The following is a 228,994-nucleotide window of genomic DNA, read 5'->3' as shown; positions in this document are numbered from 1 at the left end:
TGGTGCCCATTCGTAAAGGATTCCTCTAGAAATCCGCGAAATGGATCATTCCGGCTTTACGGGGACATGACTGATCCGAAAGGGTGACCCCGGGGCCCTACCAGCCCCCGTGGCGTGTCAACTGCGTCATGCAGCAAGGCGGTTGGTGACTCCTGCCGTCTTCGCACGAAGGAACTTTGATCAGATTGCGTAGACCGCACATACGCTCCCTGGCGATCGCCGTCACCGTCGCGACGGCCGCCACGGGACTGGCCGGCACGGCCTTCGCGGGCCCCTCCACGACGGGGGTGGAGCGGACCGCAGCGTCCTCCGCCACGAACGCCACCGCGGTGGTGGAGGCGGCGCGCAGCGCGGCCTTCGCCCACGCCTCGGCGACCGGTGTCTCCAAGGGCGACGCGCTGCACGCGCAGGACGTCATGGTCGACCCCGAGGGTGCCCGGCACGTCCGCTTCGTCCGGACGCACGGGAACCTGCCGGTGCTCGGCGGTGACCTCATCGTCCACCTCGACCACAAGCTGGCCTACACGGGCGTGACCCGCGCGGCCGACCACGCGGTCAAGCCGGCGGCCACGTCGCAGGCGAAGCTGACCGCGGCGCAGGCCGCGGCCAAGGCCGCCAAGGCCGCCAAGGGTGACGCGAGCAGCGCTCAGCTCGTCGTCGACGCCCGTGGTGGCGCCTCCGCCCTCGCCTACCAGGTGACGGTGGCCACGCAGGGCAGCTCGCACACCGTCGTCGTCGACGCCGTCAGCGGCAAGGTGCGCAGCAACACCCCCGACAGCGACGAGTTCCTGTCGCCGAAGCTGCTCGACACCCTGCGCAAGCGCGGCGAGACGGCCGACCCGGCCACCGGTGTCGGCTCCTCCGCCCCGTCGGGCCTGCTCGGCTCGGGCTCGTCCGCCGCGGCGGCGTACCCGTCGGCCGCCAAGGGCACCGGCAAGACCCTCTTCGTCGGCAACGTCGGCCTCACGACCACGCAGACCTCGCGCGGTCACTACCAGCTCAAGGACCCGAGCCGGTACGGCACCGAGACGCGTGACGCCAAGGGCACGATGACGGAGAAGTTCAGCTCCGGCTCGAAGTTCACCAACACGTCCAACGTGTGGGGCAACAACAAGACCACCAGCCGGGTCAGCGCCGCTGCCGACGCCCAGTACGGCATCACCAAGACGCTGGACTTCTACAAGTCCACGTTCAAGCGCAAGGGCATCGCCAACAACAGCAAGCCCGCCCGGGCGATGGTCCACTGGGGCAAGAAGGTCGCCAACGCCTTCTGGGACCCGACCTGCAACTGCATGCTGTACGGCGACGGCGACGGCGAGATGTTCAAGAAGCCGCTCGTCGTCCTCGACGTCACCGGTCACGAGCTGACCCACGGCGTGGTGGAGGCGACCGCCAACCTGCAGCCGACCTTCGTCGACGAGTACGGCAACCAGTACGGTGAGCCGGGCTCGCTGAACGAGTCGCTGGCGGACATCTTCGGCTCCAACGTCGAGTTCTACGCCAAGAACGCGAAGGACACGCCGGACTACCTGGTCGGCGAGAAGCTGGGCCTCGCCCAGAAGTTCCTGCGCCGTCTCGACCACCCGTCGCTGGACAAGCTCGAGGGCACCATCGACTACTGGTCCTCGGACGTGTACTACACCGAGGTGCACGCCGGTTCGGGTGTCTCCTCGCACGCCTACTACCTCCTCGCCGAGGGCAGCGGCAAGAAGAAGATCGGCACGGTCACCTACAACTCGCCGACCTACCACAACATCGCGGTCAAGGGCATCGGCCGGACCAAGGCCACCGCCATCTACTACCGCGCGCTCACCCGCTACATGGTCTCCACGACCGACTTCCACCAGGCTCGCGTCGCGACCCTGAAGGCGGCCAAGGACCTGTACGGCGCCAACAGCACCGAGTACAAGACGGTGGACAAGTCGTGGTCCGCGGTGAACGTCACCGCCGCGAACACGCCGCGCGCCCACCGCTGACGCCCGGCAGCACAGTTCGGCACAGCACCGCACAGCACGACCGGATGCCCCGCCCCGCGCGGGGCATCCGCATGTCCGGCCCCGCCCTGAAGAACGCCGACCACGCCCGTCAGCTCATGGGCTCATCGGCACCGACCCGCGCCCGCCGACCGGCGTCGGGGCCCGCGGCGGCTTCCTCGTCGACCCGAACCGGCGGAACGGGAGACCCGCCGAGGTGCGGATCCGTGGTGGCGGCGGCACCATGACCTCCGTGGGATACGCAGGGACGTCCCGGACGGCCCGGATGCGGCCGGTCGGGTCCGTCACGGTCCGGGACCTCGCCCGGTGAGCGGCCGTCTCGCCCGCGGAGGCCGCGTCGTCGCGGCGCTGCTGGCCGCCGTCGCCTGCCAGACCGCGCCCGCCCGGGCGGCCGGCCCGCTGCCCGACCCGGCCGCGCGCCACCGGCGTCGTCACCTGGGCGGCGAGCGCCGACCTCATGGGGAGGGCACCGCCGGCCAGGGCTACCGGATGATCGTCCACACCAGCGTCGGCGGCAGCGACCTGCGCGTCCGCTTCACGAACGCCTTCGGCGACCGCCCGCTGACCCTGGCCGGCGTCCACGCCGGACTGCGGGAGGCGGGAGCCGAGCTGCGGCCGGGCGGCAACCGGCCGGTGACCTTCGGCGGAGCCCCCACGGTCACCGTGCCCGCCGGCGAGGTGGCCTGGAGCGATCCGCTGCCCGGCAGCTGGCCCGCCGGGGCGGACCTCGTCGTCAGCCTCCGCACCCCGGACGCGGCGGGACCCGCCTCGGGCCACTGGATGGCCATGCAGACGTCGTACACCGGCCAGGGCGACCACACCGCCGAGGAGAGCGGAGCCCACTGGACGCGCACCACCGGTTCCTGGTGGTACCTGGACGCCGTCTCGGTACGGCCGGCCGACCGGGCCACCGGGGCCGTCGTCGTGCTCGGTGACTCCATCACCGACGGCCGGCTGTCCACCACCGACCTCAACCGCCGCTGGCCCGACTATCTGGCCCGCCGCCTCGGCACCCTCGGCACGACCGTCAAAGGGGTGGCCAACGAGGGCATATCCGGGAACAGGATCCTCGCCGACGGCGCCGGGCAGAGCGCCCTGCACCGGCTGGACCGGGACGTCCTCTCCCAGCCCGGCGTGCGCACCCTGTTCCTGTTCGAGAGCGTCAACGACATCAAGGCGCACACCGGCGTCACCGCGGCCGACCTGGCCGCCGGCTACCGGGAGATCGCACGGCGGGCCCACGCGGCCGGCGTGTGCGTGGTCGCCGCGACCATCGGCCCGTTCAAGGGCTGGCCCGAGTGGGATCCGGCCGCCGAGGCCGTGCGAAAGGACGTCAACCGCTTCCTGCGCGGCAGCCGCGACTTCGACGCCGTCACCGACTTCGACCGGATCCTGCGCAGCCCGAACGACCCCACGCGGATCCTGCCGTTCTTCGACGGCGGCGACCACCTGCACCCCGACGACAAGGGCATGCGGGCCCTGGCCGAAGCCGTCGGCACCGGCAGCCTGGAGTGCGGACGCTGAACCGGCCGGCCCGGTCACCCGACCCGGCCGGCGCGGACGCGTGCGCAGGCCGCCTCAGCGCAGCGTCTGCGCCCAGTTGGCGGGCACCCGACCCACCGGGCCGGGGGCCGGCTGCTCGGCGGGATGGCTGCCCGGGGGCGCCAGATCGGGCCCGGAGCTGTACAGCTCGTCCGTGGCGAAGTTCCAGAACCAGCTCTCGCCCGGCTCGTAGCTCTGGATGACCGGGTGCCCCGTCTCCCGGAAGTGGGCCGTGGCGTGCTTGGCGGGAGAGTCGTCGCAGCAGCCGACGTGCCCGCACTGCGCGCAGCGGCGCAGGTGGAACCACCAGCCGCCCGCCGCGTCGCACTCCACGCAGCCGGTGCCGCTCGGCGGGACGCTCGGGTCGATTCCCTCGACGGTGCTCATGCGTTGTCCTCCGCTTCCTCGGCGGGCGCCTCGGCGGTCAGGGGGAGCAGCACCTGGAAGCGGGTGTCGCCGGGCACCGACTCGACCCGCAGGGTGCCGTGGTGCTTGTTGACGACGATCCGCCAGGAGATGTCCAGGCCGAGCCCCGTGCCCTCGCCGACGGGCTTGGTGGTGAAGAACGGGTCGAAGATCCGGTCCTTGATCTCCGGCGGGACTCCGGGCCCGGTGTCCCGGAACTCCACCAGCACCCGCTCGTGGTCGAGGGCGGTCCGCACGGTCAGCGTGCCCTCGCCGCCCGCGCCGTTGATGGCCGAGACGGCGTTGTCGATGAGGTTGGTCCACACCTGGTTCAGCTCCGCCGGGTAGGCGGGAACCGGCGGGAGCGTGCGGTCGTACTCCTTGACGACCTTGATTCCCGGGCCCCTCTTGCCCGACAGCATCAGCAGCGTGCTGTCGAGGAGTTCGTGCACGTCCACCACCCGGTACGGCGCCCGGTCCAGCTGCGAGTACTGCTTGGCCGCGTCGACGAGGTGCGAGATCCGGGTGGTGGAGTCCTCGATCTCGTTCATCAACAGCTCGGTCTCGACGGTGTAGTTGAGCCAGCCGACCGCGTTGGGCAGGATGTCCGTGTGCACGGCCGCCGCGACCTGCTCCAGCCAGTCGACGTCGAGCCCGGCCTGCACGAAGGTCGGGGAGACCTGCCAGCCGTAGTCGATGCCGTGGTCCTCCAGCCAGTCGGTGAGCATGTCCTCGCGGTCGGACGCCTCCAGCGGACTGAGCGCCGGTGCCTTCGCGACCCGCTCGGCGGTGCGCTCCTGGATCTCTATCAGGCCGGCCATCACCTCGCGGGTGAACGGCGCCTCGGCGATCAGGGCGAGCTTGTGCCGCATCTTCGCGACGCGTTCCCGCAGCGTGGCGGTGGCCCGCACCGCCGCGGCCGCCGGGTTGTTCAGCTCGTGGGTGAGCCCTGCCGACAGCGAGCCGAGGGCGAGCAGCCGCTCCCGCTGCCCGATCGCGGCCTGGGTGTTCTTCGAACCGAAGAACAGGCCCTCCAGCAGGTGCACGGCCATCGGGAACCACTCGCTCATGACGTCCGCGAAGATGTCCGCGGGCAGCACGAAGAACCGGGTCGGTTCGGTGACCCGCATCGAGTTGTTGTACACCTGCCGCACCCGGTCGCCGAGGTACGCCTGCATCGCGCCCGCGTACACCCCGCGCTGCGAGGTGCGGCTGACCTCCACGTCGTCGCCGCCGACCCGGCGGGAGAGCACGACCGTGCCCTCGATCATCACGAAGAAGCAGGTGGCGGGGTCGCCCTCGGTGTACACCGGGCCGGCCTCGAACAGCTCCACCCGTCCCTCGCTGCACAGCCGCCCCAGCTGCTCGGGGCTCAGCTTCTCGAAGAGGAACAGGGAGCTGATCTCCCGCGGGCTGCACGGCATGAGCTGCCCGCTCACGACTGCTCCAGATACCGGTGGACGAGCATCACTGCCATGGCTCCCTCTCCGACGGCGGACGCGACGCGCTTCGCGGACTCGGCGCGCGCGTCGCCCGCCACGAACACGCCGGGAATGCTGGTCTCCAGGTGGTACGGCGGCCGGTCCAGCTCCCAGCCCGCCGGCGGCCGCCCGTCGGCGGTCAGGTCGGGCCCGGCCAGGATGAACCCGCGCCCGTCACGCAGCACCGTGTCGCCCAGCCAGTCGGTGAGCGGGGCCGCGCCGATGAACACGAACACCCACTGGGCGTCGACCTGTTCGAGCTCGCCGGTCACCGTGTGACGCAGCGTCAGGCTCTCCAGGCGGTCCCCGCCGTGGGCCGCGTCCACGACCGTGTGGGAGCGCACCGAGATGTTCGGCGCCTCACCGATCTGCTGGATCAGGTAGTACGACATGGACGCCGACAGGTCCGCGCCGCGTACCAGCAGCGTCACCGACTTCGCGCCCCGGGACAGGTACATCGCGGCCTGGCCCGCCGAGTTGGCGCCGCCGACGATGTAGACGTCCTGCCCCTGGCAGGAGCTGGCCTCCGTCAGTGCCGAACCGTAGAACACCCCGCACCCGGTCAGGTCGGTGCAGCCCTCGGCCTCCAGCTGCCGGTACTGCACGCCCGTCGCCAGGATGATGCTGTGCGCCGCGATCGCCGAGCCGTCCGCGAACCGCACGACCCGCGCGGCGCCGTTGACCTCCAGCGCGGTCACCTCGCGCGCGGTCAGGATCTCGGCGCCGAACTTGGCGGCCTGCCGCCGCGCGCGGTCGGTGAGCTGGGCGCCGGAGACGCCGTCGGGGAAGCCCAGGTAGTTCTCGATCCGAGAGCTCTGCCCCGCCTGCCCGCCGGTGGCCGACCGCTCCACCAGCACGGTCCGCAGTCCCTCCGAGGCCCCGTACACGGCGGCACCCAGCCCGGCCGGACCGCCGCCGATCACGATGAGGTCGTAGAAGTCGGCCGTCGGCGTCGTCGCCAGTCCCACCCGCGCAGCCAGCTCGGGCGCCTCCGGCTCCACCAGGACCGTGCAGTCCGGGGTGATCACCAGCGGCAGGCGCTGCCCGTCCTGCCCGGCGGCCGCCAGCAGCCGCTGCCCCTCCGGCTCCTCCACCGAGTACCAGCGGTACGGCACCTGGTTGCGGGCCAGGAACTCCCGCACGTCCGAGGAGCGCGCCGACCAGCGGTGCCCGACGACCTTGGTGCTGGGCACCGGCTTGTAGGCGCTGGTCCGCCAGGCGTCCAGCAGGTCGTCCAGGACCGGGTAGAGCTTCTCCTCCGGCGGGTCCCAGGGCTTGAGCAGGTAGTGGTCCAGGTCGACCACGTTGATCGCGTCGATGGCCGCGTTGGTGTCGGCGTACGCGGTCAGCAGCACCCGCCGCGCGCCCGGGTACACGTCGAGCGCCTGCTCCAGGAACTCGATGCCGTTCATCTGCGGCATGCGGTAGTCGGCCAGGATCACGGCCACCAGGTCGCCGCGCAGTTTCAGCTCCCGCAGCGCGTCCAGCGCGGACTCGCCGGACTCCGCGCGCACGACGCGGTACGACTCGCCGTAGCGCCGCCGCAGGTCGCGGGCGACGGCGCGGGAGACCCCCGGGTCGTCGTCCACGGTCAGGATGACGGTCCGCGCTGCCTCGGCGGCCTGTGCCATACGTCTCCCACCCCGAGAGTCGGATCACACGGCCCGGTGTCGTGGGGACCACCGCACCGGCTCGAAGCCCATCGTATGTTCGATCGCCCGGGTTCGCCCCGGGTATCCGGCAGCGGCCCCGACCGGCCACGGGGGTCAGCCGCGGCGCTCCCCGAGCACGCAGAACTCGTTGCCCTCGGGGTCCGCGAGCACCACCCAGGGCTGCTCGCCCTGCCCGACGTCCGCGTGCCGGGCGCCGAGCGCCAGGAGCCGGGCCACCTCGGCGGACCGGTCCGTCGGGCGGAAGTCCAGGTGCAGCCGGTTCTTGACGGTCTTCCCCTCGGGCACGGGGACGAACAGCAGCCCGGGCAGCCGGTCCGGGGCGGCCCGGATCTCGAACTCGTCCGCCGCGTCGGCCACCACGACCCAGCCGAGCGCCTCGGCCCACCAGCGTCCGAGCGCCACCGGGTCCGCCGCGTCCACGATGACCTGCTCCCATTCCAGCGCCATGACGGCAGGGTAGCGGCGGACCGGCCACGGACACCCCGGCCGCACGGCATGATCGTGCCCGTGCGCGTCCCCGCCCGAGCGGAGGGCATGAGCACCACGAGGACACCACGACGAGGAGGCCCACGCATGACACGCCCGATCACGGCAGGGGTGGACGGTACGGCGGAGAGCCTGGCCGCACTGGACTGGGCGGCCCGGGAGGCCGTACGCCGGGACCTGCCCCTGCGGGTGGTGCACGCGTGGCGCTACGCCGAGGCGCTCGCCACCGCCGACCGCGACACCCAGCACGGATGGGCCTCGGAAGGGGTCTCGGCCGCCGTGCGCGGTGTCCGGGAGCGGCATCCGGAGCTGCGGGTGAGCGTCGACGTGGTCGAGGGCGGCGCCGCGGACGCGCTGGCGGCCGCGGCGGCGGAGGCCGAGATGCTGGTGCTCGGCTCGCGCGGGCACGGCCCCGTCGTCGGGTTCCTGCTGGGCTCCGTCGGTCAGCAGGTGATCGCCGAGGCGGCCCGGCCCGTCGTCCTGGTGCGCGCCGGAGACCGGCCGACGGCGGAGGCGGCCGGCCGGGACGTCGTGGTCGGCCAGCACGGCGGCGCCGAGGACAGCGCGGGGGCGCTGCGGTTCGCGTTCGAGACGGCGGCGGCGCGCGGCGCCACCGTCCGCGCCGTCCGGGCGTGGACCCTGCCGCCCGTCTTCGCCTACAGCCCGGGCTCGATGAAGCTGCTGGACGACGCGGGCGGTCTGGAACCGTACGAGAGGCAGGCGCTGGCCGACGCGCTCCGGCCGTGGCGGGAGCGGTTCCCGGGCGTGCCCGTGGCCGAGCACGTCGAGATGGGCAGCGCCGGTGAGGTGCTGCTGTCGGTGGCCGGCCGGGCCCAGCTGGTGGTCGTCGGCCGCCGGGCGCACCGCACTGCCGTCGGCGCCCGTATCGGCTCGGTCGCGCACGGGGTGCTGCACCACGCGGACTGCCCGGTGGCCGTGGTCCCGCACGAGTGAGCTACTCCGGGGTGGTCGGCTCCAGCGGTTCCAGCGTGCCCCGGGCCCGTGGCAGCACCTTCTCGACGTAGTCCTTGACGGCCATGTCGAGCCCCATGTCCCGTTGCGCACGCTCGGACAGGTACCAGCGGTGTTCGAGCAGCTCGTGGTAGATCTCGGCGGGGTCCATGGAACCGCGCAGTTCCGGCGGCACCGCCCGTACGGTGGGCCGGAACACGTCCCGCACCCAGCGGTGGGCGAGCACCTCGGGGCGGGCGGCGAGGGGATCGCCCGGGGCGTGGTCGTCCTGGGTGGCCATCCAGCCCTCCAGGTCGTTCAGCAGCCGCCGTGCCTGGTTCTCCTCGGCGTCCAGGCCGGTCAGCCGCAGCAGCTGCCGCTGGTGGTGGCCGGCGTCGACGACCTTCGGCACGAAGGTGACGGTGTCGCCGCCGGCGGAGTGCTCGATCTGCATCTCGGCCACGTCGAAGCCGAGTTCGCCCAGGCGGCGGATCCGGCGCTCGATGTAGTGGTACTCGCCCGCCGGATAGACCGACGTGCGGGTCAGTTCCCGCCACAGCCCCTGGTAGCGGGTGGAGATCTCGTGGCCGAACGCGATCGGGTCGACGGACGGGTGCAGCGCGCCCGAGGCCTCCAGGTCGAGCAGTTCGCCGCTGATGTTCACGCGGGCCAGGTCGAGGTCGTACTCCCGCTGCCCCGGGCTCAGCCGGGGGTGCAGGTCGCCGGTCTCGGCGTCGACCAGGTAGGCGGCGTAGGCGCCCGCGTCCCGCCGGAACAGGGTGTTGGACAGCGAGCAGTCGCCCCAGGCGAATCCGGACAGGTGGAGCCGGACCAGCAGGACGGCCAGGGCGTCCATCAGCCGGTGCATGGTGGCGGGCCGCATGGTCGTCTCGAACATGGACCGGTACGGCATCGAGCCGCGCAGGTGCCGGGTGACCAGCACCGGCTCCAGCGGGGCGCCCGAGCCGTCGGCGCGCCCGGTGACCACGGCGAGGGGGTCGACGGCCGGGATGCCGAGCCGGTCGAGGTCGCGCAGCAGCTGGTACTCGCGCAGCGCGGGCCGTTCGGCGAGTTCCTTGACGGCGATCACCTCGTCGCCGGCCCGCGCGTAGCGGACGACGTGCCGGGAGATGCCGCGGGGGAGCGGCACGAGGTGTTCCTCGGGCCACTCCTCCAGGGGTACGTCCCAGGGCAGGGCGAGCAGGAGCGCGGGGTGCTCCGGGTTCGTGGCGCTGATCTGCAAGGCCATGGCACGCACCCTACGGCCCCGCGCGGGTGTTCTAGGAGGCCCGTTCCCTGGCCTGTTCCGCCGCGGCGCGCACCGGGCCGCGGTGGACGGGCCCGTGCCCGGGCAGCAGGGTGTCGGCGTCGAGCGCGCCGATGACGTCGAGGGAGGCGAGCGCCCGCGCCCGCTCGTGGTGGAAGAAGTCGTGGAGCAGCTGCGGGCCCTTGATCCGCGAGGTCGCGTGCCCGCTGACCAGGGCGTCCCCGGAGATCACGAGGCCGGCCCCGGGCAGGTGGTAGACGCAGTGGCCGTCCGTGTGGCCGGGGGTGTGCACGGGCACCGGGCGGCCGGGCAGGTCCAGCGGGCCCTCGGCCGGGAACGGCTCGGGGGCGGTGACGGGGTTGTGGTCGGTGCCGCCGACCTTGAGGACGTGCACGGCCCAGGGCAGGACACCCGGCCGCCAGGCGTTGCGGACCACGTCGCCGATGGTCGCCTGCTGCAGGAAGTCCCGGCGGGCGTGCGGTACTTCGGCCGGGTGCAGATACACCGGCGTGCCGTGGCCGGCCCGCAGGTACTCGGCCGAGCCCAGGTGGTCGTTGTGCGCGTGGGTGATCAGCACGGCGGCGACCGCCTCCGGTGAACTGCCCACCTCGGCGAGGGAGCCGAGGAGCCCCTCGCGGTCGCCCGGATAGCCGGTGTCGACCAGCGTGACCGCGTCACCGTCCTTCAGGATGACCCAGTTGACGTGGTGGCCGTGCACCAGATAGGTGCCGTCGGCCACTTGTTGTACCTCTGCCCGCATGATCTCTCCGAGCCCGTGTCCGGCTGATCGTCGGGGGACAGCCAACCAGATCCGGCGGCGCCGTGCGCGGGGGGCCGGGCGGTCAGCCCACGCCGTCCGGCCGGAACTGGACGCTGATGCGCGGACCCGCGGCCCGCGCGGTCTTCGGCACGCAGTGCTCCCAGGTGCGCTGGCAGGAGCCGCCCATCACGATCAGGTCGCCGTGGCCGAGCGGCCGCCGCACGGTCCGGCCGCCGCCGCCCGCCGGGCGCAGCAGCAGGTCCCGGGGTTCGCCCACGGACAGGATCGCGACCATGGTGTCCTCGCGAGCGCCCCGCCCGATGCGGTCGCCGTGCCAGGCCACGCTGTCCCGGCCGTCGCGGTAGAAGCACAGCCCGGCGGTGGTGAACGGCTCGCCCAGCTCCTCGGCGTAGTGCCGGGACAGCGCGGTACGGGCCTCGTCCAGCACGGGGTGGGGCAGCGGTTCGCCCGCCCTGTAGTGGGCCAGCAGGCGGGGTACGGCCACGACGTTGTCGTACATCTTCCGCTGCTCGGCCCGCCACGGGACCTCGGCGGCGAGCTGTTCGAACAGGGCGTCGGCGCCGCTCAGCCAGCCGGGCAGGACGTCGATCCAGGCACCGGCGCCCAGCTCGGTCCGGCTCAGTCCGTCGAGCCGGCCGAGCCGCAGCTCGTCGGTCTGGTCGAACAAAGAGGCCTGGAGATGCGTGGACATGGCCCCAGCGTACTCCTTAATCGAAAGTACGTTCCCATGTGATCAATGAGGCCGGGGCGGGAGAGCCGCCCGGCCCCTTTCGATACATCGATGTATCCGATACGTTCGTGCATCGAACGGAGGGCGAGGCGGATGGAAGAGACGGCGAAACGGGTCACCCGGCGGCGGGTCCGCACCCGGGCCAGACTGCTGGACGCCGCCTTCGAGGTGTTCGCGGTCAAGGGCTTCGGGCGGGTCTCCATCGAGGAGATCTGCGAGGCCGCCGGGTACAGCAGGGGCGCCTTCTACTCGAACTTCGCCACCCTCGACGAGCTGTTCTTCGCGCTCTACCGGGAGCGCGCCGACCTCATCGCCTCCCAGGTGGCCGAGGCCCTCGCCCAGGACGGCCCCGACCTCGACGTGCCCGCCTCCGTGGACCGGGTCACCGAGGTGCTGCTGCTCGACGTGGACTGGCTGCTGGTGAAGACCGACTTCCTGGTGCACGCCGCCCGCGATGCGGAGGTCGCCCGGGCCCTCCTCGACCACCGCACCCGGCTCCGGGAGGCGATCGCCGACCGGCTCCGCCGGGCCCGGGGCCACACCGCCCTGCCCGCCGTGCTCGGCGGTGTCGACGGAGCCGCACACGCCGTGGTCGCCGCGTACGACGGGGTCACCACCCAGCTGCTGCTCGACAAGGACGTCGAGACCGCACGCGGCTGGCTCAAGCGGCTGCTCACCGCGCTGCTCACGGACGGCGGCGGCACCCCCGGCTGACCGGCACCGCCCGCCCGGGCCCGCGCCCCCGCGGACCCCGCGCGCGGACTCCTCTCCCCAAGCCCCCACTCCGAACCCCCACTCCGAACCCCCTCGCTCCGAGCCCCTCTCTCCGAGCACCGTCAGGAAGGACACAGACGCCATGGACGCGGACGTCATCGTCGTCGGAGCGGGCCTCGCCGGCCTCGTCGCGGCGCACGAACTCACCAGCCGGGGCCGCCGGGTGGCCCTGGTCGACCAGGAGAACGCCGCCAACCTCGGCGGCCAGGCGTTCTGGTCCTTCGGCGGGCTCTTCCTCGTCGACTCCCCGGAGCAGCGCCGCCTCGGCATCAAGGACTCCTTCGACCTGGCCTGGAACGACTGGCGTGGCAGCGCGGGATTCGACCGGCTGGAGGACGAGGACTCCTGGGCCGTGCGCTGGGCGCGCGCCTACGTCCAGTTCGCGGCCGGCGAGAAGCGGACCTGGCTCCAGGGCCACGGCATCGAGCTGCTACCCACCGTCGGCTGGGCCGAGCGCGGCGACCTGCGCGCGGACGGGCACGGCAACTCCGTACCCCGCTTCCACGTCGCCTGGGGCACCGGCACCGGGGTCGTCGAACCCTTCGTCGCCCACGCCCGGCAGGCCGCCCGGGACGGGCTGCTGACCTTCTACCACCGCCACCGGGTGGACCAGCTCGTCATCGAGGACGGTGCCGCCCGCGGAGTGCGCGGCACGCTCCTCGCCGACGACGACGCACCCCGCGGCGTCGCCTCCAACCGCGACCGGATCGGCGACTTCGCCCTCACCGCCCAGGCCGTGATCGTCACGACCGGCGGCATCGGCGCCGACCACGACATCGTCCGCCGCTACTGGCCCGAACGGCTCGGCACGCCCCCCGCCGAGATGGTCACGGGCGTCCCCGCCTACGTCGACGGCCGCATGCTCGACATCAGCGCCGAGGCCGGCGTACGGCTGGTCAACCGGGACCGGATGTGGCACTACACCGAGGGCCTGCAGAACTGGAACCCCGTCTGGCCCGGCCACGGCATCCGCATCCTGCCCGGCCCGTCCTCCGTCTGGCTGGACGCGCTCGGCCGCCGGCTGCCCGACCCCTGCCTGCCGGGCTACGACACCCTGAACACCCTCAAGTACCTGCGCACCACCGAGGACATCGCCGCGTACGACCACTCGTGGTTCGTCCTCACCCGGAAGATCATCGAGAAGGAGTTCGCGCTCTCCGGCTCCGAGCAGAACCCGGACATCACCGCCAAGGACCGCAAGGCCGTGCTGCGCGACCGGCTCCTCGGCAAGGGCGCCCCCGGCCCGGTGCAGGCCTTCCTCGACAAGGGCGCGGACTTCGTCACCGCGGACACCCTGGAGGAGCTGGTGCGGAGGATGAACGGCCTGACCGGCGAGCCGCTGCTGGACGCGGCCGAGGTCCGCCGCCAGATCGAGGCCCGCGACCTCCAGATGGCCAACCCCTACAGCAAGGACTCGCAGGTCCAGGGCATCCGCAACGCCCGCCGCTACATCGGCGACCGGCTCGGCCGGGTGGCCGCGCCCCACCGCATCCTGGACCCGGCGGCCGGCCCGCTGATCGGCGTGCGGATGCACGTGCTCACCCGCAAGACCCTCGGCGGCATCCAGACCGACCTCGACTCCCGGGCCCTCGGCACCGACGGCACCGCCATCGACGGCCTGTACGCGGCGGGTGAGGTGGCCGGCTTCGGCGGCGGCGGCGTCCACGGCTACAACGCCCTGGAGGGCACCTTCCTCGGCGGCTGTCTCTTCTCGGGACGCGCGGCGGGCCGGCACGCGGCCCGCCTGACGGGCTGACCCTGACGAGCTGACCCTGACGGGCTGCCGGGGGGCCTCAGCCCCCCAGCAGCTCCGCCAGCACGTGCGCGTGGCTCCCGTCCGGGTTCTTCGACGCCGTCAGCAGGGTCACGTGCCCCTCGCGCGCCGACTTCCTGAGGCCGTCGAGCAGTTCGGCGGCCTCGGGGGCGTCGAGCTCCGCCTCGTAGCGGCGGCGGAACTCGTCGTACGAGCCCTCGCCCGCGTGGTACCACTGGCGCAGCCCGGTCGAGGGGGTGAGTCCCTTCGGCCACTCGTCCACGTGGGCCGCCTCCTTGGCGAGGCCGCGCGGCCACAGCCGGTCGACCAGGACCCGCAGTCCGTCGTCCGGCTCGGGCGGTTCGTAGATCCGGCGCACGCTCACGCTCACGGTCGGGCCCTTCCTCGGCTCGCGGACGGTCCCGCGAGCCTACTGCGCACAGCCCGGCCCACCGGGCGGCGACGCGGCGTGACTTGACCTGAACAAGGGGGAAACCAGGCCCCCGGCACGCCTAGTCTGGCGGCCGGTCGATCATCAGCCACCCCCCTATTCAGGAGCGCCCGTGACGCCACCGAGCAGACAGCCCGCCCGACGCCGGACCGCCGTGCTCCGCCGTGAGGCGGTCCTCGCCACCGTTCCCGTCGCGATAGCGGCACTCCTCTCCGCGGCCGGGCCCGCCGCGGCGAGCACCACCGGAACGTCCGGCGCCGGCGACCCGTACTTCCCGCTCGCCGGCAACGGCGGCTACCACGTCGGCCACTACGACCTGACGCTCCGTTACGACACCCGGGGCCGCCGGCTCGACGGCAAGGCCGTGCTCACCGCCCGCGCCACCCAGCGGCTCACCCGCTTCGACCTCGACCTCAAGGGTCTGAAGGTCACCTCGGTCACCGTCGGGCGCACCGCGGCATCCTTCCGCCGCTCCGGTCAGGAACTCGTCGTCACCCCGCGCCACGCACTGCCCGCGGGCCGGTCCTTCCGCGTCACCGTCGCCTACCACGGCACCCCGAAGCCGGTCACCGACCCGGACGACTCGGCGGACGGCTGGATCCCCACCGACGACGGCGCGTTCGTCGCGGGCGAGCCGCAGGGCGCGATGACCTGGTTCCCGGCGAACAACCACCCCAAGGACAAGTCGTCGTACGACTTCACGATCACCGTGCCGAAGGGACGCACCGCCGTCGCCAACGGCCGTCTGCTCGGACAGAGCACCGCGCACGGACGCACCACCTTCCGCTGGCGCGAGACCCGCCCCATGGCGGCCTACCTGGCGACCGCCACCGTCGGCACGTTCAAGGTCGAGAAGTACACCACCCCCGACGGCGTCCAGGTCTACAACGCCGTCGACCCGCGCGAGGCCCGGGCGGCCGCACCGGTGCTGAAGAAGCTGCCGTCCGTCCTCGCCTGGGAGAGCAAGCTGTTCGGGCCGTATCCCTTCCGGTCCGCCGGATCGATCGTCGACCACGCCCCGGACGTCGGCTACGCCCTGGAGACCCAGACCCGGCCCCTCTACGACTCCGCGCCCGACCTGAGCACCCTCGTGCACGAGAGCGCCCACCAGTGGTTCGGGGACTCGGTGTCCCTGACCGCCTGGAAGGACATCTGGCTCAACGAGGGCTTCGCCACCTACGCCGAGTGGCTCTACGCCGAGCAACACGGCGGCCCCAGTGCCCAGAAGACGTTCGACGCCCTCTACGCCCGCCCCGCGGGCGACGACCTGTGGGCCTACCCGCCCGGGAACCCGGGCAACGGCGGGAACCTCTTCGGCAGCCCCGTCTACGCCCGTGGCGCGATGACCCTGCACGAACTGCGGCGCGCAGTAGGCGACCGGACGTTCTTCCGGATCCTGCGCGCCTGGACGGCCGCGCACGACGGCGGACACGGCACGACCGCACAGTTCGTGAGGCTTGCCGAGGACAAGTCGGGGAAGCCGTTGGACGGTCTGTTCCACACCTGGCTCTATACGAAGGGCAAGCCGACCGGCGCCTGAAACCTGACCGGTTCCACACAACTGTCGGCCAAGGTCGACTCGTGATCCAACGCAGAACCGCCGTCGCACTCCTCGCCTCCCCGCTGCTGCTCACCGGCTGCGGCGCCGGAGCCGAGGCGACCGAGCGCCGGACGCCGGGCGGGCGTCCGGCGCCCACGGCCACCCCGTCCCCGAGATCACGGCGGAGCGGGCCCCGCAGGGCATACCCGGCCTCGGCCCCGAGCGGTCGGCGGCGCTGCCGGACCGCTGCGAGCAGGCCGTCGTAGTCACCGGACGCGGCCGGAACTCCCCGCTGTGCACGGTCGTCCTGCACCAGCGCTCCGCCACCGGCTGGCAGGCGGGCCCCCGTTGGCCGGGCCACAACGCGCTGCGCGGCTGGAGCGCCCACCACCTCTCCGGCGACCTGCGCTCCCCGCTCGGCGTCTACACCCTCTCCGACGCCGGCGGCCTGCTCGCGGACCCCGGCAGCAGGCTGCCGTACCACCACTCCGGCGGATTCCACTCGCCCGGCACCGGATTCGAGGGCGAACCGCTCGACGGGTCCTTCGACTACGTCGTCGCCATCGACTACAACCGCAGGCGCGGCACCTCGCCCCTCGACTGGACCCGCCCCCTCGGCCCGGCCCGCGGCGGCGGCGTCTGGCTGCACGTCGACCACGGCGGGCCCACGCACGGCTGCGTCAGCGTCGCCAAGGCGCACATGAAGGAACTCCTGCGCACCCTCGACCCGCACCGGCACCCGGTCGTCGTCATGGGGCACGCCGACTGGCTCGCCGGCTGAGCGGCCTAGGATCCGAACTCGTGTGCGCACATGTACTGGTCGCCGAGGACGACGAGAAGCAGGCCGAACTGATCCGCCGCTCCCTGCTGGCCGAGGGACACACCGCCACGGTGGTGCACGACGGCGCGGCGGCGCTCGACGCCGTCCGCCGCCTCAGACCCGACCTGGTCGTCCTCGATCTGATGCTGCCGGTCGTCGACGGCTTCGCCGTCTGCCGGGTGCTGCGCGGCGGCGAGGACCCGGACGTCCCGGTGGTGATGCTCACCGCCCGCTCGGCGGAGGACGACGTGCTGCTCGGCCTCGAACTGGGCGCCGACGACTACATGACCAAGCCGTACAGCCCGCGCGAGCTGATGGCCCGCATCCGCACGGTCCTCAGGCGCGGCGGGCGGGGCGGCTCCACCCGCGACGAGGACCCCGTGGTCCAGGCCGCCGGGATCAGCGTCGACCCGGTACGGCACGAGGTGCGGCGCGACGGCGTAGCGGTGGAGTGCACACCGGCCGAGTTCCAGATCCTGCTGGCCATGGCCGGGGAACCGGACCGGGTGTTCACCCGGCGGCAGTTGCTGCAGTGCACGCGCGGCCTCGACCGGGCCTCCACCGAACGGGCCGTCGACGTGCACATCATGAACCTGCGCCGGAAGATCGAGGCCGACCCGCGCAGACCCTCCCGGCTGCTGACCGTGTTCGGCGTCGGCTACAAGCTGAGCGGCACCCGGCCGTGAGGCGCCGGGCACCGGACGGCCGGCGCGGACGCCGGATCCCGCTGCGCAAACGGCTCCTCGTACGCCTGCTGTTCGTCTCCGCCCTGATCGCGGTCTGCTCGGTGGCCGCCACCGCCTGGCTCGCGGTGACCACCACCACCAGCGCGCTGAAGGAGGAGCAGGGCCAGGACCTCGCCGCCGACAACAGCATCCTCGCGCAGCTCAGCGGGTACGCCGCCACCCACGCGGACTGGGCGGGCGTGCGGCACACCGTGCGGGACCTGGCCGCCAGGACCGGACGCCGGATCGCCCTCACCACCGCGGACCGGACCCTCGTCGCCGACTCCGCGCCGCGCGGCACCCCGCTGCCGCCCCGGCCCGCCGCCACCGTCGACCCGCTGCGCACCGACACCTACACCGAGTCCGGCGCCCAGCTCAGCGGCATCGACCCCCGGGTGGTGGGCCCCTACCGGCTGCCGGCGAAGGAACGCCGGAAGCTGGAGGCACTGGCCGCCCGGCGCGAGCGGTGCTTCGCACGCCACGGACTCCAGCCCACCGTCGAACGCATGACGAACGGGCGGCCGGTGGTCATCCTCGGCGACGGCACCCACCCGGCCGACTACGGCGCGACGGAGTGCGAGGACGGGGAGCTGAACATCCCCACCCCGACCGAGGAGAAGGCCCTCGGCACCCTCTCGGAGCTCGCCCGGCCCTGTCTGCGACAGGCCGGGCTGGACTTCGGCGGACGCCTCTTCCTCACCTTCGACCCCGGCGGGAAGGACCCCTACGGCGGCGGATACCTGCTCGCCAAGTACGCCGCCCTGAAGAAGGGCGAGGTCGCGAGGACGGCCCAGCACTGCATCCTGGCCGCCCGCCGCACCCAGCTGGAGCCGTACGTGGCCTCGGTGACCGAGCTGTTCCTCGGCATCGGCGACCAGACGCCCTCCCGGTTCGACATGTCCCCGGCCAACAAGGCCAAGGTGGTCGGCGCCGCCGGTCTGGTCCTCGCCGTGACCGTCGCCGTGACGGCCGTCGTCGCCGTACGGCTGGTACGGCCCCTGCGCGCACTGACCGAGGCCGCCGGAGCCCCGCCCGAACTGCACGTGCGGGTACCGGTCACCACCCGGGACGAGACCGGCATCCTCGCCGAGGCCTTCAACGACCTGACCGAGCGCCGCGCCCGCCTGGAAGCCCAGCGCAAGGCGATGGTCAGCGACATCGCGCACGAGTTGCGCAGCCCCCTCACCAACATCCGCGGGTGGCTGGAGGTCGTCCGCGACGGAGTCGTCGAGCCCGAACCCGCCCTGCTGGACTCGCTGCACGAGGAGGCGCTGGTCCTCCAGCGGATCATCGACGACCTGCAGGACCTCGCCGCGGCCGACGCCGGCACCCTGCGCCTGCACCGCGAACCGCTGCGCGCCGGGGACCTGTTCGACCAGGTCGCCGCCGTCCACCGGGTCGCCTTCGACGCGGCCGGGGTCACCCTGCGCACCGAGGCCGACCCCGCCGCCTGGCTGGACGCCGACCCGGTGCGGATGCGCCAGGCCCTCGGCAACCTGGTCTCCAACGCGCTGCGCCACACCCCTGCCGACGGCACCGTCGCACTGGCCGCGCGCCGGGACGGGGACGAGGTCGTCCTCACCGTCACCGACACCGGCCCCGGCATCGCCGCCGAGGATCTGCCGCACGTCTTCGAACGGTTCTGGCGGGCGGAGAAGTCCCGCAGCCGCCGCACCGGCGGCAGCGGCCTCGGCCTGCCTATCGTCCGTCACCTGGTGGCGGCCCACGGCGGTACGGCCGAGGCGGGGGGCGAACCCGGCGAGGGCGCGGTCCTCACCCTGCGGCTGCCGGCCACGAGGCCGCCGCGGGAGGAGTCCTGACAGGGGCTCGCCGGATCGGCACAACAGCGGAAGGGGGGCCCGGCACCCACGGGCGTGCCGACCCCCCACCGCGGTGCGGGTTCACCCGGAACGGGGCCGCGAGCGGGCGCGGCGGCGCAGCGCACGGCGTTCCAGCTCGGTCGTGCCGCCCCAGATGCCGATGCTCTGGCCCGTGTCCAGCGCCCAGTCCAGGCACTGCTCCCGGACGGGGCAGTGCCCGCACACCGCCTTCGCCTGCTGGGCCTGCACCTGAGCGGGTCCGGTGGTGCCGATGGGGAAGAACAGATCGGGGTCCTCGTAACGGCACGCGGCGTCGGTGCGCCAGTTCTCCATCGAAGTCTCCTGGATTCGCATCGAGGTGGTTCGTGGTCCGGTTGTGTGTACTCGGGTTCGGGTGACCGGTCGGGGCGGTGTGAAACGACGCGACCGGCAGGGAATCGGGCGCGGACCGCGATCCGGTCACCCGCGCACCTCACGACATCCGGGGGAGCCGGCCGCGATCGGCGGGCCGGGGAAGGGCCGGAGCGTCAAGGCTTCGGGGCCGCCGGAGCCGTTGCCCGGCGGGGCAACGGGGCAGCGATGCGGGGCGGATGCCGCCGTCCGGCCGCCGCGCGACCACCGTACTCCGCGGCGCGCCCGAGGGAGCCCGGTCGGACGGAGGTCAGCGTCGCAGCGCCCGCGCCGCCGTCTCCGCCACCGCGTCCGCGAGCGCCGCGAGCGCGGGGGAGTCGAGCCGCCACTGCTGCCAGTTCAGCGTGACGTCCACCCACTCCCGCGGATCGAGCAGGACCAGCCGCCCCTCGTCGAGCAGCGGGCCGGCCTGGGCCTCGGGGACCATGCCCCAGCCGAGTCCCGCGGCGACCGCGGCCACGAAGCCCTCGGAGGTGGGCACCAGATGCCGTGACGACCCCGCGGACACCCCGCCGAGCCGGCGTACGAAGCCGTCCTGGAAGTCGTCCTTGCGGTCGAAGGCCACGACGGGAGCCTCGGACAGGGCGTCCCGCAGCGGCCGGCCGTCGAGCCGGTCGCGGGTGAACTCCGGTGCCGCTACCGGCAGATAGCGCATCCGGCCGAGCGGCCGCACCGTGCAGCCGGGGACCGGCTCGGCCGACGAGGTCACCGCCGCCATCACCAGCCCCTCCCGCAGCAGGGCCGCCGTGTGGTCCTCGTCCTCCCGGTGCAGTTCGAAGCAGATCCCCGCGAGCCGGGGCAGCGCCGGCAGGAACCAGGTCGCCAGGGAGTCGGCGTTCACCGCGACGGACACCCGGGTCGGCTCCCCGGCGCCGCTCAGCCCCAGCTCGCCCCGGGCGTCCCGCTCCAGCCGGGCGAGCTGCCGGGCGAACCGCACCAGCACCGCGCCCGACTCCGTGGGGCGCACCGGTTTCGTGCGCTGGAGCAGGACCCGGCCGGTCCGCTGCTCCAGGGCCTTGACCCGCTGGCTGACGGCGGACGGCGTCACGTGCAGGGCCGCGGCCGCCGCGTCGAAGGTGCCCTCGTCGACCACGGCGAGCAGGGTCCGCACCTGCTCCAGGGGAAGCTCCGTCATCACACCGGCTAAGGATACGTAAAAATCTTTAGCTGTACTTGCCGAGTCGCGGTCCGTAGCGTCGGGCGCATGAGCAACGCCCTGACCGCCGCGGTCGCCGGATTCGGCACCGGCCTCTCCCTGATCGTCGCCATCGGCGCCCAGAACGCCTTCGTCCTGCGCCAGGGGGTGCGCCGTGACGCCGTCCTCGCCGTGGTCGGCATCTGCGCGCTGTCCGACGCGCTGCTCATCGCGCTCGGCGTCGGCGGTGTCGGGGCGGTCGTGGTGGCCTGGCCCGGGGCGCTCAAGGCGGTCGGCGTCGTCGGCGGTGTCTTCCTGCTCTGCTACGGCGCCCTCGCCGCCCGTCGGGTGCTCAGGCCCGGTACCGGGCTGCGGACCGATGGGGAGGCCGCCGGTTCCCGCCGGCGGGCGGTGCTCACCTGCCTCGCGATGACCTGGCTCAACCCGCACGTCTACCTGGACACCGTGTTCCTGCTCGGCTCCCTCGCCGCCGACCGGGGCCCGCTGCGCTGGACCTTCGGGCTCGGGGCCGCGGCCGCCAGCCTGTGCTGGTTCGCCGCGCTCGGTTTCGGGGCCCGGCTGCTCGGCCGGTTCCTGGCGCGGCCCGGAGCCTGGCGGGTGCTGGACGGCCTCGTCGCGGTGACCATGCTGGCGCTGGGAGCCATGCTCGTCCTCGGATCCTGAGACGACGGGGTCGATGTGCACGGAGGTTCCTGAGATGGTTAGGCTCGCGAAGAGAAAAGGTGTAACGAGCAACCAGGACATCAGTGGACACGAGCGAGAGCAGTACCGGCACCGACACCGGCGCGTCGGCGAGCGAGGCCCCGCCGGGGCGCGGCTGGCGCCGCTGGGCGATGGACACCCGCCCCCTGCGCATCCCCGCCTTCCGGCGCCTGTGGTCGTCGACGATCGTCACCGCCGTGGGCAGCCAGCTCACCGCCGTGGCCGTGCCCAAGCAGATCTACGACATCACGCACTCCTCGGCCTGGGTCGGCTACGCGAGCCTCGCGGGCCTCGTCCCCATGGTGGCGTTCGCGCTGTGGGGCGGAGCCGTCGCGGACGCCGTGGACCGCCGCAAGCTGCTGCTGGTCACCAACGGCGGTATCGCGGTGACCTCCCTGCTGTTCTGGGCGCAGGCCCTCACGGGGCTGGACTCGGTCGTCGTCCTGATGGTGCTCCTGGCCGTGCAGCAGGCGTTCTTCGGTCTCAACTCCCCGGCCCGCAGCGCCTCTGTCGCCCGTCTCGTCCCGCCGGCGCACCTGCCCGCCGCCAACGCCCTCGGCTCCACGGTGATGCAGACCGGTCTGGTGGCGGGCCCGCTGCTGGCCGGCGCCCTCATACCCGTCATCGGGCTGCCCGAGCTGTACCTGATCGACGCCCTGGCGCTCTGCGCGACGCTGTGGGCCGTGTACCGGCTGCCCGCGCTGCCGCCGCTCGGCGGTCCCGCCGCGCGCCGGGCCGGGCTGCGCGAGATCGGGGAGGGGTTCCGCTACCTCCTCCTGCGCAAGGTGCTGCTGCTCTCCTTCCTCGCCGACATCGTCGCCATGGTCTTCGGCATGCCCAGGGCGCTGTTCCCGGAGCTCGCCGCGCAGACGTACGGCTCCTACGGCGAAGGTCTGGCGCTCGGTGTGCTGTTCGCGGGCATCCCGGTGGGCGCGGTGCTCGGCGGTCTGTTCTCGGGGGTGTTCTCGCGGGCCCGCCGCCACGGCTGGATGGTCATCGGGGCGGTGGTCGGCTGGGGCGTGGCCATCGCCGGGTTCGGTCTGAGCGGCGATCTGTGGCTCGCCCTGGCCTTCCTCGCCGCCGCGGGTGTCGCCGACATGGTCTCGATGGTGTTCCGCGGGGCGATCCTGCTGTCCGCCGCGACCGACGAGATGCGCGGCCGGATGCAGGGCGTGTTCACGGTCGTCGTCGCGGGCGGTCCGCGCCTGGCCGACGTGCTGCACGGCACCGCGGGTTCCGTCTTCGGCCCCCGCGCCGCCGTGGCGGGCGGCGGCGCCCTGGTCGTCGCCGCCATGCTGGCGCTGGCCTTCGCCATGCCCGCACTGCGCCGCTACCGGATCTGACGGGGCGGAACCGGCGAGAACCCCGGAAGTCCCGGGGCGGCCGGTCCCGCGGATGTCACCAGGAGGACGGCGGACCCCGCTCAGAGGGGTCCGCTGCGGCGGCGTGAGGTGTACTGGTCCATCAGCTTGCCGCGGGTGGTCTCCAGGCGGTGGGCGAGGATCTCGGCCACCGTGCGCACCACGGAGAGGCCGAGCAGCGGGTCCTCCACGCACAGCGCCAGCACCGAGGGGCCGTCGAACTCGTAGGCCCGCACGTTGCTGAAGGCGACCGCGCCGAAGTCCCACTCGTACGGCGGGAACAGCCAGGACCAGCCGAGCATGTCGCCGGCGCCGAGCGAGGCCACCGTCACCCGCTGCCGGGAGGTGACCTGCTGGTCCAGGTGGACCGCGCCCGAGCGGATCACCCAGAACCGGTCGGCCGTACCGCCCGCCTCGAAGATGCGGCTGTCCTCCGCGAAGGACACCTCCTTGGCCAGCTCCATCAGGCGCTCGCGCTGGGGCTGGGGCAGGGCCGTGAGCAGTTTGATCGCTTTGGTCATGGCGCGGGGCTCCTCGCCGGCGGCGGATGGGGTGCGGTCCTCAAGCCCATTTCAGCCGCTGCGGCCGCCCCGGGCACCTCGAAGGACGCCCGCCCCGGTCCGTCCGCCCCGCCGTGGACAGCAGAAAGCCCTGGCTGGACGGGGGAGACCAGCCAGGGCCGTATGCGGTGACGCGCGAGGAGGGAGGAAGGACGGTTCCGGTCCGCTCCGGCATCACGTATGTATGAACGATAAACCATCTGGCGTACTTTCCGGTAATCGGACACGCCTCATGTGACCTGCCTCACCCCATCCATCGTCGGCGGGGCCGCTCCCGGGTTCACGATCTCCGCCAGAACCAGCTGCACCGCCTCGTACGCCCGGGCCCGGTCCGCCGCCTCCCGGGCGCCGTCCGGATCGGTGGCCGTCAGGCTCTGCGCGCGCTCCCGCCAGGCACGTTCCTCATCGGCGGCACGCTCGCGGCCTCGCTGGATACGCCGCAACAATTCGTCCGCGTCCACGACATCGGTCATGACCACCGCCTACCCGGCCCGGCCCGGGTGATGACAACCGCACCGACCGTGTTTGACCGCGCCCGCAGAGGTCAGCCGACAGGGGAGGGACCACGCCATTCACGGGAGCGTCCGAGGAGGAAGGGATGCGCGACAACCACCGGGCCGGCTCCATCACCGTACCCAGGGAACCGCGGCCGCTGCCGTGCCGGCCGGCGGACGCCCGCAGCACGGTACGGCGGGCGGTCACCGAAGGGTGCCGGGCCCGGTCCGTGCGATGCGCCCCGGAGGCCATGGAGGACGCCCTGCTGGTCACCTCGGAGCTCGCCACCAACGCCATCCTGCACGGCGGCGGCATCACCGGTTTCGACGTGGACGTCGACTCGCACGGCGTACGGGTCTCGGTGAGCGACGGCAGCGACGAGGTCCCCGTGGCGCTCGCGACCGCCGACGAGCACAGCCGGTCCCTGCCGCACGGCCGCGGCTGGCCCATCGTCTGCCGGCTGGCCAGGGACATCAGGGTGGCCGAGCTGCCCTTCGGCGGCAAGCGCATCACCGCCGTCGTACCGCTCGGCTGAAGCGGTCGGCGAAGTTCCGCTCACCGGCGTTTGCCGCCAGGGCCGGGGGGCAGACGGAATCTCGTGCTTCGGACCGGAGGCGCGCGCCCAGCGGGAGCAGTACGACCGCCTGGGCCCCCTACCGGCGGGCCAGGTGGTTGTCACCCGGGGCGAACCCTGACACCACCGTTCGGGCCGAGACCCGGAACTCGTGTTCCGTCCGTGCCCTGAAACCCGTTCAGGAGCGATCCGCATGCTGACCGACCTGTCGACGAGCCTTTCCGGCACGCCCGCCACCACCGCCGCGGCCCCCGCCCGGCGGAGCCACGACGACGCCCCCGACACCGCGGAGCTGTTCGCCCGGCTCGCGGAGCTGGAGGAGGGCCCCGAGCGGGACGCGGCGCGCGACGAACTCGTCACCGCCTGGCTCCCCATGGCCCACCGGATCGCCGGCCGCTTCCGCGACCGCGGCGAGTCCGTCGAGGACCTGCGCCAGGTGGCGGCGCTCGGGCTGGTGAAGGCGATCGATCGGTTCGACCCGTCCCGGGGAGCCTTCGAGAGTTACGCCGTGCCGACCATCACCGGAGAGGTCAAGCGGCACTTCCGCGACCGGATGTGGGCCCTGCGGGTGCCGCGCCGCGTACAGGAGCTGCGCAACCGGGTGCGCGTCGCCCGCCGGGAACTGACGCAGCACCCGGGCAGCCCCGAACCCACGACCGCCGCCGTCGCCGCGCACACCGGACTCACGGAGGAGGAGGTGGCCGCGGGCATGGAGGCGCTGGAGAGCTTCAGCACCCTCTCCCTGGACGCCGAACTCTCCTCGGGGGACGACGGCTACAGCCTCGCCGACACCCTGGGCGCGTCCGACACCTCCTTCGACGTCGTGGTCGACCGCGAGGCCGCCAAGGAGGGGCTGCGCCGGCTGCCCGAACGCGAGCGGGCGATCCTCTACATGCGCTTCTTCGAGGACATGACGCAGAGCCGGATCGCCGACCAGCTGGGCATCTCCCAGATGCACGTCTCCCGGCTCATCAGCCGCAGCTGCGCACGCGTCCGCGACGAGGCGATGGGCCGCCGCGGGGGCGGCGACGGACCCGCATGAAGCCCGTCGCCCGCCGTCGCGGTGTCACGTCGCCGGCTGCGCCGCCGTGCTGACGCCCAGCGGCCTGCCCAGACCGGACACCGCCTCGTCCAGCCGCTGCAGATGGCGCAGCACCCGGTCGGTCACCCGCCCGTAGCGAGGGGTGCGCAGGGTTCCCGGCTCCAGCATCGACGCGATGCTGGGGCCGGTCCGCGTCCGGGCCCCGGACCGCGGATCCGCCACGTGTCCGGCGATCGCCTCGATGTTGTGCATGATCCGCCCGCAGGCCTGGCGCAGCCGGGGGTCAGCCGCGATCGTCGGATGCGTCGGCAGCAGCTCCGCCGTGGCCGCGAGCGAACGCGCGTGGTAGGCGCACGTCTCCAGCAGGGCCACCACGTACCGTGCGGTGGCCCGGCGGGCACGCATCGGCGTGATCGGATGCGTCAGCGGCTGAGTGGCCGCGCGCAGGTCCGCCAGCGCCTGGTCCAGCTCCCTGGCCCGCTCCACCAGATCGGCGCCGGTGCCGCCGCTCAACTGTTCCACGGCGCCCCGGGTGACGTCGCCGAGCCGCTCCAGAACCGTCACGAGGAGCTCGTTGGTCCGGCGGTCGGTGTGGATCGGCAGCACCAGGGCCGCCGCGAACACCCCGCAGGCCGCGCCCAGCGCCGTCTCCTCCACCCGTAGCACCAGCACCGCCGTGGTGTACGTGTTCAGCAGGGTGTACAGCAGTCCCAGCATCGCCGTGACGAAGAACGACATCAGCGTGTACGACAACGGTGCGGTGTAGAACATCGCGAAGACGAACAGCAGTACCAGCCCGAACGCCGTCCAGGTGTGGTGCCCCACCAGCCCGGCCAGCAGGATGCCGGCCACCACGCCGAGCATCGTGCCCAGCAGCCGCCGGTAGCCCTTCACCAGGATCTCCCCGGTGGAGGCGGTGTTGATGAACACGATCCAGCAGGTCAGCACGGCCCAGTACCAGCGCTGGCTGGACAGCAGTTCACCGCCCGCGATGGCCAGGGCCGAACCGATCGCCACCTGCACGGCGGCCCGGGTGGTGGGCCGGCCGAGCCCGGCCGGCTCCGGCTCCTTCGGCTCCTCCTCCTCGCTGCTCTCGATCGCGGCGTCCTCGGCCTCCAGCTCCTCCCGGGAGCGGGCCGTCGCCGGCGTGTCGTCCGACTCGTCCTGCGGCCCCTCCAGCGCCGTCCGCAGGCCGAGCACGGCACGCGCCGCCTCACCGAGGCCCCGGAAGACGTCCTGCACGGCCGGGGCGGCCTTCGGCAGGTTCTCCTCCTCGCGATAGCCCAGCAGCCGGTTGCGCACCTGCGCCAGCGCCGTCCCCGACGCCTCGCCCAGCGGCCGCAGCACCAGCAGCCGCAGCGCCTCCAGGTCCCGGCGCAGCACGGCGGTCGCCTCGTCCCGTACCGGCAGCTCACCGCCCGTCGGCAGGGGAGCGCCGGGCAGGTGCAGGGTCAGGGTGTTTGTCCGCTCGGCACTGCGCGCGGTGAGCAGCAGCAGCCCCATCCGCTCGGCGGCGATCTCCGCGTCCGCGATCCGGCGCTGCAGCAGCCGTGCCGTCGCCTCGTCGGCGGTGCCGTCCTCCAGCCGGCCCTGGATCATCAGCGCCGTCTCGTGCAGCCGGGCCGTGCGGGTGCGCAGGTCCTCCAGGACCTTCTCCACGTCGCCGGGTCCCGCGTCCAGCAGCTCGACCTGACTGGCGATCAGCTGGCCGAGCCGGGCGCGGAAGGCGCGCCGCAGCCGGTCCAGGGTGCCCGTCGGGGTCTCCGGCAGCAGGACGAAGCGGACGACGGCACTGCACACGAACGCCACCGTGAGCACGCCGTAGAGCGCGGGCAGCGTGGCCGGGGCGGCACCCACGAACAGGGAGAGGAAGTAGACCTGGAAGCCGATCAGACCCAGCGCCGTACCGCGGTCGCCGAAACGGCGGCTGTAGACGGCGCAGAAGATGAGGGCGACGAAGAACAGGTCGCCCGCGACGACCCGTTGGCTCAGCAGCGCGCCGAGCGACACCGAGGCGAGCGCCACGGGCAGGCCGAGCGCGAGGGTGACCGCCTGGCCCGAGCGCTGCTTCTCCCGGATGGCGAAGGTCGAGACCATCGCCGCGATCGCGCCCGCGACCAACTGGGCCGTCGGCACCCGCAGCAGCCCGAGCACGGCCAGTGTGAGGGCGATGGCGGCGACCGTGCGCAGCCCCGCGGTGAGTCTGAGCAGCCCCGGATCGGACGCGGCGAGCCGGTCCCATGTACGTGCCCACCCGGACCGAACCGCTTGCCTCACGCCGCCGTGCTCTTTCCCGTGCCGAAGATCGAACCACGACCCAGCATGTCACGAACGCCCGGCCCGCCCGCCGTCGGCCGGGGTCACGGCGGGCGGCGCGTTACCGTGATCCGTGGGACGACGGCACGGCAGAGGACCGCCGACCCGGTGGAAGGGGTCGGCGGCCTCGGAACCGGTCAGCGCCGGCTCACGACTGCTCGAGCTCCTTGCCCTCCACGCGTGCCCGCACCTGCTCCGGCGTGAGGTACGAGTCGGTGAACTCGAAGTCCTTCAGCCGGGCCGGCTTGCGGGCCTGGAAGCCGGTGCGGACGAAATCGTCACCCGCCACGGCGTTCAGCAGCCAGTTGGTCATCACGCGGGCCTTGGCGACATTGGTGCGCAGCGCCGCCCAGTGGTAGCCGCGGGCCACCACCTGGGCGGGCAGACCCCGCAGTTCGATGCCGAGCGGCTTGGACACCGCGTCCTTGCCGCCGAGGTCGACGACGAGGCCCAGGTCCTTGTGCACGTAGGGCGCCATCGGCTGGTTGCGCAGGGTCGCGATGACGTTGTCGGCGACCTTCCGGCCCTGCCGCATGGCGTGCTGCGCGGTGGGCGGGCAGACCGCGCCCGGCACACCCTTGGCCTCGTCGGGCACGGCGGCCGCGTCCCCGAGCGCGAACACCCCGTCGTAACCCGGCAGGCACATCTCGGCGGTCACCGCCAGCCGGCCCTTGATCGTCTCAGCGCCGAGCGTGGCGATCAGCGGGCTCGCGACCACGCCCGCCGTCCAGATGAGCGTGTGCGTCGGCACCACCCGGCCGTCGGTGAACGTGACCTCCTCGGCGGCCGCCTTGTCGATCGACACGCCGAGCGAGATGTCGATGCCGCGCCGCCCGAGGATCTCCTGCGCGCTGCGGCCGAGCTTGTCGCCCAGCTCCGGCATGAGCTTGGGCGCGATGTCGATCAGGTGCCACTTGATCAGGCCGGGATCCAGCCGCGGGTAGCGCTGCACGGCGGCGTGCGTCAGCCGTTGCAGACAGGCCGCGGTCTCCGTGCCGGCGTAGCCGCCGCCGACGACCACGAACTGCAGGCGGGCCGCCCGCTCGGCCGGGTCGTCGCTGGCGTCGGCGAGGTCGAGCTGCGAGATGACGTGGTCACGGACGTACGCGGCCTCGGCGAGGGTCTTCATCCCGAAGGCGTGCTCGGTCAGCCCGGGGATGTCGAAGGTGCGGGTCACACTGCCCGGCGCCAGCACGATGTAGTCGTACGGCTCGTTGACGATCTTGTCGGTGATCGTGCGGATGACGCACACCTTGGCCTTCAGGTCCACACCGATGGCGCCGCCCGGGATGATCCGGGTGCGGTACTTCTTGCTGCGGCGCAACGAGAGGGCGATCGACTGCGGTGTCAGCACGCCGGAGGCGACCTGGGGCAGCAGCGGCAGATAGAGCTGGTAGGCGTAGGGCGTCACCAGGGTGACGTCGGCCTCGTCCGGGGACAGCTTCCGCTCCAGGCGGCGGACGCAGTCGACTCCGGCGAAGCCTGCGCCAACCACCAGGATCCTGGGTCGTGTCACGGTGTTCATCCCTTTCTGCGGCTCCAGGCGGTCCGACTTGACGCCGTTCGCGTGCCCCGGATCGCTGCGCACCAACGTCGATCCCACCGTGACCCCGGCCGTTTTGCCAGCGGGGCGCGGCAAGCAGACGAACGCGTGGGCACCAGCATGCCCCCACTCGGCACGGAGTAACCGGTTGTCGCACGGATACACGTCGCACACGCGTCGGATCCGCCGGGGCGCCGCGCCGTCACCAGGGCAGGAAGACGTGAATGTCCTTGCCGTGGTCGTGCACGACGACGCTGACCTGGGTGCACAGCGTGTGCACCAGATGCCAGCCGATGCCGCCGCCGCCCGTGCGGGGGTGGAAGGGGCGCGGCTCCGGCTTGGTCGTGCTCGTGTCGCGCATCGTGACGTGCACCCCGTCGAAGGTGCGGCGCATCCGCAGGGCGAACGGCCCGGGCGCGTACTGGATCACGTTGGCGGCCAGCTCGGTGACGACCAGCAGGATGTCGTCCCAGTACTCGTGCGCGCCCGGCGGGGCGTTGCCGGCCAGGACGCAGAGGAAGTCCTCCGCGGCGCACCGCGCCTCCGTGACGTTGCGCAGCTCACCCTCGAAGGAGAACGTACGCTCGTACGTCTCCTCCGCGGGCGGTGTGTCGTCCCAACGCGGCTCCGTCGCCATCTCGCATTCTCCGGTCCCGGCGGCAAGGGCTTTCGGACCCTTCCGACCAGGACGGTCGTCGTCGCTGATCTCTCCTCGTGGGTGGCGGGTTCCCACAGCGGCACAGGCTATCCGTTCACCCCTGCACGGTGTTCGACGGGACCGCACCCCATCAGCGGAAGACGTCGTCCGGCTCGTCCCAGTCGGCCTGCTCCCGCGGCCCCCTGCGGGCCTGTGACCGGGCCTCGTACATCGCCTCGATCTCCGCCGCGCAGTACCGCACGATCGCGTCCCGGCGCAGTTTCATCGACGGGGTGAGCAGTCCGTTGTCCGGGGCGAACGGTTCCGGCAGAACCCGGTAGACCCGGATGGACTCCGCCCGGGACACCGCGCTGTTCGCCGAGGCCACGGCCCGCGCGAGCTCCTCCCGCAGCGCGTTCTCCTCCCGCGCCTCGCGGCCCGGCAGATCCCCCGGCAACGCCAGCACGGCCCGCCAGTGCGCCAGGAACTCCGGGTCCAGGGTGATCAGCGCGCCCACACAGGGCCGGTCGTCGCCGATCACCACCGCCTGGTGGACCAGTGGATGCATGCGCAACCGCTGCTCCAGCGGGGCCGGGGCCACGCTCTTTCCGCCGCTGGTGACGATGATGTCCTTCTTGCGCCCGGTGATCGTCAGATAGCCCTCGGAGTCCAGCCGCCCGATGTCACCGGTGGCAAGCCAGCCACCGCGCAGCGCGAAACGGGTGGCCCCCTCGTCGCTGACGTAGCCCTGGAACACCGACGGCCCGCGCACCAGGATCTCCCCGTCGTCGGCCACGTGGACGTCGGTGCCCGGCAGCGGCCGGCCCACGGTCCCCGACTTCTCCCGGCCCAGCGGCTGCATGGTGATCCCGCCGGAGGACTCGGTGAGTCCGTAGCCGTCGTGGACGTACACGCCGATGCCCTCGTAGAACAGGGACAGTTCGCGGCTGAGGGAGGAGCCCCCGGAGGTGCCGCGCAGTACCCGGCCGCCGAGGGCCGCGCGCAGCCTGCGGTACACCGTCCGCTCGTACAGGGCGTGTTGCAGCCGCAGATCGAACCCGGGACCGGCGCCGCCGCCCAGCCGACGGCGTTCCTCGGCCGCGGCGAAGTCCCGCGCCGTCTGCGCGGCCCGCTCGAACAGGGCGCCCCGGCCAGCCTGTCCGGCGGCGCGCAGGAAGTTCTTGTACAGCTTCTCGAACACCGACGGCACCCCGTACAGGTACGTCGGCCGGAACGTGGTCAGCGCCGACGACAGGGCCGCCTCGGTCATCTCCGGCTCGTGCGCCATCAGGACCCCGCCGCGCACACACGTCAGCATGATCATGATGCCGTAGACGTGGGAGAACGGCAGGAAGGCCAGCACCGACGGCTGTTCGCCCGGCGGGGCCGCGGTGTGCAGCCACCCGGCCAGCAGGACGTCACAGGGGTAGGCGAGCCCGCGGTGGCTCAGCGCGCAGCCCAGCGGGCGTCCCGAGGTGCCGGAGGTGTACACGATGGCCGCCGTGGAGTCCGGCAGCACGATCCGGCGCAGCGACTCCACGGTCGTGTACGGCACGACCGCGCCCCGCTCGGTGAGTTCCCGCAGCGCGCCCGCGTCGAGCTGCCAGACGTGCCGCAGCCGCGGCAGCCGGGTGCACACGGACCCCACCGTCATCACGCCCTGCTCGTCCTCGACGACCACGGCCACGCAGCCGGCGTCCCGCAGGATCCACTCGACCTGCTCCCGCGCCGACGTCGGATGGATCGGCACGACCTCGGCGCCGACGGCCCACAGCGCGTGGCAGAGCACCGTCCACTCGTAGCGGGTACGGGCCATCAGGGCCACCCGGTGCCCGGGCGAGATCCCGGCGGCCACCAGCCCCTTGGCCAGGTCGGTCACCTCGTCCCGCACCTCGACCGCCGTCACCTCCTCCCACACGGTGGCCGCGGGGTCCGCGCGGCGCGCGAGGAGGGGCAGGGTCGGATCGCGGTCCGCGAGGTCGAAGACGCCGTCGGCGAGGCCGCCGGTGATCGGCGAGGTGACGTCTGGAGCGAGGGCGACGTCCCGCATGCGCTGCTCCCGGGTGTACGGAGGGTCACGCCGCCGAACGGCTCGGTGTCGGCGGTGCTCGAATGTAGCCCAGGTGACCGCGTTCGGTGACGGGAACGCCGAAGTCGTGATCGGCTGATGATGTGGGCGTGTCCTGGGGACTCGGCAGGCATGAGCCATGTGAACCCCGATCCGGAACCCGAACGCACCACGGGGCTGGAGCCCGGAGGAGGCGTCCCGCCGGGCGAGACCCCACCCGCGGAGAGCAGCATGCCCGAGGCCGGGCCCAGGGAGCCGCAGGCGCGGAGCCGGGGCTGGGCCAAGGTGCCGATGACGCTGATCCTCGTCCTCGTCGCCCTGATCGCGGCCTTCTTCCTGGTGTACGCCCTGGTGCTGATCCTGTGAACGCGCCGTTCAGGCCTGGGTGAGCCGTACGCACCCGGTGACGACGTCCCGCAGGCTGTCGGTGCGCGCCAGCAGCCGGCGCTGCTCACGGGCGCCGTTGCCGTTGCGCAGCAGGTCCCGGACGGCCCCGTCGGCGCGGTCCGCGTCGCCGCTGCCTGCGAGCGCGTCCCCGCAGTGCTCCAGCAGGGAGCGCACGACCTGCTCGGCGGGCTTCGGCAGCAGCGTCACCGGATCCAGCAGGTCGCCCTCCAGACCGAACCGGGCGGCGTACCAGTCCGCCAGCCTGAGCAGACTCACGCTGGGGTCCGGCGCCGGCCGCCCCGCCCGCCAGTCACGCGCGGCGGTCTCCACCAGGGCGCGACTGAGGGTGGCGATCAGCACGGCGGTGTTCGCGCACAGGCACACGTCGGCCACCCGGATCTCCACCGTGGGGTAGTGGGCCGACAGCCGGGCGTCGAAGTAGACCATGCCCTCGTCCAGGATGGCCCCCGTGGCGACCATGTCGGCCACCCGCCGGTGATAGCGCTCGGCCGTCTCGAACGGCTCCGTGGGACCGGCCGACGGCCAGCGGTTCCACACCCGGCTGCGGTAGCTGCCGTAGCCGGTGTCCTGGCCCTGCCAGAACGGGGAGTTGGCGCTGATCGCGCGGAGCACCGCCAGCCACGGGCGGATCCGGTCCAGGACCGCGACGCCCTCCTCGTCGGACTCCACCGACACATGGACGTGGCAGCCGCACACGAGCTGCTCCCACGTGGGTATTCCGTACCGCTCGGCCAGCCACCGGTACCGCTCGTTCATGCTGAGGGAGGGGCTGACGGGCAGGGGGGACGAGGCCAGCGCGGCGACCGCGCACCCGATCTCGCCCGCGTGCCGGGCCGCCTCCTTGCGGCAGCGGACGATCTCTTCGCCCAGGTCCGCCATGTCCGCCTGCGGATGCGTGGCGAACTCCAGCATCTGCCCGAACAGCTCCTTCTCGAAGACGTCCTGGCCAGGATCGTCCTGGGCCGCCCGGGCGAGGACGGGCGCGGCAAGCGCCCTCGGATCGCCGGTGTCCGGATCGACCAGGAGGAGTTCCTCCTCCACTCCGACGGTGCGCACGTGGTGCCGCCCTTCTGCCAGTGCCACGAGGGGCAGTCGCGGGTCGTTACGACCCCCGAATGCCCCTGGCGCGGCAGCCGACACCTGTGGCCGTCAGTGCTCCGGTGCCAGCCATACGGTCGCGAGCGGCGGGAGAGTGAGCTCCAGGAACCCGTCCTCGGGCTTGAGCGGTCCGACGGAACCGACCCCGCCGCCGCCGTAACGGACGTCGTCCGTGTTCAGCTCCTCCTGCCAGGCGGGCACCTCGTCGGGCACCCACACCCGGTAGCCGTGCCGGGGGACGGGGGAGAAGTTCGACACCGCCAGCAGCGGGCACCCCTCACGGTCGTAGCGCAGGAACGCGAACACGTTGTCGTCCGCGGCGTCGCACAGCACCCAGCGGAAGCCGGCCGGGTCGGTGTCCCGCTGCCACAGCGCGGGCGTCGCCCGGTACCGCTCGTTCAGGTCCCGCACCAGCTGCTGGACGCCGCGGTGGTCGCCGGCCGAGTGGTAGCCGTCGTCGAGCAGCCACCACTCGGGGCCGTGCGCTTCCGACCACTCCGCTCCCTGGGCGAACTCCTGCCCCATGAAGAGCAGCTGCTTGCCCGGGTGCGCCCACATGAAGCCGAGGTAGGCGCGGTGGTTGGCGCGCCGCTGCCACCAGTCGCCCGGCATCTTCGACACCAGGGCCTGCTTGCCGTGGACGACCTCGTCGTGGGAGATCGGCAGGACGTAGTTCTCGCTGTAGGCGTACACCATCGAGAACGTCATCTCGTTGTGGTGGTACTTGCGGTGCACCGGCTCCTTCTGGACGTACTCCAGGGAGTCGTGCATCCAGCCCATGTTCCACTTCAGCCCGAAGCCGAGCCCGCCGCCGTCCGTCGGCCGGGTCACGCCGTCCCAGGCGGTGGACTCCTCGGCGATGGTCACCACACCCGGGCAGCGCCGGTACACCGTGGCGTTCATCTCCTGGAGGAACGCCACCGCGTCGAGGTCCTCCCGCCCGCCGAAGACGTTGGGCTCCCACTGGCCGGAGTCCCGCGAGTAGTCGAGGTAGAGCATCGAGGCGACCGCGTCCACGCGCAGCCCGTCGATGTGGAACTCCTCGCACCAGTACACCGCGTTGGCGACGAGGAAGTTGCGCACCTCGGTCCGCCCGTAGTCGAACTCGTAGGTGCCCCAGTCGGGATGCTCGGCCCGCCGCCAGTCCCCGGGTTCGTACAGCGGGTCGCCGTCGAACCGGCCCAGCGCCCAGTCGTCCTTCGGGAAGTGCGCGGGCACCCAGTCCATGATCACGCCGACGCCGGCCCGGTGGAGCGCGTCCACCAGGTACCGGAAGTCGTCCGCGGAGCCCAGCCGGGGCGTCGGCGCGTAGTACGAGGTGACCTGGTAGCCCCAGGAGCCGCTGAACGGATGCCCGGCGACCGGCATCAGCTCGACGTGCGTGAAGCCCATCGCCCGGACGTAGGCGGGCAGTTCGTCCGCGAGCTGACGGTACGACAACCCCGGCCGCCAGGACGGCAGATGCACCTCGTACACCGAGAACGGCGCCTCGTGCACGGGCGTGTCCCCGCGGTGCGCCATCCACTCCGCGTCACCCCACTCGTAGCGCGAGCCGGCCGTCACGACCGACGCCGTGTCCGGCGGCACCTCCGTGCCCCGCGCCAAAGGGTCCGCCTTGAGGAAGCGGTGACCGTACCGGGAGGTGATCTCGAACTTGTACCGGGCGCCCTCGCCGATCCCCGGCAGGAACAGCTCCCACACCCCGGACGCGCCGAGCGAGCGCATCGGGTACTGCGTGCCGTCCCAGTACGTGAACTCCCCGGCCACCCGCACGCCCTGGGCGTTGGGCGCCCACACGGTGAAGCGGGTGCCCGCCACGCCCTGGTGGGTCATCGGCTCGGCGCCGAGCGCCCGCCACAGCTGCTCGTGCCGGCCCTCGCGGATCAGGTGCAGGTCCAGCTCGCCGAGGGCGGGCAGGAAGCGGTACGGGTCGTGCACCTCCTGCTCCGCGTCGTCGTACGCCACCAGCAGGGTGTACGACGGGACCTCCGGGTGCGGGAGCACGGCCGCGAACAGCCCGTCGCCCTCCGACTCCAGCGGAGTGCCCCTGCCGTCGACCACGACGCTCACCGCGCGGGCGTTCGGGCGCAGGGTGCGGAACAGGGTGCCGCCCGGGACCGGGTGGGCGCCCAGCAGGGCGTGCGGATCGTGGTGCGCACCGCCCAGCAGGCGGCCCCGGTCGGCGGGGTCCAGCGGGGCGGCCGGGGCCGCCTTGGGGCCGGCGGCCTCGGGCCGTGTGGTGTCGCGCAGTGCCATGACCTCAGCCTCCCCACACGGCGAGTCGCTTGATCGCCGCCATCGGTACCGGCAGCCAGTCGGGCCGGTGTCTCGCCTCGTACAGCACCTCGTAGACCGCCCTGTCCGTCTCGTGCGCGCGCAGCAGCGCGTGCTTCTTCCGTGGGTCCCAGCCGGCACGGGCCGCGTAGCCCGCGCAGAACGCCTCCCGGCAGCGGCGCGCCCATTCGGGTCGCCAGGGGCGGCGCTGCCGGGCCGCGTAGTCGAAGGAGCGGAGCATCCCCGCCACGTCCCGCACCGGGGACTGGGGGACCCGCCGCTCGGACAGCGGCCGGGACGGCTCGCCCTCGAAGTCGATGACGAACCAGTCCCGGCCGGCCCGGAGCACCTGCCCGAGGTGCAGGTCCCCGTGGATGCGCTGAGCGGCCGGGCCGGTGTCGCAGGTGGCCAGCGCCCCGAACGCGGTCCGCAGGCCCGGTACGAAGGGCCGCAGCCCGGGCACGGCGTGCGCTGCCGCGTCCAGCCGCGCGCACATCGCCTCGGCCGTCCGGCCGTTCTCGCCCGGCCCCGCGGGCGGGAAGGCCTCCGCCAGCGCCAGGTGCACCTCGGCCATGGCCCGGCCGAGCTCGCGGGCCTCTCCGGTGAAGTCGTCACCCGCGGCGAGCGCGCGCAGGGCCAGCGTCCAGCCGTCGGTGGCGTCCGGCAGGAAGGGCTGCAGCACGCCGAGCGTCGCGGGCTGCGGCTCGGTCGTGCCGAACCAGGCCACCGGCGCCGGCACCCGGGTGCATCCCTGGGCGGCCAGGGCGGCCGACACCTCGAGGTCCGGGTTGACGCCGGGCTGGATGCGGCGGAACAGCTTCAGGATGTACGCGTCGCCGTACACGATCGACGTGTTGGACTGCTCGGCGTCCAGCAGCCGCGGCGGCAGCCCCCGGGCAGGTGCGCGCCCGGATCCGCCTCGAAGCGCAGCGGGCCCGCCGCGCCGGGCTGCCGCAGCCGCTCCAGCAGCAGGTTCGCCGAGCGGGGGTCGTGCAGCGCGTCGTAGACCGCGAGCCCCGCGAGCGGGCCCTCCACCGCACGCCCGATGTACGCCCGTTCCAGCCGCGGCACCGGGTTCTCGCGCAGCCCCAGCAGCAGTTGGTAGCAGTCCCCGGGCGGGGGAGTGCCGCCGGGGGTGGGCACGGGCGCGTGGGAGGCGTGGACCAGCAGGTGCAGACAGCCGGGGAACAGCTCGGTCACGGACAGCACCGACAGCTCGGTGACCGGCCGGTCCTTGCCCGCGAACCAGCGTTGCCTCGGCAGCCACTCGCGCAGCAGCGCCCCGAGCGAGACCAGCGGGCCGTCGACGCCGACGGCGGTTCTCGGTCGGGGAGTGATGGTCTTCGGCATGGTGACGCGTCCTTTCCTCGGCGCCGGGGTTCAGCGGCGGCGGCCGATGCGGGATGCGACTCGGGTGAGCCGGAACCAGTAGAAGCCGTGGCCTTGCAGGGTGAGCAGGTAGGGCAGTTCACCGATCGCCGGGAAGCGCACACCGCCGATCAGTTCGACGGGGTGCCGTCCGTCGTAGGCCCGCAGGTCGAGCTCGGTGGGCTGGGCGAAGCGGGAGAAGTTGTTCACGCACAGCACGAGGTCGTCGCCGTACTCGCGCAGGAAGGCGAGCACCGCCGGGTTGGAGGACTGCAGCTCCGTGAATGACCCGAGTCCGAAGGCGGGGTTCTGCTTGCGGATCTCGATCATGCGGCGCGTCCAGTGGAGCAGGCTGGACGGGGAGGACATGGAGGCTTCGACGTTGGTGACCTGGTAGCCGTAGACGGGGTCCATGATGGTGGGCAGGAACAGGCGTCCGGGGTCGCTGGAGGAGAAGCCGGCGTTGCGGTCGGGTGTCCACTGCATGGGGGTGCGGACGGCGTCGCGGTCGCCGAGCCAGATGTTGTCGCCCATGCCGATCTCGTCGCCGTAGTAGAGGATCGGCGAGCCGGGCAGGGACAGCAGCAGGGCGGTGAACAGCTCGATCTGGTTGCGGTCGTTGTCGAGCAGTGGGGCGAGGCGGCGGCGGATGCCGATGTTGGCGCGCATCCGCGGGTCCTTGGCGTACTCGGCCCACATGTAGTCGCGTTCCTCGTCGGTGACCATTTCGAGGGTGAGCTCGTCGTGGTTGCGCAGGAAGATGCCCCACTGGCAGCCGGCCGGGATGGCCGGGGTCTTGGCCAGGATCTCCGAGACGGGGTAGCGGGACTCGCGGCGGACGGCCATGAAGATGCGCGGCATGACGGGGAAGTGGAACGCCATGTGGCATTCGTCGCCGCCGGAGGCGTAGTCGCCGAAGTAGTCGACGACGTCCTCCGGCCACTGGTTGGCCTCGGCCAGCAGCACGGTGTCGGGGTACTGCGCGTCGATCTCCTTGCGCACCCGCCTCAGGAACTCGTGGGTGGCGGGCAGGTTCTCGCAGTTGGTGCCCTCCTCCGCGTAGAGGTAGGGGACCGCGTCGAGACGGAATCCGTCGATGCCCAGGTCCAGCCAGAACTTCAGGGCCGCCAGGATCTCCTCCTGCACGGCCGGGTTCTCGTAGTTCAGGTCCGGCTGGTGCGAGAAGAACCGGTGGAAGTAGTACTGGCCGCGCACCGGGTCGAAGGTCCAGTTGGAGGCCTCGGTGTCGACGAAGATGATCCGGGCGTCCTGGTACTGCTTGTCGTCGTCGGCCCACATGTAGTAGTCGCCGTAGGGCCCGTCGGGGTTCTCGCGGGACTCCTGGAACCACGGGTGCTCGTCACTCGTGTGGTTCATGACGAAGTCGATGATGACGCGCATGCCGCGCTGGTGGGCGGCGTCCACGAACTCCACGAAGTCGGCGAGGTCGCCGAACTCGGGGAGCACCGCGGTGTAGTCGGAGACGTCGTAACCTCCGTCGCGCAGCGGCGACTTGAAGAACGGCGGCAGCCACAGGCAGTCCACGCCGAGCCATTGCAGGTAGTCGAGTTTGGCGGTCAGGCCCTTCAGGTCGCCGACACCGTCGCCGTTGCTGTCCTGGAAGGACCGGACGAGGACCTCGTAGAAGACGGCTCGCTTGAACCAGTCCGGGTCCCGGTCCTTCGCCGGAGTGTCCTCGAACGTGTCCAGTACCGGTTCGTTGACGGTCATGAGGCTGCGGGCCCTCCGTTCTGGGGCGTCGATCGCCCGACGTGGAGCACGTGCGCCGGCGCGCTGCCGGGCGTCAGACGCACGTAGTTGGTCCTGCCCCAGTGGTACGTACCGCCCGTCAGTTCGTCGTGCACCGACAGGGCGTCGTGCCAGTCCAGGCCGAGTTGCGGCATGTCCAACGAGACCGTGGCCTCCTGGGTGTGCTGCGGGTCGAGATTGACGACCACGATGACCGTGTCCGTGCCCGTGCTCTTGCTGTAGGCGAGCACGGCGTCGTTGTCGGTCCGATGGAAGCGGAGATTCCGCAGGCGCTGTAGCGCGGGGTGCCGGCGACGGATGTCGTTGAGCCGGGTGATGAGCGGGGCGATGGTCCGGCCCTCGCGTGCGGCGGCCTCCCAGTCGCGGGGTTTCAGCTGGTACTTCTCCGAGTCCAGGTACTCCTCACTGCCCGGCCGCAGCGGGGTGTTCTCGCACAGTTCGTAGCCGCTGTAGACACCCCAGGTGGGGGAGAGGGTGGCGGCGAGGACGGCGCGGGCCTCGAAGGCGGGCCGGCCGCCGTGCTGGAGGTGGGCGTGCAGGATGTCCGGGGTGCTGGGGAAGAGGTTGGGGCGCATGTAGGCCGCCGCCTCGCCGGACAGCTCCGTCAGGTACTCCGTCAGCTCCTGCTTGTCGTTGCGCCAGGTGAAGTACGTGTACGACTGCTGGAACCCGACCTGCGCGAGGGTGTGCATCATCGCGGGCCGGGTGAACGCCTCGGCCAGGAAGATCACGTCCGGGTCCCGGCCGTTGATCTCGCCGATGACCCGTTCCCAGAACACGACCGGCTTGGTGTGCGGGTTGTCCACCCGGAAGATCCGCACCCCGTGGTCCATCCAGTGCCGCAGGACCCTCACGGTCTCGGTGACGAGCCCGTCCATGTCCGCGTCGAAGGCGATCGGGTAGATGTCCTGGTACTTCTTCGGCGGGTTCTCGGCGTAGGCGATGGTGCCGTCCGGACGGTGGTGGAACCACTCCGGATGCTTCTCCACCCAGGGGTGGTCGGGGGAGCACTGCAGGGCGAAGTCCAGCGCGATCTCCAGGTTCAGCTTCCGCGCCTCGGCGACGAAGAAGTCGAAGTCCTCGATCGTGCCGAGGTCCGGGTGGACGGCGTCGTGCCCGCCCTCGGGAGAACCGATGGCCCAGGGCACGCCCACGTCGTCCGGGCCGGCGTTCAGCGTGTTGTTGCGGCCCTTGCGGAAGGTCGTGCCGATCGGGTGGATCGGCGGCAGGTAGACGACGTCGAAGCCCATGTCGGCGATCGCCGCCAGCCGTCGGGCCGCGGTGCGGAACGTGCCGTGCGGCCGCTCCGCCGTGCCCTCCGAGCGCGGGAAGAACTCGTACCACGAACCGAACAGCGCCCGCTCACGCTCCACCAGCAGCGGCATCGCGTCGGATGCCGTCACCAGGTCGCGCAGGGGGTACCGGGTGAGGAGTTCCTCCACCTCCGGGGCCAGGGCGGCCTTCAGGCGGTCGTGCACCGACAGCGAGTCGTCGCCGAGGGCGTGCGCGGCTGCCAACACCCGGTTCCGCTCGGGGCCTTTGGGGACGCCCGCCGCCGCACGCTCGTACAGCTCGGCGCCCTCCTCCAGCACCAGACCGGTGTCGATGCCGGCCGGCACCTTGATGGACGCGGTGTGCCGCCAGGTGGCCAGCGGATGACTCCACGCCTCCACCCGGAAGGTCCAGCGGCCGGTGGCGTCCGGAGTGATCTCGGCGCCCCAGCGGTCGCTGCCCGGGGACAGCTCCCGCATCGGAGTCCAGGGGCCTCGGCGGCCCTGGGGATCGCGCAGGACCACATTGGCACCCACGGCGTCGTGCCCTTCACGGAAGACGGTGGCCGTGACCTCGAAGGTCTCACCGATCACCGCCTTCGCCGGGCGCCTGCCGCACTCCACGGCCGGCCGGACGTCGCGTACCGGTACACGGCCGATGGCCGGGGTCCTGCGCATGTATCTCACCTCCGCCGTGCGCGAAGCCGGGCACGCGGCCCGGCTTCGCGATCCGAGACGGGCCGAATCGGATCGGTCCCGTGGGGGGAACGCCTTGTACGGTGCCAGGTCAGGGGCTTGGCGCCGTGGAACGCCGCTCCGGTGGCTGCGCTCTTCTGCCCGTCCGGCGCGACTGCGGCCGTCCGTCCTGCTCGCGCAGGTAGGTGACCAGGTTGGTGCGCAGATAGCGCTCGGCCGCGTCCGCGGCCTCGCGGGCGCACCGTTTGCCCATCAGAACGCACAGCGTGTAACCCGAGTCCTCGAAGGTGGCCCGGACCGTGCGGTCGTGGGGCGAGGCGAGCATCACGCGCTCCCACGCCCGGTAACGCCGCAACTGCCGGGCCACTTCGGCCTTGGCGGGTAGCAGCATCGCCCTCTTCACCCTCCACGCTCTCGACTGGGCGCGTTCCCGACGGTCGGGTGGTGTCCGCGCACGGGAAGGCGCGGCACCGTTACGGCGATCGAGGCTTTCACTTATGGTGCACGCACGATGACGCAGCGTCTTGTTGGAGCTTCAACCATTTGGTGTGTCGGGTGCTCGTGTTGCACGAATGGCGTAGTGCCCGCATCGTGAAGGTGACTCAGAAGCGATAACCGCTCACGCTATGTGTCCGGGATCCCTCCCGGACGGGGCAAGGGGAGCGAGAGCTTCGCCGGTGAGGAGCAAGCGACGATGAAGACCGCAGTGCCCTGCTACTACCACCTCGACGTGGAAGTCAGTCCGGAACGAGTGGTACAGGTCAGCCGCATCCTGGCCGCCCACCTCCGCTACTGGGACCTCGAGAACCTCGTGGCCCCGGTCTGCCTCGGCGCGGAACTGCTGCTGAGGGCGATCGACGAGCACGCGACCGACAAGCACACCTCGATCGAGATGTGGTGGAACGGTCAGCACCTGATCACCGCCTTCGGCGACGACGACCCCGATCTGCGCCCGGACCTGGACCTGCGGTCCTGCCTGGCGGACATCGCCGCGATGAGCGACGGCTGGGGGTGCTGTGCCTCCGACACCGGCAGCAAGATCATCTGGTTCTCGCAGCGCGCCCGTTCCGGCGAACGCGTCCCGCTGGTGCCCACCGCACCCGAACCCGCCCTGCGCACGGGCCTCCGCGTGCCGCGCGCCTTGCGGACGGCGGTGCTGGCCGCGCCCGCGCCGGCCGGTGACGGCGCCCTGGAGGGCAGCCGGTGACCGCCCGCAAGAAGCGTGCAGGGGTGCCCGTGTGGAGCGGGCACCCCTACCCGTTGGGCGCCTCCTTCGACGGACAGGGCACCAACTTCGCCCTGTTCAGCGAGGTCGCCGAGCGCGTCGAGCTGATCCTGGTCGCCGAGAACGGCAAGGAGACCCCGGTACGGCTGCACGAGGTCGACGGCTTCGTCTGGCATGCCTACCTGCCCGGCATCGGCCCCGGCCAGCGCTACGGCTTCCGCGTGCACGGCCCCTGGCAGCCCGCCCTCGGCAACCGCTGCAACCCGGCCAAGCTGCTGCTCGACCCGTACGCCCGTGCCGTGGACGGCCAGATCGACAACCACGCCTCCCTGTACGAGCGCGCCCCGGACGGTCCCGCCCCGGCCGACAGCGCGGGCCACTCCATGCTCGGCGTGGTCACCGACCCGTTCTTCGACTGGGGCGACGACCGCCCGCCGCGGACGCCGTACGCGGAATCGGTCATCTACGAGGCGCACGTGCGCGGCATGACCCGCACCCACCCGGACGTGCCCGAACGGCTGCGCGGCACCTACGCCGGACTCGCCCACCCCTCCGTCGTCGAGCACCTCACCTCGCTCGGTGTGACCGCGGTGGAGCTGATGCCTGTCCACCAGTTCGTGCAGGACGGTGTCCTCCAGGACCGGCGGCTGTCCAACTACTGGGGCTACAACACCATCGGCTTCTTCGCCCCGCACAACGCCTACGCCGCCTTCGGCAGCCTCGGCCAGCAGGTCAACGAGTTCAAGGCGATGGTGAAGGCGCTGCACGCGGCCGGCCTCGAAGTCATCCTCGACGTGGTCTACAACCACACCGCCGAGGGCAACGAGATGGGCCCCACGCTGTCCTTCCGGGGCATCGACAACGCCTCGTACTACCGCCTGGTCGACGGTGACTGGGCGCACTACTACGACACCACCGGCACCGGCAACAGCCTGCTGATGCGGCACCCCTACGTACTGCAGCTGATCATGGACTCGCTGCGGTACTGGGTCACCGAGATGCACGTCGACGGCTTCCGCTTCGACCTCGCGGCCACGCTGGCGCGGCAGTTCCACGAGGTGGACCGGCTCTCGGCGTTCTTCGACCTGATCCAGCAGGACCCGGTGATCAGCCGCGTCAAGCTGATCGCGGAGCCCTGGGACGTGGGCGAGGGCGGCTACCAGGTGGGCAACTTCCCGCCGCTGTGGTCGGAGTGGAACGGCAAGTACCGGGACGCCGTACGGGACTTCTGGCGCGCGGAGCCCGGTTCCCTCGGCGAGTTCGCCTCCCGCCTGACCGGCTCCTCCGACATCTACCAGCACAGCCGGCGCCGGCCCCGGGCGAGCGTCAACTTCGTCACGGCGCACGACGGTTTCACCCTGCGCGACCTGGTGTCGTACAACGACAAGCACAACGAGGACAACGGCGAGGACAACCGGGACGGCGAGAACCACAACCGGTCCTGGAACTGCGGCGCGGAGGGCGACACCGACGATCCCGCCGTCCTCGAACTGCGCGCCCGCCAGCAGCGCAACCTGCTGGCCACGCTGCTGCTCTCGCAGGGCATCCCGATGCTCTGCCACGGCGACGAACTCGGCCGCACCCAGGGCGGCAACAACAACGCCTACTGCCAGGACAACGAGATCTCCTGGGTCGACTGGGAGCTGACGGAGGAACAGGGCTCCCTGGTGGAGTTCACCCGGCGCCTCATCGGCCTGCGTGCCGCGCATCCGGTGCTGCGCCGCCGCCGCTTCTTCCGCGGCGAGACCGCGACCAAGGCCGAGCAGCCGCTGCCCGACCTCATGTGGATGCGGCCGGACGCCCGCGAGATGACCGACCGGGACTGGCAGCGCGGCGACGCGCACTCGGTCGGCGTGTTCCTCAACGGCGACGCCATCGCCGAACGCGACCCGTACGGGCGCCGCATGACCGACGACAGCTTCCTGCTGCTCGTCAACGGCTACTGGGAGCCGGTCGACTTCCGGCTGCCGGGCGACGCCTTCGGCGAGCGCTGGACCACCCTCATCGACACCGCGGACCCCGACGGCGTCCCCGACGAACGCGAACGCAAGGCGGCCACGAAGCTCCGCGTGGAGGCGCGCAGCCTGATCCTGCTGTCCAGGCCGTCGAGAGCGGCCGGCTAGGCGCGGCCCCGGCCACCGGGGCCCGGCCGGCTCGCGGCAGGCGGCTCCCCGCAGGCGGAGGGTCCCCCCTGCGGTCCGGTCACCGGTGGCTGCGGGACGTCACGGTGAACTGCGCGCCGTCCGCGTCGCGCAGCACCGCCTCCTGCTCGTCCTCGCTCAGGACGCTGCCGCCGTGCTTCTCCGCCGCACGGGCGCAGGCGGCCACGTCGGACACGGCGAAGTGGATCTGCCAGTGCGGGCGCACGGAGGGGTCCGGGGCGGCCTCCACGGCGCCGGAGTCGATGCGCGCGACCACGTCCCCCTGGTAGCGCAGCAGCACCTCTCCGCCCGCGTACTCGACCTCGCACCCCGACACCTCGGACGCCCAGTCCAGGATCTCGCCGTAGAAGATCGCGGAATCGAAGGCGTCGCGGGTGTGCAGCCGGATGAAGGCCGGCCTGGCCCGCCGCCACACCTCCCAGTTGTAGACCAGCTCGCCCTGCCAGATGCCGAAGGTCGCCCCGTCCCGGTCCGCGAGGAGCGCGGCACGGCCCGGCGGGAAGGACAGCGGCCCCACGGCCGCCGTGCCGCCCCGCTCGCGGGCCCGGGCCACGGCCACGTCGGCGTCCGGCACGGCGAAGTACGGCGTCCAGGCCACCGCCATCTGCCACATCGCGGCGACGGCGGCGATCCCGGCCACCGGCACCCCGTTCGCGAGGGCGATACGGAAGTGCTCGCCGAGTTTCGCGCCGCGCCAGCGCCAGCCGAGGACGGCCGTGTAGAAGTCCTGCGTGGCCTCCAGGTCCCGGCTGGTGAGACTCACCCAGCACGGCGCACCGAAGACCGAGTGGGTGGAGACGACGTCCCGGCGCCTCGGCGCGCCTTCGCTCCGTCCGCAGCTGACAGGGGGGTCTTGGTTCATGGCAGTGCGTCCTGCTCTCGGTGCGGGGCCGGGCGGCCACCGGTCTTGCACCAGTGTCCGGCCGGAAGGGGGGAGGGTGCCTGTCGAGTACCCCGGGTGGCGGGGGTCAGTACCCCGGGGTGGCCCACCGCTGGGCCGTCCGCGCACCATGGGAGGCATGGGAGAGAGCGAAGCGGACCGCATCGCCGAGCTTCAGGCGGAGGTCGACCAGTTGAAGGAGGCCGTGGCCTCCCACGCGGTGGTCGATCAGGCGATCGGGATGATGGTGGCCTTCGGCCGGGTGACCCCGGACCAGGGCTGGGAGGTGCTCAAAGACGTCTCCCAGCACACCAACATCAAACTGCGGAACATCGCCGAACTGATCCTCGTCTGGGGGCGCCGGGGTGACATCCCGCCCGAGGTGCGGGCCGCACTGGAGGACGCCCTGGACCGCTACGGCCCCACGCAGGTACCCGGCGCGGACGCGTGACGTGAGGGGCCGGCGGGCCGCCGGGGAGGTGCTCAGCGGATCTCCGCGAGCAGTTCCTCGCGCAGCCGGTCGAAGCAGCTGCTGAGCAGCCGGGAGACGTGCATCTGCGAGATGCCGAGCTGGTCGGCGATCCGGCTCTGGGTCATACCGCGGAAGAACCGCAGGTAGAGAATGAGGCGCTCGCGTTCGGGCAGGGCGTCGAGGCAGGGCCGGACGGCGGCCCGGTCGACCACCAGGTCGAAGCCGGGGTCGGACGCGCCGAGGGAGTCGCCGAGGGCGTAACCGTCCGTACCGGCCACCTCGGCGTCCAGCGACAGCGCGGAGAAGCACTCCAGGGCCTCCATGCCGGTGCGCACCTCGTCCTCGGTGAGCCGGGTGTACGCGGCGATCTCGGCGACCGTGGGGGCCCGGCCGGACGTGGTCTGCGCGAGTTCCTTCGCGGCGCTGCGGACCCGGTTGCGCAGGTCCTGCACCCGGCGCGGCACGTGCAGGGTCCACATGTGGTCGCGGAAGTGGCGTTTGATCTCCCCGGTGATCGTCGGCACGGCGTACGCCTCGAACGCCCTGCCGCGCTCCGGATCGAAGTGGTCGACGGCCTTCACGAGTCCGAGGGCGGCCACCTGGTACAGGTCCTCCAGGGCCTCGCCGCGGCCGCGGAAGCGCACGGCGATCCGCTCGGCCATGGGGAGCCAGAGTTCGATCAGCTCGTCGCGGAGCGCCCGGCGCTCAGGACCGTCGGGCAGCTTCGCGAGCCGCTCGAAGGACTCCACCGTGTCGGGGGCGTCGTCGTGGGGATGGGGCTTGGTGCTGCTGCCGGTGACAGGCATCGTGCGCACCTCTCTCAGCAGGTGCTGAAGGGACAGACACCGCGGGAGGTGCGCTCGGACCAGGTTGTGACACCGGGGCGATCCGGCTGCGCCGGCTCCCACGGACGTGCCTCCTGTCCGAAGCACTTACGTTCGTTTTCCCCTTGGTGGACATCCATAAACAATTGAGTACATAAAGGACTTCGCGCGTTCCGGAGACGGGCTTGGGACATGTTCCCGGAGGAGCCGGCCGACGCGCTGGTACGCATCGGTCGAGGCCCGGCCGGGCATCGGCGTGTCGGCGGCGGCCCGGCGGCTGCACCTAACGGGCAACTCGGTGTCTACCTTCGTCAACCGGCTCGTCCGGGACGGATACCTCGTCCGGGATACCGATCCCGCCGACCGCCGCGCCGCCCGCCTGCTGCCGACCGGCGCCGCCGGGAAGCGGCTCGGGGACTGGCAGTGCCGTCGGGCCGAGCTGGTGGTCCGCCACGTCTCCCGGCTCGACGACGCCGACCACGAGGCCCTGCGCGCGGCCCTCCCGGCCCTGCGCAAGCCGGCCGCCACCCTCCACGAGGAGGCCGAGGAATCATGACGATCGACCCACGGCACGACCCCGTACCCCGGGGACGAAGCCATGGCCCACGCTTCGCGCACGGTGGGCGGCGGTCGGCCGGAAGCACCGGTCGGTGGAGCGGGGGAGCCGGGGGCTGAGGGGTCCGGTGCGGCCCCGCGTCGGCCGGGGCGCTCGGAGGGGTCGGGTGCGGCGCTCGGTGCGGTCGGGGGGGCGCGGCAGCGCCGGAGGAGGTGGCCTGGGCGGAGACCGCGGCCACGGTCGCGCGCGGGTCGGGGGTTCGCAGTGGCCGGCGGTGCCTGACGGCATTCCCGGAACGGAGACCGGGACGGCCGCGGTAGCGGGTGGCGCGGCGGTGCCTGAGGAGGCGACGGGGGCGGAGGCCACGGGCGCGGCTCGGCTCGCGCTGGGCGGGCCGGAAGCGGGGGTCGGTGGAGCGGCGGCGCCGGAGGCGGACGGCTCGGGTACGGCCCCGCGTCGGCCGGGGGGCTCCCACGCCCTCTACCCCGTTTCGGTGATGCCGGGCCGGCTCCGGGCCGACAGCACGGCCAACCCGCTGAGCTGTCAAGTCGACGCCCTGCGCGGCCTGCTGCTGGTCACACCCGCGCATCTCGCCGCCGACTACGGCGTGCTCGCGGTGGCCGCCGCCCTCGGCGTCGCCACGGCCTCCTCGCTGCTCGGCCGGCTGGCCCGCTGATCTTGCCCGGCGACGTGATGTGCGGCACGCCCGCCTCGCCCGCCGGACGAGGCCGCGAGGGGATTCTTCCTGCGCAGCGCTTGATCACCGATCAAAGCGGGTGAATTCCCTGGCCACAGCGCATTCTGCTCATTTGACAGTGCGCTGAGCACACAGATAAACAGCAGCTCTCGAAAGGCGAGAGGGGCACTGTGTACGAGCCGAACGTGGTCGGGGACTGGCAGGAGTACGACGAGCATGCCGGTCTGCGCGTCCGCGTCCACCGTCTGGAGGCCGCCGAGCCCCCGCGCGGACGCGACGACGCCGCCGTCGGGCTGACGTACTTCAGTGTCCGGGTGACGATCGAGAACCGCGGAACCCGGCACTACGGCATCCACCTGGAGGACGGCCAGATCGACGTGCGGGTCGGCCCCGACGGCGAGGGCGCCTTCATCGACTGGCGCAGCTCGCAGTTCATCGAGGGCTTCGACGTCTATCCGCTGCGCCGGGCCACCGCCGTGATCTACGCCGCCGCCCCCGAGGGCGCCCTCAGCCATGTGGACGTGCAGGTGCAGCTGCGGGTCGACGAGGAGTGGGCCGACCGCCGGCTGTGGGCGGGCGGCATCGGTGTCGCGGAGTCGGCCACGGCGGCCGCTTCCACGGGCACCGCGCAGGCGGGCCTCGCCCACCAGGTGAGCGCCTTCCTCAAGGACCAGACCGAGCCCGGCACCGCCTGACGCGAGCGGCGGTGCCGTACGGCCGGGCGGAGCGCGGGATCAGTGCGCGATGCCGTCGATGATCTCCCGGGCGCCCTGCCGCAGCAGCGCCACCGCCACCGAGGTGCCGAGCGTGGCCGGATCGAGCCGGCCCGCCCACTCGTGGGCGTTCAGCCGGGTCTTGCCGTCCGGGGTGAACACACAGGCCCGCAGCGAGAGTTCACCGCCGCGGTCCACGCGCGCGTAGCCGGCGATCGGGCTGTTGCAGTGGCCCTGCAGCACATGCAGGAACATCCGTTCGGCCGTGGCCTCCCGGTGGGTGTCCGGGTCGCCGAGGCCGCTGACCGCGTCGATCAGCTGCCTGTCGTCCTCACGGCACTGCAGAGCGAGGATGCCCGCCCCGATCGGCGGCATCATCGTCTCCGTCGACAGCACCTCGCTGATCACGTCCGTGCGGCCGATCCGCTCCAGCCCGGACGCCGCCAGCAGCAGCGCGTCCGCCTCGCCGGCGGCCAGCTTCTCCAGCCGCCGGTTGGCGTTCCCGCGGAACGGCACGCACTCCAGATGCGGGTGCGTGGCGGCCAGCTGCGCGATCCGGCGCACCGAGGAGGTGCCGATCCGGGTGCCGGCCGGCAGCTCGTCCAGCCCGAGTCCGCCCGGGTGCACCAGCGCGTCCCGGATGTCGTCCCGCTTCAGGAACGCGGCGAACACCGTCCCCGCGGGCAGCGGGCGGTCGGCGGGCACGTCCTTGACGCAGTGCACCGCGAGGTCGGCCTCCCCGGCGAGCAGGGCGGCGTCCACCTCCTTGGTGAACGCGCCCTTGCCCTCGACCTGGGACAGGTCGCCCATCCACTTGTCACCGGTGGTCTTCACGGGGACGACCTCGGTCCGCACCCCGGGGTGCAGTACGGCCAACTCGGCGCGTACGCGCTCGACCTGAGCCAGCGCCATGGGCGAGTCGCGGGAGACGATACGGATGAGTTCCGGCACAGACATGGGGGACACGATAGACCCTGGGATCGGACGCCCGTCACAGCATGACGTGTTTCACCTGGGTGTAGTCGAGCAGGCCGGTGAGGGAGAGGTCGCTGCCGTATCCGGAGTGCCGTACGCCCCCGTGCGGCATCTCGGACACCGTCGTGCCATGGGTGTTGACCCAGACGATGCCGGTGTGCAGCTCCCGGCTCGCGCGCATCGCGCGGTCGTGGTCCCGGGTCCAGACACTCGCCGCGAGCCCCTGGGGCACCCCGTTGGCCAGGCGCAGGGCCTCGGCCTCGCCGGTGAACGGCTGGACGGTGACGACCGGTCCGAACACCTCGCTGCGGACGATCTCGTCGTCCTGCCGGGCCCCGGCCACCACCGTCGGCCGGTGGAAGTAGCCGGGCCCGTCGAGGGCCGCGCCGCCCGTGACGACCTCGGCGTGGTCCGGCAGCCGCTCCAGCAGGCCCCGCACGGAGGCGAGTTGCACGGCGTTGGCCAGGGGACCGAAGTCGGCCCGCGCGTCGTCCGGGGCGCCGGGCACCCGCTGGGCGGCACGGCGGGCGAAGGCGTCCAGGAAGGTGTCGTGGATCCGCTCGTGGACCAGGATCCTGGTGGCGGCCGTGCAGTCCTGCCCCGCGTTGTAGAAGGCCAGCGACGACAACTGCTCGACGGCGTCGTCGAGATCGGCGTCCTCGTGGATCAGGACCGGTGCGTTGCCGCCGAGTTCGAGGTGCAGCCGTTTGAGGTCGGCCGCCGCCGCGGCGGCGATCTCCTGTCCGGCGCGGACGCTGCCGGTGACGGCGACGAGCCGCACGTGCCGGTGGGCGACGAGGGCGCGCCCGGTGTCCCGGTCGCCGCAGACCACGTTGAGCACGCCGGGCGGCAGGTGCCCGGCGGCCAGCCGGGCGAGGAGCACGGCCGAGGACGGCGTGGTGTCGGAGGGCTTCAGCACGACGGTGTTGCCGGCGGCGAGCGCGGGTGCGACCTTCCACACCGCCATCATCAGCGGGTAGTTCCACGGGGTGATCTGGGCGCAGACGCCGACCGGTTCGCGGCGCAGCAGTGAGGTGCGGCCCGGGGTGTACTCGGCGGCCGCGGCGCCCGGCAGGTTCCGGGCGGCTCCCGCGAAGTACCGCAGCACATCGGTGATCGCGGGCAGTTCGTCCGCCAGGAACAGGGCGCGTGGCTTGCCGGTGTCGGTCACCTCCGCGTCGGCCACGGCCGCGGCCTCCCGCTCCAGGGCGTCGGCGATGCGCAGCAGGGCGGTCTGCCGCTGCGCGGGCGTCGTCGACGACCAGCCGGGGAAGGCCTCCTGGGCGGCCCGGCAGGCCTCGTCGACGTCCTCGCGCCCGGACAGCGGGGCCGTGCCGTGCAGCTGCCCGGTGGCCGGGTCGATCAGCCGCAGGGTGGCCCCGGCGGCGGCCGGCACCTCCTTGCCGCCGATGTGGTTGAGCACGGTCGTGAGGTGTTCGGGGTCAGCCACGGCGCAGCGCCTCCTCGGCGGCGGCGCGCCCGGTGCGGACGGCGCCCTCCATGTATCCGGCGACCCATTGGTCCGAGCCGCAGACGTAGAACGGGGGTTCGTGCGTGCCGTGCAGCGGGCCGACCGCCATGACCTCGCCCGGCGGCCACTGGGTGACGTAGCCCCGGGTCCACGGGTCGGTGCCCCACAGCCGCAGGTGGCAGGCCGTCGGCCGCAGCGCCTCGTCGCCGAACATGCCGGCGATCTCGGCGAGCAGTTCGGGCGTGCGCAGCGCGGGCGGGGTGCCGAGCAGGACGCCGTACCGCTCGGGCGGGATCAGCGCCGACAGCACGCCCTCGTTCTGCGGCCAGGTGCTGCCCAGCACCCCCTCCGCCTCGGACAGGGCGTTGAGGCCGGCGTCCCGCCAGAAGGGGCGGTCGTACACGGCGGCGAACTTCGCGGCCGTCGCCTGCCGCTGCCGGTGCAGGGAGGCGAGCCTGGCCTCGCTCACACCGGTGACGGCGACGTCCCGCAGCGGGCCGACGGGCAGCGCGCTCACCACGGCGGTGGCGGTCAGGACCTCACCGGTGACCAGCCGGACGCGACAGTGGCCGGGGCGTACGTCCAGGGCGGCGACGGGTGAGCCGAGCCGGACGCGGGGGCCGAGAGCGCGGCCGAGTACCTCGGCGAGGGTCGCCGAACCGGCCGCCAGCTTCAGTCCCTCCCAGTCCTCGTAGTCGTAGTCGCCACCGCCCGAGCCGGGGACCGCCGCGCTCTTGCGCAGCGCGGCCAGCAGGGAGATCCGTTCGTAGGAGCCGCCGGCCAGGGCGAGCTGGCCGATCTCCCACAGGCGGACCACGGCCGGGGTGGCGTGCCGGGAGCGCAGCCAGCCGGCCACGGACAGCCGGTCCAGGGCGGCGGCGTCGGGATGCGACCAGGGGTCGTCGGGGTCGACGCCGGCGGCCAGGGCGCCGAACTCCGCGCCCAGCTTGTCGTGCAGGGCCGCGTCGCCGGGGCCGAACCAGTGCGGCGGATCGCCGACCGAGCGGCCCTCCGGGGTGGCGCGGGTGATCCGGCCGGGTTCGGCCACGTAGCTGGGCACGAGTGCGAGGCCGAGTTCCCCGGCGAGTCGCAGATAGGCGGTGTGCCCCCGGCCGACCACCTCGCCGCCCAGCTGGACGGTGCGGCCGTCGGGGGTGCGGGTCTGCTCGACCCGGCCGCCGACGCGGTCACGGGCCTCCAGGACGAGTACGTCGGTGCCGGCGGCCGCCAGGTCGCGGGCGGCGGTGAGCCCGGCCAGTCCGGCGCCGAGCACGATCACGTCGTGATGCATCAGTTTCGCTCTCCGGTTCGGACGCGGTCAGGCCATGACCAGGCAGTGCTCGGGGCGCCAGGCGAACTCGACGGTCTCGCCGCCGCTCCAGCGGTCCTCCATGCGGGCGCGGTCCGTGTTCTGCTCCAGCACCGACAGGGTGACGCCGGGGGCGAGCTCGATGAGATAGGTGGTGGTCGCGCCGCTGTAGACGGTCTCGCGGATCACCCCGCTGAGCACCGACATGCCCGGTTCGAAGTCGGACAGCCAGATCTTCTCGGGGCGGACGGAGACGCTGACGGCGGTGCCCTCCGTGATGCCGGAGCGGTGGCCGACCGGCAGGGCGGGGCCCTTGTCCAGGGCGACCTCGCCGCCGCGGTAGGTGCCCGTCATCAGGTTGGAGGTGCCCATGAAGGAGGCGACGAAGCGGCTCGCCGGGTGCTCGTAGATGTCCTCGGGGGTGCCGCACTGCTCGACCCGGCCGGCGTTCATCACGGCGATCCGGTCGGACATGGTGAGCGCCTCGTCCTGGTCGTGGGTGACGAAGACGAAGGTGATGCCGACCTCGCGCTGGATCTGCTTCAGCTCCACCTGCATCTGCCGGCGCAGCTTCAGGTCGAGGGCCGCCAGCGGCTCGTCCAGGAGGAGGACCGCGGGCCGGTTGACGAGGGCGCGGGCCAGGGCGACGCGCTGGCGCTGGCCGCCGGAGAGGGTACGGGGCTTGCGCTCGGCCAGGCCGCCGAGCTGGACCAGGTCCAGCATCTCGGCCACCCGCCGGCGCGTCTCGGCGCGGTCGACGCCCTTGCGCTTGAGGCCGAAGCCGATGTTGTCGGCGATGCTCAGGTGGTCGAAGAGGGCGTAGCTCTGGAAGACGGTGTTGACGTTGCGCTTGTTGGGCGGCAGCCCGGTCACGTCCTCGCCGGCCAGCAGCACCGAGCCCTCGGTGGGGTCGGTGAACCCGCCGATCATGCGCAGTGAGGTGGTCTTGCCGCAGCCGGAGGGGCCGAGCAGCGAGAAGAAGTGCCCGGCCTCGATGTCGAGGTCGAGGCCGCGGACGGCGTAGGAGTCCGCGTACTGCTTGGAGACGCCGTCGAGCCGGACGGCCGGGGTCGCTTCGGTCGCGTCCATGGGGTCACTCTCCGGAGAGGATGTCGAGGCCGCCGCGGCGGCCGAAGAGGCGCGGGATGAACAGCGCGAGGGCGATCAGGCAGATGGATCCGGCGAGCATCAGGGTGCCGACGGCGTTGATGGTCGGCTGCACCCCGAAGCGGATCGCGGAGTAGATCCGCACCGACAGCGGCTGGGGGTCGACGCCGGTGGTGAAGTAGGCGAGCACGAAGTCGTCGAAGACCAGCGCGAAGATCAGTACGGCGCTGGCGAGCACGGCGGGCAGCAGGGCCGGCAGGGTGACCAGGCGGACGGCCTGCCAGCGGGTGGCCCCGAGGTCCATCGCGGCCTCCTCCACCTCCGGGTTCAGCGCGGCGACGCGGGAGCGGAGGATGACGGTGACGTAGGAGATGGAGAAGGTGATCTCCGACAGCATCACCGTGCCCGTGGACAGGGCCACGCCCAGGCCCTTGAACAGCAGCATCGACGCGACGCCCGTGACGATCTCGGGGGTGATCAGCGGGACGAGCATGACCAGCCCGGCGAGCGAGCCGAGCCGGGTGCGGCAGCGCACGAGGCCGAGCGCGAGGGCCACGCCGAGGAGCACCGAGCCCGCCATCGCCACCAGCGAGATCCGCAGGCTGGTGCCGAGCGAGGCGAGGAGCACGTCGTCGTGGGCGAAGGCGCGGTACCAGCGCAGGCTGAACCCGCCGAACACGGTCAGGGACTTCTTGGAGTTGAAGGAGAACAGCGCGACGACCGCGATGGGCAGGTACAGCAGCGCGAAGAACAGCCCGGTGACGGCGAGCAGGACGCGTGGTCTGCGTTCGGCGCGGCCGCGCCGCGAGCGGGGCTTCACGGGCCGGGAGGGGGCGGCGGCCGAGGGTTCACGGAGCAGGGTCATCGGGCGGCCTCCGCCTCGTCCTTGCGCGTGCGCCGCAGGTAGCCGAACATCCCGAGCAGCAGCACCAGCATCAGCAGCATGGTCAGCGCCGAGCCCAGGGGCCAGTTCTGGCCCTGGAAGAACTTGTCCTGGATCAGGTTCCCGATCATGATCTGGTCCGGGCCTCCCATGAGCTGCGCGCTGACGAAGTCGCCCATGGCGGGCAGGAACACCAGGACCAGCCCGGCGGCGGCGCCCTGCCGGGTGGCGGGCAGAGTGACGAAGAAGAAGGTCCGCACCGGACCGCCGTACAGGTCGCGGCCGGCCTCGATGAGGGAGACGTCCAGCCGTTCCAGGGCCGCGTACAGCGGGATGATCATGAAGACGACGAAGCCGTAGACGAGGCCCGCGACCACGCCGATCCCGGTGTTGAGGATCTTCGTGTCGCCGTCGGCGAGGCCGATCGCGCGCAGCGCGCGGAGCAGCGGCCCGTCGTCGGAGAGGACGACCGACCAGCCGTACATGCGGACCAGGTAGTTGGCGAAGAACGGCACCACGATCGCGGCGATCAGCGCGTTCTTGTACCGGCCGCCGTGCAGGGCGATGGTGTACGCCACCGGGTAGGCGATCAGCAGGCAGAGCAGGCAGGTCAGCAGGGCGTAGCCGAGGGAGCGGAGCATGACCTCGGTGTACGCGGGGTCGGCCAGGGCGCGGACACCGGCGAGGTCGAAGCCGAAGCGCGGGTTGCCGAGGTCGTCGGTGGTACCGACGGCGAGTACGGCGACGAGGATCAGCGAGGCGATCAGGAATCCGGTCATCCACAGGGTGCCGGGCAGCATGAACCAGGTCCACATCCGGCTGCCGCTCGTGTCCGGTTTGCGGCGCCGGGTGCGGGAGGAGGGGCGGAGCAGTGCCATGTCTCAGCCCGCCTTCACATGGGTCCAGGCGGTGTCACGGGCGTCCTCCGCCGCGCGGCCGCCGTTGCGGAAGAACAGGTCCGCCTTGAGGTCGGCCTCGGTGACCAGGCACTCGGGGAAGGGTTCGACGAGGGCGGCGTAGACCTTCTCGGTGCCGGCGACCGGCATCGGGTAGCCGATGTACTCGATGTTCTTCTTCACGTTCTCCGGCCGGAGCATGTAGTCGATGAAGAGCATCGCGGTGCCGGGATGCGGGGCGTTCCAGGGGATGGCGTAGCAGTCGGAGTTGATCGGTGTCCCCTCCTTGGGGGCCTGGAAGCCGAAGACGGAGGGGTCCTTGGCCTGGTTGAGCATGGCGGCCATGTCACCGCTCCAGGCCTGCGTCATGACCGCGTTGCCGTTGAGGAGGTTGTTGTAGCTGTCGCTGGAGAAGCCGCGCAGCCGGGGCCGCAGGGTGCCCAGCAGGGAGGTGATGCGGTCGAGGTCGCCGGTCTCGCCGGTGCTGACGGGCAGGCCGAGTTCCAGGGCGCCCATGCCGAGGACCTCGTCGCGGTCGTCGAGCAGGAACACCTTGCCGCGGGCCTTGTCGCTCCACAGGTCCTTCCAGGACCCGGTGAGCTCGCCGATCCGGTCGCGGCGCCAGCCGATGCCGGTCTTGTACGCGGTGAAGGGGACGGTGTGCGCGGAGCCCGGGTCGTACCAGGGGTCCGCGAAGTAGCCGTAGGTGCCGAAGATCGCGTGGGCGTTGGTGAGCCGGCTGTGGTCGATCCGGCGCAGCCGGCCGCCGCGGACCAGGCGCTGGGCCCATTTGGCGGTGGGGAAGACGACGTCGTAGCGGTTGCCCGCGTTGAGCTTGGCGACCATGCCCTCCATGGAGTCGAAGTTCGACTGCACGACCTTGACGCCGTACTCCTTCTCGAAGCCCTTGAAGACGGAAGGATCGACGTAGTCGGCCCAGTTGAAGTAGACGAGGTCGCCGTCGACGCGGGGCCGGACGGGGGCGAGGTCCTTCGCGTCGGGTGTGCGCGCGGGCATGAACCCGCAGCCGGCGGCCGCGGCGCCCAGCAGTCCGCTGGCGCCCGCGCGCAGAAGGGCGCGGCGGGTCGGTGGGGTGGGTGGAACGGGGGACATGAAGCGTCCTCTCCGTCGAGGAACGGCACAAGTCCAGGGCGGACCGGCTGGTCGGCTCGCTGCGGGCCCTGACTCCGCAGTGAAGACCGGTCTGGGGTGGTGCGGACGCGCGTCAGCGGGGGAGGGGTAAGCCCGACGGGAGGCGCGCCGGACGGGGACGCGGGGCGGAGGGCGTCACGGCGCGGTCCCCTCCGGGCCGAACGGAGCGGTCCCCTCCGGGCCGAACGGAGCGGTCCCCTCCCGCGCGACCGGGACGGCCCCTGCCAGGTCGTCGCGGACCCGGCGGGCGAACCAGCCGACGGCGGCCTCGCGGCGCGAGAGCGGTCCCGGTTCGAAGCCGGGCGTGGTGAGGCCGGCCTGCACGCGTTCCACCAGCTCGGCGTCCTCGTCGTTGGTGACCCAGCCGATGTGGATGTTGAGCCGGCGGGCCAGCCGGGTGCGGACGCTCTCCCCGTGCCGGGTGTAGAAGGCGCCGGGGATCGCCGCCCGGTCCTGGGCGGTGGGCAGGGCGGTCCACGCGAGCACGTGGTCAGGGTAGAAGTCGATCAGGGTGTTCGGGTAGATCACGGCGTACCGCCAGACCCGGCGGTCGGCCTCGGTCAGGCCCGGCATCGGGGAGGCGAGGCGCTGGTAGAGCCGCTCGGTCCAGTTCGAGGACGGCTTGTCGCGCAGCGGGGACTCGAACAGGACGTAGTTCTCCTGCACGTCCACGGTGTACGCCTGGTAGTCGAGCAGGCGCATCAGCGCGGGGTGGGCGACCGGGACGTGGTAGCCCTCCAGGTAGTTGTCGACGATCACCTTCCAGTTGGCGTTCTGCTCCTCGCCGTCGGCGACGTCGTGGATGCGGTGCTTGCCGACGGGCACCAGGTCCGCCCCGGCGTAGCGGCCGACGGCCTCGGCGAGCCCCTTGCAGGATTCGGCGAGGGGCGTCGCCTCCATGTCGAGGTTGACGAAGACGAAGCCGAGGAACGACTCGACGTTGACCGGATGCAGCCCGAGGCGGGGCTTGTCCAGGCAGGGGATCCGGCGGGCCTCCGGGGCGCCGACCAGGCGTCCGTCCAGCTTGTAGGTCCAGCCGTGGTAGGGGCAGCGGATCGCCTTGCCCTCCGGTTCCGGGGCGGTGACCAGGCGGGTGCCGCGGTGGCGGCAGACGTTCAGGTGGGCGGCGAGGCCGCCGTCCTCGGTACGGACGACCAGGACCTCGCGGCCGGCGACCGTGGCGGTCAGGCGGGCACCCGGCCCGGGCAGGTCGGACTCGTGGCAGGCGAGCTGCCAGGACCGGGCGAAGATGTGCTCGGTCTCGGCCGCGCTGACGGCCGGATCGGTGTAGTAGCGCGCGGACAGTGCTTCACCGGGATCCTCTTCGGGTGCCTGGGGCGGATTCACCGGTGCGGTGCCGGCCCGGGTGGTCGAGGGGTGCATGGGGTCCTCCTCCGCGCCGCGGCGGCGGCGATGGGCGGTGAGGCTGCGGGCGGGACGACGGTCCACGGTGCCGTTGCGCACCTGGCGTGTCCCGACTGACTAATTGGTTAGTCAGAGTGGGACCGGCTCGGGTCCAAGTCAAGACTTGTGGCCTGACTAATCAGTTAGTTAGTGTCGTCGGCAGGTCGGACGCGTCGGCTCCAGCAGAGGGCTGCCCGGACGCGTCCCGTGATTCCGCGGCCCTCGTGCGCCGCCCCGCTCCCATTTCCCCGCCGGGACCGGAGCACCCCCTACCCGCCATCGCCGCGTCACCCCGTTCCCGGACCCCGGGACCGGTGCGCCCCCGGAGGCACGCATGAGCGCTCGCCGCAGTCTGGTATGGCTCGGCCTCACACCGGAGCCCGAACAGGAGCTGCCCGCCGTGGTGGCCGCCCTGCGGAGCGCCGCGGACGACACCCCGCGGCCGGGCCTCGTCGCCGCCGAGCGCCGCCGCGTCGAGCGGCTGGTGCTGCGCGGCACCCAGCGCGGCTGGTTGCGCTACCTCGGCGAGGTCACCGACCTCGTCGTGGCGGCGGCCGACGCGACCTCCCCGGTCTCCGACCCGCGCCCGGCCCTCCTCGCCGGCGAGGTCGTCCTCGACCACCACCGCATGCTGATCGGCCTCCCCGGCGACGGCTACCGGCACACCGACGGGCAACGCCGGGCGCTCGAAAGGGCGCTGGCCCGCCTGCGGTCCCTTCCCTTCCGCCACCCCGAGCCCCGGAGCACCGTATGACCGGCGTCCGCCCGCTGCTTCCCGAAGGACAGCACGGGCTGCTCAGCACCCCGGCCACCGCCGGCCTCGCCCCCTACCTCGCGGCGGGCGGCTACGCCCCCTGCCCGAGCCCGACGGACTGCTCGACCGCGTCGCCGCCGCCGGGCTGCGCGGCCGGGGCGGAGCCGGCTTCCCGGCCGCCGTCAAGCTGCGCTCCGTCCGCGACGCGCCCGGCCGGCCCGTGGCCGTCGCCAACGGCGAGGAGGGCGAGCCCGGGTCCGTCAAGGACCGCTGGCTGCTGCGGCACCGCCCGCACCTGGTCCTGGACGGCCTCCGGCTGGCCTCGGCCGTCACCGGCGCCGCACGCGGCGTCGTCTACCTCTCCGACCCCCACGCGGAGCGAGCCGTACGCCGGGCGCTCGGCGAGTGGCCGGCCGAGCTGCCGGTCGCCGTGGTGCGCACGGAGCCCGCCTACGTCGCGGGCGAGGAGAGCGCGGTCGTACGCCGCATCGACGGCGGCCCGGCGCTGCCCACGGCCAAGCCGCCGCGACCGTACGAGAGCGGAGTCGGCGGCGCCCCCACCCTCGTCGCCAACGTGGAGACGCTGGCCCGCATCGCGCTGCTGCACACCCGCCCCGACGGCGCGGCCGCCGACGCCCACCTCGTGACCGTCTCCGGAACCGGGGGAGCGGCCGCACTGGTCGAGGTGCCCGCGGGCACCCACCTGAAGGTCCTCGCCGACCTGTGCGGGCACGGCAGGGCCGAGGCGGTCCTGCTGGGCGGGATGTTCGGCGGACTGTACGGCGCCGGCTGGCGGGACCTCCCGCTCGACCAGGACTCCCTGGCCGCCGCGGGCGGCGCGCTCGGCTGCGGGGCACTGCACTTCCTGCACCCCGAGGCCTGCCCCGTCGCGGTGGCCCGCGAGGCGGCCGCCTACCTCGCGGCGCAGAGCGCACGGCAGTGCGGGGTGTGCGTCTCCGGCACCGGAGCGCTGGCCGACGCCCTGGCCGCCGTCGCCCGCGGCGAGGCCGACGCCGAGACGTCCGGGAAGCTGCTCCGCTGGTCGCGCGGACTGCCCGGACGCGGCGCCTGCGGACTCCTCGACGCCGCCGCCGGCGTCGCCGGCTCCCTCCTCGCCCACTTCCCCGACCGCGTCGAGGACCACCGCGACCCCGGGTGCCCCGCCTGCGCGGGCGCGGCCCCCGGGGACGGACGCCGGTTCACGGTGCCGGTGCCCTGACCCGGCTCCCGGCCGCTCCCCCGTACCCCCACCTCCCCGCCGCACCGAAAGGACCGTGTCATGAAACTCCTGCTGGACTCCACCCTCTGCCAGGGCTACGGCCTGTGCCAGGAACCCGCGCCCGAGCTGATCGACCTCGACGAGTGGGGCTACGCCCAGGTGCGCGGGACCACCGTGCCCGAGGGCGGCGAGGAAGCCGCCGCCGCTGCCGTCGCCGCCTGCCCCAACTCCGCGCTGCGGCTGGTGAAGTGACATGGGACGCGACCTTTCCGCCCTCTTCGACCCGGTCTCCGTCGCCGTCGTCGGAGCCAGCGACGACCCCGCCAAGTACGGCCACGCCATCGCCGTCCAGGCCCTGCGCGCCGATGGACGCCGACCCGTCCACCTCGTCAACCGGCGCGCCGGCACGGTCCTCGGCCGAACCGCGGCGCCCAGCCTGAGCGCGCTCGGCGAACCGGTCGACCTCGCGGTGGTCTCCGTGCCCGCCGCCGGCTTCGAGGACGCCGTCGACGAGGCCCTGCGGTGCGGGGCCCGGGCGATCGTCGCCATCACCGCCGGGTTCGCCGAGACCGGCGCCGCCGGCCGGGCCCGCCAGCACGCCGTCGCCGAACGCGTCCGCGCCGCCGGAGCCGTCATGGTCGGCCCCAACTGCCTCGGCATCGCCGACAACACCACCGACCTCTTCCTGGCCTCCGACTCCTTCACCCCCGGCGGCGTCGCCCTGCTCAGCCAGAGCGGCAACCTCGCCCTCGAACTGCAACTCCGCTTCCGCCCGCACGGCCTCGGCTTCTCCCGCTTCGTCTCGCTCGGCAACCAGGCCGACGTCACCCTCGTCGACCTGCTCGCCGACTGCGCCCGGCACGAGGGCACCCGGGCGATCGCCGTCTACGCGGAGGACTTCGGCGACGGGCGCGCCTTCGCCGAGGCCGCCGCCGAGGCGGGCAAGCCGGTGGTGCTCCTGACCGCCGGGCGCGGCGACGCCTCCGCGCGCAGCGCCCAGTCGCACACCGGGGCGCTCACCACCTCCGCCGACGTGGTGAGCGCGGCCTGCCGCGACGCGGGCGTGGAACTCGTCGCCACACCACGCGAACTCACGGTCGTCCTCGCCGCGTCGGAGGGCGCGCGGCGCGCGGCGGGCCGCCGGGTCGCGGTCCTCACGGACGGCGGCGGCCACGGCGTCATCGCGGCCGACTCCGTCGAGACGGCCGGCCTGACCGTGCCCGAACTCGCCGAGCCGACCCGGCAGCACCTGCGCGAGGCCCTGTGGGAGCAGTCCGCCGTCGCCAACCCGGTCGACCTGGCCGGCATGGGCGAGCAGGACCCCGGCTCGTACGCGACGACCGTCGCCGCGCTGCTGGCGGCCGAGGACACCGACGCCGTCCTGATGACCGGGTACTTCGGCGGCTACGCGGCGGCCGAAGGCGGACTCGGCGGTGGTGGTACGGCGCTCGCGGACGGCGAGCGGGAGGCCGCCCGGCTCATCGCGGCACGGCACCGGGCCACCGCCAAGCCGCTCGTGGTGCAGTCGATGTATCCCGAGTCGCCCAGCTGCCGCACCCTCGCCGCGGCGGGCATCCCGGTCTTCGCCGCCACCGAGGACGCCGCACGCGCGCTCCTCGCCACGGCACCCGCGACGGCGCGCACCGGCGTCACCCCCCTCCCCGCGCCCGCCGCACCGATCCGCCGCACCGGCTACCTGGAGACCCGCAGGGCACTCGAAGCGGCCGGACTGGCCTTCCCCGCCGCCCGGGAGATCCACGACGAGACGCAACTCCTCGCCGCAGCGGCCGAGTTGACCGGACCCTACGTCCTCAAGGCCCTGCACCTGCTGCACAAGTCCGACGCGGGCGGGGTCGCCCTGAACCTGGCCGGCCCGGCCGAACTCCTCACCGCATTCCGGGAGATGCACGCCCGTCTCGGCGCCCCCTCCTACTCCGTGGAGGCCATGGCGGACCTGACGGACGGCATCGAGCTGATCGTCGGGGTCAACCGCGACCCGCGCTTCGGACCGGTGGCCCTGGTCGGCCTGGGCGGGATCCTGGCGGAGGCACTGCGCGACGTCGCCTTCTCCCTGGCACCCGTGCCCGCGGACCGCGCCGAGTCGCTGCTGCGCGGCCTGCGCACCGCCGCCCTGCTGGACGGCGTACGCGGCCGGCCGGCCGTGGACGTCGCCGCGGCCGCTGCCGCCGTCGAGACGATCACCACCTTCGCCGCCGAACACCCCGAGATCGCCGAGATCGAGGTCAACCCCCTCCTCGTACGGCCCCGGGGCGTCCTCGCCCTGGACTCCCGCGCCGTACTCGCCTGACCGGACCGCGCCCCCGGCCGGACCAGCGGTCCGGACCCACCGGCCCGGGCCACCCGCCCCCGCACCCCGTCTCCCGGAAACAAGAGGCACCCATGGACCTGCGCTACACCCCCGAACAGGCCGATCTCAAGCGCCGCGCCGCCGACTACGCCCGCCTGCTGATGAGGTACGAGGAGCAGTCCGAGCAGGCCGGCGGGCCCCTGCCGCAGGAGCTCGTCACCGAGCTGACCCGGGCCGCCATGGACGCCGGCGTCTACGCCATCAACATGCCCGCCGAATGGGGTGGCGCCGGACTGAGCCTGCTCGACCAGGTCATCGTCGAGGAGGAGTTCGGCAAGGTCACCAACTGCCTGTGGGACATCCCCTGGCGGCCCGCCAACGTCCTCGCCTACGGCGACGAACGGCAGCGCGAGAAGTACCTGCTGCCCGTGATCCGGGCCGAGAAGTTCGACGCGTTCGCCGTCACCGAGCCCGGCGCCGGATCCGACCCCGCGTCCGGCACCTCCACGGCCACCCGGACCGACGGCGGCTGGCTCCTCAACGGCGAGAAGTGGTTCGTCACCTGCGGCGACGTCGCCGACTTCCTGCTGGTGCAGGCCGACGCCGGCCCCGAGCGGCTGGCCACGCTGTTCTTCGTCGACAAGGCGGCGCCCGGCGTCGAGATGACCCGGCTGCCCCGCTTCATGCACTCCGCGGTCAACGGGCACCCCGAGTTCACCTTCACCGACGTCTTCGTCGCCGACGAGGACGTGCTCGGCGGTGTCGGCAAGGGCTACGAGCTGACCAAGGAGTGGTTCACCGACGAGCGCCTGATGATCGCGGCACGCACGGTCGGCGCGGCCGAGCGGGCCCTGCAACTGGCCCGGGACTGGGCCGTCGAACGGGAGCAGTTCGGGTCGCCGATCGCCTCGTACCAGCTGATCCAGGGCATGCTCGCGGACTGCGCCGTCGACATCGCCGTGAACCGCGCCTACACCCACCAGGTCGCCTGGGAGGCCGACCAGCCGGGTACCGACCGCAAGACGCTGCACGCCAAGGCCTCCACCGCCAAGCTCGCCGCCAGCGAGGCGGCCGGCCGGGTCGCCGACCGCTGCCTGCAGATCTTCGGCGGACGCGGCTACGACCGTTCCTACGCCGTCGAGCGCATGTACCGCGAGCTGCGCGTCGACCGGATCTGGGAGGGCACCTCCGAGATCCAGCGGCTGATCATCGCCAACGAGCTGATCAAGCGCGGCACCGGGGCCCTGGCCCTGCCCACGCCCTGACCGTCACCGAGCCCCCGTCGCACCCCACCACCTTCACAGCGAGGACTTCCATGGACTTCCGTCTCACCCCGCGCCAGGTACAGCTCAAGGCCGACGCGCGTGCCCTCACCGACCTCATCGCCGCCTACGAGCTGGAGTGCGAGGAGAACAACGGCCTGCCCGCCGACGCCCACGCCGAGATCCGGGACGCCGTCCTCGACGCGGGACTCCAGGCCGTCAACATGCCGGCCGAGTGGGGCGGCGCCGGCCTCACCATCGCCGAACAGGTCACCGTGCAGGAGGAACTGGGGCGCCTCACCGGGGCCCTGTGGGACATGGTGTGGCGGCCCGCCAACGCCCTGCGGTTCTGCACGCCCGAGCAGCGCGAGCGCTTCCTGGTCCCGGTGATCCGGGGCGAGCGGCGGGACTGCTACGCCGTCACCGAGCCCGGCGCCGGTTCCGACCCGCAGAACCTCGCCACCACCGCCACCAAGAACGACCGGGGCTGGGTCCTGAACGGCGAGAAGTGGTTCGTGACCGTCGGCGACCACGCGGACTTCATGATCGTCCTCGCCGCCGCGGGCCCGGAGGCCGCCCCCACCCTGTTCCTGGTGGACAAGGACACCCCCGGCATCGAGATGACCCGCGTGCCGCGCTTCATGCACACCTTCGTCTACGAGCACCCCGAGTTCACCTTCACCGACGTCCAGGTGGACGAGGACGCCGTGCTCGGCGGCATCGGCGAGGGCTACGACATCACCCGCTCCTGGTTCACCGAGGAGCGCCTGATGATCGCCGCCCGTACCACCGGCGCGGCCGAGCGGGCCCTGGAACTGTCCCGCGACTGGGCCGTGGAGCGCGAGCAGTTCGGGTCACCGATCGCCTCGTACCAGCTGATCCAGGGCATGCTCGCCGACAGCGCCGTCGACATCGCCGTGAATCGCGCCTACACCCACCAGGTCGCCTGGGAGATCGACCGCGCCTCGGCCGAGGACCGCAAGCGGCTGCACGCCAAGGCCGCCATCGCCAAGCTCTCGGCGAGCGAGGCGTCGGGCCGGGTGATCGACCGGTGCCTGCAGATCCACGGCGGGCGCGGCTACGACCGTTCCTACGCCGTCGAGCGCCTCTACCGCGAGCTGCGCGTCGACCGGATCTGGGAGGGCACCTCCGAGATCCAGCGACTGATCATCGCCAACGAACTCGTCCGCCGCGGTACCGGGGTCCTGGACCTGCCCACCGCCTGACACACCGGCCGACACAGATCGAAGGGAAGCTCGGATGACCGACATCGAACGCGTCGGAGTCGTCGGCTGCGGCCTGATGGGCGCGGGCATCGCCGAGGTCTGTGCGCGGGCCGGCCTGCCGGTGACCGTGGTGGAACGCGACGCGGAGGCGGCCCGCTCGGGCCGCCTGCGCATCGCCCGCTCGCTCGACCGGGCCACCGCGCACGGCAGGCTCACCACCGAGGGGCGCGCGGCCGCCGACGCCCTGATCACCGTCGTCGACCAGATCGAGGCCCTGCACGACAGCCCGCTGGTGATCGAGGCCGTGGCGGAGGACGAGCGCCTGAAGACGGACGTCTTCACCCGCCTCGACGCCGTCCTCACCCGCGACGACGTCCTGCTGGCCACCAACACCTCCTCCATCCCGGTCATCCGGCTCGCCGCCGCCACCTCCCGCCCCGAACGCGTCGTCGGCGTGCACTTCTTCAACCCGGTACCGGTCCTGCGGCTGGTCGAGCTCGTGCCGTCCCTGCTCACCTCCGCGGACACCCTGAGCCGCGCCGAGGCCTTCGTCACCGGCAGGCTCGGCAAGGAGACGGTCCGCACCCGGGACCGGGCCGGGTTCGTCGTCAACGCGCTGCTCGTGCCGTACCTGCTCGCCGCGATCCGCATGGTCGAGGCGGGCAGCGCGAGCGTCGAGGACATCGACCGGGGCATGGTCCTCGGCTGCGCGCACCCCCTCGGCCCCCTGGCCCTGACGGACCTGATCGGCCTCGACACCACCCGGGCCATCGCCGAGTCGCTGTACGCCGAGTTCCGCGAGCCGCTGTACTCGCCGCCGCCGCTGCTGTCCCGCATGGTGGAGGCGGGGCTGCTCGGCCGGAAGTCGGGGCGCGGCTTCCACACGTACCCGGCACAGCCGCGGCACGGGACCGCCGTACCGGCGGAACGCACGTGAGGGAAGATGGTCGCGGAGGACCACCGGACGAGGGGAGCCGCAGGGTGACGACCAAGGTGCGCGGCACGGCCGACACGCGCGAGCGCATCCTGACCGCGGCGTGCGAGGTCATCGCCGAGATCGGCTTCGAGAAGATCCGCATGCGGATGGTCGCCGAGCGGGCCGGGGTGTCGACCGCGCTGCTGCACTACCACTTCGACACCCGCGAGAAGCTGTTCACCGAGGCGATGACCCACTCGTTCGCCCACACCGCCCTGGACGCCGAACGCGACGCGGACACCGCGCCGGCGGCGGTCGTCCTCGCGCGGATCCTGCGGAACCTGCTGCCGACCGACCCGGAACTGCACCAGGACTGGCGGCTGTGGCAGGAGCTGTGGGCCCGGGCGCTGCGCGACGAGACGACCCGGGTCTTCGCCGTCGACCTGTACGCAGAGCTGCACGCGTGGGTGACCGGCGCCATCCGCCGGGGCATCGACTCGGGCGAGTTCGCCCCGGCCGACGTGGACGACCTCGGCACGCTCGTGCTGTCCCTCAGCGACGGCTACGGCATCCGGCTGATGCTGCGCGATCCCGCCGTCACGCTGGACACGGCTCTGGCCGCCGTCTGGCGGCACGTCGCCGGGGCGCTCGGCCTGCCGGCGGAACTGCCCGAGGAACCGTCGGAGACCTGAGGGCGGTCTCCGACGGCCGGGCCTCCGGCGCCCGCGCTCAGGCGTTGGGGTCGAACGGGATGCCGGACGGCTTCGCCGACGCCAGGTGGGAGGCGAAGCTGTCGTCGCGCAGGCCGAAGTGGGCGCTGCCGAAGTCGTAGGAGCTCAACTTGTCCCGGACACCGGCCGGGTAGCCGTTCCAGCCGACGAGGGCCGGGTACTGCCAGGTGTGCCGGTGGTTCTCCGGCGGCTCGTCGTTGGCGTTGGCGAGCCGGAAGCAGTGCGTGCCGATGCCGTCCTTGTGGTACACGACTTTCGGGTGCCCGCCCTCGAAACGGACCTCGGACGCCGGATGCACGGTGAACGACCCGTGGTTGGACGTCGACACGTACCGGATCTGCCCGTCCTGTACCCACACCGCCACGTGCTCCCAGTCGTTGCGGTGCCCGCCGATGCTGCTGCCGGGCAGGGCCTGGTCCTTCTCGAAGTACAGGCCGTACAGGTAGGCGCACCAGCCGTTGTTGCACTTGTAGCGGGAGTAGCTGTTGGTGTTGTCGAGGTCGGAGGCGTCGTGGCAGTTGCCGTTGAGGGCGCCGGTCGGGTTGAGGCCCCCGTTGACCGTGCCGTCGGGGCCGATGGCGGGCGTCGGGTAGCAGCCGTCCGTGTCGTAGTCGAAGGCGGGCTGGTACGTCAGTTCGGCCGGCTCGGCGTTCTTCGGCAGCGCCAGGGGCGGCGCGGCGAAGGCGACGGCGGGGAAGGCGATCACGAGCGCGGCCGCGCCGGCGAGCGTGGCGAACCATCGGCCGCGCCGCGGGCGCGAGGCGAGCGAGGACACGGGTTTCCTCCAACAGCGGTGGGGGGCGGGGGAGTTCAGCATCCCGGCCGAGCACCGCGCTGCCAAGAGGTCACACGCGTCCCAGGAGTTAAGGGCCGGGGAAATCCTGCCGCCGGCTCCCGGGCACGCGTGCCAGGGTGCCGTCCGCTAGACGAACTCGTCCGGGAGGTCCGCCGCCGACTGCTCCGGGGTGAGGTCGGGGCGGAGCCGGAGCCAGGACGGCTGGCGCAGCAGCCCGTTGCGGGTACGGGTGCTGTAGCTGACCTCGCCCACGAGCCGGGGCAGCACCCAGCGGGCGCCGGGGACGCGCGGCACAGGGGTGAAGGGGCAGCGGTCGCTCGCCGCCTCCCCGAGCAGCCGCGCCAGTTCCGTCCGCTCGGCGTGGCTCCAGCCGGTGCCGACCCCGCCCACGTACCGCAGCCCGCCCGCCGCGCGCTGCCCGACCAGTACCGCGCCGGGCAGTCCGGTCAGCCGCCCCTTGCCGGGCAGCCAGCCGCCGACGACGACGTCCTCGGCACGCATGTTCCGGATCTTGATCCAGGCGCGGGAGCGCACGCCGGGCTCGTAGACCGAGTCCAGCCGCTTGCACACGAGGCCCTCCAGGCCGTGCTCGCGGGTCGCCGCCAGCGCCTCGGCGCCGTGCCCGGTCACGGCGCCGGGTGTCGACCAGTGCGCTCCGGTCAGCTGCAGCTCCGCGAGGTGTGCCCGGCGCCGCGTGTACGGCAGCCGGACCAGGGGTTCGCCGAGGAACGGCACGTCGAACAGCACCAGGTGCACCGGCACCTGGGCGGCCCGGCGTGCCGCCCGCGCGGGGGCGTGCGCGAGGCCCATCCGGTTCTGCAGCAGCTGGAAGTCGGCCCGGCCCCGCTCGTCCAGGGCCAGCACCTCGCCGTCCAGGACGGCCGCGGTGCCGCCCAGGGCGCCGCCGAGCGGCCGGAGTTCGGGGTAGGCGCCGGTGATGTCCTCGCCCGAGCGGGCACGCAGCAGCACCGTGCCGTCGCCGGGCAGGTAGACCATCACCCGCTGGCCGTCCTGCTTGGTCTCGTACGCCCACCGGTCGTCCTGGGCGACGGGTGGCAGCCGGCCGGGGGTGGCGAGCATCGGCGGGATGAGCGGCAGCGTCACGGCGGTCACGGCAAGAGCCTTCGACCACGAGGTCCGCCCCCACGCCCCCGGTGACCCGGTTTCCCCTGAACGGTCCTTTGGCGGGGCGGAGCCGGGCCGCACGCGGGGCGACGTCGCGCCTGGGGCCGAGGGGAAGCGACCTTCGTTGGCGCCCTCTCGGCCAACCCGGGAGGGGGCAGGGGCTCTCGTCGGTCTCGTCGGTCTCGTCGTCTCGTCGGGCTGGGGCCGGCGGCCCGCCCGGAGCCGGGGACGTGGCGGGGGCCGCACGGTCGGCGCGGTGGCGACCCGCGGACCACCATGAACCCAGCGCTCGCGGCCGTCGGCCGGGCAATCCCCGGCCCGGCCGATCCCGGCCCCGGTCGTCCCCGGCCCCCGGCCGTCCCCGGCGCCGCCACCCCTCAGTCCGGTGTTTCGTCGGTGATCGGCCTCGACCTCCCCGGCGGTGGGCCGGTGAGTGGGTGTAGCGGGCCGCCGCCGGGCAGTGGGTCGGTCAGCCCGCCGTCCCGGCCGACGGCTCCTGGGCCGCCGGGGCCGGGGCGGCCGAACGGTGGCGGGGGAGGAAGATGGTCCGTCTGCTCATCCTGCATACCTGCGCCGAACACGAACGCGAACGGGCACGGGCCGAGGGCGCCCCGACCCCGCGGGCCGACTGGAGCGAGGTCGCCACGGGGCTAGGTGTATTGACCCGCAGGGTTGTTCACACGGCTGATCGGTAGGCACCGTGGGCCAGGCCGGCCTGATCCAAACGACAGGCCCTAGCCGACGCGATCGTCGGCCTGTGGCCGGCACCGATGAGCGCCACGCGCTGACCGCCGACCGGAGCGGGGCGGTCAGCGGCGCGCCGTAGCGATGCTCACCGCGTTGGCCACCACCACCGCCCCGATGCCCGTCCACTCCGGGCCGCCCATCTCCTGGCCGAGCACCACCAGGCCGACCAGGGCCGCCAGGACCGGATTGACGCTCATGAACAGGCCGAACGTCTGCGCCGGCACATGGCGCAGCGTCAGCAGGTCCGCCAGGTACGGCACCGCGGAGGAGAGGAGCCCGGCGGCCACGGCGCACAGCACGGCCGCCGTCGTCGGCGGATGGCGCAGCGCCACCAGGACACCGAGGGGCAGGAAGGCCAGGGCCGACACGGCGGAGGCCGCCGCCGCGCCCTGCGCGCCCGGTATGCGCCGTCCGACCACACGGTTGAGCAGGATGTACGACGCCCAGCAGCACGCGGCGACCAGACCGAGGGCCATCCCGGTGTAGTCCGCCGAGGGGCGCGGCCGCATCAGGACGACGACCCCCGCCCCGGCCAGCAGCGCGCAGCCGGCGTCGAGCCGGCGCCGGGAGGCGGCAAGGGCGATCGTCAGCGGGCCGAGGAACTCCAGCGTCACGGCCAGGCCCAGGCCGATCCGGTCGACGGCGGTGTACAGGCTCAGGTTCATCGTGCCGAACACCGCGGCCAGCAGGAGCACCGGCCACCACTGCCGCCGGGTGAAGTCGCGCAGCCGCGGCCGGGCCACCGCGAGCAGCACGACGGCGGCGACGTACTGCCGTACCGCCACCACGCCCAGCGGGCCGAGGACCGGGAAGGCCAGGGCGCCGACGGCGGCGCCCGTCTGGTTGGAGAGCCCGCTGCCGATCATGGTGGCCACCCCGGTGAGCCGTCCGGGCGTGGGCGGGGGCGTCGTCGCGGCCGAGGGCACGGTCCCCGCCGGGAGTTCGAGAGCTCTTCGCATGCCCGGATCGTGCGCCCGCCGGTTCCTTGCGCAAAATGCATGCGTCAGCCGATCTATACGCTCAACGCATGCACGACATCGACCTGCGCCAGTTGCGCTGTCTCGTGGCCATCGTCGACGAGGGGACGTTCACCGACGCGGCGATCGCCCTGGGCGTCTCCCAGGCCGCCGTCTCCCGCGCCCTCGCCTCGCTCGAACGTGCCCTCGGGGTACGGCTGCTCCGGCGCACCTCCCGTGAGGTGACCCCCACCGCGACCGGCCTGCGGGTGGTGGCACAGGCCAGGCGGGTGCTCGCGGACGTGTCCGCACTGGTCCGGGAGGCCACCTCGGGGCACACACGGTTGCGCGTCGGGTACGCCTGGTCGGCGGTGGGCCGGCACACGGTCGCGTTCCAGCGTCGGTGGAGCGGGGCCCACCCGGAGACCGACCTGCACCTGGTCCGCGTCAACTCGCCCTCGGCGGGCCTCGCCGAGGGGGCCTGCGATCTCGCGGTGGTCCGGCGGCCGCAGGACGACCGGCGTTTCGACACCGCGATCGTCGGCCTGGAACGGCGGCTGTGCGCCCTGGCCGCCGACGATCCGCTGGCCCGGCGCCGCTCGGTGCGGCTCGCCGAACTGGCGGACCGCCTGCTGCTGGTGGACCGCCGTACCGGCACGGCCACACCCGAGCTGTGGCCGCCGGACGCCCGGCCGGCCACCGAGGAGACGCACGACGTCGACGACTGGCTCACCGTCATCGCGGCCGGCCGGGGCATCGGGGTGACGGCCGAGTCCACCGCGCACCAGTACCCGCGGCCCGGCATCGTCTACCGGCCCGTGCGCGACGCCGAACCGGTGGCCGTACGGCTCGCCTGGTGGCGCGACGACCCGCACCCGGCGCTCCAGTCCGTCCTGGAACTGCTCACCGAGCTGTACCGGGCGGCCTGAGGAAGCGTCACGAGGGAGTGCCGCCCAGAGCGCGAACAGAATTGTTGACAGTTCGCGGAGGCCGCCGAGGCCCGTGAGGTCAGGGAGGTCCCGGAACCCCGGGTACGGCGCTCCGCCGCACTCACCCCTGTTCCTCCAGGTCCGCGTCCAGCCCCGTGCAGGCCACCTTCCCGTCCGCCTCGGCGCACGCCTCCACTCCCCGGGGCGAGCGCACGGAGAGCATCGGGCTGCTGTGTCCGCCGGTGTCGCGGGCGGAATAGCTCGCCGAGAACACGTCCTGCCCCGCCCGGACCGACACCTCCCGGGCCCGCGGCGACCGGACCCGCACCTCGGACCACGCCGTGCCGCAGGCGGGGGACCAGCGCAGCCGGACGGTGTAGCCGCGGGCGTCGACCGAGCTGCGGGTCTGCGCGTCCCGGGCGCACGCCGAGGCGTCCGGCAACTCCCCCTGGCAGGCGCGCCCCTGGCAGCGGGACACCGCCGGGAGGGTCTGTGCGGCGGGCGCCGTGCCCGGCCCGCCCGACAGGCCGAGCGTGGCGCCCAGTGCCGCCGCCGCGCCGCACAGGACGACCGCCGACACTGGCAGCCAGGTGCGCCGGCGGTTCGGGCCGGGCGGGGGCGGCGGGCTCGCGGACGGCCGCGCGTCGGCGGCGTCCCACAGGGGCAGGACGGCCTCGGGGTCGCCGCCCGCCAGTCGGCACAGCGCCTCCACGGCGGGCCGGGGCGGCCGCTGGGCGCCGGACAGATAGCGGTGCCAGGCGGATTTGCTGTACGGAGTGCGCGCGGCCAGCGCCGCGAGACTCAGCCCCGTGCGGTCCCGCAGTTCACGCAGGCCCGCCGTCAGGTGCTCGTCCGGCGTGGTGGATCGTTGGGGGTGCCCCATCGTGCGTTCCTCGACTCCCATCCGCTATGGGCGGTTTCGCCCCTGATGTTCGGAATGGCTTCCCCGTCGTGAGGGGGCTGCAACGCCGGAGAGGTAGGAGGAAGGTGAGGCCCGGGCGGACCGAAGGCCCGTTCGGGGGCCGTCGAACGGGCCTTCGGTGTTCAGGGGGTGGGGTGGTGAGGGCGCGTCAGCACCAGGGGAGGGTGCGGTACGGACGCACGTAGCGGGCCGACACGTAGCCCCGGTGGTGCGGCAGCCGGTACCAGACGTGGTTGCCGCGCACCCACGAGCCGTGGGTCCGGCAGGCGAGCCGCACGGTCCGGTGGGCGTGCCGGTGGCCGATCACTCGGTAGCCGGTGCCGGGGCCGGAGCGGACGTTGAGCCGGGCGCCGTGCGTGACGACACGGCCCGTGGCCGCGGCGACGCGGTGCGTGGAGGAGCGGAGCGGGACTCCGGGGACGGTGAAGCGGTGGATGTGGTGGTGCCGGGCCGGGTGGGTGCGGTGGTGCCGCGCGGTGGCGCCGGGCGCCTGCGGTGCGGCCGCGCCCGCCGTGGCGGCCCCGGCCGCCGTCGGCAGGAACGCGAGCAGGGACACCGCGGCCACCAGGCCGCCCTGCAGAGTCCGTCGGATCATGGAAACCTCCGGCTGTCGTTCTCGTGACCACGAGCAGTGATCACGACGGCCAGCCTTGCCGCGGTGGACCCGGGAAATGCCGTGCCCGCGTCCCGCGGGACGTCCCGGCCGTCCCCGGGACGCGCCCGGGCACCGCCGGGCGCCCCACCGGGCCCGTGCGGGGGGACGTCCCGCCGTCCCGACCGCCCGGTGCACGCCGGTGCGACCCGGCCGTACGAGGCGGGGGAGCGGCCCGCCCCGCGCCTACCGTCCAGTAATATCCGGCGGCAGATCACCAGAGGAGGAACCGTGCCCCGCTCCGAACGATCACCCCTGCTGCTTGCCGGGCTCCTGGCCACCGCCGGAGTCGCCCACTTCGCCGTCCCCCGCCAGTTCGACGCCACGATCCCCCGGATGCTCCCGGGCTCGCCCCGCACCTGGACGTACGGCAGCGGGGTGGTGGAACTGGCCCTGGCGGCCGGGATCGCCGCACCCCGCACGCGCGCCGTCGCCGCGAAGGCGGCGGCGGCCTTCTTCGTCGGCGTCTTCCCCGCCAACGTGCAGATGGCCGTGGACTGGCGCCACCGGCCCACGCCCCTGAGGACCGCCGCCCTGGCCCGCCTGCCGCTCCAGGTCCCCCTGGTGCTGTGGGCCCGCGGCGTCGCCCGCAAGGGGGAGGGGCGGTCATGACCGAGCGCATCGAGATCGGGGACAAGGCCGACGACTTCGCCCTGCCCGACGAGACGGGCACGGTCCGCCGGCTCGGCGAGCTGCTGGCCGACGGCCCCGTGGTCCTCTTCTTCTACCCCGCCGCCCTCACCCCCGGCTGCACCGCCGAGGCCTGCCACTTCCGCGACCTCGCCGCCGAGTTTGCCGAGGCGGGCGCCCGGCCCGTGGGCATCAGCGGGGACACCGTCGAGAAGCAGCAGGAGTTCGCCGGACGGCACACCCTCGGCATGCCGCTGCTCTCCGACGCCGACGGCGCCGTCCGGGAGCGGTTCGGCGTCAAGCGAGGCTTCTCCCTCGCCCCGACCAAACGCGTCACCTTCGTCATCGCCGAGGACCGCACGGTGCTGGAGATCGTCCGCAGCGAGCTGCGCATGAACACCCACGCCGACCGGGCGCTCGCCGCCCTGCGGGCCCGCCGGGGCTGAGCCGGCCGGTCCCGCGCTTGATGCACCGGACCGATCGGATCATCCTGGGCGTATGGAGCATGTCGCCGCCGTGGCGTTCATCGACGCCCGAGGCCGGGTGACCGGATGGAGCGAGGGCGCGCGGCTGCTCACGGGCCACCCGGCCGGGGACGTCGTGGGCCGGCCGGCGGCCGGCCTGCTCGCGGAGGACGTCACCGCCGACGCACTCGCCACGCGCTGCGGCACCGTCGCCCTGCGGCACCGTGAGGGCCACCGCGTCGAGGTGGCCCTCACCGCGTGCCCGCTCCTCGGCCAGGACGGTGAGGCCACCGGCTACGTGGTCACCGCCGACCAGGGCGCCGCGCCCGCCCCTTCCCTGGCCGCCCAGGCCTTCGAGCAGGCTTCCATGTCCATGTCGGTCTTCGACCTCAGGCAGTGCTACCTGCGGCTCAACGAAACCGCCTGCAAGGTCATGGGTGTCGCCGAGACCGGGCTGACCGGCCGCTTCTTCTCGGACACCGTCGAGGACGGCGAAGCCAACCAGGGCCTCCTGCACCACCTCCAAGAGGTGGCCGAGACCGGCAGGCCGGTCCGCTACGAGAGCTTCGCCCGCGCCCCCGCGCTCAACCGGGAACATCTCTGGAGCATCGAGATGTGGCCCCTGCGCGGCGACGACGGTGAGATGACCGGCGTCGCCATGGCCGCCTTCGACAACACCGAGCAGTACTGGGCGCGCCGCCGCCTCGCCCTGCTGAACGAGGCCGCGACCGGCATCGGCACCACGCTCGACGTGGTCCGCACGGCCGAGGAACTGACCGAGATCCTGGTCCCGCAGTACGCCGACTTCGCGAGCGTCGACCTGCTCGACTGGGTGCTCGGCGCCGAGGAGCCGCCGATCACGGCGGAGCACGGTGCCCTGCTCCAGCGCGTGGCCCACGGCTCCACCCGTCCCGGCAGCCCCGGCGCGGCCATGCGCATCGGCGAGAGCGACGCCTACCCGCCGCTCTCCCCGCCCGCCCAGGCGCTGCGCGAGGGCCGGGCGGTACTGGCCCAGGCCGGCGAGCCGGCCTTCGTGGAGTGGCTGACCGAACGCAACAGACGCTCGCCCGCGGGCCGCGATCTCCGCCTGGGCGTCCACTCCATGATCGCGGTGCCGCTCCGGGCCCGCGACACCACCCTCGGTGTCGCGGTCTGCGTCCGCGTGGTCCATCCCGACGGCTACGGCCCGGACGACGCCGTGTTCGCCGAGGAGCTCGCCAGCCGCGCCGCCGTGTGCATCGACAACGCCCGCCGCTTCGCCCGTGAGAGGGCCACCGCCCTGGCTCTCCAGCACAGCCTGCTCCCGCGGGGCCTGCCCGGACAGGCCGCGGTCGAGGTGGCCCACCGCTATCTGCCGTGCGGATCGCTGGCCGGCATCGGCGGCGACTGGTTCGACGTCATCCCGCTCTCCGGCGGCCGGGTCGGCCTGGTCGTCGGCGACGTCGTCGGCCACGGCATCCAGTCCTCGGCCACCATGGGCCGGCTGCGGACCGCCGTGCGCACCCTCGCCGACGTCGACCTGCCGCCGGACGAACTCCTCACCCACCTCGACGACCTGGTCACCCACCTGGCCTCCGAGGGCAGCCCCGAAGAGGTCGCCGAACTCGGCGCCACCTGCCTGTACGCCGTGTACGACCCCGTCTCCCGCCGCCTCGCCCTGGCCGCCGCCGGGCACCCGGCCCCGGCCGTCGTGCTGCCCGGCGGCACGGCCGAGTTCGTCCCGATGACCGCCGGGCCGCCGCTCGGTGTCGGCGGTCTGCCCTTCGAGGCGGCCGAACTCGAGCTGCCCGAGGGCTCCGTCGTCGCCCTCTTCACCGACGGGCTGCTGGAGGACCGCGACCGGGACGGCGACCGGACCGCCGAGGAACTCCGCCGCGCGCTCGCCGCACCGAGCGACTCCCTGGAGTCCCTCAGCGACAACGTGCTCAAGGCCGTCATGCCGGAACAGCACATCGACGACGTCGCCCTGCTCCTGGTCCGCACCCGGGCCCTGGGCGCCGACCGGATCGCCACCTGGGACGTCCCGCCGGACCCGGCCGAGGTCGCCACCTTCCGGCAGGCCGCCGGCCGCCAACTGGCCGCCTGGGGCCTGGAGGAGGAGGCCTTCGTCACCGAACTCGTCGTCAGCGAACTGGTCACCAACGCCATCCGCTACGGCACCCCGCCCATCAAGCTCCGCCTGATCCGCGACCGCGCGCTCATCTGCGAGGTCTCCGACGGCAGTTCCACCTCCCCGCACCTGCGCCGGGCACACGTCTACGACGAGGGCGGCCGGGGACTGCTGCTGGTCGCCCAGCTCACCCAGCGCTGGGGCAGCAGGCAGACGGGCAGCGGCAAGACCATCTGGGCGGAACAGCCGCTGCCCGGCACCTGATCACCGGAACCGGAACGAGTGGCCCGGATCCGGCGCGTCCTGGGAGAACGGGGCGTCACTCCTCGCCGGCGGCCGCCGCGACCTGGGCGAGCGTGCGTCCCGTGCGCACCGAGCGGGCCCGCCGTGGATCCGGGGTGCCGTGCCCGGCCGGCCGCGCCGGTCCCTTGCGCACCAGCAGCCAGGCCTCCTCCTCGTCCGGGCCGCCGCGGAAGCGGGTGAGGGCGTACTCGCCGTGCAGCTTCGTGCCGTGCAGCCGGAAGGTGGCGTGCCCGTGCGCCAGGGACTCGGCGAAGTCCACCGCCCGGCCGCGCCGGTCGTGGCTGAGGGGCTCGTAGGTCCCGTTGTCCCACACGATCACCGTGCCGCCGCCGTACTCGCCCGCGGGGATCACACCCTCGAAGTCCTCGTAGTCCAGCGGATGGTCCTCGGTGGGTACGGCCAGCCGCTTGTCCGCGGGGTCGCCGGACGGGCCCTTGGGGACGGACCAGGACTTCAGGACGTCGTCGACCTGGAGCCGGAAGTCGAAGTGCATCCGCCGCGCGTCGTGGATCTGCACCACGAAGCGGGGCTCGTCAGCGCCGGCCCGGGCGGCCCGGCCCGAGGGTTCGCGGGTCCGCCCGAAGTCGCGCTTGCCGCGGTACGTCCGCAGCCGGTCCTCCGCTGCCACGTGCGGCTCCTTTCGTGCGTGCGTCCGCTCCACGCGCCCCGGGTACCCCGGGCGGGGCGCGTTCAGCCCGCGATGCCGTCCAGCTCGGCCACCGCGTCGTCCGGCAGCACGAGGGCCGCCGCGGCGATGTTCTCCCGCAGGTGCGCGACGGAGGAGGTGCCGGGGATGAGCGCGATGTTCGGCGACCGCCGCAGCAGCCACGCCAGCGCGACCTGCTGCGGCGAGGCCTCCAGCCGGGTGGCCACCTTCGCCAGCGTCTCGGACTGCAGGGGCGTGAAGCCGCCGAGCGGGAAGTACGGCACGAAGACGATGTCCTCGGCCGCGGTGCGGCGCAGCAGGGCCTCGTCCCGCCGGTTCGCCAGGTTGTAGAGGTTCTGCACGGTCACCACCGGCGCGATCGCCCGGGCCTCGGCCAGCTGCGCCACGGAGGCCGCGCTCAGCCCCAGGTGCCGGATCAGCCCCCGCTCGCGCAGCTCGGCCAGCGCGCCGAACGGCTCGGCGACGGAGTCCTCGTTCGGGGTGTCGACGTCGCCCAGCCGCAGATTGACCACGTCCAGCGTCTCCACGCCGAGGTGCCGCAGGTTGTCGTACACCTGCGCCTTCAGGTCCTCGGGGTGCCGGGACACGATCCAGCCGCCGTCGGCACCGCGCCGGGCACCGACCTTGGTGACCAGGTGCAGCCCGTCCGGGTAGGGGTGCAGGGCCTCCCTGATGATCTCGTTGACCACCACGGGACCGTAGAAGTCCGCCGTGTCGATGTGGGTGATGCCCGCCTCCACCGCCGCGCGCAGCACCGCGACCGCGCGGCCCCGGTCCTTCGGCGGGCCGAAGACGTGCGGCCCGGCCAGCTGCATGGCGCCGTAGCCCATCCGCGTCAGGGTCGGTCCGCCGACCGGGGTGACGGTGCCGCCGAGCTGTGCAGTCATGTCGTACCTCTCACGTTCTCCCGGCCACCGGTCCGCCCGGTCGCCCCACCTCCACCCTGCGCCCGCCGGGCACGGGCCGGCAGTGCCCCCGCGATCCTGGGAGTGACAGGGACAGTCACCGGCGGCCGGGCGACCGTACGGTGGTGCCATGGACGGTTCGAACGCGCTCGGTGAGTTCCTGCGCGCCCGCCGCGCGCTGGTGCGGCCCGAGGACGTGGGCCTCCCCGGCGGCGGCCTGCGGCGGGTGCCGGGGCTGCGCCGCGAGGAGGTCGCGATGCTGTCCGGCATCAGTTCCGACTACTACCTCAGGCTGGAGCAGGGCCGCGACCGCAACCCGTCCGTGCAGGTGCTGGAGGCCGTCGCCCGGGTGCTGCGGCTGGACGACGACGCCACCGCCCACCTCGTCGGGCTCGCCCGGGAACGGCCCGCGTCCGGCACACGGCCCGGGCGCCGGACGCCGCAGGTCCCGGCCGGCCTCCGCCGGCTGATCGACGGCTGGCCGCGCAACCCCGCCTACCTGCAGAACCGCTACACCGACTGCCTGGCCGCGAACGCCCTGGCCACCGCGCTCACCCCCAACTACCGGCCCGGCGTCAACCTGCTGCGGGCCGTCTTCCTCGACCCCGCCGAGCGCGCTCTGCGCCGGGACTGGGAGGACCTCACCGCGGAGGGCGTGGCCGCTCTGCGCTCGGGTGCCGGGGCGGACGCGGACGACCCGCGCCTGCGCGACCTGGTCGGCGAGCTGTCGCTGCGCAGCGAACGGTTCCGCGTGCTGTGGGCCCGCCACGAGGTACGGCCCCGGCGCGGCCGGGTCACCCGGCTGACCCACCCGCAGGTCGGCGACCTCGACCTGCACTCGGAGAAGCTGTCCGTGGAGGGCGCCGACGGGCTCACCCTCGTCGTCTTCCACGCCGAGCCCGGCAGCCGCGGCGCCGAACTCCTCGACATCCTCGGCAGCCTCGGCGCGCCCTCGGCCGGCGCCGCGCAGGAACGCGTCGACGGACCGTAGCCCACCGCCGCGGCACGGCCGCGTTCCGGACACGGACCGTACGGGTGTTCGCCGTCCGGGCGCCGGAGGTGCCACGATCCTCGGGGAGCCGGTACGGACGAGCATCGGAGCGCGCATGACGACGCACAGGGCCACCGCGGACCGCACGGAACGGGTCGCGGGTGTGGAGGTGAGTCCGGTCGCCGGGCACATCGGGGCCGAGATCACCGGGGCCGACCTGGCCGGACCCCTCGACGACGCCGTGGTGGACCTGATCCGGCGGGCCGTGCTGCGCTGGAAGGTGGTCTTCTTCCGCGGGCAGGAGCTGGACCACGCCGGGCAGGTCGCCTTCGCCCGCCGGTTCGGGGAACCGGTCGTCCTCGGGCGGCGGGGCAGCGCCTCACCTGAGGGCTTCCCCGAGGTCGAGACCACCGCGGACCGGCTGGAGCTGGGCGGCCGGTTCGGCATGGAGCACGAGGAGTGGCTCCAGCGGCGACGGCACACCCTGCTGCGCGGCTGGCACTGCGACCACGGCGCCCGCATCGACCCCCCGGCCGCGACCGTGCTGCGCGCCGAGACGGTCCCGCCGTACGGCGGCGACACCACCTGGGCGAACCTGGCCGCCGCCTACGCCGGTCTGTCGGCGCCGGTCCGCGCCTTCGTGGACGGGCTGCGCGCCGAACACCGTCTCGGCGTCGGCTACCAGGCACGGCCCGGCGACGACGCGTACCTGCGGCACCTCCTGGACCACCAGGTCGCCTCCGTGCACCCGCTGGTGCGGGTGCACCCGGAGACGGGCGAACGGGTGCTCTTCGTCAACGGCTACTACCTGGAGCAGATCGTGGACGTCTCCCGTCCCGAGAGCGCCGCGCTGCTGGAGATGCTGCTGGAACAGGCGGTGCGCCCCGAGTACACGGTCCGCTTCCGCTGGGAGCCCGGCAGCGTCGCCTTCTGGGACAACCGGGCCACCATCCACCTGGCCCCGAGCGACAACGTCCACCTCGACCTCCCCCGTGTCATGCACCGGGTGATGCTCGCCGGTGACGTGCCGGTGGGGGTGGACGGCAAGCCGTCCGAACCGGTCACGGGGACCGCGCCGGGCCGCTGGTGAACCCCGGCCCCGGGTGGCGGCCGGCGCGGCTCAGCCTCCGGGCCGCCACCCCAGGGCCGGGCCCAGCCTCGTCGCCATGTCGGTGAGGATCTGCACGTAGTCGTCGTGCCCGAAGGTGAACGGCAGCGCGAACGCCACCTCGTCGATCTCGCGGAAGGCGGCGTGCGCGTGCAGCCGCTCCGCGAGTTCCGCCGAGGTGCCCACCAGGTCCGGGGCGAACAGCAGCCGTGCCGGGCCCTGGGGAGCGGTCGTGCGCGGCAGGCGCTGGTCCGCGTACGCGGCGTACCTGGCCCGCTGGTCCGGCGTCGCCGAGTCGGTGGGGATCACCACCAGGCCCTGGGACACCCGGGCCGCCTCGCCGTCGGGGTGGCGGGCCCGGAACTCCCGGATGTGGGAGAGCTGGATCGCGGCGAAGTCCGCCGGGGTGTCCGTGCCCTCGGCCTTGACGACGCTGCTGGTCAGGAAGTTCATCGCGTGCTCGCCCGCCCAGCGTGCCGAGCCGAGGCTGCCGCCGCCGTACCAGAGCCGCCGGCCGAGGCCGGGGGAGTGCGGTTGCACGACGTCGGAGAACGTCTCGAAGCCCACCGCACCGCTGAAGCCGGTGGCCGGCTCGCCGCGCACCAGGTCCAGCAGCCGCCGCACCCGCTCGTAGCCGAAGTCCTCCGTGTCGGAGGTGTCCGGGTACAGGGCCTCCTTGACCTGCTCGTAGTGCGTCGGCGGGCCCACGCTCACACCCGGGTTCAGCCGGCCGCCGGACAGGATGTCGACGGTGGCCAGGTCCTCGGCCAGGCGCAGCGGGTTCTCCCAGCCGAGCGGGGTCACCGCGGTCCCCAGCTCGATGCGGCGGGTGCGCTGCGAAGCCGCGGCGAGGACGGCGACCGGGGACGAGATGCCGTACTGCAGATGCCGGTGGCGGACCCAGGCGCTGTCGAATCCGAGCCGCTCGCCCAGCTCGATGATCTCCAGCGTGGACTCGTGGCCGCGGGCCGGGTCAGCCGGGTCGAACAGGCCGATCGTGAGGAAGCCCAGCCTGCGCAGCGGGCGAGAGGCGGTCGGCACGGGCTCCTCCAGCGGTCGTACGTCGATTCTGCCGCGATTGTGGCAGGCGAGTGTGACAGCCGTGTGATCGTTCCCTCGCGATCAGTCCAGCGGGATCGTCACCTCGTCCTCGACCGGCGGATCGAGCTCCTGGGCACGGTTGCCGGTGGCGGCGAAGCAGCGCAGCCGGACCGCGTCCGCGCTGACGTCCAGGCGCAGGAAGCACTTGAAGAACGGCGGGCTGTAGGTGGTGGAGGACGGTGAGAACAGCTGGGTGTAGATCTTCCGCACCGGCAGCCGGAACCGCCTCCTGCGCTCGGGACGGCTCCCGGTGCCGAGCAGGCCCGCGACCAGCCGGGTGCGCCGGGTGATCCGGGCGCCGGCTCCGGGCGCGCGCCCCGGCTCGATGCCGAGGCGCTCGGCGACGACCGCCGTGGCCTCGTCCTCGGTGAGCGTGAAGAAGCGCCGCAGCCGCATCCGCCGGCCGTACAGACGGCTGTAGAACGACAGGGAGTCCCCGCGCAGCGGGTAGCAGCGGAATTCGCGTTCGGTGACTCCCGCCACCGACACCCGCGGGATGGTGTGCGTGGCGTGCATGAACGCGCCGCCGCCGCCCGCCACCACGTACTGGACGGTGCGGCCGGCCACGTCGACCGGGTACCGCTGGTAGTTGTGGATGTCGCCGCCGATCGCGGCCACGTAGTGGTGCTCGGGGTCCCGGACGACGTCGTCGACGAAACCGCCGCCCTCGATCGCGCAGGGGTGGTGCTCGCCGTCGACGTACAGCGGCGACCCGGTGATGAGGATCTTCGGCTTCGGCCCCCGGGACACCTCCCGCAGCCAGGCGCCCTGTTCGGCGTCGATCGTGCCCAGCAGACCGGTGTCGATGCCGACGATCCGGACCGGACCGGCGTCGATCGCCCAGTACGGGCCGGGCTGCTCGGCCTGCTGGGCGGGCGCCGGCCGCAACGCCCGTGCGGCGGCGAGGCGTTGCTCGTCCGTGGGGCCCGGCCGGTGCCAGAGCAGCTCGCGCCACCAGGCGCGACCGAGCGGGCGGGGGCGGGGCTCGGGGACGGGCGGCGGGGTGTCGGCGCAGAAGACACGCATGAAGGCGCCGAGGTCCTCGTACCAGTCGTGGTTGCCCGGTACCGCGTACATCGGCGCCGGATAGTCCTGGTACGGCCGGAAGAACTTGTCGCCGTAGTCGCCCGCCGCGCCCACCGGGTAGATGACGTCGCTGGCGATCACCGCGAACTCGGTGTCCTGACCCACCTTCAGGAAGCCGGGCACGACGGCGTACTGGGAGGCGTCGCCCTCGCCGGTGTCCCCGAGGACCATGAAGGAGAACCGCTCCGGTACCTCGCGCCGGATCACCTTGTCGGCGGGGGCGCCCGCCGCCTTGCGCCGTGCCACCCAGCGGCCGCGGGTGCCGCCGGTCGGATCGCCGAACCAGGAGGCCAGCACGCCGTTGCGGGCGGCCCACAGGATCCTCGGGTTCAGCCACGACAGCTTCTCGACGTGGTCCGGCATCAGCTGCTGGTAGGCACCGCGCTCGGCCGCGCCCCAGCCGGCGCCCTGGGCGGTATCGCGTGAGGAGTCAGACACGCGCTGCACCGTAACAACGCGCCGGTCACCAGGCGTATGCGGGGCCCCTGTACGTCAACCTCCGTGACGGCCGGAGGGATTACCCGCCGGGGTACGCTGAGCGCGCGGCCCGGCTCCTCGGGAGGCCGGGCCCTTCGGCCCCGCGGGGCCCCGTCGAGGAACGGAGCGGATCTGTGGAACTCGCCTTCGCGGGACCGGTGATCGAGTGGCGGGGGCCGTCGCCGTACTACTTCATCGCCGTCCCCGACCAGGAGGCCGCCGACATCCGGGAGGTGGCGGCCATGGCCACGTACGGCTGGGGGGTCATCCCCGTCGAGGCGCGCATCGGCGCGATCACGTTCACCACCTCGCTCTTCCCGAAGGACGACGGCTATCTGCTGCCGCTCAAGAACGCCGTGCGCACCCCGCAGGGCCTCGCGGCCGGCGACGACGTGGCCGTGGAGATGACCGTACGGCTGTGACCCCGGCCGTCGGCGGGCCGCCCACCGGCCGGGACACCGCGGCCCGTCCGGCACCGGCCGGCCGCCCTCAGGCGCTGCGGCCGCGCGCGGCGAGGGCCTTCAGCATCTCCCGCTGGTGGCGGTGGCCGACCGTCTCGTACCCGACCACCGTGACGAAGGGCGCGAGCATCACCACCAGCAGGCACACCGCCGTCGGCACGCCCGCCGCGGAGAGCAGCACGGCGGCGGCCAGCACCGCGAGGGTGAGGGAGATCAGCAGCAGGTGGAAGCGGTCCGTCGCGGAGAGCAGCAGCGTGTGCAGCAGGTAGACCATGAGCAGGAAGAGGCCGACCGGCAGGGCCAGCGACAGGATCACGGCGACGCCGCCGACCTCGGCGTGGTGCTCCAGGTGCAGTCCGGCCACATGGAGTCCCGCACCCGCTCCCGCGATCCCGAGGAACACCGGGATGTGGCCGTAGCCGAAGACGTATCCGCGACTGCGGCGGTGCACGAGCAGGTCGCCGAAGGGCACGGCGAAGTACACCCACCACATGCCGAAGGTGAGACCCACGCCCGCCACGACGACGGCGACGGCGTTTGCGGTCCAGTGCGTCCCGCCGGCGCCGCCGAGCAGGTCACCTGAGGAGGCGACCGTGCCGACGACCCCTTCGCCGAGGGTGATGATCGCGAACAGGCCGTACCGCTCCGCGACATGGTGCGGATGCCAGGGGGTGCCCCCGGCGCCGCCCTGGCTGAACACCGGCAGCAGCAGCTCGACGACGCCGAGCGCGGCGAACGCCCCGAAGGTGACGGGCAGCGGCAGCTGGGCGAAGCCCACCACCACCCAGCCGGCCTGCGCGAGGACCGTCCAGCGGATGTTCGCCGTGCCCACCAGGTGGAACGGCGGCGACTCCCGGGACGCCCGCCACCACTGGAGCACCATGGCGACCCGCATCACGACGTATCCGATCACCATCGCCCGCAGTTCGAGGTGACCGCCCTCCCTGATCGAGTCGAACATCGCCGGGAGTCCCAGGGAGAACACCACGACCCCGATCATCTGGAGCATGGTCAGGCACCGGTAGTGCCAGTCGTCGGTGTCGAAGGCCGAAGCGAACCAGCTGAAGCTGATCCACGCGACGCTGATCGCGAACATCGCCAGCACGAACGCGGTGAGCGCCTTGCCGGGCTGCCCTGCGGCGATCATCTCGGCGTAGTTCGACGCCGCGGTGCCGACCGCGACCACGAACGTCAGGTCGAACAACAGCTCCAGAGGTGACGACACCCGGCCGGGCTGCTCCGGATCACGGCCGCTCATGGGCACTCTGCTGTGGGCCAGTCTGCCGCCACCGGGACCGCCGGTCCGCTTCGTTCCGCTCATGCGCAGCATGATGCCGCCTCGGCGGCCCCGCGGCTCACACGCGACGGCACCGCCCCAGCGGTGGTGTCTTGACAACTGATGTCGCGACAACGAATATGGACGTGTGACATCGACCAGCGGTCTTCAGGACCATCTCGGCTACTGGCTGCGCCGTCTCTCCGACGAGGTGCACGGGCGCTTCGAACGCGAGCTCGCCACCCATGACGTCACCGTGGCGCAGTGGACGGTGCTCATCACCGTCCACCGGGGCGACGCCTCGACGACACGGGAGGTCGCCCGGTACATCGACATCGACTCCGGTGCCGTGTCCCGCCTGGTGGACCGGCTCATCGCCAAGGGACTGATGGCCCGCGAGCCGGACCCGGCCTCGCGCCGGAGCCTGCTCCTGGTCCTCACCCCGGCGGGCCGGGACCTCGTCCCGCGGCTCGTGGAGATCGCCGACCGCAACGACGCCCACTTCTTCGGCGACCTCGATCCGGCCCAGCGCGACCGCCTGCAGACCTGGATCCGCGAGCTCGTCGAGGCCGCCGAGAACGGCACCGGCGCCGGCACCTGATCCAGCACACAGAACGCTTCCGAGGAGGAAGACGATGAACTCCCCGCTCCACATCACCCGTTCGGTCACCAAGACCGTCTCCATCGCCCGGCCGCCCGCCGACGTGTACGCGTTCGTGGCGGACCCGGCCAACTGGCCCCGCTGGGCCGTCGTCAACGTCCAGGCCGTCGAGCCGACGGCCGACCCCGACTGGTGGCTGATGGACACCCCGCGCGGCCCGGCCCGGCTGCGCGTCCGGGGTGAGGCCGCCATGGGTCTGCTCGATCACGACTACGTGGACCGGGAGGCCGCCTGGAGCGTGCCGGCCCGCGTGGTGCCCAACGGCGAGGGCAGCGAGTTCATGATCACGTTCTTCCAGCCCCCGGGCTTCACCGACGACTACTTCGACCAGCAGATCGCGCTCGTCGACAAGGAGATGGCGGCGCTGAAGAGGGAACTGGAGGCGTCCGCCTGATCCTCCGTCACCTCCAGCGCCGTCAGCGCCACCCGCGGCGACTCCTCCTGCGCCGCGGGTGCCGCCATGGGGTGAGCACCCCCCATCGGGACCCCGCCGGGACCCCGGAACCGCTCCCTCCGACCTGGAACCACTCCCTCCGCACCGGCCGGTATAGGGAAAACCCTTGAATGCCCCCGGCGTGACTGACATGCGCGAGTCAAAGCTGGAATTCTCCCTCCAGCACATCGCATCTCCATGGTGTGCGCACGGATCACGGTCCCGCACAGCTCAGCTCGCCCGGGCAGCAGACCCGTCTGCCCGGTCTGTCACCGGCCGCCACCCCGCGGCCGCAGCAGGAGGAGTACGAGTGAGACGCTCTCCCCACCGACCCCTTCCCCACAGAGGTCACAAGCGGGCCACGGTCGGAGCCGCCCTGCTCTCCACCGCGGCCTTCCTCGCCCTCGGCATGCAGGCGGTCCCCGCGTCCGCCACGCCGGCCGCCCCCCACCCCACCCCGCTGCGCACCGGCGGCCTCGAGGCCAAGCTCTCTCCGGCCCAGCACCAGGCACTGGTCAAGAGCGCCCAGCAGAAGACCTCCACGACCGCCCGCACCCTCGGGCTCGGCGCGAAGGAGAAGCTGGTCGTCAAGGACGTCGTCAAGGACAACGACGGCACGCTGCACACCCGGTACGAGCGCACGTACGCCGGGCTCCCGGTCCTCGGCGGCGACCTCGTCGTGCACACCCCGCCCGCCTCGCAGGCCTCGGGAACCGTGAGCACCACCTTCGCCAACAAGCGGGCCATCAAGGTCGCGAGCACGTCCGCGACCTTCACCAAGTCCGCCGCCGAGACGAAGGCCCTGAAGGCCGCCAAGGCCCTCGACGCGGACAAGGCCACCACCGACAGCGCCCGCAAGGTGATCTGGGCCGGCACCGGCACCCCGAAGCTCGCCTGGGAGACCGTGATCGGCGGCTTCCAGGACGACGGCACGCCCAGCCAGCTGCACGTCGTCACGGACGCCACCACGGGTGCCGAACTCCACCGCTACCAGGCGGTCAAGACGGGTATCGGCAACACCCAGTACAGCGGCCAGGTGTCGCTGACCACGACCCAGTCGGGCTCGAACTACACGCTCACCGACGGGGCGCGCGGCGGTCACAAGACGTACAACCTCAACCACGGCACGTCCGGCACGGGCACGCTGTTCTCCCAGACCAGCGACACCTGGGGCAACGGAACCACGTCGAACGCGGCCACGGCCGGCGCCGACGCGCACTACGGTGCCGCGACCACCTGGGACTTCTACAAGAACACCTTCGGCCGCAGCGGCATCCGCAACGACGGCGTCGCCGCCTACTCCCGCGTCCACTACGGCAACGCCTACGTGAACGCGTTCTGGGACGACAGCTGCTTCTGCATGACCTACGGCGACGGCTCCGCCAACGCGGACCCGCTGACCTCGCTGGACGTCGCCGGCCACGAGATGAGCCACGGCGTCACCGCGGCGACCGCCAACCTCAACTACACCGGTGAGTCCGGCGGCCTGAACGAGGCGACCTCCGACATCTTCGGCACCGGTGTGGAGTTCTACGCCAACAACTCCACCGACGTCGGCGACTACCTCATCGGCGAGAAGATCGACATCAACGGTGACGGCACGCCGCTGCGCTACATGGACAAGCCCAGCAAGGACGGCGGTTCGGCGGACAGCTGGTACTCCGGCGTCGGCAACCTGGACGTGCACTACTCCTCGGGCCCGGCGAACCACATGTTCTACCTGCTGTCCGAGGGCAGCGGCACCAAGGTCATCAACGGCGTGACCTACAACAGCACGACCTCCGACGGCGTCGCCGTCACCGGGATCGGCCGGGCCGCGGCGCTGCAGATCTGGTACAAGGCGCTGACGACGTACATGACGTCCACCACCAACTACGCGGGCGCGCGCACCGCCGCCCTCAACGCGGCGGCCGCCCTGTACGGCACCAACTCCACCCAGTACGCCGGAGTGGGCAACGCGTTCGCCGGCATCAACGTCGGCGGACACATCAACCCGCCGGCCAACGGCGTCACGGTCACCAACCCGGGCAGCCAGTCCTCCACCGTCGGCACGGCGGTGAGTCTGCAGATCCAGGCGACCAGCACCAACAGCGGCGCGCTGTCCTACAGCGCCTCCGGTCTGCCGTCCGGTCTGTCGATCAACAGCTCGACCGGCCTGATCACCGGCACGCCCAGCGCGGCGGGCTCGTACAGCACCACGGTCACGGTCACCGACTCCACCGGCGCGACCGGCACCGCGAGCTTCGGCTGGACGGTCAGCACGACCGGCGGCGGCTGCACCTCCACCCAGCTCCTGAAGAACCCGGGCTTCGAATCGGGCAGCACGAGCTGGACCGCCACCAGCGGTGTCATCACCACCGACAGCGGTGAGGCGTCGCACAGCGGGTCCTACAAGGCCTGGCTGGACGGCTACGGCTCCTCGCACACCGACTCCGTGTCCCAGTCGGTGACCATCCCCGCGGGCTGCAAGGCGACCCTGACCTTCTACCTGCACATCGACACCGCGGAGACCACCAGCAGCACTCAGTACGACAAGCTGACGGTGACCGCCGGTTCGAAGACCCTGGCCACCTACTCGAACCTCGACAAGGCCTCGGGCTACAGCCAGAAGTCCTTCGACCTGTCCTCGCTGGCGGGCTCGACGGTCACGCTGAAGTTCAACGGCGTGGAGGACTCCTCGCTGCAGACCAGCTTCGTGGTCGACGACACGTCCCTGACCACCGGCTGACGACGGACCCGTACCACAGCGGTCCCGCACCCCGTTCGACGGGGTGCGGGACCCTTGCCGTGTCAGCTCAGCGGATCCAGCGTCAGATACGCCTGCTGGGGGTTGCCGTCGTGCACCAGGGACTCCTGGTTGCCGACGTCGTCGAAGGCGAACGCGTACGCCTTGCCGTCCGCCATCTGCGCGTGAACGGCGCGTGCGTACTGGTTGGTCACCGCGTCCTTGTAGAAGTTGGCGGTCGTGGTGTCCGGCTGGTGGGGCTCGACCAGCAGGGTGGAGCGGTTGAAACCGGCGCACAGCGTCCGGGAGATGGGCCCGCGGACGGCGTCGTTCGGTGCGTCGAGCAGCTTGTGGCAGCCGAAGACGCTGTCCGCGTCCGGCTTCTGGAAACTGGTGACGACCGCTCCGGAGGAGTTGGTGAAGTTCATGACGTTGCCCGAGACCCGGCCGTAGTACTGGGTGTTCGGCTGGTCGGTGAACGGGGTGACGGTCAGCGTCGAGGTCGTGTACTTCTGCCAGACCCGGTTGACGTAGTCGTCCATGACGTTCGCCGGCAGCGCGCCTGTCTCCACGCCGTAGAGCGGGGAGAGCGCCCGCAGGACGGTTCCGTCGGAACGCGTCTGGATCAGCTTGCCCCAGCCGCCCGACTGTCCGCGCAGGGCGTTGAAGACACCCGTGTAGCCGCCGGACTTGAGGTGCCCGGTGCCGGCGGTGCTGCCGTCCGCCCGCTGCACCCCGACCGCGTAGGGCGCCGAGAACATGTCCACCTGGGTGCTGTTGAGCCACAGCCCGGCGTCGTTGAGCGTGTACTCAGACCAGTTGAAGAGGATGTCCCGGTTGGGGTCGGAGGGGTTCTGCACGGCCGGCTGCACCAGGCCGCCGGTGGTCAGCCTGAAGTCGAGCTTGCGGCCGTAGGAGAAGTAGATCCGGCCGGAGAACTTGGGGATGCGGATGGTCCTGGACTGGCCGGCGGCCGGACCGGGGATCGCCGCGTCCGGTGCGGGGGTCGGGGGGTTGCCGCCGGCCGGCCAGGCGTGGAAGGTGCCGTTCGCGTCGGCCCAGCCCTGCCTGCCGGAGGACAGCTGGGTGCCGAGGTCGTACACGTAGACCTGGTCGGAGCGGCCGGAGTTGTTGGTGATCTTCAGGGGGACGGTGTCCGGTACGGCGGCGTCCGCGCGGTCCGTCGTGCCGAGCGCGAGCAGTCCGCCGACGAGGGCCGCCGCGGTCGCCAGGGGCAGCGCGGGACGTGTGAGCCGGTGAGGCACTCTCCACCTCCGTGTGGGGTCGGGGTCGTACGGAATTGGTCCGTACCTGTTTGAGAGCGCTCTCAGCGTCGTGCGAGGACGCGTCCATGTCAATGATGTGGACCGGATCGGCCCGGCGCCCGCCGTGCGGCGGACGCCGGGCCGATACCGGGACGACGACGGCGCCCCGGGCCGGGCCTGTCGGGGTCCCGTGTCAGAAGGTGCGCTCCAGCAGGCCGAGGAGTGCCGCCCAGTGCCGTTCGTCCCCCTCGCGCTGGTAGGCGCTCGTGTCCGCCTGCGTGTAGCCGTGCGGAGCACCCGGGTAGACCTCGCAGGTGTGCCGGACCCCGGCCGCCGTCAGGGCCTCCTCGAACCGGGCGATCTGCTCCGGCGGCAACGACGGATCCTGGTCGGCGTGCCCGAAGTACAGCTCCGCGGTGATGGCCGGAGCGCCCAGGTGCGGGCTGCCCGGATCGTCGGTGGCGAGCCGTCCGCCGTGGAATCCGGCCCCCGCCGCGACCCGGTCCGGGTGCGCGGCCGCCGTCCACAGGACGAGCCGGGCGCCCATGCAGTACCCGGTCAGCGCCACCGGGCCGTCGGCCGCGAGCGGGCTGTCGGCCAGCCAGCCAAGGTAGGCGGCCGCGTCCCGCTCCACCAGACCGGGCGTCAGCGAGGCCACGACCGGGCCGAGCCGCTCCCAGATGTCCGGGTCCGCGGCCGGGTCGATGAAATCGGGCAGGTCGACGACGGGGGCCCGGCCCAGGCGGTAGAACACGTTCGGGACCAGCACGGTGTATCCCGCGCCGGCGAGCCGGTCGGCCATCGACCGCAGGTGCGGCCGCAGGCCGTACGCGTCCTGGTAGAGCAGCACGGCCGGGTGGGGCAGCCCGTCGGCGGGGTGCACGAGATAGGCGTCGGCCACACCGTCCTCGGTGGGGACGTCGACGGCGGTTCCCTGGACATCGGACATGGCGAGAAGGCCCTCCCTCGGGAATGGGCGGCGGACGGCGGTGGTGTCCGCGGCGCCGCGGCTACGGGTCATGCTGTCACGCAAGATCACGACCGCCGCGGCCGGTGCCCCGTGTCCTCACTCGAAGCGGGTCGTGTCTCCCGCCCCCCGCCGGACGATCTCCGCCTCCCCGCTGGAGAAGTCGACCACCGTCGTCGGCTCCGTACCGCAGTCACCGGAGTCGACGACCGCGTCCACCGCGTGGTCGAGCAGGTCCTTGATCTCCCAGCCCTGGGTCATCGGCTCCTCCTCGTCCGGCATCAGCAGCGTGCTGGACAGCAACGGCTCGCCCAGCTCCGCCAGCAGCGCCTGGGTGACCACATGGTCCGGGATGCGCACGCCCACGGTCTTCTTCTTGGGGTGCATCAGCTTGCGCGGCACCTCGCGGGTGGCCGGCAGGATGAAGGTGTAACTGCCGGGTGTGGAGGCCTTCACCGCCCGGAACACGTCGTTGTCCACGCGGACGAACTGACCGAGCTGCGCGAAGTCCCGGCACATCAGTGTGAAGTGGTGCCGGTCGTCGAGATGGCGGATCGAACGGATCCGGTCCATGCCGTCCCGGCTGCCCAGCCGGCAGCCCAGCGCGTAGCAGGAGTCGGTCGGATACGCGATGAGCGCCTCCGACCTGACCGCATCGGCGATCTGGGCGATGCTGCGCGGCTGCGGGTTCTCGGGGTGCACGTCGAAGTACTTCGCCATTCACCGAGCTTATGCCGTTCCCGGCCGTCGCACGCGCAGGGCCCGTGGCCGGGTGCCGGGCCCGGGAAAGAACGTCCTCACGACCCGGGGAAAATTCTTCCGAATTCCCGTGTGTAGGCCGCGGATTCCCGGGCAACCGACGGAAGAGTCGTCCGGAGCACTCCCCCCGCCCGGGCGCGGCGTCTCCGCCGGCGAGCCCACCCCCCCGGGCCGCCGGCGGAGCCATGTCTGCCTCCGGCCCGCATGGGCACCCGGACGGTCGGGTAACGTCCTGGGACGTATGCCCAGGTCAACGCGGAGACTAAGGAGAACGGCACGTGGCCGGCCGATCGGAGGGGGGCCAGGCGGCCCAGCAGCGCTACGGCGGTGACGGCGACTGGGCGGAGCAGTTGCTCGGCCATCTGCGGCCCGCCGGACGCGACCTCCGCCGGCTCGTCGCCTGGCTCGCCCGGACGACCCGCGCCTCGGTCTGCCTCCAGGACGCGGCCGGCGGTCTGCTCGCGGGGGAGCGGATACCGCTCGACGCCCCGGTGACCGCCGACGTGGCGACCGGCCGGGTCGCCTCCGCGGCCCTGCAGGACGGGGCGCGCCATGTCCGTCTGGTCGGCATTCCGTATCCCCGGCCGGGCTCGGCCGCGGGAGCGGTCCTCGTCGTGGCCCGGACCGATCCCTTCGACCGGCACACCGCCGAGATCCTCGGCCACACCGCCGGAGTGCTGGAACTGCTCCTGCGGGAGCGGGAGCTGTCGGACACCGGGCACCGGCTGCGGCGGGTCACGGCCGACCTGCGGCTGGCCATCCTGCAGCTGCTCATGGTGGAGGACACCGTCTCCGCACGCCGGGTCGCCGCCGGTCTGTGGCCCGGGCTGCTGGAGGAGGACACCGCCCGCGTCTACGTCATCGAGGGCTCCGCCGCCGCACGGGACGCGCTGGCCGACGCGTGTGTCGACGCCACCGACGGCCTGGCCCTCGTCGTGCGCTGCCCCGCGATGGACGGGCACGTCATCGTCGTCGGCCCGTCGGGAGAGGTGGAGGAGCGGCTGCGGTTCCTGGTCGCCGACCGGCCGGGCACCTTCCTCGGCGGCAGTACCCGGCAACGCCTCGCCCTGACCGCCACCGCCTACACACAGGCCGTCACCGCCCTCGCGGTGGCCCGCTTCCACCCCGCCCGGTCCGCCGTCTACGCCGAACGCACCCGCCCCGAGCGGCTCATGGACCCCGCCGCCCTACGGGCCTGGTCCGCGGCCCTGCTGCGTCCGCTCGACACGCTCCCGCACCACGTGCGCGCCGAACTCGTCGCCACCACCCGCCTCGGCCTGGAGTTCACCGCCGTGAACACGGCCAAGGTGCTCGGCGTCAGCCGCAACACCGTCCGCGCCCGCATCGACCGGGTCGCGGCGCTCATCGGCGCCGACGTCTCCGCCCCCGCCGTCCGGGCCCTCGCCCAGTTCGCGCTCAACACCGAGGCGGCACACGGCCCGTACGACCCCGGCGGCGCCGCACCCCACCCGCGGCAACCCGTCCGCCTGCCGGACCTGCTCGGCACCGGCGCGCTCCGCGACTGGGCCCGGTCCCTCCTCGGCCGCCTCGACGGGGACGGCCGGGACCTGCGCGGCACCCTGTGCGCCTGGATCGACGCCGACGCGAACGCCGAAAGCGCCGCCCGGGCTCTCGGAGTGCACGCACAGACCGTACGGGAACACGTCCGGGCCGCCGAACCCGTCCTGGAACGGCGGCTGCTGACCGGCGGCACCGACCTGCACGAGGTCGTCCTCGCGTTCCTGATCACCGGTGAGATCGCCACGCCCCGACTGGGCCCGGCGAACCCGGAACAACCGGACGCGTCTGTGCACCGCTGAGTGCCGCGCGGGACGCACCCGTGCACCGGTGCGCTACCCCCGGCGCGCCGCCACACGTACCTTCGGCATTCCGCGGGGCACGACCGGAACGGGGGACCGGTCGCGGCCCCGCGCTCCGACCCGTCACCGTGCGCCCGCTCGATTCCGGGCCGGACGGGGACCGCCGAACCGGCCGAGTTGTCACCTCACCTGGCCGAAGGCTGGGCCGGCAGGTCGAAGACGTGCTGCGGCGAGATGATTTGGGTGATCGCCTGGCCGACCAGGGTGCTGGGTTCCTCGTCGTCGTGGCCGATGTCGGTGTTGAGGAGCACCACGACGCTCGTCCGCGTCGACGGCAGGTAGATGGTCAGGGACTCGTAGCCCGGCAGGGAGCCGTTGTGCCCGATCCACCCCTGCACGTCGAAGATGCCCAGTCCGTACCCGGCGCCCGGGATCGGGGTCGCCGGCGTGACGAGCCGCTGCTCCTGCATCGCGGGGCTGATCATCCGCCTGCCGTCGGGCAGTTGCCCGGTGGCGACCGTCGGCGCCCAGGTGTGCAGGTCGTCCAGGGTGGAGATCATCGCTCCGGCCGCCCAGCCCCAGGACGGGTTCCAGCCGGCGGTCTCGGCCACCTTCCCGTCGGCCGTCTGGTCGGTGTAGCCCTGTGCGTGCGGCGCGGGGAACTCGCTGCCCGTCGGGAAGACGGTGTCCTTCATGCCGGCCGGGCCGAGGATGTGCTGTGCGAAGTAGTCCCCGAGACGCTGACCGCTCTCCTTCTCCACGACCAGCCCGAGCAGGATCAGGTTGGTGTTGGAGTAGAAGAACTTCTGCCCCGGCTCGAAGAGCACCGGATGCCGGAACGCGTAGTCGAGCAACTGCTGCGGGGTGAAGGGGCGTTGCGGGTCGGACGTCAGAGCCTTGAAGAAGTCGTCGTCCTCGGTGTAGTTGAACAACCCGCTGCGCATGCCGGCCAGTTGCCGCAGCGTGATCCGGTCGCCGTTCGGCACGCCGTCGATGTACCGGCCGATCGGGTCGTCCAGGCCGACCTTGCCCTGGTCCGCCAGTTGCAGCAGCGCGGTCACGGTGAACGTCTTGGTCTCGCTGCCGATGCGCATGAACAGGTCCGGTGTCATCTTCCGGCCGCTCGCCTTGTCGGCCACCCCGAACGAGCGGACGTAGTCGGGCTGTCCCGGCGTCCAGATGCCGACGGTCACCCCGGGGACGTTCGCCTCGCGCATCACGCGCTCCACCGAGGTGTCGAGTTGGCGTGCCACGGCGGGGGTGAGGGCGCGGACGTCCGGCCCGGAGGGGGACGGCGTCGGCGAGCCGGCGGTGAACACGGCGGGTGCGGGGGCCGGTACGGCGCCGGCGGCGGTCGGCGCCAGCAGCGTCGCCGCCGTCACGGCGACCAGGGTCCCCCTGCGCAGGTGTGCGGATCGATGCGACATGGGCTGACTCCAAGCACGTGAGACGCGAACGTGCGGTGAGCGGGACGTCAGGAGCCCGAACCGTCACACAAGGATAGGAGCGGCCCTCCCGCCGCGCCCGTCGGAGCGGGCGCACGCGCCCGCGCGCGCCGGGCGGGATGCTTGTCCGACAGGCGGAAGGTCCCGTTCGGGCGATGGCCTCACCCGACCCGGTGAGGCGCCGGAGCGGGACGTACCGAGGGCCGCCCGCGCGCGTTGCCCCTGCATGAACCGCTTGGAACGGACGGACCGCCCGCAGCGGGCCGACATCCCGGGCCGTCGGGTGGACCGCGACCGCCGGACGGACGGGGCGGGGGAGCCGATCTACGACCGGCTGGTCGCGGAGTGGCGGGCACAGGGACGCGCCGTCCCCACCGAGCCGGACCCGCCGCACCCGTCGCCGTCCTGACCCCGCACGCGCCCCGAGCCCGGACGCTCCCGTCCCGCCGGTCCTACTGCCCCTGCACCGGTGTGAGGACGGTCAGGGTGGCGTTGGCCTGCCGCAGGGCGTCCTCCAGGGTGCCGGGCGAGTGCAGCGCGCCGGTGCCGTCGGGCGGCACCAGCCATTCGAGGAAGCGGGCCGGCCGGTACGGCGGCGGTACGGCGACCCACGACCCCTTGCCGGCGTAGCGCAGGCCCGCGCCCACCCAGCTCGCCGACGGGTCCGGCGGCACGAAGAAGCCCACCCGGCCCGCCGCGGTGTCCACCAGGGTCGGTCCCGGCACCGGCAATTCGGGCCGCCACAGCAGGTCCAGGGTGAGCAGCCCCAGCCGCTCGGGAACGCTCAGCACGTCCCAGAAGCGGCCCGCCTCCAGCAGCGCGATGCCCTCCCCGTGGTCCCACTCCCACTTGCAGGCGCGCGGGTCGGCCGACGCCGCGGCCAGCCACTCGATGCCCCGCATCCACATCGTGTTCGTCATGCACTGCTCCGGAAGTCCTCGCTCACCTGCTCTGGGCGCAGGGGGCGGCGGCGCCGGGCACATCGTGCGCCTGCACAGCAACCCGGCATATGCATGCTCGTAGATATTTCTACCTGGCGGAAGGGGTGGCGCGGCCTGGCGTTTGAGTCGACGCGTTCGAACTCCGTCCGGGGGTTCGTCAGTCGCGCCAGGGGGGATCCGTCACCCTTCCGATGCCCGGCTCGCCGCGCGCGATCGATTCGTTCGCCACCACAGCGGATTCGATCGCCAAATCTTGAGTCCTTCGCCGATTCCGTCGTACAGTCGGGCCGTTCGCCGTCTCCTCCAGCGAGGTACTTCATGGACCGCACGCGACTGCACGCCCTCCTGGCCCGCGAGAGCGCCGAGGCCGAGCGCCGGAACCCGCGCTCGCGGGAGGCCTACGCGCGGGCCGACCACCTCTTCGGCCGGGTGCCGATGACCTGGATGAACAAGACCGCCGGCGCCTTCCCCCGCTATCTGGCCGGGGCACGCGGCGCACGGGTGACGGACGTGGACGGGCACGAGTACATCGACTTCTGCCTCGGCGACACGGGTGCGATGGCCGGCCATTCGCCCGCGCCGGTCACCGAGGCGGTGCACCGGCGCTTCGCGGAACTCGGCGGGGCCACCGCCATGCTGCCCACGGAGGACGCCGAGTGGGTCGGCGCCGAGCTGACCCGGCGCTTCGGCCTGGCGCGCTGGAGCTTCTCCCTGACCGCGACCGACGCCAACCGCTGGGCGATCCGGCTAGCGCGGGCCGTCACCGGCCGGCCGAAGGTCCTGGTGAACAGCTACTGCTACCACGGCAGCGTGGACGAGTCGCTCATCGTCGTCGGCCCGGACGGCGACGGCACCGCCCGCGAGGGCAACGTCGGCGCGCCCTGCGACGTGACGCTGACCAGCCGGGTCGCCGAGTTCAACGACCTCGCCGGACTGGAGCGCGAGCTGGCCCACGGCGACGTCGCCGCCGTCCTCATGGAGCCCGCGCTGACCAACATCGGCATCGTGCTGCCCGAACCCGGCTACCTCGCCGGTGTCCGGGAGCTGACCAGGCGGTACGGCACGCTGCTCATCAACGACGAGACCCACACCTTCTCCGCCGGCCCCGGCGGCTGCACGGCCGCGTGGGACCTCGAACCCGACCTGCTGACCATCGGCAAGGCGATCGGCGGCGGCATCCCCGCCGGCGCCTACGGTCTCTCCGCCGAACTGGCCGAGCGGCTGCTCGCCCGCGCCGACCTGGACCTCGTCGACATGGGCGGCGTCGGCGGCACCCTGGCGGGCAACGCGCTGTCGGTCGCGGCGACCCGGGCCACGCTGGAACACGTGCTCACCGACGCGGCGTTCGCCCGGATGACCGAGCTGTCCGAGCGCTTCGAGGCCGGGGTCCGCGCCGGTGTCGAGGCGCACCGGCTGCCCTGGTCCGTCAGCCGGCTCGGCGCCCGTACCGAGTACCGTTTCACCGCACCGGCCCCCCGCACCGGCACCGAGTCCGCGGCGGCCTCCGACCCGGAGCTGGAGGACTTCCTGCACCTGTACCTGGCCAACCGGGGCATCCTGCTCACCCCGTTCCACAACATGGCGCTGATGTGCCCCGACACCACCGAAGCCGACGTCGACACCCACACCGCGGTCTTCGCCGCCGCCCTCGACGAACTGCACGGCTGAACCGCGCGGCCACCGCGCGGGACGACACGGAAGGAGACGCGTGGACGAGATCGACCGGGCCATCCTGCGCGAACTGCAGACCGACGGCCGGATCGCCTACGCCGACCTCGGACCGAAGGTCGGCCTGTCCGCCTCGGCGGCCCGGCAGCGCCTGCAACGCCTCCTCGACTCCCGGGCCGTACAGGTGGTCGGCGTCACCGATCCGATGGCCATGGGCGGCCAGGCGATGGCGCTGCTCGGCATCCGGGCCGACGGCGACCCCCGCACGGTCGCCGACGCCCTCGCCGAGCGCCCCGAGGTCGTCTACTCGGTGCTCACCTCGGGCGGTTTCGACCTGTTCGCCGAGGTCGTCGCCCCCGGCCCGAAGGCACTTCTGGACTTCGTCAACGACGTGGTCCGCCCGATCGACGGCGTCCGCGAGATCGAGTCCTTCCCCTACTTCGGCATCCACACCCACCGCTTCCTGTGGGACGTGGGCTGACGCCCGCGGCCGGGAGCCGGGGCCGGGTCAGGTGACCTGCGGGAGGGGCACCAGCACCAGCATGGTGGCGTCGTCCCGGACGTCGTAGCCCAGTGCCAGCAGGTCCCGCCAGACCGCGGCGGGCAACTGCGCGGACGCCGTGGCCGCCGTGCCCGCCAGCGCGGCCAGCCGCTCGGGCAGCGGATAGAAGGAGTCACCCGCGTCCCGGGCCTCCCACACCCCGTCGGAGGCCAGGACCAGCCGGTCGCCCGGACCGAGCGCCAGGGTGACCTCCTTCGGCGGGTCGTCGCCGAGCAGCCCCAGACCCAGCGGCGGACAGGGCGGGACGGTCACCTCCACGGCCTTCCCCTCGCGCAGCAGGACCGGCGTCGGATGGCCGCAGGTCACCACCCGCACGGTCCGCGCGTCGGGCGAGAACTCCAGCAGCACCCCGGTGGCGAACAGCTCCGCGTGCCGCACACCCGCCGAGTCCACCGCCAGTCTGCGGTCCATCCGCCACGCCACCGACCTGAGGTCCGGCTGGTCGAGCGCGGCCTCGCGGAACGCCCCGAGCAGCGAGACCACGGTCGACACCGCCGCCAGCCCGTGCCCCTGCACGTCCCCCATCACCGCCCGGACCCCCTTCGGCCCCTCCCGCACGTCGAAGAAGTCACCGCCCACCAGCGTCCCGTCCTGCGCGGTCCGGTAGAAGCCCGTACAGCCGACGCTCCCGACCCGCTCCGGCAGCGGGGGCATGACGGCGCGCTGCACCGCCTCCGCGATCGTCCGCTCGGTGTCCAGCTGGGCGTCCCGGCGACTGCGCACATAGGAGACGAACACACTCAGCGCGGCCACGAAGGCGACCGTCAGCAGATCGGTCTCGCCCGGGCGGTTCAGATGGGTGCCCGGAAGGTGCAGCACCAGGACCACCGCCACACCGAGGAACGCGGTCGCCACCGGGCCGTACGACAGGACCGCCAGCGGCGGGATGGCCCCCAGCAGGAAACCGAGATCGCTCGCGTGCGGACTCACCAGCGCGGCCGCCGTGACACCGGCGAGCAGCACCAGCGGCAGCGCCCGGACCCACCACGGCGGGGGCGCGCCGCGCAGCCAGCCGCGATCCTCCCGGTCCCCGGGAGAGGACCTGCCGCGCACCGCACTCACATCCCCAAGCTACGCCGCCGACCGGGCCGCGGCCTCCCTGCCGGCGCGGGCCAAAACCGGCACCGGGGAAAAGCGGTGGACACCCCGGCCGCGGCCCGCCTACCGTCTGACCGCACGCCCGAGACGGACGGAAGGAGGCGAGCGTCATGGCCACAGTCATCCCGCGCTCCCCCCTCCCCGTCGTCCGGGTGTGCCACGCCTGACCGGGAGCGCGCCACCACGCAGAAGCATCCCGGAGGATCCGTGACCGACCTGGTCGTCCGCACGCTCGACGAGAGCAGTGCCCATTTGTTCGACACCATGCCCGACCCGCTGGCCTTCGCCGAGAAGCACCGGCGGACCCGCTACCGCGCCGACTGGCGCCGCATCGCCGTCCGCGAGGGCCGTACCGTGGCCCGCGCCGCCTGGTGGGGCAGGCCCGAGGACACCGAACCGCTGCTGATCAACTGGTTCGACGTCGCCGAGGGCGAGGAGGACGCCGGGGCCGAGCTCCTGCGGACCGCGCCCTGGCACCCCGACGAGATGGATCTCGACCTGCCCGCCGGCTGGCGCGACGACCCGCTGCTGCGGGCCGCCGTGGACACCCGCACCACGGCCGCCCGCAAGGGCGGCTACGCACCTCTGGTGGAGCGCTTCCTCTACCGCTGGACGCCGGAGCGGGGGCTGCCCGAGCGGCCCGGACGCCTGGTCTTCGGCGGGGAGCCGGACGACTCCGTCTTCCTCGACCTGCTGCGGCGCATCCACTCCGAGACGCTGGACGCGCACGCCCTGCGCGCCATCGCCGAAGGCGGGGTGGAGCAGGCCGCGCAGGAGGAACTCGACATCTTCCACTGGATGCCCTCACCGCGCGAGTGGTGGCAGATCGCCCGCACTCCCGGCGGCGAGCCGGTGGGCATCCACATCCCCGCCCGCAACCCCTCCGGGCCGTGCGTCGGCTTCATCGGCGTCGTCCCCGAGCACCGCGGCCACGGCTACGCCTTCGACCTGCTCGCCGAGTGCACCCACTTCCTGACCGGACACGGCGCCGAATTCATCGCCGCCGCCACCGACCAGGGCAACCTCCCCATGGCCGCGCACTTCACCAGGGCCGGCTACCCGGTTGTACGGGAGCGCGTCAACCTCTGGGCCGAGCGCGGCTGACAAGCCCGGGTGCCGGGGCACGCGCCCCGGCACCGCACCGCGGGGAGGTACGGCGGCGCCGCCCTAGCCGGCGTCCTCGGCCAGCCGGGCCTCCGCCGCGGAGAGGATCTCGGTGACGCGGAGGCCGAACGAGGCGTCACAGGCGTGCGGACGTCCCGTGCGCGCGGCCGTCACCAGCGCGTCCGCGGCCCGCGACAGCGCGGGTACCGCACCCTCGGAGCTGCCCGGCATGAGCGACACCCCCGCCTCCCCCCGCAGCTCCACATCGGCACCGGCCGCGGCGGGCGGCGCCGTCAGGCTCAGCGTCAGGGTGCTCGACGCACCCGTGGCATGGTCGAGCACCAGGTGCACGGTGTCCGCGGGACCGTGCACCGCCGCCACGACCTGGCGTACGTCCCCGAGGACGGGAAGCAGCACCGACAGGGCGTGCGGGCCGACGTCCCACAACGCGCCCTTCTCCCGGCGCCAGGGCGAGGCGGCGAACGGGCTGTCGGTCGTGAACACCGCTCCGAGCCACTGGGCCCGCGCCGTGAACCAGCCCGCCTCGGCGGCCTGTTCCTCGATCCAGGCCTCCGGCTCCTTCTGGAAGCGGGCGGTGAAGAACACCACCGACGCCACTCCGGCCCGCTCCGCCGCCTCCGCCACGTCCCGGGCCCCGGCCACGGACAGCGCCAGCGGCTTGTCCAGCAGCAGATGCCGGCCGGCCCGTGCCGCGCGCACCGCCAACTCCGGCTGCACCGACGGCGGCAGAGCGATCGCCACCGCGTCCACGTCGGCCAGCAGCGCGTCCACGTCGGCATAGGCGGCGACGTCGTACTGCTCCGCGAGCCGCGTGGCCGCCTCCGGCCGGCGCCCCCACACTCCCGCGAACTCCAGGCCGGTGTGCCCGGCCAGGGCGGGGGCGTACGCAGCCCTGGCCCACGGGCCCGTTCCCAGCAGTCCGATGCGCATCTCGTGATCCTCTCTCCGAACCGTTCCCCGCACCCTCACGATGCTGTGCTCCGCTCGCCGTCCGTACACGTGCGGCCCGCGTCCTCCTGACCGGCCAGCCACTCGGCGATGGTGGCGGCGATCGGCTGTCCGGTGTCCATCTCGACGAAACCGAACTGGCCGGACTGGTTGCACTCCAGGAACCACCAGATCCCGTCGGCGTCCTCGGCGAAGTCGAAGGCTCCGTAGGCCAGTTCGGCCTCCCTCAGATAGCGCAGTACGCCGTCCGCCACCCGTGGGGGCACGTCCACGGGCAGCCAGGGGGAGACCGACGGCGCGAAGCGGACGTCCACGTCGTCGGGATGGGCGTCCGGGTCGGTCGGCTTGCGTGCGGCGAGCAGCGTGCCGCCCACGGCCGTGAGCCGGACGTCCGCCCGCTTGGGAACCCGCCGCTGCAGCAGCGTCGGGCCGTAGGCGACCGCCGTGAAGTCGGCGTCCGGTGCGACCCGGCTGGTGGGCACCGCACGCGGCGGCTCCTGCGGATGGGCGCCGGAGACGGGCTTGACCACCAGGTCCGGGAAGCGCTCCGCGAACTCCCGCGCGGCCTGCGGGAACGTCGTGATCAGGGTGGCCGGCACGGCGAGGTTGCTGCGCTGGGCGAGGTGCAGCTGCCAGGGCTTGTGGCGGGCGCGGCGGGCGGCGTCCGGATGGTTCATCCACCGCGCGCCGGTGGCGCGCAGCATGCCGTACAGGGCCTGCGACGACTCCTCCGTCAGCCAGGCGGACGGCTGGGGCGCGCGGGCGGCCGCGTCACCGGGTCTGCGCACCCAGACGGAGCGCAGGCCGTTCATGCTCACCAGGCGTCCGCCCACGGACAGATGCCCGCGGCAGGCGCCCCGCACGTACTCGCCCGACAGCGCGACCCCGTTGGTGAGATCGGCGGGGTCGAGCCGGACGACGGGCACGCCCGCCTCGCCCAGCCGGAGGACCACCATGTCCGCCGTCACGTCCTCTTCACTGGTCAGGATGAGCACGGTCATCTTCGCTGGCCCGCGGGTCAGTCGTCGAAGTGCGTCTTGGAACCGGCGGTCGACGTCGTGGTTCCGAGAGCTCTCAGGGTGGCGTGGTCGGTGGCGGCTATCCGGCCGTCCGGGAGGACGTTCAACTGCAGTCCGGAGTCGTACGCATACGGAGTGGTGACGTCCAACTCCACTGCGGGCCGCGCGTAGTTGAGCGTGAACGGTTGCATGTTCTCTCCCTGATTCGGCTTTCACGTCCTTATACGATTCGAACGGGTGATTGGTTTCCTTACGCTGCGTGATCGCCGCCCCGGAGGCGGCCCGGCAAGGGTCCCGCAAGCAAGGAGACAACGGAACGTCGGCCGGTTGCGAGGGCGCCCGGCGGGCTCGCGGTGGTGCGCGGCCGACGGGGCGTTGGTGACGGAGTGTTGTATGTCACAGTCGGTGAGGCGGTGGCCCCTGCGTCCCGCGGGTCACCTCGCGAGCGCGTCCCGGGCGGCCTCCAGGGCCCGTTCGGCGTATCCGCGCCCGAACAGCACCGCGTGCACCAGCAGCGGGAAGAGCTGGTGCACGCCGACCCGCTCCCGCCAGCCCTCGGCCGGCGGGGCCGCCTCCTCGTAACCGGCGAGCACCCGCTCGAGGTGGGGGCAGCCGAACAGCCGGAGCATGGCCAGGTCGGTCTCCCGGTGACCGCCGTGCGCGGCCGGGTCGATGAGCCGGACCACGCCGTCCGCGCCCCACAGCACGTTCCCGTTCCACAGGTCGCCGTGCAGCCGGGCGGGCGGCTCGGCGGGACCCGCCAGGTCGGGCAGCCGCTCGCAGACCCGCTCGAACACCGTCGCCTCGGCCGGGCGCAGCGTGCCGCGGTCGACGGCGCCGCGCACGTAGGGCAGGACCCGGTGCTCGGCGTACCAGGCCGGCCAGTCCGTCCCCGGCACGTTGCGCATGGGGGCGAGGCCGATGTAGGCGTCCTCCGGGCCGTCCGGCGGCGGCGTCCCGAAACGGGGTGCGCCGGCCGCGTGCAGGGCGGCCAGCGCCTGGCCGAAACGCATCGCCGCTCCGGGGTCGGCGGGTCCCGTCGGCACCCGCTCGGTCACCATCCAGCGCTCGTCGTGACCGAGTACCTCGGGCACCCGGACGGCGTCCGCGGCGGCCAGCCAGCGCAGCCCGGCCACCTCGGCGCGAACGGCCCCGGGCGCGTCGCCGCGCTTCACCATCACCGGAGTCCCGCCCGCCAGCGTCACCTCGGCGGGCGACCCGGACGCCGTCCCGCCGGCGACCACCGGGCGGCCGGTGAGCCGGGCCGCCGCCTCTCCTGGTCCCTCGTACCCCTTGGTCACGGCCCCAGAGTACGGCCCCGAAGTCCCGTCCCGCGTCCGGCACTTGGACCATTACTACGACTGTTTCCAGCCAAACCCCGGCAGTAACTACCCGTGCTGATCCCGTACGGCTAGCGTGAGGGCGCCGCGACGCCACACCAGGGGCACCGGGCCCCGCAGGGACTTGCGCGCGGCGGAGGATCTTCCCCGTGACCACAGCATCCGTGCTGATGGCCGACGTATTCGAAGTCCAGCCCTACACCTCTCACTGCGAGATCATCCTCGACGAGGGTGCGCACGCCGTGATCGGTGTGTCCCCGGGCAACAGCTACTTCTCGGCCCGGCGCCTGCACGAACTCGCCGCCTGGGGACTGGCCCGCTTCGAGAAGGTCGACTTCGTCTACACCGACCTGTACGTGGCCGAGATGTACGAGGCCTCCGGCTATCCACCCGACGAGGCCCGCCGCAAGGCGGTGAAGAACCTGCGCGGCGTGCGCGCCAAGGTGCGCGAGGCGGTGTCGGCGGCCGACCCCGAGGGACTGCGGCTGGACTGGCATGCGATGTCGGAGTTCCGCACCAACCCCGCCTACCAGGAGATCCACCGGCAGCTGAAGGCGCGCCTGGCCTCCGACGGAGCCTTCCGGGCCGTCTGCGACGCCCTGGTGAATCGTTTCCTCGCCGCGCGTGGCGAGGAGCCGAACGAACGCCTGCGGGCCGTGTGCCTGGAGTACGTGTGCGCGGAGGCGCCGCTGTTCCTGGACACCCCGGCCATCCTCGATGTGCCCTCCTCGCTCAACTGCTACCACCAGCTGCTGCCGATGGCCGAGCTCCTGTACTCCCGCGGTGCCGGCCTGCGCGCCTCCCGCAACCAGGGCCACGCCGTCGTCGGACCCGCCGCCCTGGAAGGAGCCGCGGCATGACCGCCGCCCCCGGCGTCCGCGCCGACCACCCGCCCCTGCTCGACTTCCCCTTCTCCTGGGACGGCACCCGCGTGCCCGCCGAGGTGGAGGAGCTGCGCGCCACCGCCCCCGTACGGCGGGTGCGGACCATCGCCGGCGACGAGGCCTGGCTCGTGTCGTCGTACGAGCTGTGCCACCAGGTCCTCAAGGACGACCGCTTCTCCCTCAAGGACACCTCCGCGCCCGGGGTGCCGCGGCAGTACGCGCTCACCATCCCGCCCGAGGTCGTGAACAACATGGGCAACATCACCGGGGCCGGGCTGCGGCGCGCGGTGATGAAGGCGCTCAACCCCAGGGCACCCGGCCTGGTGGAGTGGCTGCGCGCCGAGGCGCACCGACTGGTCGACACCCTGGCCGCCGCCGGGCCGACGGCCGATCTGCGCGCGGCGTTCTGCGAGCCGTACTCGGCGGGGATGCACTGCCTCCTCCTCGGCATCCCGCAGGGCGAGGCCCCGGCCTTCCTGCGCAGCCTCGACATCGCCTTCATGAACTCCGCGTGCCCGGTCACCGGCGCCCGGATCAACTGGGACCGCGACATCGCCCGGATGACGGCCCTGCTCGACGCCCCCTCCACGCACGGTCTGATGGGCGAACTGGCCGCCCTGCGCCACGACCCCGACTACGCGCACCTGTCCGACGAGATGCTGGCCACCGTCGGCGTCACCCTGTTCGGCGCCGGTGTCGTCTCCACCTCGGGCTTCCTCGCCATGGCCCTGGTGTACCTGCTCACCCACCCCATCGCCCGGGACCTCCTGCGGGACCGCCCCGACCTGATCGGCCCGGGCGTGGAGGAGCTGCTGCGCCTCAACCTCTCCATCGGCGACGCGCTGCCCCGCCTCGCCCTGGAGGACGCGAGGCTCGGGGACGTCGAGGTGAAGCGGGGCGAACTGGTCCTGGTCCTCGTCGAGGGCGCCAACCTCGACCCGGCGAAGTTCCCCGACCCGCACCGCTTCGACCTGCACCGCGACAACACCGCCGACCACCTCTCCTTCGGCGGCGGAGCCCACTACTGTCCCGCGACCGGACTCGGCCGCACCCACGCCCGCATAGCCCTGGAGGTCCTCCTCGAGCGGCTGCCCGACCTCGCGCTCGCCGTGCCGTCCGGCCAGCTGGTGTGGCGCACCGGCTTCATGAAGCGCATCCCCGAGCGGCTGCCGGTGACCTGGTAGCCCGCGAGGGCCCTGCCCTCCGTACGGCGTCCCCGGCCCGGCACCCCGGGCGGGGGACGCCGGCGGCGGAGCCGGCCGTCAGGCCCCGGCGGCGCCCGACCCGCGGGTGAGCCCCACGGGGTTGCCGGCCGGCAGCAGTCCCGAGCCCTCGACCGCACGGGCCAACGGCTCCAGCAGAGCGGCGAGGCGTGCGGTGCGGTCGGCGCCGAGCGCCCTCCACGGGCCCTCGGCCGCCGCGTCGGTCAGAGCCTCCACCTCCGCGCGCAGGGCGGCCCCGGCCGGGGTGAGCGTGCCGTCCGCCGCGAGCCGGCCCCGGTCCCGCTGCCGTGCCTCGGCCGCCGCCCAGTCGGCCTGCTCCCACCTCCGCGTCTCGCGCAGGAACGGCCCGTCGGACTCGCCGGCCGCCGCCTTGAGCACCATGGCGTCGACAGGACCGAGCCCCCGGCTCACCAGGGCCGCGACATGCCCGTCCCCCCGGTGCTCGCGCAGGGTGGTGACGGCCTGCCACAGCCGGGCGGTGACCCGGTCCGGGCGCTCCAGCGCCTGGTTGGCCGCGGCCAGCACCCTGCCGGCGGTGTCCGCCCCGGCCGCGGCCTCCCACGCGAGGTCCGCCGCCTCGGCGAACTCCGGGGAGCCGACGGCCGCCGGCCCGAACAGGCCTGTCATGGCCGCGTCCATGGCATCCCACCGGGCCGCCAGCACGTCCGCCGGAGCCGCGTACCTCCAGGCGTCCGGCAGCGCCCGTGCCACACGGGCCGGGTGGAAGACGTAGAAGCAGCCGGTCACCACGGACGGGGGAGTCCTGCCGAGCGGTGCGGCGCGCAGCGCGAAGTAGCCCATCCAGTAGCCGCGCATTCCGAGCGCGTCCGCCGCCCGGCGTGCCTCCGGTGCGAAGTACACGAGGTCGTGCACCGGCTCGTAGCGCTCCCACAGGACCCGTGCCCCCACGTCCGCCACCGCTTCCTCCCACCGCGCCGCCCTGCCGTGCCGTGCCGTCGGCACCAGCCTGCGTTATGACGGCCGTCATAACAAGGGGGGGTGCGCTCACCGGCGGCCAACTGCCCCGTCCGTCGGGTGGTTTGGCCGTACGACTGCCCCCGGACCCGGCGGGCCCCGGCCTCCGCGCGGGAAGGAGGGGCGGTGGCTGGCTCCATCGGCACCCGGTCCGCCGGGCGGTGGGCGGGTGGGCGTGCGGAGGATTGGCCCGGACGGGGGGTCCCGGGGCCCGGCCGCTGGGTCAGACGGGTGGTGCGGTGCCCCCGGCTGGGCGGCTCGGATGGTGCGAGTGGATGGCCTCGCTGACGGTGGTTCATGTCGAGGCCGGGTCCATCCAGCTGATGAGGTATCCGCTGGCCCGGTCGCGTCGGAAGGACATCACTATGCGCTCTGCCCGCATGCTCCTGGCCACGGCGGCCGCTTCGGCCGCCCTGGCCCTGGCCACCCCCGGCGCCGCGTTCGCCTCCCACGGCGGGGGCGAAGGAGGCCATGACGACTCCTCGTACAGCAAGGAGAAAGGCTCCGACGACGACCACGACAAGGGCTCCGGCGGGGACCACGACAAGGACTACAGCAAGGAGGACGGCGGCGGCCGCGATCACGACAAGCCGCGCGGCGGAATGCACACGGGTGGCGGAGCGCTCGCCACGGTGCTGACGAGCGACGACTGGGGCTCGGGCGGCGACGACAGCCGCTTCGACCCCGAGAGCTACCGCGACAAGGGCGACAAGGGCGACAAGGAAGAGAAGGGCGACAAGGGAGACAAGGGCGGCAAGGGTGACAAGGGCGACCGGGACGAGGACAGCGGTCGCGACAAGGACGACTGGGGCGGCGGCGGTGGTGGCGGCGGCGGTGGCGACCACGACAAGCCTCGTGGAGGCATGCACACCGGTGGTGGCGCGCTCGCCACGCCCGGCGTCACCACGGGCGGACTGGCCGTGCTGGCCGTAGGGGCCACCGGCCTGTACGCGCTGCGTCGCAAGAAGGCCGCTCAGCCGGCGTCCTGACGGGGCGGCAGCCCAGCGGCTGCGGACGCCGCCGGCGCGACACCGCGCCGGCGGCCCGCGCCGCCTGACATCCCCCGCGGCGCCGCCCGCGGCGTCCCGTCCTCCCCGCCCCGATCCCCGCGCTGCCGTGCCCGAGTGAGGTGGTTTTTGATGGCAGCAGATCCGTCCTCCCCGAACCCCGCCGAACCGGCACCCGACGAGCCGGACACCGGCCGCGGTGGGCGGCTGGCCCTGTGGGGCGTGGTGATCGCCGTGCTCGCCGTCAGTGTGTTCGGCGGCCACCGCTCCTCCGGCGACACGCCCACCGAACCACCCCGGGCCCAGGGCTCGAACGCCGCCGTCCAGGACGACCCGCGCCATGCCGACAAGGCGCTGCCCCACTCCGCCCCGACCCGGCTGCTGATCCCCAAGATCGCGGTGGACGCTCCGTTCACGACCCTGTCGATCGGCCCCACCGGCCAGCTCGAACCCCCGCCCGCGGGCGACACCAACCTCGTGGGCTGGTACGCCAAGGGCGCCTCGCCCGGCGAGCAGGGCACCGCGATCATCGCGGGGCACGTCGACACGACGACGTCCGCGGCCGTCTTCGCCAACCTCGACGAGCTGGAGGAGGGCGACACCTTCACCGTGGACCGCGCCGACGGGCGGACGGCGGAGTTCGTGGTGGACGACGCCGAGAACTTCCCGAAGGACGACTTCCCCAGCAAGCGGGTCTACGCCGACACCTCACGCCCCGAGGTCCGGCTGATCACCTGCTCCGGGGACTACGACCACTCCGTGCGGGACTACACCGAGAACCTGGTCGTCTTCGCCCACCTGGTGTGAGCCGGCCGGTACGGCCGCGGCTCAGGCGGCCCGCTCGGCGAAGGGGCCGTCCGCCGCGAAGGCCCGGTCCGCGAACCGCTCGCCGATGCGGCGGTGGGCCGCCGCGTCCGGGTGGAGCCCGTCGGGCAGCGGCAGCTCGGCGAAGTCCGCCTCGCCGTACAGCTCACGGCCGTCGAGGTGGTGCAGCCACGGGTCGTCGGCCGCGCGCTCGCGGACGATACGGGACAGCTCCGCCCGGATCACGCCCAGGGTGAGCTTCCCGGCGGCCCTCTCCGCCGGGTCGCCCGCCGCCCGGAACCGCAGCCGCCCCTCGCTCAGGGCGGACAGGTCGGGGACGGTCGGGCCCGGGGTGTCCTCGTGGAGGGGGCACAGGACCGGCGAGACGACGAGCAGCGGGGTCGCGGGGTGCCCTTCCCTGATGGTGTCGAGGAAGCCGTGCACGGCGGGGCCGAAGGCCCGCAGCCGCATCAGGTCGGTGTTCACGAGGTTGATGCCGATCTTGACGCTGATCAGGCCGGCGGGGGTGTCGCGCAGCGCGCGGGCCGTGAACGGGTCGAGCAGGGCGCTCCCGCCCAGCCCCAGGTTGATCAGCTCCACGCCGCCGAGGGACGCGGCCAGCGCCGGCCAGGTGGTGGTGGGACTCGCCGCGTCGGAGCCGTGGCTGATCGAGCTCCCGTGATGCAGCCACACCCGCCGGCCGCGGTCGGGCACGGGTTCCACGGACGCGTCCGTGCGCAGCGCGACGAGCTCGGTCGTCTCGTTGTGCGGCAGCCAGATCTCGATGTCCTTGACGGCGTCGGACAGCCCGGCGAAGCGCACGGTGGCGACCGGGCCGGGGCGGTGCTCGGCCCTGCCGGTGCTCATGTCGATCGTGAGCGTGTTTCCCCCGGTGGCCGTGGCACTGCCGGCCGCGCGTCCGTCCACGAACAGGTCGTAGACGCCGTCCGGGCGGGGCGGCGCGCCCGTGTACACCCGCTTGGTCGGCAGGGTGTCCAGCTCGACCGCGGTGGCGCGGGTCCGGAAGGCGAGCCGGACGCCGGACGGCTGCGACTCCGCCATGGCCAGCTGAGGATCGGCGCACTGGGCGCGGGCCCGGGCCGGCAGCCGGTGCGGCAGCAGTCCGTGCGCGGTGCGCTCCAGGTCGAGGGCGCCGCGGACGAGGTCGGCGGTGAGGGGAGTGGTGTGCATGGTGTGTGCCTGTGTCCGGTGGGTCAGGGGGTGGGGGCGCCGGGCCAGTTGCGCAGCAGGGCGTCGAGGGCGTCCAGGATCCGGGTCCACGACTCCTGCGAATCGGGGGCGCTGTGACGGAATCCGCCGGCGCTCTCCAGGCTGACGTAGCCGTGGAAGACGCTGCCGAGCAGCCGGACCGCATGGGTCTGGTCCGGCTCGGACAGGTCGTAGCCCCGCAGGATCGCCCGGGTCATCTGCGCGTGCCGGCCGCCCGCGCTCGTGGCCGCCGCCTCCGCGTCCAGCGGGTGGCGGGCCGCCGCGTAGCGGCCCGGGTGTGCGCGGGCGTAGTCGCGGTAGACGTCGGCGAAGGCGATGAGCGCGTCCTTGCCGGCACGGCCGGCGAGCGCGTCGGCGGCGCGGTCCGCCAGCTCCGCGAGCGCGAGGAGGGCGATCCGCGTCTTGAGGTCCTGGGAGTTCCTCAGGTGCGAGTACAGGCTGGCCACCTTGACGTCGAAGCGCCGGGCCAGGGCGGAGACGGTCACCTGGTCGAAGCCGACCTCGTCCGCCAGCTCGGCGCCCGCACGGACGAGACGTTCGGTGGTAAGGCCTACGCGGACCATTTGAGATCTCCCCTCTGCCGTAAGGGATTATGCAACTTCCTAAAGGTATTAGGCAAATGTTGGCTGACCTGCGACTTGATCCGGTCAGGGCACAATTGGAACGCTTCCCCCGCCGGCCGCGGCCCCGGCCGCGGAGGGCGGTGAGCGCCGGTGCGGGACGGAAAAGGGGAGTGGACGGATGGAGCTGGAGCTTCGGCATCTGCGGGTGCTGTGCGCGATCGCCGACGCGGGCAGTGTGGGCCGCGCCGCCGCACAGCTCGGGTACTCGCAGCCCGCCGTCAGCACCCAGCTGCGCCGCATCGAGCGCCATCTGGGCGAGCCGCTCTTCGAACGCGGCGCGAGCGGGGTGCGCCCGACCCGCTACGGCGCCGAGGTGGTGGCCCAGGCCCGTGACGTACTGGCCCGGGCCGACGCCATCGGCCATCGCCCGCCCGCCGAGCGGCCCCGCCGCACCCTCCGGGTGGCCGCGACCAACTCGCCGATGCTCTCCGGCACCCTGTCCCGCGTCCGTGCCCGGCTGCCGGAACTGTCCCTGGCGGTCCACAGCGTCTACGCCTCCTCGCGCATCGTGGAACTTCTGGAGGAGGGCGCCGCGGACGTCGCCATCGCCGCCGACTATCCGGGCATGGAGCTGCGGCACTCCGGCGGGGTCCGGCACCGGGGGATCGTCACCGAGCCGACGTTCGTCGCGCTGCCGTCCCGGCACCGGCTCCGGCAGAGCGCCCAGGTGCAGCTCGCCGACCTGGCGGACGACGAATGGTTCGTGACCCCGGACGACGGCGCCGGCTGGCCCGGGGTGTTCTACGACGCCTGCGCCGCCGCCGGCTTCACCCCGGTGACCGTGCACGAGTTCCTCGGCGACCAGACCCAGCTGCAGAGCATGATCGCCGACGGTCTCGGGGTTTCGCTGGTGCAGCCGACGCTGCGGCCCATCCCGCACGTCGTCGTGAAGCCGCTGGCCGGCTCACCGTTGTGGTGCCGCTATGTGCTGGTCTGGCGGCCCGGCGGTGTCACCGAGGACGTGGTGGAGACGGTGTTCCAGTCGGCCACGGCGGCCTACCGCGATCTGGTGGCGCAGGCGCCGCACCTGCGCACGTGGGCCTCGCGGACCTGGAGCGCCGCCGGGTCGTAGCGGCACGGCGACGGGCGCCGCGATGTTATGAGCGGTGTGTGTCATGTGCTATGTCACACGCCATTGTTGGGCGGGGCGTCCGCTGAGACAGTGCCTCACACGCCTCAACACCCCACAGAGGCGCGTCACTTCGTGGAGGAACCCCAGATGCGCCATCGCTTAGCGCTGCCCGGACGCGGGCCCGGTCGCCACGCCGGACGCACGGCCGTCGCCGTCGTCGTCTGCGCCACCGTGGCCGGCCTGCTGTCCGGCCCGGCCGTGGCGGCCCCCAGCCGCCCGCCCGCACGGCCGCCGCACCCGGCAGGACCGCGGCCGCCCAGCCGTCACCGGCCGGTGCGACCACCGCCACCTCCGAGCAACCCGGCACCCGGCCCCGGCGCCCAAGCCCGGCCCAACTTCCGCCCCAGGCGCTGTCTCTGACGGCACCTCGGGCGCAGGGGCACGGCGCCCGGTCCGCCTCCTGCACCCCGGCCGACTTCGGCAGCCGTACCGGTCCGGCCCTCGTCAAGTTCGTGAAGGCCGCCACCACGGACTGCGTCAACACCCTCTTCGCGGTCACCGGCCACAGCGCGCACGACGTGTTCCGGCAGGCGCAGATGCTGACCGTGGCGAACGCGTACACGAGCACGGCCGCGCGCTACCGCGGTGACAACTCCGGCAGCCTGGAGCAGCTCGTCCTGTTCCTGCGGGCCGGCTACTACGTGCAGTTCAACCACCCCGCGGACGTGGGCCCGTACACCTCCCGGCTCACCGGCGCCGTCACGGCCGGCCTGGACACCTTCTTCGCCCGGCCCCGCTCCCGTGACGTCAGCGCGGCCAACGGCGACATCCTGGGCGAGACGGTGGTCCTCACCGACAGCGCCGACCAGCAGGGCCGCTACCTGTACGTCTACCGGCGGCTGCTGAACGACTACGACAGCTCCTACGACTCGCTCGACAGCATGGTCAGGGCGGTCAACGACGTCTACACGCCCCTGTGGCGCGGCAACTGGAACCCCGCCTACGTCCAGGCGGTCGAGGCCGACCCGCGGGTCATCGACACCCTGTACGACTTCGCGCTGGCCAACACCGACCAGCTCGGCACGGGTCTGGCCTTCCTGGACTCCAACGCCGGGATGAACGTGGCCCGTTACGTCGAGCACGCCGGACTGCGGGACCTGGCGGGCCCGTTGGCCAAGGACCTGCTGGACCGGACGGCGATCACCGGTCCCACGGCCGGGCTGTGGGTGGCGGTGGCCACGCAGGCCGCCTACTACGACGCCGCCGACTGCGCCTACTACGACGTCTGCGGTCTGCCGGACAAGCTCGACAAGGCCGTCCTGCCCGTCACCCACCACTGCGACGGCGACATCAGCGTGCGCGCCCAGGCGCTGACCGCCGCCGACCTCGACACGGCCTGCGCCAGTGTGCTGCGTCAGGACGCGTACTTCCGCTCGGTCGTGCGGGCCGGCGGTCCCATACCCGGCCAGTACGCCTCCACCCTCCGGCTGGTGGTGTTCGCGAGCCGCGCCGACTACCAGAGGTACGCCGGCGCGATGTACGGCATCAGCACCGACAACGGCGGCATGACGCTGGGCGGCGACCCGGCGGACCCGGCCAACCGGCCCATGTCGATCATGTACCAGAAGGACTACGACGACGGCTTCCCGGCGCGCGTATGGAACCTCAACCACGAGTACACGCACTTCCTCGACGGCCGCGACGACATGAAGGGCGACTTCGGCCGGCAGATATCGGTGCCGGACGTGTGGTGGATCGAGGGCGTCGCCGAGTACGTCTCCTACGGCTACCGCGGCATCGCCGACGACCAGGCGGTCCAGGAGGCCGGCCGGCACACGTACCGGCTGAGCACCCTGTTCGAGAACACCTACGACAACAGCGACACGACCCGCGTCTACCCGTGGGGCTACCTCGCCGTGCGCTACATGCTGGAGCGGCATCCCGACGACGTCCAGCGCATGCTCGCCCGCTTCCGCGTCGGTGACTACGCCGGCGGATACGCCGTCTACCACGACGGCATCGGCACCCGCTACGACGCCGACTTCGACCAGTGGCTCACGGCGTGCGCCGCGGGCGCCTGCGCCAGGCCGCCCGCGGCCTGACCCACGCGCCTGCGACGCAACGGCCGCCGACCGGAACCCCGGTCGGCGGCCGTACGCGCACGTGGAGCGGGCGGATCAGACCGCCGTCGCCGGGAACGTCGGGTACTCCACGCCGGAGACGTGCTGGACGACCCGGACGACCTGGCACGAGTAGCCGAACTCGTTGTCGTACCAGAGGTAGAGGATCGCGTTGTCGCCGTCGACCTTGAGGGCGCCGGCGTCCACGATCGAGGCGTGGCGCGAGCCGATGAAGTCGCTGGAGACCGCGTCGGGCGCCGTGATGAAGTCGATCTGGCGCTTGAGCGGGGAGGTCAGCGACACCTCGCGCAGGTAGTCGTGGACCTCCTCACGGGTCGCCTCGCGGGCCAGCTGGAGGTTGAGGATCGCGATCGAGACGTCCGGCACGGGGACGCGGATCGAGCTGCCGCTGATCTTCGCCTTCAGGTCCGGCAGGGCCTTGGCGACGGCGGACGCGGCACCGGTCTCGGTGATCACCATGTTGAGCGGCGCGGAGCGGCCACGGCGCTCGGACTTGTGGTAGTTGTCCAGCAGGTTCTGGTCGTTGGTGAACGAGTGGACGGTCTCCACGTGGCCGCGCAGCACGCCGTACTCGTCGTCCATGGCCTTCAGCGGCGGGACGATCGCGTTGGTGGTGCAGGAGGCGCAGGACAGGATCTGCTCGTCCGGCTTGATGGTGTCGTGGTTGACGCCGTGCACGATGTTCGGGACGTCGCCCTTGCCCGGCGCGGTCAGCACGACCTTCTCGATGCCGGGACGCAGGTGGTTCGACAGGCCCTCGCGGTCGCGCCACTTGCCGGTGTTGTCGATGAGGATGGCGTCGCGGATGCCGTACTCGGTGTAGTCCACGTGCGACGGGTCGTCGGCGTAGATCACCTTGATCTCGTTGCCGTTGGCGACGATCGTGCTGCTGTCCTCGTCCACGGTGATCGTGCCCTGGAACTGGCCGTGGATGGAGTCGCGGCGCAGCAGCGAGGCACGCTTGACGATGTCCTGGGCACCGCCGCCGCGCACGACGATGGCGCGCAGCCGCAGACCGTTGCCGGAGCCGGCCTTCTCGATCAGGAGCCGGGCGACGAGCCGGCCGATGCGGCCGAAGCCGTACAGGACGACGTCCCGCGGCTCGCGGCGCTCGATCTTGTTGGCGCCGGTGGCGCCGGCGACGGCCTCGGCGGTGAACTCCGCCACGCTCAGACCGCGGTCGTCGGCCTGGTGCAGGGTGGCCAGCATGCCGAGGTCGATCTGGGAGGGACCGAGATCGAGGGCGGTCAGGGCCTCCAGGTACGGCATGGTCTCCGTGACCGAGAGCTCCGCGCCCGCGATCTGCCGGGCGAAGCGGTGCGTCTTGAGGATGCTGACCACCGACTTGTTCACCAGGGAGCGGCTGTGCAGCAGGACGGTGACGTCCTGCTCGCGGTGCAGCTTCCCGATGAGCGGGATCATCGACTCCGCGATCTCCTCGCGGATCTTCCAGTTGGTGAACGAGTCGTCGTTGACAGTCACAGATCCATCTTTCGAGCTAGGCAGCGCTCATATGGTAACCGCACCCTGTTTCGATCATTCCGGGGGGCCGTCCTCGGGGCCCTCACGGAGCCCGTTCCTGAATCAGGGTGGAACTCGGCGGGAAAGCCGGGTCGCGATTGCACCCGCTCTGGGGCGTGCCCAAGGTCGACCGCGTGAGCACCTCCTCCGTACCCCGGCCCGAGCCCGCCGCGCCGTCCGGTCCCGCCCGCCGCCCGTCCCTCCCGCGGATCGCCCGGCGCGGGGTCCCCGAGGGGGCGCTCCCGGCCCTCGCCCTGTTCGCGGCCGTCCGGCTCGCCGGCGTCCTCCTGGTGATCCTGACGAACGACCTCAGGGGCCACCCGCTCGTCCGCAACCTCGCGCACTCCTGGGACTCCCGCTGGTACCTGCACATCGCCGCCCACGGCTACGGCCGGCTCATCTGGATCACCCCCGAGGGCGCCGTCCAGAGCGACTGGGCGTTCTTCCCGCTGTACCCGGCGCTCATCCGGGGGGTGACCGCCGTCCTGCCGCTGACCCCGGCCCAGGGCGCGATGCTGGTCGGCTGGGCCGCGGCGGTCGTCGCCGCCCACGGCGTCTTCACCGTCGGCCACCACCTGTACGGCCGTGGCGTCGCCACCGCGCTGGTCGCCCTGTGGGCGGCCCTGCCGCACGCCGTCGAGCTGACCATCGCCTACACCGAGTCGCTGTTCGCCGCGCTCGCCGCCTGGGCCCTGTACTGCGTGCTCAGGGGCCGCTGGCTGTGGGCGGGCGCCCTCGCGGCGCTGGCGGGCCTCTCCCGGCCGAGCGGATTCGCCGTGGCCGTCGCGGTCGCCCTTGCCGCCGTCCACGAGGCGCTGCGCCGGCGCGGCCGGGTCCCGGCGAGCCTGTGGGCCGGAGCGGTACTGGCCCCGATGGGCTGGCTCGGCTACGTGCTGTGGGTCGGCGACCGCGCGGGCGACCTGCTCGGCGGCTATCTGAGGATCCAGAGCGCCTGGGACTCCCGCTTCGACCTCGGCGCCGGCTCACTGGGTTTCCTGCGGGCCCTGCTGCTGCACGGCGGGCATGTCGTCTACCCCGTGGCCCTGCTGATCGTCGCCGCCGCCGTCCTGCTGTTCGCACTGCTGTGCCTGGAGCGCGCCCCGCTGTGCCTGGTGGTCTTCACGGGGGTGCTCATCCTGCTGGTGGCCGGCGGCTCGGGCTCCTTCTCGTCCAAACCCCGCTTCCTGCTGCCGGCCTTCCCCCTGCTCATCCCGATGGCGCGGGCCCTCGCCCGGAGCTGGCGGCTGCGCCGGGCCCCGGCGGTGCTCGTCTACGGCGCCCTCGCCGCCGTGTCCCTGCTGTTCGGCGCCTACGTGGTGGCGGTCGCCCATTCCCCGCTGTGAGGCGGTGAGGCGGTGAGGCGCGGAGGCGGCGAGACGGCGAGGCGGAGAGGTGGATAGGCGCGCGGGCGCAGAGGCGGTGAGCCCGTGAGGCGCCCGCCGTCCGGCCGCCCCTGCGCCCTCGCCGTACCCGGACCGGCCTCCGCGGCCACGGTGCGAAGTCGGCGAATCGGGGTAGGCGAGGGGCCCGAGGAAAGGATCGTCATGACGACCTACGTGATCAGCGTCCCCGGCACCTTCACCGCGGGGATCGAGGACGACACCCGGAGCAGGCTCGCCCGGGCGCTCCGGCCCGCCGATCCCCACGGCACCCGCATGGGCAGCGCCGAGGACCTGGACGTGCTCAGCGTCAACGAGGACAACACCTTCACCCTCCGCCTGACCGTGGACGCGGACACCGGCCCGCACGCCGAGCAGGAGGCCCGCCGGGTCGCCGGCTCCGCCCTGCGCGACGCAGGCCTGGACGAGGGCAGCGCACCTCTGGGCCCCGCCGTGATCACCGGAATCGACTCCGAACTCCGCTGACCCGGGCCGTACCGGGGCCGGCCCTGCGGCGAGATCACCCCTGATGGGTAAAATCAAGGCATTTGCCGAACATGCCTGCGGCCGACTGACACGGCCACCGCCCCGCCGGAAGTGATCGATGCCCCGCAAGCGCTCCCCGGACGACGGCGACGAGCTGCTGGTCAGACTCGGCTCGCTCACCGCCCAGGCACGCCAGCGCGCGGAGCTGCAACGCACCCAGGTCGAACTGGCCATCGCCCTCCAGCGGGGCATGCTCCCCAGGGACCTGCCCAGTGCCTCGGGCGTGCACCTCGCCGTGCGGTACGCACCCGCCAACTTCGGGCTCAACGTCGGCGGCGACTGGTACGACGCCTTCGCCATGCCCGACGGCCGGATCGGGCTCTCCATCGGCGACGTCCAGGGACACAACATCGAGGCCGCCGCCTTCATGGGCCAGGTCAGGGCGGGACTGCGCGCCCTCGCCTCCGTGGCGGGCGAGCCCGGTGAACTCCTCACCCGCACCAACGACCTGCTGCTCTCCCTCGGCAGCGATCTCTTCGCCACCTGCACCTTCCTGCGGCTCGACCCGGCCACCGGCGTGCTGGAGAGCGCCCGGGCCGGCCACATCCCCTTCGTGTGGGCCACGGCGGACGGCAAGTCCGGAATCGTCGAGGACGAGGGCGGCCCGCCGCTCGGCGTCCAGCACGGCGTGCGGTACCCGGTGACCCGGCACCGGGTGACCGGCGGCGGGGTGTTCGTCCTGGTCACCGACGGAGTGGTGGAGGGCCCGTCGCTGGCCGTCGAGGACGGCCTCGACCAGGTGATGCGCCTCGCGGGTATCGCTGCCGTCGCCGGCCTTGAGGCCCACGCGCTGGCCGGCGCGGTCATCAAGGGCGCCGAGAGCGTCGGACACGAGGACGACGCCGCCGTGCTCGTCGTGGGCCTGGACGCGCCGGGCGGCCCGTGAAACCGGTCCGGACGGTCCCGCGCGACCGGCCCACCGTCCGGCCGCCGGCCGCACCGCGCCGCCTCTCGCCTCGCCGACCCGGGGCCCTCGGTGTGAGATGGCTGCTGTGGTGGGTGACGAGCAACTGCGCCGGCCGGGCGGCTACGCCGTCCAGGTCCTGGTCGTCGCGGTCTGCTACTTCGCGGCGGGCCGGCTCGGCCTGCTGCGCGAGCTGTCCGTCGAGGGCGCCGTCGTCACCCCCATCTATCCGCCGACCGGCGTCGCCGTCGCCGCCCTGCTGGTCTTCGGCCTGGGCTGCTGGCCCGGCATCATGCTCGGCGCCTTCTTCGTCGTACTGTCCCTCACCACCCCCAGCCCCGAGGTGCTCGGCGTCCTCGTCGGCAACACCGCCGCGCCGCTGTGCGCCGCGCTGCTGCTGCGCCGGGCCGGCTTCCGCAGCGACCTGAGCAGGCTGCGCGACGGCCTCTCCCTGGTGTTCCTGGCCGCCCTGGCCGCCATGATGATCAGCGCCACCCTCGGTGTCGGACTGCTGGTCCTGTCGAACCGCCTGGCCGGGCACAGCTTCTGGCTCGTCTGGCTGGCCTGGTGGGTGGGCGACGCGATGGGCGTCCTGATCGTCACCCCGCTGCTGCTGATGCTGTACCGGGTCCGCTGGCCGCCGCCGACGGTCCGCTGGAAGGAAGCCACCGCCCTTGCCGTGGCCGCCTGCGCACTCGTACCGCTGGCCACCTACAGCTCCATGAGCCTGCTCTTCATCGTCTACCCGCTGCTCATCTGGGCGGCCCTGCGCTTCCAGCTCCTCGGCAGCGTCCTGTGCGCGCTGCTGACGTCCGTCGTGGCCACCGTGGCGGCGACCAACGGCGCCGGGGTCTTCGCGAAGCTGACCCGCGTCGAGGTCATGGTGCAGTTGCAGGCTTTCAACGGCGCCATGGCCCTGACCGCGCTGCTCCTGTCCGCCGTGATCACCGAGCAGCGCAACACCCGGCGCTCGGTGGAGAAGGCCTGCCAGGAACTGGTCGAGGTGCTGGAGCACCTCAACGCGGGCCAGGCCCCACCACCCCGGCGGCCGCCGGGCGAGGACGACACCGACGACCGGCCCTCGCCCACCGGAACCCCCTGAGCAGGCACGAGCCGGTCCGCCGGCCACGCCCGCTCACACGTCCGGGCGGCCCACCGGCCGGTCGTCGCCCGGCTCCGCCGCCGCCTCGCCGGTGCCCCGGCCCGGGCGGACGGGCGGCTCGGGCGGCACCTTGGGGGCGGCGGCAGGGCACGGCCCGCGGCACCCGGCCGGCCCCCGGCGGTCGGGCCGTAACCGCCGGGAATCCCCGGCGGTACGTCCGCCACCGCCTGGCCCCCGCCGATGCGGCGCCTGGCCCGGGGCCCGTCCGGGAGGTCCGGGAGCGGCGGGCAGGAGGGCTCGGCCCCGGCACGTCCGGCCGGCTCCTCGTCCGTCGCGTCCGGCCGCCGGTGGCGGCCGGGATCCTGCGTCTCTGCGTCGGGGTCGCTCATGCGACGGCGGGTACCCGGACCGACGCCGGGGCCAACGTCCCGTCCCGGCGTGTCGATCGTGCCGCCCGGGGCACTGGGAGACGATGGGCGGAGCCTGTACAGGCACGGGCCCTACCGGAGAAACAGGGGCGGCATGGAACAGCGGGCGGCACCGCGCACGGCGGGTGCGGCAAACGGACGGGCGGACACGGCGGGAACGGCCGGAGAGGCGGTCGCGCACGACCGGAACGCCGGGGACACCGTACGGCCGCCCGACCCCACCGACGACGTCCGCCGCCGCATCCCGCGCACCGACCTGCTCCTGCGCGACCCCCGGCTGTCCGAGGCCGTGCGGCGGCTCGGCGCGGGCGTGGTCAAGGCCGCCGTCAGACAGGCGCAGGAACAGGCGCGGCGGGGCGGCGTCCCCCGGAGCGGGTGGCCCAGACGGCCCTCGCCCTGCTGCCCGGTACGGCCGGCGGACTGCACCCGGTGCTCAACGCCACCGGTGTGCTGCTGCACACGAACCTCGGACGCGCCCCGCTGTCGGCGGCCGCCCGGCAGGCCGTCCAGGAGGCAGCCGGGCCCACGGACGTGGAACTCGACCTGGCGACCGGTGCCCGGGCGCGCCGCGGGCGCTCCGCGCTCACCGCGCTGCACGAGCGGGTACCGTCCGCCGGGGCCGTGCACGTCGTCAACAACGGAGCCGCGGCCCTCGTGCTGGCCGCCACCGCACTCGCCGCCGGCCGGGAGATCGTCGTCAGCCGCGGCGAGATGGTGGAGATCGGGGACGGCTTCCGCCTGCCCGACCTGCTCGTCTCCACCGGCGCCCGCCTGCGCGAGGTCGGCACGACCAACCGGACGACGGCCGCCGACTACGCCGACGCGATCGGCCCCGACACCGGGTTCGTGCTGAAGGTGCACCCGTCCAACTTCCGCATCACCGGCTTCACCCGGGCCGCCGACGTCGCCGAACTCGCCGGCCTCGGCGTCCCCGTCGTCGCCGACATCGGCTCCGGGCTGCTCGCCCCGCACCCCGGCCTGCCCGAGGAACCGGACGCCGACACCCAGCTGCGCGCCGGCGCCACGCTCGTCACCGCGAGCGGCGACAAACTGCTCGGCGGCCCCCAGTGCGGACTCCTGCTCGGTGACGCGGACCTGGTCCGCACCCTCACCCGGCACCCGCTGGCCCGCGCCCTGCGCGTCGACAAGCTGACCCTGGCCGCCCTGGAGGCCACCCTCACCGGGCCGCCCACCCCGACCGCCCTCGCCCTCACCGCCGACCCGGCGCGCCTGGCGGCCCGCGCCGACCGTCTCGCGGAAACCCTCGCCGCCGACGGGATCGACGTCCTGGCCGTCGGCTCCCATGCCACCGTCGGTGGGGGAGGCGCCCCCGGTGTCACCCTGCCCAGCGCGGCACTGTCCCTGCCCGAGCCGTACGCCGAGGCGCTGCGCACCGCCCGCGTCCCGGTCGTCGGCCGCCTGGAGACGGGCCGCTGCCTGCTGGACCTGCGAGCGGTGCCGGAGGAGGACGACGAACGCCTCGCCGAGGCGGTCCGGTCGGCCGCCCCGGGGCACGGCGGCCCGTCGGCCCCGGCCGGCGCGGAAGGCAGGTGACCGCGATGCGCGTCCTCGCCACCGCCGGCCACGTCGACCACGGCAAGTCCGCCCTCGTACGGGCCCTCACCGGCATGGAGCCCGACCGGTACGCCGAGGAGCGCCGCCGCGGCCTCACCCTCGACCTCGGCTTCGTGTGGACCCAGGTCGTCCCCGGCGGCGAACACCTCGCCTTCGTGGACGTACCCGGGCACGAGCGGTTCGTCGCGACCATGCTGGCCGGGGTCGGGCCGGTGCCCGCCGTGCTGTTCGTGGTCGCCGCTGACCAGGGCTGGCAGCCCCAGTCGCAGGAGCATCTGGCGATCCTCGACGCGCTCGGTGTGCGGCACGCGGTCCTCGCCGTGACCCGCAGCGACCTCGCCGACCCGGAACCCGTACGCGCCGACGCCGTCGAACGCCTCGCCGCGACCTCCCTCGGCAAGGTGCCGTCGGTCGCGGTCAGCGCCGTCACCGGTGCGGGACTGGACGAGCTGCGCCACGAACTGGCCCGGGTGGCCGAGGAGTTGCCCGCCGCCGACCCGCGCGCCGACGTCCGCCTGTGGCTCGACCGGTCCTTCACCGTCCGCGGCCACGGCACCGTGGTGACCGGCACGCTCGGCGCGGGCACCCTGCGCGTCGGCGACCGGCTGACCACGGCGGACGGCACCGCCGTGCTGCGGGTGCGCGGGCTGCAGAGCCTGCACGAGGACCTCGAGACCGTCAGCGGGGTGGCCCGTGTGGCCGTCAACGTGCGCGGCCAGGGCGACGGCACCCTGGGCCGCGGGCAGGTGCTGCTCACCCCGGACCGCTGGCTGCACAGCAACGTGATCGACGTACGGGTCACCGGTGAGCCGACGGCCGACCTGCCCCGCTCCCTCACGCTGCACATCGGCACCGCCGCCGTGCCGGTGACCGTGCGCCCGCTCGGCGAGGACACCGCCCGGCTCACCCTCGGCCGTGGCCTGCCGCTGCGCGTCGGCGACCGCGCCGTGCTGCGCGAACCCGGCGGCAGCCGGACACCGTGCGCCGTCACCGTCCTCGACGTACGGCCGCCCCGGCTGGCCCGGGCGCGGTGCCGGCCGCGCCCGTGCGGCCGAACTCGCCGGCATGACCGGCCGTCCCGACGCCACCGCCGAACTGCGGCGCCGCAGACTGATCCGGCGCGCCGACCTCCGGGCTATGGGCGTCCCGCCACCCGCGCCCGCGCCCGGGCCGCGGACCGCGGCGGACCCGTCCCCGTAGTCGACGTCGCCGGGGACTGGCTGGCCGACGCGGCCTACTGGAACACCCTGAAGGACCGGCTGGCCACCGAGGCCGGACGGCACGCCCGCGCACACCCGCTGGAGCCCGGCCTGCCCACCGAGGCGGCCCGCCGGCTCCTCGGCCTGCCCGACCGCGCCCTGGTCGACGCCCTCGCCGGGACGACACCCCGACTCCGGTCCCGCCACGGCCGGTTGTACCCCGCGGACAGCCCCGGGCCCGCCCTGCCCCCGCCGGTGCGCGCCGCCGTCGACGCCGTACGCCGGGACCTGGAGCGGGCGCCGTTCCACGCGCCCGAGGCCGGCCGGCTCGCCGAACTGGGGCTCGACCGCAGGGCGCTGGCCGCCGCCGTCACCGCGGGCAGCCTGCTGCGGATCGCGGAAGGGATCGTGCTGCTGCCCGGCGCGGAGGCGGACGCCGTCGCCGTACTGCGCGCCCTGCCCCAGCCGTTCACGCTCAGCGAGGCCCGCCGCGCGCTCGACACCACCCGCCGCGTGGCCGTACCGCTGCTGGAGTACCTGGACGCCCGGGGCCGCACGGAGCGCGTCGACGAGCAGCGGCGGCGCTGCAGGCCGAGGGCGGGGGACGGAGGCGGACGGGAATCGAACCCGCCTGCCCGAGATCCTCGGGCACCTCGGTTTTGAAGACCGGGAGGGCCACCAGGCACCCACACGCCTCCACCGCCCGTCAGGCTACTGCCCCAGGAGACCGGTATGACACCGACCCGCCAAGCAACCGTACGCCTCACGCAGTTCGCCCACGGCGGCGGCTGCGCGTGCAAGATCCCGCCCGGTGAACTGGAGGACGTGGTCGCCGGACTCGGGGCCCCGTCGCCCACAGCCGGCGACACCCCGCTGCTGGTCGGGCTCGCCACCGGCGACGACGCGGCCGTGGTCGAGCACCGGGGCACGGCCGTCGTCTGCACGGCCGACTTCTTCACCCCGGTCGTCGACGACCCCTACGACTGGGGGCGCATCGCCGCCGCCAATGCCCTGTCCGACGTGTACGCCATGGGCGGCCGGCCCGTGCTCGCCGTCAACCTGCTGGCCTGGCCGCGCGACCGGCTCCCCTTCGACCTGGCCCGCGAGGTGCTGCGCGGCGGACTGGACGTCGCCACCGAGGCGGGCTGCCACGTCGGCGGCGGGCACAGCGTCGACGACCCGGAACCCAAGTACGGCATGGCCGTCACCGGCATCGCCGACCCCCGCCGGCTGCTGCGCAACGACACCGGCCGGCCCGGCCTGCCGCTGTCCCTGACCAAACCGCTCGGCCTCGGCGTGCTGAACAACCGCCACAAGGCCACCGGCGAACGCTTCGACCACGCCGTCGCCACGATGGTGGCCCTCAACCGGGAGGCCTCCGAGGCGGCACTGGCCGCCGGAGCCGACTGTGCCACGGACATCACCGGGTTCGGCCTCCTCGGCCATCTGCACAAGCTGGCCCGGGCCTCCGGCGTCACCGCCGTGATCGACACCGCGGCCGTGCCCTACCTCGACGGTGCCCGGGAGGCCGTACGCGACGGCTACGTCAGCGGCGGCACCCGGCGCAATCTCGAATGGGTCGCGCCGCACACCGACTTCGGCGCGGCCGACGAGGGCACCCGGCTGCTGCTGGCCGACGCGCAGACCTCCGGCGGCCTCCTCGTCGCCGGCGAGGTGCCCGGAGCGCCGGTGGTGGGGGAGCTGGTGCCGCGCGGAACCCACTCCGTCGTGCTGCGCTGAGACCCGTCCCGCCCTCTCACACCTCGGTCCCGGTGTGCTCGTCGATGCCCGCCCGGGCCCGGTACTCCCGCACCAGCTCCAGCGAGGCCGGACCCCGCGGCCGGCGGCCCGGGCGGATGTCCACGGCGAACGCCTTCGCCTCCTGGATGTGGGTGTTCGGGTCCAGGGACAGGTGCAGCAGCTCGTTGGCCGCGTCGCCGGTGCTGTAGCCGTTCGGACCCCAGTGGTAGGGCAGGCCCACCTGGTGCAGCCTGCGCCCGTGCACGCTCAGCGGCGCCATCCGGTCGGTGACCAGCACCCGCGCCTCGATCACCCCCCGCGCGCTGACGATCGTCGCCCACCCGGTGTGTTCCAGGCCCCGCTCGTCGGCCAGCTCCGGGGACACCTCGCAGAAGAACTCCGGTTGCAGTTCCGCCAGATACGGCTGCCAGCGGGACATGCCGCCCGCCGTGTGGTGCTCGGTGAGCCGGTAGGTCGTGGCCACGTACGGGAAGACCTGCGAGCCGGGCTCGTCGCCGCTCGGCTGGTAGCGGTTGTCCGGCTTCGCGGGCAGCAACTGCCGTACCGGGTTGCGCTGCTGGTCGTACAGCAGGTTCGGGAACGGCGAGTCCTGCGGCTCGTAGTGCGCCGGCAGGGGCCCGTCGGTGAGCCCGGACGGCACGTACAGCCAGGCCTTGCCGTCGGCCTGCATGATGAACGGGTCCGTGCCCGACAGCGCGTCCGGACCGGTGGCGCCCTCGGGCGGCCGGTGGTCCGGGGACTTGTCCTTCTTGAAGTCGGGCACGTCGTGCCCGGACCACTCACCCTTGTCGGCGTCCCACCACACCAGCGCCTTGCGCGCGCTCCACGGCCGGCCCTCCGGGTCGGCGGAGGCCCGGTTGTACAGGATCCGCCGGTTCGCCGGCCAGGCCCACGCCCACTCGGCCGCCACCCAGTCCTGCTCACGACCCGGCTTTCGGCGGGCCGCCTGGTTGACGCCGTCGGCGTGGACACCGCAGTAGATCCAGCAGCCGCAGGCCGTCGAGCCGTCCGGCTTCAGCTGCTCGTACGAGGAGAGCGGCCGGCCCTGCGCGTCGTGCCCGTTGATCTCCGCGAGCACGGCCTCCGCGTCGGGCTCCGCGAGCGGGCCCCTGGTCGGGTAGTCCCACGTCAGGTCGAGCAGCGGCCGGTCCATCTCGTCGGTGGACCCGGCCAGCTTCTCCCGCAGCCGCCGCCCCAGGTGGTAATAGAACCACAGGTCGCTGCGTGCCTCGCCCGGCGGCTCGACCGCCTTGTGATGCCACTGGAGCAGCCGCTGGGTGTTGGTGAAGCTGCCGTCCTTCTCGGTGTGCGCGGCGACCGGCAGGAAGAACACCTCGGTGCCGATGTCCTCCGTGCGCAGCTCCCCGGTCTCGATCTCCGGCCCGTCCTTCCACCAGGTCGCCGACTCGATCAGCGAGAAGTCGCGGACCACCAGCCAGTCCAGGTTGGCCATGCCGAGCCGCATCAGCTTGGAGTTGGCGTTGCCCACCGCGGGGTTCTCGCCGACCAGGAAGTAGCCCTTGCAGACGCCGTCCAGCTGGGCCATCGTCGTCTCGTACGTCGAGTGCGAACCGGTCAGCCGGGGCAGGTAGTCGAAGCAGAAGTCGTTCTCCGCCGTCGCCGCGTCACCCCAGTACGACTTGAGCAGGCTCACCAGGTACGCGCGCATGTTGCCCCAGTAGCCCTTGTGCGCCGCCTCCGCCTCGACGAAGGCGTCCAGGTCCTCCTGCTTGTGGGCGTGCGGCATCGGGATGTAGCCCGGCAGCAGGTTGAACAGCGTCGGGATGTCGGTCGACCCCTGGATGGAGGCGTGTCCGCGCAGCGCCATGATGCCGCCGCCCGGACGCCCGATGTTGCCGAGCAGGGTCTGCAGGATGGTGGCCGTGCGGATGTACTGCACGCCCACCGTGTGCTGGGTCCAGCCGACCGCGTACGCGAAGGCCGTGGTCCGCTCCCGCCCGGAGTTGTCCGTGACCAGTTCGCACACCTGCCGGAACAGGTCCTGCGGCACCCCGCAGATCTGCTCGACCATCTCCGGCGTGTACCGGGCGAAGTGCCGCTTGAGCACCTGCAGCACGCAGCGCGGATGGGTCAGCGTCTCGTCCCGCTCCGGCTCGCCCTCGCCGATCACCGCGCCGCCGGAGCCGTGCGCCTCGCCGCGTGCCGCCTCGGTCACCGAACTGCCGTCCCCGGTGCGCTTGTCGTACTCCAGGTCGCGCTCGCCGGACGGCGCCTGCATCTCGGTGCCCTCGTACTGCCAGCTGCTGTTGTCGTACGAGCGGCTCTCGGTGTCCAGACCGGAGAAGACACCGGCCAGGTCCTCGGTGTCGCGGAAGTCCTCCCGCAGGATCACCGGGGCGTTGGTGTACGCCACGACGTAGTCGCGGAAGTACTTCTCCTCCCGCAGCACGTGGTTGACGATCCCGCCGAGGAAGGCGATGTCCGAGCCCGCCCGCAGTGGCACGTGCACGTCGGCGAGCGCGCTGGTGCGGGTGAACCGCGGATCGACGTGGATCACCTTCGCGCCCCGCGCCTTGGCCTCCATCACCCACTGGAACCCGACCGGATGGCACTCGGCCATGTTCGAGCCCTCGATGACGATGCAGTCCGCGTTCTGCAGGTCCTGCTGGAAGGTGGTCGCGCCGCCGCGGCCGTACGAGGTTCCCAGACCGGGAACGGTGGAGGAGTGTCAAACACGCGCCTGGTTCTCGATCTGGATCGCTCCCAGGGCGGTGAACAGCTTCTTGATCAGGTAGTTCTCTTCGTTGTCCAGCGTGGCCCCGCCGAGACTGGCGATGCCGAGCGTGCGCCGGGTGCGGGTCCCGTCGACCTCCCACTCCCAGCCCGCCCGGCGGGAGTCGATCACGCGGTCGGCGATCATGTCCATCGCGGTGTCGAGGTCCAGCCGCTCCCACTCGGTGCCGTGCGGACGCCGGTAGAGGACCTGGTGCTCGCGGGCGTCCCCGGTGGTCAGCTGAAGGCTCGCGGAGCCCTTGGGGCAGAGCCGGCCGCGCGAGATCGGCGAGTCCGGGTCGCCCTCGATCTGGGTGACCCGCTCGTCCTGCACGTACACGTTCTGGCCGCAGCCCACCGCGCAGTACGGGCAGACGGACTTCACCACCCGGTCGGCGGTCGCCACCCGGGGCTCCAGCCGCTCGCTGCGCCCGCTCTTGGCGGCGGCCCCCCGGCCCAGCGGGTCCGTGCCCGTCAGCTGGCGGTAGACCGGCCAGGAGTCGATCCAGGTGCGCACGCCCACAGCCGCTCCTCACGCTCCGTACCCGACGTCGTCCCGCGGTCCCACCGGCCCGGCGTCACTCGCCGCGCCGAGCCGCGGAGTACCCCCCTCCCGCGGGGCCAAACCGGCGCGGCAGGTGTGAGGCGGCCCGTCCGGGGGGACTCCGCCGCTGCGGCGTGCCGGCGGTCGGACCGGCGGGCGCGCCCGCGGACACCTGACCCGAGTGGAGGTGATCCCGTTGCCCGGTGACGGCCGTCCCCACGTGCTCGTTCTCGACGTCAACGAGACGCTCACCGACCTGTCCCCGCTCGCCGCCCGCCTGGCGGAGGCCGGACTGCCGGACCACCTGCTGCCGGCTTGGTTCGCCGGGGTGCTACGCGACGGGGTGGCGCTGACCCTGGCCGGCGGCGAGGCGACCTTCGCCGCCGTGGCCCGCGACGGACTGCGGACGCTCGCGGTCTGCTCGGGGACGGGCGCCGACCCTGAGGAGGCCGCCGACCACGTGCTGGCCGGACTTCCCCTGCTGCGCCTGCACCCGGACGTGCCCGACGGCGTACGCGCCCTGCGCACCGCCGGACACCGTCTGGTGACCCTGACCAACGGGTCGGCCGGCACCACCCGTGCGGTCCTGGACCGGGCCGGCCTCACCGACTGCTTCGAGGCGCACCTCGACGTCGAGGCGGTGGGCCGCTGGAAGCCCGCACGGGAGGCCTACGCCCACGCGCTCGACACCGTCGGTGTGCCGCCCGACGAGGCCGCCCTGGTGTCGGTGCACCCCTGGGACATCGACGGCGCCGCCCGGGCGGGTCTTGCCACCGTCTGGCTGCGGCGCACCCGCCGGCCCTACCCGGCGAGCCAGCTCCCCGCCGCCCTGGAGGCGACCGGGCTGACGGATCTCGCGCACCGGCTCGACGCGGAGCGGCGACTCCTGGACCCGGGCGAGGACGGGGAGGACGCGGCCCGCCCCTGAGGGGTTGGCGGGCCGTGACTAAAGGGCCGGGTTGGGGCGCCCCCGAACGGTCGGCGGACCGCCACTGAAGGGTCGGCGGGCCGCCACCGAAGGGTTGGGGGCCCGCCCCTGAACGGTCGGCGGACCGTGACTCAAGGGCCGGGCGGGGGCGCCCCCGAACGGTCAGCGGAGCGCCGCCTAAGGGTCGGCGGAGCGCGCCTGAAGGGTCGGCGGGCCGCCACTGAAGGGTCGGCGGACCGTGGGCAAGGGCCGGGCGGGGGCGCCCCCGAACGGTCAGTGAGTCGCCACTGAAGGGTTGGCTGACCGCCCCTGAGGGGTCGGCGGGCCGCCACTGAAGGGTCGGCGGACCGTGGCTCAAGGGCCGGGCGGGGGCGCCCCCGAACGGTCAGCGGAGCGCCGCCTAAGGGTCGGCGGAGCGCGCCTGAAGGGTCGGCGGGCCGCCACTGAAGGGTCGGCGGACCGTGGGCAAGGGCCGGGCGGAGGCGCCCCCGAACGGTCAGTGAGTCGCCATCGAAGGGTTGGCTGACCGCCCCTGAGGGGTCGGCGGGCCGCCACTGACGGGTTGGCTGACCGTGGCTCAAGGGCCGGGCGAGGGCGCCCCCGAACGGTCGCGGAGCGCCGCTGAAGGGTCGGCGGAGCGCCACTGAAGGGTGGGCGGGCCGCCGCTGAAGGGTCGGCGGGCCGCCACTCAAGGGCCGGGCGAGGGCGCCCCCTAACGGTCGGCGGGCCGCCACTGAAGGGTCGGCCGACCGCCCCTCAAGGGTCAGCGGCCGTGCGCCTCCATCCGCTCCCGCTGCGGTACGACCGTGTACTTCGGGTCCTCGGCCGAGGCCACGCCCGCGTGGAAGACGCCGAAGCGCAGCGCCGCCGAGCCGGTGAGCAGGGCGGCACCCGCGGCCACGGCGAGGCGCCGGTCGCGCAGGGTGCCGGACAGCAGCGCCAGCGCCGCGCCGCCGGCCGTCAGGGCCTCGGACGCGCGCAGCAGCGTGCGCGGCCGGCCCTGGTCGAAGGGTTCGGCGAGCAGGCCCATGCGCCGCTTCATCGTCCGGAAGGCGCCCAGCTCCAGGGCCGCGCCCAGGACGGCCATGCGGCGCGCGGGGCCCGCCTCGGCGGCCGGAGCCGTCACGAGGGCCAGTCCGGCCGCGGCGGAGGCGGCGGAGCCCGCGAAGACGTACGGCAGTTCGCGGTACCCCTCGTGCCAGGAGGGCACCGCTGTGTCGGAGAGCAGCACCGCGGTGTACGTGGCCACGGCCGGACCGAGGACGGCGGCCGCCGCCGTGGCGGCCGAGCCCAGCAGGCGGTAGCGGCCCGCCACCTCCGTGGCCGCGGCGGTCAGGGCCAGCGGCGCGTACCCGCTCAGCACCCAGGAGCCGACGCTCATGGGGGACGTGGGCTTGAAGACCCGCAGCATGTTCAGGAAGCGGGCCGGCCGGCCCAGGTCGTGCACGAGTGCCGCCAGCGAGAGGGAGATCGCCCCGGCCGCCCCCAGTTTCGCGGGCGCGGCGAGTCCCGGCCGCCTGGTGACCTGGCCCCCGGCCGCGAGCAGTGACGAGGCGCCCGCCAGCCCGCCGAGGTACAGGTAGCCGGCGATGTCCAGCGGTTTCCACGTCGGCTTGTTCAGCACGGGCTTGCCGTAGTACGACGAGAACGCGGCGTCCGGGACCATGGGCTGCTCGCCGCGCCCGCCGCCGCGCCGGCGCCTGCGTCGGCCCGCCCGCGCGCCGGTGAGCGCCTCGCGACCGGGTCGTGTGCCCCGCACGCCCTCACGGGTGACGTCGGATCCGGCCATGGTGGCCTCGTCGCGGCCCTGCCCGGGCTCCTCGGCGCCGCTCGCGGGTTCGGGGCTCATCGCGGCCTCCTCAGGAAACTGCCCACGGCGAGCGCGGTCAGCGAGACGGCGGCCAGCGCGGCGTGCCGCCACATGTCGGGCAGGTCCCGGGTGGTGACCACCGGGTCCGGGGGCAGCCCGTACACCTCGGGCTCGTCCAGCAGCAGGAAGAACGCTCCGTCGCCGCCGACCCCGTCGTCCGGACTCTCGCCGTAGAGGCGGGCGTCGGTGACACCGGCCGCGTGCAGCTGCCCCACCCGGGCCCGCGCGCGCTCCCGGAGTTCGTCGAGCGGGCCGAACTGGATGGACTCCGTCGGGCAGGCCTTGGCACAGGCGGGTTCCATGCCGACGCCGAGCCGGTCGTAGCACAGGGTGCACTTCCACACCCGGCCGTCGTCCTTGCGCTGGTCGATGACGCCGTAGGGACAGGCGGGCACGCAGTACCCGCAACCGTTGCAGATGTCCTCCTGGACGACGACCGTGCCGAACTCGGTGCGGAACAGGGAACCCGTGGGGCAGACGTCCAGGCAGGCGGCGTGCGTGCAGTGCTTGCACACGTCCGAGGCCATCAGCCAGCGCAGCTCGGTGCGGCCGTCGGGGGAGACGGGGGAGATCTCGCCGGCGGGAGCGCCCGGCGGAGCCTCGTCCGGCGGGGGAGCGGTGGCGCCCGGGCCGGGTGACGCGGCGTCGCTGCCGAGTCGGGAGGCCGCCGCGAACACGTCCACGTCGTCGTGCGCCACCCCCGGCTCCTGCCCGCCGAACGGCTTGCGCTGCTCGATGAAGGCGACGTGCCGCCAGGTGTCGGCGCCGAGCCCCTGCGTGTTGTCGTACGACATGCCGGTCAGTTCCAGCCCGTCCTCCGGGACGGCGTTCCACTCCTTGCACGCCACCTCGCAGGCCTTGCAGCCGATGCACACCGAGGTGTCGGTGAAGAACCCCATCCGCGCCGGGGCGTCCGGATAGCCGGACGCCCCGGCCACGTCCGGCTCCGGGCCGTACAGCGCATTGCGGTGAACCTCGTCCCCGCTCGTGCCGTGCCTGGTGATCCCGCTCATGCCGCGCCTCCTCCCGGCGCGAAGGGAGACGACCGCCTCCGGGCGGACACGGCCGCCGCGCGCGCTCGCCCTCCGCCCGGTGCCGGGTCCCTCGCTCCTCGTGCCCGCTCGTCGAGCCTGGCACGGGTGCCCCACCGCCGCGCCCCCGAAACGACCGGTGGGGACGCGGTCCGCGGGCGCCGGCCGCCGGGCCGTTCGCGGCCGGCGCGGTGCGGCTACCCGGGGCCCGGACCGGTGCCGGGGCCGTGCGCGCGGCCGGCGCGGACCGGACCCGTCCCGCGGCCGCAGGGGTGAAGGCGCCTCGCCGTGGCCCCTCGCTGTCGTCCCGGGCAAATTCCTTCGAGTACCCGGTCGGTGGGCCCTCATGCCTGCTCCGACCGCCGAGTTTCATGATCGTGAACGGTATGGCCGAATGCTTTGTCCCGGGCCGTGAAGGTGGGTTAACCTGCGGCGTATTTTTCTCATCAGGCAAATCCGTGAACTGCGGAAATGCACACACCACCAGCCGGGTCAGACCGCGTGCCCGGCAATGGTTCCGAGCCCTTGGCACGAGGGCTCCTGGGGAGCGGAACGAGGGTGCGCATGGCCGGCAAGGCTACCGGGACGATCGACGCGGTCCCGGGTGACCAGGAACTGAGACGACTGCTCGCGGGGCTGACCGCGGTGCGCGACGGAGACTTCGGCACCCGACTGCCGGACGACTCCACCGGGCTGATGGGGGACATCGCCACCGTCTTCAACGGCATGGTGGACCAGCTGTCGGTGTTCACCTCCGAAGTGACCCGCGTGGCCCGGGAAGTGGGCACCGAGGGGACCCTCGGCGGTCAGGCGCAGGTGCCGGGCGTCTCCGGCACCTGGGCCGACCTGACCGACTCCGTCAACGCGATGGCGGGCAACCTCACCACGCAGGTCCGTGACATCGCCCAGGTCGCCACCGCCGTGGCCAAGGGCGACCTGTCGCAGAAGATCGACGTTCCCGCGCGCGGCGAGATCCTTCAGCTGAAGGAGACCGTCAACACGATGGTCGACCAGCTCTCCGCGTTCGCGGACGAGGTGACCCGGGTGGCGCGTGAGGTCGGCACCGAGGGCCGCCTGGGGGGTCAGGCGCAGGTGCCCGGGGTCGCCGGTGTCTGGCGCGACCTGACGGATTCCGTGAACTTCATGGCCGGGAACCTGACGGCGCAGGTGCGCAACGTCGCCCAGGTGACCACCGCGGTGGCGCAGGGCGACCTGTCGCAGAAGATCACCGTGGACGCGCGCGGCGAGATCCTGGAGCTGAAGAGCACCATCAACACGATGGTCGACCAGCTCTCCGCGTTCGCCGACGAGGTCACCCGGGTGGCCCGCGAGGTCGGCACCGAGGGCCGCCTGGGGGGTCAGGCGGACGTCAAGGGCGTGAAGGGCACCTGGCGCGACCTGACGGACTCGGTGAACTTCATGGCCGGGAACCTGACGGCGCAGGTGCGCAACGTCGCCCAGGTCGCCACCGCGGTGGCGCAGGGCGACCTGTCGCAGAAGATCACCGTGGACGCGCGCGGCGAGATCCTGGAGCTGAAGAGCACCATCAACACGATGGTCGACCAGCTCTCGGGCTTCGCGGACGAGGTGACCCGGGTGGCCCGCGAGGTGGGCACCGAGGGCCGGCTCGGCGGCCAGGCCCAGGTGCGCGGGGTCGCCGGCACCTGGAAGGACCTCACCGACAACGTCAACGTGATGGCGTCGAACCTGACCGGCCAGGTCCGCTCCATCGCCCAGGTCGCCACCGCCGTGGCCAAGGGCGACCTCTCCCAGAAGATCACCGTCGAGGCGAAGGGCGAGGTCGCGGCCCTCGCCGACGTCATCAACACGATGGTCGACACCCTCTCCGCGTTCGCGGACGAGGTGACCCGGGTGGCCCGCGAGGTGGGCACCGAGGGCCGGCTCGGCGGTCAGGCGCACGTGCCCAACGTGGCCGGCACCTGGAAGGACCTGACCGACAACGTCAACTCCATGGCCAACAACCTCACCGGCCAGGTCCGCAACATCGCCCTGGTCACCACCGCCGTGGCCAAGGGCGACCTGTCCAAGAAGATCGACGTCGACGCGCGCGGCGAGATCCTGGAGCTGAAGACCACCATCAACACGATGGTCGACCAGCTCTCCGCGTTCGCCGACGAGGTCACCCGGGTGGCCCGCGAGGTCGGCACCGAGGGCCGGCTCGGCGGCCAGGCCGAGGTCGAGGGCGTCTCCGGCACCTGGAAGCGCCTCACCGAGAACGTGAACGAGCTCGCCGGGAACCTCACCCGGCAGGTCCGTGCCATCGCCGACGTGGCCAGCGCCGTCGCCGAGGGTGACCTGACCCGGTCCATCACCGTCGACGCCTCCGGCGAGGTCGCCGACCTCAAGGACAACATCAACTCCATGGTGGAGTCCCTGCGCGAGACCACTCAGGCCAACCAGGAACAGGACTGGCTGAAGACCAACCTCGCCCGGATCTCCGGCCTCATGCAGGGCCACCGCGACCTGCCCGTCGTCGCCGAGCTCATCATGGACGAGCTGGTGCCCCAGGTGTCCGCCCAGTACGGCGCGTTCTACCTGGCCGAGGAAGGCGCGGCCGGACCCGAGCTGGGACTCGTCGGCTCCTACGGCCGGCCCGAGGAGGACACCCGCCCCGTCCGCATGTCCTTCGGCCGCTCGCTGGTCGGCCAGGCCGCGCGCAGCCGCCGCACCATCGCCGTGGACGAGCTGCCGCCCGGGTACGTCACCATCTCCTCCGGACTCGGACAGGTCGAGCCGACCGCGCTGCTGCTGCTCCCGATCGTCTTCGAGGAACAGGTCCTCGGCGTCATCGAGCTGGCCTCCGTCACCCGGTTCACGCAGATCCAGCGGGACTTCCTGCAGCAGCTCGTGGACACCATCGGCGTCAACGTCAACACCATCGTCGCCAACGCCCGCACCGACGAACTCCTCCAGGAGTCGCAGCGGCTCACCAGCGAACTGCAGTACCGCTCCGCGGAGTTGCAGGCCCGCCAGGAGGAACTGCAGCAGTCCAACGCCGAACTGGAGGAGAAGGCCTCGCTGCTGGCCGAGCAGAACCGCGACATCGAGGCGAAGAACCTGCAGATCGAGCAGGCCCGGCAGGAACTTGAGGCACGCGCACAGCAGCTGTCGCTCGCCTCGAAGTACAAGTCCGAGTTCCTCGCCAACATGAGCCACGAGCTGCGCACCCCGCTCAACAGCCTCCTCATCCTCGCCCAGCTGCTCGCCCAGAACCCCTCCCGCAACCTCACCCCGAAGCAGGTCGAGTACGCGGGCATCATCCACTCCGCCGGCTCGGACCTGCTCCAGCTGATCAACGACATCCTGGACCTGTCCAAGGTCGAGGCCGGCAAGATGGACGTGACGCCGGAGCGGGTCCCGCTGCGCCAGCTGATCGAGTACGTCGAGGCCACCTTCCAGCCGATGACCTCGCAGAAGAGCCTCGACTTCACCATCACCACGGCCCCCGGCGCCCCGGCCGACCTGCTCACCGACGACTCCCGGCTCCGGCAGATCCTGCGCAACCTGCTGTCCAACGCCGTGAAGTTCACCGAGCAGGGCGGAGTCGAACTGCGCGTCGAGCCCGCCTCCGACGACGAGGTCCCCGCGGGCGTGGTCCGCGGCGGAGCCGTCGTCGCCTTCCGGGTGAAGGACACCGGCATCGGCATCCCGGAACAGCAACTGGAGACCATCTTCGGCGCGTTCCAGCAGGCGGACGGCACCACCAGCCGCAAGTACGGCGGCACCGGCCTCGGCCTGTCCATCACCCGCGAGATCGCCCACCTCCTCGGTGGCGCCGTCAGCGTCGACAGCACCCCGGGCAAGGGCAGCACCTTCACCCTCTTCCTGCCCGTGGCCCGGCCGGACTTCGAGGAGGTGCTGCGCATCGGCCGCGGCGCGCCCAAGCAGGCCGAACTGCTGCCGGTGGACGGCACGAGCGGGCACGAACTCACCGCGGGAACACCGCTCGTCACCGCCAAGCGGCAGCGCTCGCGCCGTCTGCTGGTCGTCGAGGAGCGCCCGCGCGGCCTGCTGACCCTCGTCGCCGAGAGCGTGGTCAGGGACCTCGCGCACAACCGGACCGACGGCGGCGGCACACCGGTCGACATCATCACCGCGGTCGGCGCCCAGGAGGCGGCCGGCGCGCTCGCCGCCGAGCCCTGCCACTGCGTGGTCGTCGAACTGGGCACACCGGAGGGCGAGTCCGCCCACTTCCTGGAAGCCCTGCGCGGGGACTCCGCCCTGGCGAGCGTCCCCGTCCTGGTGCACAGCTCGCACCGCACCGAGCAGGCGGCCGACGGGTCGGACGGCCCGCTGGAGTACCTCTACAGCCTCGACGAACTGCGCGAGCGGATCGCGCTGCACCTCTCGGCCGAGGAACCCGGCGAGGTCCTCACCCTGGTGCGCAACGACGAACCGCAGATCACGGCACCGCACCTGATCGACGAGCACACCCGCGGCCGTACCGTCCTCGTCGTCGACGACGACGCCCGCAACCTGTTCGCGCTGAGCGGCATCCTCGAACTGCACGGCTTCCGGGTGCTGCACGCGGAGAACGGCCGTAAGGGCATCGAGACGCTGATGAACCATCCGGACGTCGAACTCGTTCTGATGGACGTGATGATGCCCGAGATGGACGGGTACACGGCCACGGCGGAGATCCGGAAGATGCCGCAGTACGCGGAACTGCCGGTCATCGCCGTGACGGCCAAGGCCATGCAGGGCGACCGGGAGAAGAGTCTCGCCTCGGGCGCCAGCGACTACGTGACGAAACCGGTGGACACCCATGACCTCATCGCCTGCGTCCGACGCTGGCTCCCGGTATGAGGACGGCACGGCCCGCCCACCCGTTCGCACGCCGAGGAGTACGGACCAGGTGACCACCCAGGAGCCCGCAGCGGGACCGGACGCGTTCGCCGGCCTGCCCGTCCAGATGCCGTCGCTCGACGCCCTGCTGGCCGACGCCCCGACCGGTTCGCCGGTCGGCAGGCTCGCGGCCACCGTCGAGCGGCTGCGCCGCGAGGTGCGGACGGCGCAGGCGGAGGCCGAGGGCCGGGCGCTGATCGAGCTGGCCAAGGGCATCCTGGTCGAACGCCTCGGCTGCGGCCCCGCCCAGGCCGCCCGCCAGCTCGCCGAACTCACCGAGCAGTCCCAGGTGACCCCGCTCGAATTCGCGGTGGAGGTCATCAACCAGGCCGCCCGCGACCGCGTCTCGGAGGTCACCGAGGCGTTCCTGTCCCTCGCCGCGGAACCGGCCGGGGACGACGAGGAATCGGCCGCCGTCCGGCTGCGCGCCGCCGAGAGCGGTGTCCTCGCCGCCACGGACGCCCAGGCGATGGCCGACTCGCTGCTGGAACACGCCCTGCGGCCGCTCGGCGCGGTGGCGGTGGCGATCTGGGCGGCCGGCTCGGACAGCTCGCTGACCCTCGCGGGCAGCGCCGGGTTCCCGCCCGGCGAGGCGGCCCGCTGGCGGTACGTGCCGCCCGACGTGGCCACCGTGGCCCGGCGCGGCCTGACCGAGCCGGACGGGCAGTGGCTGTCCTCGCTGGCCGCGTCGGGACTCCCGACCGTGGGCCGCCGCGAGTACGCCGACGGCGCCCGGATCGCCGTACCCGCCGGCGCGGGCGGCCGGATCCACGGCGTGCTGGAGATCGCCTGGCCGGGGCCCGAGGAGCCGCTGCCACGGCCGGTGATCCGGCAGGTCGAGGCCCTCGCCGAGCTGTGCGCCCACACGCTGGAGAGCTTCGCGGTGCCGCCCGGCGCCGGGCCCGAACTCCGGCTGCTGCCCGACGTGGTGGAGCTGATGGACCTGGCGGACGGTCTCCACGACCCCACCCTGGTGCTGGTCCCCTACCTCGACGACTCCGGGCAGCTCGTCGACTTCCGCATCCAGCACGTCAACGAACGCTTCCTCGACCCCGCGGGCCGGCCCCGGGCCGTCGTCAACGGCGCCCTGCTGCTGGAGGCCTACCCGATGGCCGCGGGTGCCAGCGAGCTCTTCCAGCGGGTGGAGCGGGTCTACGCCACGGGCGAGCCGTTCCGCGCCCGCCGCATGCGGCTCACCGCCCTCGTCGACGAAGTGCCGCTCTCGGCCGTCGCCGACATCAGCGTCAGCCGCCACGGCTCCAGCGTGCTGCTCATCTGGCGGATCGAGGACGAGGCGGCACGCCTGGCCAGCCTGCTCCAGAACGCCCAGCGGCTCGGCCGCATCGGCGGTTTCGAGGAGAACCTGCTCACCGGTGAGATCACCTGGAACGGCCAGCTGTTCGGCCTCTACGGCCGGCCCCCCACCAGCCCCCCGGTCGCGCTGGAGGAGCTGCCCGCACACGCGCATCCCGACGACGCCGTCCCCATCCGCCGCTTCCTGCGCACCGTGCTGCACCACCGCAGGCCCGCGTCGGCCGCGTTCCGGCTGCTGCGCCCGGACGGCGTGACCCGGCACATGCGGGTGGTCGCCGAGCCGGTGCTCGACACCGACGGCCAGCTGTTCGTCGTGCGCGGCGCCTACCAGGACATCTCCGCGCAGCACTGGACCGAGGTCGCCCTCGCCGCCACCCGCGACCAGCTGGCCCACACCGAGCAGCAGGCCGACGAACGCAACCGGCTGGCGCTCCAGCTGCAGCACGCCATCATGCCGCCCGCGCAGACGCCCCTGCAGGTGCCCGACCTCCAGGTGGCGGTGCGCTACCGGCCCGCCGAGACCGAGCAACTGGTCGGCGGCGACTGGTACGACGCCGTCGTCCTGCCCTCCGGACTGATCCTGCTGTGCGTCGGCGACGTCGCGGGGCACGGGATCGAGGCGGCCACCAGCATGGTCGTCCTGCGCAACGCCCTGCGCGGCCTCGCGGTGACCGGAGCGGGGCCCGCGCAGCTGCTGTCGTGGCTGAACATCGTCGCCCACCATCTGACCGGGGCGGTGACCGCCACGGCCGTGTGCGGACTGTACGACGGCGAGCGGCGGACCCTGCGCTGGGCACGGGCCGGCCATCTGCCGCCGGTCCTGGTGCGCGAGTCGGACGCCAGCACCCTGCCCACGCTCAAGGGCCTGCTGCTGGGCGCGCTGCCGGAGGCGGTCTACGAGGAGACCGAGGTGCAACTGGCCGCCGGGGACACCCTGCTGATGTACACCGACGGGCTGATCGAGCGCCGTGACCGTTCGGTGGAGGAGTCCCTCTCCCATCTTCTCGACACGGCCCGTTCGGCCCCCGAGGTCCTGGACCAGCAACTGGACCGGCTGCTCACCTACAGCAGGTCCGACACCGACGACGACACCTGCATCGTGGGCATCAGGGTGATCTGAGGCGCCGGCGGCCTCAGAGGGCCGTCGCGCCCGTCAGCGGTACCGTCGCGGTGACCCGCTTGCCGCGGGCCAGCCTGGTCACCTCCAGGGCCGCGGCGAGCTTCGACACCAGGCGCAGGCCGTGGCCGCCGACGCGCCGGGGGTCCGGTGGGCGCTGCCGGAGCGGCTCGCCGGACGTGTCCGTCACACAGACGCGCAGCGCGGTGGAACCGGGGAGCAGTTCGAGACGCAGGGCGCAGGGGCCCGGGGCGTGCTTCGCCGCGTTGGTGACGAGTTCGCTGACGACGAGCTGGGCATCCTGCACCGAGCGCCGGTCCGGTGCCGGCCGCGCCCGTCCGAGCAGGTCCGCGACGGCGTCTCTGGCGTCGCCGATGCTGGAGACGCCGTTGTCCCAGGTGCGGCTGTAGCACAGGGGTGCGGGGCGGTCCTGCATCGTCGCGTACGTCCTGAGCGGGATGTCCATACGTCCTTGCCCTTTTCCTCTGGGGTCAGGGTCCCTTCCCGTGAACACGGTGGCCGTGCCGTCCCAGCTTCGGCTACCCGCTGGGCCGTCGATCAAGGGGACGTCCGCGAGTAATCCTCCGGTTGCACACGAACTCCTGATGAGAGACGGCGCACGGCCGGCGGGGGGCGTGGGGGAGCCACGCACACGGAGGGCGAGGCGCACGCGACCGTACGCGAGCACACACGACGAAACGGGCCCGGGAACCACCGCGCGAGCGGCTTTCCCGGACCCGTTTCCCCAGCTCATACGGCCCGAATCAGTGCTTGAAGACGTCCTTCGTCTTCTCCTTGGCCTGGCGGGCGTCGCCGCGAGCGCCTTCCATGCGGCCCTCGGCCTCCATGCGCTCGTTGCCGACGGCGCGGCCCGCAGCCTCCTTGGCCTTGCCCTTGGCCTGCTCCGCCTTGCCCTTGGCCTTCTGGTTGCCAGCCATCGGTTTTCACATCCCAACATCCTCGGGGTGTCCGTTCGCCCTTCGACTTGCCGCTGCGCCGCCGGCCAAACCAGCAATCGCCCGCGGCGTCCATTACCCAGGCTTGGTTGAACAGTCCAAACTGATAAACCTAGTGTTATCAAACGTGGATACCACTGCACTCGCGGGCGAGCTGCGGCTGGCCATGGGCCGGATCGTCCGCCGGCTGCGCCAGGCGCACGCCGTCGGGGACGTGTCCCTCTCGGGTGTCTCGGTCCTGGCCCGGCTGGCGCGTACCGGCCCCGACTCGCCCGGCTCGCTCGCCGACCTGGAACGCGTCCGGCCGCAGGCGATGGCCGGCACCCTCGCCGGACTCGCACAGCGCGGCCTGGTGAGCCGTGCCCCCGACGCCGTCGACGGGCGCCGGGCCATCGTCTCCCTCACCGAGGAGGGGCGGGCCGTGCTGGAGCAGCGCCGCTCCGAGTCGGTGGCCCGGCTCGCGCACGCCCTGGACGAGTTCACCCCGCGGGAGCGGCAGGCGCTGCGGGACGCCCTGCCCCTGCTCGACCGGCTGGCGGAACGGCTGTGACCGGCCAGGCGCCCGCCCCGCGCGACCCGGCCGGCGCGGGCGTGCGAGCCCGGCTGCTCGCCCGCTCGGCCCGCCTCAGGGACACACCGCCGGGCCCCGGCTACAAGTGGGTCGCCCTCTCCAACACCACGCTCGGCGTCCTGATCGCCACGATGGACGCCTCCATCGTGATCATCTCCCTGCCGGCGATCTTCCGCGGCATCGGACTGGACCCGCTCGCCGCGGGCAACATCGGCTACCTGCTGTGGATGATCCTCGGCTATCTGCTGGTCTCGGCCGTGCTCGTCGTCGTGCTCGGCCGGCTCGGCGACATGTTCGGCCGGGTCCGGATCTACAACCTGGGCTTCCTGATCTTCGCCGGTGCCTCCGTCGCGCTGTCCCTCGACCCGTTCCGGGCCGGTGCGGGCGCGCTCTGGCTGATCCTGTGGCGGATCGTGCAGGCCTTCGGTGGATCCATGCTCACCGCCAACTCGGCCGCCATCCTCACCGACGCCTTCCCGGCCCGGCAGCGCGGCATGGCACTCGGCATCAACCAGATCACCGCCCTAGCGGGGCAGTTCCTCGGCCTCCTCGCCGGCGGCCTGCTCGCCGCCGTCGACTGGCGGGCGGTGTTCTGGGTGAGCGTACCGGTCAGCGTCACCGGGACCGTCTGGTCGTACCTGAGTCTGCGGGAGACGGCGGCCGGCGGACGCGGCCGGATCGACTGGCTCGGCAATCTCACCTTCGCCTCGGGCGCGGGCATCCTGCTCGCGGGCATCACCTACGGCATCCAGCCCTACGGCGGCCACCCCACCGGCTGGACCAACCCCTGGGTGCTGACCGGGTTGTTCGGCGGTGCCTTCCTGCTGCTGGTGTTCTGCGTCGTGGAGAGCCGGGTCGCGGAGCCCATGTTCCAGCTGTCGCTGTTCCGGGTGCGGGCGTTCGCCGCGGGCAACCTCGCAGCCCTGCTCACCGCGATCGCCCGGGGCGGGCTGCAGTTCATGCTCATCATCTGGCTCCAGGGCATCTGGCTGCCCCTGCACGGCTACGACTTCGAGGACACCCCGCTGTGGGCGGGCATCTTCATGTTGCCCCTCACCGTGGGTTTCCTGGTCGCCGGGCCCGTCTCGGGCTACCTGTCGGACCGGTTCGGCGCCCGCGTGTTCTCCACGGCCGGACTCGTCCTGGTCGCCGGGTCCTTCCTCGGACTGCTCGCGCTGCCCGTGAACTTCCACTACGGCAGCTTCGCCGCGCTGCTGCTGCTCAGCGGCCTCGGCCAGGGCATGTTCTCCTCGCCCAACACCTCCTCGATCATGGGCAGCGTGCCGGCCCGCTACCGGGGCGTGGCCTCCGGGATGCGGTCCACCTTCCAGAACTCGGGCACGGCCCTGTCCATCGGTGTCTTCTTCTCCCTCATGGTCTCCGGGCTGGCGGCCACCCTCCCGTCGACGCTGAGCAGCGGGCTCCAGGCCCACGGGGTGCCCGCCGGCACGGCCCACGAGGCCGCCTCACTGCCGCCGGTCAGCACCCTGTTCGCGACGTTCCTCGGCGACAACCCCATCGGCCACCTCCTGGGCACCGGCGGCACGCTCGACCGGCTGACCGCGGCCCAGCGCGCCGAGCTGACCGGTCACGGCTTCTTCCCGGAGCTGGTCTCCGGCCCCTTCCACCACGGGCTGAGCATCGTGTTCGGGGTCGCCGCGGGGATGGCCCTGGTCGCCGCGCTCGCCTCCGCCCTGCGGGGCGGCCACGAGCGCGCCGACGACGACACCCGGCGCGGCGGGCCGGACCGCTCCGCCGAGGGCCGGCCCACGCGCACCACTCCCTAGCCGGCGTACGCCCGCAGCGGGTAGTGGTCCGAGAGGTTGGTGTACGTGTACGACGTTCCCCAGCTGCTCACCGTCCAGGGCGCCGACCGCTCCTCGACGACCTCGTTGCGCCAGCCCGCCGGCCGGGCGTGGCCGGCCCGGCTGAGGACGTAGTCCAGGTCCTCGCGCGGGTCGTCCGGGTAGCGGTCGTGGGCGATGGAGTTCTCCTGCGTGTCGAAGGAGTACGGGTGCCCGGTCCGCGCGTCGGCCCCGACCAGGTCAGCGTCGGCGAGCATCGAGGCGTACTCGGAGCTGCGCGAGTCCACGTTGAGGTCGCCCGCGACCAGGACCTCCTCGTTCGCGGGAATGTTCTTCGCGTCGAGGAACGCGTCGATCGCCTTGAACTGCCGGCTGCGGTCCTGTGCCGCCTCGCCCGTGCCGCACCCGGAGTCCGTCGACTGGGCGTGCGTCCCGATGACGTGCACCTTGCTTCCGCCGACGTTCAGCACCACATAGGCGAAGCCCTTGTTGGACCACCAGTCCGCGCCGCAGGCGTCCTTGTAGACGTACTGCTCCTTGCGCAGGATCGGCCACTTGCTCAGCACGGTGACCCCGCCGTCCTCGGGCGTGGCCGACGAGTACGCGCCGCCGGTGGCGTCCCAGCCGGTGCGGCTGCGCCCCACCACCGGGGTCTGGTACGGGTACTGGGCCGCGGCGGCGCTCTTCAGCGCGTCCGACGAGGAGTTGTCGAAGGCCTCCTGGAGGACGACCACGTCGTTGCCCTGGAAGAAGGACGCCTTCGGTATCTCCGCGGCCCGGTGGTCCTGACCCCAGTTCGGGTACAGGTTCTTGCTCATGAGGAAGGTGTTGTACGTCAGAACCCGCACAGCCGGTGCCGGTTCGGCGGCCTCCGCCGTGGCCGTGCCGGCGAGTGCCGCCGCGGGCAGGGCGAGGGCGAGCACGGCCGCGGCGAGGGCGCGGCGCGGTGCGAAGGGCGTCACTGGATCTCCCTGTCGATGGAGTCGATGAAGAGCTGAGTGGCGCCGCACATCAAACCATCTGCGATTACCCACAGGTAACACCCGGGCACGCACCGGATGGCGCGAGGCCGAGGAATCAGGGAGTCCGCATCGAGGGCCCGCATCAGGAGGCCCGTATCAGGGGGGCCGACATCTCGAAGCTCCCCCAGCACACGTCCGAACCGGAGGAGCCCCGGACCGACGGCCAGAAGACGGCCGGCCTGTCGTCCAGTGTGCGCCCGCCGAGCGGGTGTGCACGACCCCGACACACCTCCGGTCCCGCGGTGCGCGAAACCGGCCGATCGGCTGCTTGCCATGGGCGGGCACCAGGGAACAAGGTGGGAGCAGAAGCGGTCGGGAAGCGGCCGGCCGATCATGGCCGCTCGCCGACCCCGGTGTGCCGTGTGCGAGCGTGCGAAGTCCGTGGGTGATGCCCTGTGACGCGAGGTCCCCTGGTGACCGTGCAACCGGTCACGGATCGGGCGGTGGTGCTGCGACTGTGGGGGACTCTCGACGCCCAGGGGGCGGGGACCTTCGGCCGTGAGCTGGACCTGCGGCTGAAGGGGGCCGACGAGCGGGGCCTGCCACTCGTCCTGGACCTGTCCGGCGTGGTCCAGGTGAGCAGCGCCGCGGTGGGCACGCTGGCCGCCCGCACCGGGCACCGCACCGGCGCACCGGTCCTGGTCGCCGGCGCCACCCCGCATGTGCGGACCGTGCTCTCCCTGTCGCCCCTGCCGGGCGTCCGTCTCTATCCCGATCTGGAGGGCGCCCTCGCCACCCTGTGCGGCGCCGGTGACGCGGCGCGGGCCGAGGACAGCGGCCGTTACGCGCCGGAGGAGGAGCCGTCCAGCGAGGTCTACGGGCTCCGTGCCAAGGCCCGCACCAGCGGGCTCATCGGGATCGCCCAGGGCATCCTGATCGCCCGGTACGGCCTGTCGGGACCGGCCGCCGCCTTCGCCGTGCTGCGCGCCGGCTCGCAGTACCACAACGTGCCGCTGCGGGTGCTGGCCTCCGCCGTGGTGACGGCTCCGCCGCCACCGGCCCACGGGGACTGGTTCCCGGGGCGCCGGCACGTCCCGCCGCCCTCGGTCGCCCTGCTGACCGTCGACCGGCTGGACGCGCGGGACCGTCTGCAGGTGCTCAAGGCCGCCGTCTACCGCGCGGTGACCATGGCGGACGCCGACGCGGCCGAGATCCATCTGACCGACCGGGTGCAGGACGAGGCGCTCGTGCTGGAGGCCCACCACGGGCTTGACCCGGCCTACCGGGACTGCCTGGCCCTGGTCCTCGGACCACCCGCGGTGTGTGCGCGCGCCCGGGCCGCGGGCCGGCCGGTGACCGTCCCCGACGTGGCAGCCGAGCCGGACCTGGCCGGCCATCCCGTCGGGCGGGCGGCGCTCGGGGCGGGCATCCGCGCGGTGCACGGCGCGCCCATGATGACGGACCGCGGCGAGTGCAACGGTGTGCTGTCCGTGCACCGGTCGGAACCGGGCGTCTGGCTGACCGCGGCCCAGGAGGACGCCGTGCACGGCCTGGCCCGGGACCTGGCCGCCTGGCGGTCCTGGTACCGGCGGACCGTGGTGCAGGACGCCCTGGAGCATGTGCACGCGCTCGGTGCCGCGGGCGGCTGAGCGGCGGACGCCGGGCGGGTCAGGGCTCGCGCCGCCGTCGTACGAGGTGCCGTACGACGAGCGCGGCGAGCAGCGCGGCGAACGCGGCGACGACATAGAGCTGGTAGCGCCGGATCTCGTCGTAGACGGCGGTGATGTGGTCGCCCACCAGGTAGGCCAGGGTGGCCCACAGCCCGACCCACAGGGCGGCGCCGAGGGCGTTGAAGGCGAGGAAGCGGCGCCAGCGCATCCCCGTGGTGCCCGCGATGATGCCGTTGGCCTGGCGCAGGCCCTCGATGAACCGCGCCACGGTCACGATCTTGCCGCCGTGCCGGCCGAAGAACGCCTCGGCGGCCGCGAACCGTTTGGGCGTCAGGAAGACGTACCGGCCCCAGCGGTGCACGAAGGCCCGCCCGCCGGACCGGCCGATCAGGTACCCGATGTTGTCCCCGACGACGGCAGCGGTGAAGGCGATGACGGCCACGGCCACGATGCTGAGCCGCCCGGCGCCCGCGTAGACCCCCGCGGCGAGCAGGATCGTCTCGCCGGGCGCGGGGACCCCGAAGTCCTCCACGAGGACCACGGCCCCCACGGCCCAGTAGCCGTAGTGACCGAGCAGCGGCGCCAGAGGGGCCAGCGGTCCGGGGAGCGGAGCGGACATGTCTCCACGGTACGGCGGGGCGCCCGGCGCCCGGTCAGTGCCGTCCGGCCGGGTCCTGGTCGCGCACCGCCGCGGCCGGGTCGGGGGCCGGAGTCTCGGCGCCGCCCGCTCCAAGGGTCCCGGGCACGGTCCGCGGGCCGGTGAGCCGGCCGGTCAGCCGCCGGGCCAGCGGCTCGGTCCAGCGGGCGGTCAGCGGGCCGAGGACGACCAGGATCAGGACGTACGCGGTGGCCAGCGGGCCGAGATCGGAGTCGATGCCGGCGGTGACCGCGAGTCCGGCGATGACGATGGAGAACTCGCCGCGCGCGACCAGGGTGCCGCCCGCCCGCCATCGGCCCTTGGCCGAGACACCGGCACGGCGGGCCGCCCAGTAGCCCGTGGCGATCTTGGTGAGGGTGGTGACCACGGCCAGCGCGAGGGCGGGCAGCAGCACCGGCGGGATGCTCGCCGGGTCGGTGTGCAGCCCGAAGAAGACGAAGAAGACGGCCGCGAACAGGTCCCGGAGCGGGGCGAGGAGGTGGTGGGCGCCCTCGGCGACCTCCCCGGACAGGGCGATGCCCACGAGGAAGGCGCCCACGGCCGCCGAGACCTGCAACTGCTGCGCCACACCGGCCACCACCAGGGTCAGCCCGAGCACCACCAGCAGCAGCTTCTCCGGGTCGTCGGTGGAGACGAAGCGGGAGATGTGGCGGCCGAAGCGCACCGCCAGCAGCAGGACCAGGCCGGCCACGCCGAGGGCGATGGCCAGTGTGACGCTGCCGGCGGCGAAGCCGGTACCGGCCAGGAGCGCGGTGACGACCGGCAAGTACACGGCCATCGACAGGTCCTCCAGCACCAGGATGCTGAGGATCACGGGTGTCTCGCGGTTGCCGATCCGGCCGAGGTCGCCGAGGACCTTGGCGATGACACCGGAGGAGGAGATCCAGGTGATGCCGGCCAGGACGACGGCCGCGATCGGGCCCCAGCCGAGCAGCAGGGCCATGGCGGCACCGGGCAGGGCGTTGAGGGCGGCGTCGACGAGTCCCGCCGGGTACTGGGTGCGGAGGTTGGAGACGAGATCGCTGGCCGTGTACTCCAGGCCCAGCATGAGCAGCAGCAGGATCACGCCGATCTCGGCGCCGATCGCCACGAACTCCTCACTGGTGCCCAGCGGCAGCAGCCCGCCCTCGCCGAAGGCCAGGCCCGCCAGCAGGTAGAGCGGGATCGGCGAGAAGCGCAGGCGTGCGGCGAGGCGGCCCAGCAGGCCGAGGCCGAGGATGATGGCGCCGAACTCGATCAGGAAGACCGCGGAGGAATGCATCCGGATCACTCCCGGCCGAGGATCGCGGCGGCGGCGTCGGTGCCCTCGCGGGTGCCGATCACGATGAGCGTGTCGCCACCGGCCAGCCGGAAACCGGGGCCGGGGGAGGGTATCGCCTCGGCGCGGCGCAGCACGGCCACGATCGACACGCCGGTCTCGGTGCGCATCCGGGTGTCGCCGAGCAGCCGGCCGTTCCAGTGGGAGGCCGAGGACAGTTCGATCCGCTCGGCGACCAGGCCGAGTTCCGTCGTGGAGAGCAGGGCGGGGCTGTGGTGCGTGGGCTTCAGCGCGTCGACCAGCGCCTCCGCCTCACCGCCGGTGAGCCGCACGGAGAGCGCGCAGGCGTCGGGGTCGTCGCGGCGGTAGGCGCTCAGCGTCCGCGATCCGTCGCGGTGGGCCACCACCGACACACGGCGGTCCTCCCGTGTGGTGAGGTCGTAGCGGACCCCGATTCCCGGCAACGGCGTACTGCTCGTGCGTGCGGCGCCCATGGCTGCCCCCCTGCCCGTCTTGACGGTTTCTTGGTGAAACCATTGCCGGAACCCTAACCCGGCGCCGGTGAACGCGGGTGCGGAGGTGCCCGGCCGGGCGGGGAGCGGACAGGGGCGGACGGACGCGGACAGAGGGCGGACGGACATGAAACAGAGGGGGTCTCAGAGTCCGGGGCCCGAACAGCCCTCTTCGTCCAGGGCGCCGGGCTGGCAGCCGCGGCACAGCTCGTGGTCGCCGTCGCGGGTGACGACGGTGCCCCACCCGAGGCACTGCTCGCAGTCGCGGGCGAGGGTCAGGTCGGGACGGGGAGGCAGGAGGGGGCTGCGGTGGGCTCCGTACGCCATGCGGTGAGCGGCTCCTCGAAGTCGCGGGACGAACGCAAGGGGAAGACGGGAGGAGAGGGGCGGGGACGCGCTGACAACGCTGTCCGAGCTCTCTCCATTATGTCCTACTTTTTCTTTATGTCTAGTCCCTGATGTCACTCGGTGCCGGACCGCCGGCGCGGTCCGGCACCGAGTGCCGATCATCCGAGGGTGCCGAGCCGGGCCTCCCGCCACAGGTCCACGCCGCCCTCGGTGGCGTACTTGTCGATCTCGGCCAGCTCCTCGGCGCTGAAGTCGAGGTTCTCGAGCGCGGCCACGTTCTGCTCCAGCTGCTCGGTGCGCGAGGCGCCGATGACCAGGGAGGTCACCCGCTCGTCGCGCAGCGCCCAGGCCAGCGCCAGCTGGGCGAGGGTCTGCCCCCGCCGGGCCGCGATGTCGTTCAGGGCGCGCAGCCGCCGCCGCATGTCGTCCGTGAGCCAGGCCGGGTCGAAGGACTTCCCCTGCGCGGCCCGCGAGTCCTCGGGCAGGCCGTCGAGGTAGCGGCCGGTCAGCAGCCCCTGGGCCAGCGCGGTGAAGCCGATCACCCCGAAGCCCTCGTCCCGCGCCGCGTCCAGCAGACCGTCCGTCTCGATCCAGCGGTTGAGCATGCTGTACGACGGCTGGTGGATCAGCAGGGGAGTGCCGAGGTCCCGCAGGATCGCCGCGGCCTGCCGGGTGCGCTCGGCGTCGTAGGACGAGATGCCGACGTAGAGGGCCTTGCCCTGGCGGACGGCGGTGTCGAGCGCGCCCATCGTCTCCTCCAGCGGCGTGCTCGCGTCCAGCCGGTGGGAGTAGAAGATGTCCACGTAGTCCACGCCCATCCGGCGCAGCGACTGGTCCAGCGAGGCCAGCATGTACTTGCGGGAACCGCCGCCCTGCCCGTAGGGGCCGGGCCACATGTCCCAGCCGGCCTTGGTGGAGATCACCAGCTCGTCCCGGTGGGGCGCCAGGTCCTGCTTCATGAGCCGCCCGAAGTTGACCTCGGCCGAGCCGTACGGGGGACCGTAGTTGTTGGCCAGGTCGTGGTGGGTGATCCCGAGGTCGAAGGCGCGCAGGGCGATCTCGCGCTGCGTCTCGAACGGGCGGTCGTCGCCGAAGTTGTGCCAGTAGCCGAGCGACAGGACCGGCAGGTCCAGTCCCGAGCGGCCGGTGCGCCGGTAGCGCATGGTGCCGTCGTAGCGAGCGGGGTCCGCGACGTACGTCATCGGGTCTTCTCCGGGTGGTGCCGTAGGGGATTCCTCCGTGTGCGGAGGATCCGTCCACCCTGCTCCCTGCCGCCCGCGCAAGTCCAACCGCCGTCCCGGATGGGATTGAGCGGTTCCGTTTCTTAATGGGTCATGCGGGCAGGCGGTGATCAACGGGGCGGAAGACGTGGGAGGTGCTCGTGAGCGGTGCGACGGCCGACGGAGGAGAGCAGGCGGACGACGGGCCGCGGGCGTCCGGTGCGGCAGCGCGGCTGCCCCGCCAGGTGCGGGAGGACCTGACCCGCAGGCTGCGCCGCAACAAGGGGGCCTTCCGCAAGGACGACGTGCAGGTCGTCGAGCCTCCGCTGCTCCGGCGGGCCGTGGGCGCCTCCGCGCTCGGCAACTGCATGGAATGGTTCGACTTCGGCGTCTACAGCTACCTGGCCGCCACGATCGGCAAAGTGTTCTTCCCGGGCGCCTCGCCGGCCGCCCAGGTCATCTCCTCCTTCGCGACCTTCGCAGCCGCCTTTGTCGTACGGCCCCTCGGCGGGCTCGTCTTCGGGCCGCTGGGCGACCGGATCGGCCGGCAGAAGGTGCTCGCCACCACCATGATCATGATGGCGGTGGGCACCTTCGCCATCGGCGTCATCCCCGGCTACTCCACGATCGGCATCGCCGCGCCCGTGCTGCTCCTGCTGGCCCGGATGGTCCAGGGGTTCTCGACGGGCGGCGAGTACGGCGGCGCGACCACCTTCGTCGCCGAGTACTCACCGGACCGCAGGCGGGGCTTCCTGTCCAGCTGGCTCGACTTCGGCACCTTCGTCGGCTACGCCCTCGGCTCGGCCCTGGTCACCGTGCTGAACCTGACGCTGACGGACGGCCAGATGCTCTCCTGGGGCTGGCGCGTCCCCTTCCTGATCGCCGGACCGCTCGGGGTGATCGGTCTCTACATGCGGCTCAAGCTGGAGGAGTCCCCGGCCTTCCAGCAGCAGCTGGACGAACACGAGAAGTCCCTCGCGCAGGAGTCGGCGGGCAGCGAGTTCAAGGACATCATCAGGAACCACTGGCGGCCGCTGCTGATCTGCATGGGCCTGGTCCTGCTCTACAACGTCACCAACTACATGGTCACGGGCTACCTGCCGACGTACCAGACCGAGACCCTGCACCGCTCCAGCGGTTCCGCGGACCTCCTCGTGCTCATCGGCATGGTGTGGATCGTCGTCCTGATCACCTTCCTCGGCCGGCTCAGCGACCGCGTCGGCCGGCGGCCGCTGTACGCCGTCGCCGCCGCCGCGATGATCGTGCTGGCCGTGCCGGCCTTCCTGCTGATCAAGGCGCACGGCACCTGGCCGCCGATCCTCGGGGTGCTGATCCTGTCCACCCTGCTGGCCTGTTTCGCGGCACCCAGCGCGGCGACCCTGCCCGCCCTGTTCCCGACCGCTGTCCGTTACGCGGCCATGGGCATCGGCTTCAACATGGCCGTCGCCGCGTTCGGCGGCACCACCCCGCTGGTCACCGCAGCGCTGGTCGGCGCCACGGGCGACGACCTGATGCCGGCCTACTACCTGATGCTGGCGGGCGTCATCGGCCTGCTGACCGTCAAGTTCCTCCCCGAGAGTGCCCAGGTCCCGCTGAAGGGCTCGCAGCCGATGGTCGGCTCGCGGGCGGAGCGGCACGAACTGATCACCACCTCCGAGGAGTTGTACGCCTTCGCGCAGGAGCGGGAGAAGGCGCGACACGGCTAGAGCCGCGGGGCGCCCCCGGAGAGCTGTTCGATCCTACGAACTTCACGCGTACCGGGTTACCGGTCCGCGCCGCGTTTGATAGGAAACTTTCCTACCAGTGCGGTACGGACCAACTCCCCACCCCCCACTCCCCCTTGGAGTCCCTGTGGTGCACGCAGACCGCGAGACGGTCACCCCTGCCCTCTCCCGCCGGACCTTCGTCGCCGTGCTCGGCGCCGTCGCCTCCGGCGCCCTGCTCGGAGGCCGGAGCGCCGTCGCGGCGCCGTCGGCCGCTCCGGGCCTCGACGACCCGGCGAAGAAGGAGACCGCCATGAAGCTCGTGTCGAGCGCGGAGAACTCCTCGCTCGACTGGAAGGCCCAGTACAAGTACATCGAGGACATCGGCGACGGCCGCGGCTACACCGCCGGCATCATCGGCTTCTGCTCGGGCACCGGCGACATGCTCGACCTGGTGCAGCTCTACACCGACCGCAAGCCGGGCAACGTCCTCGCCAAGTACCTGCCCGCCCTGCGCCGCGTCAACGGCAGCGACTCGCACTCCGGCCTGGACCCCGCCTACCCGGGGGACTGGCGCAGGGCGGCCCAGGACGGCGCGTTCCAGCAGGCCCAGAACGACGAACGCGACCGCGTCTACTTCGACCCCGCCGTCGCCCAGGGCAAGGCCGACTCGCTGCGCGCCCTGGGGCAGTTCATCTACTACGACGCCATCGTCATGCACGGTGACGGCGACGACCCGACCAGCTTCCGCAACATACGCAGGCGTGCCCTGCGCAGCGCCAGGCCCCCGGCGCAGGGCGGCAACGAGACGACGTACCTGAACGCCTTCCTCGACGCCCGGGTGTGGGCGATGAAGCAGGAGGAGGCGCACAGCGACACCAGCCGCGTCGACACCGAGCAACGGGTCTTCCTGCGCAAGGGCAACCTCGACCTGAACACCCCGCTCGACTGGAAGGTGTACGGCGACAGCTACCACATCGGCTGATCCCCCGCCGGAGGGGCGCACTCGCACGGTGCGCCCCTGTCGGGGAAAGATGGGTGGTGAGCGAACGAGCCCACCGATGCGGAGGAACGGAACTCATGCCGCACGAGCGAGCCGGCCGGCCGGCCGGTCCCGAGGACCTTGTCGACGTGGCCCGGCTGGTCACCGCGTACTACGCCCTGCACCCGGACCCGGCCGACCCGGCCCAGCGGGTGGCGTTCGGTACCTCGGGGCACCGGGGTTCCTCCCTGGCGACCGCGTTCAACGAGGACCACATCGCCGCCACCAGCCAGGCCATCTGCGAGTACCGCGCGGACCAGGGCACCGACGGCCCCCTCTTCCTGGGTGCCGACAGCCATGCCCTGTCGGAGCCCGCGAAGGTCACCGCGCTGGAGGTGTTCGCCGCCAACGGCGTCACCGTCCTCGTCGACAGCGAGGACGGCTACACGCCCACCCCGGCCGTCTCGCACGCGATCCTCACGTACAACCGGGGCCGCACCTCGGGTCTGGCGGACGGGGTGGTCGTCACCCCCTCGCACAACCCACCGGCCGACGGAGGGTTCAAGTACAACCCGCCGAGCGGCGGCCCGGCGGCCTCCGACGCCACCTCCTGGATCCAGGACCGCGCCAACCAGATCATCGCGGGCGGCCTGAAGGACGTGCGCCGCCTGCCGTACACCCGCGCGCTCGCCGCCGACACGACCGGCCGGTACGACTTCCTCGGCGCGTACACCGGAGACCTGCCGAACGTGCTCGACCTGGACGCGATCCGCGCGGCCGGCGTCCGCATCGGCGCCGACCCGCTCGGCGGCGCCTCCGTGGCCTACTGGGGGCGGATCGCCGAGCAGCACCGCATCGACCTCACGGTGGTCAACCCGCACACCGACCCCACCTGGCGGTTCATGACGCTGGACTGGGACGGCCAGATCCGCATGGACTGCTCGTCGCCGTACGCGATGGCCTCCCTCATCGAGCAGCGCGACCGCTTCCGCATCGCCACCGGCAACGACGCGGACGCCGACCGGCACGGCATCGTCACCCCGGACGCGGGCCTGATGAACCCCAACCACTACCTCGCCGTCGCCATCTCCTACCTCTACCGGCACCGCGAGCGGTGGCCCGCCGAGGCGGGCATCGGCAAGACGCTCGTCTCCTCCACGATGATCGACCGGGTCGCCGCCGACCTCGGCCGGCAACTGGTGGAAGTACCGGTCGGGTTCAAGTGGTTCGTGGACGGACTCGTCAGCGGCGCCCTGGGCTTCGGCGGCGAGGAGTCGGCCGGCGCGTCCTTCCTCCGCCGGGACGGCTCGGTGTGGACCACCGACAAGGACGGCATCATCCTGGCCCTGCTCGCCTCCGAGATCACGGCGGTGACCGACCGCACCCCGTCCGAGCACTACGCCGAACTGACCACCCGTTTCGGCGAGCCCGCCTACGCCCGCATCGACGCCCCCGCGACCCGTGAACAGAAGGCCCTGCTGGCCAAGTTGTCACCGGCCCAGGTCACCGCCGACACGCTGGCCGGCGAGGCAGTCACGTCCGTCCTCACCGAGGCGCCCGGCAACGGCGCCGCCATCGGCGGCATCAAGGTCAGCACCGAGAACGCCTGGTTCGCGGCCCGCCCCTCGGGCACCGAGGACGTCTACAAGGTGTACGCCGAGTCCTTCCTCGGCCCCGAGCACCTCGCCCGGGTGCAGGAGGAGGCCCAGGCGGTGGTGCTGGGGGCGCTCGGCGCCTGAGCGAGCCTGCGGCGGCCTCCGTCCCGAGGGTACGGAGGCCGCGCGGTCATCAGCCGCGGCCGCGGCCCCCGTCCAGCCGGTCCAGCACCGCCGTCGCCATCGCCGCCTCACCCTTGGCGTTGGGGTGGGCCGGAGCGGCGGGGGAGGCCGGCTGCAGCGGTTCGATCCAGCGGTCGGCGGGCGCCTTGCACATGTCGTGGCCGGCGGTGGGGCGGTAGGTGTCGACGTACTCGGCGCGGTTCACGCCGGCCACCACGCGCAGCATCAGGTTCAGCCGCTTCTCGGTGTCCCGCAGGTAGGGGAAGTCCTTCTGGGCGAAGGGAACCTGCGGGAAGCAGCCGCTGCCGTCGTCGGGAAGCAGGTCCGGGTAGCCGACGACGACCACCCGCGCGTGCGGCGCCCGTGCGTGCACGGCCCGCAGCACCCGGTCCACCTTCGGCGCCGTCCGCAGGACCGCGAGGGCCAACTGGTCGTAGCCCGCCGCCTTGTAGGAGCGCTCGCACGGGTTGCCCGTCGGGTCCTGGACGCCGAGGCGCGCGCAGGTGCCGATGATGGAGCCGAAACCGACGTCGTTGCCGCCGATCTGGAGCGTGACCAGGTCCGTGTCCCGCCGCAGCGCGTCGAGCTGGGGCCCGTTGGTGCCCTGCGCCTGCCACATCTCCGCCGTCGTGGCGCCGCCGCAGCTGACGTCCGTGAAGGTCGTCACCCGCCGCTGTGCCGCCACGAGGGAGGGGTAGTTGTGGTCGGAGCGGGCGCAGTCGGTGTCCACCTGCCGCGGAATGCCGGGCCCGGAGGTGTAGGAGTCGCCGAGGGCGACGTAGCCGGTCTGCCGGCCGTGGCCGTCGGGGTGCGCGGCGGCCGGCACCGCGGCGGTCGCGACCAGGGCGCAGCCGCCCAGGGCCGCTCCCAGTACGGTGGCCCGCCGCCGGCTTCTCGCCCCGCCCGCCGCACGTGTGTCGTTCGCCATGGATCCTCCCCCTGAGCCCGGTACATCGCGCACGGGCGGCACCGGAGTGCGGCCCCCGCGCGTTCGACTGGGTCTGTATACCGTCCGGTAGGTCCCGCCGACCAGAAGCGGGACGCAACGACTTCGAGGGGGTCGCGGCGACCCGGCGGGGGGGAGCGGTCGGTCAACGGGCGGGAGGCGGCGACCCGTTCGACGCGGGGCGGCGCACCGGGGGTCCGGGGAGGTGGACCGCCGGTACGGAGCGGCACACCGGCGGTCCAGGTGCCTGCCGGTGTGCCGCTCCGGGTGCGCTCAGGCCGCGGGTTCCGCCGTGCCGGCCGACTGGACCAGGGAGTCGTCCTCCGGGCGGGCCCCGGACAGGCGGTGGCGGGCCGCGATGACGGCCATGTCCACGTCCTTGGTGCCGGTGGCGACGCACAGCGAGTAGGAGATGTCCGCGAGCCGCTGCCGCGCCTGCGGTGTGCTCTCCTTCGCCCCGAGCAGTGACAGGGCCTCGTACTGGGCGATGAGGTCCTCGAGTACCGCGGGGTGTGCCATCAGCATGGGCGCCGCCTCCTGGTGTCTTGCCGTCTTGCCATGCCTCGCCGTGGTGCGAAGTCGCAGCGCGAATACCCGCGGCCGCGTCCCGCATGCATCCCGGATCCCACGGACCTCTCCGGCCTCGGCCGGGACGCGTCCCGGCCGCTCGTCCTGGACGCCGCCGGACCCGACCGGATCGCCGCCGCGGACCTGCCCGGCGGGTGACGGGCCGGTGCGCACGGGTCCGGGACCCCGGACGGTGGGCTCGGCTCCCGGTGGTGGGCTCGGCCCCGAGCGGTGGGCTCGGTCCGGACGGTGGGTTCGGCTCCTGGTGGTGGGCTCGGTCCGGGCGGTGGGTTCGGCTCCTGGTGGTGGGCTCGGCCCCGGACGGTGGGTTCGGCTCCTGGTGGTGGGCTCGGCCCCGGACGGTGGGTTCGGCTCCTGGTGGTGGGCTCGGCCCCGAGCCGTGGGCTCGGTCCGGGCGGTGGGCTCGGTCCGGGCGGTGGGCTCGGTCCGGATGGCGCGCTCGGCCGGGCTCGGGCCGGACGGCTGGGAGGTCTGAGGGGCGAGGGGCCGGCCGGAGGGGCGGGAGCCGACCGGTCCGCCGGTGCGCGGGCCCTGGTAGTACCTGTACTCGCGGGGGCCTGGACGGTGCGGGGCTGCCGGGGCTGCGGGGTGCGGGGCTGCGGGGTGCCGTCGGGGGCTGCGCGGCGCTGGGCCGCCGGGGCTGCGGGGCGTGGGACCGCGCGGTGCCCCCGGGGGCTGCGCGGCGGCTGGGCCGCCGTGGCTGCGAGGTGCGGGACCGCCGGGGCGTGGGACCGTGCTGGGCCGCCGGGGCTGCGGGGCGTGGGACCGCGCGGTGCCCCCGGGGGCTGCGCGGCGGCTGGGCCGCCATGGCTGCGAGGTGCGGGACCGCCGGGGCGTGGGACCACGCTGGGCCGCCGGGGCTGCGGGGCGTGGGACCGTGCGGTGCCGTCGGGGCCGCGGGGTGCTGGGCCGCCGTGGCCGCGGGGTGCGGGGCCGTGCGGTGCCGTCGGGGCTGCGGGGTGCTGGGCCGCCGGGGCTGCGGGGTGCCGGCCCGCCGCTGGCGCGGGGTGCCGGGACGCGCGGCGCCGTGGCCGCGGGATGCGGCGCCGTCGGCCGCGGAGGGCGGTGGTACCTCTGTCCGCCCGAGCCGCAGGTCACCCGGTCGGGTGCTCTCCGGCCGACGCCCACCGGGAGAAACGATGCGGCGGTGCTCCGTCCCTGATCATGCCCCTGTGACTCTGCAACGTCGAAGTGCCGTGCGCCGCCGGGTCGTTCCCGCCGCGCTCGGCACCCTCAGTGTCCTTTCCCTGGTGTCCGCCCTGCCCGCCGCCGCGCAACCGGCGCGCCCGGACGCCCGGCCCGCCGCGCTCGCGCCCCGGCCGGTCACGGTCGCGGAGGCGCGCACCGACGCCTACCTCCGGTCCGTGCACGACCGGCCCGCGGCCCTGCGCGACTTCTTCCGGCAGCTGCCCAAGGGCGGGGACCTGCACAACCACCTGTCCGGCGCGGTGTCCACGGAGTACCTGATCGAGCTGGCCGCCGAGGACGGGCTGTGCGTCGACACCGCCACCCTGACCGCCGTCGCTCCGCCCTGCGGCCCCGGCACCCGCCCGGCCGCCGACGCGCGCACGGACCGCGCCTTCCACGACGCGCTCGTCCGCGCCTGGTCCATGGAGGACTTCCCGCCCGGGCAGAGTGGCCACGACCACTTCTTCGACACCTTCGGCAAGTTCGGCGAGGTCACCTGGCGGCACCGGGGCAAGCTCCTCGCGAACGTCGCCGACACCGTCGTACGCGACAACCAGTTCTACCTCGAGACGATGGTCACCCCCGCCTCCGACGGGGCGAGGAACCTCGCCGCCGAGGTCGGCTGGGACGCCGACCTCGCCGCCCTGCACCGCAAGCTGCTCGCCGGCGGCAGGCTGGACAACCTCGTCGCCGACGCCCGCAAGGAGGCCGACGACGGCGACGCCGAGTTCCGCGCCGCCGAGCACTGCGGCACCTCGCGGGCCCGGCCCGCCTGCGGCCTCGTCGTCCGCTGGATCTCCCAGGCGTCGCGCGGCAGTTCGCCGGAACGCGTCTTCACCCAGCTCGCCCTCGGCATGCGGCTGGCCGAGGCCGACCCGCGCTTCGTCGCGGTCAACCTCGTCCAGCCCGAGGACTGGGACAGCTCCCTGCGCGACTACAGCCTGCAGATGCGCATGGTCGGCTACCTGCGCACCCAGTACCCGAAGGCCCATGTCAGCCTGCACGCGGGCGAGTTGTGGCCGGGGCTGGTCAAGCCCGAGGACCTGAGGTTCCACATCCGGGAGGCCGTGCGGGTCGCCGGCGCCGACCGCGTCGGACACGGCGTGGACCTCGTCCACGAGGACGACTGGCAGCAGACCGCGCGCACCATGGCGGCCCGCCGGATCGCCGTCGAGGTGCCCTTCTCCAGCAACGCCCAGATCCTCGGCGTCAAGGGCGGCGACCACCCCTTCACCACCTACCGCCGCTACGGCGTCCCGGTCGTCCTCGCCACCGACGACCCCGGTGTGTCCCGTATCGACATCGCCCACGAGTACCAGTACGCCGCCGGTACCTACGGGCTCGGCTATCCCGAGCTGAAGGACCTGGCCCGAGCCTCGCTGGCGTACGGCTTCCTGCCCGGCGCCGACCTGTGGCGGGGCAACCCCACCGTCGACGGCTACCGGCCGGTCACGGCCTGCCGTGGGGAACGCCCGGGCCTGCCCGTGCGCGGCGCGGCCTGCCGGCACCTCCTCATGGACAGCCCCAAGGCCCGGCTCGAATGGCGCCAGGAGGCCGCCTTCGCCGCCTTCGAACAGGCGCACACCCGCAAGGCGCACTGACCTCGCGACCGGTGGGCCGGGGCGGGCCGACAGTGGCCCGCCCCGGCCCACCGCCATGTCCGAGGAGGCGGGAGCAGGGCGCCGGGGGTGCTTTCGGCCGACCGCGGTCCTGTGGCCAAGAACCGACCAACAGCACAACCGGTAGCCATCATTCCGCCGACGCGGTCATGCTTCCCCGGCATTGATGCCGCCGCACTCGCAGGCCCTCGCGAAGCCGCGCCCGCACCCTGCTCCGGTTGGCCCGGCGGGGGGCCCGCGTGGCATCCGGCCCCGCCGCCCGGCTGCGGGCGACACGCCTGCGCGGTCCTGAAGACGTCCAGGTGGAACGCGCGTTCGGAGGGTGACGGGTGCCTCCCGGCGGAGGGTTCGCACGGCCCGCCGCGGGGCGCTTGCCTCCCGCCCGGCTCCCGCCCCCTTCGCCCCCCGAACCGCCACCGCCCGGCCGGGTCGCCCGTCGAACCGGCACGCCCGGGACGCGCGTGCCCGGCGCCCGGCGGAAGGCTTGATTCCGTAAATTGGTGGCTGAAAATCGTCCTTCGCGCGGCCATCGTTCCCGGCAGTCGATCACCGAAGTCCGGTCCTGCGGAACGGCGTTGCCCTCTCGGCCCCCGATCGGCTGCCGGACCAGCGGTTCGTCGTCCGCCGTCCGCCGCGGCCGTCTCGCCGGGCGAGGGAAATCAGGCCCTACGGGTCGCTTCGGGACGCCTCCGGACAGCTGCACTTTTCCGTCAGCTTTCGTCCGACGCCCACAAAAGCTACACAGAGCCATCACCATGTGACGCGACGGATGCGTCGACGACCGGCTTCTGAGGGGGATCCGGCGTCGCGCAAGGGGGTGCGCCCGTTCCACGGGAGCGCGCTCACCCCTGCCCGGGGAGGGGACTTCACCGCATGCAGCGGACCTTACGCACCACCGTGCCTACGGTGGGCGTGCTCGACGCCGGACCCGGCCGCCAGGCCGGTCCGGCACAGGCCGGCACCGGCGCGCCGCGACCCGGCCGCGGAGTTCCGGTGGTGCGCGACGGCGGCCCGGCCCCCGAGGCCACGGCCGGCGAACCCGGGGCCGGCACGCCGTACGCGACGGCCGACCCCACCCGGTCCGGCCCCGCGCTCTCCGACCGCCCCACCCCCGACGCCGTCCACCGCACGGACACCACCGACGGCCGGACCAGGCCGACGCGACTCTCCGCCGTCCTGCCCGGCGGCAACCAGGTCGCGGCCGTCCCGGGCCGCGCCCACCCGGGCGAACGGTCCGGCCGGACCGCCGTGCGCGGCAGCGGGCCCACCCACCTCCTGCCGCCGGCCGCCACGACCACCCCCGGGGCGGCCGCCGCCCCGGCACCCGCACCGAAGGTCCGCCGGGCGTGACCGAACGGGTCCCGTACCCGCCCGACAACTGATCAGCGCACCGATCCCCGGGCCCGTCCGGTCGCTCCCGTCGACACGGGACGCCCAGGCCCGGACCCCGGCCGCCCGATCGCCGCCGGCGCCCACACGACCACCCCACACCCCGGCCGTGGAGCACAACAGCCATGCATGTTCATCCCGGCGCGCGCCGACACGGCGCCGCGCACGTCACCCTGCTCACCGAAGGCACCTATCCGCACAGCCACGGCGGCGTCAGCGTCTGGTGCGACCAACTCGTCCAGGGCATGCCCGACCTCGACTTCGACGTCGTCGCCGTCACCGGCACCGGGCGCGAACCCGTCGTGTGGGACCTGCCCGCCCACGTCCACGACGTGCTCACCGTCCCCATGTGGGGGCCGCCGCCGGACGGCCGCCCGCCCCGCGGGCGCTCCCGCAACCGGCTAGCCGCCGCCTACGAACGCTTCCTGACCGCCCTTCTCGACCCGCGCACCGAGGACGAGTTCGGGCCCGCGCTGTACGCCCTGGCCCGGGCCGCAGCCGACGGCACGCTCAGCCCGTTCCTGCGCGGCGACCGGGCCGTCGCCATCCTCGCCGCCGTGTGGAACCGCCCGGGGCTGGCGGTCCGCGAGGCCCGGCCCACCCTGCACGACGCGGTCACCACCACCGCCCTGCTCGAACACGCACTGCGCCCACTGGCCGCACCACCGCCCCGCCACGGGGTGGCCCACGCGGTCAGCGGCGGTGTCGCGGTCCTGCCCGGCCTCGCCGGACTGGACCGGTACGAGGTCCCGCTGCTGCTCACCGAGCACGGCGTCTACCTGCGCGAGCGCTACCTCGGCTACCGCACCGCCCCCTACCGCTGGCCGGTCAAGGCGGCCCTCCTCGGCTTCTTCCGGCTGCTGGCCGAGGAGAGCTACCGCCGGGCCGCCCTGATCACCCCCGGCAACCGCTACAACCGGCTCTGGGAGGAACAGGGCGGCGCCGACCCGCAGGCGATCCGCACCGTATACAACGGCGTGGACCCCGCGGCGTTCCCGGCGGCCGGCCCCGAACCCGACGTGCCCACGCTCAGCTGGGCCGGCCGGGTCGACCCGATCAAGGACCTGGAGACCCTCGTACGCGCTTTCGGCCTGGTACGCGCCGAGATACCGGAGGCCCGCCTGCGGCTGTTCGGCGGCACCCCGCGCGGCGGGGAGGCGTACCGCGAGCGCTGCGAGGCGCTGGCGGCCGAGTTGGGCCACGCGGACGCCGTCACCTTCGAGGGGCGGGTCGACGACATCAAGGACGCCTACGCGGCGGGGAACGTCGTGATGCTCTCCAGCATCAGCGAGGGCTTCCCGTTCACCCTGATCGAGGCCATGTCCTGCGGCCGGGCGACGGTCTCCACCGACGTGGGCGGCGTACGGGAGGCCGTCGGCGACACGGGCCTCGTGGTACCGCCCCGCGACCCCGTGCGCATGGCCGCGGCGGCGCTGGAGCTGCTGCGCGCCGGCGAACGGCGCCGGGCGATGGGGGAGGCGGCCCGGCTGCGCGTGATCGAGCAGTTCACCCTGCGGCAGACCATCGACACCTTCCGCTCGATCTACCTCGAACTGGCCGCGCACACCGAGCCGTTCACGGCCACCGGCAAGGAGCGGGACCTCCGGGTCGCGGCGGGGAGCCTGGCCGGATGAGCGGACCCATGGCCCTCGAACCCGGCGGCCCCGAACGGGACACCCTCGCGCTGCGGCTCGCCGAGCCGCCCGCGCTCCGCGACGACCGCACCCTGACCCCGCGCCTGCCCGGCCGGGGCCCCGACGAGGAGGAGGTGAGCCGGCTGGCCGCCGAACTCGCCGACCGCGTCGGCCCCGCCGTCCACCCCTACGAGGTCGCGGCCCTGCTGGAGGCCGAAGGCCTGACCGCCGAGCGGATACGGGAGCACTACGGCCACCCCGACCTGTTCTCCCTCGCCACCGCCCTCCACGAACGGGTGCCCCGCACCTTCCCGGAACCGGCGAGAGCGGCCGACCCCTGGCGCCCGGACCACGTCCGCTGCCTGCTGCGCGGCGTCCTGTTCGCCCTCCCCGGACTGGCCTACCTGCTGACCGCACCCCTGTGGCACCCCGGGCGGCACGCCGCCGCGCTCGTCGCCGCCGGCCTCGTCTCCTGGGCGTGGGGGCAGGGCCTCGGCCACCGCGCCCACCTGCGGATGACGACCGGCCCCCGGGAGGCCGCCCGCACCCTGCTGACCGGCGCTCCCCTCGGAGCGGGACTCGCCACGGCCACCGCCGTCCCGTTCGCGGGCGGTGTTCCGGTCGTCCTCGCCGCGGCGGCGCAGTCGCTGTACCTCGCGGCGGCCGGTGTCCTGCTCGTGCTGGCCCGGGAGCGGCTGCTGCTCGCCGCCCTCACCCCGCTCGTCGCGGGCGCCGCCCTTCTGCCCTGGTGGGAACCGGGCACCCTGCCGCGCGCCGGACTGACCCTGCTGGCGCTGGGTGGCACGCTCGCCGTCACCGGCCACGCGCTGCGCGGTCCCCTCACGACCGCGGCCGCGGAGGGTGAGCGGCCGCCGCTGCTGCGGTCCCTGCCGTACGGGCTGTTCGGGCTGGCCGCCGGGCTGCTCGTGGCGCTGGAAGGACACCGGGAGCCGTACGCGGTGATCGCGCTGACCGTCAGCATGGGACCGGCGGAATGGCTGCTGTACCGCTACCGGGGCCTGTCCGTCGCGGCCCTCCGCGCGGCCACCACGCCCGTGGGGTTCCTGCTGCGCTCGGCGGCCGTCCTCGGGCTGTGCCTGCTGGCGTACCTCGTGCCGCTGCTGCCCGCCGCCCACCTCACCGGCGCCACCCCGGCCGCCCTGCTGCCGCTCGCCGCCACCCTGTGGACCGCTCTCCTGCTCCAGGCGTTCGGAACCGCCTGGCCACCGGCGGCGATCTGTCTGGCCGCCGCGGGCGCGGCCGGCGCGGTCACGCTGCTGCACCTGCCACCGGGCCCGGCCGCCGCACTGCCCCTGTGCTGCGGCGCCGCCGCCCTCTGTCTCGTGGCGTGCGCGCTGCGGCTGCTCGGCCGCCCCGCCCGTCACACCTGATACCCCGTCAGAACACCTACCGTAAGGACGCGTCAGTTGACCTCCGCACCGCTCGCCGCCGTCACCGGAGCCGACGGCTTCATCGGCTCCCACCTCACCGAGGCCCTCGTGGCCTCCGGACACCGGGTCAGAGCCATGGCCCAGTACAACTCCTTCTCCTCCTACGGCTGGCTGGAGTCCCTGGCCCCGGACGTCCTCGACCAGGTGGAGATCGTCCTCGGCGACGTCCGCGACCCCGGCTCGGTCCGCGGGCTCCTCGAAGGCGCCGACACCGCGTACCACCTGGCCGCCCTGATCGCGATCCCGTACTCCTACCAGGCCCCGCACAGCTATGTGGAGACCAACGTCACCGGCACCCTCAACGTGCTGGAAGCCGTGCGGGCCCTCGGCACACCCCGGCTGGTGCACACCTCGACCAGCGAGACCTACGGCACCGCGCGGACCGTGCCGATCACCGAGGACCACCCCATCAACACCCAGTCCCCGTACGCCGCTTCGAAGGCCGGCGGGGACCGGCTGGCCGACAGCTACCACGCGAGCTTCGGCACCCCCGTGGTCACCCTGCGCCCGTTCAACACCTACGGCCCCCGTCAGTCCATGCGGGCCGTCATCCCGACCGTCATCGGCCAGGTCGCGGCGGGGGAACGCACCCTCACCCTGGGCGACCTGAGGCCCACCCGCGACTTCACCTTCGTCAAGGACACGGCGCGGGCCTTCCTGGCCGTCGGCACCGCGCCCGGCGACCAGGTCGTCGGCCGCACCTTCAACGCCGGTACGGGCGGCGAGATCTCGGTCGGCGACCTGGTCGCGCTGATCGGCAAGGTGATGGACACGCCCCTCGACGTCCGCGCGGACCCCGAGCGCATCCGTCCGGCCGCCTCCGAGGTGATGCGGCTGGTCGCCGACGCCGGCCGGCTGTCCGCGGCCACCGGCTGGCAGCCCGCGCACACCCTGGAGCAGGGCCTCGCGCACACCGTGGAGTTCTTCCGCGACCCGGCCAACCTGGCCCGCTACAAGACCGGCATCTACAACATCTGAGCCGTCCGGCACGTCCCCCGTGTCCTTGCGTCAACGAAGGAGGAGCCCCATGCACGCTGTGATCCTGGCAGGAGGCAAGGGCGTCCGGCTGCGCCCCTACACCACCGCGCTGCCCAAGCCACTCGTTCCCATCGGCGACCAGCACGCCATCCTGGAGATCGTGCTGCGCCAGCTCTCGGCGGCCGGATTCGACCGCTGCACCATCGCGATAGGCCACCTCGGCGAGATCATCCGCGCCTACGTCGGCGACGGCTCGCAGTGGGGCATGAGCATCGACTACGCCACCGAGGAGAGCCCCCTCGGCACGATGGGCCCGCTCCTCACCCTCCGGGACCGGCTGCCCGAGGAGTTCCTGGTCATGAACGGCGACGTCCTCACCGACCTCGACTACGCCGACGTCCTGCGCCGGCACGGACGGTCCGGCGCTCCGCTGACCATCGCGACGTACGCGCGCAAGGTGCACATCGACTTCGGCGTCCTCACCACCGACGCGAGCCGGGTCGTCGCCTTCACCGAGAAGCCGAGCATGGACTACCGCGTCTCCATGGGCGTCTACGGCGTCAGCCGCACCACCCTCGACGACTACACCCCGGGACTGCCACTGGGCTTCGACGAACTGGTCCTCGACCTGCTCCGCGCCCAGAACCCGCCGCACGCCTACGAGTTCGACGGCTACTGGCTCGACATCGGCCGCCCGGACGACTACGACCGGGCCAACGCCGAGTTCACCAGCCGCAAGTCCCTGCTGCTCAAGGGAGCCTGAGTCCCGCATGCGCATTCTTGTCCTGGGCGGCACCGGATACCTGGGCCGCCACGTGGCCGACCGGCTGCGCGCCCTGCCGGGCGCGCGCATCCTCGCCGCCGGCCGCTCCGACGCCGCCGAGTTCCGAGCCGACCTCGCCACCGACCGGCCGGAGCAGCTCGTGCGGACCCTGGCGGCGGCCGCGCCCGACGCCGTGGTCAACTGCGCGGGCGCGACCGGCGGTGACGCGGTGAACCTGGCCGAGGTCAACGCCCGCGGCCCGGCCGCGCTCTGCGCCGCGCTCCGCGAGGCGGCCCCCACGGCCCGCCTGGTGCATCTCGGCTCGGCCGCCGAGTACGGCCCCGGCAGCCCGGACGAGCCGGTCACCGAGTCCGCACCGGCCCGGCCGGTCACCCCGTACGGGGCGACGAAGCTGGCGGGCACGCTCGCGGTGACCTCCGCCGCCCTGGACGGCGTGGTGCTGAGGGTCGGCAACCCGGTCGGCGCCGGCGCGCCGAGGGCGAGCCTGCCCGGCCGGATGGCCCTGCTGCTCCGCTCGGCCGGCGCGGACCCAGGCGCGGTGCTGCGGCTGGGGGACCTCTCCGCGTACCGCGACTTCGTCGACGTACGCGACCTCGCGGGGGCGGTCGCCCGCGCGGTCACCACCCCGGGACACCTGCCGCCGGTGCTCAACATCGGCGGGGGAGTGGCCGTCCCCGTGCGGGAGTTGGTGCACGGCCTCGCGCGGCGGGCCGGCTTCCTGGGACGGCTGGAGGAGAGCACGGGCGGCTCGGCGCGGTCGGCGCGGGTGTCGTGGCAGTGCTCCGACATCACCGCCGCCGAACGGGCGCTCGGCTGGCGGCCCGTCCACGGTCTCGACGACTCCCTCGACGCACTGTGGGCGGCCACGGTGGAGAACGGGCGGGCGGCGTGAGCCTGTTGATACCGCTGTACGTGCATCCGGCCGAGGATCCCGGTGCCTGGCACCGGCTGATCACCGCGGCCGCCCGTACCTACGCGGTCGTCCTCAACCCGGCGAGCGGACCGGGCGCCGCGCCGGACCCCGCGTTCGCGGCGGCCGCCCGGTCCCTGCGCGCGGCGGGCGCCCGCCTGCTGGGCTACGTCGACACCGACTACGGCGTACGGGACCGGGCGGCGATCACCGAGGACGCGCGCCGCCACCAGGCCTGGTACGCGGCGGACGGCTGCTTCCTCGACCGGGTCACCGCGACCCCGGCCGGGCTGCCCGCCTGCCGGCACCTGGTCCGGGACCTGCGCCGGCTCGGGGTGGGCACCGTGGTCCTCAACCCGGGCGTCCACCCCGCGCCCGGATACACCCGGCTCGCGGACCTGACCGTCACCTTCGAGGGGCACTGGAGCACGTACGTCTCGGCGTTCACCCGGCCGGAGTGGACCGCGCGCCATCCGGCGGACCGGTTCTGCCACCTGGTGTACGGCGTGCCGGAGGTCCTCGTCCCGCTCGCCGTGCGCACCGCGCACGAGCGGGGCGCGGCGGTGTGCGGTCCGGTGACGGGCGAACCGCCCAACCCCTGGGCCGGGTTGAGCCCCGCGCTGTCCGGTGGGGAGGGTGTGGAAGGCTGAGCGTCGCCGCAGGAGCGCAACGGGAGGAACCGCCGCATGGCCCTGATCCACCGCACCACCGTGAAGCCCACGAAGGTCGAGCTGCTCACCGACTGGCTGCCCACCCGTCCCTGGTACCGCGGCGGACCGGACGCGCCCGTGCTGGAGAGGTCCGGCGGCTTCCGGCTGGACGACCCCGAGGGCGAGGTGGGCATCGAGTTCATGGTGGTCACCGACACGTCGGGCCCCGAGCGGATCGCCTACCTGGTGCCGCTCACCTACCGGGGTGCCCCGCTGGAGGGTGCCGAGCACGCCCTGGTGGGCACGATGGAGCACGGCGTGCTGGGCAAGCGCTGGGCCTACGACGGCTGCCACGACCCGGTGCTGGTCGCGGAGTTGCTGTCGCTCCTCGCGGGCGAGGCGCAGGCGATGGCCCAGAGCATCACCGACACCCCCGACCACGAGGTGACCCGCTCCGGCACGGCCGCGTCGCTCGCCCCGGCGGGCTTCGCGCCCGAGCCGGTGGACGACGAGGAGGGTACCCGCCTTCCCGCGCCGGGCGGTTCGGCCCTGCACGTCCACCGGGTCCTCGTTCCCGTCGACGAGAACCCGCCGACGCCGCCGCGGGGAGCCCTCGGCCATGTCGCCTCGGGGTGGAGCGGCCCGGCGGACACCCGCCTGCGCTCGGTCTTCATGACCCTGCGCACGCGCTGACGCAAGCCCCTCCGCCCCGGGCCGCCGCCCGCCGTCACCGAAACGGCGGGCGGCGGCGCTGCGCGTGTCCCACGATCACGCACCCGGCGGGACACCGGCACACCGTCGCGGCCCTCCACGCCGCGAGCCCGCGACCGGCGGCGTACGACACCCGGGCGGACCGCACCGCGCTGCGAGCGCGCGGGGATCCGGGACTCCCGGGCGCGGCACGCCGGGCCTGGGCCTCTTCGTGGTCAGCGGGTCACGGGCGATGGGGCCGGGACGGGGGCCGGGGCCGGTGTCGGTGTCGGGCGGGGCGGCGCCACGTGCCGTGGCACGCGGGCGAGTTCTGCCGCGCGGGGCCGCGGGAGTTCCCCCGCGTGGGGCTGGGCGTGTTCCGCCGCCCGGGCCGGGGCCGATCCGCAGGTGTGCCTTCCGCTTCCCGTCCCCGCCGAACCGTCGGAGACATCTGGCATGGACCGGTCAAATCTGTCACTCTTTCGGCAGCCGCCGCCCTGACCCCAGGAGGGCGCGGCAGCTCCTCCGCACTGCGATCGCGCAAGCACCGTCCACGGCCGCCCCGGCGCACCCCAGCCGGCCGGGCGGCTTTCGAGCAGGCCGGGATCCCGGCCGCCGCAAAGGAGTAGCGTGTGAGATCGACCCCCCACAAGGCCCTCGGCATCGGTGCCCTCACCGTCGCCGCGGTGGCCGCCCTCGTGCTTCCCGGCACTTCCGCCGCCGCCCGGCCGGACACGGCCCCCGCCGCCTGCACCCCGGCGCAGGTGGTCACCAACGGCGGTTTCGAGAGCGGTACTCCACCGTGGACCGCGTCCTCGTCCACCGTCGTCACCAGCCGTTCCGGGCAGACCGCCCACGGCGGCAGCTCCTACGCCTGGCTGGACGGAGTCGGCAGCACCCATACCGACACCCTCACCCAGAGCGTCACCGTCCCGGCCGGGTGCAGCACCGCCACCCTCACCTTCTGGCTGCACATCGACACGGCCGAGCGGACCACGTCCGTCGCCTACGACAATCTGACGGCCAAGATCGGCAGCACGACGCTGGCCACCTACTCGAACCTCGACAAGAACACCGGCTACGTCCAGAAGTCGATCGACGTGTCGTCGTACGCCGGGCAGACCGTCAGTCTGTCCTTCACCGGCACCGAGGACTCCAGCCTCCAGACGAGCTTCGTCCTGGACGACGTCGCCCTCGACACCTCCGGCGGCACCACGCCTCCGCCCGGCGACTCCACCCGCACCCCGGCGGCACCCTCGTACACCGTGAACCTGAGCAGTGACACGAGCGGCACCGTCTGGACCGGGCACGAGAACGTGACCTTCACCAACGCCTCCGCCACCGCGCTCGGTGAGCTCTACCTGCGGCTGTGGGACAACTACCACGGCACCTGCGGCTCGATGCCGATCAAGGTCAGCAACGTCACCGGCGGCACCGCCGGCGACCTCTCGGTGGCGTGCACCGCCCTGAAGATCACCCTGCCGGCCCCGCTCGCCCAGGGCCAGAGCGCCACGATCGGCTTCGACCTCGGCATCACCGTGCCGAGCGGCGCCGACCGCTTCGGCCACGACGGCGCCTTCAGCTTCATCGGCAACGCGCTGCCCGTCCTCGCGGTCCGCGACGGCGCCGGCTGGCACCTGGACCCCTACACCAACAACGGTGAGTCCTTCTACTCCCTGGCCGCCGACTTCAAGGTGACCCTCGACCACCCGAGCGGCCTGCTCGTCCCGGCCACCGGCACCTCCACAGACACCCCGGGCACGAGCGGGCGTACGGTCACCACGGCCACCGCGAGCAAGGTCCGCGACTTCGCCTGGGGCGCCGGACCCTTCACCAAGATCTCCGGAACCTCGCCCGGCGGCGTCCCGGTGAACATCTACTCCGTCACCGGCATCAGCTCCTCCAGCGCCCAGTCGATGCTCAGCACCGCGAAGACCGCCGTCGACGCCCACGCGGCCCGCTTCGGCGCCTACCCGTACGGCGAGCTGGACGCCGTCATCGACAACAACTACTGGTTCGGTGGGATGGAGTACCCCGGGTTCGTCCTGGACCTCGTCAGCACCACCGCCCTCACCCACGAGATCGGCCACCAGTGGTGGTACGGCATCGTCGGTGACGACGAGTACAACAGCCCCTGGCTGGACGAGGCGTTCACCGACTACGCCACCGACCTCGCCCTCGGCAAGACCGGCACCGGCTGCTGGAGCAGCGTCTCCTGGGCCTCCAGCGCCGAGAAGATCACCAACCCGATGGCCTACTGGGACGCGCACTCCTCGCGCTACTCCACCGTCGTCTACGGCTACGGCAAGTGCGCCCTGCACGACCTGCGGCGCGTCCTCGGTGACACCGCCATGGCCAAGCTGCTGAAGGACTACGCGACCGCCCACTGGTACGGCGTGTCCACCACCGCCGAGTTCAAGGCGGCCGCCCAGGCCGCCACGAGCACGGACCTCACCTCCTTCTGGAGCACGCACCGCATCGACGGCTGACCCGGTGGCGGCCGCCCCTCGGCGGCCGCTCCCGGCGACGGCCGGCCGGGGACGGGCACCCGTGCCCTCCTCCGGCCGGCCGGAGCCACCCGGATGGCCCAAACGCGCTCCAGGATGGCTTCGTTGGGCGGAACCCGGAGTGCGGTGCCGACCGACCCCGGGTCAGATGGACACGTGCGATCACCCATACGCCTCCGCCGCAGCCGCTCACGCCTGGCCCTCACGGCAGCCCTGACCGGCCTCCTCCTCGCCCTGTCCGCTCCGTCCGCCCTGGCCGGCACCGGCCCCGACGCCCCGGAGATACCGGTGCGGGGCAGCGCCTACATGGGCGTGGGCGTCCTCGCCCACGACGGGGCCGGCGACGACTCCGACGCACCCCCCGGCACCGACACCCCGCTCACCGCCACGCGCGCCACCCAGACCGAGGGTGTCGACGTCTCCAGTCACCAGCGCGACGTCGACTGGCCGACGCTGTGGGACAGCAGCACCAAGTGGGCCTACACGAAGGCGTCGGAGGGGACCTACTACACCAACCCCTACTTCAAGCAGCAGTACGACGGCGCCTACGACGTCGGCATGGTCCGCGGCGCCTACCACTTCGCGACCCCGGACACGACCGGCGGCGCCACCCAGGCGGACTACTTCGTCGACCACGGCGGCGGCTGGACCAAGGACGGCAGGACCCTGCCCGGCGTCCTGGACATCGAGTGGAACCCCTACGGCGACGCCTGCTACGGCAAGTCCAAGAGCGGGATGGTCACCTGGATCCGCGACTTCCTGAACCGCTACAAGGCCCGCACCGGCAGGGACGCGGTCATCTACACGGCCACCAGCTGGTGGACCGACTGCACCGGCGACCACGACGGCTTCGGCAAGACCAATCCGCTGTGGGTCGCCCGCTACGCCTCCGCACCGGGGACGCTGCCCTCCGGCTGGTCGTCGTACACGATGTGGCAGTACACCTCCACCGGGAAGACGGTCGGCGACCACGACCGGTTCAACGGCGGCCTGGAGGAGCTCCGCGACTTCGCCGGCGACTGACCAACGGCGTCGGCCGGCTCCCGGTCCACCCCGTCGGTCAGCCCCTTCGGTCCACCCTCAGCCCACCCTCAGTCCACGTCCACGTCCTCGAACAGCGCGTGCATCGCGCCGAGTACGCGCAGACACGCTTCGACGTCCCCCGCGGTCAGGTCACCGCCCACCTTCCGCAGCAGCTCGTGCTCGCGGTCGCGTACCGCCCCGATCGCCGTCAGGCCCGGGTCGGTGAGCCGGATCAGCGACGACCGGCGGTGCGCGGGGTTAGGGATGCTCTCCACCAGACCCTGAGCGGCGGCGTCGTTCACCATGCGCTGCACGAACTGCCGGCTGAGCGCCTGCGCCCGGCCCATCTGCGGGACCGTCATCGGCCCGCCGGTGCGCAGCAGATCGAGCACCGCGCGCACACCGACCGACAGACCCTCGATCGGCGCGGCCTGCTCCACCTTGCGGTGCACCCGCCGGTAGAGCGGCCCGACCAGGTCGAAGACCTCGGTGAGGCGATCGGCCAGCTCGTCCCGGGACGGTTCGGCGTGGGTACTGCGGTCGTCCTTCATGGGACCAGGATGACACCTTGGTTGCCAACGTGCCCAAAAAATGACACCTTGGTTGTCATGAGTCTCGACCTGGCTTCCACGCCCGTCCGTTCGCTCCGGACCGCCGACGGCTGCCTCGCCTACCGCGAGGCCGGTTCCGGAACCCCCCTCGTTCTCCTGCACGGCGGCTTCACCGACCACCGCATGTGGGAGGAGCAGATACGCGCCTTCGCGCCGAGCCACCGCGTCATCGCCTGGGACGCCCGCGGCCACGGCGCCTCCGACAACGCGACCGCACCCTTCCGGCAGGTCGACGACCTCGCCGCGCTGCTCCGCGGCCTCGACGCCACCCCGGCCGTGCTCGTCGGACTCTGCATGGGCGGCGGCATCGCCGTCGACTGCGCGCTGGAGTACCCCGAACTGGTCCGCGCGGTCGTGGTCAGCGGGGTCGGCACCAGCGAGCCCGTCTTCGAGGACCCGTGGGTGCTGGAGGTGGCGGGCGCCCAGCAGGCCGCCCTGGCCGCCGGCGACCTGCCCGGCTGGGCCGACGCGTACGTGAGGTGGGCCGCCGGCCCGCACCGGGACGTGGCCGACGTCGACCCCCAAGTGGTGCGCCTGCTCCGGGAGACGGGCCTCGGCACCCTGAGCAAGCACGCTCCGGGTGAGCCCGACCACCATGTGCCCGTCACGCGGACCTGGGAGCGCGTCCCCGGCATCGAGGTTCCCCTGATCGCCGTCAACGGCGCCCTGGACTCCGCCGACCACCTCGCCATGGCCGCCCGCCTGACCGAACTCGTCCCGGGCGCCCGCACGGTGACGGTCCCGGACGCGGCGCACTACCCGAACATGGAGAACCCGGAGCGCTTCAACGCGGAACTGGCGGGTTTTCTGCAGACGTTGCCGTAGTCGGTCGGTGGTGACGAGCACGCGGCGGGCGCACGGTGCGTACCCGTGCGCCCGCGCAACGGTGCGCCCTGGTGTCGAGTCCCCTCAGCAGGGCGGCGCCGTCTCCTGACACGACCGTGATCAACGTGCACAGAGTGACGCGGCCGAACAGCCCAACCCACCCTGTCGAAAACAGTGAGGTGGACGGAGTCGCATGGGGTGCGCCGAGGCACGGGAACTCGTGGTTACGCTTCCCAGCCGGGGGCGGTGAGTTGGTCGGCAGTGATGGCCGGCCGTTGGTACTGCTCCTCTCTCAGCCGGCCGGTCGACCGGCTGCGGTTGTCGGGGTGCCGCGGGTCAGCTCTTGGTGAGGGTGCAGGTGTAGGTCTCGGGGCCGGAGCCGCTGTACGCCTGCAAGTCGACGTAATAGCTTGCGGCGCCGGATGCCGTGCGGGTGAAGGAGAGGGACTCCGCAGCGCCGGCTCCGTTGTTGACAGAGCGTGCCTGGGTGCTGCCGTTCGCGTCGAGGAGGTACAGGTCGGCGTCGTAACTGGACGGGATGGCGCACTGGATGGAGCCGCTCTGCCCGGAGTTCAGGCTGAACTTGAAGTAGTCGCGGTCGATGGAGGACTGCATGCTGCCGGTCATGGTGAGGGGCGAGGTCAGGGCTGTGACGTCGTTGGCGCTGCTGCGTGAGTCGTTGGGCTCCGTCTCGCCAAGGCCGGCGCCGCCCGTCGGCCCGCATGATTCGGCGGTGCCGTTGTAGAGGTTGGCGTCGGCTGTGCCGTTGGTGACGCTGCGCCGGTAGTAGCCGCAGCTCGGGCGGTTTCGGAAGTCGAAGGTGGAGCCAGGCGCCAGGCGCCAGATCTTGTAGTTGGAGAACGTCAGCGCCTTGCCCGGGGTGGCCTGCTCGGGCTGGTGGTCGCCGAGAACGATGTAGGCGCTCTGGCCGTACTCGGTGGCCAGGCCGTTCTTGTCGATGAACAGGGAGCCGCCGCCCTGCTCGACGCCGACTCCCCACGCTGCGCCGTTGGTGGTGAGTCCGTCCTTGATGGCCCGTGCCACGAAGGCCATGGTGCGGCCCATGCGGTCGCGGGTGACGAAGTGGGAGTCGTTGACGGTGTTGGCGTAGTTGGGCCAGTTGAACATGCCTGTGGTGAACGTGACGGTGGACCTGTACGGCGCGGTCAGTGCTTCCGCGCTGGTGACGCTCCCCTTGCAGGCGTCGTAGACGATGGAGCTGTTGATGTGTGTGCCGGCGCTGCCGCCGCCGGAGCCGCCGCCCTTGGCGACCACGGATTCGACCGATGCCTCCAGCGGCGTGCCCTTCCAGGCGGAGTAACGACATTGGTCACCGCCGGCGAAGTACACGAATTCCGCGTTGCGGACGTCCGCGTTGAGCTGGGCGTTGCCGGCGTCCGACGCGGTGCTGAGGGTCCACGTCGTACAGGAATTCACACCTGCGAGGGCCATGACGGTGTCGCACTCGGGGGTCGCGCTGCCGGAGGTGGGCGCTGACCCGGCGAGGACGACGACGTCGAGGTCTCCAGTGGAGCCGCGGATGGCGTCGATGGCCCTGGTCATGGTGTCCGGTACGACGCCGCCGTCGCCGTTCATCGTGAAGGCGGGGCCCTGCCAGCTGGGGCGAGTGACGTCCGAGGCGCTTCCGAGCCGCACGCGGTCCGCAGCCGCATGAGCGGGTTCCTCGGTTGTGAGCATGGCGGTGAGCGCCAGGAGCGTGACCGCGACGGGGGTCGCGAGTCTGCGCGGCAAAGGTCCGGTCACGTGTCCTCCAGGTTTGCGGGGGTGGGCTCCGCGGTTGGCCGCGGTGTCGCTCGGGTTCGGAACTCGCGCACAGGGATGCCGAGTTGGCACGCACCGCGAGTACTGGAACATACAAGCAGGACCTACATGGCGATAGATGTAAGACGACTTTCAACGAGCTGCAGGCGAGTACGCGTGGGCGAAGCCCCTCGGAAACCATCGAATCATCTGAAATTGGGTGCCTCGCCGACCTGCCGCCGACACGTAACGTGCGATACATCTAGCCAAACCTTGTCGTTGTATGTAACTTCGCGGTGCAGTCGGCGGAGCACTCCACCGACACATATCTCCTGAGAGGTTCGAGCCCCATGAACGCTCGCCTGACCCGCCGCATGGCCGCCGCCGCTGCGGCGGCCACCGCGCTGACAACGCTTGCCGCCTGCTCGGACGGTGATTCCGCGGCTCCAGTGGCCGAGACTGCCTCCATAGCCGGCGCGAAAGTCGTCAAGGACCCGGCCCTGCACGACGCGCTTCCCGCCGCCATCAAGAAGGCGAGCACCGTGCGGGTGGCCACCGACGTGCCGTACCCGCCCTTCGAGATGTTCGTGAAGGAAGGCGGCACCGAGCTGACGGGCCTGGACTACGACCTCGGTCAGGCGCTGGGGGCGAAGCTGGGCGTGCGCTTCGTGTTCACTCCGCAGAAGTTCGACGGCATCGTCCCCGCCCTCCAGGCCGGCAAGTTCGACGCCGCCATCTCCGCCATCACGGACAACAAGGAGCGCCAGCAGGTCGTCGACTTCATCGACTACTCGCAGTCCGGCTCGGGCGTCCTGGTCGCGGACGGTAACCCCGAGAAGATCGCCACGCTGGATGATCTCTGCGGCCAGAAGGTCGCGGTGCAGGCGGCGACCAATCAGCTCAAGCTGCTGAAGTCCCGACAGTCCGCCTGCACGGACAAGGGCAAGGGGAAGATCGATGTGCAGACCTTCCCCAAGGACTCCGACGCCCAACTTGCCCTGCGGTCCGGCAAGGTCGTCGCACAGGTTCTGACCAAGCCCGCGGCCGGCTGGACCGCCAAGACGGCAGACGCCGGCAAAGCCTTCGATCTGGTCGAAGACCCCGCAGCGCCAGGCGGCTACAACGCCTCGCCCAACGGCATCGCCGTCTCCAAGCGGCTCCCCGGACTCGGCACGGCCATTCAGAAGGCTCTGCAGGCCCTCATCGACGACGGCACGGTGAAGAAGATCTACGACAAGTACGGAGTGGCCTCCATCGCGGTGAAGGAAGCCACCAGGAACGCGGCGGTCGACTGACCATGATCGACACCTCGTCACCCACGCGGAGCCAGGGCGCCGGCAGCGCGGCCGCCCCTGAGCTGCAGATCGTCCCCGTGCGCAACCACGCCCGATGGATCGCCGCCGCCGTGTCCATCGCCGCGCTGGCCGGGTTGATCGGCTCGCTGGCGAAGAACCGCAATCTGCACTGGGACGTCATCGGTCACTACCTGTTCGCCGGCCTGATCTTCGACGGCCTGACCACCACGCTGTGGCTGACCGCGGCAGCCATGGCACTCGGACTCGGCCTGGGCACGGTCATCGCGGTGATGCGCCTGTCCGCGAGCCCCGTCCTGTACAGCCTGGCAACCTTCTTCGTCTGGGTCTTCCGCGGTACCCCGCTCCTCGTGCAGATCATCTTCTGGGGATACGCGGCCGCCCTCTACAAGAACGTCATGATCGGTATTCCCTTCACCCACATCACCTTCTTCCAGGCCGAGACCAACTCCCTGCTCACCCCGGCCGTCGCCGCCCTGCTCGCGCTCGGACTCAACGAAGCCGCCTACGCCTCGGAGATCGTGCGCGCCGGCATCCAGTCCGTCGATCCCGGTCAGACCGAGGCCGCCCACTCGCTCGGCATGCGGCCCGCCCTGACCATGCGGCGGATCGTCCTTCCTCAGGCCATGCGGGTCATCATCCCGCCGATGGGCAACGAAACCATCAACATGCTGAAGATGACCGCCCTCGTCTCGGTCATCTCCGCCCACGACCTGATGTCCAACATCCAGGACGTCTACGCCCAGAACTACCAGGTCATCCCGATGCTCGTCGTGGCCAGCATCTGGTACCTGGTCCTCGTCACACTGCTGAGCATTCCGCAGACATGGTTGGAGCGCCGCTACGGCCGCGGGGTCACCCGCATGGGCCACCACTCCGCGCTGCAACGCATGATGCAGGGCGCAGTGAGCCTGACCCGTAAGCACAGCAAGGAGCCGGGTCGATGAACGCCCCCATGGTGCACGCCGAGCAGGTGCGCAAGCAGTTCGGCAAGCTCGAGGTCCTCAAGGGCATCGACCTGATCGTCGAACCCGGCCAGGTCTGCTGCCTGCTCGGGCCGTCAGGCTCCGGCAAGTCGACCTTCCTGCGCTGCATCAACCACCTCGAAAAGGTCGACGGCGGAAGGCTGACAGTCGACGGCGACCTCGTCGGATACCGGCAACAGGGCAACAGACTGCACGAACTGCGCGAACGAGAGGTCGCCCAGCGCCGCCGCGACATCGGCATGGTCTTCCAGCGCTTCAACCTCTTCCCCCACCTGACGGCGCTGGAAAACGTCGTCGAAGCTCCCGTCCGGGTCGGGGGAGTCCCGAAAGCCGACGCGTATGAACAGGCGCAGCGTCTGCTGCACCAGGTCGGTCTCGGTGACCGCGCCGGCCACTACCCCGCCCAGCTGTCCGGAGGGCAGCAGCAACGGGTGGCCATCGCACGCGCTCTGGCCATGAAGCCGAAACTGATGCTGTTCGACGAACCGACCTCGGCGCTCGACCCCGAACTGGTCGGCGACGTCCTCGACGTCATGCGCCGCCTGGCCGCCGAGGGCATGACCATGGTCGTGGTCACCCACGAGATCGGCTTCGCCCGAGAAGTAGGCGACACCGCCGTGTTCATGGACCAAGGCGTCGTCGTCGAGGCCGGCGACCCCCTTCAGGTCCTCGGCGAACCGGAGCAGGAACGCACCCGTGCCTTCCTGTCCAAGGTCCTGTGAGCGCCCCGCTGCGCCGGCAGCTCCACACCGCCGATCTCCTGTCGTCGGCCCGCGCCCACCAGAGCCAGTACGTGAGTGACCTGGCCGAACTCGTCGCCATCGACTCCGGCTCCTACGACGCCGAAGGAGTCAACAAGGTCGCCGACTGGGTCCAGACCCGCCTTGAGCGCCTCGGATTCACCGTCGAACGCATACCCCATAAGCATCCCGGACTGGACGTCGGCGACACGCTCCTCGCCCGCAAGCCCGGGCGCCTGACCCCGGCCGAAGGCGGCCGGCGAATCCTGCTGGCCGCGCACATGGACACCGTCTTCGACACCGGAACCGCCGCCGAGCGGCCCTTCCGCGTCGTCGGATCCACCGCGTACGGCCCGGGCGTGAGCGACGACAAGGGCGGCCTCCTCGCAGGCCTCACCGCTCTGCAGATCCTCCAGGAGCACGAGATCCACGCATACGCGGAGCTGGTGTTCCTGGCCACGCCCGACGAAGAGATCGGCTCTCCGGCCAGCCGGACAGTCACCGAAGATGCCGCACGGGACGCGCACTTCGCCCTCGGGCTGGAGGGCGCACGCGAGAACGGCGACCTCGTCATCGCCCGCAAGGGGGTCGCCGACTTCCGACTGACGGTCACCGGCCGCGCCGCACACGCCGGCATCGAACCCGAACGCGGAGCCAACGCCGCTCTCTGCGCGGCCCATCTCGTGGTCGCCCTGCAGGCACTCAACGGCCACCGCGAGGAGGTGACCGTCAACGTCGGCGTCGTCCGCGCAGGCAACCGCGCCAACATCGTCTGCCCCCACGCGGAACTGCGCATCGAGGTGCGGGCGGCCACCGAGGCCGGCATCCGCTGGGCACACCAGGCCATCACCGACCTCGCCCGGTACCCCGCCGTACCCGGCACCTCCGTCAGCGTGGAACAACTCGACCTGTGTCCGCCGATGGAGGACACCCCCGCCGCCCGACACCTGCTCGAGCAGGCCACCACCACCGCGGCAGCGCTCGGATTCAGGATCGGAGCCGCCGCGACCGGCGGCGTCGGCGATGCCAACCTCATCGCCGGACAGGGTGCCGTCGTCCTGGACGGTCTAGGACCCGTCGGCGGAGCCGACCACACCCCCGACGAGTGGCTCGACATCGGCAGCGTCCCCCAGCGCGTGGCGCTCCTCGCAACGCTGATCTCGTCTCTGGGTGACGCGAACCTCGATCGCTGAGTCCCTCCCTCCCGCAAAGCAAGCCCTCGCCCTTTTAGGGCCGACCCCCGCCGTTGCCCCGTCAGATGGAGCCCTCATGAACGCTCGCGCACTTCCGAGACGAACCGTCGTCCTCGGCACCGCCGCCGCCCTGGTCGCCGTTCTCACCGGCGTCCCAGCCGCCCACGCCGCTCACAGCAGGCAGCCGGCCACTGGCTCCTTGGTGCTGGTCGGAGGCGCCCTGGCAAGCGACAACACGGAGATCTACGGCGAGATCATCAAACGCGCCGGCGGTTCGAAGGCCCGCATAGGGGTCCTCACCGCCGCCTCGATCCCCGCGAGCCAGGACCCCGACTCCGCGGATCCGGACAGGTGCAGCAACTCGGCCTGCAACGGCGCCTACTACGCCTCCCTCTTCAAGAAGCACGGCGCAGCGGACGCCCAGTGGATACCGATCGACCTGGACCACATCGACAACGCCGACTCCGACACCATTGCCGACCAGGTCAGATCCATGACCGGCTTCTTCTTCGGCGGGGGCGACCAGTACCGCTACGTCACCACGTTGCTGCACGGCCACCAGCACACCGATTCCAAAGTACTGGCTGCCATACGCGACAGGCTCGCCCACGGCGCGGTGATCGCGGGCTCCTCCGCCGGCGCCCAGATAGCCGCCGGCCCCGACATGGTGACCGGCGGAGACTCCTACCCCGCACTCCGAGACGGCAGTTCCCCCGGCTACTTCGACGACCCCTCCCGACTCGGCTATCTCCCCGACGGAGGCTTCGGCTTCCTCGGCTCCGGTCTCATCGACACCCACACCGGCGCCGAAGGGCGCGAAGGACGGGCGCTGCGACTGGCCTCCGACACCGGACACGACCGCGTATACGCGCTGGACGAGAACACCGCACTCGTCGTGGACGCCCCAGGAACACAGCGCGAGGCCATCACCGTCCTCGGTGCCAACGGCGTCGGAGTCTTCGACCTCCGCCGCGCCCGCACCCGACACGACCGGCTGGGGTGGAGCCTGAGGAACGCGCGCTACACCTACCTCACCGACGGCGACCACTACGACCCCCGCCGCTGGCTCGCCTCGCCCGCGCAGGGCAAGCACCGACTGACGCCCATCGACGACACAGCCGTCCCCGCCAATGACGACGTCTTCTACTCCCTCGCCGACCCGGCCGGCACTCCCTACTCGTTCCGCGGCACGGCCCGCGCCCTCGCCGCCACGAGCGCACAACGCTCGGCCACCGCCGCCACCTACGAAACCGGCCCCCGATTCCGCGTGACCCTCACCAAGACGCCCGCCTTCTCCGCCTGGGCAGAGGAAGCCGACAGCGCCCCACAGTCACTCATCGACATGCGCATCGCCGTCGCACCCGAGTGACCTTTCGAGGCACCACAGCACGCATCAGGAGGTGAGCGCCGCTCCGCAGACCGTGCGGCCTCACCCCTCTGTCAGCCATTAGGCTCTGATCGTGCCCCGCGCACGTTCGGAAAGGACACCGTCATGGCCTCCGGCACACTCGCCGACGACATCCGTCAGAAGCTGGGCGAACTGAGCCCGGCCGAACGCAAGGTCGCCCGCGTGCTGCTCTCGGCCTACCCCTCCAGCGGGTTCGAGACCATCGCCATCATCGCCGAGCGAGCGGCCGTCAGTGCGCCCACCGTCCTCAGATTCGTGGCACGACTCGGCTATCACGGCTTCCCCGACTTCCAAGCCGCGCTGCGCGCCGAGCTCGACGAGCGCAGCGCTTCCCCGCTGGCCCTGTACGAAGCCACCGAAGTCCATGCCGGCGATGACTCGGCCGCTGGTCTTCTCGCCCGCAGCAGCCAACTGTTCAGTTCCGCCGTCATCCAGACCCTCGCTGAGACTCCAGTGGCCGATCTCGAGAGCGCCATTGCGCTGATGGCCGATCCCAAACGGCGCGTCACGCTCGTCGGCGGCCGCTTCACCCATCTGCTGGCCCAGTACCTCGGCCTGCACCTCATGCAACTGCGTGACGACGTGCACTTCCTGCCCGAACGCGACGTCGAGCGCACCGCCGCCCTCGCCCGACTCACCCGTCGCGACGTCCTCATCATCTTCGACTACCGACGCTACGAGGACGACAAGCTTCCCATCGCTCAGCTCACCCAAGAGCACGGTGGCAAGGTCATCGTCTTCACCGACACGTGGCTGTCGCCCACGAGCGCGCACGCCCAGGTCGTCTTGCCCAGCCAGGTATCCACGCCCTCTCCCTACGACAGTCTCGTGCCCACCCTCGCGGTCATCGAGACGGTCGTCGCCGGTGTCATCTCCGCACTCGGCGAGGAGGCGCACCGCCACATGCAGCACAACGAGGACACCGCCCGTCGCATCGGCATGGTCTGATCACCCCTGGACGGCGTTGGCCAGGGGAAGTGCCGCGCTCCGCCGCGCGAGCGCCGGCCCCTGGCAGACAGTGCACACCGCTGCCGACTGCATCCGGGCCGAAACTGTCATCGACGCCATCCGCGTCGCCCCTGCCCGGGCCGGTGCGCCTCGGTCGGTGACCCTTCGTGCCTACCGGCGCAGCCGCAGAATCAAAGCGACCGTCCTGGACCGAGTCACCGGAACGGCTTCGTATTTTGCTGCGGAAGCGAACGGGCGTGTCGCAAGCTGACCGCATGCGATCCGAACTGCCTCACCCAGGCGCCCGGCCCACGACTGAACAACCGCCGGACCCGCCTCGCGTGGCCTGGCGCAGACAGATGCGCGCGCGGGTACTGGAGGAAGCCTGGCAGCTCGCCTCAGAGGCTGGGTGGGACCGGGTACGCGTGGCCGATCTCGCCCAGCGCGCGGAGGTTTCCCGTCCCTCCATCTACGCTGAGTTCGGTGATCGTGCCGGGATCGGCACTGCTCTGGTGCACCGGGAGACGGAGCGTTTCCTCCTGGGAGTCGCCGAAGTGCTGGCTGATCACCGTGACGATGTTGCCGCTGCCCTGGAAGCCGGCGTGGATCACGCCCTGGCCGAAGCGGCGCGCAACCCTTTCATACGGGCCGTGGTGACCGCGGCCCGTGGGGGCACCGATGCGCTGTTGCCCTTCCTCACCAGTCGGCCCGAACCGGTCTTCTCCCAGGCGTGGCGCCTCGTGGCCGCCTGGCTCGACGAGGTCGTACCAGGGGTATCGAAAGACCGCCGTAATGATGCTGCCGACATAGTCGTTCGGCTGGCCGTCAGTCACATGCTGCTGCCCGGGCCGGATCCCGGCGAGGCATCTGTCCGAGTGGCACGGGTGGCTTGCGCGATCCTGAGGACGGCCTGCGGGGGCGAGTGACGAACCCTGCCCACCGACACACGGGAAGAGCGCCGCCACCCGGAGTAGCCGCCGTGAAGGCAGGTTGACGGGTCGAGAGGAGGGAGCCCAGTGCGCGAGCGGGTCACCATGACCGCCTGTCGCCATGGCGGCCGGAGCACTGTCCGCCACGGACTCGTACGTGCTCTCCACGTGGGGACCGCGTTCGTCCGCACGACCCTCAAGTGGGGAGTCATGGACAGGGCGCAGCGCGGTCACGTGCGCCCTGTCAGGCGTCGGAGGAAGAACCGAGCCCGCTGTTCGCCGCCTGCACAAGGGTGGCCCGGTCAGGGTCGGGTCGGTGCACCGCCGGGCGAGCCCTCGGCGCCTCTGACCTGCCGACCGCGCAGCGCGGGACACAGGTTCGCCCGTTGGGCGTCCCCCGAGTAATGGGCGAGCAGCCTCGGGTCCATCACCCGTCGCCACAACGGGGGGAACCAGGCGAGCACGATCATCGTGGCGTAGCCGGAGGGCAGCTGAGGTGCCTCGTCGAAGTGGCGCAGGGTCTGATAACGGCGCAGCGGATTGGCGTGATGGTCGGAATGGCGCTGAAGCTGGAACAGGAAGAGGTTGCTGATGGTGTTGTCGCTGTTCCAGCTGTGCTGGGGCGACACCCGTTCGTAGCGACCGTCCGGACGGCGCTGGCGCAACAAGCCGTAGTGCTCCAGGTAGTTCACCGTTTCGAGGAGGCAGAAGCCAAGAATTCCCTGGAGTACCAGGTAGGGCAGAACTGCCCAGCCGAACACCGCGCCGAGCGCGCCGTACAGCGCGACAGTGATGGCCCACGCGCTCAGGACGTCGTTGTGCCGGCTCCAGACCGGGCGCCCGCGTCGACCGAGTCGGCGCCGCTCCAGGTGCCAGGCGGAACGGATGCTGCCCAGCACGGCGCGGGGGAGGAAGCGCCAGAAACTCTCTCCCATGCGCGAGCTCGCCGGATCCTCGGGAGTAGCGACCCGGATGTGGTGTCCGTGATTGTGCTCGACGTAGAAGTGGCCGTAGCAGCTCTGGGCCAGAGCCACGCGGCTCAGTCGGCGTTCCGCCTGCTCCCGCTTGTGGCCGAGTTCGTGTGCAGTATTGATGGCCACGCCCGCCACCACTCCGGTGGTGGCGGCCAGCCCCAGGTTTCCTGAAGGGGACAGTGCGCCGTGGGCCCACACACTGCAAGCCCACACGAGGGCACCGTACTGCAGCGGCAGGTAGAGATAGGTGCACCAGCGGTAGTAGCGATCGTCTTCCAGCGCCTTCATCAGGGCCTCGGGCGGATTGGCGCTGTCCCGTCCTATGACGTGGTCGAAGCCCGGGACGAGCACGAACGCGAAGAACGGACCCCACCACCAGAAGACGCTGAGCCCAGTCAGCGCGGCCAGCGCACCCGCTTGAAACGGGAGCGTGGGCACAGCCAGCGCGAGGAGCCAGAGGTAGCGCTTGGAGTCCCGCCGACCAGGGGCTTCATTCTGAGTTGGGTATGCCACCAATCCTCCTCCTTCACAAGTGCACGCTCCCGCCGACCCCGCCCGGGTATCGGCGGAAGCGTGCTTGGGGGGAGTTCCGAGAGTGCCACCGTCGTCGTTCACAGACAAAGGGTGCTCTGTGTAAACGTTCTGACACAACGTCAAATGCTGGTTTCACCTCTCAGGCCGACCGGAGGGAGAACGCGGTGGCCTGATCCAGTGCTGCCCGTTGACAGAACCTCGGGACATCAATAGTGCCGCGCTGAGCGGTCGCGCAGCAGTCGGGCCCAGAGCCGGCTGGGTACTGGCCTCCAACTGGACACGGTGCCGGCCGAGTTCGTTCTGCCACGCATGGTCGCTGCGGGAATCCGGGCCGCGCGGTCGAGCGGCTGGACGGTCCAAGAAATGGTTTGCCGACCCGGTGGCTGTGTGTCACCGTTCGGTCTGGACCGGCAGTTGATCATCAGCGGCCGGCCGATGTCGCCATGTCGGCGGCCTCTCAGGGATTGACCGGAGAGGTGACGAAACGATGGGAACCGGTGCGTGGGGAACAGTTACGAGGACGAGTGTCGCCGGTCGTTGGCCGAGGAGCAGGCGAAGAGTCTTGCCGGGACCAATAACTGGGAACATGTGGACAGGGAGCGGGTCCACCAGGACTGGGACGTCCTGTACCGGGAGATCACGGCTTTCCTGGACGGCGGCTCCCTGCCGGGGGACCAGAAGATCCAGGAGCTCGTCCGCAGGCACTTCGACATCGTCAGCCGGTTCTACACCCCCTCCCGGGAGGCTTACGTCGGCATGTCGCTCTTCTACGCCGAGGACGAGGCCATGAGGGCGTTCCATGATTCCTACCACCCCGGGATGGTGGAGTTCCTGGGTGCCGCGATCAGGGTGTTCGCCGAGCAGGGGAGCGGGTTCGCCCCCAGCGCAGGGGCCGAGGCTTCGGCATAGTCGGGCGACACGAAAGACCGTCAGCGTCCAGCAGGGTTTGAAGCGTCGGCCCAGCCCTGCGTTCTGACCGGCGAATCGAGAACGGCAGCGGCACTCGACCGCCGCGTAGGACGTTGATCGCTTGGGCCACGGCGGCGAAGTACGCGATGTGCGACGCTCCATGCAAAGTCCGCGTCGGGTGCCGTGGCTGCAACGCCCCGCTCGGCCGTTCCAGGCCCGGCGAGGCGTCGGCCCGCCCGGGCACCACCAAGGCGTGACAAGCTGATCGGGCTGACTGCCTCGCGGGTCCTACCCGGCTTGTCGGCGCTGAAGGTGGGGCGGCGCAGTGGGGAAGTGGACCAGGGAATATGATGGTAAGTGGGCCGTGACCATGGTCCGCCCGCAAACTAGCGTCGCCGGTATGACGCACTGCGACACCCGTACCGGCACCTCTCCCACCCCGACCCGGATCGACTTCGCCTTCGATCCGGCCTGTCCCTTCGCCTGGATAACCTCCCGCTGGCTGCTGGAGGTCGAGCCACTGCGTCCGATCGATCTCCGCTTCCATGTGATGAGCCTGTACCTGCACAACACCGGCAATGACCTCCCGGACTGGTACCGGGACCTGGTCGACCGCTCGATCGGTCCGGTACGCGTCGCCGTGGCCGCCGCCGAACGGCACGGGGAGCAGGTGCTGCGCGACCTTTACACCGCCCTCGGGACCCGCATCCACGACGGCGGGAACGGGGACTTCGACCTGGTTGTCGCCGAGGCGCTGGCGGAACTGGGGCTCCCCGCCAACCTTTCCGCAGCCGCTCAGGACCCCGCGTACGACGACGCCGTGCGCCGCAGTCACGCGGCCTGGACCGAGCCGGAATCGGGCGGCTATGTGGGCACACCCACGCTGCACATCGACGGAGCTGTGTGGTTCGGACCCGTGCTGCGCGCCGTGCCCCGCGGCGCCGACGCGGCGGAGCTCTTCGACGCCTTCCGGGTGCTGGCCCGGCACCCCGACCTCTTCGAGCTCAAACGTACTCGTACCGGCCGCCTCTGCTTCGACTGAGCCCGGGGCCGGTTGGCCGGTAAGTCCCGTTCCGGGAGCAGATGGTACTGGGGCGGACCGTCCGCCCGCGCAAGCACGTGTCATGCGCCGGTAGATCCGCGGTGGTCCGTAGGTATCCGCGGTCACGGGCGACGGCGACGCAAGAGTCCTGCCGCAGCAAGAGCGCGGGCAGCTTAGCGCGGCCCTGTCATTGCGTACTTGCGTATGATCACCCGGTTCCATCGCCTCCTACGAGGAGTTCTGCCCGGTGACCGTAATACCGCCGCCACCCGGCACCACCGGCGTGCTGCCGTTCGAGTTGCTGGGCCGCGCCGAGCACGGCGAGCATCTGCACGCCCTGCTGTGGCGAGCAGGAAGTGGCTGGCGGATGATCAGCAGCGCTGTCTTGGGTGGCGGCATCGGAAAGCGGGCCTGGGTCTTGAACGCTCAGGTCTCCCACGGCTATCGCCGCACCGACCCCGCATGCCACCTTGCCGAACTGGCCGGCGACGCGGGCGCGGATGGCCCGGGAGTAGGTCTGATGACTGCCGCCGATGTTCGGGAGCACGGCCGAGCGCACGACGGGGGTGTCGAAGCGGTCGCCACCGCGGGGCTCGGCGTTCGCGGCTGGGCTGCCGCCCCAGCAGGGGGCTCGGCCACGCCGGCGGCGCCCGGCACGATCAACATCATCGCCGCTCTTCCGGTGGCGCTGACCGACGCAGCGTTGGTCAACGCGGTCATCACCGCCACGGAAGCCAAGGTGCAGGCGCTGTTGGACACCAACTACGACTGCTCCGGGACGCCGACCGATGCGGTCTGCATCGCCGCGCGCGTTCCGGAATCCGGCGAGGAGATGGAGGCGTTCGCTGGGCCCCGATCGCTGTGGGGCGCCAGACTGGCCCGGGCCGTTCACGAAGCTGTACGCATAGCGGCCTCCCCTGGCCCGCACGGCGTCCGGCTGACCAACGGCTGACGCACGGGCGGCAGGGGGCCCAGGGTGTGGGATCAGCGATGTCCTCACAGCCGGCGTTCCTGGATCGGGCGGTCGTTGCGGGGCTGGTCCGCGGTGGCGATGGTGTGGACGACCTGCGGGCCAGGGGCGTCGGCGACTGAGGTACGAGCGGGGATCACCGAGCCCGACAGCGGTCGCGTCCCCAAGGCGTGCGCATTTCACCCGGGGCGGTGTCCACTGCGGACCAAGCCGGCCCTCACCTGGGCTGCGTCATCGTCCAGGTCTTCTCGGGACCGCTCCTCCCCGGGCGGGAGCCGATACTGTCGGCGTTTGCCCGCGTCGGCGGCCGCTGCGGCCCGGGTGATCGGACGCATGACTGGCCGCGAAGTTGGTAACCCGGCCCCGTGGCGACAGCAGTCACCTGGTCCGGGCCCCCCGGTCCGGCAGTGTGCCGGGGGACCCCCGCGGGGCTGGGCGGCTACGGGCCGCCTTGTTCACACACCCGGCGAGCGACCCCGCGGAGCTTGATGTTGGGGTGGGACTTGCTGCCCGGGCCCCGCTGCGGTCCGGTTCCGAGCCGGCAGTGCGCCATACCGCGTGGGCCGAACGGGCTGTCTCGGCGCCGGGCGGATCCGCACACCCACGGGCGTGGGTGTGGGCGTTTCCGCTTTTCGCGCGCTGCGTGCGACGAGCGGATGAGGGAACTGTGGAAAGCAGTCGACAGCCGCAGGTGTGGCGGCATGGAAAGACGGCTGGCCCGCCGCGCGCCGTACGTCCAGGGGCCCTCGCCTGAAGCAAGCAGCGGGTCCGCCGAGAGCTGTCTGCCGGGCTCGCTGCTCTGCGCCGTGTGCACGGGCCTGCCGCCCGGTACGGCCCGGCGAGTCTTCCGGGGGCATCGAAACGCAGCCTCACCTGTGCCGTCCTCCGTAGCCGTTGTCCGGCGTGGCTGATTCTGCGGGTGGCCCGGTCGCTCGCGGCTGGACGTGTGCGGCCGGATGCCGGCTGATGGGAGGTTGAAGTCATGGTCGAGCGTTCCGCGCGTGTGGAGGCCCCCTGCGGTTCCGGGGAGCGTCGTGTGTGTCTCGGTGATGAGGTCCTGGGCACGGCGCATTCACTGCACGAGCTGACTCTGCTCCTGCGGGAGGCCGGTCTGGTGGGCGGGGACGAGCTGGATGTTGCCGAGGCTGACCTCATCGAGTGGCACGGCGGTGGCCCGGAGGTGTGGCCGTGCCAGGGCGGTGGACCGAATTGCTGGAGCGCGCCGGGTGAGCTGCGTTACCTGGTCCGGGACCCGAGACGCGCCTGATCGAGAGGAAGGAGGTGCGTGGCCGCTCTCGGTCATCGGATTCTGTGCCCACCGGGTGCAGTGAGGCCATGGGTCGGGTACCCGGCGGGCGTAGCCAGGGGGCACCAGCTCTCAACCTGAGGGAGGAGTCATGACTCAGCATGTGCGGGACATCATGACCAGCCGGCTGGTGACGGTGGAGCCGCAGGCGTCGGTGACAGCCGTGGCGCAGAAGATGCGCGACGAGGACATCGGAATCGTCCTTGTCACCGAGGGCGACGATCTGCGAGGTCTGGTCAGCGACCGCGACCTCGTGGTGCGTGCGCTCGCCGAGGGCGGCGACCCGGATGAGAGGACCGTGGCCTCCGCCTGCAGTGACGATCTCGTCACCGTCACCCCGGACGAGGACCTCGATCATGCGGTGGAGCTGATGCGTGAGCATTCCGTCCGCCGCCTTCCGGTCGTCGAGGAGGGCCATGCCGTCGGCGTCATCTCCATCGGCGACCTTGCGATCGAACGAGATGCACGCTCGGCACTCGGCGACATCAGCGCCGCCAAGCCCAACCTGTAGGACACCCGGTACAGCGCGGGGAACGCCGGCAGCTGCTCGGGGCGTACTTCCCGCGCGTGAAGCCAGGGCCCGGTCCAGCCACCGGGCCCCGGCTGCGTGAACGTGGCATCCCGGCATGGCGGGCTGCTCACGTACGTGGTGGTCGAGGCGGTGGAAGAAGGGGCTGGGAACCTGTCGCCCGCACCGGCACCAAGGCGTGGCGCCGCCGGCCTGGAGGCACTCGACTGCTACAGCACCCTCTCTCTGGACATGGAGCTCTCCAAGGCCGACGACAGCCCCACCTTCGCCGACACCCTGGCCACAACGGACCGGTCCGACGGCGTCATCCTCGACCGCGAGGCCGCCAAATGCGTGTCTCCCGGATCATCAGCCGCAGCTGCGCCCGCATCCGCGACGAGGCGTCGGACGCCCTCCGGCGCTCGCTCCCCGCGGTGACACACAAAGCGATTCAGCGCCCGCTGCCTGCACGCAGACCCTTCTGTCGCGCGACGCATGCCTCCGCCCTCCTGCCCGAACATCCCTGTCCGGGCGTCGGCCCCAGGGCCTGTCGTTTGGATCATGCCGGCGGTCGCGGGGCAAGGCACCGTGAGCCAGGCCGGCCTGATCCCAACGACAGGCCCTAGGCCACGCGACGGGCCTTGTGGTGAGCGACGCGCACGCGGGTCTCGGCGAACAGGTCGTCGTGGCCGGTGGACCGGCGGGCGTTGTCCAGGGGCCCTTCGTCGAGGGCCGTGAGAGCGGTGTCAGGTGCTGTCACCGGTGTGAGGGTGAGCGTGATGTCGGCCAGCGGGCGTGCCGGGCGCCCGGTGAGACGGACCTTCGCCCGGTCGATGCCCGGCAGGGCTCCGGCTTCTGCCGCAATGGCGTCGCTGAGCGCGCCGTGGCCGAGTTCCACGCCTTGCTCGGCGTGGTCTGTGCCGACAGGAACCCGAGAGGGGCGGCGCCGGCGGAGCTGGGCGAGCAGCCACCACAGGGCGAGCAGGGCGATGAGGGTGAGCGCGGCGATGACCGCGGGCCACCACCACCAGCCCTGACTGCTCCAGCGGGACCGGTCACCAGATCCGAGGAGGACGTCAGCGGGGGCGGTCAGCGGCCAGCCGGCGGGCGGTGTCAGGTCCAAACGCCCGTACAGGTCGAGTCCGGCAGCGATGATCAGCAGGCCGCCGCCGAGCAGGATCAGACCGGTGACGGCCAACAGGACGCGGTTGAGAACGGGTTGCGGCGTCATGGCACGCTCCGGTGCGGAGTGCTCATCAGGGGATCCGCTGACGGACGCGGACGACGATCCGCGGGGGATGGGAGAGAGCGAGCCGGTCGCGTTCGTCGTCGAGGACTGCGGCGAGGTCGGCCTTGACCTGCCGCGGGTCGCGGAAGTGGACATCGGTGCGTGCCAGGATGCGGTGCCGGCGCACGCGGATGCGCGCCGTCCGCACACCGGGCACACGCAGCGCGGCATCACGCAGGAGTACGGCGGCGCCGTCCCGGTCCAGCTGGGCCCGCTGCTTTGCGGGGGAGCGCATCGGCAGCAGATGCCGCAGGCCCGGGGTGAGCGCCACCATGAGCAGCCACAGGCCGATGACGGCCGCGAGGGCGGCTCCGGTGAGCATCCACCTGTCGTCCACGGGGCGGGTGGCAAGGGCGGCGGCCAGCTCCCGTCGCCAGGCTGCTGCCCGGCGTCCCGCTCGTACGGCGACGACGTCGACCAGCGCCGCGCCTGCCGCCACAAAGATCACACATGCGGCCGCGGCTGCCGGGAGCCGGCGCGCCGACCATGGGCGGCGGGTAGTGCGTCGGCTGTCCGGACCGGCTGGTCCTCTCTCGGGTGGCGACGCGTGGCCTGCCGGCCCGGCAGGACCCGGGGTGTGGTTCATGCGGTCCTCCTTCGCCGACGCCGTGCCGGGTGGCGGAGCGCGGTCGTTCACCGCACCCGCCTGCGGCCAGGACCAGGGGCCGTCAGCAGCCGCCTTATGGTGAGGGTGACCTCGTCTACGCGCATCCCGGTCAGCTGGGCCACACGGTCGCCGACGTCGTGCTGTATCTGCTCGCAGACGCGCGCGAGGTCGGTGGGGTAGGGCAGGTCCACGGCCAGGCGCAGGCGGACCGCACCGGCCTGGCTGACCACGGAGGCGCTGGGCGCCGCCCCCGGGTCCCTGTCCTGCGGTACGGCCGCGCGGTTCTGCTGCGCCACACGGCCGGCCTCCGCGGCGATCCGGCCGACGACCTTGTCGGGAATGATGGTCGCCCCCCGCTCGGCCGGTGGCGGCAGAGCGGAAGGGGGGTGGCGGCCGGCCCGGTCTCCCGGGGGGACGACGGGTTCGGGCAGGGTGTTCATCGTTGCCTCCGCGTTCGGAGGTCCAGGTCGCCCTGCAGGACCAGGCCGGCGATCAGGCCGGCCGCGCCCAGGACCAGGACCAGCAGGAAGGCCCAGAAGCCGCCGAAGAATCCGGCGAAGCCCAGCGCCATGCCGGCGGCGAGGCCCGTGGTGGCTGTGTTGTTCATGACTCACTCACCCTTCTCCGGCGCGCGCCTGCCGCCGCCGAGTCATCGTCCGCACCAGGGGGGAGGCGATGGCTCGGGCGGGTCACCTCACGCGCCCCTCCTGGTCGTCGGACTCTTCTTCCTCGTCGGGCAGATGGACGTCGTCGACGGCGATGTTCACCTCGACGACCTGCAGCCCGGTCATCCGCTCCACCGCGGTGATCACGTTGGTACGCACGTCGGCGGCGATGTCGACGATGGAGACGCCGTACTCGACGACGACGTCGAGGTCCACCGCGGTCTGCCTCTCGCCGACCTCGACCTTCACTCCCTGGGTGACACCGCCGCCCGTGCCCGGGACCCGCTCGCGCACCGCGCCCAGCGCCCGGGCCATCCCACCGCCGAGCTTGTGAATGCCCGGAACCTCGCGGGCGGCCATACCGGCGATCTTGGCCACCACGCTGTCCGCGATCGTGGTCCTGCCCCGAGTCTCCGCTGGAGCTCCCGCTCCGGTCCTGCCCTGCAAAGCGCTTTCGTTCCCACCGGCCTGGCCGTTTCGGCCGGTGGCCGTGCTGTTGTCCGTCATGGCGGATCGCCTCGATCGGTCGTCGTGCCTCCGCGCGAGGCCCGTCAAGAGGATTGGACGACCCGGCGGCACACTCCTCACACCTCATTAGTGTGACGTGCGTCACATTGCATGGGGTGGGTAGGCGACAGTCCCGGAAGCCGTGAACCGAGGCGGCATGAACGTGCGCACTGGACCTGCCCCGCAGGAGAGCGATCCGCCGGACGGTGTGCTGACCGTGCGGGCCGCCGAGGGGGACGAGGACGCTTTCGCCGTCCTCGTCCGCCGCCACAGCCGCCCGCTTCTCACTCTGGCGTACTACATGCTGGGCAACGCCCAGGACGCCGAAGACGCCGTCCAGGACGCCTTCGTCAGCGCCTGGCGGCGCCTGCCGGAGTACCAGCACCGGGCGGAGTTCCACACCTGGATGTACCGGATCACCGTCAACCGCTGCCTGACCATGCGCCGACGCCGACGACCCACCTTCCCGCTGGACGCCGCTTCGGAGCCCGCGCCGGACAACGACTGGAATTCGCCCGCCCGGGCCGCCGAGCAGGACGCGGCCGCAGCCGCACTGGCCTGCGCACTCGGCGAACTGGAAGCCGGCCAGCGGCTGTGCTGGATCCTTCGAGAACTGCAAGGCCTGCCCTACGAGGAGATCGCTCATCTGACACATAGCAGTGAGCCCACGGTGCGCGGCAGACTGTTCAGGGCGCGCCAACTGCTGAAGGAGGCGATGGCCCCATGGCGGTAGACGACCCCCTCGCGAGGGACGAGGAACTGACCTGCGGCCGACTGCTCAGCCAGGTCTGGGACCAGGCGCTCCAACCGTCACCCGTCCAGGACCCGCACACGACGACGTGTCCCTTCTGCCGCGAGGCCGTCGCGTCCCTGGCCACGCTCAAGGCGGCGACACGGGCTCTGAGAGGCCGAGCACCCGCCCGTCTGCAGGCACTCACCGACCGCGTCATGACCGTCGTCAACGCCGAGGTCCGGCTCGGACGGCTGCTGCCCCTGGCCGACCCGGACCGGGACCTGCGCATAGCCGAAAGCGCCGCGGCGAAAGTGCTGCGCCGAGCCGCCGACGACATCCCCGGCGTCAAGGCCGCCACCTGCCGGCTGACTCCCGCAGAAGACGATGACGGAACCAAGCGGGTGGCGGTGACGCTGACCGTCGTCGCGGGCCTGGACCGCCCGCTGCCGAACCGCATCGACGAGGTACGCCGGTCGGTCCTGTACGCCGCTGAGCGCACCATCGGTCTGCGGGTGGCGGCCGTCGACGTCACCGTGACCGACCTCTTGGACCCCTCCCCGCCCACCGGCCCCACCGGATCCGGGCCGCACACTCCCGGCGGTACGTGATGGGCGGTACCCGCACGGCTGCTCTTCTGTCCGCAGTGACAGAGGCGGCACTCGCGGTCCCCGGCGTGGCGGGCCTGCAGCCCCGCCTCGTCCATCGCCTCACCGAGGCAGTCTCGCCCGTGCTGCCGCAGACCCTCGCCGAGCACACACCATCCCCGGCAGGCGTACGCGCCGTGCATGCGCCAGACGGCTCGGGATGGCGCATCGAGGTGCGTTGCGCGGTGGTCGAGGACAACCGCGTACTGGACACCGCCCGCAATATCCACGAGCGGGTTCGCTCCGCCGTCCTGGCCCATCTCGCCGAGCACAACGCCGAGGAAGCGGTGGCCGTCACCGTCACCGTGATCCGTATCGCGAGCCCGCCCCCGCGAGCGAGTGCCTCACGGGCTGTGACCAGCCCATGGGGTGCCTCGCTCGACTGAGGACGAAGCGCACCGCCACTCCGGTTCACCTGAAGAGCCACTCGCCGAGAGAGGTAGGCCGCCGGGGGCAGTCCGCACACTGCCACCCACCCGTACGACGCGCGCCGGCTGTCTGGGCTTTCGGCACGACACGACCGGTGCAGACGGCGCCGCCGCGTGATCCTGCACGTCGACCGCGTCCGGCTCCAGGAGGCCGCGCAGCAGTACCTCCGGGCCGACCCGGACGGCACCGACTGGGGAGTCCTCGCGGTCGCCGTCGCCCGGCACGCCGATGAGGCCATGGGGACCGCCGTGTACCCGGAGGCGCACCACCGGGCCGCCGCGCTCCTTCACCTTCTCGTGCGCATTCCGGCGCTGGAGCCTCCTTGGCATCGACGGTGACCGTCAGGCCCAAGGAGGCCGTCGCCCTCGCCTCCCGGGTCCGTGACGGGCTCGGCGTGCGCGACCTGGCCGCCGAGATCCGCAGGGACTGGACCGCCTGACCCCTCAGAATGGCCGGCCCGTCGGCGAGCGACCGAGCCGACACCTGTCGGCGGCCGCCGACGCGGTACTGCGGCAGTGCGTAAAGCGCCGACTGCCCGGGGCGGCGGGCTGTCGGGATGCGAGGTGTGGGGCGTGTCATGACGCTCCGGCGGACTTGCTCGTCCACGTGGCACACCGTTTCGCACCTGAGGACGGGCTGCGACGTGTCGTGCGCCGTGGCGGGCGGCTTCTGCGGCGCGCGATCACCGCGCCGCGCGGCGGAGTCGGCATGGGCGAGGGGTGGCAGGGCATCCGAGGTGAAGGGCGGGTTGAGCGTGCTTTCGGTGCCGCCCGTCGACGTCAAGAGCCTCTTAGGAGTGAGAAGGTGAAAGGCTTCCGCAGCTTCATCCTGCGCGGCAACGTGGTCGACCTGGCCGTCGGCATCGTCATCGGGGCAGCGTTCACCGCCGTGGTGAATGGCTTCGTCAGCGCCTTCCTGACCCCCATCGTCGGGCTGGCCACCGGCGCCACCGGCGACATGAGCCGCAAGACTTTCACCGTGGGCGCCGTCAAGTTCCCCTACGGCGCCTTCGTCAACGCGGCGATCAGCTTCCTCCTTCTCGCCGGCGCCCTGTACTTCCTCGTCGTGCTCCCGATCAACAAGCTCCACGAACGCCTCGCCCCGCACCAGGACGTCCAGGCCCCCAAGCGGGACTGCCCCGAATGCCTCAGTCCCGTACCCGCCCAGGCCCGACGCTGCGCCTCCTGCACCGTCTCCCTGCCCGCCGTACCCGCTCAGGCCGGGGAGACCACCCAGCGCGCCGGGTGACCCGACGGCCATGGCCGGGCCTGAGTCGCCGGGCCCGTCGCGGGGCACGTCCGTGATGAGAGGGGCGTGCAGGAGGTCGTCGGTGAAGCCGGTGGCCTGGAGGAACGGGCGCGGGCCCTTGCGTTGCCGTCCGCGCCTCGTGTCCGTATCTGTGGGAAGCCAGTGGGATTTCTCCGTCCGCACCAGTCTGACGGGGAGCCAACTGGCTCGGAATCGTGACGGCCAGTGACACGGTTCCCGCGGCTGCTCACCCTCGGCCTGCTGTGCGTGGCGGCGGCGGTCTGCCTGGCCGGGCAGGCCCTCACCCGATCCGGGCCGCCGTCCCGCGCACCACGCCCCTGCCCGGCTGGGCGAAGCCGCCGCTCGCGGTGCTCGGTTCCGCCTGGCTCGGCATCGGCACCGGACTGCTCGTGCGGCCCGGATTCTGGGCCGACTTCGTCCCCTGGCACACCAGCCGCTTAGACGCGCAGGCCCTAGGTGTCCGGGCCGTCGCCCTGGGCGTGGGCGTCCTCGGCTCCCTGGCACGAGGACGACCTCGACCGCACCCGCGCGGCTCTGCTGTCCCTTCCCAGCACGGCCCTGGCCATGACCGTGGTGCCGGCCTCCCGGCCCCCACGTCGACTGGACCTCCGGGCCCGGGCTCAGCCTGGCCGCCATGGTGGCCGGACTGCTGGCGGCCGGGGCGAGCGGCCACTTCCTGGTGCGGGCCGCCACCGGCGGCCGGGTCCTGGGGAAGGACGGTTAGGCTCGAAGCGTGCCGCACGTCGAAATCCTCCAGCTGCTGGTCTCCCCGGTGCACCGGCTGGCGGGCCGGCCCGGCGGCGGCCTGCCCGAGCTGCCGCCCGGCGAGCTGGTCGGCACCGCCGAGGTGCGGGCGGGACTGGGCATCGTCGGGGACCGGTACTTCAACCACCCGGCCCACCGCAACGCGTCGATCACCCTCATGGCCGCCGAACGCATCCCGCAGCCGGGCCCGCACGAGGCGGACCTGCTGCGGACCCGGCGCAACGTCCTGCTGCGCGGCGTCGACATCGACGCCTACATCGGTGCGACCGTCTTCCTCGACTGCGGCTCCGGACCGGTCGACCTGGCGGTGCGCAGCGCGGCCCGGCCGTGCGCCTGGATGGACACCACCGTCGGCCCCGGCGCGCAGCGCGCCCTGCGTGGCGGTGGGGGAGTCCGCTGCCGGCCGCTGACCGACGGCGTCCTCGCCGTGGGGCCGGCCGTGTTCGGCGTACGGGAACCGGCCCCGGCCCCGGGGACACGACGCACGAGCGGATGAGTACGGCTACTCAGGCGCCGCGTTCCCTCGGTTCGCGAAGCTGAGGGCATGACAACGCCTTCCCCGCCGACGTACCCGCCCCGCCCGGACTCCGCCCCTCGGCCCACGCCTTCCCGGGCGAGGCGCGCGTGGGTCGGCGGGGGCGTGGGGCTGCTCCTCGTCGTCGCGTGCGGTGCCGCGGCGCTCTGGTCGACCCGCGGCGGGGAGTCCGGCCCGCTGGCGGGCCGCCCCCGGGTCACGGACACCCGGGCCGGCCTCTCCTACGGCGTCCCGGACGGCTGGAAGCACGACCCGGCCAAGGACCGCGACCTGATCGACGCCTTCTCCTCGCAGATCACGCGGATCCCCGGCACGGACCACGGCGCGGCCGCCACCACCGGTGCCACCGTGCTCGCGGGCCGCGCGGGCCGGCCGGTGTCCCGCGCCGACCTGCGCCGCACCACGGAGGCCGCCGCCCGCTCCAACGCCGAGTTCTTCTTCCCGGACCGGCCGGCCACCCTGGAGGACTCGCACACCACGACCGTCGACGGCCGGCCGGCGCACACCGCCGTCCTGCGCGTCACCGGCGACACCGGCGGGCGGCTGGAGATGACCCTGCTGACCGCCCCCGGCGGCCGCACCACCTTCCTGCTGGGTGTCGTCACCGGCGAGCCGGACCCGGCGCTCGTCGAGGACCTCCACGACGTCCTCGCCTCCACCACCGTCGACTGAGCCGCCCGGGGTCAGGCCCCCGAGGCGATCAGCCGGTCGGCCAGCCGGTGGGCCTGTGCGAGCAGCGCGCCGTAGGTGGCGAGCTCGTCGGGGTCGCCCGTCGCGGAGCGGGCCAGGTCCCGGCGCAGGTCCTGCAGCGTGGCGCGCAGGTCCGTCACGGCGTCGCGCAGTTCGTCCTCGCACCGGTCGCCGAACCGGCGGTGACTGTAGGCCCGCAGGGCGCGGGCGGACCGGTACAGGAACTCCGCGTAGTGGCGCGCGAGTTCCGGGTGCGGGCGGCGCGCTGGACGGTCCTCGGCGGCGGCCTCCAGCACCGTCCGGGTGACCCCCGCGGTGTGCACCGCGGCGTAGTCCAGCACCAGGACGGCGTCGTCGTACTCCTTGCCCACCGGCGGGACGGGGCCCCGGTGGCGGTGCCGCAGGTTGCCGCGCAGGCTCTCCCGGCTCCACTCGACCGTCGCGTGCGCCTGCTCCACCAGCCGGTGCAGCCGCAGGGCCCGTTCGTGCCAGGCGCCGGCCTCCTCGGTGTCCCAGCGGTCCTCCGCCAGCCCGTCCGCCACCGCCCGCAGGATGTCGTGGGCCTCCTCGGCAGCGTCCTGGAGCACGGCCTGGCTGTCCCGCAGGTACAGCGGCGGCCGGATGAGCGCGTTCACGGCGATGCCGACGACCGCCCCGAACAGGGCCTCGCCGAGCCGGGCGGCGGAGGTGGTGACCGTGACGGCGCCGTTGGTCAGGACGAACAGGGCGCCGGTGGCCGCGTAGATGCCCTGGCTGCCCAGCCGGCCCCACTGGCCCAACAGCAGGGCAAGGGGCAGCACCACCGCCATCGCGACGACCGTGTCGTGCACCAGCAGCCCGACCGCGGTGGCCACGACCGTGCCCGCCGCGATCGCCGCCAGCTGCTGGAGTCCGTGCGCGATCGACCGGTACACGGTCGACTCCACCAGGACGACCGCCACCCACGGCGCGACGAACGCCACCGGGGCGTGCAGCCACCAGCCCGCCACCGCCCAGGCCAGCCAGGCGGCCAGGGCCGCCTTCGCCGCCTGGACGACCAGATCCCGCTCCCGGCACGGGCCCGCCCAGGCCCGGCCCACACCGCGCGCCGCGGCCGTCACATCACGCCACAGCGCCTGTCCACTCACTCGTATCCCACGCACACCGCCCCGGGTGCCACCGAGCGCTCCCCTCCATGCAGGGTTCCTGCACAGGAGGGGCGCGGTTGCGGCACGCCACCGTCACGGAGGCGCCGAGCGCAGGGCGCTCAGCACCGCCCAGACCACGGAGACGAACGGGACGGCCACCACGGCGCCGATGACGCCGGCGAGGACGCTGCCCCCGATCACCGACACCGCGACGACCAGCGGGTGCAGGCGCACCGCCCAGCTCAGCACCAGCGGATGCAGCACATGTCCTTCGAGCTGGCCGATCACGACGATGAGCACCAGCACGGCCAGCGCCGTGAGCGGCCCCCGCCCCGCCAGCGCGACGATCGTGGCGACCCCGAGCGCCACCGGCGAACCCACGAGCGGGATGAAGGCGGCGAAGAACTCCAGCAGGGCCAGCGGCAGCGCGAGCGGTACCCGGAGCACGAGCAGGGCCACCCCCACCAGCACGGCGTTGGTGGCGGCGACGATGATGATGCCGCGCGTGTACCCGGCGAAGGTCCGCCAGGCCGCCCTCCCGGCCCGGTCCCAGCGGTTTCGGGCTCCGCTCGGCAGCAAGTGGTCGCGCGCCCAGGCCCACAGCCGCTCGCCGGAATGCAGGAAGAAGACCGAGGCGAACAGCGCGAGCACCGCCCCCGTGGCCAACTCGACCACCCGGCCGAGACCGCTGACGGCGTTGCTGAGCAGGTCCGACCGGTGCGCGGAGACGTAGTGCGTCAGCTGCTGCTGCAGATCGGAGAGCTTGCCGGGCCCGAGCCGGAACGGCGGCCCCTGCAGCCACTGCTCGATCCGGTGCACACCGCCGCGGAAGTCGCCCGCCAGCCGGGCCGACTCGCCCGCCACCGCGTTGCCCACGAGGGCGAGCAGCGCGAACAGCACCATCAGACTGCCGATCAGGGCCACGGCGACACTCAGCGACCTGGGCAGCACCCGGTTGATCAGGTCCGTCGGCGGGCGCAGGACGGACGTCACGACCAGCGCGAGGAACAGGGCCACGGCGATGAGCTGGAAGCGGCCGAGGACGCTGAAGACGCCGTAGACGACGATGCCGACGAGGATGAGCCGCCACGAGTAGGCGGCGGCGATCCGCAGCCACGGCACCGTCCGCTCGGCCCGCGGCACCGGCGGCTCGGCTCGGGGTGGAACGGGAAGCCGTACGGAGTGCCCGGGCCGGCTGCCCAGCACCGGGCCCACCGCCGGACGTCCACCTCCGGCCCCCGCCGCCCGCCGACGCGCATCGCCCACCGCTGCTCCCGCCTGCTCGCCCTCCCGGGACGCTCCGTCACCTCCCGAGAACCGTAAGCACAGGGCGGGGCCGGGGGCCCGTGGTGTGCGCCCGCGCGGGTGCAGGTCGGCGCGGGCCGCTCCCGCACAGGAACTTCACAACGGCCGGGGGTGGCGATGCGTGGTCAGGGCACTCGGAGGGCCTAGTCGGCACGGAGGGAGTGCCTCCCGTGACAGTCATCGCGGTTCTGCTGCTTCCCGTCCTCGGCATCCTGCTGTACGGACTGGACCAGGTCGAGGACCGGTGGGTCGTCCGGCCCCCGAGGTCCCGGCACGCGCGCCCCCGCCGGCGCCACCGCATGAAGGCGGGCCGCCCCTAGTCGACCGGCCCGGCCGCCCCGACCGGCCCGGCCGCCCCGACCGGCCTAGCCGCCGGGCCGCGGGGGTGTCCGGTCGCCCGGCCGGGCCGAGCGAGGCTCGCCCAGCCCGGCGTCGCTCAGCCCGCCCAGCCCGGCGTAGCTCGGCCCGGCGTCGCTCAGCCCAGCTCCTCGGTGGCCCGTTCCGTCGGCAGCAGTACGCGGATGTCCGCGGGCAGCGCGCCCGCCATCCGCTCGGTCAGCTCGGGGGCGAGTGCGGCGTCGAGCACCTCCAGCACCGCGGCGGCCTCCTCCAGCGCGGTGTCCTCGTCGGTGCCCGCCCGGTCGGCGATGCGCCCGGCGAAGGCGGTCAGCCCGAACCGTTCACCGGCCGTACCGGAGTCGGCCCCCGCGGCGTCCGCGGCGTCGGCCGCCTCCCGCATCGCCGCCCCCATGTCGGGCGGCAGCTGGGCGGCCACATGGCGGGCCAGTCCGGACGGCAGCCGTTCCGACAGTGTGCTCACGACCGCGTGGGCGGCCCGCTCGGCAGAACCCCGGTCGGGCAGGTGGGCGAGCATCTGCACCTTTCCGATCATCTCGTCGTGATGCATGAGGCCGGTCCCTTCGTCAGGAGGTCCTCGTGGCGCGATACGTCCAGAATCCCGCCGGACAGCCCTCTCCGCGCGGCGCGTCCGGCCCTCTCCGGGTCGGCCGGGAGGGGGCGCGCCGACCGAGTACCCCCGGGGCCGCGTGGCGTCGCACCGAGGGCCGGAGCACTTCTCCACCGGCCTTCGAGTGCCCCGCCCGCCGTGTCCGGGACCGGGTTCTCCGGCGGCGACCCGCCGCAAGGCGCCCGGCGCCGCTCAGTCCTCGGCCGTCTGCTGCGTCCACGTCCACGCGTACTGCAGCCAGTCCGCCACCGTCACGGCGCCGAGCCCCGCGCAGACCAGGCGGGTGAGCCGCGGAGACGCCGTGTAGGAGGCGACCAGGGCACCGGCGGCCCACGCCGCCGTACAGAACGGGCAGGACACCAGGTCGCCGACGGCACGCCGGAACCCGCTGCCCCGCGGTTCGTCCAGGACCTCGCTCGCCTCGCCCTCGCCCGCGCGGCGCGTGAACGGCGCCCGGACGAAACTGGTGATCTTGTCCCGGGTCAGCACCCGCGACGCCTTGTACGTCCCCGCGCCCAGCAGCGCGACGTCCCACGGCGGCACGTCCTCCGGCAGCCGTACGCCCCGGCGCCGGGCCAGCACCGCGAAGGTGCCGACGCTCGCCGCGAACACGGAGGCGAGGGCGGCATAACCTCCCAGCGGGACATCGCCCTGGTCGTCGTACTGTGCGGTCGCCGTCGTCATGAGACCTCCCGGACCTCCTCGTCGCACGGCCCTGCCACGGGCGCGCCCCGAGTTCCCCGGGGCGAGGGGGCGACACGTGGCCCGGCGGCCCGCGCACGCACGGGCGCGAGGCCGGCACGTGGGCGATGCCACATATGACCTGGTTCGCACCCCCTCCCAGGCGGAGCGGGCGGCGGGCTACCGTGGCGTGCAGCCCTTGTCCCCTCGCCCCTCCGGACGGCCCGGCCTTGCTGAACGACCTGTCCTCCCTCATCGCCGCGACGGCACGCTGGCTGACGGTCTCCTACCCGTCGTCGGGCGGCGCGCTGGCCTCCGCCCTGTGCGAGGCGCAGGCCCGTCAGGCGGTGACCGTCGCCGCCTGGCTGCGGTACCCGACCGAGATCGACGCGGCCCTCGTCACCATGGCCGGACCGGGTGGCGCCGACCGCCTCGACTGGGTCACCGGAGCCGAGCAGCGCGGCGCCCTGCCGGCCGAGGACTGGGCCTGGCGCACCTGGGTGGACGAGGTCGTGGCCAGCTGGGCGGCCGGCCTGCTCACCGACCCGGAGCTGGCCGGGCTCGCCGTCGACGCCCTCGCCGCGGGCGAGCACCCTCGGCCGGCCCGGCCGAGTTCCGGCGCCTGGTCGACCCCGACGACGGGGACCGCCGCGCCGCCGCGCTGCTGCGCCACCCCGACCTCCTCGCCCCCGTGACCGACCTGCACCACGGGCAGCTGCTCGACCGGCTCGGCCGGGGCCGCGCCCTCGCTGCCTGACCGTCATCCCGCGGTACGCGACCCCGGCGCCGTAGACACCGGGGCGCGAACGGCGGACCCGGGCGTCGGACGTCCGGGGGCGCCGGAACCGGCCCCCTCACGCGGACGCGCCGTACGGCGGGCTGCGCATCCGGATGCGGACGCGGGCCGGGCGCGCCCGTGCGAGTCCCGTACCCGGCCCCTACGCCGCCCGGACGGCGGCCGACGGGCCGGCCGCCGAGGGGTAAGGCTCGGCCATGACGTTCAAGAATCCCGTGCACCGCGGTGGCACGCGCCGCGGCCGGTTCGAGCAGTTCGCCGAGTACGCCTCCAACTTCACCAGCTCCCCGGCCTTCTTCGCCTTCTGCCTGCTCCTCGTCGGCTTCTTCGTCGCGGCCCACGCCGCGCACCTGCGGCTGGAGGTGCTGCTGCTCGCCGGCGAGTCCATGACCGCGGTGACCCTGCTGCTCCTCGCCCTGCTCAAGAACGCCGAGATGCGGGCCGAGCACGCCATCCAGCGCAAGCTCGACGCGATCGCCGGGGCCCTGCTCGCGGCACACCCGGAGGTGCGGAGCCAGGCGTTCGAGGACCTGCGCCATGCGATCCGGATGGAGGAAGAGACCTGAGCGGCACGGGCGAAACGCCGCCGGGGTTCTTCCGGGCATCCGGAACAGGGACGAACATGCCGTGTCATGGACATTCTGCTCGTCGCCAGCGCGTTCAACAGCCTCACCCAGCGCCTGTACGCCGAACTCTCGGACCACGGGCACCACGTGGATGTCATCCTCGCCTCGCACGGCCCCGACCCGGTCCGCGCCGCCGTCCGCGAACTGCGGCCGGACCTGGTCGTCGCGCCGATGCTCAGGACCGCCCTGCCGGAGGACGTCTGGCGGGAGCACACCTGCCTGATCGTGCACCCGGGGCCGCCCGGTGACCGCGGCCCCTCCTCCCTGGACTGGGCCATCGCCGAAGAGGCACCCCGATGGGGCGTGACCGTGCTCCAGGCCGAGGCCGCGATGGACGCCGGCCCGATCTGGGCGGCCGAGCCCTTCCCCGCACCGCCGGTCGGCAAGAGCGACCTCTACCGCAACGAAGCCTCCGACGCCGCCGTCACCGCCGTCCTGACCGCCGTACGGCACTACGCCGAAGGCGCCCACAAGCCCCTCCCGCAGAGCCACGAGTCCGTAGATGTCGTCTGGCGCGACGCCTTCCGGCAGGACCGGCGGCGCATCGACTGGGCGCACGACGACACCGCGACCGTGCTGCGCAAGCTCCGCGGCGCCGACTCCCAGCCGGGCGTCCTGGACGAAATCCTCGGCCGGGAGATGTTCCTGCACGGCGGCCACCCGGAGGACCGGCTGCGCGGCCGCCCCGGCGACCTGCTCGCCCAGCGCGCCGGCGCCGTCTGCCGCGCCACCCGGGACGGCGCCGTCTGGATCCCGGAACTGCGCCCGCGCAAGAAGTCCGGCGACCCCGCCCCCTTCCGCCGCCCGGCCGCCGCCGTCCTCGCCGACCTCACGGGCGAGCGCGTCCCGCGGCTCACGGAGGACCCGGTCCCCTTCGAACTGCCCGCAGGCCGGCACACCTGGACCGACATCCGCTACCGGCAGCACGGCGAGGTCGGCTTCCTCGGCTTCTCGTTCCCCGGCGGCGCGATGAGCACCCTGCACTGCCGGCGGCTGCTCGCCGCGTACGAGTACGCGCTCAGCCGCCCCACCCGGGTCCTCGTGCTCGGCGGCGCGCGCGACTTCTTCTCCAACGGCATCCACCTGAACGTCATCGAGGCCGCCCTGGACCCGGCCCGGGAGTCGTGGGCCAACCTCAACGCCATGGACGACCTCGTCGAGGCGGTGCTGCGCACCACCGACCGGCTCGTCGTGGCCGCCCTCGCCGGGAACGCCGCCGCGGGCGGCGCCATGCTGGCCCTCGCCGCCGATCAGGTCTGGTGCCGCACCGGCACCGTCCTCAACCCGCACTACCGGCGCATGGGCCTGTACGGCTCGGAGTTCTGGACGTACTCCCTGCCCCGCCGGGTCGGCCCCGAGCAGGCCGAGCGGCTGACCACCGAGGCCCTGCCGGTCAGCGCCGCGACCGCCGAACGGCTCGGACTCGCCGACCGCCTCGTACCGGCCGCGCCGCGGACTTCGCCGCCGAGGTGGAGCGACTCGCCGCCGGCCTGGCCGCCGCGCCCGACCTGGACCGGCAGATCACCGCCAAGGCGGCCGCCCGCGCCGCCGACGAACGGGAACGCCCCCTCGCCGACCACCGGAAGGCCGAGATGGCCCGCATGCACCACATCTTCTTCGACCCCATGGCCGAGTACCACACCCTGCGCTCGGCCTTCGTCCGCAAGACGCCCAGCGGTTCGGCACGCCCCCTCGACCTCCCCCTCGACCTCCCGCTCGGGAACGTCCGATGACGCCCCGGCTGCTGGTCGCCGGCGTCGGCAACATCTTCCTCGCCGACGACGCGTTCGGACCCGAGGTGATCCGCGCCCTCGAACACCGCCCGCTGCCGCCCGAGGCCCGCGTGCACGACTACGGCATCCGCGGCATGGACCTCGCCTACGCCCTGCTGGACGGCTACCCCACCGCCCTCCTGATCGACGCCGCCCGGCGCGGGCACCCGCCCGGCACCCTCACCCTGATCGAGGCCGAACCCCCCGACGGCACCGTCCCGCCCGAGGCCCACGGCATGGACCCGGCGAAGGTCCTCGCCCTGGCCACGCACCTGGGCGACGAGCCCCTGCCCCGGGTCCTGGTGCTGGCCTGCGAACCCGAGGTGCTGCCGAGCGACGACGACCTCCTGCCCGGCCTCAGCGCACCGGTGCGGGCAGCCGTCGACCGGGCCGTGGACGCGCTCCACTCACTGGTGCCCGCTCTGCTGGCCGACCCCGCCGGACCCCTGCCCCCGTTGGGCCGCCCGGTGGAATCCGGCACCCCGCGCCCGGCTGCGCTGCCCGGCACCGCGCCCGGCGGCGCCCAGAATCGGTGAGCCCCGGGCCGCACGCGACGCGGCCCGGACCCCGTCACCGACCTTGCGAGGAGCAGCGCCCATGTGCGGGTCCGACGTCAAACAGGCCGTACTGGCGAAGAACGACGACCTGGCCGCCGACCTGCGCGGCGACCTGGCCCGGCGGGGCGTCACCCTGGTGAACCTGCTGTCGAGCCCCGGCAGCGGCAAGACCGAACTCCTCGGCCGGGCCCTGGCCCTCGCGGTCGAGCGCGGCGTCCCCGTGGCCGCGCTCACCGCGGACCTCGCGACCGAGAACGACGCGGTCCGGCTGGCCCGCTCCGGCGCCCCCGTCCAGCAACTCCTCACCGACGGGCTCTGCCACCTGGAAGCACGGCAGGTCCGCACCCGGCTCGACGGCTGGCTCCCGGCGGACACCGCCGTGCTCTTCGTGGAGAACGTCGGCAACCTCGTCTGCCCGGCCGCCTACGACCTCGGCGAGACCCTGCGGGTCGTCCTGATGGCGGTCACCGAGGGCGAGGACAAACCCCTCAAGTACCCCACCGCGTTCGGCTCGGCCCACCTGGTCGTCGTCACCAAGACCGACCTGGCCGAGCCGGCCGGCTTCGACGAGACCGCCTTCCGGGCGAACGTCCACCGGGTCAACCCGGGCGTGGAGATCGTCCGGTCCTGCGCCCGCACCGGCGCCGGCGTCGACATCCTGCTGGAGCACGCCCTCGCCGCACGCGACGGCGCCCCGCCGCACCGCCCGCCCCTCGCCCCGCACCCCCACGGCCACCACCACCCCGCCTCCGCCCCCGTCGCGTGACCGCCCCCGCCACCGGCCCGGTGCGCCGCCGGCTCACCGTGCGCGGCACCGTCCAGGGCGTCGGGTTCCGCCCGCACGTGCACCGCCTGGCGGCCGGACTCTCCCTCGCCGGATTCGTCGGCAACACCGGGGACGGGGTGCTCATCGAGGTGGAAGGCCCGGCGGGCGAGGTGGACCGGTTCTGCGCCCTGCTCGCCGAGCAGCCGCCGCCCCTCGCGGCCGTGACCGCGGTCGCCGGCGAGGACCTGCCCGCCACCGGCGAGAGCGGCACCTTCACCATCCGCACCACCGAGCGGGCCCCCGGCCGCACCCAGCTCCCGCCCGACACCGCGACCTGCGCCGACTGCCTGTCCGAGCTGTCCGACCCGGCCGACCGCCGCCACCGGCACCCCTTCATCACCTGCACCCACTGCGGCCCCCGGTTCACCGTCGCCACCGCCATGCCCTACGACCGCGCCGTCACGACCATGGCCGGCTTCCCGATGTGCCCCCCGTGCGCACGGGAGTACGGCGACCCGGCCGACCGGCGCTTCCACGCCCAGCCCGTCGCCTGTCCCGACTGCGGGCCCGGGCTCACCCTGACCCCGGCCGACGGCAGCGGCGCCCGCCCCGCCCGGGACGCGGAGGCGGTCGCCGCCGCCCGCGCGCTGCTCGCCGCCGGACGGATCGTCGCCGTCAAGGGTGTCGGCGGCTACCACCTGGCCTGCGACGCCACCGACGCACAGGCCGTCGGGGCCCTGCGCGACCGCAAGGAGCGGGGCGGCAAGGCCTTCGCGGTGATGTGCGCCGACCTGGCCACGGCCGAGCGGATCGCGCTGCTCTCCGACGCGGAACGCACCGCCCTCACCAGCGCCCGCCGCCCCATCGTCCTGCTGCGCCGCCGCACACCCCCGGACGGCCTCCGCCTCGCCGAGCAGGTCTGCCCGGGCAGCCCGCACCTCGGCGTGCTGCTGCCCTACACCCCGGTCCACACCCTGCTGTTCGGACTGCCCGGCGATCCCCCCGGCCCCCGGGTGCTGGTCATGACGAGCGGCAACCGCTCCGGTGAGCCCATCGTCACCGACGACAGCGAGGCGCTGACCCGGCTGGCCGGCCTCGCCGACGCCTGGCTCACCCACGACCGGCCCATCGCCTCGCCGTGCGACGACTCCCTGCTCCGGGTCCGTCCCGACGGCACCGAACAGGTGGTGCGCCGCTCCCGCGGATACGTGCCCCGCCCGCTGCGGCTGCCGGTCCCCGTCCGGCCCACCCTCGCCGCCGGCGGCGACCTCAAGAACGTCCTCTGCCTGGGCGAGGGCGAGCACGCCTGGTTCGGGCCGCACATCGGGGACATGGGCGAACTCGCCGCCCTCGAGGCCGCCGACCGGGCCGAGCGGCACCTGGCCCGCCTCACCGGGGTCACCCCGCGCCTGGTCGCCGCCGACCGGCACCCCGGGTACCACTCGACCGCCCGGGCCCGCAGAAGCGCGAGCCGGCTCGGCGCCGGCGCCCCGGTCCTCGTGCAGCACCACCACGCCCACGTCGCCTCCGCGATGGCCGAGCACGGCCTCGACGGCACCACACCCGTGATCGGCGTCGCCTTCGACGGCACCGGGTACGGCGACGACCGCACGGTGTGGGGCGGCGAGATTCTGCTCGCCGACTACACCGGCTACCGGCGCTTCGCCCACCTGACCCCCGCCCCGCTGCCCGGCGGGGACGCGGGCGTGGCCAACCCGTGCCGGCTGGCGCTCGCCCGGCTCTGGGCGGCCGGGCTGCCGTGGACCCCCGCCCTGCCCAGTGTCATGGCCTGCTCCGACGTCGAGAAAGCCGTCCTGCGACGGCAGTTGGAACGCCAGGCGGCCTGCGTCCCGACCTCCAGCATGGGCCGGCTCTTCGACGCGGTGTCCTCCCTGGTGGGTGTCTGCCACCGCGCGGGATACGAGGCCCAGGCCGCGATGGAGCTGGAGGCGGCGGCGCTGGAGGCGGCCGGCGACGACGCGGTGGCCCATCCCTTCGGCTACGGGACGCGCGGCGAGATCGACCCGGCGCCCGCCCTGGCCGCGCTGCTGGCCGACCAGTCCCGCGGCACCCCCGCCGCCGTCCTGGCGGCCCGCTTCCACCGCGGCGTCGCGCGGGCCGTCACCGAGATCTGCCGCCGGGCCCGCACGGCGACCGGCCTGACCACCGTCGCGCTCACCGGGGGTGTCTTCGTCAACGCCCTGCTGGAGGAGGAGTGCACCGCCCTGCTCGCCCGGGACGGCTTCACGGTGCTGCGGCACGGCGAGGTACCGCCCAACGACGGCGGGCTGGCGCTCGGCCAGCTGATGGTCGCGGGAACAGCAACCAACCACGAGACGGAGTGACCCATGTGTCTGGCAGTGCCCGGCAAGGTCGTGTCCATCGACCACAGCGCCGACCCGCTCACCGGGATGATCGACTTCGGCGGAGTACAGAAGCAGGCGTGCCTGGAGTACCTGCCCGACATCCAGGTGGGGGAGTACGTGATCGTCCACGTCGGGTTCGCGTTGCAGCGGCTGGACGAGGAGTCCGCCCGGGCGTCCCTGGAACTGTTCGAGCAACTGGGGCTGCTGGAGGAGGAGTTCGGGGACGCCTGGGAGCAGGCGTCCCGGCAGGAGAGCGGAAGTGAGACCCGGTGAAGTACATCGACGAGTTCAACGACCCCGAGCTGGCCCGCCGGCTGCTGGACGAGATCCGCGCCACGGTCACCCGGCCCTGGGCGCTGATGGAGGTCTGCGGCGGTCAGACCCACTCCATCATCCGGCACGGCATCGACCAACTCCTGCCCGAGGAAGTGGAGTTGATCCACGGACCAGGGTGCCCGGTGTGCGTCACCCCGCTCGACGTCATCGACCAGGCCCTGGAGATCGCCACCCGCCCCGGCGTGATCTTCTGCTCCTTCGGCGACATGCTCCGGGTACCGGGCACCGACCGCGACCTGTTCCGCGTCAAGGGCGAGGGCGGTGACGTCCGCGTGGTGTACTCGCCCCTCGACGCCCTCGAACTCGCCCGCAGGAACCCGGACCGTCAGGTCGTGTTCTTCGCCATCGGCTTCGAGACCACAGCCCCCGCCAACGCCATGGCCGTACACCAGGCCCGCCGGCTCGGCCTGGACAACTTCACCCTGCTCGTCTCCCACGTCCGGGTCCCCCCGGCGATCGAGGCCATCATGACCGCCCCCAGCTGCCGGGTGCAGGGCTTCCTGGCCGCCGGCCACGTGTGCAGCGTGATGGGCACCGCCGAGTACCCGGACCTGGCCGAGAAGCACCGCGTACCGGTCGTCGTGACCGGGTTCGAGCCGCTGGACATCCTCGAAGGCATCCGCCGCGCCGTGCACCAGCTGGAGCGCGGCGAGCACCGGGTGGAGAACGCCTACCCGCGTGCCGTGCGCGACCAGGGCAACCCGGCCGCCGTCCGCATGATCGAGGAGGTGTTCGAGGTGGCCGACCGCAACTGGCGCGGCATCGGCCGCATCCCGGGCAGCGGCTGGCGGCTGACCGACGCCTTCCGCGCCTTCGACGCCGAGCACCGCTTCGACGTGACCGGCATCCGCACCGAGGAGCCTGCCGTGTGCCGGGCCGGCGAGGTCCTGCAGGGGCTGATCAAGCCCACCGAGTGCGAGGCGTTCGGCAAGGCCTGCACCCCGCGCACCCCGCTCGGCGCCACCATGGTGTCCAGCGAGGGCGCCTGCGCCGCCTACTACCTGTACCGCCGCATGAACGCCCCGGCACCGCAGGGATCCCGCATCCCGCAGGAGGAGATGAACCCCGTTGGCTGACCTCGCCATCGAAGCCCCGCACCAGGCGGCCGAGCCCGGAGCACCCGTCGACCCGGCGGACTGGACCTGCCCGGCGCCCCTGCGCGACCAGCCGGTCGTCGTCATGGGCCACGGCGGAGGCGGCGCCCTGTCCGCCGAACTGGTCGAGCAGGTCTTCGCGCCCGCCTACGGCAACCCCACCCTGGCCGCCCTCGCCGACTCCGCGGTCCTCGACCTCGGCGGCGCGCGCCTGGCCTTCTCCACCGACTCCTACGTCGTACGGCCGCTGTTCTTCCCCGGCGGCAGCCTGGGCGACCTGGCCGTCAACGGCACCGTCAACGACCTCGCGATGAGCGGCGCCCGGCCCGCGTACCTGTCCACCGCCTTCATCCTGGAGGAGGGCGTGGAACTGGCCGTCGTGGCGCGTGTCGCACGTGCCGTCGGCGAGGCGGCCCGGGCGGCCGGCGTCACCGTCGCCACCGGCGACACCAAGGTCGTGGAGTCCGGGCACGGCGACGGTGTCTATGTCACCACCGCCGGCGTCGGAGTCGTGCCCGACGGGGTCGACATCCGCCCGCAGCGCGCCCGGCCGGGCGACGCCGTCATCGTCAGCGGCCCGATCGGCCTGCACGGCGTCGCCATCATGAGTGTGCGCGAGGGCCTGGAGTTCGGGGTCGAGATCGCCTCCGACACCGCGCCCCTGGGGGATCTGGTCGCGGCCATGCTGGCGGTCACCAAGGACATCCACGTCCTGCGCGACCCCACCCGGGGCGGCCTCGGCGCGTCCCTCAACGAGATCGCCCGCGCCTCCGGCACCGGAGTGCGGCTGCGCGAGCGTGCCGTTCCCGTCCCGGACGAGGTCGCGAACGCCTGCGGCTTCCTCGGTCTGGACCCGCTGTACGTTGCCAACGAGGGCCGGCTGGTCGCCTTCGTTCCCCCGGAGCACGCGGAGGCCGTCCTCGCGGCCATGCGCGCCCACCCGCACGGCGCCGGCGCGACCCTCATCGGGGAGTGCGTGGCCGACCACCCCGGCATGGTCGTCGTCGCCACCGGTCTCGGCGGCACCCGGGTGCTGGACCTGCCGCTGGGCGAGCAGCTGCCCCGTATCTGCTGACCCGGGCCCGGAAGGCCAACGCGACCGGCCCCGCCGCGAAGGCGGGGCCGGTCACGTCGTCACCGGGCCGGACGTCAGGTCTCGACGCCGGTGATCTCCAGTTCACGTCCGCTGCGCAGTTCCTGCGACGGCCGGTCGCAGCGGGGGCACCAGAAGAACGGCGGCATGCCGACGGCGAACTCCTCGGCGCACTCGCCGCACCACGCCTGGGCGGGCACCTGCTCGACCACGAGCCGGGCCGCCGCGAGGGCCGTACCGTCGCGGGCCACCTCGAAGGCGAAGTGCAGCGCGTCCGGCACCACCCCCGCCAGCTCCCCGACCCGGACGGTCACCGACGCGACGTCGCCGGCGCCGTCCGCCCGGGCGATCTCCCCGGCCTGCTCCACGATCGCGGTCGCGATCGACAGTTCGTGCACGCCGGCCTCACGGGTACCGGTGACCGGCGCGCAGGCCCCCGGTCATCCGGTAGATGCGCACCTCCCGCAGGATGCCCGGGAGTTCCCGGACGAACAGGGCCGCGACGAGGCTGCCGACCACCGCGGCCTGGGCCACGAGCAGCTGGCGTCCCGTAAGGCCCGAACGCGTGGATCTTCTTCTCTTGCCCATGTCCATGACGGTCACTTTCTGCTGTCTCATCCGGCTCATCCGGGTGAGATGTTCGGCATGTCCTTCACCAGGGCGTCATGCCGTTTCCAGTGGATGCCGGTGGAGCGGCGCGCGTCGGAGCTGCCGTCCTCGTGGTGTCCGGTCTGGTGCTGGTACGGGCCCTTGTTCCCCTGGTGCAGTCCGCGCACGTGGGAGGGCATGTCGGGCTTGGCCTGGGGGCGGCCCACTCGGATGCTGCCCATGTCCGATCTCCTTCCGGATCCCTATGACCGCTCGGTCAGCTCTCTGAAGAACTGTTCTACGGCCGGCCAGACCCGGCCGCCACCGGAGAGGCCCCGCCACTCGCGGCGGACCAGGGCGACCATCCGGTAGCAGTCGTCGACCGGCACGATCCAGTGTTCGTCGTTGCCGCGCGCGGTGTTCACCAGCAACGCCTCCACATCGGGCGTCATCGCGGCGAGCTGCGGAACCGAGGCGGCCAGCCGCTGCCAGGCCGCCGCGTCCACCTCCCAGCGCATGGCCCCGGCCGGGCTCGGGCCCTGCGCGGTGACCGTGCCGTCGGAACGCGGCACGAAGAACACCAGCCCCACCGGGACGCCCAGCACCCCGGTGTCGACCCGCGGCAGCCGCTGCCGGCGCCGGGGCACGATCCGGTAGCGGCCCTCGCCCGCGCCGTCGTCGGCGAAGAGCACCGAGCAGGGGCCGCACACGCACCGCACCTCGGCGGCGCCCGTGTCGTACAGATGGGGATGGTCCGGGGCCACGCGGGCCGCGCACAGCTCGCAGACCTCGGCCTCCGCCCGCGCCGCCCGGTCGGCGGCGGAGCGGATAACCCGGGCGAGCGCCCCGTCCGCCGTCACCGCGACTCCTGGGGCACGGCCCGTTTCCTGATCGTGTTCAGCGGTACGAACGCGGGCGCCGCCTTGCGGTCGGCGGACTCCGGCACCGTCTCCACCGAGGTCAGCTCGGGGGCGACGGCCAGCACCGCGGCGCGGACCGCCTCCAGGACGTCCGACGAGCCGCCGCCGCACCCGGAACCGCAGCCGCCGGTGCTCAGCCGCACCCGTGCCACCTGTCCGTCGACGCCGGCCCACTCCAGGTCGCCGCCGCGCTCGCGCACCGCGGGCCGCAGCTTCTCGACCGCACGGGCGGCCCGGGTCTCCGCCGGCTCCGGGTGGATCTCGTGCAGCACCATCAGGTGCCCGAGCAGTTCGTCCCCGGTGAGCAGGCTGCCCAGCCGCTCGTCCGCGTGGTCCAGGACCCGGGCGAGGGCCTCGCCGTACACCTCGGTCAGCAGCCGCACCGCCTCCAGCACGGGACCGGGGGTGGTCTCCAGGCCGGCCAGCACCTCGTCGAGACGGGCGAGCCGTGCCTCCACCGCCGGGTCGGGCAGCCGTACGGCGGTGTCAGCCATGGTTGGCCCCGTACGTCGGCGAGTGCACGGTGGTCAGGGTCTTGCCCTTGCCCATGTACATGTGGACCCCGCACGGCAGACAGGGGTCGAAGCTGCGGACGGTCCGCATGATGTCGACGCCCTTGAAGTCGTCGGGCCCGTTCTCCTCGAAGATCGGCTGGCCCTGGACGGCGTCCTCGTACGGGCCCGGCGTGCCGTAGATGTCCCGCGGGCTGGCGTTCCACGGGGTGGGCGGGTAAGGGTGGTAGTTGGCGATCTTCTTGTCGCGGATCACCAGGTGGTGCGAGAGGACGCCGCGCACGGCCTCGTGGAAGCCGCAGCCGATCGACTCGTCCGGCACCTCGAAGTTCTCGAACACCTTCGTGTCACCGGTCTTGAGCATCCCCATGGCCTCCTCCAGGAACTGCAGGGCCATGGCGGCGGCGTAGGCGATGAAGTAGGGCCGGGCGCGGTCCCGTTCGAGGGTGTTGCTCCACTTCGGGATGCGCCACTCCAGGGTCGTCTCCGGCAGCTTCTCGCCCTTGGGCAGGGTGATGCGGATGCCGCCGCCGGTCGCCTTCACGTACGGCGTGTCGACGATGCCGCTCAGCGCGGTCGACCAGAGCCGGGCGAGGGGGCCGCCGCCGGTGTCCAGGGCGAGGTGCTCGCCGGTCTCCTGGTGGTACCAGCGCGGGCTCATCACCCAGCTGTAGTTGCCCTCGAAGTCCCGTTTCTGCGGCACCGGGACGGTGGTCTGGTTCCACGGGTGGCGCATGTCGACGGGGTTGCCGAGCGGGTCGTGGGTGACGAAGGGGTCCTCGTTGACCCAGTCCTCGTAGAAGGAGCTGCCCAGCATGATGCGCAGGCCGAGGTTGATGTCGATCAGGTTGTTGGTGACCAGCTTGCCGTCCACGACGATTCCAGGGGTGACGTACATCGCCCGGCCCCACTCGTTCATCGTCGCGTAGCGGTAGTCGACGACGTCCGGGTTCTGGAAGGCGCCCCAGCAGCCGAGCAGGATGCGGCGCTTGCCGACCTCCTCGTAGCCCGGCAGCGCCTCGTAGAAGAAGTCGAAGACGTCGTCGTTCATCGCCACCGCCTTCTTGATGAAGTCGATGACGCGCATCAGCCGGCTGAGGTAGTCGGTGAAGGTGCTCGGCTGCGGCATCGTGCCGACCCCGCCCGGGTACAGCGTGGAGGGGTGCACGTGCCGCCCCTCCATGAGGCAGAACATCTCCCGGGTGATCCGGCTGACCTTCAGCGCCTCCTTGTAGACCTCGCCCTCGAAGGGGTTGAAGGCCTTCATGATGTCGGCGATGGTCCGGTAGCCGTGGACGTCCCCGCGGGGGGCGTCGGTGCGCTCGGCGCGGGCCAGCACGCTCGGGTTGGTGGCCTTGACCATCGCCTCGCAGAAGTCCACGAAGACCAGGTTGTCCTGGAAGATCGTGTGGTCGAAGATGTACTCGGCCGCCTCGCCCAGGTTGGTGATGTGCTCGGCCAGCTTCGGCGGCTTGACCCCGTAGGCCATCTGCTGGGCGTAGTTGGAGCAGGTGGTGTGGTTGTCGCCGCAGATGCCGCAGATCCGCGAGGTGATGAACCCGGCGTCGCGCGGGTCCTTGCCCTTCATGAACACCGAGTAGCCGCGGAACAGCGACGAGGTGCTGTGGCACTCCACGACTTCCCGGTTGGCGAAGTCGATCTTCGTGTAGATGCCCAGGTTGCCGATGATCCGGGTGATCGGATCCCAGGACATGTCCACGATCTGGGCGGGTTTGCGTCCTGCTTGCCGGGACTCGGTGGTGGTCATCTGCGGTACTGCCCCTCGCTGTTCGGATTCGGCAATGTGTTGGCGGGATGCGGGACGGGCGCGCTCACCGGCGGTTTCACGCGCGCCAGTGCGGGTCGTAACCGCTGGTCAGCTTGCGCTTGTTGTGGCGCCACCTGGGCTCGTGGTTCACCATGTCGTTGGTCAGCCCGCGCAGCCGGCGGATGACCGCCCCGTACGGCCTGATCACCATCGACGACAACGTGCCGCCCGGAGGCTCGTCCATGAACGGCATGAAGGCGTCGGGGAAGCTCGGCATGGTGCAGCCGATGCAGATGCCGCCGACGTTCGGGCAGCCTCCGATGCCGGCCATCCAGCCGCGCTTGGGCACGTTGCAGTTGACGACCGGACCCCAGCAGCCCACCTTCACCTGGCACTTGGGGGAGTTGTAGTCCTTGGCGAAGTCGCCCTGCTCGTAGTAGGAGCCCCGGTCGCAGCCCTCGTGGACCGTCTTGCCGAACAGCCACTGCGGCCGCAGCATGTGGTCGAGCGGCGGCGGGGGAGCGGTCCCGGCCGCGTGCTGGAGCACCCAGACCAGGGTCTCCATGAAGTTCTCCGGCTGGATGGGGCAGCCGGGCACGTTGACGACCGGGAGACCCGAGCGGGCCTTGAACTCCCAGCCCAGGTAGTCCGCGAGACCCATGCAGCCGGTCGGGTTGCCCGCCATGGCGTGGATGCCGCCGAAGGTCGCGCAGGTCCCGGCGGCGACCACCGCCCAGGCCCGGGGCGCGAGGTCGTCGATCCACGAGTTCAGCGTCTGCGGCTCACCGGTCTCGGGGTCGTTGCCGAACGACGTCCAGTAGCCGTCGCCCTCGATGATGTTCTGGTTCGGGATCGAGCCCTCGATGACGAGGATGAACGGCTCCAGCTCACCACGGGCCGCCGCCCGGTACGGGGCGAGGAAGTCCTCTCCGCCCAGGCTGGGCGACAGGACCTTGTTGACGAGGTTCACCTTCGGCAGGCCGGGGATGAGCCCGAGCACCACGTCCTCGATGGACGGCTGGCCCGCGGCGGTCAGCGACACGGTGTCGCCGTCGCAGCTCATGCCCTCCGAGATCCACAGGATGGTGATCTCGTCGAACCCCTCCCGGGCGCCGTTGCCGCCGGGTTCGCCCTGGACTTCGGTTCTACCGCTCTGTGTGGTCATCTCTGCGGCCTCCGTTGCAGCCGGTCTCGATTCGGGGAGTGGGCCGCGGCCGACGGGGCCGCGAGGGTCGGTGTGGGGGGTGCGCCGGGGGCGTTCGGGCGTGGTCGGCCCGGTGGGCCCGGCACGCGCCGGCCGGGCGGCCCCTCAGCGGTGTCCATCGGGCCGTCCCCTCTCCGGCCGGTCGGCCGGACGCGCGGGCCGCGGGGCGTGCGGCCGGGGCGGCTGCACCGGACCGGACGTGCCGGCACGGTCGATCGGTTCGACCTCGTCGGGCCGGAAGTAGTGGTAGCGGCCGTACCAGTCGTGCAGTTCGGCGGCCGGGTCGTCGTCCACGGTGACGGCCAGGCGCACGCTGCCGTCCACGTCGTGGAAGACCGCGGCGACCTGTGCGGTCCGTCCGTCCAGGAACATGTCCTGGGCGTCGGCGCCCCGCGTGCGCGGACGCAGCCGCACCCGGCTGCCGCCGCCGACGGGCACCCCGTCGACGTCCACCGTGTCGGTCGCCGGGGAGAGCCCCTCGTCACCGCCCTCCTGCCACCAGGCGGGCCGCTGGGCGGGCGCCGGACGCACGGGCGCCATCGAGCGGATGGTGCCGTGCAGCCGGGCGAACACCTCGGGCGGCATGGTGTCCACACGGTCGAGGATGTCCGCGGCCCGCGGATCGGTGGCCCGCGCCTCGGCCTTCTCCTCGTCGGTCAGCAGCATCGTGCGCAGCGTCAGGATCTCGTCGATCTCCGCGGCGTCGTGCAGATCGCCCGGGCTCTCCGGAGCGACCTGCGGAAAGTCGGGGAGGATGATCGGGGCGGACAGCAGCACCGTGCTCGTCCCGCCGTCCCGCGCCGCACCGCCGAGCACGGGGAACGTGAACGCGTTGCGGCAGCCGCGGGCCTGCTCGGCGAGGTCCGCCGGCGGATCGACGAGGGACACGAACTCCGCGCCGTCCCCGCCCAGCAGGGTGTGCGTGGCGATCAGGGCGTTCCGCAGGGCCTCACCGCGCAGCGCCCGGGGGTCCGGCACCTCCCCGGTGTTCTCGGTGCGCACCCGCAGCCGGTAGAGGTCCGGCGCGACCGGCTCGGCCACGGCCGTCGTGACGGCGCGCAGCTCCCGGCGGCGGCGTACCGTGCGCCCCGCCTCGGCGGGAAGGGGCGCGTACTCCGTACCGGCCGGTGCGCCGACGGCGACGGATCCGCCGCCGCGCAGCAACTCCGCCAAGGGCAGGACCAGTTCGGTCTCGCGCGGCACCGCTTCCTCGAACGACAGATGGGTGACGCCGTCGTCCGTGCGCAGGGACTCGACCGGGCGGTGCCCGCCGCTCCCGTCGGCCGCCTCCACCTGCTTGTCCTGCATCTGGAGATACCGCACGCGTACCCGTACGACCGCGTCCTCGCGCCGGACCCGCAGCAGGACCTGCGTCTCCTGGTACCACGAGTCCGCCGACCCGGAGATCCCGGGCGTCACCGGCCCGTCCCGCTCCACCCAGTCCCGGGGCAGCAGCACCCCGAACTGCCAGCGGACCCGGTTCTTCGGCGAGGACCGGCGGTACGGGTAGAGCAGGTAGCCCTCGTACAGCACGGCGTCGGCGACGGCGCTCAGCCGATCGACGCGGGCGCCCGAGGGGTCGTACGACGCGTCGGCGTCGTCCACCACCGCGCTCGCCGCGCCCCCCATGCCGACGTGGTCCGCCATGCCGCCTCCTCGTCACCGATGCACCGCGCATTCCTTCCACCACGGTCACACCCGTCACGGGCCCTCGCCCCTCCGGCGCACCGACATTGGGCCGGTCAGGGGAAGCGGGACGGCGGGACCTGGGGGAACGCACCCCTCGGCTGGATGTGGTGCGGAAGCCTCCGGCGGCGGAGGCCGTGGGGGACGGGCGCCGGGGGAGCGCGGTGTCAGCCGAGTGGGCGCGGCCCGTACCGGGCGTGGCCGGCGCCGGTGGCGAGGGCCCAGTAGCGGTCGCCGTAGGACCAGTGCCACCACTCGGTGGGATAGTTCACCAGGCCGGCGGAGGTCAGCGCCGTGGCGAGCAGCCGTCGGCCGGCGCGGGCCCCGGCACCGATACCGGGGGCGTCCGTGCAGCAGGCGCCGCCGCTGTCCTCCGGGCCGGCGTTCAGTTCGCTGCCCATGTGGAGTTCGTGTCCGTCGGCGGAGACGAGGGTGAGGTCCACCGCCGCGCCCGCGCTGTGCGGGGCGATCTCCGGCGGTGACACGTACCGGGCGGCGGCGTCGCGCACCCGCGTGGCGGGCCAGTCCGGATGCTCGGCGCGGAGCCGGCCGGCGTACCGCTCGAAGTAGGCGCGTTGCAGCGCGGGCGGCCGGTACCCCTCGACGAACAGCAGCCGCAGCCCGTCCGGCAACAGCGATTGCGCGGCGAGCAGCCGGGTGAGGACTCCTTCCCGCAGATGCGCGAACGCCCCTGATTCCTCCGCGCGTCGGGGATCGACGGCGAGGGAGCCGTCGCGGCGGACGTCGACGAGCGGTTCGCCGCAGTCGACGACCGGGACGGCCGCGATCCTCGGATCGGACATGAGCACGATGCCGTCAGCGGTCATGGGGTTCACCGCATCCGTGTCGTGGCGACGTGGATCCGGAAGGCGCAGGGGACGGTCCCGTCGGGCGCCGTGATGTCGCGGACTTCGGCGAGGAAGGCGGTCCGCAGGCGCTCCACGGCCGCCCGGTCGAGCGGACCGAGGTCGTAGAGACCGGAGACGGCGGCCCACACCTGTGCCACCGGACCGCTCAGGTCCAGGGGGACGGTCTCCCAGTCGACCGCGGCGAAGCCCGCCGGGGCGAGCACCTCGTCGAGTCCCTCACGGCTGCGTGTCCTTCGGTCACCCAGCGCCGGGATGCGCTGCGAGGCGGGCGCCTCCTCGACCGTGCGGCGCAACAGCCCGAGGAACCGCTCGTACGCCTCCCCGCCGACGGCGCCGCCGCCGAGGACGCACGCCAGCACTCCTCCGGGGGACAGGACCCGGGCGACCTCCGCCGCGACCTGCTCGATCTCTCCCATCAGCATCAGCGCCATGTGGGAGACGCAGGCGTCGAAGCTGTCGTCGGCGAAGGGGAGCGTCTGCGCCCGCCCCTTCGCCAACGCGGCCCCGGAGAGCGCCGGTCGGCGCCGTGCCAGCGCCAGGGACTGCGGAGACAGGTCCAGCCCCGCGAGCCGGCGTCCCTCCTCGCGGGCCAGCAACTCCAGCAGCAGGCCGTCACCGCAGCCCAGGTCCAGCACCCGCCGGCGTCCGGCCACCCGGTCGCACAGGAGTTGATAGCTGGACCTGCCGTCCGGGGCGCGGCCGCCGCCGAACGCCTCCGCGGTGACCGCCGGCCGCTCGGCGTGGAAGGCCTGCAGGAAGGCTTCTTGCGCTGCGATGGTCGTCATCGGCCCAACCTACGGCGCGGGCCGCGCGACCGGGAACGGCAACCGGTGCTCGTCCGCGACTACGGGCAGGATTCCCCGTACTTGACCGCGGTGAGGGCGACGGGCCGCCCGGTCAGCTTCGTCCCCGCGACTGGATTCTGCGTACAGACCTGCCAGTTCGACTCGATGAGCACGAAACGGTGCGCGCCCGAGGCGTCGTCCACACGGATCGAGGTGCCGCTGTCGAGTGCCCGGCGGGCGGCCTTCACGCTCTTTCCGCGGAAGTCGGGCATGGTCCCGGCGGCCGGTGCGGCGGCCTGGTCGTGCGGGGGGCAGGTCTCGTCGAGCTTGACGGCGCCGAAGTCCAGTTCGGTGTCCGTCGCCCGGACGGCGCCGGCCTCCACGTTCTGCGCGCACACCTTCCAGTCGCGGTCCAGGATCTGCATGCGTGCCCGGCCGAGGGAGTCGTGGGACGTGAGGCGGTGGAATCCGGCGGCCTGTGCCGCGTCCTGGGCGGACTGCAGGCCCATACCCACGACATCGGGCACGGTCTTCCTGTCGCCGTCGGCCTTGCCGTCACCGGGGGACGTCGCGGTGGAGGTGGTGCCGCCGCTTCCGGTCGTGTCGGCCGGCCTGCACGCGGTGGCCGTACCGAGGACGGCGACGACGGCGACGGCGCAGGCGAGCGTTCGGCGGCTCATGGTTCCCCCAGGGTCGTTCAGGTGGCGAAGCGGGGTGAGCGTACGACGGTGCCGTGCCGGGCGAGGGGGCGTGGAGGACGCTGTCACCGGATCGGGTGGTGGTCGGCGGACCCGAAGCCTCGCCCCCGGCGTCGCTACGGCTCGGGCAGGCGCTCCACCGCCACCAGGGCCGCGTCGTCGTCGAGGTCGCCGTGGACGTGGTGCAGCAGACTCCGGCGCAGCCCGGTCACCATGGCCTCCAGCGGGCGGGCGGCGTGCGTGGGCAGGTGCGCGGCCAGGTCGTAGAAGCGGCCACGACGGTCACGGGCCTCGATGAACCCGTCGGTGTACAGCACCAGGCGGTCGCCCGGCACGAACGGCACGGTCTCGGCGACGGGCCGTGCACCCAGCAGGTCACCGAGGCCGAGCGGCGCGCCGGGCACTTCGGGCTCGAAGGGCCGCACCTCGCCCGCGTGCACGACGTACGGCTCGGGGTGGCCGCAGTGCACGATCCGGGCCAGGTCCTCACCGGGCGGGAACTCCACCAGCAGCGCGGTCGCGAACCGTTCCGTGAACAGGGCGCTCGTCCCGTCCCCCATACGATCGTCCGGGGTGCCGTCCACCGCGGCTATCTGGCGCCGGGCCCGCTCGTCCAGTTGCTCCGCCACCGTGGTCAACGAGGGCTCCCGGTGGGCCAGTTCGCGGAACGCGCCGAGCAGGGCCGCCGACGCGCCGACGGCCGGCAGCCCCTTGCCGCGCACGTCGCCCATCAGTACGCGCGGTCCGAAGGGCGTGTGCAGCGCCTCGTAGAAGTCGCCGCCGATCCTCGCCTCCGACTCGGCCGGCAGGTACACGCCGCGCAGGGCCAGCGCCCCGAGGCGGCGGGGCAGCGGGTGCATCAGCGCCCGCTGCGCGGTCTCCGCGACGGAGCGGACCTGATGGAGCTGGCGTTCCCGGCGCTGCCGCAGGGAGCAGGCGGCGAGCGAGGTGAGCCCGACCACCAGCAGGGTGCCGAGGACGACGTCCGAGTCCGGACGGCCGCACTGCCCGGCGTCCCACTGGAGCAGGGCGGTCACCCCGACGGCGGCGCCGGCGAGCACCGCGGTCGGCCGCCAGGGCAGCAGCACGGCTGCCAGGACGGGGACGGCCGCCATGACCGGCGAGACGTGCAGCCAGTCCGGTGTGAGCAGATCGGTGAGGGCGACGACCACCATGAGCAGCACGGGCGCCGCGGCGGGCAGAGCGCGTACGGCGGCGACGCGGTGGGCACGGGTGCGTGCGCCGGGCCGGCGGGCGTGCGCGGGCGGCCCGGCGGGGTGCCGGGCATCGGTGGTCTCGGGGTGGGTGGGGCCGGGGATCCGGGTGTGTGAGGTCATCGTCGCCGTGAGGGCCGTAGGGGAGTGGACGTCAGACGGGGCCGGGCGGGCCGGGCCGGTGGGGCGGGCGCCGGTGCGGAGAGGCGGGTCAGGGCCTGGTCCAGATGGCGCAGCAGACGCCGGTCCTCGGCATCGGCGCCCGTCGGCTCGGCGGCGGGAGCGCCGAGCCGGGCCACGGCCCGCCGCGCGGCGGGCAGCGCGGGGTGCGGCCGCCCGCCCCGGCAGGAGTAGACGCACAGCGCGGCCGTCCGCAGCAGCCGCGCGTACGCGCTCCGCCAGGACGTCGCCTGTGCCGTGAGCGCCGGCGACGGCCGGGTGGCCGGGACCGAAGCGGCCCAGCGCTGCGGGGTGACGGGGTGGCGCGGGATGCGGGTCCCGGGGCCCGGCCGTGACGGGTTCCCCACGGCCAGGGCACCCGGCTGACGCGCGGTCCCCGTGCACCGGGCCGGTGCTCCCCGCGGCGGCGGCCTCTCCTGGGATGCCGGGGCTCGGTGGGCCTTCGGCCGGGGCGGGGCTGCCCGGGACGCGCCAGGCGCCCGCGTTCTCGGCCGCTCCGGTGTTCCCGGAGCCGGGGTGACCGGGGCCTGGGGCTGGGACCGGGTGCCGGCGGGCGGGGTCGCCGGCATGTGCGGCGCCGAGGCCGCCCGGGCCGACGCTCCCCGGCGCGGCCGCCACTCCAGGGCCGGGGCTTCCCGGGACGCGCTCGGGTGCGGCCGCCTTGCGTGGGCCGGGGCTCGGGGAGACGTGCCCTTGGACTGGGCCGGGGCTTCCCGGGACGGGCTCGGGAGTGGCTGCCTCCCCGGGTCCGGGGCTCGGTGGAGCGTGCCCTTGGAATGGCCCGGGGCTTCCTGGGACGCGCTCGGGTGCGGCCGCCTCGCCTGGGCCGGGACTCGGGGAGACGTGCCCTTGGACTGGGCCGGGGCTTCTTGGGACGCGCTCGGGTGCGGCCGCCTCGCCTGGGCCGGGACTCGGGGAGACGTGCCCTTGGACTGAGGCGGGGCCGCCCGGGACGGGCTCGGGAGTGGCCGTCCGGACCCCGCCGGGGCTGTCCGAGGTACGTCCGGTGACGCCCCCGTGCCCGTGCCCGGGGTCGAGGCCGGCGTCCGTGGCCGACGTGGCGGACGCCGGGCTCGGGACGCCCGCGGCGGACGGGTGGCTGTCCAGGAGCCGGCCCGTCGCCGCCACCCGCCCGGCGACGTCCGTCAGCGTCTCCAGGACCCTGCGGTCCAGGTGCCAGCGGCGGCGCCTGGCCGTGGGCCGGACGTTCCACCGCATGCTCTCGTGCGCCTCGTCGACGGTGGCGCGGGCGCGGGCGAGTGCCGTGTCCAGGTCGTCCTCCCAGGTCGTGCCGAGAACCTGCCGGGGCCGCTCCCGCCGTACGGCCGCGTCGGCCAGGCCGTCGAGGTGCCGGGCGATCAGCACGCGCAGGTCCTCCAGTGCCCGCTCGGCGGACCGGACGCGCACGGTGGGCCACAGCAGCGCGCTGCACGCCAGACCGAACGCGATGCCGACGACGATCTCCGCGAGGTGGGAGGTCAGCTCGCCGGAGTGCCGGCCGCGGACGAGGGCGTAGGTGATGAGGGCGGTCGTGGGCACATGCAGCCCGTGGTGCCCGAGGAACCCCTGCCGGGCCAACAGCACCGAGGCGAACACGACGAAGCCCAGTCCCAGCATGGCGGGCTCCGTGTACAGCGCGCCCGGGACGGCGACGAGCACTCCGAGCAGACAGCCCGCGCCGTAGCGCAGGGCCGCGCCGACGGTGCGGACCACCGTGGTCTCCACGACGAGCAGGGCCGCGACGGCGCCAGCGTACGGATCGTGCGTGTGCAGGAGCACCGCACACGTCTGCCAGGTCAGGCCGGCGGCGACCGTCGCCCGTGCGGCTTCGGCGCAGCCGGCCCGTGCGATCCGGGCCGTGATCGCGGACACCCGTACGCCCTGCATTCTCCTGCGCCTCCTTGCGTCGCCGTGCGGTACGTCTTCGCGGTCGCGGGCCCCGGAAGGCCCGGCAAGCCGCCCAGGATAATCGGACAAATAGGGCAACTGGCAAATAAGACTTCTGTATGGCCGGCCGGCGGTGGCGACCCTCGCCTCGGGTGCGCCAGCTGTTCAAAAATCAATGACCGGGGCGGTGTTCGGGGCCCCTGTCGGGTGCGCGCCGGCGCCCGTACACTGCTCGTCCGCGGTCATGGGGGGCGCGGTCGGTGGGGGGAGCCATCATGTCCGGAAATCCGTACGGTCCCGGCCCGGGGTACTCCGGGCCACCGCTGCCGCCGATGCCCCCGAGCCCGCCACCCATGCCGTCGGCCCCGCCGCCCGCACCGCCGGACGCCCTGCGGGCCGTCGCGGTGGCGCTGCTCAACCTGAGCGGTCTCGGTCTGGGCTACGCGCTGGTACGGCGCCGGCTGCCGATGGCCGTCTGCTGGGTGGCGACCGCCGCCCTGCTGCTCGCGGTGCTGCCCGCCGACGCCGACGGCGCCCCGGGGGCCGCGCTCGTCGCCTACGCCGCCTTCCTGCTGCTGGCGGCCGTCCACGGCGGGCTCGTCGGACTGCGGACCGCGCTGTCGCGGCCGAGCCGCGCCCCGCTCGCGCTCCTCCTGGGCGTCGTGCTGCTGGCCGTACCGGCGGGTGGTGCGCTCTGGTACGAGGACGCCCACGACGAAGCCGTGGAACAGGCGCTCCTGGACCGGCTGGACCGCGCCGACGACCTCGTGGCGGCCGCCGGACGGCACCCGTTCACCACCGCGGCGCCGGACTACCGGTCGGCCCTGGAGGTCTACCGCGATCTCGCCGTCGGCCACCCCGGATCGCGCGCGGCCGACCGGGTCCCCGGCAGTCTGCGGACCTACTACACGACGGTGGGCGCGGCCTACGGCCACCAGGACTACTGCGACGCCGTGGAACCGCTCCAGTACCTGCGCACGGTGCCCCGCACCATGCCGGAGGAACACCTCGGATCGCTCGCCCGCTGGCCCGACGAGCGGCTCGCGACCTCGCTGTACGAATGCGGGTCGCAGCGCCTGGACGCCGAGGAGGCGGACTGGGTGACGCGCTTCGGCGACCTCCTGGACACCTTCCCGCGCTCCGGACCCGCGGCCAAGGTCGCCCCCGCCGTCGACTCGGCCGTGACGAAGGCGCAGAAGGACGTGGGCGGGGACGAACCCTGCGCGGCCGTCGCGCGGCTGCACGAACTGAGCACCCGGATCGGCGAGTTGTCCCAGGCCGCGGCGGACGCGGACGGCGGCCTCGGGAAGTCGGCCGGGCGCGCGGAGAAGAGCGGCGCCGCCGGGGCGTACGCGTGCGGAGTGGACCAGTACGAGGACCGTGACTTCGACGCGGCGCAGAAGACCATGGAGCAGTACGTCTCCGACAACAAGCACGGCGGGAAGCGGGACCGCGCCAAGAAGATCGCCATCGCGGCCGAGGTGGCCCAGACGCTCCCGGCGGCCGGTAAGAAGCTTCCCACCACGGCCTCCGGCGGCAGCATCTCCGTGACGGTCAAGAACGACAGCCCGGACGACATCACCGTCCTCTACACCGGTCCGGTCACCGGCAGCTTCACCCTCAAGGGCTGCGGCGGCTGCAAGGCGTACTCGCTGTCGAGCACGCTGATCGTCGGCTTCAAACCGTGCAGCGACAGCGGCAGGCACTACCCGCAGCGCACGATCGACCTCCCCGTCGGCACCACGTACTTCGTGCACAAGCCCCAGGGCACGAGCACCGCGACGCCGGCCTCGGACACGGCCAAGCTCCGGTCCGGCTACCTCTACACGGAGTGCGCCTACACCACCCGGGGGCTGGGCTCCGGCTACTGAGCCGGGGCACACCGAGCGCGTGGCCGGCAGTGGTGTGCCCAACTCTCGCCGTTCCGTGCGCCGTTACTTTGTCCCGGGAGAGGAAAAAGTCTGCGGGAATCCGTGCGCTACTTCTTCCCAGTCTCAGCGGTCACTGCTACGTTCCCTACGAAAGCCCGACACTGGTGGCCGAAAACTGGCGGGGAGGGGCACGTGAGACGCATGACGGCACGACCGGCGAACACGCACCAGGCCCGGCTGTTGAAGCTGCTGCGTGACGAGGGGCCCAACTCCCGGGCTCAACTGGGTGATCGGATCGACCTCTCCAGGTCCAGGCTGGCCGTGGAGGTGGACCGGCTGCTGGAGACGGGGCTGGTGGTGGCCGACGGCCTCGCCGCCTCGCGCGGCGGCCGCCGCTCCCACAACGTCAGGCTCAACCCGGAGCTGCGGTTCCTCGGTGTCGACATCGGCGCGACCTCGGTCGACGTCGCCGTCACCAACGCCGAACTGGAGATCCTCGGCCATCTCAACCAGCCGATGGACGTCCGGGAGGGGCCGGTCGCGGTCTTCGAGCAAGTCCTGGACATGGCCGGCAAGTTGAAGGCCACCGGGCTCGCCGAGGGTTTCGACGGCGCCGGCATCGGCGTCCCCGGACCGGTCCGCTTCCCCGAAGGTGTGCCGGTCGCCCCGCCGATCATGCCCGGCTGGGACGGCTTCCCCGTGCGGGAGGCGCTCAGTCAGGAGCTCGGCTGCCCGGTCATGGTCGACAACGACGTGAACCTCATGGCGATGGGGGAGCAGCACGCCGGAGTCGCCCGGACCACGGCGGACTTCCTCTGCGTCAAGATCGGCACCGGCATCGGCTGCGGCATCGTGGTCGGCGGCCGGGTCCACCGCGGCACCACCGGCAGCGCCGGGGACATCGGCCACATCCAGGCCGTACCCGACGGCAGGCCCTGTGCCTGCGGCAACCGGGGCTGCCTGGAGGCCCACTTCAGCGGCGCCGCGCTCGCGAGGGACGCGGTGCAGGCGGCCGGGCAGGGCCTGTCCGCCGAGCTGGCGGCACGTCTGGAGGCGAACGGCACCCTGTCCGCCGTGGACGTCGCCGCGGCCGCGGCGGCGGGCGACGCCACCGCGCTCGACCTCATCCGTGCGGGCGGCACCCATGTCGGCCAGGTCATCGCCGGGCTCGTGTCCTTCTTCAACCCCGGCCTGGTGGTGATCGGCGGCGGGGTGACCGGCCTCGGCCACACCCTGCTCGCCGCGATCCGGTCCCAGGTCTACCGCCAGTCCCTGCCACTGGCGACCGGCAATCTGCCCATCGTTCTCGGGGAGTTGGGCCCCAGCGCCGGCGTGACCGGTGCGGCCCGGCTGATCAGCGACCACTTGTTCTCGCCCGCGTAGCCCGCAAGCCGGCCCGACCGGCCGCCAACCGCACACGTCCTCGTCAGCGCACGCCACGCCCGTTCCGCACGCCCACTGACTCGTGTAACAACGCTGCCCGCGCCCCACGCGACGCCCCGCTCCGCCCTGCCCGCACCAGCCCCGCCCCGATCGCCCCGCCCAGCTCCGCGCTGCCTTCCGAGCCGGTGAACGCCCGCCGGCCCGCGGGCGCGGCACGCCCTGCAACCGGCCCGCACGCCCGCCGAGGGGAACCACATGGCACCAGAACCACCCCTGCTCAGCATGTCCGGGATCACCAAGTCGTTCCCCGGCGTCCGCGCCCTCGACGGCGTCGACCTCGACGTCCAGGCCGGTGAAGTGCACTGCCTGCTCGGCCAGAACGGCGCCGGGAAGTCCACCCTGATCAAGGTGCTGGCCGGCGCCCACCAGCCCGACGGCGGCACCATCCACTGGCGCGGCGAGCCGGTCACCCTGCGCTCGCCCATCGCCGCCATGCGGCTCGGCATCGCCACCATCTACCAGGAACTCGACCTGGTGGAGCACCTGTCGGTGGCGGAGAACGTCCACCTCGGCCACGAGCCGACGGCCGCCGGCTTCGTCGTACGGGCGAAGGCCGCGCGGACGTCGACGGGCGCCCTCCTCAAGCGGCTCGGCCACCCGGAGATCGATCCGGCCCGGCTGGTGGGGGAGTTGTCGGCCGCCCAGCAGCAGATCGTGTCGATGGCACGCGCCCTCTCGCACGACGTACGGCTCATCGTCATGGACGAGCCGTCCGCCGCGCTCGACCCCGACGAGGTGGACAACCTCTTCCGGATCGTGGGGGACCTCACCGCCGACGGGGTCGCCGTCGTGTACATCTCGCACCGGCTGGAGGAGATCCGGCGCATCGGCGACCGGGTGACCGTGCTCAAGGACGGGCGGGCGGTCGCGGGGGGACTGCCCGCCAAGACCACTCCGACCCGGGACGTCGTCGCGCTGATGACCGGCCGCAACGTCGAGTACGTCTTCCCCGAGCGGCCCGCCGGGGAACCGGAGGCCGCACCGGTCCTCCAGGTCCGCGGCCTCGCCCGCGACGGCGAGTTCGCGCCGCTCGACCTCGACCTGCGGCCGGGGGAGATCGTCGGGCTCGCCGGACTGGTCGGCTCGGGCCGCTCGGAGATCCTGGAGACCATCTACGGCGCACGGCGCCCCACCGCGGGTCAAGTCACCGTGAACGGCCGGACCTTGCGTCCCGGAAGCGTCCGCTCGGCCGTACGCGCCGGACTCGGGCTCGCACCCGAGGAGCGCAAGGCGCAGGCCCTGCTGATGCTGGAGTCCGTCACCCGGAACGTCTCGGTGTCCTCCCTCGCCCGTTTCGCACGGGCCGGCTGGATCGACCGGCGGGCCGAACGGGGCGCGGCACGGGCCGCGGTCCGTGAACTGTCGCTGCGGCCCGACAACCCGGAGGTGCCCGTACGCACCCTGTCCGGCGGCAACCAGCAGAAGGCCGTGCTCGCCCGCTGGCTGCTGCGCGGCTGCCGGGTGCTGCTGCTGGACGAACCCACCCGCGGCGTCGACGTCGGCGCCCGCGCGGAACTGTACGCGGTGGTCCGCCGCCTGGCGGACCAGGGCCTCGCCGTGCTCCTCGTCTCCAGCGAGGTGCCCGAGGTGCTCGGCCTCGCCGACCGCGTGCTCGTGCTCCGGGAGGGCCGGGTCGTGCACACGGCCCCGGCCCGGGAGCTGGATGAACACCGTGTCCTCGATCTCGTCATGGAAGGAAGCCCGGCGTCATGACGCAGCCCGTCTCCCCGCCCCGGGACACCGTCGGCAAGTCGGTGCCGGCTGGTGGGCTCCCCGCCTGGCGCGGCCTGCTGGCCCGCGCCGACGTCCGCACCCTGTCGCTGCTCGGCGTGCTCGCCGCGCTCGTCGTCATCGGGGGCGTGACCAAGCCCGACGAGTTCCTCGACACCCGGAACCTGCAACTCGTCCTCACCCAGGCGTCGGTGATCGGCGTGGTCACCGTCGGCATGACCTTCGTCATCACCTCCGGCGGCATCGACCTCTCGGTCGGCGCCACCGTGGCCCTCGCCTCCGTCTGGGCGACCACGGTCGCCACCCAGGAGTACGGTTTCGCGGGCATCCTGTTCACCGCGATGCTCGTCGGACTCGGCTGCGGACTGGTCAACGGCCTGCTCATCGCCTACGGCGGGATGGTCCCCTTCATCGCCACCCTCGCCATGCTGGCCTCGGCGCGCGGACTCGCCCTCCAGATCACCGACGGCAAGACACAGATCGTCACCATCGACAGCATCCTCAAGCTCGGCGAGCGCGACTCCTACGTGCTCGGTATCCCGCCGCTGGTCCTGGTGTTCGCGATCGTGACGATCGTCGGCTGGCTCGTGCTCAACCGCACCACCTTCGGCCGGCGCACCGTCGCCGTCGGCGGCAACTCCGAGGCGGCCCGGCTCGCCGGCATCGACGTCCGCCGCCAGCGGCTCTACCTCTACCTGCTCTCCGGGCTGTGCTGCGGCATCGCCGCCTTCCTGCTGATCGTGCTCTCCGGCTCCGGCCAGAACACCAACGGCAATCTCTACGAACTCGACGCCATCGCGGCCGCGATCATCGGCGGCACCCTGCTCAGCGGGGGCCGCGGCACCATCACCGGCTCCGTGCTCGGCGTTCTGATCTTCACCACCATCACCAACATCTTCGCCCTGAACAACCTCCAGAGCGACGTCCAGCAGATCGCCAAGGGCGCGATCATCGTCGCCGCCGTCCTGGTCCAGCGCCGTACCGCGAGCACGACCTGAGGAAGGATTCACCGCCATGTCACACATCACCAGTCGCAGAGGACTGCTCTTCGGGACCGCGGCGGTCTCCGCGGGAGCCCTGCTCACGGCTTGCACCAGCAACGAGACCGACGACGGCAAGGCCGCCGCGAACGAGCAGCCGGCCGCCGACGACAAGCCCGGCAAGCACGTCACCATCGGCTTCGCCGGCCCCCAGGCCGACCACGGCTGGCTGAACGCCATCAACGACAACGCCAAGAGCCGGGCCAAGAAGTACGCGGACGTCTCCCTGGAGATCACCGAGGGCTCCAACGACACCGCCCAGCAGATCGGCCAGATCGAGACCCTCATCAACAAGAAGGTCGACGTCCTGGTCGTGCTGCCCGCCGACGGCAAGGCCCTCACCCAGGTCGGCCTCAAGGCGATGCGCGCCGGCATCCCGGTCGTCAACCTCGACCGCATCTTCAACTCCGCCCAGGCGTACCGCTGCTGGATCGGCGGCGACAACTACGGCATGGGCCTGAACGCCGGGCGCTACATCGGCGAGAAGCTCAAGGACAAGCCCGGCGCCCGGGTCGTCGAACTCGCCGGTCTGGACAACCTGGAGCTGACCAAGCAGCGCACCCAGGGCTTCGACGACGCCCTGAAGAACTACCCCAACATCAAGAAGGTGGCCCGCCAGGCCGCCGAGTTCACCGTCGAGTCCGGCCAGTCCAAGATGGCGCAACTGCTGCAGGCCCAGTCCAAGTTCGACGCCCTGTGGAACCACGACGACGACCAGGGCGTGGGCGCGCTCCGGGCCATCCAGCAGGCCGGCCGGGACGACTTCCTGATGGTCGGCGGAGCCGGCGCGCTGTCCGCCTTCCAGGCGATCAAGCAGGACGACGGCGTACTGAAGGCGACCGTCCTGTACCCGCCCACGATGGCCGCCTCCGCGATCGACCTCGCCCGCGCCCTCGGCCAGGGCAAGGGCGTCGGCGGTCTCGCCGAGTTCGAGATCCCCGCGTCGATCACGCTCTACTCGGCCGTCGTCGACAAGACCAACGTCGACCAGTACATGTCCACCGGCTTCCGGTGACCGGTCCCGCCCGCACCCCCCACCGCGCGAGGACGTAAGCCCCCTACCGCGCCACGACCAACAGGAGGACGAGCGCATGGAACAGCCGCAGCCGCAGCCGCAGCCGTCGGCGGAATCAGAGACGGAACCGGGCGCCGGGAAACCCCCGCTGCGTGTGGGCCTGGTCGGATACGCCTTCATGGGCGCCGCCCACTCGCAGGGGTGGCGTACCGCGGGACGCGTCTTCGACCTGCCCCGGGAGCCCGTGCTGGCGGTGCTGTGCGGCCGGGACGGCGTGGCGGCGCGGACGGCGGCCGACCGGCACGGCTGGGCGGCCGTCGAGACCGACTGGCGTGCGCTGATCGCCCGGGACGACGTCGACCTCGTGGACATCTGCACGCCCGGGGACAGCCACGCCGAGATCGCGCTCGCCGCGCTGGCCGCCGGCAAGCACGTCCTGTGCGAGAAGCCGCTCGCGAACTCGGCCGCCGAGGCGGAGACGATGACACGGGCGGCCGAGGAGGCGTACGGTCGGGGGCAGCTGGCCATGGTCGGCTTCAACTACCGGCGGGTGCCGGCCACCGCGCTCGCCCGCCGGATGGTCGCCGACGGCCGGCTCGGGACCCTGCGGCACGTCCGGGTGACGTACCTCCAGGACTGGCTGGTCGACCCCGCCTTCCCGCTGACCTGGCGGCTGCGCAAGGAACACGCGGGCTCCGGATCGCTCGGCGACCTGGGCGCCCACATCGTCGACCTCGCCCAGTACCTCGCGGGGGAGCGGCTGGCCGGGGTGTCGGCGCTGACGGAGACCTTCGTCCGGGAGCGGCCGCTGCCGGACGGCGCGGGCAGCGGGCTGACGGCGATGCCGGCCGCGGGCACGGGCACGGTCACCGTGGACGACGCCGCCTTGTTCACCGGCCGGTTCGCCTCCGGCGCCCTGGCCTCCTTCGAGGCCACCCGGTACGCCACCGGCCGCAAGAACGCCCTGCGCATCGAGCTCAACGGGGAACGCGGCTCGCTCTCCTTCGACCTGGAGCGGCTGAACGAGCTGTGGTTCCACGACGCCACGGAACCGGGGGCGGAGGCCGGCTTCCGCCGCATCCTCGTCACCGAACCCGACCACCCCTACATGGCCGCCTGGTGGCCGCCGGGCCACGGCCTCGGCTACGAGCACACCTTCGTCCACCAGGCCCGCGACCTCGTGCACGCCATCCACGAGGGCCGCCGCCCCGACCCCTCCTTCGCCGACGGACTCCAGGTCCAGCGTGTCCTCGCGGCGGTGGAGGAGAGCGCCGAGAAGAACTCCGTCTACACGCCCGTCGCGGACTGAGGAGGCCCCTCACATGCCCCGCCCGTTCACCCTGTTCACCGGTCAGTGGGCCGACCTGCCCCTGGAGGAGGTGTGCCGCCTCGCCCGGGACTTCGGCTACGACGGACTCGAACTCGCCTGCTGGGGCGACCACTTCGAGGTCGACAAGGCGCTCGCCGACCCCGGCTACCTCGCGTCCCGCCACCAGCTCCTCGACAAGTACGGCCTGAAGTGCTGGGCGATCTCCAACCACCTCGTCGGCCAGGCCGTCTGCGACGCCATCATCGACGAACGCCACCGGGCCATCCTCCCGGGTGACATCTGGGCCGACGGCGACCCCGAGGGCGTACGGCGCCGCGCCGCCCAGCGGATCGAGGACACCGCCCGCGCGGCCGCCGCCTTCGGCGTCGACACCGTCATCGGCTTCACCGGCTCCGCGATCTGGCACCTGGTCGCCATGTTCCCGCCGGCCCCCGAATCCATGATCGAGCGCGGCTACGAGGACTTCGCCGAGCGCTGGAACCCGATCCTCGACGTCTTCGACACCGAGGGGGTACGGTTCGCCCACGAGGTCCACCCGAGCGAGATCGCCTACGACTACTGGACCACCCGGCGCGCCCTCGACGCCGTGGACCACCGGCCCGCCTTCGGCCTGAACTTCGACCCCTCCCACTTCGTGTGGCAGGACCTCGACCCGGTCGGCTTCCTCTGGGACTTCCGCGACCGGATCTACCACGTGGACTGCAAGGAAGCCCGCAAGCGCCTCGACGGCCGCAACGGCCGCCTCGGCTCCCACCTGCCCTGGGGCGACCCGCGCCGCGGCTGGGACTTCGTCTCGGCCGGACACGGCGACGTGCCCTGGGAGGACGTCTTCCGCATGCTGCGCTCCATCGACTACCGCGGACCCGTGTCGGTGGAGTGGGAGGACGCCGGCATGGACCGGCTCCAGGGCGCCCCCGAGGCCCTGGCCCGCCTGCGGACCTTCGACTTCGAGCCGCCGTCGGCCTCGTTCGACGCGGCCTTCTCCAGCTGACGCACACGTCGGCTCGTCACGGCTCCGGGATGACGGCGCATCCCGGCGTACGCACCCGCCCCGTACAACCAGCCCCACTCTGGAGGCCATTCGTGCACGGGAACGACCGCACCACCCGCACCGGAACCCGCAGAACACGCCTGCGCAGGTCGCTCGCCCTGCTCAGCGGTGCCCTGCTCGCGGGCGCCACCCTCACCCTGACCACCCCCCAGGCCGGCGCAGCCGTCACCGGCCAGGACGCCGCCGCGGCGACGGAGGACTTCCAGCAGGTCACCCTCGCCAAGGGCGAGGCGGAGGTCGGCGAGCCGATGTCGCTCGCCGTCCTCCCCGACCGCTCGGTCCTGCACACCTCCCGCGACGGCGAGCTGCGCCTGACGGACGCCGCGGGCAACACCCGCCTCGCCGGCAAGCTCGACGTCTACGCGCACGACGAGGAGGGCCTGCAAGGCGTCGGCGTCGACCCGGACTTCACCCACAACCGCTTCATCTACCTCTACTACGCACCGCCGCTGAACACACCGGCGGGCGACGCCCCGGAGACCGGCACCGCCGCCGACTTCGCG

The 228,994-nt window shown here is 72.9% G+C and carries 200 protein-coding genes, 1 tRNA gene and 8 pseudogenes (1 of these 209 only partly in view); 114 read left to right on the top strand and 95 right to left on the bottom strand.

Features of this window, described 5'->3' with window-relative positions; translation table 11 throughout:
* The first annotated feature begins 185 nt into the window (after positions 1–185).
* Both N8I86_RS04365 and N8I86_RS04360 read left to right on the top strand, forming a co-directional pair.
* Entirely contained in the window at positions 186–1,976 is a 1,791-nt protein-coding gene (locus N8I86_RS04365; protein ID WP_073894384.1) for a M4 family metallopeptidase, read from the top strand.
* Positions 1,977–2,300: 324 nt separating this feature from the next.
* On the top strand, positions 2,301–3,518 hold the full coding sequence (locus N8I86_RS04360) for an SGNH/GDSL hydrolase family protein (RefSeq protein WP_263277144.1): 1,218 nt from the start codon (positions 2,301–2,303) through the stop codon (positions 3,516–3,518).
* 54 nt (positions 3,519–3,572) lie between these two features.
* On the opposite strand, the gene N8I86_RS04355 is transcribed toward N8I86_RS04360, so the two are convergent.
* The 4 genes from N8I86_RS04355 to N8I86_RS04340 form a co-directional block, all read right to left on the bottom strand.
* Entirely contained in the window at positions 3,573–3,923 is a 351-nt protein-coding gene (locus N8I86_RS04355) for a UBP-type zinc finger domain-containing protein (RefSeq protein WP_073894381.1), read from the bottom strand.
* Complete coding sequence (locus N8I86_RS04350) at positions 3,920–5,380, bottom strand: ATP-binding protein (protein ID WP_073894380.1); 1,461 nt, start codon at positions 5,378–5,380, stop codon at positions 3,920–3,922. Before N8I86_RS04350 ends, N8I86_RS04355 begins: the two co-directional genes overlap by 4 nt.
* Positions 5,377–7,053: an NAD(P)/FAD-dependent oxidoreductase gene (locus tag N8I86_RS04345; protein WP_073894378.1), complete on the bottom strand. Its 1,677-nt coding sequence runs from the start codon at positions 7,051–7,053 to the stop codon at positions 5,377–5,379. The genes N8I86_RS04350 and N8I86_RS04345 overlap by 4 nt, the downstream gene beginning before the upstream one ends.
* 135 nt (positions 7,054–7,188) lie before the next feature.
* Positions 7,189–7,542, bottom strand: coding sequence for a VOC family protein (locus tag N8I86_RS04340; RefSeq protein WP_263277143.1), 354 nt, complete (start codon positions 7,540–7,542; stop codon positions 7,189–7,191).
* A 126-nt stretch (positions 7,543–7,668) separates the two neighbouring features.
* Here N8I86_RS04340 and N8I86_RS04335 point away from each other — a divergent pair, with 126 nt between their 5' ends.
* Positions 7,669–8,535, top strand: a complete 867-nt coding sequence (locus N8I86_RS04335) for a universal stress protein (RefSeq protein WP_263277142.1) — start codon at positions 7,669–7,671, stop codon at positions 8,533–8,535.
* A gap of 1 nt (position 8,536) precedes the next feature.
* On the opposite strand, the gene N8I86_RS04330 is transcribed toward N8I86_RS04335, so the two are convergent.
* The 3 genes from N8I86_RS04330 to N8I86_RS04320 all read right to left on the bottom strand — a co-directional run bounded on the left by N8I86_RS04330 (position 8,537) and on the right by N8I86_RS04320 (position 11,271).
* Positions 8,537–9,781: a DUF4032 domain-containing protein gene (locus N8I86_RS04330; protein WP_073894373.1), complete on the bottom strand. Its 1,245-nt coding sequence runs from the start codon at positions 9,779–9,781 to the stop codon at positions 8,537–8,539.
* A 31-nt stretch (positions 9,782–9,812) separates the two neighbouring features.
* Positions 9,813–10,559, bottom strand: coding sequence for an MBL fold metallo-hydrolase (locus N8I86_RS04325; RefSeq protein WP_073894372.1), 747 nt, complete (start codon positions 10,557–10,559; stop codon positions 9,813–9,815).
* 82 nt (positions 10,560–10,641) lie between these two features.
* Positions 10,642–11,271 (bottom strand): alpha-ketoglutarate-dependent dioxygenase AlkB, encoded by a 630-nt coding sequence (locus N8I86_RS04320; protein ID WP_263277141.1) that lies wholly within the window; start codon positions 11,269–11,271, stop codon positions 10,642–10,644.
* Between the two features lie 132 nt (positions 11,272–11,403).
* On the opposite strand from N8I86_RS04320, the gene N8I86_RS04315 reads away from it, so the two are divergent.
* A complete protein-coding gene (locus tag N8I86_RS04315) occupies positions 11,404–12,024 on the top strand; it encodes a TetR/AcrR family transcriptional regulator (protein ID WP_263277140.1) in 621 nt (206 codons plus the stop codon).
* A 142-nt stretch (positions 12,025–12,166) separates the two neighbouring features.
* Entirely contained in the window at positions 12,167–13,840 is a 1,674-nt protein-coding gene (locus N8I86_RS04310; RefSeq protein WP_263277139.1) for an FAD-binding dehydrogenase, read from the top strand.
* A 37-nt stretch (positions 13,841–13,877) separates the two neighbouring features.
* Here N8I86_RS04310 and N8I86_RS04305 read toward each other — a convergent pair whose 3' ends face one another.
* A complete protein-coding gene (locus tag N8I86_RS04305; RefSeq protein WP_185091488.1) occupies positions 13,878–14,228 on the bottom strand; it encodes a DUF488 domain-containing protein in 351 nt (116 codons plus the stop codon).
* A gap of 172 nt (positions 14,229–14,400) precedes the next feature.
* Here N8I86_RS04305 and N8I86_RS04300 point away from each other — a divergent pair, with 172 nt between their 5' ends.
* The 4 genes and pseudogenes from N8I86_RS04300 to N8I86_RS04285 all read left to right on the top strand — a co-directional run bounded on the left by N8I86_RS04300 (position 14,401) and on the right by N8I86_RS04285 (position 19,193).
* Positions 14,401–15,828 carry a M1 family metallopeptidase gene (locus N8I86_RS04300; RefSeq protein ID WP_263277138.1) on the top strand — a complete coding sequence of 476 codons (1,428 nt, stop codon included), beginning with the start codon at positions 14,401–14,403 and terminating at the stop codon, positions 15,826–15,828.
* 41 nt (positions 15,829–15,869) lie between these two features.
* A pseudogene (locus N8I86_RS04295) lies at positions 15,870–16,609 on the top strand (L,D-transpeptidase family protein).
* Between the two features lie 20 nt (positions 16,610–16,629).
* Complete coding sequence (locus N8I86_RS04290) at positions 16,630–17,334, top strand: response regulator transcription factor (RefSeq protein ID WP_263277137.1); 705 nt, start codon at positions 16,630–16,632, stop codon at positions 17,332–17,334.
* Positions 17,331–19,193 carry a sensor histidine kinase gene (locus tag N8I86_RS04285; RefSeq protein ID WP_263277136.1) on the top strand — a complete coding sequence of 621 codons (1,863 nt, stop codon included), beginning with the start codon at positions 17,331–17,333 and terminating at the stop codon, positions 19,191–19,193. Before N8I86_RS04290 ends, N8I86_RS04285 begins: the two co-directional genes overlap by 4 nt.
* Positions 19,194–19,274: 81 nt before the next feature.
* Here the strand turns inward: N8I86_RS04285 and N8I86_RS04280 are convergent, their stop codons facing one another.
* Positions 19,275–19,526: a WhiB family transcriptional regulator gene (locus N8I86_RS04280; protein WP_073894359.1), complete on the bottom strand. Its 252-nt coding sequence runs from the start codon at positions 19,524–19,526 to the stop codon at positions 19,275–19,277.
* A 328-nt stretch (positions 19,527–19,854) separates the two neighbouring features.
* Positions 19,855–20,742 carry a LysR family transcriptional regulator ArgP gene (locus N8I86_RS04275; RefSeq protein ID WP_263277135.1) on the bottom strand — a complete coding sequence of 296 codons (888 nt, stop codon included), beginning with the start codon at positions 20,740–20,742 and terminating at the stop codon, positions 19,855–19,857.
* A gap of 66 nt (positions 20,743–20,808) precedes the next feature.
* On the opposite strand from N8I86_RS04275, the gene N8I86_RS04270 reads away from it, so the two are divergent.
* Together N8I86_RS04270 and N8I86_RS04265 are read left to right on the top strand one after the other, a co-directional pair.
* Positions 20,809–21,423, top strand: coding sequence for a LysE/ArgO family amino acid transporter (locus N8I86_RS04270; RefSeq protein ID WP_073894356.1), 615 nt, complete (start codon positions 20,809–20,811; stop codon positions 21,421–21,423).
* 83 nt (positions 21,424–21,506) lie between these two features.
* On the top strand, positions 21,507–22,805 hold the full coding sequence (locus N8I86_RS04265) for an MFS transporter (protein WP_263277134.1): 1,299 nt from the start codon (positions 21,507–21,509) through the stop codon (positions 22,803–22,805).
* Positions 22,806–22,885: 80 nt separating this feature from the next.
* Here N8I86_RS04265 and N8I86_RS04260 read toward each other — a convergent pair whose 3' ends face one another.
* Together N8I86_RS04260 and N8I86_RS04255 are read right to left on the bottom strand one after the other, a co-directional pair.
* A complete protein-coding gene (locus N8I86_RS04260; protein WP_073894352.1) occupies positions 22,886–23,344 on the bottom strand; it encodes a cyclic nucleotide-binding domain-containing protein in 459 nt (152 codons plus the stop codon).
* A gap of 269 nt (positions 23,345–23,613) precedes the next feature.
* The gene (locus N8I86_RS04255; RefSeq protein WP_073895281.1) at positions 23,614–23,856 is read right to left on the bottom strand and encodes a hypothetical protein; all 243 of its coding nucleotides are present in this window, start codon (positions 23,854–23,856) and stop codon (positions 23,614–23,616) included.
* A 125-nt stretch (positions 23,857–23,981) separates the two neighbouring features.
* Between N8I86_RS04255 and N8I86_RS04250 the strand changes: the two genes are divergently transcribed.
* On the top strand, positions 23,982–24,413 hold the full coding sequence (locus tag N8I86_RS04250) for an ATP-binding protein (RefSeq protein ID WP_263277133.1): 432 nt from the start codon (positions 23,982–23,984) through the stop codon (positions 24,411–24,413).
* Between the two features lie 232 nt (positions 24,414–24,645).
* Positions 24,646–25,494 carry a SigB/SigF/SigG family RNA polymerase sigma factor gene (locus N8I86_RS04245; protein ID WP_073894349.1) on the top strand — a complete coding sequence of 283 codons (849 nt, stop codon included), beginning with the start codon at positions 24,646–24,648 and terminating at the stop codon, positions 25,492–25,494.
* A 24-nt stretch (positions 25,495–25,518) separates the two neighbouring features.
* Here the strand turns inward: N8I86_RS04245 and N8I86_RS04240 are convergent, their stop codons facing one another.
* The 4 genes from N8I86_RS04240 to N8I86_RS04225 form a co-directional block, all read right to left on the bottom strand.
* A complete protein-coding gene (locus N8I86_RS04240) occupies positions 25,519–27,771 on the bottom strand; it encodes an FUSC family protein (RefSeq protein ID WP_263277132.1) in 2,253 nt (750 codons plus the stop codon).
* Between the two features lie 187 nt (positions 27,772–27,958).
* Positions 27,959–29,335 carry an NAD(P)/FAD-dependent oxidoreductase gene (locus tag N8I86_RS04235; RefSeq protein ID WP_073894346.1) on the bottom strand — a complete coding sequence of 459 codons (1,377 nt, stop codon included), beginning with the start codon at positions 29,333–29,335 and terminating at the stop codon, positions 27,959–27,961.
* A gap of 220 nt (positions 29,336–29,555) precedes the next feature.
* On the bottom strand, positions 29,556–29,990 hold the full coding sequence (locus N8I86_RS04230; RefSeq protein WP_123438961.1) for an ATP-binding protein: 435 nt from the start codon (positions 29,988–29,990) through the stop codon (positions 29,556–29,558).
* Between the two features lie 151 nt (positions 29,991–30,141).
* Entirely contained in the window at positions 30,142–32,040 is a 1,899-nt protein-coding gene (locus tag N8I86_RS04225) for an AMP-dependent synthetase/ligase (RefSeq protein WP_073894343.1), read from the bottom strand.
* 150 nt (positions 32,041–32,190) lie between these two features.
* On the opposite strand from N8I86_RS04225, the gene N8I86_RS04220 reads away from it, so the two are divergent.
* Positions 32,191–32,424, top strand: coding sequence for a DUF6480 family protein (locus tag N8I86_RS04220; protein ID WP_073894342.1), 234 nt, complete (start codon positions 32,191–32,193; stop codon positions 32,422–32,424).
* A 9-nt stretch (positions 32,425–32,433) separates the two neighbouring features.
* Here the strand turns inward: N8I86_RS04220 and N8I86_RS04215 are convergent, their stop codons facing one another.
* From N8I86_RS04215 to N8I86_RS04190, 6 genes and pseudogenes are all read right to left on the bottom strand, one after another.
* Entirely contained in the window at positions 32,434–33,522 is a 1,089-nt protein-coding gene (locus tag N8I86_RS04215; RefSeq protein WP_073894339.1) for a glutamate--cysteine ligase 2, read from the bottom strand.
* 93 nt (positions 33,523–33,615) lie between these two features.
* Positions 33,616–35,820 carry a 1,4-alpha-glucan branching enzyme gene (gene glgB, locus N8I86_RS04210; protein WP_263277131.1) on the bottom strand — a complete coding sequence of 735 codons (2,205 nt, stop codon included), beginning with the start codon at positions 35,818–35,820 and terminating at the stop codon, positions 33,616–33,618.
* A gap of 4 nt (positions 35,821–35,824) precedes the next feature.
* A pseudogene (locus N8I86_RS04205) lies at positions 35,825–37,188 on the bottom strand (maltokinase N-terminal cap-like domain-containing protein).
* A gap of 30 nt (positions 37,189–37,218) precedes the next feature.
* The gene (gene treS, locus N8I86_RS04200) at positions 37,219–38,937 is read right to left on the bottom strand and encodes a maltose alpha-D-glucosyltransferase (protein WP_073894334.1); all 1,719 of its coding nucleotides are present in this window, start codon (positions 38,935–38,937) and stop codon (positions 37,219–37,221) included.
* Positions 38,934–40,925, bottom strand: a complete 1,992-nt coding sequence (locus N8I86_RS04195; RefSeq protein WP_263277130.1) for an alpha-1,4-glucan--maltose-1-phosphate maltosyltransferase — start codon at positions 40,923–40,925, stop codon at positions 38,934–38,936. Before N8I86_RS04195 ends, treS begins: the two co-directional genes overlap by 4 nt.
* Before the next feature lie 109 nt (positions 40,926–41,034).
* Entirely contained in the window at positions 41,035–41,334 is a 300-nt protein-coding gene (locus tag N8I86_RS04190; RefSeq protein ID WP_073894330.1) for a DUF5133 domain-containing protein, read from the bottom strand.
* A 303-nt stretch (positions 41,335–41,637) separates the two neighbouring features.
* Between N8I86_RS04190 and N8I86_RS04185 the strand changes: the two genes are divergently transcribed.
* Both N8I86_RS04185 and glgX read left to right on the top strand, forming a co-directional pair.
* On the top strand, positions 41,638–42,150 hold the full coding sequence (locus N8I86_RS04185) for a pep a2 (RefSeq protein WP_073894329.1): 513 nt from the start codon (positions 41,638–41,640) through the stop codon (positions 42,148–42,150).
* On the top strand, positions 42,147–44,291 hold the full coding sequence (gene glgX / locus N8I86_RS04180; RefSeq protein WP_107423710.1) for a glycogen debranching protein GlgX: 2,145 nt from the start codon (positions 42,147–42,149) through the stop codon (positions 44,289–44,291). The genes N8I86_RS04185 and glgX overlap by 4 nt, the downstream gene beginning before the upstream one ends.
* Positions 44,292–44,370: 79 nt before the next feature.
* Here glgX and N8I86_RS04175 read toward each other — a convergent pair whose 3' ends face one another.
* Positions 44,371–45,192: a VOC family protein gene (locus N8I86_RS04175; RefSeq protein ID WP_073894328.1), complete on the bottom strand. Its 822-nt coding sequence runs from the start codon at positions 45,190–45,192 to the stop codon at positions 44,371–44,373.
* Positions 45,193–45,349: 157 nt separating this feature from the next.
* On the opposite strand from N8I86_RS04175, the gene N8I86_RS04170 reads away from it, so the two are divergent.
* Entirely contained in the window at positions 45,350–45,661 is a 312-nt protein-coding gene (locus tag N8I86_RS04170; RefSeq protein ID WP_073894327.1) for an ANTAR domain-containing protein, read from the top strand.
* A 32-nt stretch (positions 45,662–45,693) separates the two neighbouring features.
* On the opposite strand, the gene N8I86_RS04165 is transcribed toward N8I86_RS04170, so the two are convergent.
* On the bottom strand, positions 45,694–46,488 hold the full coding sequence (locus N8I86_RS04165; protein WP_073894325.1) for an RNA polymerase sigma factor SigF: 795 nt from the start codon (positions 46,486–46,488) through the stop codon (positions 45,694–45,696).
* A gap of 250 nt (positions 46,489–46,738) precedes the next feature.
* Here N8I86_RS04165 and N8I86_RS04160 point away from each other — a divergent pair.
* The 3 genes and pseudogenes from N8I86_RS04160 to N8I86_RS04150 form a co-directional block, all read left to right on the top strand.
* Positions 46,739–47,062: pseudogene (locus N8I86_RS04160) on the top strand (MarR family winged helix-turn-helix transcriptional regulator); the annotation flags it as partial.
* 466 nt (positions 47,063–47,528) lie between these two features.
* Positions 47,529–47,738 (top strand): annotated as a pseudogene (locus tag N8I86_RS04155) (ABC transporter permease); the annotation flags it as partial.
* Between the two features lie 191 nt (positions 47,739–47,929).
* Positions 47,930–48,454: a hypothetical protein gene (locus N8I86_RS04150; RefSeq protein WP_073894322.1), complete on the top strand. Its 525-nt coding sequence runs from the start codon at positions 47,930–47,932 to the stop codon at positions 48,452–48,454.
* A 39-nt stretch (positions 48,455–48,493) separates the two neighbouring features.
* Here N8I86_RS04150 and hemC read toward each other — a convergent pair whose 3' ends face one another.
* The 8 genes from hemC to N8I86_RS04110 form a co-directional block, all read right to left on the bottom strand.
* A complete protein-coding gene (hemC, locus tag N8I86_RS04145; RefSeq protein ID WP_073894321.1) occupies positions 48,494–49,429 on the bottom strand; it encodes a hydroxymethylbilane synthase in 936 nt (311 codons plus the stop codon).
* A 34-nt stretch (positions 49,430–49,463) separates the two neighbouring features.
* Positions 49,464–50,897 carry an aminobutyraldehyde dehydrogenase gene (locus N8I86_RS04140; RefSeq protein ID WP_263277129.1) on the bottom strand — a complete coding sequence of 478 codons (1,434 nt, stop codon included), beginning with the start codon at positions 50,895–50,897 and terminating at the stop codon, positions 49,464–49,466.
* On the bottom strand, positions 50,890–52,209 hold the full coding sequence (locus tag N8I86_RS04135) for a flavin monoamine oxidase family protein (RefSeq protein ID WP_263277128.1): 1,320 nt from the start codon (positions 52,207–52,209) through the stop codon (positions 50,890–50,892). The genes N8I86_RS04140 and N8I86_RS04135 overlap by 8 nt, the downstream gene beginning before the upstream one ends.
* Positions 52,210–52,236: 27 nt before the next feature.
* The gene (locus N8I86_RS04130; RefSeq protein ID WP_263277127.1) at positions 52,237–53,316 is read right to left on the bottom strand and encodes an ABC transporter ATP-binding protein; all 1,080 of its coding nucleotides are present in this window, start codon (positions 53,314–53,316) and stop codon (positions 52,237–52,239) included.
* A gap of 4 nt (positions 53,317–53,320) precedes the next feature.
* Entirely contained in the window at positions 53,321–54,199 is an 879-nt protein-coding gene (locus N8I86_RS04125) for an ABC transporter permease (RefSeq protein WP_263277126.1), read from the bottom strand.
* Positions 54,196–55,095: an ABC transporter permease gene (locus tag N8I86_RS04120; RefSeq protein WP_263277125.1), complete on the bottom strand. Its 900-nt coding sequence runs from the start codon at positions 55,093–55,095 to the stop codon at positions 54,196–54,198. Before N8I86_RS04120 ends, N8I86_RS04125 begins: the two co-directional genes overlap by 4 nt.
* A 3-nt stretch (positions 55,096–55,098) precedes the next feature.
* Positions 55,099–56,226 (bottom strand): polyamine ABC transporter substrate-binding protein, encoded by a 1,128-nt coding sequence (locus N8I86_RS04115; protein WP_263277124.1) that lies wholly within the window; start codon positions 56,224–56,226, stop codon positions 55,099–55,101.
* Positions 56,227–56,400: 174 nt separating this feature from the next.
* Positions 56,401–57,648 carry an aromatic ring-hydroxylating oxygenase subunit alpha gene (locus tag N8I86_RS04110; RefSeq protein ID WP_263277123.1) on the bottom strand — a complete coding sequence of 416 codons (1,248 nt, stop codon included), beginning with the start codon at positions 57,646–57,648 and terminating at the stop codon, positions 56,401–56,403.
* Positions 57,649–58,003: 355 nt separating this feature from the next.
* On the opposite strand from N8I86_RS04110, the gene N8I86_RS04105 reads away from it, so the two are divergent.
* The 8 genes from N8I86_RS04105 to N8I86_RS04070 all read left to right on the top strand — a co-directional run bounded on the left by N8I86_RS04105 (position 58,004) and on the right by N8I86_RS04070 (position 66,046).
* Positions 58,004–58,423 carry a hypothetical protein gene (locus N8I86_RS04105; protein ID WP_073894308.1) on the top strand — a complete coding sequence of 140 codons (420 nt, stop codon included), beginning with the start codon at positions 58,004–58,006 and terminating at the stop codon, positions 58,421–58,423.
* A 100-nt stretch (positions 58,424–58,523) separates the two neighbouring features.
* Complete coding sequence (locus tag N8I86_RS04100) at positions 58,524–59,642, top strand: NADH-ubiquinone oxidoreductase-F iron-sulfur binding region domain-containing protein (RefSeq protein WP_317633645.1); 1,119 nt, start codon at positions 58,524–58,526, stop codon at positions 59,640–59,642.
* A gap of 60 nt (positions 59,643–59,702) precedes the next feature.
* On the top strand, positions 59,703–59,894 hold the full coding sequence (locus tag N8I86_RS04095) for a ferredoxin (RefSeq protein WP_073894305.1): 192 nt from the start codon (positions 59,703–59,705) through the stop codon (positions 59,892–59,894).
* 1 nt (position 59,895) lies between these two features.
* On the top strand, positions 59,896–61,950 hold the full coding sequence (locus N8I86_RS04090; protein ID WP_263277122.1) for an acetate--CoA ligase family protein: 2,055 nt from the start codon (positions 59,896–59,898) through the stop codon (positions 61,948–61,950).
* 92 nt (positions 61,951–62,042) lie between these two features.
* Positions 62,043–63,215: an acyl-CoA dehydrogenase family protein gene (locus tag N8I86_RS04085; protein WP_073894301.1), complete on the top strand. Its 1,173-nt coding sequence runs from the start codon at positions 62,043–62,045 to the stop codon at positions 63,213–63,215.
* Between the two features lie 50 nt (positions 63,216–63,265).
* Positions 63,266–64,438 (top strand): acyl-CoA dehydrogenase family protein, encoded by a 1,173-nt coding sequence (locus N8I86_RS04080; protein ID WP_073894299.1) that lies wholly within the window; start codon positions 63,266–63,268, stop codon positions 64,436–64,438.
* 34 nt (positions 64,439–64,472) lie between these two features.
* The gene (locus N8I86_RS04075) at positions 64,473–65,375 is read left to right on the top strand and encodes a 3-hydroxybutyryl-CoA dehydrogenase (protein WP_073894297.1); all 903 of its coding nucleotides are present in this window, start codon (positions 64,473–64,475) and stop codon (positions 65,373–65,375) included.
* A 44-nt stretch (positions 65,376–65,419) separates the two neighbouring features.
* Positions 65,420–66,046, top strand: a complete 627-nt coding sequence (locus tag N8I86_RS04070) for a TetR/AcrR family transcriptional regulator (RefSeq protein WP_073894295.1) — start codon at positions 65,420–65,422, stop codon at positions 66,044–66,046.
* Between the two features lie 37 nt (positions 66,047–66,083).
* Here the strand turns inward: N8I86_RS04070 and N8I86_RS04065 are convergent, their stop codons facing one another.
* The 3 genes from N8I86_RS04065 to N8I86_RS04055 form a co-directional block, all read right to left on the bottom strand.
* Entirely contained in the window at positions 66,084–66,860 is a 777-nt protein-coding gene (locus N8I86_RS04065) for an NPP1 family protein (protein WP_263277121.1), read from the bottom strand.
* A gap of 147 nt (positions 66,861–67,007) precedes the next feature.
* Positions 67,008–67,985 (bottom strand): ATP-dependent DNA ligase, encoded by a 978-nt coding sequence (locus tag N8I86_RS04060; RefSeq protein WP_073895273.1) that lies wholly within the window; start codon positions 67,983–67,985, stop codon positions 67,008–67,010.
* A gap of 830 nt (positions 67,986–68,815) precedes the next feature.
* Entirely contained in the window at positions 68,816–69,628 is an 813-nt protein-coding gene (locus tag N8I86_RS04055; RefSeq protein ID WP_263280063.1) for an EamA family transporter, read from the bottom strand.
* A 152-nt stretch (positions 69,629–69,780) separates the two neighbouring features.
* Between N8I86_RS04055 and N8I86_RS04050 the strand changes: the two genes are divergently transcribed.
* Positions 69,781–70,638, top strand: a complete 858-nt coding sequence (locus N8I86_RS04050; RefSeq protein ID WP_123438979.1) for a LysR family transcriptional regulator — start codon at positions 69,781–69,783, stop codon at positions 70,636–70,638.
* A 121-nt stretch (positions 70,639–70,759) separates the two neighbouring features.
* Here N8I86_RS04050 and N8I86_RS04045 read toward each other — a convergent pair whose 3' ends face one another.
* Complete coding sequence (locus tag N8I86_RS04045) at positions 70,760–71,521, bottom strand: helix-turn-helix domain-containing protein (protein ID WP_123438980.1); 762 nt, start codon at positions 71,519–71,521, stop codon at positions 70,760–70,762.
* Between the two features lie 187 nt (positions 71,522–71,708).
* Complete coding sequence (locus N8I86_RS04040) at positions 71,709–72,155, bottom strand: SH3 domain-containing protein (RefSeq protein WP_073894286.1); 447 nt, start codon at positions 72,153–72,155, stop codon at positions 71,709–71,711.
* 288 nt (positions 72,156–72,443) lie between these two features.
* Between N8I86_RS04040 and N8I86_RS04035 the strand changes: the two genes are divergently transcribed.
* Genes N8I86_RS04035 through N8I86_RS04025 form a run of 3 tightly spaced genes read left to right on the top strand, consistent with a single transcriptional unit; the run spans position 72,444 to position 75,680 of the window.
* A complete protein-coding gene (locus N8I86_RS04035; RefSeq protein WP_073894284.1) occupies positions 72,444–72,824 on the top strand; it encodes a DoxX family protein in 381 nt (126 codons plus the stop codon).
* The gene (locus N8I86_RS04030) at positions 72,821–73,288 is read left to right on the top strand and encodes a peroxiredoxin (RefSeq protein ID WP_093479840.1); all 468 of its coding nucleotides are present in this window, start codon (positions 72,821–72,823) and stop codon (positions 73,286–73,288) included. The genes N8I86_RS04035 and N8I86_RS04030 overlap by 4 nt, the downstream gene beginning before the upstream one ends.
* A gap of 52 nt (positions 73,289–73,340) precedes the next feature.
* Positions 73,341–75,680: an ATP-binding SpoIIE family protein phosphatase gene (locus N8I86_RS04025; RefSeq protein ID WP_263277120.1), complete on the top strand. Its 2,340-nt coding sequence runs from the start codon at positions 73,341–73,343 to the stop codon at positions 75,678–75,680.
* 55 nt (positions 75,681–75,735) lie between these two features.
* Here the strand turns inward: N8I86_RS04025 and N8I86_RS04020 are convergent, their stop codons facing one another.
* Both N8I86_RS04020 and N8I86_RS04015 read right to left on the bottom strand, forming a co-directional pair.
* Positions 75,736–76,347, bottom strand: a complete 612-nt coding sequence (locus N8I86_RS04020; protein ID WP_123438983.1) for a DNA polymerase ligase N-terminal domain-containing protein — start codon at positions 76,345–76,347, stop codon at positions 75,736–75,738.
* Between the two features lie 62 nt (positions 76,348–76,409).
* Complete coding sequence (locus N8I86_RS04015) at positions 76,410–77,273, bottom strand: oxidoreductase (RefSeq protein ID WP_263277119.1); 864 nt, start codon at positions 77,271–77,273, stop codon at positions 76,410–76,412.
* Positions 77,274–77,421: 148 nt separating this feature from the next.
* Here N8I86_RS04015 and N8I86_RS04010 point away from each other — a divergent pair, with 148 nt between their 5' ends.
* A complete protein-coding gene (locus N8I86_RS04010; RefSeq protein ID WP_073894262.1) occupies positions 77,422–78,282 on the top strand; it encodes a helix-turn-helix domain-containing protein in 861 nt (286 codons plus the stop codon).
* Positions 78,283–78,397: 115 nt separating this feature from the next.
* Entirely contained in the window at positions 78,398–79,372 is a 975-nt protein-coding gene (locus N8I86_RS04005) for a TauD/TfdA dioxygenase family protein (protein WP_073894261.1), read from the top strand.
* 30 nt (positions 79,373–79,402) lie between these two features.
* On the opposite strand, the gene N8I86_RS04000 is transcribed toward N8I86_RS04005, so the two are convergent.
* Both N8I86_RS04000 and N8I86_RS03995 read right to left on the bottom strand, forming a co-directional pair.
* Positions 79,403–80,431, bottom strand: coding sequence for an LLM class flavin-dependent oxidoreductase (locus N8I86_RS04000; RefSeq protein ID WP_073894259.1), 1,029 nt, complete (start codon positions 80,429–80,431; stop codon positions 79,403–79,405).
* An 81-nt stretch (positions 80,432–80,512) separates the two neighbouring features.
* On the bottom strand, positions 80,513–82,015 hold the full coding sequence (locus N8I86_RS03995; protein ID WP_263277117.1) for a metallophosphoesterase family protein: 1,503 nt from the start codon (positions 82,013–82,015) through the stop codon (positions 80,513–80,515).
* Between the two features lie 173 nt (positions 82,016–82,188).
* Between N8I86_RS03995 and N8I86_RS03990 the strand changes: the two genes are divergently transcribed.
* A complete protein-coding gene (locus tag N8I86_RS03990; RefSeq protein WP_073894256.1) occupies positions 82,189–82,476 on the top strand; it encodes a DUF1905 domain-containing protein in 288 nt (95 codons plus the stop codon).
* Between the two features lie 67 nt (positions 82,477–82,543).
* Here the strand turns inward: N8I86_RS03990 and N8I86_RS03985 are convergent, their stop codons facing one another.
* The gene (locus N8I86_RS03985) at positions 82,544–83,773 is read right to left on the bottom strand and encodes a low temperature requirement protein A (protein WP_317633644.1); all 1,230 of its coding nucleotides are present in this window, start codon (positions 83,771–83,773) and stop codon (positions 82,544–82,546) included.
* Positions 83,774–83,939: 166 nt separating this feature from the next.
* On the opposite strand from N8I86_RS03985, the gene N8I86_RS03980 reads away from it, so the two are divergent.
* From N8I86_RS03980 to N8I86_RS03970, 3 genes are all read left to right on the top strand, one after another.
* The gene (locus N8I86_RS03980; protein ID WP_073894253.1) at positions 83,940–84,392 is read left to right on the top strand and encodes a MarR family winged helix-turn-helix transcriptional regulator; all 453 of its coding nucleotides are present in this window, start codon (positions 83,940–83,942) and stop codon (positions 84,390–84,392) included.
* 34 nt (positions 84,393–84,426) lie between these two features.
* Positions 84,427–84,846 (top strand): SRPBCC family protein, encoded by a 420-nt coding sequence (locus N8I86_RS03975; RefSeq protein ID WP_073894251.1) that lies wholly within the window; start codon positions 84,427–84,429, stop codon positions 84,844–84,846.
* Positions 84,847–85,294: 448 nt separating this feature from the next.
* On the top strand, positions 85,295–87,613 hold the full coding sequence (locus tag N8I86_RS03970) for a M4 family metallopeptidase (protein WP_263280062.1): 2,319 nt from the start codon (positions 85,295–85,297) through the stop codon (positions 87,611–87,613).
* Positions 87,614–87,675: 62 nt separating this feature from the next.
* Here N8I86_RS03970 and N8I86_RS03965 read toward each other — a convergent pair whose 3' ends face one another.
* The 3 genes from N8I86_RS03965 to N8I86_RS03955 all read right to left on the bottom strand — a co-directional run bounded on the left by N8I86_RS03965 (position 87,676) and on the right by N8I86_RS03955 (position 90,562).
* Positions 87,676–88,875, bottom strand: a complete 1,200-nt coding sequence (locus tag N8I86_RS03965; protein ID WP_073894248.1) for a glycoside hydrolase family 64 protein — start codon at positions 88,873–88,875, stop codon at positions 87,676–87,678.
* A gap of 193 nt (positions 88,876–89,068) precedes the next feature.
* Positions 89,069–89,824 carry a dienelactone hydrolase family protein gene (locus N8I86_RS03960; protein WP_263277115.1) on the bottom strand — a complete coding sequence of 252 codons (756 nt, stop codon included), beginning with the start codon at positions 89,822–89,824 and terminating at the stop codon, positions 89,069–89,071.
* Positions 89,825–89,941: 117 nt separating this feature from the next.
* A complete protein-coding gene (locus N8I86_RS03955) occupies positions 89,942–90,562 on the bottom strand; it encodes an L-threonylcarbamoyladenylate synthase (RefSeq protein ID WP_073894245.1) in 621 nt (206 codons plus the stop codon).
* Between the two features lie 317 nt (positions 90,563–90,879).
* On the opposite strand from N8I86_RS03955, the gene N8I86_RS03950 reads away from it, so the two are divergent.
* Positions 90,880–92,421, top strand: a complete 1,542-nt coding sequence (locus tag N8I86_RS03950) for a helix-turn-helix domain-containing protein (protein ID WP_263277114.1) — start codon at positions 90,880–90,882, stop codon at positions 92,419–92,421.
* Between the two features lie 185 nt (positions 92,422–92,606).
* On the opposite strand, the gene N8I86_RS03945 is transcribed toward N8I86_RS03950, so the two are convergent.
* On the bottom strand, positions 92,607–93,848 hold the full coding sequence (locus N8I86_RS03945; RefSeq protein ID WP_263277113.1) for a serine hydrolase domain-containing protein: 1,242 nt from the start codon (positions 93,846–93,848) through the stop codon (positions 92,607–92,609).
* A gap of 244 nt (positions 93,849–94,092) precedes the next feature.
* Here N8I86_RS03945 and N8I86_RS03940 point away from each other — a divergent pair, with 244 nt between their 5' ends.
* Entirely contained in the window at positions 94,093–94,275 is a 183-nt protein-coding gene (locus tag N8I86_RS03940; protein WP_079192485.1) for a hypothetical protein, read from the top strand.
* Between the two features lie 43 nt (positions 94,276–94,318).
* On the opposite strand, the gene N8I86_RS03935 is transcribed toward N8I86_RS03940, so the two are convergent.
* Positions 94,319–94,786: a hypothetical protein gene (locus tag N8I86_RS03935; RefSeq protein ID WP_123438996.1), complete on the bottom strand. Its 468-nt coding sequence runs from the start codon at positions 94,784–94,786 to the stop codon at positions 94,319–94,321.
* A gap of 339 nt (positions 94,787–95,125) precedes the next feature.
* Between N8I86_RS03935 and N8I86_RS03930 the strand changes: the two genes are divergently transcribed.
* Entirely contained in the window at positions 95,126–96,475 is a 1,350-nt protein-coding gene (locus N8I86_RS03930; protein ID WP_123438997.1) for a transaminase, read from the top strand.
* A 40-nt stretch (positions 96,476–96,515) separates the two neighbouring features.
* Complete coding sequence (locus N8I86_RS03925) at positions 96,516–96,956, top strand: Lrp/AsnC family transcriptional regulator (protein ID WP_073894237.1); 441 nt, start codon at positions 96,516–96,518, stop codon at positions 96,954–96,956.
* Between the two features lie 27 nt (positions 96,957–96,983).
* Here the strand turns inward: N8I86_RS03925 and N8I86_RS03920 are convergent, their stop codons facing one another.
* Entirely contained in the window at positions 96,984–98,099 is a 1,116-nt protein-coding gene (locus N8I86_RS03920; protein WP_073894236.1) for a PP2C family protein-serine/threonine phosphatase, read from the bottom strand.
* A gap of 243 nt (positions 98,100–98,342) precedes the next feature.
* On the opposite strand from N8I86_RS03920, the gene N8I86_RS03915 reads away from it, so the two are divergent.
* Positions 98,343–99,239 (top strand): GNAT family N-acetyltransferase, encoded by an 897-nt coding sequence (locus N8I86_RS03915; protein WP_263277112.1) that lies wholly within the window; start codon positions 98,343–98,345, stop codon positions 99,237–99,239.
* A 63-nt stretch (positions 99,240–99,302) separates the two neighbouring features.
* Here N8I86_RS03915 and N8I86_RS03910 read toward each other — a convergent pair whose 3' ends face one another.
* From N8I86_RS03910 to N8I86_RS03895, 4 genes are all read right to left on the bottom strand, one after another.
* On the bottom strand, positions 99,303–100,190 hold the full coding sequence (locus tag N8I86_RS03910; protein ID WP_073894232.1) for a Gfo/Idh/MocA family protein: 888 nt from the start codon (positions 100,188–100,190) through the stop codon (positions 99,303–99,305).
* Positions 100,191–100,225: 35 nt separating this feature from the next.
* Positions 100,226–101,209 (bottom strand): ATP-grasp ribosomal peptide maturase, encoded by a 984-nt coding sequence (tgmB, locus tag N8I86_RS03905; protein ID WP_073894230.1) that lies wholly within the window; start codon positions 101,207–101,209, stop codon positions 100,226–100,228.
* Positions 101,210–101,226: 17 nt separating this feature from the next.
* Entirely contained in the window at positions 101,227–101,418 is a 192-nt protein-coding gene (gene tgmA, locus N8I86_RS03900; protein ID WP_073894229.1) for a putative ATP-grasp-modified RiPP, read from the bottom strand.
* Between the two features lie 243 nt (positions 101,419–101,661).
* The gene (locus tag N8I86_RS03895; protein WP_263277111.1) at positions 101,662–102,528 is read right to left on the bottom strand and encodes a fructosamine kinase family protein; all 867 of its coding nucleotides are present in this window, start codon (positions 102,526–102,528) and stop codon (positions 101,662–101,664) included.
* 188 nt (positions 102,529–102,716) lie between these two features.
* Between N8I86_RS03895 and N8I86_RS03890 the strand changes: the two genes are divergently transcribed.
* Positions 102,717–103,427 carry a cyclodityrosine synthase gene (locus tag N8I86_RS03890; protein ID WP_263277110.1) on the top strand — a complete coding sequence of 237 codons (711 nt, stop codon included), beginning with the start codon at positions 102,717–102,719 and terminating at the stop codon, positions 103,425–103,427.
* Positions 103,424–104,635, top strand: coding sequence for a cytochrome P450 (locus N8I86_RS03885; RefSeq protein ID WP_263277109.1), 1,212 nt, complete (start codon positions 103,424–103,426; stop codon positions 104,633–104,635). Before N8I86_RS03890 ends, N8I86_RS03885 begins: the two co-directional genes overlap by 4 nt.
* A 78-nt stretch (positions 104,636–104,713) precedes the next feature.
* Here N8I86_RS03885 and N8I86_RS03880 read toward each other — a convergent pair whose 3' ends face one another.
* Positions 104,714–105,592, bottom strand: coding sequence for an SCO6745 family protein (locus tag N8I86_RS03880; protein WP_450169251.1), 879 nt, complete (start codon positions 105,590–105,592; stop codon positions 104,714–104,716).
* Positions 105,593–106,014: 422 nt separating this feature from the next.
* On the opposite strand from N8I86_RS03880, the gene N8I86_RS03875 reads away from it, so the two are divergent.
* Both N8I86_RS03875 and N8I86_RS03870 read left to right on the top strand, forming a co-directional pair.
* A complete protein-coding gene (locus tag N8I86_RS03875; protein ID WP_263277107.1) occupies positions 106,015–106,638 on the top strand; it encodes a hypothetical protein in 624 nt (207 codons plus the stop codon).
* Between the two features lie 150 nt (positions 106,639–106,788).
* On the top strand, positions 106,789–107,463 hold the full coding sequence (locus tag N8I86_RS03870; RefSeq protein ID WP_073894223.1) for a class F sortase: 675 nt from the start codon (positions 106,789–106,791) through the stop codon (positions 107,461–107,463).
* Between the two features lie 21 nt (positions 107,464–107,484).
* Here N8I86_RS03870 and N8I86_RS03865 read toward each other — a convergent pair whose 3' ends face one another.
* Together N8I86_RS03865 and N8I86_RS03860 are read right to left on the bottom strand one after the other, a co-directional pair.
* Complete coding sequence (locus tag N8I86_RS03865; protein ID WP_263277106.1) at positions 107,485–108,651, bottom strand: SGNH/GDSL hydrolase family protein; 1,167 nt, start codon at positions 108,649–108,651, stop codon at positions 107,485–107,487.
* 23 nt (positions 108,652–108,674) lie between these two features.
* Positions 108,675–109,253: a TetR/AcrR family transcriptional regulator gene (locus tag N8I86_RS03860; RefSeq protein WP_073894219.1), complete on the bottom strand. Its 579-nt coding sequence runs from the start codon at positions 109,251–109,253 to the stop codon at positions 108,675–108,677.
* 178 nt (positions 109,254–109,431) lie between these two features.
* Here N8I86_RS03860 and N8I86_RS03855 point away from each other — a divergent pair, with 178 nt between their 5' ends.
* Both N8I86_RS03855 and N8I86_RS03850 read left to right on the top strand, forming a co-directional pair.
* Entirely contained in the window at positions 109,432–110,385 is a 954-nt protein-coding gene (locus N8I86_RS03855) for a LysR family transcriptional regulator (protein WP_263277105.1), read from the top strand.
* Positions 110,386–110,897: 512 nt separating this feature from the next.
* Positions 110,898–112,487 carry a collagenase gene (locus N8I86_RS03850; RefSeq protein ID WP_263277104.1) on the top strand — a complete coding sequence of 530 codons (1,590 nt, stop codon included), beginning with the start codon at positions 110,898–110,900 and terminating at the stop codon, positions 112,485–112,487.
* A gap of 75 nt (positions 112,488–112,562) precedes the next feature.
* Here the strand turns inward: N8I86_RS03850 and N8I86_RS03845 are convergent, their stop codons facing one another.
* Positions 112,563–114,008 carry a glyceraldehyde-3-phosphate dehydrogenase gene (locus N8I86_RS03845; RefSeq protein ID WP_073894213.1) on the bottom strand — a complete coding sequence of 482 codons (1,446 nt, stop codon included), beginning with the start codon at positions 114,006–114,008 and terminating at the stop codon, positions 112,563–112,565.
* Between the two features lie 173 nt (positions 114,009–114,181).
* Between N8I86_RS03845 and N8I86_RS03840 the strand changes: the two genes are divergently transcribed.
* From N8I86_RS03840 to N8I86_RS03815, 6 genes and pseudogenes are all read left to right on the top strand, one after another.
* Complete coding sequence (locus N8I86_RS03840) at positions 114,182–115,390, top strand: hypothetical protein (RefSeq protein WP_263277103.1); 1,209 nt, start codon at positions 114,182–114,184, stop codon at positions 115,388–115,390.
* 201 nt (positions 115,391–115,591) lie between these two features.
* Positions 115,592–115,912 (top strand): hypothetical protein, encoded by a 321-nt coding sequence (locus tag N8I86_RS03835; RefSeq protein WP_263277102.1) that lies wholly within the window; start codon positions 115,592–115,594, stop codon positions 115,910–115,912.
* 118 nt (positions 115,913–116,030) lie between these two features.
* Positions 116,031–116,858, top strand: coding sequence for a PP2C family protein-serine/threonine phosphatase (locus tag N8I86_RS03830; protein WP_073894208.1), 828 nt, complete (start codon positions 116,031–116,033; stop codon positions 116,856–116,858).
* 97 nt (positions 116,859–116,955) lie between these two features.
* Positions 116,956–117,978: an MASE1 domain-containing protein gene (locus N8I86_RS03825; RefSeq protein ID WP_263277101.1), complete on the top strand. Its 1,023-nt coding sequence runs from the start codon at positions 116,956–116,958 to the stop codon at positions 117,976–117,978.
* A 522-nt stretch (positions 117,979–118,500) separates the two neighbouring features.
* Positions 118,501–119,960: pseudogene (selA, locus tag N8I86_RS03820) on the top strand (L-seryl-tRNA(Sec) selenium transferase).
* A gap of 5 nt (positions 119,961–119,965) precedes the next feature.
* Positions 119,966–121,750, top strand: a pseudogene (locus N8I86_RS03815) (SelB domain-containing protein); the annotation flags it as partial.
* Between the two features lie 35 nt (positions 121,751–121,785).
* Here the strand turns inward: N8I86_RS03815 and N8I86_RS03810 are convergent.
* A tRNA-Sec gene (locus tag N8I86_RS03810) sits at positions 121,786–121,878 on the bottom strand.
* A 34-nt stretch (positions 121,879–121,912) separates the two neighbouring features.
* Here N8I86_RS03810 and selD point away from each other — a divergent pair.
* A complete protein-coding gene (gene selD / locus N8I86_RS03805) occupies positions 121,913–122,920 on the top strand; it encodes a selenide, water dikinase SelD (RefSeq protein ID WP_263277100.1) in 1,008 nt (335 codons plus the stop codon).
* 16 nt (positions 122,921–122,936) lie between these two features.
* On the opposite strand, the gene fdh is transcribed toward selD, so the two are convergent.
* Entirely contained in the window at positions 122,937–126,197 is a 3,261-nt protein-coding gene (fdh, locus tag N8I86_RS03800; RefSeq protein WP_263277099.1) for a formate dehydrogenase, read from the bottom strand.
* A 241-nt stretch (positions 126,198–126,438) separates the two neighbouring features.
* On the opposite strand from fdh, the gene N8I86_RS03795 reads away from it, so the two are divergent.
* Positions 126,439–127,146, top strand: a complete 708-nt coding sequence (locus N8I86_RS03795) for a haloacid dehalogenase type II (protein WP_263277098.1) — start codon at positions 126,439–126,441, stop codon at positions 127,144–127,146.
* 763 nt (positions 127,147–127,909) lie between these two features.
* Here the strand turns inward: N8I86_RS03795 and nrfD are convergent.
* Together nrfD and N8I86_RS03785 are read right to left on the bottom strand one after the other, a co-directional pair.
* On the bottom strand, positions 127,910–128,935 hold the full coding sequence (gene nrfD, locus N8I86_RS03790; protein WP_263280061.1) for an NrfD/PsrC family molybdoenzyme membrane anchor subunit: 1,026 nt from the start codon (positions 128,933–128,935) through the stop codon (positions 127,910–127,912).
* A gap of 56 nt (positions 128,936–128,991) precedes the next feature.
* Positions 128,992–130,029 carry a 4Fe-4S dicluster domain-containing protein gene (locus tag N8I86_RS03785; RefSeq protein ID WP_263277097.1) on the bottom strand — a complete coding sequence of 346 codons (1,038 nt, stop codon included), beginning with the start codon at positions 130,027–130,029 and terminating at the stop codon, positions 128,992–128,994.
* Positions 130,030–130,611: 582 nt separating this feature from the next.
* Here N8I86_RS03785 and N8I86_RS03780 point away from each other — a divergent pair.
* Positions 130,612–134,874, top strand: coding sequence for a HAMP domain-containing protein (locus tag N8I86_RS03780; RefSeq protein WP_263277096.1), 4,263 nt, complete (start codon positions 130,612–130,614; stop codon positions 134,872–134,874).
* A gap of 106 nt (positions 134,875–134,980) precedes the next feature.
* Positions 134,981–137,347: a SpoIIE family protein phosphatase gene (locus tag N8I86_RS03775; protein WP_073896666.1), complete on the top strand. Its 2,367-nt coding sequence runs from the start codon at positions 134,981–134,983 to the stop codon at positions 137,345–137,347.
* Between the two features lie 13 nt (positions 137,348–137,360).
* On the opposite strand, the gene N8I86_RS03770 is transcribed toward N8I86_RS03775, so the two are convergent.
* The gene (locus tag N8I86_RS03770; protein WP_073895414.1) at positions 137,361–137,810 is read right to left on the bottom strand and encodes an ATP-binding protein; all 450 of its coding nucleotides are present in this window, start codon (positions 137,808–137,810) and stop codon (positions 137,361–137,363) included.
* Positions 137,811–138,108: 298 nt separating this feature from the next.
* On the bottom strand, positions 138,109–138,282 hold the full coding sequence (locus tag N8I86_RS03765; RefSeq protein ID WP_073895416.1) for a CsbD family protein: 174 nt from the start codon (positions 138,280–138,282) through the stop codon (positions 138,109–138,111).
* A gap of 145 nt (positions 138,283–138,427) precedes the next feature.
* Between N8I86_RS03765 and N8I86_RS03760 the strand changes: the two genes are divergently transcribed.
* Positions 138,428–138,850, top strand: coding sequence for a MarR family winged helix-turn-helix transcriptional regulator (locus tag N8I86_RS03760; RefSeq protein ID WP_263277095.1), 423 nt, complete (start codon positions 138,428–138,430; stop codon positions 138,848–138,850).
* Between the two features lie 41 nt (positions 138,851–138,891).
* Positions 138,892–140,658: an MFS transporter gene (locus N8I86_RS03755; protein ID WP_404830870.1), complete on the top strand. Its 1,767-nt coding sequence runs from the start codon at positions 138,892–138,894 to the stop codon at positions 140,656–140,658.
* Here N8I86_RS03755 and sph read toward each other — a convergent pair.
* Positions 140,655–141,638, bottom strand: coding sequence for a sphingomyelin phosphodiesterase (gene sph / locus N8I86_RS03750; RefSeq protein ID WP_263277094.1), 984 nt, complete (start codon positions 141,636–141,638; stop codon positions 140,655–140,657). The two genes, N8I86_RS03755 and sph, sit on opposite strands and share 4 nt — an antisense overlap.
* A gap of 473 nt (positions 141,639–142,111) precedes the next feature.
* Between sph and N8I86_RS03745 the strand changes: the two genes are divergently transcribed.
* On the top strand, positions 142,112–143,287 hold the full coding sequence (locus N8I86_RS03745) for an ANTAR domain-containing protein (RefSeq protein WP_158075333.1): 1,176 nt from the start codon (positions 142,112–142,114) through the stop codon (positions 143,285–143,287).
* 19 nt (positions 143,288–143,306) lie between these two features.
* Here the strand turns inward: N8I86_RS03745 and N8I86_RS03740 are convergent, their stop codons facing one another.
* The 5 genes from N8I86_RS03740 to mgrA all read right to left on the bottom strand — a co-directional run bounded on the left by N8I86_RS03740 (position 143,307) and on the right by mgrA (position 147,286).
* Complete coding sequence (locus N8I86_RS03740; protein ID WP_073895424.1) at positions 143,307–143,927, bottom strand: DedA family protein; 621 nt, start codon at positions 143,925–143,927, stop codon at positions 143,307–143,309.
* 34 nt (positions 143,928–143,961) lie between these two features.
* Positions 143,962–145,227 carry a cation:proton antiporter gene (locus tag N8I86_RS03735; protein ID WP_073895426.1) on the bottom strand — a complete coding sequence of 422 codons (1,266 nt, stop codon included), beginning with the start codon at positions 145,225–145,227 and terminating at the stop codon, positions 143,962–143,964.
* Positions 145,228–145,232: 5 nt separating this feature from the next.
* Positions 145,233–145,718, bottom strand: a complete 486-nt coding sequence (locus N8I86_RS03730) for a cation:proton antiporter regulatory subunit (RefSeq protein WP_073895428.1) — start codon at positions 145,716–145,718, stop codon at positions 145,233–145,235.
* A 162-nt stretch (positions 145,719–145,880) separates the two neighbouring features.
* The gene (locus N8I86_RS03725; RefSeq protein ID WP_073895430.1) at positions 145,881–146,063 is read right to left on the bottom strand and encodes a hypothetical protein; all 183 of its coding nucleotides are present in this window, start codon (positions 146,061–146,063) and stop codon (positions 145,881–145,883) included.
* 179 nt (positions 146,064–146,242) lie between these two features.
* The gene (gene mgrA / locus N8I86_RS03720; RefSeq protein ID WP_073895432.1) at positions 146,243–147,286 is read right to left on the bottom strand and encodes an L-glyceraldehyde 3-phosphate reductase; all 1,044 of its coding nucleotides are present in this window, start codon (positions 147,284–147,286) and stop codon (positions 146,243–146,245) included.
* A 179-nt stretch (positions 147,287–147,465) separates the two neighbouring features.
* On the opposite strand from mgrA, the gene N8I86_RS03715 reads away from it, so the two are divergent.
* The 3 genes from N8I86_RS03715 (at position 147,466) to pgm (ending at position 151,728) form a co-directional block, all read left to right on the top strand.
* A complete protein-coding gene (locus N8I86_RS03715) occupies positions 147,466–149,010 on the top strand; it encodes an MFS transporter (RefSeq protein WP_404830778.1) in 1,545 nt (514 codons plus the stop codon).
* 145 nt (positions 149,011–149,155) lie between these two features.
* On the top strand, positions 149,156–149,992 hold the full coding sequence (locus N8I86_RS03710) for a chitosanase (RefSeq protein ID WP_263277093.1): 837 nt from the start codon (positions 149,156–149,158) through the stop codon (positions 149,990–149,992).
* A 95-nt stretch (positions 149,993–150,087) separates the two neighbouring features.
* Positions 150,088–151,728 (top strand): phosphoglucomutase (alpha-D-glucose-1,6-bisphosphate-dependent), encoded by a 1,641-nt coding sequence (gene pgm / locus N8I86_RS03705; RefSeq protein ID WP_073895438.1) that lies wholly within the window; start codon positions 150,088–150,090, stop codon positions 151,726–151,728.
* 49 nt (positions 151,729–151,777) lie between these two features.
* Here the strand turns inward: pgm and N8I86_RS03700 are convergent, their stop codons facing one another.
* Both N8I86_RS03700 and N8I86_RS03695 read right to left on the bottom strand, forming a co-directional pair.
* Positions 151,778–152,695, bottom strand: coding sequence for an SGNH/GDSL hydrolase family protein (locus N8I86_RS03700; protein WP_263277092.1), 918 nt, complete (start codon positions 152,693–152,695; stop codon positions 151,778–151,780).
* Between the two features lie 291 nt (positions 152,696–152,986).
* Positions 152,987–153,238 (bottom strand): DUF5133 domain-containing protein, encoded by a 252-nt coding sequence (locus N8I86_RS03695; RefSeq protein WP_073895442.1) that lies wholly within the window; start codon positions 153,236–153,238, stop codon positions 152,987–152,989.
* Positions 153,239–153,271: 33 nt separating this feature from the next.
* On the opposite strand from N8I86_RS03695, the gene N8I86_RS03690 reads away from it, so the two are divergent.
* The 12 genes from N8I86_RS03690 to N8I86_RS03635 all read left to right on the top strand — a co-directional run bounded on the left by N8I86_RS03690 (position 153,272) and on the right by N8I86_RS03635 (position 168,124).
* Positions 153,272–153,439, top strand: a complete 168-nt coding sequence (locus N8I86_RS03690) for a hypothetical protein (protein ID WP_263277091.1) — start codon at positions 153,272–153,274, stop codon at positions 153,437–153,439.
* 1,034 nt (positions 153,440–154,473) lie between these two features.
* On the top strand, positions 154,474–156,090 hold the full coding sequence (locus N8I86_RS03685) for an adenosine deaminase family protein (RefSeq protein ID WP_263277090.1): 1,617 nt from the start codon (positions 154,474–154,476) through the stop codon (positions 156,088–156,090).
* Between the two features lie 891 nt (positions 156,091–156,981).
* Complete coding sequence (locus N8I86_RS03680) at positions 156,982–157,458, top strand: hypothetical protein (protein WP_263277089.1); 477 nt, start codon at positions 156,982–156,984, stop codon at positions 157,456–157,458.
* A gap of 164 nt (positions 157,459–157,622) precedes the next feature.
* Complete coding sequence (pelF, locus tag N8I86_RS03675) at positions 157,623–159,131, top strand: GT4 family glycosyltransferase PelF (protein WP_073895448.1); 1,509 nt, start codon at positions 157,623–157,625, stop codon at positions 159,129–159,131.
* Positions 159,128–160,522, top strand: a complete 1,395-nt coding sequence (locus tag N8I86_RS03670; protein WP_263277088.1) for a hypothetical protein — start codon at positions 159,128–159,130, stop codon at positions 160,520–160,522. Before pelF ends, N8I86_RS03670 begins: the two co-directional genes overlap by 4 nt.
* A gap of 36 nt (positions 160,523–160,558) precedes the next feature.
* The gene (locus N8I86_RS03665; protein ID WP_123439033.1) at positions 160,559–161,560 is read left to right on the top strand and encodes a GDP-mannose 4,6-dehydratase; all 1,002 of its coding nucleotides are present in this window, start codon (positions 160,559–160,561) and stop codon (positions 161,558–161,560) included.
* Between the two features lie 49 nt (positions 161,561–161,609).
* On the top strand, positions 161,610–162,323 hold the full coding sequence (locus N8I86_RS03660) for a nucleotidyltransferase family protein (RefSeq protein ID WP_263277087.1): 714 nt from the start codon (positions 161,610–161,612) through the stop codon (positions 162,321–162,323).
* Positions 162,324–162,330: 7 nt separating this feature from the next.
* Positions 162,331–163,236, top strand: a complete 906-nt coding sequence (locus tag N8I86_RS03655; RefSeq protein WP_263277086.1) for an NAD-dependent epimerase/dehydratase family protein — start codon at positions 162,331–162,333, stop codon at positions 163,234–163,236.
* Positions 163,233–163,904: a spherulation-specific family 4 protein gene (locus N8I86_RS03650; protein WP_263277085.1), complete on the top strand. Its 672-nt coding sequence runs from the start codon at positions 163,233–163,235 to the stop codon at positions 163,902–163,904. The genes N8I86_RS03655 and N8I86_RS03650 overlap by 4 nt, the downstream gene beginning before the upstream one ends.
* A gap of 36 nt (positions 163,905–163,940) precedes the next feature.
* Positions 163,941–164,597 (top strand): maltokinase N-terminal cap-like domain-containing protein, encoded by a 657-nt coding sequence (locus N8I86_RS03645; protein WP_073895458.1) that lies wholly within the window; start codon positions 163,941–163,943, stop codon positions 164,595–164,597.
* A gap of 629 nt (positions 164,598–165,226) precedes the next feature.
* Entirely contained in the window at positions 165,227–167,083 is a 1,857-nt protein-coding gene (locus N8I86_RS03640; RefSeq protein ID WP_263277084.1) for a M1 family metallopeptidase, read from the top strand.
* 186 nt (positions 167,084–167,269) lie between these two features.
* A complete protein-coding gene (locus N8I86_RS03635) occupies positions 167,270–168,124 on the top strand; it encodes a lysozyme (protein WP_385328317.1) in 855 nt (284 codons plus the stop codon).
* 68 nt (positions 168,125–168,192) lie between these two features.
* Here the strand turns inward: N8I86_RS03635 and N8I86_RS03630 are convergent, their stop codons facing one another.
* Positions 168,193–168,675: a MarR family winged helix-turn-helix transcriptional regulator gene (locus N8I86_RS03630; RefSeq protein ID WP_073895464.1), complete on the bottom strand. Its 483-nt coding sequence runs from the start codon at positions 168,673–168,675 to the stop codon at positions 168,193–168,195.
* Positions 168,676–168,732: 57 nt separating this feature from the next.
* Between N8I86_RS03630 and N8I86_RS03625 the strand changes: the two genes are divergently transcribed.
* Entirely contained in the window at positions 168,733–169,560 is an 828-nt protein-coding gene (locus N8I86_RS03625) for an alpha/beta fold hydrolase (RefSeq protein WP_073895466.1), read from the top strand.
* Positions 169,561–169,896: 336 nt separating this feature from the next.
* Here N8I86_RS03625 and N8I86_RS03620 read toward each other — a convergent pair whose 3' ends face one another.
* Complete coding sequence (locus tag N8I86_RS03620; RefSeq protein WP_263277082.1) at positions 169,897–171,324, bottom strand: pre-peptidase C-terminal domain-containing protein; 1,428 nt, start codon at positions 171,322–171,324, stop codon at positions 169,897–169,899.
* Between the two features lie 347 nt (positions 171,325–171,671).
* On the opposite strand from N8I86_RS03620, the gene N8I86_RS03615 reads away from it, so the two are divergent.
* The 7 genes from N8I86_RS03615 (at position 171,672) to N8I86_RS39210 (ending at position 178,835) form a co-directional block, all read left to right on the top strand.
* A complete protein-coding gene (locus tag N8I86_RS03615) occupies positions 171,672–172,616 on the top strand; it encodes an ABC transporter substrate-binding protein (RefSeq protein ID WP_079192527.1) in 945 nt (314 codons plus the stop codon).
* Positions 172,617–172,618: 2 nt separating this feature from the next.
* A complete protein-coding gene (locus N8I86_RS03610) occupies positions 172,619–173,581 on the top strand; it encodes an amino acid ABC transporter permease (RefSeq protein ID WP_263277081.1) in 963 nt (320 codons plus the stop codon).
* An 8-nt stretch (positions 173,582–173,589) separates the two neighbouring features.
* Entirely contained in the window at positions 173,590–174,342 is a 753-nt protein-coding gene (locus N8I86_RS03605) for an amino acid ABC transporter ATP-binding protein (RefSeq protein ID WP_073896674.1), read from the top strand.
* Positions 174,339–175,553, top strand: a complete 1,215-nt coding sequence (locus N8I86_RS03600) for a M20 family metallopeptidase (protein WP_263277080.1) — start codon at positions 174,339–174,341, stop codon at positions 175,551–175,553. Before N8I86_RS03605 ends, N8I86_RS03600 begins: the two co-directional genes overlap by 4 nt.
* Before the next feature lie 76 nt (positions 175,554–175,629).
* Positions 175,630–176,922, top strand: coding sequence for a cyanophycinase (locus N8I86_RS03595; protein WP_263277079.1), 1,293 nt, complete (start codon positions 175,630–175,632; stop codon positions 176,920–176,922).
* A gap of 123 nt (positions 176,923–177,045) precedes the next feature.
* The gene (locus N8I86_RS03590) at positions 177,046–177,909 is read left to right on the top strand and encodes a MurR/RpiR family transcriptional regulator (protein ID WP_073895475.1); all 864 of its coding nucleotides are present in this window, start codon (positions 177,046–177,048) and stop codon (positions 177,907–177,909) included.
* 275 nt (positions 177,910–178,184) lie between these two features.
* Positions 178,185–178,835 (top strand): TetR/AcrR family transcriptional regulator, encoded by a 651-nt coding sequence (locus N8I86_RS39210; RefSeq protein WP_404830777.1) that lies wholly within the window; start codon positions 178,185–178,187, stop codon positions 178,833–178,835.
* Positions 178,836–179,140: 305 nt separating this feature from the next.
* Here N8I86_RS39210 and N8I86_RS03580 read toward each other — a convergent pair whose 3' ends face one another.
* Positions 179,141–180,325 carry an alkane 1-monooxygenase gene (locus N8I86_RS03580; protein WP_263277077.1) on the bottom strand — a complete coding sequence of 395 codons (1,185 nt, stop codon included), beginning with the start codon at positions 180,323–180,325 and terminating at the stop codon, positions 179,141–179,143.
* A 522-nt stretch (positions 180,326–180,847) separates the two neighbouring features.
* Here N8I86_RS03580 and N8I86_RS03575 point away from each other — a divergent pair.
* The 3 genes from N8I86_RS03575 to N8I86_RS03565 all read left to right on the top strand — a co-directional run bounded on the left by N8I86_RS03575 (position 180,848) and on the right by N8I86_RS03565 (position 183,249).
* On the top strand, positions 180,848–181,255 hold the full coding sequence (locus N8I86_RS03575; protein ID WP_073895481.1) for a TipAS antibiotic-recognition domain-containing protein: 408 nt from the start codon (positions 180,848–180,850) through the stop codon (positions 181,253–181,255).
* A gap of 400 nt (positions 181,256–181,655) precedes the next feature.
* A complete protein-coding gene (locus tag N8I86_RS03570) occupies positions 181,656–182,297 on the top strand; it encodes a mycothiol-dependent nitroreductase Rv2466c family protein (protein ID WP_263277076.1) in 642 nt (213 codons plus the stop codon).
* A gap of 247 nt (positions 182,298–182,544) precedes the next feature.
* Positions 182,545–183,249, top strand: coding sequence for an adenosylcobinamide amidohydrolase (locus N8I86_RS03565; protein WP_263277075.1), 705 nt, complete (start codon positions 182,545–182,547; stop codon positions 183,247–183,249).
* A 44-nt stretch (positions 183,250–183,293) separates the two neighbouring features.
* Here N8I86_RS03565 and N8I86_RS03560 read toward each other — a convergent pair whose 3' ends face one another.
* On the bottom strand, positions 183,294–183,434 hold the full coding sequence (locus N8I86_RS03560) for a hypothetical protein (protein ID WP_263277074.1): 141 nt from the start codon (positions 183,432–183,434) through the stop codon (positions 183,294–183,296).
* 1,230 nt (positions 183,435–184,664) lie between these two features.
* Here N8I86_RS03560 and N8I86_RS03550 point away from each other — a divergent pair.
* Complete coding sequence (locus N8I86_RS03550; protein WP_263277073.1) at positions 184,665–185,084, top strand: CBS domain-containing protein; 420 nt, start codon at positions 184,665–184,667, stop codon at positions 185,082–185,084.
* A gap of 619 nt (positions 185,085–185,703) precedes the next feature.
* Here the strand turns inward: N8I86_RS03550 and N8I86_RS03540 are convergent.
* The 5 genes from N8I86_RS03540 to N8I86_RS03520 form a co-directional block, all read right to left on the bottom strand.
* The gene (locus N8I86_RS03540; RefSeq protein WP_263277072.1) at positions 185,704–186,312 is read right to left on the bottom strand and encodes an alkaline shock response membrane anchor protein AmaP; all 609 of its coding nucleotides are present in this window, start codon (positions 186,310–186,312) and stop codon (positions 185,704–185,706) included.
* A gap of 25 nt (positions 186,313–186,337) precedes the next feature.
* Positions 186,338–186,808, bottom strand: coding sequence for a DUF6286 domain-containing protein (locus tag N8I86_RS03535; RefSeq protein WP_263277071.1), 471 nt, complete (start codon positions 186,806–186,808; stop codon positions 186,338–186,340).
* A gap of 194 nt (positions 186,809–187,002) precedes the next feature.
* Positions 187,003–187,416 (bottom strand): Asp23/Gls24 family envelope stress response protein, encoded by a 414-nt coding sequence (locus N8I86_RS03530; RefSeq protein ID WP_263277070.1) that lies wholly within the window; start codon positions 187,414–187,416, stop codon positions 187,003–187,005.
* On the bottom strand, positions 187,413–187,583 hold the full coding sequence (locus N8I86_RS03525; RefSeq protein ID WP_158075336.1) for a hypothetical protein: 171 nt from the start codon (positions 187,581–187,583) through the stop codon (positions 187,413–187,415). The genes N8I86_RS03530 and N8I86_RS03525 overlap by 4 nt, the downstream gene beginning before the upstream one ends.
* Positions 187,584–187,665: 82 nt before the next feature.
* Positions 187,666–188,148 (bottom strand): Asp23/Gls24 family envelope stress response protein, encoded by a 483-nt coding sequence (locus N8I86_RS03520; protein WP_263277069.1) that lies wholly within the window; start codon positions 188,146–188,148, stop codon positions 187,666–187,668.
* A gap of 157 nt (positions 188,149–188,305) precedes the next feature.
* Between N8I86_RS03520 and N8I86_RS03515 the strand changes: the two genes are divergently transcribed.
* The 7 genes from N8I86_RS03515 to N8I86_RS03485 all read left to right on the top strand — a co-directional run bounded on the left by N8I86_RS03515 (position 188,306) and on the right by N8I86_RS03485 (position 193,195).
* Positions 188,306–188,881: an RNA polymerase sigma factor gene (locus N8I86_RS03515; RefSeq protein ID WP_073895499.1), complete on the top strand. Its 576-nt coding sequence runs from the start codon at positions 188,306–188,308 to the stop codon at positions 188,879–188,881.
* Positions 188,872–189,489 (top strand): Asp23/Gls24 family envelope stress response protein, encoded by a 618-nt coding sequence (locus tag N8I86_RS03510; RefSeq protein ID WP_263277068.1) that lies wholly within the window; start codon positions 188,872–188,874, stop codon positions 189,487–189,489. The genes N8I86_RS03515 and N8I86_RS03510 overlap by 10 nt, the downstream gene beginning before the upstream one ends.
* Before the next feature lie 35 nt (positions 189,490–189,524).
* Positions 189,525–189,911 (top strand): Asp23/Gls24 family envelope stress response protein, encoded by a 387-nt coding sequence (locus N8I86_RS03505; protein ID WP_263277067.1) that lies wholly within the window; start codon positions 189,525–189,527, stop codon positions 189,909–189,911.
* 156 nt (positions 189,912–190,067) lie between these two features.
* Positions 190,068–190,292: a hypothetical protein gene (locus N8I86_RS03500; RefSeq protein ID WP_263277066.1), complete on the top strand. Its 225-nt coding sequence runs from the start codon at positions 190,068–190,070 to the stop codon at positions 190,290–190,292.
* 466 nt (positions 190,293–190,758) lie between these two features.
* Positions 190,759–191,202: a large conductance mechanosensitive channel protein MscL gene (gene mscL, locus N8I86_RS03495; RefSeq protein ID WP_073895501.1), complete on the top strand. Its 444-nt coding sequence runs from the start codon at positions 190,759–190,761 to the stop codon at positions 191,200–191,202.
* 754 nt (positions 191,203–191,956) lie between these two features.
* Positions 191,957–192,484: a molybdenum cofactor biosysynthesis protein gene (locus tag N8I86_RS03490; protein WP_073895503.1), complete on the top strand. Its 528-nt coding sequence runs from the start codon at positions 191,957–191,959 to the stop codon at positions 192,482–192,484.
* 48 nt (positions 192,485–192,532) lie between these two features.
* Positions 192,533–193,195 carry a hypothetical protein gene (locus N8I86_RS03485; protein WP_263277065.1) on the top strand — a complete coding sequence of 221 codons (663 nt, stop codon included), beginning with the start codon at positions 192,533–192,535 and terminating at the stop codon, positions 193,193–193,195.
* 11 nt (positions 193,196–193,206) lie between these two features.
* On the opposite strand, the gene N8I86_RS03480 is transcribed toward N8I86_RS03485, so the two are convergent.
* Together N8I86_RS03480 and N8I86_RS03475 are read right to left on the bottom strand one after the other, a co-directional pair.
* Positions 193,207–194,340 carry an FUSC family protein gene (locus N8I86_RS03480; RefSeq protein WP_241841044.1) on the bottom strand — a complete coding sequence of 378 codons (1,134 nt, stop codon included), beginning with the start codon at positions 194,338–194,340 and terminating at the stop codon, positions 193,207–193,209.
* A 93-nt stretch (positions 194,341–194,433) separates the two neighbouring features.
* Positions 194,434–195,555 (bottom strand): AI-2E family transporter, encoded by a 1,122-nt coding sequence (locus N8I86_RS03475; protein ID WP_263277064.1) that lies wholly within the window; start codon positions 195,553–195,555, stop codon positions 194,434–194,436.
* 260 nt (positions 195,556–195,815) lie between these two features.
* Between N8I86_RS03475 and N8I86_RS03470 the strand changes: the two genes are divergently transcribed.
* A complete protein-coding gene (locus N8I86_RS03470; protein WP_158075337.1) occupies positions 195,816–195,965 on the top strand; it encodes a hypothetical protein in 150 nt (49 codons plus the stop codon).
* Positions 195,966–196,120: 155 nt separating this feature from the next.
* Here N8I86_RS03470 and N8I86_RS03465 read toward each other — a convergent pair whose 3' ends face one another.
* Together N8I86_RS03465 and N8I86_RS03460 are read right to left on the bottom strand one after the other, a co-directional pair.
* Positions 196,121–196,552 carry a DUF2267 domain-containing protein gene (locus tag N8I86_RS03465; protein ID WP_263277063.1) on the bottom strand — a complete coding sequence of 144 codons (432 nt, stop codon included), beginning with the start codon at positions 196,550–196,552 and terminating at the stop codon, positions 196,121–196,123.
* 252 nt (positions 196,553–196,804) lie between these two features.
* Positions 196,805–197,296: a DUF1360 domain-containing protein gene (locus N8I86_RS03460; protein ID WP_073895513.1), complete on the bottom strand. Its 492-nt coding sequence runs from the start codon at positions 197,294–197,296 to the stop codon at positions 196,805–196,807.
* 227 nt (positions 197,297–197,523) lie between these two features.
* On the opposite strand from N8I86_RS03460, the pseudogene N8I86_RS03455 reads away from it, so the two are divergent.
* From N8I86_RS03455 to hypE, 9 genes and pseudogenes are all read left to right on the top strand, one after another.
* Positions 197,524–198,050: pseudogene (locus tag N8I86_RS03455) on the top strand (hypothetical protein).
* A gap of 236 nt (positions 198,051–198,286) precedes the next feature.
* On the top strand, positions 198,287–198,655 hold the full coding sequence (locus tag N8I86_RS03450) for a hypothetical protein (RefSeq protein ID WP_073895515.1): 369 nt from the start codon (positions 198,287–198,289) through the stop codon (positions 198,653–198,655).
* A 66-nt stretch (positions 198,656–198,721) separates the two neighbouring features.
* Positions 198,722–200,448 (top strand): annotated as a pseudogene (locus N8I86_RS03445) (hydrogenase maturation protein).
* The gene (locus N8I86_RS03440) at positions 200,445–201,023 is read left to right on the top strand and encodes a hydrogenase maturation protease (RefSeq protein ID WP_263277062.1); all 579 of its coding nucleotides are present in this window, start codon (positions 200,445–200,447) and stop codon (positions 201,021–201,023) included. Before N8I86_RS03445 ends, N8I86_RS03440 begins: the two are co-directional and overlap by 4 nt.
* A gap of 61 nt (positions 201,024–201,084) precedes the next feature.
* A complete protein-coding gene (hypB, locus tag N8I86_RS03435; RefSeq protein WP_263277061.1) occupies positions 201,085–201,810 on the top strand; it encodes a hydrogenase nickel incorporation protein HypB in 726 nt (241 codons plus the stop codon).
* The gene (hypF, locus tag N8I86_RS03430) at positions 201,807–204,155 is read left to right on the top strand and encodes a carbamoyltransferase HypF (RefSeq protein ID WP_073895523.1); all 2,349 of its coding nucleotides are present in this window, start codon (positions 201,807–201,809) and stop codon (positions 204,153–204,155) included. The genes hypB and hypF overlap by 4 nt, the downstream gene beginning before the upstream one ends.
* A 3-nt stretch (positions 204,156–204,158) precedes the next feature.
* A complete protein-coding gene (locus N8I86_RS03425; protein ID WP_073895525.1) occupies positions 204,159–204,449 on the top strand; it encodes a HypC/HybG/HupF family hydrogenase formation chaperone in 291 nt (96 codons plus the stop codon).
* Positions 204,446–205,588 carry a hydrogenase formation protein HypD gene (hypD, locus tag N8I86_RS03420; protein WP_263277060.1) on the top strand — a complete coding sequence of 381 codons (1,143 nt, stop codon included), beginning with the start codon at positions 204,446–204,448 and terminating at the stop codon, positions 205,586–205,588. The genes N8I86_RS03425 and hypD overlap by 4 nt, the downstream gene beginning before the upstream one ends.
* Positions 205,581–206,681 carry a hydrogenase expression/formation protein HypE gene (gene hypE / locus N8I86_RS03415; RefSeq protein ID WP_079192530.1) on the top strand — a complete coding sequence of 367 codons (1,101 nt, stop codon included), beginning with the start codon at positions 205,581–205,583 and terminating at the stop codon, positions 206,679–206,681. Before hypD ends, hypE begins: the two co-directional genes overlap by 8 nt.
* A gap of 74 nt (positions 206,682–206,755) precedes the next feature.
* Here the strand turns inward: hypE and hypA are convergent, their stop codons facing one another.
* The 12 genes from hypA to N8I86_RS03355 form a co-directional block, all read right to left on the bottom strand.
* A complete protein-coding gene (gene hypA / locus N8I86_RS03410; RefSeq protein ID WP_073895529.1) occupies positions 206,756–207,097 on the bottom strand; it encodes a hydrogenase maturation nickel metallochaperone HypA in 342 nt (113 codons plus the stop codon).
* A gap of 7 nt (positions 207,098–207,104) precedes the next feature.
* The gene (locus tag N8I86_RS03405) at positions 207,105–207,317 is read right to left on the bottom strand and encodes a hypothetical protein (protein ID WP_241841046.1); all 213 of its coding nucleotides are present in this window, start codon (positions 207,315–207,317) and stop codon (positions 207,105–207,107) included.
* A gap of 5 nt (positions 207,318–207,322) precedes the next feature.
* Complete coding sequence (locus N8I86_RS03400) at positions 207,323–207,529, bottom strand: hypothetical protein (RefSeq protein ID WP_073895531.1); 207 nt, start codon at positions 207,527–207,529, stop codon at positions 207,323–207,325.
* Positions 207,530–207,550: 21 nt separating this feature from the next.
* Positions 207,551–208,147 (bottom strand): DUF5947 family protein, encoded by a 597-nt coding sequence (locus N8I86_RS03395; protein ID WP_073895533.1) that lies wholly within the window; start codon positions 208,145–208,147, stop codon positions 207,551–207,553.
* Complete coding sequence (locus tag N8I86_RS03390) at positions 208,144–208,701, bottom strand: NifU family protein (protein ID WP_073895535.1); 558 nt, start codon at positions 208,699–208,701, stop codon at positions 208,144–208,146. Before N8I86_RS03390 ends, N8I86_RS03395 begins: the two co-directional genes overlap by 4 nt.
* Positions 208,694–210,487 carry a nickel-dependent hydrogenase large subunit gene (locus N8I86_RS03385; protein ID WP_073895537.1) on the bottom strand — a complete coding sequence of 598 codons (1,794 nt, stop codon included), beginning with the start codon at positions 210,485–210,487 and terminating at the stop codon, positions 208,694–208,696. Before N8I86_RS03385 ends, N8I86_RS03390 begins: the two co-directional genes overlap by 8 nt.
* 76 nt (positions 210,488–210,563) lie before the next feature.
* Positions 210,564–211,652 (bottom strand): NADH-quinone oxidoreductase subunit B family protein, encoded by a 1,089-nt coding sequence (locus N8I86_RS03380; protein ID WP_073895565.1) that lies wholly within the window; start codon positions 211,650–211,652, stop codon positions 210,564–210,566.
* A gap of 144 nt (positions 211,653–211,796) precedes the next feature.
* Positions 211,797–213,338: a hypothetical protein gene (locus N8I86_RS03375; RefSeq protein WP_263277059.1), complete on the bottom strand. Its 1,542-nt coding sequence runs from the start codon at positions 213,336–213,338 to the stop codon at positions 211,797–211,799.
* Positions 213,339–213,544: 206 nt separating this feature from the next.
* Positions 213,545–214,204, bottom strand: a complete 660-nt coding sequence (locus tag N8I86_RS03370) for a M15 family metallopeptidase (protein WP_263277058.1) — start codon at positions 214,202–214,204, stop codon at positions 213,545–213,547.
* Between the two features lie 5 nt (positions 214,205–214,209).
* On the bottom strand, positions 214,210–215,031 hold the full coding sequence (locus N8I86_RS03365; protein ID WP_263277057.1) for a class I SAM-dependent methyltransferase: 822 nt from the start codon (positions 215,029–215,031) through the stop codon (positions 214,210–214,212).
* Positions 215,032–215,090: 59 nt separating this feature from the next.
* A complete protein-coding gene (locus N8I86_RS03360; protein ID WP_263277056.1) occupies positions 215,091–215,711 on the bottom strand; it encodes a PASTA domain-containing protein in 621 nt (206 codons plus the stop codon).
* 134 nt (positions 215,712–215,845) lie between these two features.
* Positions 215,846–219,010 (bottom strand): SpoIIE family protein phosphatase, encoded by a 3,165-nt coding sequence (locus tag N8I86_RS03355; protein WP_263277055.1) that lies wholly within the window; start codon positions 219,008–219,010, stop codon positions 215,846–215,848.
* A 332-nt stretch (positions 219,011–219,342) separates the two neighbouring features.
* Here N8I86_RS03355 and N8I86_RS03350 point away from each other — a divergent pair, with 332 nt between their 5' ends.
* The 8 genes from N8I86_RS03350 to N8I86_RS03315 all read left to right on the top strand — a co-directional run.
* On the top strand, positions 219,343–220,881 hold the full coding sequence (locus N8I86_RS03350; RefSeq protein ID WP_263280058.1) for a hypothetical protein: 1,539 nt from the start codon (positions 219,343–219,345) through the stop codon (positions 220,879–220,881).
* Between the two features lie 201 nt (positions 220,882–221,082).
* Complete coding sequence (locus tag N8I86_RS03345) at positions 221,083–222,264, top strand: ROK family transcriptional regulator (protein ID WP_123439067.1); 1,182 nt, start codon at positions 221,083–221,085, stop codon at positions 222,262–222,264.
* Positions 222,265–222,519: 255 nt separating this feature from the next.
* Positions 222,520–224,037 carry a sugar ABC transporter ATP-binding protein gene (locus N8I86_RS03340; protein WP_263277054.1) on the top strand — a complete coding sequence of 506 codons (1,518 nt, stop codon included), beginning with the start codon at positions 222,520–222,522 and terminating at the stop codon, positions 224,035–224,037.
* Complete coding sequence (locus tag N8I86_RS03335) at positions 224,034–225,053, top strand: ABC transporter permease (RefSeq protein ID WP_263277053.1); 1,020 nt, start codon at positions 224,034–224,036, stop codon at positions 225,051–225,053. The genes N8I86_RS03340 and N8I86_RS03335 overlap by 4 nt, the downstream gene beginning before the upstream one ends.
* Positions 225,054–225,069: 16 nt before the next feature.
* Positions 225,070–226,110, top strand: coding sequence for a substrate-binding domain-containing protein (locus tag N8I86_RS03330; protein WP_263277052.1), 1,041 nt, complete (start codon positions 225,070–225,072; stop codon positions 226,108–226,110).
* A gap of 76 nt (positions 226,111–226,186) precedes the next feature.
* Entirely contained in the window at positions 226,187–227,419 is a 1,233-nt protein-coding gene (locus N8I86_RS03325; protein WP_263277051.1) for a Gfo/Idh/MocA family protein, read from the top strand.
* Positions 227,420–227,432: 13 nt separating this feature from the next.
* Entirely contained in the window at positions 227,433–228,431 is a 999-nt protein-coding gene (locus tag N8I86_RS03320; RefSeq protein WP_073895585.1) for a sugar phosphate isomerase/epimerase family protein, read from the top strand.
* Positions 228,432–228,523: 92 nt separating this feature from the next.
* Positions 228,524–228,994: the beginning of a PQQ-dependent sugar dehydrogenase gene (locus N8I86_RS03315; protein WP_263277050.1), read on the top strand. It continues 2,016 nt past the right edge of the window; only the first 471 of its 2,487 coding nucleotides appear in the window; the start codon lies at positions 228,524–228,526; its stop codon lies beyond the right edge, outside the window.

Origin of the sequence: Streptomyces albidicamelliae (genome assembly GCF_025642175.1) — a bacterium.
GTDB lineage: Bacteria > Actinomycetota > Actinomycetes > Streptomycetales > Streptomycetaceae > Streptomyces > Streptomyces albidocamelliae.
Note: the sequence above shows the minus strand (reverse complement) of the source record. Positions and strands in the feature narration are given on the sequence as shown.

Coding starts and splice junctions, on each gene's coding strand:
- N8I86_RS04040 (WP_073894286.1), bottom strand. CDS start 72,155: ATGATCCGACGGACTCTGCAGGGCGGCCTGGTGGCCGCGGTGTCCCTG.
- N8I86_RS04280 (WP_073894359.1), bottom strand. CDS start 19,526: ATGGAGAACTGGCGCACCGACGCCGCGTGCCGTTACGAGGACCCCGAT.
- N8I86_RS03825 (WP_263277101.1), top strand. CDS start 116,956: ATGGCTGCTGTGGTGGGTGACGAGCAACTGCGCCGGCCGGGCGGCTAC.
- N8I86_RS04125 (WP_263277126.1), bottom strand. CDS start 54,199: ATGACCCTGCTCCGTGAACCCTCGGCCGCCGCCCCCTCCCGGCCCGTG.
- N8I86_RS03985 (WP_317633644.1), bottom strand. CDS start 83,773: ATGAGCGGCCGTGATCCGGAGCAGCCCGGCCGGGTGTCGTCACCTCTG.
- N8I86_RS03690 (WP_263277091.1), top strand. CDS start 153,272: ATGCCTCGCCGTGGTGCGAAGTCGCAGCGCGAATACCCGCGGCCGCGT.
- N8I86_RS03350 (WP_263280058.1), top strand. CDS start 219,343: ATGCCCCCGAGCCCGCCACCCATGCCGTCGGCCCCGCCGCCCGCACCG.
- N8I86_RS03405 (WP_241841046.1), bottom strand. CDS start 207,317: ATGAGACAGCAGAAAGTGACCGTCATGGACATGGGCAAGAGAAGAAGA.
- N8I86_RS04340 (WP_263277143.1), bottom strand. CDS start 7,542: ATGGCGCTGGAATGGGAGCAGGTCATCGTGGACGCGGCGGACCCGGTG.
- N8I86_RS03875 (WP_263277107.1), top strand. CDS start 106,015: ATGCGCTCTGCCCGCATGCTCCTGGCCACGGCGGCCGCTTCGGCCGCC.
- N8I86_RS03385 (WP_073895537.1), bottom strand. CDS start 210,487: ATGACCACCACCGAGTCCCGGCAAGCAGGACGCAAACCCGCCCAGATC.
- N8I86_RS03830 (WP_073894208.1), top strand. CDS start 116,031: ATGCCCCGCAAGCGCTCCCCGGACGACGGCGACGAGCTGCTGGTCAGA.
- N8I86_RS04085 (WP_073894301.1), top strand. CDS start 62,043: ATGGACCTGCGCTACACCCCCGAACAGGCCGATCTCAAGCGCCGCGCC.
- tgmA (WP_073894229.1), bottom strand. CDS start 101,418: ATGCAACCGTTCACGCTCAACTACGCGCGGCCCGCAGTGGAGTTGGAC.
- N8I86_RS04355 (WP_073894381.1), bottom strand. CDS start 3,923: ATGAGCACCGTCGAGGGAATCGACCCGAGCGTCCCGCCGAGCGGCACC.
- N8I86_RS03970 (WP_263280062.1), top strand. CDS start 85,295: ATGCAGGCGGTCCCCGCGTCCGCCACGCCGGCCGCCCCCCACCCCACC.
- N8I86_RS03870 (WP_073894223.1), top strand. CDS start 106,789: ATGGCAGCAGATCCGTCCTCCCCGAACCCCGCCGAACCGGCACCCGAC.
- N8I86_RS03510 (WP_263277068.1), top strand. CDS start 188,872: ATGGCGGTAGACGACCCCCTCGCGAGGGACGAGGAACTGACCTGCGGC.
- N8I86_RS03440 (WP_263277062.1), top strand. CDS start 200,445: ATGACGCCCCGGCTGCTGGTCGCCGGCGTCGGCAACATCTTCCTCGCC.
- nrfD (WP_263280061.1), bottom strand. CDS start 128,935: ATGGCCGGATCCGACGTCACCCGTGAGGGCGTGCGGGGCACACGACCC.
- N8I86_RS04310 (WP_263277139.1), top strand. CDS start 12,167: ATGGACGCGGACGTCATCGTCGTCGGAGCGGGCCTCGCCGGCCTCGTC.
- N8I86_RS04170 (WP_073894327.1), top strand. CDS start 45,350: ATGGGAGAGAGCGAAGCGGACCGCATCGCCGAGCTTCAGGCGGAGGTC.
- glgB (WP_263277131.1), bottom strand. CDS start 35,820: ATGGCACTGCGCGACACCACACGGCCCGAGGCCGCCGGCCCCAAGGCG.
- N8I86_RS03670 (WP_263277088.1), top strand. CDS start 159,128: ATGAGCGGACCCATGGCCCTCGAACCCGGCGGCCCCGAACGGGACACC.
- N8I86_RS04135 (WP_263277128.1), bottom strand. CDS start 52,209: ATGCATCACGACGTGATCGTGCTCGGCGCCGGACTGGCCGGGCTCACC.
- N8I86_RS03630 (WP_073895464.1), bottom strand. CDS start 168,675: ATGAAGGACGACCGCAGTACCCACGCCGAACCGTCCCGGGACGAGCTG.
- N8I86_RS04345 (WP_073894378.1), bottom strand. CDS start 7,053: ATGGCACAGGCCGCCGAGGCAGCGCGGACCGTCATCCTGACCGTGGAC.
- N8I86_RS03360 (WP_263277056.1), bottom strand. CDS start 215,711: ATGAGCCGCCGAACGCTCGCCTGCGCCGTCGCCGTCGTCGCCGTCCTC.
- N8I86_RS03785 (WP_263277097.1), bottom strand. CDS start 130,029: ATGAGCGGGATCACCAGGCACGGCACGAGCGGGGACGAGGTTCACCGC.
- N8I86_RS39210 (WP_404830777.1), top strand. CDS start 178,185: ATGCGATCCGAACTGCCTCACCCAGGCGCCCGGCCCACGACTGAACAA.
- treS (WP_073894334.1), bottom strand. CDS start 38,937: ATGACCGTCAACGAACCGGTACTGGACACGTTCGAGGACACTCCGGCG.
- N8I86_RS04005 (WP_073894261.1), top strand. CDS start 78,398: ATGACGACGCACAGGGCCACCGCGGACCGCACGGAACGGGTCGCGGGT.
- N8I86_RS04045 (WP_123438980.1), bottom strand. CDS start 71,521: ATGGGGCACCCCCAACGATCCACCACGCCGGACGAGCACCTGACGGCG.
- N8I86_RS04095 (WP_073894305.1), top strand. CDS start 59,703: ATGAAACTCCTGCTGGACTCCACCCTCTGCCAGGGCTACGGCCTGTGC.
- N8I86_RS03735 (WP_073895426.1), bottom strand. CDS start 145,227: ATGCATTCCTCCGCGGTCTTCCTGATCGAGTTCGGCGCCATCATCCTC.
- N8I86_RS03625 (WP_073895466.1), top strand. CDS start 168,733: ATGAGTCTCGACCTGGCTTCCACGCCCGTCCGTTCGCTCCGGACCGCC.
- N8I86_RS04175 (WP_073894328.1), bottom strand. CDS start 45,192: ATGAACCAAGACCCCCCTGTCAGCTGCGGACGGAGCGAAGGCGCGCCG.
- N8I86_RS03930 (WP_123438997.1), top strand. CDS start 95,126: ATGGACCGCACGCGACTGCACGCCCTCCTGGCCCGCGAGAGCGCCGAG.
- N8I86_RS03700 (WP_263277092.1), bottom strand. CDS start 152,695: ATGGCGAACGACACACGTGCGGCGGGCGGGGCGAGAAGCCGGCGGCGG.
- N8I86_RS04325 (WP_073894372.1), bottom strand. CDS start 10,559: ATGCGGGCAGAGGTACAACAAGTGGCCGACGGCACCTATCTGGTGCAC.
- N8I86_RS04010 (WP_073894262.1), top strand. CDS start 77,422: ATGGACGGTTCGAACGCGCTCGGTGAGTTCCTGCGCGCCCGCCGCGCG.
- N8I86_RS03355 (WP_263277055.1), bottom strand. CDS start 219,010: ATGCAGGGCGTACGGGTGTCCGCGATCACGGCCCGGATCGCACGGGCC.
- N8I86_RS04225 (WP_073894343.1), bottom strand. CDS start 32,040: ATGCGGGACGTCGCCCTCGCTCCAGACGTCACCTCGCCGATCACCGGC.
- N8I86_RS03945 (WP_263277113.1), bottom strand. CDS start 93,848: ATGTCGCATCGATCCGCACACCTGCGCAGGGGGACCCTGGTCGCCGTG.
- N8I86_RS04255 (WP_073895281.1), bottom strand. CDS start 23,856: ATGACCGATGTCGTGGACGCGGACGAATTGTTGCGGCGTATCCAGCGA.
- N8I86_RS03610 (WP_263277081.1), top strand. CDS start 172,619: ATGATCGACACCTCGTCACCCACGCGGAGCCAGGGCGCCGGCAGCGCG.
- N8I86_RS03590 (WP_073895475.1), top strand. CDS start 177,046: ATGGCCTCCGGCACACTCGCCGACGACATCCGTCAGAAGCTGGGCGAA.
- N8I86_RS03645 (WP_073895458.1), top strand. CDS start 163,941: ATGGCCCTGATCCACCGCACCACCGTGAAGCCCACGAAGGTCGAGCTG.
- N8I86_RS03425 (WP_073895525.1), top strand. CDS start 204,159: ATGTGTCTGGCAGTGCCCGGCAAGGTCGTGTCCATCGACCACAGCGCC.
- N8I86_RS04115 (WP_263277124.1), bottom strand. CDS start 56,226: ATGTCCCCCGTTCCACCCACCCCACCGACCCGCCGCGCCCTTCTGCGC.
- N8I86_RS03940 (WP_079192485.1), top strand. CDS start 94,093: ATGAACCGCTTGGAACGGACGGACCGCCCGCAGCGGGCCGACATCCCG.
- N8I86_RS04260 (WP_073894352.1), bottom strand. CDS start 23,344: ATGACCAAAGCGATCAAACTGCTCACGGCCCTGCCCCAGCCCCAGCGC.
- N8I86_RS04130 (WP_263277127.1), bottom strand. CDS start 53,316: ATGGACGCGACCGAAGCGACCCCGGCCGTCCGGCTCGACGGCGTCTCC.
- N8I86_RS03540 (WP_263277072.1), bottom strand. CDS start 186,312: ATGACGCCGCAACCCGTTCTCAACCGCGTCCTGTTGGCCGTCACCGGT.
- N8I86_RS03325 (WP_263277051.1), top strand. CDS start 226,187: ATGGAACAGCCGCAGCCGCAGCCGCAGCCGTCGGCGGAATCAGAGACG.
- N8I86_RS04025 (WP_263277120.1), top strand. CDS start 73,341: ATGGAGCATGTCGCCGCCGTGGCGTTCATCGACGCCCGAGGCCGGGTG.
- N8I86_RS03605 (WP_073896674.1), top strand. CDS start 173,590: ATGGTGCACGCCGAGCAGGTGCGCAAGCAGTTCGGCAAGCTCGAGGTC.
- pgm (WP_073895438.1), top strand. CDS start 150,088: ATGCCGCACGAGCGAGCCGGCCGGCCGGCCGGTCCCGAGGACCTTGTC.
- N8I86_RS03835 (WP_263277102.1), top strand. CDS start 115,592: ATGACGACCTACGTGATCAGCGTCCCCGGCACCTTCACCGCGGGGATC.
- N8I86_RS03340 (WP_263277054.1), top strand. CDS start 222,520: ATGGCACCAGAACCACCCCTGCTCAGCATGTCCGGGATCACCAAGTCG.
- N8I86_RS04245 (WP_073894349.1), top strand. CDS start 24,646: ATGCTGACCGACCTGTCGACGAGCCTTTCCGGCACGCCCGCCACCACC.
- selD (WP_263277100.1), top strand. CDS start 121,913: ATGACACCGACCCGCCAAGCAACCGTACGCCTCACGCAGTTCGCCCAC.
- N8I86_RS03775 (WP_073896666.1), top strand. CDS start 134,981: ATGCCGTCGCTCGACGCCCTGCTGGCCGACGCCCCGACCGGTTCGCCG.
- N8I86_RS03365 (WP_263277057.1), bottom strand. CDS start 215,031: ATGACGACCATCGCAGCGCAAGAAGCCTTCCTGCAGGCCTTCCACGCC.
- N8I86_RS03400 (WP_073895531.1), bottom strand. CDS start 207,529: ATGGGCAGCATCCGAGTGGGCCGCCCCCAGGCCAAGCCCGACATGCCC.
- N8I86_RS03655 (WP_263277086.1), top strand. CDS start 162,331: ATGCGCATTCTTGTCCTGGGCGGCACCGGATACCTGGGCCGCCACGTG.
- N8I86_RS04120 (WP_263277125.1), bottom strand. CDS start 55,095: ATGGCACTGCTCCGCCCCTCCTCCCGCACCCGGCGCCGCAAACCGGAC.
- N8I86_RS03525 (WP_158075336.1), bottom strand. CDS start 187,583: ATGAACAACACAGCCACCACGGGCCTCGCCGCCGGCATGGCGCTGGGC.
- N8I86_RS03730 (WP_073895428.1), bottom strand. CDS start 145,718: ATGGGCGCCGCACGCACGAGCAGTACGCCGTTGCCGGGAATCGGGGTC.
- N8I86_RS03390 (WP_073895535.1), bottom strand. CDS start 208,701: ATGGCTGACACCGCCGTACGGCTGCCCGACCCGGCGGTGGAGGCACGG.
- N8I86_RS03520 (WP_263277069.1), bottom strand. CDS start 188,148: ATGACGGACAACAGCACGGCCACCGGCCGAAACGGCCAGGCCGGTGGG.
- N8I86_RS04335 (WP_263277142.1), top strand. CDS start 7,669: ATGACACGCCCGATCACGGCAGGGGTGGACGGTACGGCGGAGAGCCTG.
- N8I86_RS03885 (WP_263277109.1), top strand. CDS start 103,424: ATGACCGCCGCCCCCGGCGTCCGCGCCGACCACCCGCCCCTGCTCGAC.
- N8I86_RS03615 (WP_079192527.1), top strand. CDS start 171,672: ATGAACGCTCGCCTGACCCGCCGCATGGCCGCCGCCGCTGCGGCGGCC.
- N8I86_RS03680 (WP_263277089.1), top strand. CDS start 156,982: ATGCAGCGGACCTTACGCACCACCGTGCCTACGGTGGGCGTGCTCGAC.
- N8I86_RS04015 (WP_263277119.1), bottom strand. CDS start 77,273: ATGACTGCACAGCTCGGCGGCACCGTCACCCCGGTCGGCGGACCGACC.
- N8I86_RS04080 (WP_073894299.1), top strand. CDS start 63,266: ATGGACTTCCGTCTCACCCCGCGCCAGGTACAGCTCAAGGCCGACGCG.
- N8I86_RS03725 (WP_073895430.1), bottom strand. CDS start 146,063: ATGGCGTACGGAGCCCACCGCAGCCCCCTCCTGCCTCCCCGTCCCGAC.
- N8I86_RS04110 (WP_263277123.1), bottom strand. CDS start 57,648: ATGCACCCCTCGACCACCCGGGCCGGCACCGCACCGGTGAATCCGCCC.
- N8I86_RS03330 (WP_263277052.1), top strand. CDS start 225,070: ATGTCACACATCACCAGTCGCAGAGGACTGCTCTTCGGGACCGCGGCG.
- N8I86_RS03320 (WP_073895585.1), top strand. CDS start 227,433: ATGCCCCGCCCGTTCACCCTGTTCACCGGTCAGTGGGCCGACCTGCCC.
- N8I86_RS03465 (WP_263277063.1), bottom strand. CDS start 196,552: ATGCATCACGACGAGATGATCGGAAAGGTGCAGATGCTCGCCCACCTG.
- N8I86_RS03770 (WP_073895414.1), bottom strand. CDS start 137,810: ATGGACATCCCGCTCAGGACGTACGCGACGATGCAGGACCGCCCCGCA.
- N8I86_RS03595 (WP_263277079.1), top strand. CDS start 175,630: ATGAACGCTCGCGCACTTCCGAGACGAACCGTCGTCCTCGGCACCGCC.
- N8I86_RS04105 (WP_073894308.1), top strand. CDS start 58,004: ATGAGCGCTCGCCGCAGTCTGGTATGGCTCGGCCTCACACCGGAGCCC.
- N8I86_RS04250 (WP_263277133.1), top strand. CDS start 23,982: ATGCGCGACAACCACCGGGCCGGCTCCATCACCGTACCCAGGGAACCG.
- N8I86_RS03765 (WP_073895416.1), bottom strand. CDS start 138,282: ATGGCTGGCAACCAGAAGGCCAAGGGCAAGGCGGAGCAGGCCAAGGGC.
- N8I86_RS04235 (WP_073894346.1), bottom strand. CDS start 29,335: ATGAACACCGTGACACGACCCAGGATCCTGGTGGTTGGCGCAGGCTTC.
- N8I86_RS04030 (WP_093479840.1), top strand. CDS start 72,821: ATGACCGAGCGCATCGAGATCGGGGACAAGGCCGACGACTTCGCCCTG.
- N8I86_RS04230 (WP_123438961.1), bottom strand. CDS start 29,990: ATGGCGACGGAGCCGCGTTGGGACGACACACCGCCCGCGGAGGAGACG.
- N8I86_RS04050 (WP_123438979.1), top strand. CDS start 69,781: ATGCACGACATCGACCTGCGCCAGTTGCGCTGTCTCGTGGCCATCGTC.
- N8I86_RS03975 (WP_073894251.1), top strand. CDS start 84,427: ATGAACTCCCCGCTCCACATCACCCGTTCGGTCACCAAGACCGTCTCC.
- N8I86_RS03960 (WP_263277115.1), bottom strand. CDS start 89,824: ATGTCCGATGTCCAGGGAACCGCCGTCGACGTCCCCACCGAGGACGGT.
- N8I86_RS04315 (WP_263277140.1), top strand. CDS start 11,404: ATGGAAGAGACGGCGAAACGGGTCACCCGGCGGCGGGTCCGCACCCGG.
- N8I86_RS04270 (WP_073894356.1), top strand. CDS start 20,809: ATGAGCAACGCCCTGACCGCCGCGGTCGCCGGATTCGGCACCGGCCTC.
- N8I86_RS03695 (WP_073895442.1), bottom strand. CDS start 153,238: ATGCTGATGGCACACCCCGCGGTACTCGAGGACCTCATCGCCCAGTAC.
- hemC (WP_073894321.1), bottom strand. CDS start 49,429: ATGTCTGTGCCGGAACTCATCCGTATCGTCTCCCGCGACTCGCCCATG.
- N8I86_RS03860 (WP_073894219.1), bottom strand. CDS start 109,253: ATGGTCCGCGTAGGCCTTACCACCGAACGTCTCGTCCGTGCGGGCGCC.
- N8I86_RS03530 (WP_263277070.1), bottom strand. CDS start 187,416: ATGAACACCCTGCCCGAACCCGTCGTCCCCCCGGGAGACCGGGCCGGC.
- N8I86_RS03335 (WP_263277053.1), top strand. CDS start 224,034: ATGACGCAGCCCGTCTCCCCGCCCCGGGACACCGTCGGCAAGTCGGTG.
- tgmB (WP_073894230.1), bottom strand. CDS start 101,209: ATGACCGTGCTCATCCTGACCAGTGAAGAGGACGTGACGGCGGACATG.
- N8I86_RS03375 (WP_263277059.1), bottom strand. CDS start 213,338: ATGGCGGACCACGTCGGCATGGGGGGCGCGGCGAGCGCGGTGGTGGAC.
- N8I86_RS03485 (WP_263277065.1), top strand. CDS start 192,533: ATGACAACGCCTTCCCCGCCGACGTACCCGCCCCGCCCGGACTCCGCC.
- N8I86_RS03450 (WP_073895515.1), top strand. CDS start 198,287: ATGACGTTCAAGAATCCCGTGCACCGCGGTGGCACGCGCCGCGGCCGG.
- hypB (WP_263277061.1), top strand. CDS start 201,085: ATGTGCGGGTCCGACGTCAAACAGGCCGTACTGGCGAAGAACGACGAC.
- N8I86_RS03865 (WP_263277106.1), bottom strand. CDS start 108,651: ATGCACACCACTCCCCTCACCGCCGACCTCGTCCGCGGCGCCCTCGAC.
- N8I86_RS03855 (WP_263277105.1), top strand. CDS start 109,432: ATGGAGCTGGAGCTTCGGCATCTGCGGGTGCTGTGCGCGATCGCCGAC.
- pelF (WP_073895448.1), top strand. CDS start 157,623: ATGCATGTTCATCCCGGCGCGCGCCGACACGGCGCCGCGCACGTCACC.
- N8I86_RS03370 (WP_263277058.1), bottom strand. CDS start 214,204: ATGACCGCTGACGGCATCGTGCTCATGTCCGATCCGAGGATCGCGGCC.
- N8I86_RS03460 (WP_073895513.1), bottom strand. CDS start 197,296: ATGACGACGGCGACCGCACAGTACGACGACCAGGGCGATGTCCCGCTG.
- mgrA (WP_073895432.1), bottom strand. CDS start 147,286: ATGACGTACGTCGCGGACCCCGCTCGCTACGACGGCACCATGCGCTAC.
- N8I86_RS03550 (WP_263277073.1), top strand. CDS start 184,665: ATGACTCAGCATGTGCGGGACATCATGACCAGCCGGCTGGTGACGGTG.
- N8I86_RS03660 (WP_263277087.1), top strand. CDS start 161,610: ATGCACGCTGTGATCCTGGCAGGAGGCAAGGGCGTCCGGCTGCGCCCC.
- N8I86_RS03955 (WP_073894245.1), bottom strand. CDS start 90,562: ATGGCGAAGTACTTCGACGTGCACCCCGAGAACCCGCAGCCGCGCAGC.
- N8I86_RS03345 (WP_123439067.1), top strand. CDS start 221,083: ATGACGGCACGACCGGCGAACACGCACCAGGCCCGGCTGTTGAAGCTG.
- N8I86_RS03910 (WP_073894232.1), bottom strand. CDS start 100,190: ATGCGCATCGGACTGCTGGGAACGGGCCCGTGGGCCAGGGCTGCGTAC.
- N8I86_RS04330 (WP_073894373.1), bottom strand. CDS start 9,781: ATGGCCTTGCAGATCAGCGCCACGAACCCGGAGCACCCCGCGCTCCTG.
- N8I86_RS04190 (WP_073894330.1), bottom strand. CDS start 41,334: ATGCTGCTACCCGCCAAGGCCGAAGTGGCCCGGCAGTTGCGGCGTTAC.
- N8I86_RS04220 (WP_073894342.1), top strand. CDS start 32,191: ATGAGCCATGTGAACCCCGATCCGGAACCCGAACGCACCACGGGGCTG.
- N8I86_RS03935 (WP_123438996.1), bottom strand. CDS start 94,786: ATGACGAACACGATGTGGATGCGGGGCATCGAGTGGCTGGCCGCGGCG.
- N8I86_RS03515 (WP_073895499.1), top strand. CDS start 188,306: ATGAACGTGCGCACTGGACCTGCCCCGCAGGAGAGCGATCCGCCGGAC.
- N8I86_RS03380 (WP_073895565.1), bottom strand. CDS start 211,652: ATGACCACACAGAGCGGTAGAACCGAAGTCCAGGGCGAACCCGGCGGC.
- N8I86_RS03740 (WP_073895424.1), bottom strand. CDS start 143,927: ATGTCCGCTCCGCTCCCCGGACCGCTGGCCCCTCTGGCGCCGCTGCTC.
- N8I86_RS04075 (WP_073894297.1), top strand. CDS start 64,473: ATGACCGACATCGAACGCGTCGGAGTCGTCGGCTGCGGCCTGATGGGC.
- N8I86_RS04195 (WP_263277130.1), bottom strand. CDS start 40,925: ATGCGCAGGACCCCGGCCATCGGCCGTGTACCGGTACGCGACGTCCGG.
- N8I86_RS03570 (WP_263277076.1), top strand. CDS start 181,656: ATGACGCACTGCGACACCCGTACCGGCACCTCTCCCACCCCGACCCGG.
- N8I86_RS04090 (WP_263277122.1), top strand. CDS start 59,896: ATGGGACGCGACCTTTCCGCCCTCTTCGACCCGGTCTCCGTCGCCGTC.
- N8I86_RS03780 (WP_263277096.1), top strand. CDS start 130,612: ATGGCCGGCAAGGCTACCGGGACGATCGACGCGGTCCCGGGTGACCAG.
- N8I86_RS04320 (WP_263277141.1), bottom strand. CDS start 11,271: ATGTCCACGCATCTCCAGGCCTCTTTGTTCGACCAGACCGACGAGCTG.
- N8I86_RS04165 (WP_073894325.1), bottom strand. CDS start 46,488: ATGCCTGTCACCGGCAGCAGCACCAAGCCCCATCCCCACGACGACGCC.
- N8I86_RS04185 (WP_073894329.1), top strand. CDS start 41,638: ATGAAGACCGCAGTGCCCTGCTACTACCACCTCGACGTGGAAGTCAGT.